Source organism: Rathayibacter sp. AC182, assembly GCF_979253875.1.
The window spans coordinates 1,496,870-1,712,731 of the sequence record NZ_CEEDEK010000005.1 but is presented as its reverse complement, the minus strand read 5'-3'; the positions used below and the strand labels follow the sequence as shown (position 1 = coordinate 1,712,731).

Genomic DNA, 215,862 nt, shown 5'->3' with positions numbered 1-215,862 from the left:
TGAGCAGATCGACGAGGGCGGATCCGGCGATGCCGGTCGCGCCGACCACGAGGGCGCGGCGGTCGGAGTCGGCGGGAGCGGAGTGTGCGGGGACGGGTGCGTCGAAGTCATCCCCTGTGCCAACACCGAGCGTCGCCAGGCATTCCCCGGTCCAGCTCTCCTCCCCAGCCGCCCGACTTCCCCGCACTCCCCGTAACACCTGGACACAGAGCCCGCCGCGTCGCGCCCGGCGGCTACCGTCGCTCCCGTGCCGCCGCCTCCGGCGCGCCGTTCGAGAGGAGCCGACCATGTCCGTCGCCACCGCCGCCGCGCCCACCGCCACCGCCGCCGCACCTGCCCCGGCCGTCGGGACCGTGCCCTACGACGAGCTCGCCGCGCGCTTCCGCCCGCTCTTCGCCGAGATCGCGGCGGGCGCCTCCGCCCGCGAGCGCGACCACGTGCTGCCGGCCGAGCAGATCCGGGCGCTGGCCGCGGCCGGCTTCGGCGCTGTGCGGGTGCCGATCGAGAACGGCGGAGCAGGGGCGACCCTCCCCCAGCTCTTCCGGCTGCTGACCGAGCTCGCCTCGGCCGACTCGAACATCCCGCAGGCCCTGCGCGGGCACTTCGCGCTCGTCGAGGACCGCCTCGTCGCCACCGACGGCACGCGCGAGCGCTGGCTCCAGCGCTTCGTCGACGGCGAGATCGGCGGCAACGCGTGGACCGAGGTCGGCACCGTCGCCATCGGCGACGTGAACACCAAGGTCAGCCCGATCGAGGGCGATGCCGAGCGCTTCCTCGTGAACGGCACCAAGTACTACTCGACCGGCAGTATCTTCGCCGACTGGATCGACGTCTTCGCCCAGCGCTCCGGACACCGGCGCGACGGTCATCGCGATCGTCGACGCCCGTCAGGGCGGAGGTGACGCACGCCGACGACTGGGACGGCTTCGGTCAGCGCACCACGGGCTCCGGCACCAGCACCTTCGTCGACGCCGTGGTCGCGGCCGAGGACGTCGTCGACTTCGGCACCCGGTTCCGCTACCAGACCGCGTTCTACCAGGCCGTGCTGCTGTCGGTGCTGGCCGGATCCATCGCCGCCGCCGAGCGCGAGCTCGCCGAGGCGGTGCGCGGCCGCACCCGCATCTACTCGCACGGCAACGCCGACTCGTACGCCGCCGATCCGCAGATCCTGCAGGTCGTCGGGCAGGTCTCGGCCGCCGCGTACGCCGGCTCGGCGATCGTCGAGAAGGCCGCCGCAGGCCCTGCAGCTCGCCTACGAGGCCGCGTCCGGAGAGGACGTCGTCGAGGAGGAGCGGCTGAACGACCTCGCCGAGCTCGAGTCGGCGCAGGCGCAGATCGTGCTGACCCAGCTCGCGACCCGCGCGACGTCCGACGTGTTCGACGCGCTCGGCGCCTCCGGAGTGAGCACGACGAAGAACCTCGATCGGCACTGGCGCAACGCCCGCACCGCCGCGAGCCACAATCCGTGGGTCTTCAAGGCGCGGATCGTCGGCGACCACTCGGTGACCGGTGCGCTCCCTCCGCGGGTCTGGTCGATCGGAGCGGGCCCCGGGCGTCGCGCGTAGCGGGGGATCCCGCCGCCCCGACCAGCGCCCGGCTCAGCGAGAGGTCAACCCGCTGGAGGTGCTCGCGGCGCCCCTTCTAGGGTGCGGAGCGACCGGAGACGAGGCGCCACGGGGGGACCGCGCACGTCTCTCCGTCCTCGCTCCCGACGACGGAAGGGCCGCTCCGCCATGCCTCGAACCACACCGCACAGCACACCCAGCAGCACGCTGCGCAGCACGCGGCAGGACACCGGGAGCCGGGGTCCGGCCGCGCTCTCCGGCGTCGAGGACCGGACGCCTGCTCGGCGTCGGACTCCTCGCCCTCCTCCTCGTCGCCGGGCCCCTCGCGGCCCCGCCCGCGGCCGCCGCGGACGCCACGGTCCCGGTCGTCAGGATCACATCCCCCGCCTCGGGCAGCACGGTGTCGGGGCCGGCCACCCTCGTCGCGACGGCGACGGACGACGTCGGCGTCGCCTCCGTCTCGTTCTGGTCCGGCAGCACGCGCGTCGGCGACGGCGCGAAGCGCTCGGACGGCCGCTGGGCCCTCACCGCCGACACCCGCGCCTGGCGCGACGCGACCTACACCGTGACCGCCCGCGCTGGGGACGCCGCGGGGAACACCGGGACCAGTGCGGGGGTGCGCCTCATCGTGCGGAACGCGGGGGCGCGACTCCGACGCCGACGGCGACTCCGACTCCGAGTGCCACCGCCACTGCGGCGCCCCCGCCGACGCCCACTGCGACTCCCACCCCGACCGCCGCGCCGACCTCCGCACCCACCCCGGCTCCGACACCTCCTCCGACGACCGCGCCCACTCCGACCCCCACCACGGTCCCCAGCCCCTCCGGCGTCCCCGTCGGCGTGCCCGCGCCGATCGCGCAGTGGGACTTCACCGAGTCGGCCGCCCCGTTCCGCACCACCGCGGCTGACCTGCCGCTCGCGCAGGCCGGGCGGACGGCCGCCACCCGTGTCGCGACCCCTGGGGCACGGGCCTCTCGCTCACGGGCTCCAGCTACCTGCGCCTGCCGGCCGCTTCGACCGGCAGGCTCACGATCGGCGCGTCGAAGAACACGGTCACGGTCGCCGCGTGGGTGCGGGCCACCGACACCGACACGGGCTTCGTCGCCGGCTCGTGGACCGAGGACGCGAACCAGCCGCGCCGCTCCTACGGCCTGTTCTACGACCTCGGGACCTACGGCGGTGCCGACCGGGCCAACTTCCACGTCTCGCGATCGGGCGGGCCGACCCCGGGTACCCCTACTCCCGCGATTACTCCGCCTCGGGCACGAGAATGACGCGCTCCGTCTGGCAGCTGCACGTCGGCACCTACGACGGCGCGCAGGCGGTCTCGTACCTCGACGGCGTCGCGACCGCCTACCCGAGGTACACCGACACGCTCCGCAACACGTACGCGAAGAACCCCTACCTGTTCCCGCACGGGCTGAACCCGGTCGCGGGCGACTTCACGGTCGGAGGCGTCCAGCTCACGGGCAAGGCCGGCAACTTCGCCCGCGGCACCGTCGCCAAGGTGCGCGTGTGGGACCGGACGCTGACGGCCGGCGAGGTGAAGGCTCTCTACGACGCCGAGAGCGCAGCGCTGCGCTGAGGGTGCTCGGCGTCCTCGCGCGGTGACGCGTCACAGCCCGGGCAGCGGGTAGCGTCGGGGGTGAGACTTCCGTGGCAGAACCGGGGCGAGCGCGAGAGGCTTCCGCGCGACGTCCTGGTCCTCGGGATCGTCGCGTTCTTCGTGATGCTGGGCTTCGGCGTCGTCGTCCCCGTGCTGCCCGTCTACGTCCGCAGCTTCGGCGTCGGCTACGTGGAGGTCGGCGCGGTCGTGTCGGCGTTCGCGCTGATGCGGCTGGTCGCGAACCTGTTCGTCGGGCCGCTCGTCGACCGGCTCGGCGAGCGCGTGGTGCTCGCGACGGGCATCGGCATCGTGGCGCTGTCGAGCGCGCTGGTGGGGCTCGCCGGCGACTACCTGCACCTGCTGCTGCTGCGCGGGGCGGGCGGGATCGGCTCGGCGATGTTCTCGGTCGCGGCGATGACGCTCCTCCTGCGCACGGCGGCACCGGAGCGGCGCGGGCGCCTCGATCGGCTTCTACCAGGGCGGGTTCCTGCTCGGCGGCATGGCGGGCCCCGGCGGTCGGAGGCGTGCTGACCGCGATCTCGCTGACCGCTCCCTTCTTCTTCTACGCGGGCACGCTCGCCGTCGCGGGGCTGGTCGGACTGGTGCTGCTGCGCCGCCCCGAGCGGGACGCGGCGGCGGGGACGGCCGCGGTCGTCCGGCCGATGCGCGAGGTCGTGCGGGACCGCCGCTACCAGAGCGCCGTGCTCGCGAACTTCGCGCTCGGCTGGTCGGCGATGGGCGTGCGGGCCACCTCGTGCCGGTGCTGGTGGTCGAGGGCCTCGGCGACGACCCGGCCTGGACGGGCATCGCCTTCGCGATCGCGGCCGTCGTGCAGACCGTGGCGCTCGCTCCGGCCGGCCGCTTCGTCGACACGGTGGGTCGCCGGCCCGCACTGATCGGCGGCTTCGCCGTCGCGGCGCTGGCGATGCTCGCGATGCCGCTCGTCTCGGAGCTGTGGCTGCTCGTGGTGCTGCTCTGCCTCTACGGAGCGGCGGCCGCGTTCATGGGGACGGCGCCGGGCGCCCTCGTCGGCGACGCGGCGGGCGATCGCGGCGGACGGCCGGTCTCGGTGTTCCAGGCGGCCTCGGACCTCGGCGGCGTCATCGGCCCGCTGCTCGCCGGCCTGCTGGCGGACACGGCCTCGCCGACCGCCGCCTTCGGGCCTGGCCTTCGTGCTGCTGGGACTGACCGCGCTCGTCGGGCTGCGGATCCCGCGCCGGGGTCCCGCCCTCTAGCTGTTGCGCCTCGCGCGCGTCCACGGGCCACGCGTCGGCGCCCCCGTCGGCGAGCAGCACCCGGTACTCGTCGGCCAGGTCTCACCGCGACGCATGACGTGGTTCGGGGCGATGCGGACCCGCGAGCCGAGCGGCAGGTCGATCCCGGTGATCGTGGCGTGGTGCTCCGAGAGCACCGTGACGCGCGCCTCCGGGTGCTCGGGCAGCCGCCCGAAGCCGCTCGAGACGGCCCCGCGATCGGAGGAGAGGACCTTGCTGCCCGCGTCGGCGATCAGCCGGCCGTCGTGCCGCGAGACGATCGTGGCGAGGACCGTGACGGCGATCGACTCCGGTCCGATCGTGCCCATCTCCCACTGCTGGGCGTCGCCGAGCGATGAGACCCCGGGCGCAACTCCGTGAGGACTCCCGCGTCGGCGAAGTCGGCGGACGGAGTGGAGCCCCCGCTGATGACCCGCGCCGTGACGCCGACGGAGGCGAGGGACGCGGCGGCAGCGGCGAGCGCCTCCGCCTCGTCGCGGGCGGCGGCGGCCCGCGCGTCGAGCGCGTAGCTGTGGCCCGGGAAGGTGAAGACGCCGACCACGTCGAGTCCGGCGGCGACGGCGGCGGCCGCGACCTCGCCCGCCTCGTCGGCCGGCACCCCGCTGCGGTGGTGGCCCGAGTCGATCTCGACGACGACCTCGAGGCGCCCGCGCTCGTCCACCGGGATCGCCGCGGCGGCGCGCTCGGCCGAGGCGGCGGAGTCGACCCCGATACGCACGCGCGCGGTGCGCAGGACCCGGCGCAGCCGTCCGGCCCGGCTCGGTGTCGAGCCACAGCGGGTACGCGATGAACAGGTCGTCGCAGCCGCCCGCGGCGAAGACCTCCGCCTCGGACACCGTGGCGACCGTGAGTCCGACCGCCCCGGCGGCCAGCTGACGCCGGGCGATCTCGAGCGGACTCAGTGCGTCTTGGCGTGCGGGCGCAGCGCCAGCCCGCGGTCACGGGCCCGGGCGGCGGTCGCGGCGATGTTGCGGTCGAGGACCGCCTCGTCGAGCACGAGCGCGGGAGTGACCAGGGAGTCGAGGGAGTCGGAGACCATCTCCCGATCCCGGCAGGGGTGCCGTCCGGGTGCGAGGCGGAGCAGAATGCCGCCATGAGCGCCGCCGCCGTCACCGTCGAGGAGTACCTGTCCGCGTTCCCGCCGGAGCGACGGGAGCGGCTCGAGGAGGTGCGGCGCCTGATCCCCGCCGCGGCGCCCGGGGCCGAGGAGCGGATCCGCTACGGCATGCCGGCCGTGATGCTGGGCGGGCCGCTACGCGATCCACTGGGCCGGCTGGAAGACGCACGTGGGACTGCATCCGGTGCCCCGGCTCTCGCCCGAGCTCGAGCACGAGCTCGCGCCGCTGCGCACGGGCAAGGACACGGTCGCGCTGCCCTGGGGGCGCGAGCTGCCGGCGGACCTCGTCTCGCGGGTCGCCGCGGCGATCGTCGAGCTGAGGGAGGACGCCGCCCACCCCCTGCAGTCCCACCCCCTACAGTGAGGACCACCCCGTCGCCGATCGAGAGCCCGCCGCCATGACTCCCGCCCCCGATGCCGACGTCCCTGGATCCCCGTCCCCGAGACACCCGCTCCCGCGCACGCCGCGACCGCCCGCACCCCCTTCGCCGCCGTCGGTGCCGTGAGCGCGATCCTCCGCACCGAGGGCGCCATCTACGGCACGGTCCTCGCGATCACGCTGATCGCGGTCGGCTGGGACGACGACACCGATCCCGAGGTGCTGCTGTTCCTCCTGGGCTCGGTGAGCGTCTTCTGGCTCGCGCACCTGTACGCGGGCACGCTCGCGCGCGCTGCCGGAGGCGGAGCCCGGCGTGCGCACGATCCTCGACGCGGTGCTCGCCACGCGCACGGCACTCGATCGGGATGCTCGTGGCCATGGTCGTGCCCGCGGCGCTGCTCGCGCTCGCCCCCTGGACTGGTCGAGGATGGACCGCCTACTACCTGGCGCTCGGCTCGGGCGTCGCGATCCTGGCCCTTCTGGGCTACCTCACCTCGGCCTCGCCGCGTGGAGCCCGCCCGGCCGCCGCGTGCTGAGCACCCTCTGCACGATGCTGCTCGGGCTCGTCGTGGTCTGGCTGAGCACGCTGGTGCACTGAGCACGCTGGTGCACTGAGCACGCTGGTGCACTGAGCACGCTGGTGCACTGAGCCACGCTGGTGCACTGAGTCCACCCACTGACAGGCTGGGGGCATGACATCGCAGTCCTCGAATTCGAGCTCCCCTCTCCTCCGCCCGTTCGGCCCCTCCGGCGCCTCGGTCACCCGGCTCACGCTCGGCACGTCCTGGAACCCCGAGCGCGTGCGGGACCTCGAGACGGTGCCCGCCCTCGAGCGGGTGCTCGGCTCCTCCGCCGATCGCGCCGTGTCGGTGATCGACACCTCCAACGAGTACGCGCAGGGGCACAGCGAGCGGCTGATCGGCGAGGCGCTGCGGGCGCACGGCGGGTTCCGGACGGCATCACCGTCGTGACGAAGCTCGACCGCGATCCCGAGACCGGCAGCTACTCGGGCGAGCGGATGCGGCGCAGCCTCGACGAGAGCCGCGAGCGCCTGGGCATGGACGTGCTCCTGCTGCTCTACCTGCACGACCCCGAGCGCATCTCGTACGAGGAGGCGTTCGCCGAGGACGGCCCCGTGCGGGCCCTCGTCGCGATGAAGGAGGCCGGCGTCGCGCTCTCGATCGGCATCTCGGGCGGACTCCGCGCCGATGCTGCACCACTACGTCGAGACGGGGCTGTTCGACGCGGTGATCACGCACAACCGCTGCACGCTCGTCGACCGCTCCTCGGACGAGCTGATCGACGTCTCGGTCGACCGCGGCGTCGTCGTGGTGAACGCGGCGGTCTACGGCGGCGGCGCGCTCGCCCGCTGGCCCAGCCGGTCGAGACGTACGCCTACCGCCCGGCTCCCCCCGAGATCGTGCAGGCGGTCACCGAGATGGGCGAGGCGTGCGACCGCGCCGGGGTGCCGCTCCGGGCCGCCGCCCTGCAGTTCTCGACCCGCGACGAGCGGATCACGACCACCGTCGTCGGCGCCACGACGGCCGAGCACTTCGACGAGTTCGTCGCCGACGACGCGCTCGAGATCCCGGACTCGCTGCTCGAGGAACTCGCCGCGCTCACCCCGCCGAGCACCGTCTGGCAGGAGGCGCCCGGCTCGACCTGGCCGAGCTGACCCTCGCGCCGCCGGGAATGACGGGCGGCCGGGAGCGGTTGTCACCTGGATGACCACCGCTCCCGCTCTGCTCCAGCCCCTCACCCTCCGCTCCCGTACCGCCCGCAACCGCCTCTGGGCGGCTCCGACGTGCCAGTACTCGGTCGAGGCGCGCGACGGGGTGCCGACCACCTGGCACCTCGTGCACCTGGGCTCGATCGCGCGCGGGGCGTGGGCGTGCTGATCGCGGAGGCGACGGGAGTCGTGCCGGAGGGACGGATCAGCCCCTGGGACACCGGCCTCTGGACCGACGAGCAGCGCGACGCCTGGGCGCCGATCGTCGACTTCGTGCACGAGCAGGGCGCCCTCGCCGGGGTGCAGCTCGCGCACGCCGGGCGCAAGGCGTCGACGTACCGCGAGTGGAGCGGGCGCGGAACGGTGCCGGCGGAGGAGGGCGGCTGGGACACGGTCGCCCCGTCGGCCGTCGCCTTCGAGGGGCTACGCCGCCCCGCGGGGCCCTCGACGCGGACGAGCTGCCCGGCCTCGTGCAGGCGTTCCGCGACTCCGCCCGCCGCGCCGTCGAGGCCGGCTTCGACGTGATCGAGATCCACGCCGCCCACGGCTACCTGCTGCACCAGTTCCTGTCGCCGCTGTCGAACCGGCGCGAGGACGCCTACGGCGGCTCCTCGAGAACCGCGCGCGGCTCCTGCTCGAGGTCGTGCGCGAGGTGCGCGCCGAGATCGGCGAGCTGCCGCTGCTGGTCCGCTTCTCGGCGACCGACTGGGCGGAGGGCGGCTGGGACCTCGACGAGACGGTGACCGTCGCCGGCTGGGCGCGGGAGGCGGGGGCCGACCCTTCGACGTCTCCACCGGCGGCCTGGTCCGCGGCACGGACATCCCGGTCGCTCCCTCTACCAGGTGCCGTTCGCGGCCGCGGTGCGCCGGGCGACCGGAGCACCGGTGGGAGCGGTGGGCCTGATCACGACGTCCGAGCAGGCGGAAGGGGTGCTCGCCGCGGGCGAGGCCGATGTCGTGCTGCTCGCGCGGGAGCTGCTGCGCGACCCGCACGCCGCCTCGCGCATGGCGCAGGAGCTGGGCGCCGACCTGGACGCGGTCGTGCCGCCGCAGTACGCGCGCGCCTGGCGCCGAGCGCACAGCGCACGCGAGATGCCACTCGCGGACGCCCTGGGGCGTGCGCACGAGTGGCATCTCGCGGAGGTGTACCCGAGTCTCAGGACTCGTCGTCGGCGGGGGCGTCCTCTTCGGGATTGAAGTGGAGTCGCCGGTCACCCGACGGCCAGGCCGCTCTCGGAGTCGGGGATGGTGCCGTCGTCGCCGAGGCCGCCGTCCTTCTTCTCACCTCGGAGTCGTTCAGGGAGCCGGTCGTGCCGGACATCGGAGCCTCAGGCCTCGACGTCGCCGCGCCAGGCGCCGTCCGGAGTGCCCCTTGGACTCGATGTACTCCTTGAAGTTCTTCAGGTCCTTCTTGACGGCGTGGCTGCCGGCGCCGACGAGCGAGCCGAGCGACTCGAGGAAGCCCTTGGGCTCCCAGTCGAGCTGCACGGTGACGCGGGTCTCGGAGTCCGAGAGCTTGTGGAAGGTGACGACACCGGCGTGGTCGGTCTCGCCTCCGGTGCTGTTCCACGCGACGCGCTCGTCGGGGTGCTGCTCGGTGATGTTGGCCTCGAACTCGCGCTCGACCGGTCCGACCTTCACCTTCCAGACGGTGAGGACGTCGGTGACCTGCTGGATCGACTCGACCTCGTCGAGGAACTTGGGGAACTCCTCGAACTGGGTCCACTGGTTGTAGGCGACGGACACGGGGACGTTGACGTCGACGGTCTCGATGATCTGCGGCACGGTGGTGCTCCTTGCTCTGTCACTCGGTGTGCGGCGGTCCGCTCTTGCGGCCGTCTTCCTCGACGTTAAGCGCGAGCCGCCTGGGAGCGCACCGGGTTGCGGGATGCCCCGAACGTGATAGAAACCCGTCCGGGACCCCGCTCCCAGCTTCAGACCAGCAGCTCGAGCTCCGACGCCAGCGGGACGTCCTCGAGCGAGGTGCCGACGCGGATCGTGAAGGCTCCGGCCTCGTAGTCCCAGCCGTCGCTCCACGTCGCGAGCAGTCGCGGTGGGCACGGTCACCGCGATCTGCGCGGCGGCTCTCGGCCTCGATGCTCGCGCCTCGAAGCCGACCAGCCAGCGCACCGGGCGCTCGACGGCGGAGTCGCGGCGCTCGGCGTAGGCCTGCAGCACCACCTTGCCCGCGCGGTCGCCGGTGTTGACGACGTCGACCAGCAGCACCGCGTCCTCGCCGGCCCGGACGGGCTCGACGGAGGCCAGGCGACACGAGGTCGAACGACGTGTAGCCGAGGCCGTGGCCGAAGCCGTAGGCCGGCTCGACCTCGCTCCGCAGCCACGCGCGGTAGCCGATGTGGATGCCCTCGTCGTAGTGCAGCTCGCCGTCGGTGGGCAGCGTCGAGAGCACGGGGACGTCCTCGATCGCGGCCGGCCAGGTCGTGGGGAGGCGCCCGCCCGGCTCGACGGCGCCGAGCAGGACGTCGGCGACCGCGTCGCCCATCTCCTGCCCGCCGAAGTAGCCGACGAGCACGGCGGCGACCTCGTCGCGCCAGGGCAGCAGCACCGGCGATCCGGAGTTGACGACCAGCGACCGTGCGCGGGTTCGCCGCGGCGACGGCGCGCACGAGGGCGTCCTGCTGCCCGGGGAGGTCGAGGGAGCTGCGGTCGTAGCCCTCGGACTCGACGGCGGAGTTGGTGCCGACGACCACGAGCGCGACGTCGGCGTCGCGGGCGAGCGCCACCGCCTCGGCGATGAGCTGCTCGGCGGGGGTGTCGGCGGGCTCGATGCCGTAGGTGAAGCCGAGGGCTCCCTCGAGCTCGCCGTCGGTGTGCTCGATGTCGTACTCGATGCGGATGTCGACGGGCGTGCCGGCGGTGACCTGCAGCGGGCCCGAGACCGACGGCGGCGCCAGGAGCGCGGCTCCGAGGTCGGCGCCGACCGGGGCGAGGGTCTCCTCGAGGAACAGGTCCCCGTCGACGAAGATGCGCGCGGTGCCCACGACCGCGAAGCCCAGGCGCACGGTCGCGTCGGCCTCGGGGGTCAGCACCGTCGAGAACTCGACGCGAGCGGACGCCGCGATCGGCGCGGTGCCGCCGAACCAGACGAGCGCGGTGGCGCGGCGGTCCTCGACGAACAGCTCGGTGCCCTCCGCGTCGAGGAAGCGCACCCGCTGGCCGGGCTCCCCCGTGACCGGGTTGGTGATGGTCCTCGAGCGCGAGCGGCGCGACTCCGTCCTGCACGATCGCGCCGAGGGCGTAGTCGACGCGCGCGCCGGGCAGCGCGGCGCGGATCCCGTCGAGCGGGGTGACGACCTTCTCGGGCAGGACCGTCGCCGATCCGCCGCCCTGCGTGCGGGCGTCGCGGGCGTTGTGGCCGATGACGGCGACCGAGGAGAGGGCGGAGGCGTCCCAGGGCAGCTCGCCGGTGTTGCGCAGCAGCACGCTGCCCGCGGCGGCGGCCTCGCGGGCGAAGGCGCGGCCGTCCTCGACGAGCACCGGCTCGGCGACGGCGGGGGCGAAGCCCTCGAGGGCGCCGACGCGAGCGGCGAGGCGGAGGATCCGGCGCACCTTGCGGTCGATCACCGACTCCTCGATCGAGCCGTCGCGGACGGCGGCGACGAGCGCCGCGCCCCAGGGCCCGTCGGGGCCGGGCATCACGAAGGTCCTGCGCCGCGCGGGCGCTGTCGACCGAGCGCACCGCGGTCCAGTCGCTGATGACCACTCCGTCGAAGCCCCACTCGCTGTTCAGCGGCGTCTCGAGGAGGTCGTTCTCGGTGGCGGTCGTGCCGTTGATCGAGTTGTAGGAGCTCATCACGAGCCAGGCGCGGGTCTCGACGATCGCGCGCTCGAAGGCGAGGAGGTAGAGCTCGCGCAGGGCGCGGTCGCCCACGCGCACGTCGACGGTGAAGCGGTCGGTCTCGGAGTCGTTGGCGATGTAGTGCTTGGGAGTCGCTCCCACGCCGTTCTCCTGCACGCCGCTCACGTAGGCCGCGGCCAGGTCGGCGGTGAGCACCGGGTCCTCGCTGAAGCCCTCGAAGTGGCGGCCGCCCAGGGGCGAGCGGTGCAGGTTGATGGTCGGGCCGAGCACGACGTCGACGTCCTTCCGGCGCGCCTCGACCGCGGCGGCGGCCTCCGTAGCGCCTGGCGATCGAGCGGTCCCAGGAGGAGGACAGCGCGGTCGCCGCGGGCAGGTTGAGCGAGGGCGAGCGCTCGTCCCAGACCTCGCCGCGCACGCCGGACGGGCCGTCCGAGACGAGCATGCGGCGCAGGCCGATGCTCTCGATCGGCCAGGTGGTCCAGAAGTCGCGGCCGGTGAGCAGCTGCACCTTCTCCTCGAGGTCGAGGCGGCCGATCAGCTCGGTCAGGCGGGCATCGGCGTCGGGGCCCTCCGCCCAGAGGAGGAGGCGGTGGTGGTGTCGGTCACAGGAGTCTCTCTTCGTCGAACGGGCTCGGCGACGGCGTCGTCACTCGAAACCTAGCATTGGTTGGTTTTAATGCGCCCAGGCTGCAGTGCAGAAGGGTTCAGTGCAGCGGGCTCAGCGCTGCGCCGTCAGCAGGGCTCGGCGCTGCTCGCGCCGCTCCTCCTGCCGCACCGGGTCGGCCACGGGCGCCGCGAGGAACAGGCGCTGCGTGTAGGGATGCGCGGGCCGCGCGGTGACCTGGTCGCCGTCGCCCCACTCCACGATCTCGCCGTGGTACATCACGGCGACGCGGTGCGAGAGGTGCCGCACGACCGCCAGGTCGTGCGAGACGAAGAGGTACGCCACTCCGGTGCGCTCCTGGATCTCGGTGAAGAGGTCGAGGACGCGGGCCTGGGTGGAGAGGTCCAGCGCCGAGACGGGCTCGTCGCAGACGATGAGCCGCGGCTCGAGGGCGAGCGCCTGGGCGATCGCGATCCGCTGCCGCTGCCCGCCCGAGAACTCGCGCGGGAGCCGGTCGGCGGCGGACTGCGGGAGCCCGACCTGATCGAGCAGCTCGCGCACCCGCTGGGACGCGACCTTCGCGTCGACCTTCCGCACCGTCAGCGGCTCGACCAGGATCTGCTCGATCGTCAGCGACGGGTTGAGCGAGGTGTACGGATCCTGGAACACGACCTGGATCTCGGACGAGAGTCCGCGCCGCTGCCGGCGATCCAGGTGCGCGATGTCGCGGCCGTTGTAGAGGATCTCGCCGCCGGTGACCGGGGCGAGCCCGAGCACCGCGCGGCCGAGGGTCGTCTTGCCCGAGCCGGACTCGCCGACCAGTCCCACGGTCTCGCCGGGGCGGATGTCGAGCGAGACGCCCTTCAGCGCGCGGAAGGGCGTGGCGCGGAAGCCCTTGCCGGGGTACTCGACGACGACGTCCTTGACGTCCAGGAGCAGATCGCTCATCGTCCGTCCTCCTTCGATGATGCTGCGGTGGCGGCGGCTGCGGTGGTGGCGGCTGCGGTGGTGACGAGCGGTCCGCGGGCGGGCCCCTCCTCGAGGATCGCGTCGAACAGGGCGCGGGTGTACGGGTGGCGGGGGTCGGCGAAGATCGAGCGGACGGGGCCGGTCTCCACGATCCGCCCGTCGCGCATCACGGAGACGCGGTCGCACAGGTCGGCGACGACGCCGAAGTTGTGCGTGACGAGGATCATGCCCATGTCGAGCTCGGACTGCAGCTCGCGGAGCAGGTCGAGCACCTCGGCCTGCACCGTCACGTCGAGCGCGGTGGTCGGCTCGTCGGCGATCAGCAGGTCGGGGTCGCACGAGACGGCGCCGGCGATGAGCACGCGCTGCGCCATGCCGCCCGAGACCTCGTGCGGGTAGGCGTCGAACGTGCGCTTCGGGTCCGGGATTCCGACGCGGGCGAGCAGCGCGAGCGCCCGCTCCGTGGCCGCCGCCTTCGAGAGGCCGAGGCAGAGCCGGATCGGCTGCACGAGCTGGGTGCCGATGGTGAAGGACGGGTCGAGGTTCGACATCGGCTCCTGCGGGATGTACGCGATGCGCTTGCCGCGCAGCTTCGTCATCTCCTTCTCGGAGAGGTGGGCGAGGTCGGATCCGTCGAAGACGATCGAGCCGCCCGTGATGCGGCCGCCCTCGGGCAGCAGGCGCAGCACCGACCAGGCGGTCTGCGTCTTGCCCGAGCCGGACTCGCCGATCAGGCCGTGGATCTCGCCGCGGCGCACCGACAGCGAGACGTCGTGCACGACCGTCTTCACGGATCCGTCGCCCTGGCCGTAGCCGACCGACAGGTTCGTCACGCGGAGGACCTCCTCGGCGCGGACCGCTCCCGCGGGCTCCTCGTGGACGACGGTCCGCGGAGTCGCGGCGTCCTCCTCGAGCATGGTGCGGATGCCGATGGTCGACAGGGTCGTCGGCACGGTCGCGGCCGTCGAGGCGGCCTTGCGCTTCTTCGAGCGGGTGCCGCCGGAGGCGCTGCGCTCGAGCTCGTCGCGCATCGCGTTGCCCAGCAGGGTCAGCGCGATCGAGGTGAGGGCGATCGCGAGGCTCGGCCAGAGCATGAGCACGGGCGCGTTGAAGATGTTCGAGAAGCCGTCGTTGAGCATCGATCCCCAGGTCGGGATCGAGAGGTCGCCCAGACCGAGGAACTCGAGTCCGGCCTGGATCGCGATGGCGATGCCGGCGATGAGCGCCGCCTGGATGATGACGGGCGCGCGGACCACCGTGAGGATGTGCCGCGCGATGATGCGGCCGTTCGAGAGGCCGGAGACGCGGGCCGCGTCGACGAACAGCTCGCCGCGCACCGCGGTGACGGAGGCGTAGACCAGCCGGTGGAACGCGGGCGACATCAGGACTCCGAAGATCGCCATCGACAGCCACATCGACGGGCCGATGACCGCGCGGGCCGCCAGCAGCACGACGAAGCCGGGCAGCGCCATGATCAGTCCGGAGGTCCAGGCCGACACGGAGTCGAACCAGCCGCCGAAGTAGCCGGCGAGCAGACCGCTCGTGACGCCGATGACGAGCGCGACGAGCAGGGCCACCGCGGCGCCCGCGAGGCTGAACTGCGTGCCGAACAGCAGCCGCGAGAGCACGTCGCGGCCGGCGCTGTCGGCTCCGAGCGGGTTCGCGCCGCCGGGAGCGGCGAGCACGTCCTGCAGCGAGGCGCGGTTGGGGTCGGCGGGGGCGAGCAGCGGAGCGAGCAGCGCCGAGAGCACCACGAGGGCCAGGAACACCAGCGACGCGAGGCCGACCGGGTTCTTCAGGAGACGGCGGAAGAGGTGCGAGCGCGCGGCGCGCTCCTCCACGCCGACGGTGAGAGCGGGATCGGGCAGCGGGGCGGTCGCGGTCATGAGAGGCGCACCTTCGGGTTGAGCCAGCCCTGGGCCAGGTCGATGAGCAGGTTGACGATGACGACGATGATCGCGGTGACGAGCACGAGGCCCATCACGAGCGGGATGTCGCCCTGGGTGGTCGCGGTGACCGCGACCTGGCCGAGACCCGGGATCGCGAAGATCTGCTCCACGATCACCGCGCCGCCGAGGAGGCCGATGAACTGCACGGCCAGGACCGCCAGCGCCGGACCGCCGGCGTTGCGCAGCACGTGCTGGAACACGACGCGGGAGGCGGGGATGCCGCGGGAGCGGAGCGTGCGGACGTAGTCCTGCCGGAGGGCGTCGATGACCGAGCCGCGCACCTGCTGGGCGACGCCGGCGATGCCTCCGATCGCGAGGGCGAGGATCGGGAGGGTCACCGTGGCGATCCAGCCCGAGGGCGAGTCGGTGAAGTTCACGTACCCGGTGGGCTTGAACCAGCGCAGGTTGATCGCGAACACGGTCACCAGGCCCAGGGCGATGAGGAAGCCGGGGATCGCGAAGCCGAGGATCGAGACGAGCTGCACGAGCTTGTCGGCCCAGCCGCGGCGGACCGCGGCCCACACTCCGAGCACCACGGCGACGACCGCGGAGATCACGGTGGCGCCGACGACGAGCGAGAGCGTGACCGTCAGGCGGGTGGAGATGGCCGCGGTGACGGGCTGGCCGGTGAACCACGAGTTGCCGAGGTTCCCGGTGACGGCCTGGCCGAGCCAGGACGCGTACTGCAGCCAGATGGGCTGATCGAGGCCGAGCTGCGCGGCGCGCTGGGCCACCGCCTCCGGTGTCGCGTTCTGTCCGAGGATGCGGCGGGCGATGTCGCCGCCGCCGAGGTAGAGGAGGGCGTACGCGACGATCGAGATCAGCACCACGAGGATGATCCCCGAGATGACGCGTCGCAGGATGAACCTGGTCATCAGTGGTCCTTCCGGTCGGAGACCGACGGAGCGGGAAGAAGGAGAGGGGGCGGGCCGGCCTCGACGGAGACCGGCCCGCGGCGGCGATCAGGCCGGGGTGATGTTCCAGAGGTACGGGTAGGCGTTGCCCGTCTGGGTCTCGACCTTCGTGTTCGCGTCGGTGACGAAGCCTCGACTGCTGGCGGTACCAGGGGGCGAACCAGGCGTTCTCGACCGTGTAGGCGTTGACGGCCTTCACCGCGTCGGCGTAGCCGGCCTCGTCGGCGGTGCGCACGGCCTCGACGAGCGCCTGCAGCTCCGGGTCCTCGTTCTTGAACGGGTTGAAGATCGCGTTCGGGGTGAGCTCGAAGTTGAGCAGCGCCCAGTCGGGGTCCTGCTGCAGCGTCAGCCAGGTGGCGGGGTACTTGGGCGCCAGCACGTCGGCGATGAAGTTGTTGCCCACGTCGGTGTAGTTCACGGTGATGCCGACCTCGGACAGCTGCTGCTGGATCAGCGTGAAGGTCGCGGAGCCGACGAGCGAGGAGGAGGGCATCTCGAGGGTGAAGCCGTCGGGGTAGCCGGCCTCGGCGAGCAGGTCCTTCGCCTTCTCGGGGTCGTAGGGGTAGGCGTCGTCGAGCGACTCGTCGTAGCCCTCGGACGAGGTCGGGAAGATCTGGGTGGTCGGCGTGCCGTAGCCCTGGCCGATCGCCTTGAGCAGCGCCTCCTTGTCGAAGGCGTGGTTGATGGCCTGGCGGACGCGGACGTCGCCGAGGGCGGGGGCGAGGGTGCCGTCGCGGTCCAGGAGGAGGAGGCCGGTCCAGTTGAGCTCGAACGCGTTGACGGTGAAGCCTGACGCCTCGATCTCCTTCAGGTCGTTGTTGTCGACGGTGTTCGCCGCGTTGACCTGGCCGCCCTTGATGGCGTTCACCAGAGCGGTGGAGTCGCTGTAGACGTTGATGACGAGGTCGTCGTAGTGGACGGACTCCTCGTCCCAGTAGTCCTCGCGGGCCGTGAAGGCGTAGGAGGTGCCGATGACGGTCTTGGACGCGTCGAGCTCGTACGGGCCGGAGCCGACCGGGGTGGTCTGGATGTCGGCCGAGTCGAACGCGGAGGGCGCCTCGACGAGGCCGGCGTTCTGCGTCAGGTAGAAGAGGAAGGTGGGGTTCGCCTGCTTCAGCGTGACGGTGACGGTGGAGGCGTCGGTCGCGACGGCGTCGGCGAGGTCGGCCATCTTGTTGGTGTCGGGAGAGTTGCCGTCGCGGAAGCGGATCAGGTTCGCGGCGACCGCCTCGGCGTCCAGCGGCGTGCCGTCGCTGAACGTGACTCCGTCGCGGATCGTCAGCGTGAGGACGGTGTTGTCCTCGTTCCAGGTCCACTCGGTGGCGAGCCCCTCGACGATCGTGCCGTCGGGGTCGGCGCGCAGCACCGTGTCGTACACGGCCTGCATGTAGGGCGACTCGTTCGCCCAGTAGGAGTCCGCCGCGGCGAACGTCGACAGGGTCTGGATGGCGCCGAGGGTGAGCGTGTCGCCCGAGCCGCCGGAGGAGCCTCCTCCTGCATCGGCAGCGCAGCTGGTCAGACCGACCATCGTCGTGACGGCGATCGCAGCGGCCGCCAGCCTCTTCCATCGGAACATCTTTGGTCTCCCGGTTCTCCCGGCACGTCCATGAGCCGGTGCCGAGGAAGCTAACACGAAAAACAGACGACCCCTAGGTTTTGGTGGAAAAAACTTCTCGGCGTTAGGTTTTCGTGATCTCGGCGGTCTGGCCGGTGCTTCAGATGCGGCTCGATCCGCGCCGTTCCGGCCCTGTGATGAAAAAGTTCTCGGGAAAGGCTTTTGACGCAGAAACCTCGACGGGCTAGGTTTCTCACACCGGGGGCCGTGATCGACCTCCCCCGGCGACCGGCGTCGGCACCGCTCGCCCTCGGCTCCCGGCCGCAGCACCCGGCCTCAGCACTCGGGCTCAGCACTCGCCCTCGGCACCCGCTCACAGCACTCGCCCACACCCTCGCAACGACGCGCCAGGAGGAACCCCATGGCACTCCCCACCTCGCCACCGCGCCGACCGCGCGGGCAGTACGCGAAGACCGCCGCGCGCCGGGCCGAGATCGTCGCCGCGGGCCTGGAGGTCTTCTCGGCGAGCGGCTACCACGCCGCGTCCCTCCGCGAGATCGCCGAGAAGGTCGGGCTCAGCCAGGCCGGCGTGCTGCACCACTTCGCCAACAAGTGGGAGCTGCTCTCGGCGGTCCTCACCCTCCGCGACGACCACTCGATCACCCGGGTGCCCAGCGGCGGATCCGTGCCCGGCATCCAGACCGTCCGCGCGCTCGTCGACCTCGTCGCCTACAACACCCGCATCCCCGGGCTCGTCGAGCTGCAGTGCGTCCTCTCGGCCGAGGCGACGCACGCCGACCACCCCGCGCACGAGTACTTCGCGAAGCGCTACCGCTTCGTCATCGACCTGTTCACCGACGCGTTCGGCGACATGCTCACCCGGGGCCAGCTCGTGCCCGGAGTGGACCCCCGCAGCGCCGCGATCCGCATCGTCGCGACCATGGACGGCCTCCAGGTGCAGTGGCTCCTGCAGCGCGACTCCCTCGACATGCAGGCCGAGTTCCGCCGGACCGTGCAGACGCTGATCACCGTGGAGGTGTGAGATGGCCTTCACCCGCGACTCGACTCTGGCGAGCGTCCTGGACACGCCGGAGGCCGCCGCTCTCGTCCGCCGCCACGCGCCCGGCGTCGTGAACTCGCCGCTGCTCGTGCAGCTGCGCTCGGCTCCGCTGGGCCTGGTGGTGGGCCTGGATCCGCTGCTCGGAGGCGACGAGGCGCGCGCCGCGGCGTTCTGGTCGGCCCTCGCCGAGGTCGATGACTCCGCCCTCGCGCCGCCACGACCCGAGCGCGTGATCGCGGTGCCCCGCGACGACTACGAACTGCAGTCGTCGCCGCGCGGATCCGCTGCGCTGCGACCGCCCACGGCCGGGTCGGTGCACGCGCCCTGCGAGATCGTCGTCGACGGCCCGTCGCACGGGAACCCCTTCGTCGACGTCGAGTTCTCGGTCGAGTTCCGGCTCGATGACGACGGCACGGGAGCCTCGGCAGTGCGAACCGCCGCCTCGGTCGTGCGCGTCGGCGGCTTCTACGACGGCGACGGCGTCTACCGCGCCCGCTTCCTCCCGAGCGCCGCGGGGACGTGGACCTTCCGCACCTCCTCCACCGCCCGCTCGCTCGACGGTCTGACCGGTGCCGTCGAGGTGGGGCCGGCGCTGCCGGACGCGCACGGTCCCGTCCGCGTCGCCGACGGCTTCCACTTCGCCCACGCGGACGGCGTCCGCCACGTCCCGCTCGGCACGACCGCCTACGCCTGGACGCACCAGAGCGCCGAGCTCGAGGAGGCGACCCTCGCGACGCTCGCCGAGGGGCCCTTCACGAAGGTGCGGATGTGCCTCTTCCCGAAGGCGTACCTCTACAACGCGAACGAGCCCGAGCGGTACCCGTTCGAGCGCGACGCCGACGGCGGGTGGGACGTCGAGCGACCCGTGCCCGAGTTCTTCCGCCACTTCGAGGAGCGCGTCGCCGACCTCGACCGGCTGGGGATCCAGGCCGACGTGATCCTCTTCCACGCCTACGACCGCTGGGGCTTCTCGGACCTCGGACGTGCCGCCGACGACCTCGTCACGCGGCACGTCGTGCGCCGACTCTCGGCCCTGCCGAACGTCTGGTGGTCGCTCGCGAACGAGTACGACCTGCTGTGGTCCAAGAGCGTCGAGGACTGGGAGCGGCTCGCGGCGATCGTCGTCGACGAGGACCCCGTGGGGCACCTGCTGTCGATCCACAACTGCTTCGGCTTCTACGACTACTCGCGCCCCTGGATCACCCACGCGAGCGTGCAGCGGATCGACGTGTACCGCACCGCCGAGAACACCGACGCATGGCGCGAGGAGTGGGGCAAGCCCGTCGTGATCGACGAATGCGCCTACGAGGGCGACATCGACCAGGGCTGGGGCAGCATCACCGGCGAGGAGATGACCCGGCGGTTCTGGGAGGGAGCGGTGCGCGGCGGCTACGTCGGCCACGGCGAGACCTACCTCAACGACCGCGAGGAGCTGTGGTGGTCCAAGGGCGGCGAGCTCGTCGGCGACAGTCCCGACCGCATCGCGTTCCTCCGCCGCATCACCGCCGAGATGCCCGACGGCCGCATCGACCCGATGGCGTCCGAGTGGGACGCGCCGTGGGGCGCCTCGGGAGGAGTGCAGCTCGTCTACTTCGGCTTCAACCGGCCGCGGTTCCGCACGATCGTGCGCGATCCCGCCGACCGCTGGATCGTCGATGTGATCGACACCTGGTGCATGACGGTGGACCGCGTGCCGGGGGTCTTCTCGGGGTCCTTCCGCGTGGAGCTGCCGGGCCGGCAGTACGTGGCGATCCGGCTGACGAAGGTCGCGGAGGCCGCCGGAGCCTCTTCTTCCGCGGGGGTCCCCGCATGAGCGCCCGCCTCCGCGTCGTCTCGGACAACGACTACTCCGGCGACCCCGACGGACTGGTGCAGCTCGCGCAGCACGCGCTCTCGCCCTCGGTCGAGCTCGCGCTCGTGATCGGCTCGCATCTGCGGCCCGGCGATCCGTTCGACCCCTCCGACCGCACCTCCGAGAACGCGGCCGTTGCGGCGCGACGGGTGCTCGAGCTGTGCGGTCGCTCCGACGTGCCGGTGATCGCGGGCTCGCCCGTCGCGCTCGCGGCGAACCCGACGCCCTCCCCGCCGCGCGCGCCCTGGTGGCCGAGGCTCTGCGGGACGACCCGCGACCGCTGTACGTCTGCGCCGGCGCGGGGCTCACCGAGATCGCCGCCGCGCTGCGCCTCGAGCCGGCGATCGCCTCGCGGATGACCCTCGTCTGGATCGGCGGGCCGGAGCACCCCGGCCTCGCCTCACCGCCGCCCGGCGCGATGCCGATCGAGTACAACCTCCTGATCGACGTGCCCGCCGCCGCCGAGGTGCTGGCCTCGGCCGTGCCCGTGCAGCAGTTCCCGCGCGACGCGTACCGCACCGTGCTCGCCTCCGTCGCCGAGCTGCGCGTGCGGATGGGCGGCGCCGGCGAGCTGGGCCGGCACCTGTTCGACGCGCTCGACTCGGTCGCCCGGATGGCCGAGCGGCACGGCCTGAGCCTGGGCGAGACCTACGCCCTCGGCGACAGCCCGCTCGTGCTCGCCACGGCCCTGCTGTCGGCGTTCGAGCCCGACACGTCGTCGAGCCGGAGCGTCCTCGTGCCGCGGCCGGGCATCGACGCCGACGGGCAGTACTGCGCGGGGAACGGCGGGCCGGACCTGCGCGTGTTCACGCAGGTGGACACGCGGCTGCTGCTCGAGGACCTCTACGCGAAGCTGGCGCTGCACTCCCTCACCCGCTGAGGCCGGGGGCGGCGGGGCCCAGCACGGCAGAGTCGGGCGCGCGCAGCGTCCTCGGCACCAGGCCCTCGTCGGCGAGCAGCCTCGCCGCCGCGAGCGTCGCCAGGTCGTGTCCGTGCCGTCCGATCAGCTGCGCCGCGATCGGCAGTCCGGAGTCGCGACCGAGAGCGATCGGGACGACCGTCGACGGTCCGCCGGCGAGGTTCGCCAGACAGCTCCAGCGCCCGATCACGCGCGTGGATCCGGCCTCGAGCGGCGCGAGCGGTGCCGCGGAGGGCACGGTCGGGGCGAGGACCACGTCGACGCCGTCGAGCTGATGCTCCCAACGCTCGCGGAGTCGCAGCTGGGCGTCCCAGTCGGCCCACGCTTGCGCGACGGCGGCGCCGGCCGCGGGGTCGCCGACCGTGTCGAGGGCGCGCTCGCGCTCGGGCCCGGTGCCGCTCTCGAGCAGCACCCCGAAGGCGATCTCGTGCTGCACCAGGCGGTCGAAGAGCTGCTCCGCCTCCTCCGCGGCGAGGACCGAGCCCGTGATCGGCACGAGCGTCGCCCCCGCCCCGCTCAGCCGCCGGGCGAGGTCGTCGAGCGCCGCGGCGGTCTCGTCGTCGACCGGGGCGGACTCCTCCGACAGCCAGAGCCCCACCCGCAGCCCGCGGACGTCGGTGAACGGCGGTCTCGGCAGGTCCAGCCGCCAGGGCCCGGAGTCGACCGTGCCTGCGAGCACCGCGACGAGCGCGGACAGGTCCTCGGCCGAGCGCGCGAGCGGTCCGGCGACGGAGGCCGTGGGCTCGAGGCGGGTCGCCGTCGGCCAGGGCAGATGGCCGCGCTTGGACACGAGCCCCGCGCTCGGCCGATGCCCGCAGACCCCGTTCCAGGCCGCCGGGATGCGGATCGAGCCGGTCAGATCGCTCCCGAGGTCGCCCCACGAGAGCCCCGCGGCGACGGCCGCCGCCGACCCGCCCGACGATCCCCCCGCCGAGCGGTCGGCTCCCCACGGATTGGCGGCGCGACCGTGCAGGTCGTTCACGGTGTCGTAGGAGTCGAGCAGCGGAGGCACGTTCGTCTTGCCGAGGAGGATCGCATCGGCCGCGCGCAGGGCGGCGACCGCGGGAGCGTCCTGCCGTGAGAGGTGGAGCGTGCCGGACGTTCCGGCGCTGCCCGGGAGGCCGCGGACCTCGAAGGAGTCCTTCACGGTCAGCGGCACCCCGGCGAGAGGCCCGAGCGGCTCGCTCCTCCTGCGCCGGTCGTCGACGGACCGCGCCGCGACGAGCACCGCCTCCGGATCCCAGGCGACGACCGTCCCGCTCTGCGCGTCGAGCGCCGCGAGCCGGTCGGCGGCCACCTCGACGGCCGACACCTCGCGGGACTCCAGGGCGCGGAGCAGCTCCGTGATGCTCGAGAACGGGACGGCGGCGGTCCTCCCGATCATCGGAGGCTCGACGTGGTTCCCGCGAGCACGCCGGCCTCGACATCCGCTGCGACCCGAGCCAGACACGCCTCGAGATCGCCGCGGACGACGGTGCTCGAGGAGGACAGCATGAGGTTGAACGGCGCGCCGAAGTTCTCGACCGACATGCCCTCGGCGTCGACGTAGCCGGTCGGAGTCGCCGTGACCGGTCCGTGGAAGGCGCGCACGCGGTCGACCGCGGTGTCGCCGTCGGCGGAGTGGACGTAGGACGGCTTCCCGCGGCCGACCGCGTAGCCGACCTCGAAAGAGGTGCCCGAGTCGGGCTCGGGTCCGCGGAAGTGGTTGAGGTCGGCGACGATCACGTCCGCCCGCTCGATGAGGGCGATGTTCTTCGCGTAGATCGCGTCGGCGAGAGCGGTGCTGCCGGCCCCGGCTCCGCTCTTCTCGGTGACGTCGCCCTTGTCGAGGGGCGAGATCGGCTCGAGTCCGTAACGGCGGCAGAGCTCGCGCGTGCGCTCGGCCCGCTCGCGGGCGTCGGGGGCGAAGGCCTCGACGCCGGCGAGGTAGACGTGGACGGGCATGGTGGGACCTCTCGTGGATGGGACGGCGGGGGTCGGGAGGCGGGGATCGGGGCTGAGGCGCCCCGTCCGCTCGGTGATCCGCGCAGTGGGCGGGGTGGCTCCACCCTCGCTCCCCGACCCTGGCAGGCGCCGGTCACCGGCGCGTTTCGGAAGGTTTCGGGGGCGTGAACGCGGTTGCAGTGGCACTGTGGCAGGGGCAGAGGAGCGCGACGGCACTCACTGCCGCCCGGTCAGAAGGGAGCCGCTCGTGGACCGGGTGGCGGCACCCTCATCGGCTGCCGCGTCCCTTCTGGCGGCGGACCTGGCGGCTCGACCGTCAGGATGCGACCCGCGGGGCTGCGCCAGCGGACGCCGCCGTCGCCCAGGTTCTCGGGGCTCCAGGTGCTGAGGTGCCGGAGCCGGTGGTGCGCGGCGCAGAGGTGGGCGAGGTTCGCGGCGTCGGTGGCGCCTCCGTACTGCCACGGAACGGTGTGGTCGAGCTCGCTCGTGCGGGCGGTGCGGAGGCAGCCGGGGAAGCGGCAGGTCCCATCGCGGTGGGCGAGGGCTCGGCGCAGCTCGGCCGGTGGTCGGTAGCTCGTGCGACCGACGGCGAGGGTCGCTCCGGTGTGCGGGTCGGTGAGGATCCGCGTGAGGCTCGGTGCTCCTGCGGCCAGCTCCCGTGCCGTCTCGGCGTCGATCAGACCGTAGCCGTCGAGCACCGCGGGCTCGTCGGAGCGGCCGAGCAGCGTGAGGACCGGCACCGTCACGGCGACGACGGCGCGGATGCCGCGCGGGACGGCGGTGCGGGGGCGGACCCGCGGCGAGGCGGATCCGGTCGGAGAGGTGCTTCGAGCCGCCGACTCCGCCGACTCCGGGGCGGGCGACGTCTCACCGTCGAGCAGCAGCGCGGTCGCGACGTCGGCGCGGATCTGCCGGAGGAGGCGCCCGTCCGGCTCGGCGCCTCCGCCGCTCGCCGACTGCACCGAGCGAGCAGCTCGGTCGATGCGGTCGTAGGCGCCGAACGCGTCCTGCGCGGGGACGTGCAGGTGCAGCGTCGCCATGCCGTCGAGCTCGCCGTCGATCCAGACCGCGCGATCCTCCCGGCACCGCCGGTGGCGCTCGCGCAGGGTCTCGGGATGCAGCCGCTCGCGGAGCGCCCTCAACCGACGGCGCAGCTGGGGCGGAGTGCAGGTCGCCGCGAGCACGGCCGCCTCCTCGTCGAACCGCGTCCGCGACTCCGCCGGCACCGCCACCACCTCGGCCGTCACCACGCGCGAGTGCTCGCTCGCGCAGACCCCCGCCTTGAGGGCGGCGAGCACGGCCGGCAGCTCGTTCACGAGGAGGCGGCTCTCCTCGACGAGCGCACCGGCGTGCGCCTCGGACAGGCGGTAGGAGGTCGCGATCTCGGCGACGTGCGCGCGAGCGGCGGCCTCGATCCGCTCGCCCTTCCCGAGCACTCCCGCATCTACGAGGGCCTCGGGCACCGCCATCGCCGTGCGGCGCGACAGCTCGATCAGCTCGGCCTGCTCGCCGTCGATGCGCGACCGGAACCGCCGCAGCGCTCCCGCCGCCTCGATCGCGTGCCCGTAGGCCTCCTCGAAGCAGGCGTGCACAGAGGGCCCGCCCCCGGCGGGTGCTGCGTACGGATCGATCGTTGCCATACCCGGATGATGGCACCGACCACCGACACACGGAGGTGAGGTCTTCTCGATCGGTGGAGAGCAGCTTCATCCCCGAGATGTGAGGGCGATGGGGAAGTTCCGCTCAGAGGATTTCTACGCGAAGCAGTTGCCCTCTACTCTCGTGTCTTCGACAGAACGAGGTCCCAGTGAAGCTCTCCCGCACCGCCGCACTCCTCTTCACGAGCGCTGCCGCTCTCGCACTGGCGGGATGCACTGCCGACGCTCCTCAGAGCGCCGATTCCGACGCGACCGCTGTCACCTCGAGTTCGACCCCTGTCGTGTCAGATCCTCCTGCGACCTCGACGCCGGCGTCCGAATCGGGGACTCGTGCGAATCCGACTCCGATGGACGTGCCCGTCAAGTACGCCGAGGACTCCATCTGGACCTTCTCGGTCGGGTCCACGGACGCGGATGCTGCACCCGAGATCGCTGCTGAGAACGAGTACAACGAACAGGCTGCCCTCGATCAGACCTACGTAACGGCCCCCGTCCACGTGATGATCGCGGACCGGGAGGCCGCGATCGACGGCGCAGACCCGTGGTCGTCGTTCACCATCGAGTACGTCACCGCCGCCGGCAACAGCTTCGACGCGACGACGTGCAACGTCGTCCTGCCGGCGCCAGGCACCCTCACGGAAGTGGGAACGATGTACGGCGGCGCCGAGGCGGACTTCCTCGCATGCGCCCAGGCTCCGATCGCCGACGTTGCGGGAGGCACATGGAGGATCTCCTCCCTCGTCGACTCCGGATCCTTCACATTCTTCGCGGGAGCCTGACCGAGCGCGGCAACCGACCCCCTACTTCTGCACGTCCCCGCCCAGCTGCCCGATGGCGGGCAGCGGTCCGCCGTCGTCGGCGCCCGTGCGGCGCCAGCGGGCGATCGCGTTGCCCAGGTGGTAGATCACGAGCGCCGCGCCCGCGCCCAGGACGATTCCGCCGAGCTGGAAGCCGCCGGAGGAGAAGCTGAAGCCCGCGATCGCGATGACCAGGGCCACGGCGGCCGTGTACTGGTTGACCGGGCGCGAGAAGTCGACGCGGTTGTCGACCCAGATCTTGATGCCGATGACGCCGATCAGGCCGTAGAGCGCGGTGGTCGCGCCGCCCAGGACGCCCGCGGGGATCGAGTTGAAGATCGCCCCGACCTTGGGAGAGAGGCTGAGCAGCACCGCGGTGACGCCGGCGACCCAGTACGCCGCGGTCGAGTACACGCGGGTGGCGGCCATCACTCCGATGTTCTCGCCGTAGGTCGTGGTGCCCGAGCCGCCGAAGGTTCCCGAGACCGCGGTCGCGACGCCGTCGGCGATCAGCGCGCGGCCGGTGTGGGCGTTGACGGAGGGGTCGGTCATGGTCGCGACGCCGCGCACGTGGCCGACGTTCTCGGCGATGAGCACGAGCACGACGGGGAGGAACATCGCGATGCCCGACCACGTCGATCCGGACGCGAAGTCGGGGAAGGAGAAGGGCGGCAGGCCGACCCAGGCGGCGTCGCCAACCGCGGAGTAGTCGATCTCGCCGCGCAGCAGGGCCACGACGTAGCCGATGACGACGCCGACGAAGATCGAGACGCGGCCGAGGAAGCCCCGGAAGAACACTCCGCCGAGGATGATCGCGGCGAGGGTGACCGTCGCCGTGACGAGGGCCTGCTGGTAGCTCGACCAGGCGGTGGGAGCGAGGTTGAAGCCGATCAGGGCCACGATCGCACCCGACACGACCGGAGGCATCAGGCGGTCGATCCAGCCGAGGCCGACGAACTGCACCACGACGCCGACCGCGGCGAGCAGGAGGCCGACGGCGACGATCCCGGCGAGCGCCGATCCGGTGCCGCCGACCGCCGTGGCGGCGGTGACGGGGGCGATGAACGCGAAGCTCGAGCCGAGGTAGCTGGGCAGCTTGTTGCGGGTGATCAGGAGGAAGAGGAGCGTGCCGACACCCGAGAAGAGGAGCGTGGTGGCGACGGGGAAGCCGGTGAGGACGGGAACGAGGAACGTCGCTCCGAACATCGCGACGACGTGCTGCACGCCGATCGCGATCGTGGCGGGCCAGCTGAGCCGCTCGTCGGGGGCGACGACGGCGCCGGGCTCGACGGTGCGGCCGTCTCCGTGCAGGGACCAGGTGGGCATGGGGGCTCCTCGGGCGGGGAAGAAGGGGGCGGAGAAAGAGGGATGCGGAGAAGAAGGGATGCGGGGAAGGAGAAGGGGCGGGCGGATCGCCGGGGTACAGGCTAGCGATCGACGGCCGCCGCGGGAGTGGCGGTGAACTCCCCCGCGCGGGTGACGCCCCTCGCGTCCGGCCTCCGTAGGCTCGCGGGATGGTCTCAGGTCTCGTCGGCTGGCATCTCGCGATCGTCCTCCTCGTGCTCTCGCCCGTGCTCGTGCTCGCGATCGCCGTTCCCGTGTCGTTCGCGCAGGGGCGTGCGCGCAGGGAGGCGGGACTGGTCTCGGATCCCGTCGTGGAGCCGCTGGCGATCGCGGCGTTCGTGCTCGCGTTCCTGGTGGGGCCGGCCGCGGTCGTCTGCGGCGTGCTCGCGCGGTCGCGGATCCGCCGCTCCGGTCGCGCGGGCTGGGGGTTCGCCACCTACGCGGTGATAGTGGGCTGGCTGCTGACCGCGGTCCAGGTCGTCGCCCTCGTCGGGACGATCGCTTCCCTGACGCGCTAGCGGCGCCTCGATGTCGCGCTAGCGGCGCCCGGACCGGCCCTCGACGTGCGCGAGATGCTCCGGCGGGGGACCATGAGGACATGCACGATCCTCTCGCCGACGCCGGACGCTTCGACGCGGTCGCCGCCGCGGTCGCCGACCCGGTCCGCCGCTACCTGTGGCGCCGCGCCGACGCCGCCACGGCCGACGCCGTCCTCGGGCTGACGCTCGGCGTGCTCCGCGAACGGCGGATCGGCCCGCCCGACCCCGTCGCGAAGTCGCTCGCCGTCGCCCGAGCGCTCCTGCGCAGCTCCCTCCGCGCCCAGCGCCGGCAGTCCCTCCTGGCCCAGCGCCTCGCCCTGGTCGAGCCGCCGCAGCTGCAGTCCGACGAGGAGTCGCGGGCGCTGCACGAGTGCGTGCGCCTGGCACTCGCGCGCGTGGCGGAGTCGGACGCGGAGCCCCTGCGGCTCTGGGCGTGGGACGGCCTGGACGCGCACGCGATCGGCATCGTGCTCGGCATGCCCGAGGAGGAGGCGTCGATCCAGCTGGCGAGGGGACGTGCGCGGATGGCGGACGCCCTGCGGCAGCCCGGCGCACCGGAGGTCGGCGCCGAGCTGCGCGGCCTGCTGCGCTCGATCGATCCGGCCGCGGCCCTCCCCCGCTCTCGGGGGCCGATCTCTCGACGGTCCTCTCGGGCGCCGACCGCGACGACGCGGCGCCCCGGCGGCGCTCGCCCTGGCTCATCGCGGGGGTCGGTGCGCTCGCCGTCGCGGCGATCGCCTCCCTCCTCCTGCCGCTCGCCTTCGCCCTCGCGACGTCCTCGGCGCGCCTGGCGAGCACGAGCAACGGCTGCCCGACGGACCCGGCCGCCGCACTCGGCGAGGCGCAGGTCGCGTTCCGCGCGGAGGTCCGCTCGATCGACGACGGAGCGGTGACCCTGCGCGTGATCGAGCGCTACCGGGGCGACATCGGGGACAGCGTCACCGTCAGCACGCCGCGCGGCGCCACCGCGCAGTGGGAGACGGGCATCGACTACCTGGTCGCGGCCGACGCCGAGTCGCTCCTGGGCTGCGGACTGACCGGTCCGAGCTCGCCCGAGCTGACCGGGCTGTACCGGGACGCGTTCGGGGGCGCCGGGATCTGGTGGTCTGCGGCCTGAGAGGCCGGGGTCTGAGTTGTCCGGGGTCCCAGGCGCCCGGGTCCGACCCGCACAACTCAGGCTGGGACGGCCGAGAACGGCGAAAGGCCGCGGATCGGCCCGCTCAGCCTTACTTGCGAGGACGCATTCCGGCCGACCCGGGCGGCCGACTCGCGGAGGGGAGTCTTGTCGCAGAGTGATGGGTGGTGACAGTATCGACTTTCGATACGAATCGCACGACCAACGATACGCCGCCCCCTCTGGAGGACCCGATGCCCCGCCCACTCCTCGTCGCGCTCCGCGGCCTGCTCGCCGTGCTGCTGCTCGGCTGCGTCCTCGTGCAGGTGGCGGTCGGCCCCTTCGCTCTGAACGCGCTCGACGGCGGACCGATCGACGGGGTCCTCGTCGCCGTGATCGTCGCCGGCGTGCTCTGCATCGAGGTGGTCCTGGTGTCGGTCTGGCGGCTGGTGTCGCTGGTGCGCGACGACGTGCTCTTCTCGGGCGACCACCGCTCCGATCTCTGGGTCGACCTCGCGATCGGCGCGTTCCTCTTCGGGGCGGTGCTGGCCCTCGGGGGCGCGGTCGCGGTGCTCGCGGTGGTGCCGGCTCCGATCCCCGCGCTCGCCTTCGGACTCGTCGCCGTGTCGAGCGCGACGCTCGCCCTGCTCGTCATGGTGATGCGGCGGCTCCTGCACCTCGCCGTCGAGCAGCGCAGCGAGCTCGCGGAGGTGGTCTGATGGCGATCGTGCTGCACCTGGACGTCGAGCTCGCGAAGCGGAAGATGTCGGTCACCGATCTGGCGTCGGCCATCGGCATCACGACCGCGAACGTGTCGATCCTCAAGAACGGGCGGGCGAAGGCGATCCGCTTCTCGACGCTCGAGGCGATCTGCTCGGTGCTGGGCTGCCAGCCGGGCGACATCCTGACGTTCGTCCCGGAGGAACTCCCCGTTCCCGAGGCCGCGCGGTGACCCGGAGCGAGCGGCGCGCGGTCGCGATCCTGCTCGGGGCGGTCGGCGCCGCCCTGCTCGTGGGCTGGGCCCTCGTGACGAGCGGGGCGCTTGCGGTGCTCCTCGACCGCGGCTGAGGACCGCCACGGGCGCAGGCCCCCGCCCCCGCGTGCAGAACGTCAGCTGAGAAGGGGCCCGACCGCTGACAGCCGAGCGACCCCACTCGCAGCGGAGGTTCTGCTGCGCTCACGCGGCCACGGCTCTCTCGGCCGGCCGCACGACGACCCGCGGGGCCCAGCCCAGCAGGATCGCGGCGCCCCCGAGCGACAGCTGGCCGACGTACGGCAGCACGGCCGACACCACGGAGCCGTCGCCACCCGAGGTCGCGAAGGAGTCGGCGATCGACATGCCGATGCCGAAGCCGGTGAAGAAGCGCAGGAAGATGGCGGCGCCCACCAGCGCGAGCATCACGATCGCGAGGCGCCGCGGGGTGAGGGCGGCGGCGGTCCGGTGCACGGCGAGCGCCGCCACCAGCAGGGCGGGCACGGTCCAGAACGCGACCCAGATCGCGGTCATCACGAGCGTCGGCTGGAGGGAGAACCCGTCGCGCTCGGCCATCAGCGCGTAGATCGTCGCGAGGTCGGTCCCCGGCACCTTCGCGAGCGGGTTCCAGACGAGCAGGTCGATCGTGCCGAGCACGACGACGGCGAGCATCAGCGCTGCTCCCCGAGAGCGACCGGGACGCGCTGCCGCCGGGTCGCGACGCGGTGCGCCGGCGCGATCGGGCGGGTGCCGCCGAGCACGGCGACTCCGGTGGAGAGACCGGCGAGCACGAGAACGAAGCCCAGAAGCGGGAGCCACCACGGCGCTCCGGGGATCAGGGCGCCGAGGACGACCGTGGCGGGCCCGACGATCGCCAGGAGGAGGAGACGCGGGCCGTGCGGGTCGCGGCCGAGCGGGCGGCACCGGCGAGGTGGACCACTCCGATCACCCCCGCGACGAGCGCCAGCGCGACGACCAGCCGACCGGTCAGCTGCAGCGCGGCGACGACTCCGGCCGACGCGTTCTCGGGCACGATGCCGCCGGCCGTCAGGTAGTAGCCGATCAGGACGACGGCCGCGGCCGTCAGCAGGCCGAGTCCGCGGCGGGCGAGGCGGCGCGGGCGGAGGAAGAGGGCTCCCCGAGTGCGCGGGCAGCGCCCGGTCGAGGGTCGCGCTGAGCACGAGCGCGCCGAGCACCACGTCGCGGCGGCGCAGTCCCGCCTCGGCGGTGCCGGCCGCGTCGGCCCGCCACTCCTCGACGTAGCGTTCGCGGGCCAGCGGAGGGAGGAGTCGGGCGAGCAGGCGCAGCAGCAGGTCGATCACGCGCGGGCCTCCGCTCCGGAGAGGCGGGAGGCGGGCCGGGCCTTCACGGCGTCGAAGCGCGCGACGGCCGAGCGGGCCGCCTCCGCGCCGTCGCCCGTGAGCTCGTAGAGCCGCCGCCGCGGACCGCTGCGATCGGTGTCCGGCTCCCACGACGACGCGACCCAGCCCGCGCCCTCGAGCCGCTCGAGGATCGGGTAGACGCTGCCGGCCGGACGGCCCGTGCGCTTGATCACGAGCATCCCCCACACGGACGCGCCGTCGTCGAGGAGGACGCGGAGCACGTCGACCGTGGCGGGCGTGAGGCGGGCGAGCGGGGTCATGCGCGCAAATCTAGCTATGTAGAGATAGGGCGTCAATGCGGATGCGGCGCCCCTTGGCGCACCTTGAGAGGATCGATGCATGACTCTGTACAACCCCGCCGTGTTCCCCGAGCCCGCCTCCGGCCCGTCGTCGACGCCGCCGTCGCAGAAGTCGGGGAACGGACTCGGCCTCGCGTCCCTGATCATCGGCATCGTCGCGCTCGTCGGAGCGGTGATCCCGCTCGTGAACTACGTCTCGGGCTTCGTCGCCTTCGTGGGCCTGGTGCTCGGAGTCATCGCCCTGTTCCTGAAGAACCGGACGCGGGGCACGGCGATCGCCGGCTCGATCCTGAACCTCGTGGCGCTGATCCTGTCGATCGTGCTCGCCATCGTCTACACCGCGGGTCTCGTCACGGGCATCTCGAGCGCCGTCGAGGACGCCGAGGCGAGCCGGGCCTCGAACAGCCCCGGTGTCTCCGCCGCCCCCAGTGCCTCCGCCGCCCCCGCGGGCCCGACGCGGACCGTCGTCTACGAGGTGACCGGCGACGCCACGAGCGCCTCGATCGGCTACTCGACGTCGGGAGTGGCGGGTACGGAGGACGGCTCCGACTCGCTCCTGGACCAGTCCTCCCTTCACGAAGGAGGTCCAGGTCGAGGAAGGCGGCGAGTACTCGATGAACGTCTTCTCCCTCACCGCGACCAACGGCCCCGACGACACCGGAGCCATCACCTGCCGCGTGACCCTCGACGGCGAGGTCATCGCGGAGCAGACGAGCACGGGCGCGTTCGCGGCGGCGTTCTGCACGACGACGTCGGACTGAGGGCAGGGCGCTGCCTCCTGCGTCGGTGGCGTCCGGCAGAATCGCCCTGACAGCAGGAGGCGCTTTGCAGTTCACGATCGACGGAGATCCGTACGAGCTCACGCGGGAGTCGGTGGAGGCTGCGCTCGGCGCCGTTGAACCGGCTGCCGTCACGAAGTACTCGATCGAGGCACTCGGGCGGCGGTGGCCGGTGAAGCAGGTGCTCGCGGTGGCGACCGGGCTGGGATCGAAGCCGTTCGACTCCGGCACAGCGCAACGAGTCCTCAAGCAGCTGGGGTTCGTGGTCGTAGGCGACCACACCGCTCGCACCCCCTCGACGGCTCGCAGCGCACCTTCGGCGGCGTGAGCTGGAGCCTGGCGGCCTCGGACGACGACTACCTCGAGGCCCGATCAGGGCGGCTCCACGTGCCGACCTGTCGGCACGGCGTCACCCAGCCGCGCCGCTCCTGGAGCGAGGCCGAGGTCCTCGATGCGTGGCTCGCAGCACCGGACACCGATCCCCGCGAGCTGACGTCGCCCGGCTGGTGCTCCGATTGCCTCATGGTGCGCGGGCTCGAGGAGGAGGTGACGCGCTCGGAGGAGTGGCCGCCAACCGGCAGTGCCGAGCGTCGAGCCATCGCGGCGGCGGCAGGTGTGATCCTCACGCCGGCCCTGAGCGGCGGCTCCTCGGCGCTCGACTCGACCGTGCGGACCTGGACCGCGCCCACCGCCCGAGCTCTTCGCGGCGCCCTGGACTCGCTACCCGACGCGTCGGGCGGGTTCCGAGGGCGGCTTCTGCGGCAGCTCGCCGAGGCTCCACGGGAGGTCGTCCTGCTCGCGGCCGAGCTGTGCTTCGTCCAGCGCCTTCCGCTCACCAACGTCGGCGCCGAGACGAAGCGCGAGCTGCTGCGGGAGATCCTGGCGCTGCTCCCCGACGCGCCCGTCCTCCCCGAAGCGGTCGCGGCCGCGTTCGACGTCCGCGGCACATTCAACGGCGGGGCGGGGTTCACCCCGCAGATCGCCCGCCATCTGCAGTGGCTCTGCTCGTTCATAGAGCACTGGGACGGACTGGATGCCGAGATGCGGGACGCCGCTCTCGGAGATCCGTGGCTCTTCCGAGAGCAGACCGCCGCCGTCGATCCCGCCTCCCCTGCCATTCAGAACTCCCTGCTCGCGCTCACCTGGCCGAGCGTCTTCGAACGCATCGTGTCGACGGCGGACAAGACGAAGATCCGCGACACCTTCGCTCCGGCGCTGCCAGCGGGGCCGACTGGGGACCTCGACCGGGATCTGCTGCATCTGCGCGACAGCCTGGATCCGCAGGGGCACCTGGACATCGACTGGTATCTGCCGCCGTGGAGCACAGAGTGGCGGGACGCCGATCGGAGCGACGCTCCGGCCGCCTGGTGCGTCCCGAGCGCAGCGGTACTCGGGGACACGATCGGCTACCCCGGCGCGATCGCCGCCGACTTCGGAGCGAGCCGCTCCGTCATCCGATCGACGGCGCTGGCGCGGTGGGACGGGGCGGAACCGATGCCTGCACTCCTGCAGCGGGTCGACGCCACCGCAGCCGTGCTCAGCGGGATGCGTCCAGGCGAGCAGATCCTCGTGCGGGACGGTCGTGGGATCCGGGTGGGGACGCTGCGGAGCGGACGATGGATGCCCGGCGACCGTGCTCAGCGGTCAGTCCGGTGGGAGGACGAGCGCGTGCCAGAGGAGGCCCTTCCGGAGGCGGTCCTGGCCGCGCTCTCGGAGGAGGTGGGCTTCACCCGGGTCGAACCACTATCCATGCCCACACCCGCACCGCTCGACCTGCGCCTCCCGCGCCCCACCGCCGAGTTCGCGGCCGGTCTCCATTACGACCGGGTGTGGCTGGACGACGTGACCGCGGTCCTCGAGGAGCGGAGGCAGATCATCCTCTTCGGCCCTCCCGGCACGGAGAAGACGTTCGTCGCGCGGGCCCTGGCCCGGTTCGCCGCCCCCGCGAGCGCCGTGCGGATCGTGCAGTTCCATCCCTCCTACTCCTACGAGGACTTCTTCGAGGGCTTCCGTCCCGCGACCGACGCGAGCGGCTCCGCCGTGTTCCGCCTCGCGAAGGGGCCCTCCGGCTCCTCGCCGATTCGGCCGTACGCAACCCGGCCGTCCCCCACGTGCTGATCATCGATGAGATCAACCGCGGCAACATGGCGAAGATCTTCGGCGAGCTGTACTTCCTCCTCGAGTACCGCGACGAGCAGGTGTCGCTGCAGTACTCCCCCGAGGAGCCGTTCGCGCTGCCCAAGAACCTGTTCGTCATCGGCACGATGAACACGGCGGACCGCTCGATCTCGCTCGTCGACGCCGCGATCAGGCGGCGCTTCGCCTTCTTCGAACTCCATCCGGCCCAGCAGCCGGTGCGCGGTCTGATCCACCGTGTCGAGGGGCGGACGACGCGACGCGGTGCGCTGCTCGACACGCTGAACGACCGCATCGGCGAGACGGACCGCGACTTCCAGATCGGCCCCTCCTATCTGCTCCGCGACAGTGCTCGCACGGAGGAGGGACTCGCTCGGATCTGGGAGCACGACATCCTGCCTCTGCTCGATGAGCACTACTACGGCCGGCTGTCTCCGGACGAGGTCCGGGCGCGGTTCGGGCTCGACGCCCTCGATCTGACCGCACCGGTGGTGGACGACGAGATCGACGAGCCGTGACACGCGTCTCGCTCGAGGAGAACGGAGGCTGGCGGCCGTGCGACCTCTCCTCCGAGGTCATCGCCGCCGCCACGTCAGCGGGGCTCGTCGACTCCCGGCTGAGTCGCACCGGGATCGAGATCGCCGCAGCGTCGAACAAGGTGGGAGCGGTGCGCTGGGGCGACGACGAGATCCTGGTCCATCCGAAGACTCCTCTCGGGTCGCTGCTGTTCCTGCTCGGATACGCGCGCGACCCGGATTTCCGCCCGGAGGACGTCGATGCGACGCCGGACGACGACCTCGCCCCCGCCGTCGCAGAGACGTTCGCCCGGCTCGCCGAACGTGCTCTCGCCCGCGGCGTTCTGCAGGGCTACCGCACCTACGACGAGACCGCGGTCACCGTCCGCGGGCGCATCCGGATGTCCGACCAGGTCTCTCGAGGCGGGCGACTGCTGCCGGTCGAACTGTCCGTCGACGAGTACACGATCGACATCGCCGAGAACATCGTGCTGCGCGCTGCTCTCAGCGCCCTGCTGACGCTGCCCCGACTCCGCGATGCGCTGCGTCGTCGCCTCCTGCATCTCGACGGACGCCTCGACGGGGTCGAGCGGCTCCGCCGTGGTGCGCCGGCGCCCGCCGTGCGTCAGAGCCGCCTGAATGCGCACTACGCGCCGGCACTCGCCTTCGCGATGCTGATCCTCGAGCGCCGGTCCCCCTCCAGTGCCGAAGGCGAATCGCCTCTCGCCTCGTTCGTCGTCGACATGGCCGTGCTCTTCGAGAGCTTCGTCACGACGGCGCTGCGGGAGGCTCTCGCTCCGCTCTCGTCGGGCGTCACGCTCGCGCAGTACCCCGCCACCCTCGACGAGCGCGGGCGGCAGCCGGTGCGGCCGGACATCGTCCACGTCCGCTCCGGGCGCCCGCGGATCGTGGCGGACGCGAAGTACAAGACCGGCGCCTCCCGCGTGGAGGATCTCTATCAGATGCACGCCTACTGCACCGTCCTGGGTCTGCGCGACGGGTGGCTGATCTCGGTCGGCCAGGGGCAGCTCCTCGTACTCGGTGCGCGGCGCCGCGGTGGAGCTCCACATCCGTCGACTGGATCTCGCGGCCGCACCGGGCCGGCTGCTCGAGGAGGTCTCCGCCCTGGCTGCGGAACTGGTCGCCGACCGAAGGCACGTCACCTCAGAGAACGGTCACCCGCTCACCCCTGAAGCGCGACGGCGACGAGCACCCCCGCGAGGAGGAAGGCCGCAACGGCCGCCGCCATCCCGAGCACCGGGATGGACCACGCCCGGCGCGAGGTGGTCGACCGGCGGACGACCGCGACGAGTGTCAGCACCGCGAACACGCCGACCACGGCGGGGACGATCCACGTCGCGACGCTCAGGAGGGAGAGGTCGCACCCGGAGGGTTCCCTCCGCACGCGTCCATCCCCATCTGCAGGATCAGGACGAGGAACGAGAGGCCGGCGCCGAGGCCCACCAGCAGGATGAGGAGCAGGACCGCCTCGATGCGGCTCGCGAGCCCTGCCGGCTCGCGTTCGGCCGGGCGGCGGACGCGCGGGGGCGGATCCGGGTAGGGGTCGTCGGCATCGAAGGACACGGTGACCTCCCTGGTGAGCGGGTCCCGGACGGGCCTGGGGAGATTCTCGCCCACCGCGCACGGAGAAGGACGGATCGCCAGTGCCGGCGGGTCCGTCCTCCTCCGTGTGTGCTCCGGGACTACTTGCGGAACATGCGCGCCGTGGTCTCGAAGAGGCCCTTCACCGGGCGCTGCTGCTCGCCCTGCTGGGCGCCGAGGATGATGATGACCGAGGTCAGCACCGGGATCAGCCACTGAGTCGCCTTCTGCACGCGCAGGGCGGTGGTCAGCTCGGCCGAGTTCTGCGGCAACGCCTCGGTGACGCCCTTCGCGCCCTCCTCGATGTGCTTGGCCTGACTGGCTCCGGCGATCGCGGCGGTGACCGACGCGGCGCCGGCGAGGCCGGTGACGACGGTCTTGATGACCGTGTTGGTGCGGCTCTCCTGCTGGTTCGCCAGGCGGGTCTTGTTCGCGAGGATCAGGCCGATGCCTCCGACGCCGTGGGCGACGATCGCGGCGAGCTGCACGGGCGTCCAGCGGGCCCAGCCCACGGATGCGATGCGGAGGCGCTCCGACGGGTCGGAGGAGGTCGCGGCGGCACCGTTCAGGCCGACGGCACCCATGAGGGATCCGCCGAACCAGGCGGCGGCGCCGAGGTCGTGGAGGCTTCGGACGAGCGTGTTCCGTGACGGCATGCGTGTCTCTTTCTCTTCTCGGTCGACAGGAGGGGGCTGCGACCCCCGTATATGGGTGACGCTACGCGCGGGGCGGGTCGAGCGGTCGGGGCTTGACCTCTCCCTCCGCAGCCGCTCTGGTAGAAGAGCGCGCCGACGCGCACCGACAGGAGGAGCGACATGGCGGACCAGGACGAGCAGAAGAGCATCCGCGACGACTTCCACGAGGCCGTGAACATGACGGCCAAGCAGATCGAGAGCTGGCTCGAGACGGACGAGTCGAAGGAGGTCGGTCAGAAGTCCGACGGCGGCGAGTCGGTCGGCCACCACAGCGGCCGCCGCATCATCGAGATCCTCGGCACGAAGCAGGCCGACCTCGGCGACGACGACTACGCGCACATGAAGAAGGTCGTCGGCTACGTGCACCGGCACTCGGCGCAGCGTCCGGACGGCGACGTCACGGAGACGAAGTGGCGGTACTCGCTGATGAACTGGGGGAACGACCCGCTGAAGAAGTGACGGGGGTCACTGGCGAGCGACCATGATCGAGGAATGCAGATTCTCGAGGTCGTGGCCGCCGTGATCACCGACGGGGACCGGATCCTCGCGTGCCGGCGCCGTCCGGAGAAGGCGTCCGGCGGCCTGTGGGAGTTCCCGGGCGGGAAGATCGAACCCGGAGAGACGCCCGAGCAGGCGCTGGAACGTGAGATCGCAGAAGAGCTGGGAGTAGCTGTCAGCGTGGGAAGTCGGCTGAGCGTCGACGACACCGAGGTGGGTTCTCGGGTCATCCGGTTGAGCTGCTGGTGGACGATTCTGCAGGGTTCCGCTCCGGTTGCGAGCACCGACCACGACGCGCTTCGCTGGCTGGGTCGGAAAGAGCTGGCAAGCCTCGAGTGGGCGGCGCCTGATCTTCCGGCTGTGGCGAAGCTGATCGCCGGGGCCTGAGCCTCGATCAGCCACAGCCGAGATCGAGCCGAGCATCTCGCAGCCGGCGGAGGCGCCGATGTTCCGGTCGAACACCGCTCCGACCGAGAGCAGGAGTCGTTCAGTCGTCGGCCTCCGGGCGAGCGCTTGCGGAGCCGATTCCGCCCAGTGGCAACCGACGCCGAGACGATCTCGACCACGACCTCGACGTCCTCGTGTTCCCAGAATCGGAGGGAGACCCAACCCGCTTCTCCCAGCAGGCGGTCGGTGTCCCGATCACGCGCGCGGTTCGTGGCCACCTTGTCGGCCCAGAAGCCGGCGTTCGTCTTCGACACCGTGTGGTGGATCGGACAGCCGTGCCAGAAGCAGCCGTCGAGGAACACCGCGACCCGCTGCTTCGGGAAGGCGACGTCGATCGTGCGTCGCGTGGACCCGGGAATCCTCACCTGCAGGCGGTAGCGCAGCCCTGCCGCGTGAAGTGCAGATCGCACCCGCAACTCGACCTTCGTGTCACGCCCGCGATTCGAGAGCATCGACCGCCGGACACCGTCGCTCGAAGCCCATGACATCGCTCGAGACTAGAGCCCGACGCGACTATGTCGATCTGGACGAGGCGGGTGGTGTCGCTGGCGAAGGAGACCGTGGTGCCGTCGTAGGGGTCGATCAGGAGGCCCGAGAGGACCTTGCAGTCGCGGGTGCCGGGAGTGAAGACCGGGTCGAGGAGGTCGCGGCCGAAGACGTGGATGGGGGTGTCGTAGCCGATGGCATCGGCATCGGCATCGGCATCGGCATCGGCATCGGCATCGGCATCGGCATCGGCATCGGCCGAGAAATGGCCGACGCAGCGCGCGCGCCGCACGTCGTCACGAAGGCAGATCTGTCGGACTTGATCCCGCCCCGCACCAGAGTGGAGCGACCCGATGGGCGACGACATTCTGGGTGCGGCTTGCGCCGGTCAGTTACTGACCCGGGCGAATTGCGGCACGGCAAGGGATGATGGTCACTCATCGAGTGAGAGGATGCCATGTTCTTCGAAGAACTGCGCGACAATGGCTGGCCAGCCGAGATGTCCATCACCGTCGCAAGTGGGGAAATTCATCTCCTAGAGCTTCTTTGGATCCGACATCACGCCAATCTTCGGGCCCTTCCTCGACTCCCTCGGCGGACCTGCCCGGTCCGTCGAGCACCGGTGCGGACTTCTCGGAGTACGAGCCTGTATGGGCGGAGGAGTGGAGTAAGGCGTTGCAGTCAAGCGCACAGGTCCATACGACTAGCCCCCGAACGCATGAGAAATCTGTCCGAGCTTTGGGAACTGTCACATCCGGTCGCACTCGCCCGGTCTGTGGGTGTGTCGCTCGCCGGCGCTCATGAGTGGAAGCGGCGTCTACGGAACCGGACGGCGGTCAGGGACGAGATCCCAGAGGAGATGCACGATGCCTGGTCGAAAGGCCTGAGGGTGATCATCGAACTCCCACTCCGGGGGGATTACGGTCGGCAGTATGACGACCACGTCTTGCTCGTTTCGGGAGCGCTTCGTGCCAGCGAACGAAAATATGCGACACTCCTGAGTTCCTTCAGCTGAAGAGGAAGCCCCCGGCTGCGATGTAGCCGGGGGCTTCCTGCACGGAAGAAGTTCTCGCCCGGAGACCCGGACGAGCAAACCGTCCCGTTGTTCATGACAACATTCGACCCGGGCGTGATGTTGATGAATCCACCGCCGGTGTAGAAAAGGGACCAGGAACTCGACCACGTCGCTCCTCCGGGTCCAATCCATGACTTCGACGGAAGACCAGCACCGCCGTAGATCTGAGTGATCCACAGCTTGGAGATCACAGGACGGGGCACCGTGTAGCCAGTCAGTACCACTTTCCGCTGACCGTAGGAGGTGATGTCGATCCAGGATTTTCCGCAGGAGCCGTTGATTTCCGTCTTTGCTACTGAAGAACTTTTCGAAAGCCGCTTCTCCAGGTTTCGAGCTTCAGGGCTCACGGCGACGGACTTCTCTCTTCCGTCGGGCAAGGCGACGATCTTGTAGCCATTCGCTGCGGCCACCTTTGAATCGAATCCGGAGAACGTCATCTCCGATTCGAAGCGTTCGGTTGACGACGGTGCGCGCACTTCGTCGGATGCGGACGCTGTAGCTGGTGTACTGAGCAGCATAAGGCCAGCTGCGGCGGCGAGCATAAAGCCTGCGGCTCGTTTCTTCGGCATTAGTGATCCTTCCGATTTGTAACTGAGACGACCGCATGTTTTCGGTCACGGACCGAGGTGTCAATGAGTCGGCGCCGGAAGCACCTCTCTGGCGTCGAATGTCGCTTGGTTCGGAACCTGTGGAGCGACGGCCAGATCGAATCCGTGCGCGGCAGTTGCCGTTGAGCTACGCCCTGTCCGGACGGGGACGGAGGCGGAATCAGATCCGCGGACAAGACGTGAGGACTGCCGCCGCCGCTTCACGGTCCCTTGCCTTGATCCCCAGCCCGTACGTGCTCAGCACTCCCACGAACTGCTCCACGTACCCGCACCGCAGCTCCACAGCCGGCGGCGGCCACTCCCCCGGCCCCGCGTCGCTCTTCGACTGGTTCGTCTCCTCCGACGCCGCGACGAGGTTCGCCGGATCGTTCGCGAAGGCGAGGCGCTGCTCGTCGGTCCACGCCCACGCCCCGTGGTGCCACGCCCAGCCGAGGGCGACGACGTGGTCGATCTGGACGAGACGGGAGGTGTCGGTGCCGGAGGTGAACTGCACAGCGGTGCCGTCGTAGGGGTCGATCAGGAGGCCCGAGAGGACCTTGCAGTCGCGGGTGCCGGGCTTGAAGACGGGGTCGAGGAGGTCGCGGCCGAGGACGTCGTTGCGGGTGTCACAGCCGTTGCGGTCGACGTCCGACCAGGACTGGCCGAAGAGGTCGCGGTCGTACGGCACGCCGGCGCGGCCGTCGTCGGTGGGGAGGGCGGCGAGGAGGGCGAGGGCGGGTGAGTCCGGAGCCGACGGGGCGGGCGACTCCGGGGACGACGGGGTGGGAGCTGATGCAGTGGGACCAGCGGAGGACGACGACGGTGCCGGAGACGTGAGCCACGGGCCCATCGGCGCCACCGACTCCGACACCGCCATAACCGCGAACGCCACGGCGACGGCCGCGACCAGCGCCAGCGTCACGGCGAGCGCGGGCCGGCGACGACGGCGCGCACGGGGCGCACGGGGCACGCGGGGCACGCGAGGCGCCGGCCGCCGCGCTCCCGGACGCGGCGGCGGGGTCTGCCTGCCACGCGCGCTAGACGCCCGAGTCGGTGTCGACGGGGGCGTCCGGCTCGGTGGGGCGCGCCGCGGCGTCCCACAGGCGGATCGCCGAGCGGGGCACGGGGCCGACGACGTCGACGCGCCAGACGAGGTCGACCGGGGAGCCGGTGGCGCTCTCGTAGGGCAGCACGTGGAGGGGGGTGCCGGGGTCGAAGCGCAGCCGGTCCTGCTGGCGGGCGGGGGCGACGAGGAAGCTCGTGACGCGCTCGTGGTAGCGCTCGCCGACCTGCAGCTCGGTCAGCACGGTGGCGCTGACGGGGGTCATGGGGTCGGGGCGGGTCAGCGAGTCGAGCAGGAAGTCGTCCGCACGGGACGTCGAGCTCGACGCCGTCCCAGTCCTCGGGGCGGCGCAGGGCGTTGAGCGGGTTGGTGCCCATCGGGCGGACGCGGGCGGGCGATGGCCTCCTCGTCGCGGGTGACGGAGGCGACGATGTCGGCGAGGCGCGGAGCGGCGACGCGGGTGAGGAGCGACTCGTCGTCCGGGGCGCGCAGCAGCATCCGCCGGGTGTGGTTGGACGAGTGCGGGAGGTCCTCGTCGAGGGCCGAGAGACCGAAGCCCTGGCCGGATCCGTAGTCGGCGGCCATCTCGCGTACGAGGGACTCGAATGCGTCGTGCCGCCAGCCGCGGCGGACGAGCTGCGCGGTCATGGCGGCGCGCATCCGGGCGACGGCGGCGGTCTCCTCTCCGCTCACCGTGGCGAGGCGCACGGCGAAGGGCATGTGGCCGCGCTCGACGTCGAACGTCTCGTGCTGCGTCCACACCGGCGGCACGTGCCACGGGCGGTGGATGGCCTTCGGAGAGCAGCACCAGCCACTCCACGGCCTGGCGGTGCACGGAACGCAGGCGCGCGGCCTCCTCGCGGGCGCGGCGGGCGCTCGCACCGAGGTGGGCGAGGCGGGCGCGCTCGAGGCGGATCCTGCGCTCGAAGCGCGACCAGCCCGCGTGGTAGCGGGCCAGGGCGACGACGGTGAGGGTCACCCCGGCGACGCCGAGGCCGGCGAGGATCCACCACAGCACGGCCGAGATCGGATCCGGATTGAAGGAGCCGTCGGCATCGCGCGCGGCGTAGTCGTTCACCTGCCAGAGGCCGAAGCCGACGGCGAGCGCCAGGGCGATCACGAGGATCCAGCCGACGAGCATCGAGCGGTGGAAGTCGCGGCGGAGTCCGAGGAGCTCTCCGGGGCGCTGCGGGGCGGAGGGCGTCGATCTCGCGGACGAAGGTCGCCGCCTCGTCCTCGGCGCGGCGACGCTCGCCGGCGAGGCGGTCGAGGAAGCGCCAGACGAAGGAGGTGCTCTGCGCGCCGGCCCAGAGGTCGTACTCGGCCAGGGCGCGGAGGCGGCTCGAGCGGCGCTCCTCGGCGAGGACCGGGTCGGGGTCGGGCTCGGCGGGGAGCTCGATGCGGACGCGGGCGGGGGTCTCGGGGTTCTCGGCGGGCGAGGTGGTCTCGGCGGGCTCGGCAGGCTCGGCGGTCGGCTCCTCGATCCGGGTGCCGTCCTCGGGAGGGGCGAACGGGGCGGGCTCGGGAGCCGGAACAACAGCAGGAGGAGCAACAGCCGCGGGAGACCGCCGCCACCGATCCCTCCGCCGCCGTCACCCAGTCCTCGAGCCTCCGCCTGGGGTCGTCCAGAGTCAGCGCGTACCAGTCCACCCGCTTCGGGAATACGGGCGGCACGTCGTGCCCGGCCGGGTTCCACGCGTCGTCCGGCAGGGCGAGGACGTCGGCGACGCGGCCGAAGACCGGCACGGCTCCCTCCACGGGGCGAATCCGGCGTCGCGCAGGTCGGCGCTGCCGTCGAGCGAGCCGAAGACGAGTTCGCGCAGCCCGGCCCAGAGCTCGGGGGTGGTGCGCACGTGCGCCATGGCCGCGGGGGCGTCGGCCTCGGTGCGGGCCCGGGCCTCGTCCTCCTGCAGGCGCCGCAGATCGGCGAGCAGCAGCCGGTCGCGCACGTCGAGCACCTCGTCGAAGGAGGTGCCGACGACGGCGGAGCCCTCCTCGGTGTGCAGGGCGCGGGTGACGGCGCGGTAGGTGCTCGAGGTCAGGCGGCGCAGCGCCCACTTGGGCATCTGCGCGAGCTTGCTCGACGCGAACACCAGGAAGCGGCCGCCCTGCGAGGCGAGGCCGATGCGGTCCACCTCGGGCAGGGCGAGTGCACCGGCGGCGTCGTAGGTGAGGGCTCCCCCGTCGAGCCGGAGGGCGCCCTCGACCATGCCGTCGACGTAGCCGGCGATGCGGCCGTCCTCGATGAAGGCGGTGCCGGGCGGCGGCGGGCTGACGCTGGGGTCGATCAGGAGGGAGTCGGGGCGGGCCGCGTTCTCGAGCACGCCGGCGGCGACGCGGCGGCCGAGCGACTCCGTCAGCACCGCGTTGAGGAACACGCGCGAGATCCAGACCGAGGCTCCGCCGTCGCTCTCGCGCGACATCAGCTCGACGCTGCCCTCGCTGACGCCGTTCCAGAGACCGGCGACCGAGGCGAGGTGGGTGAGCGTGAAGCCGGTGAAGCGCTCGTCGTCGCGCACGAAGGCGTCGCCGGACCACGGGCTCGAGCGGTCCTCGGGCGAGGCGATGACCACGAAGCCGTGCTCGTGGCTCTCGACGCGCTCGCGCAGCTGGAACGCGGTGGGCGCGCAGATCAGGGTGACGTGGCGCAGCTCCGTCGTCTGGTCGGCCAGCGTCGCGGAGGGATTGGGCAGCGGCATCGAAGTGCGCACCCACGAGCGCACCAGGTCGGCGACCTCGTCCTGCGCCTGGTCGGTCTCGCGCTCGGGCAGGGACGAGCGGAGGGTGATCAGGCGCACCAGGGCGAGCTGCTCCTCGGCCAGTGCCTCGAAGAGGTCGACCGAGATCGCCACCGACTCGAGGTCGGCGCCCACTCCCAGCACCACGGCCTCGATCTGCGGAGGCGCGTAGGGCGAGGTCTTCACGTGCTCGGGCAGCACCCAGAGGGCCTGGCCCAGCAGGCCGGTCTTCGTCCACTGCGCCGCGAGCTCGAGCAGGGTCTCGCCCTGCGCGCCGCTGGGCAGCAGCACGATCGCCGCCTTGCCGTCGGGCCAGAAACCGCCGGTCCGCGGATCCGACTCCACGCTCAGACCCCGGTGTCGCGCGGACCGGTGGACAGGACCGACGAGACCAGACCCTGCAGGGCGTCGCGGAACTGCTCCCGCATCTCCCAGGTCACCGGGTAGTCGTAGACCGACACCCGGTCGTCCTGCGCCACGATGTCGCTCTCGAACTTGGCCAGCTCGGCCGAGAGGTACGCCTGCACGGCGGTCCGGCGCGACGCGAGGTCGCCCTCGGCGGTGCCGGCGCGCGACGGCTCCGGAGTGGGGGCGCCGGTGGGCAGGGGCGCCCGTCTGCAGCCACTCGGCCAGCTCGGTCTCCTCGCCGCGGCTGCCACCGAGCGACGTGAGCACGCGGTAGGGGGCGAGCGGAGCGAGCGTGCCGTCGACGTTGCAGAGCGCCATCGCGATCGCGAGCGACTGCAGCACCACTCCGGGGAAGTCGGCGGGGCGGGCGTTGCGCTCGCTGAGCAGCGGGTGCGGGAAGTCGGCGAAGCCGCGCGCCGCCGGATCCCAGACCGAGCTTCGGGCCCTTCTCGCCCTGCGTCGAGTCGACGGCGAGGCGGCCGAGGGCCTTGGCGACGTACCAGCCGCGGATCATCGACTCGATCGCGCGCGGATCCGCCGGGATGCTCTCGCCGAGCAGTCGCGCGCGCTTGAACTTCCAGAACGCCTCGCGGCTGTCCTGGGTGTTCGACTGCGCGAGCCAGCCGCGGGCGATGGGCTCCATCACCGAGTCCATCACGATGGGCTGGTAGGGGAAGCCGGACATCGCGAAGACCTCGATGCCGTCGACCTTCTGGTCCTGGAACCACGACTCGCTGGTCGCGTCGTCCCAGACGCCCATCTGGCCGAGCACGCCCTTGGTCACCTCGTACATCTCGGTGCCCGTGCGGAACGGGATGGAGCTGAAGACGAGCGAGGTGTCCTCGTTGATCGCCTTGCCGTGCACGGCGCGCAGGAGCGCCGGATTGAGCTTCACCAGCGGCTCGCTCGCGCCGAGGGCGGCCTGGAGCTGCTCGCGGTAGCGGTCGCGCCGCTCGGCGAAGACGTTCGGCGGCAGCACCTCGGAGGTCGAAGAAGCCGAGCAGGTCCTCGCCGATGTAGGCGGCGAACAGGGTGCCGCTCGCGCTTCATCCACGCGCGGGCCCGGGCGGCGTAGGTCTCGGGGTCGGTGGCGGAGGTCGAAGGTCGCGCGCTGCGCGGGGTTCGCGACGGCCGGATCCGCGGTGACGGTCGGCTTCCAGGTGCGCGGGTTCGCGACCAGCGTGCTGCCGGGTCTCGTCCGAGGCCCTCGGAATCGGGGCTGACGCCCACCAGGAGATCGGTGAGGACGCGCAGCACGGCGTCCTGGTACTTGGCGTCGCCGTCGACGGAGGCGCGCACCGGCTACTGGAACTCGGCGGGGTACTTCTCGGGCTCCACGAGCATCCGCTCGTTGGGCGCCGGGGTGGCCTTGCGCGGCACGGTCTCGTCGACGCGGCGGGGCCAGAACTCGTAGGCGTTCTCGCGGTCGTCGATCGTCTTGCGCGCGTTCACGCGCTGCAGGAGCGCGGTGCGCGAGCCGTCGAGGTAGTCGGCGAGCGGGCCGAGGAAGGTCTCGCGCAGCTCGGCGAGCAGGGCCGAGGCGGAGTCGCGGAGCGCCGGCCTCGGAGGACCACTCCAGCGCCTGCCCGAGCCGCTGGATCGCGAACTGCACCGCCTCCTGATCCGGGCGGATGGACTGCTGGTTCGCGGCCGTGCGCAGCTCGTCCGAGACGCAGGGAGCCGAGGCCGAGCCACCGCGCTCCTCGTGCTGGCGCGCGTCGATCCGGAGGCGTCGTCGACCGTGCACCCAGAGGCCGCGCTCGAGGCGGCGGAGCATCGCCACGACTACGACCGGGCAGCCGTCCTGGGCAACGTAGCGCGAGCACCGTCTCCGAGGAGGTGGCCGGGCATCGTGCGCGTCCGCTCGTCGAGGCGGCGCTGGCAGCGCCTCGCGGTCGCGCTGGAGGAGCCGGGGGCTCGTGCGCGTGTACTCGTTGACGAGGCGGTCCGACCAGGTGGTGATGTCGGCGCCGCCCTGGCGGTCGGGGAAGCGACTCCCGGACGGCTGAGCTCCTCGTCGGCGCCGCCCTGCAGCTCCGCCTTGATCACGTCGAGCACCGCGGTGTCGCGCAGCGCGTCGGTGACGTCGTTGTGCTCGGCGGTCTCCTCGTTCAGGCGCAGATCGCGGATGAAGCGCTGGTACTCGCTGTCGGCCGACTTCTCGATGTACTCGACGCGCTCGGTCATCCGCTCGAACTGCGGGTCCTCCTCGGAGTGCGCGAAGGCATCCGGTCGATGGCCGAGCGGGCGAAGCGCTCGGCGGAGTACTCGAGGAAGCGCTCGCGGCCCGGGGTCACCCGGCCGAAGCCGATGGAGGAGAAGGGCGGCGAGTGGTGCGCGGGGCTCATGAGACCGAGGTTGTCCGAGGCGGCACGTTCGCGGCCGAGCGGGCCTGCCAGTTGCCCGAGGGAGTAGGCGATCATGTCGTCCTGCACGCGCGCGTCGATCATCCACGCGGTGAGGCTGGTGGCGACGGCGTCGCCGACGGCGTTCTGGTCCTCGAAGGTGACCTTGCTGTTGCTGCGGCCCACGATGAAGGGGTACGCGGCGCCGACGCGGTCCATCACTCGCGGCTCCGTACGAGGGGGCGACGCCCTTGGTGCGCAGGAGCCTCGAGGGTGGCGGCCGAGGGTGTCGGTCCAGAAGCCGTTCATCGTCTCCGAGATCGCGGCGAGCGCGTTGCCGGGCATCCCGGCGGTCACGTTCAGCTGGTCGAAGACGTCGGGCGCGTAGAGCATGCTGAAGAACTGGTTCGACCACGGGTACTGCTTGGCGGTCGGCGCGGCGATCTCGATCACGTCGAGGAACTGGCCCGCTCCTGAGCCACTCCGCGACCGACGAGATCACGATGACGATCGGGCTGCCGTCTCCCCCGTCGTCGCGGGCGCGCAGGCGCTGGCCGAGCGTCTGCAGCTTCGGCGAGCGACTCCGCGTCGTTCATCTTGCCGATCGCGAAGCGCGCGGCCTGGGCGATCTCGCTTGGTGGCCGCGAGCGCGACGGCGCGGCCGACGGCGCGGTACTGGCCCGCGCCCATGCCCGACGCACGTCGACCTTGACCTGACGGGGGTCGGGCGGCTGGCGCTCGATGTCGTGGCGCATCGCGTTGTTGGTCGCGTGGGCGCTCGTGATCGAGCCCGTGCACGATGTCGAACGTCGCGGCGGTGCTCACCGAGGCCGCGGTAGTCCTGCCCGGGGCAGGAACGGCGCCTGGTACTCCATGCCGTCCTGCACGGTCGGGGTGTCGAAGTGCGGGAAGCGCCGGGCGGAGGGGATGCCGCCCTCCCAGCCGAGCTGCTGGAGCTTGAGCTCGAGCTGGTGCTCGATTGCCGCGGAGGGTCTTGCCGCCGGAGCCGCCGACTCCGATGAGAAAGAGAAGAGGTTTGAGCATGACTGTCTGCTTTCTTCGGCGGCGCTGTCAGCGACCGCGGGGCGGAGGGGTGCGGGGGCCGGAGCGTCCGGGCGGCGGGGGCGGCGGGGCGCCTCCCCGGCCTCGGCGGCGGCCCGAGAGGACGGGCGGCCGGGGGCACCGCCCGAGCGGGCGGGCGGGCCGCCGGGGCGCGGGGGCGACGGCGGGCGGGGCGGAGTGGCGGTGGGGGTGCCGCCGCGGGGCGAGGCCGGCGGGCGCGAGGGGCGCTCGGGGCGCTCTGGCTGCGGGCGCTGGTTCTGCGGGCGCTCCGGCTGCGCGGGCTCCGGGCGCTTCGCGGCCCGCTCGCGGCGCAGGGCCTCGAGGGTCGTCCATGCGGGGGCCCCGGAGTCGCGGAGCGAGATCGTCGAGGCGGCGCGCGTACTGCGCCTCGTCGTCGCGGTCGACGCGGTGGTAGAGCACCGCGAGGGCGCGCACCGGGTCGTCCGAGCGGGGCCGGTACGAGCTCGCGCTCGGGCACGACGATCGCCCAGGACGCATCCAGCGGCAGGGTGCGGAAGCCCATCCCGCCGTCGGGGAGCCGGGTGCCCGCGGAGGTGCTGCGGGTGCCGGTGCGGGACGCCACGACGACTCCGCCGGCGGGCGGGCCGAGGCGCGGTAGCCGGGAGGCCTTGAGCGGCCACCACGGCACATGCACGCGCAGACGGCCGAGGTCGGGATCCGGGATCTCGTGCACCCCGGTCTCGCTCCTCCAGGTAGCGGAAGCGGTCGTCGAGGCGGTCCGACGGGAGCGTCGAGCGGACGCCGTCCGGGGGTGATCTCGACGGGGATCGATGCCGCGCTGGAACGAGGCCCTGCATCGCGATCTTCGCGTTCCAGCGGTTGACAGAGGTACCCGGGACGACGAGAGGGAGCAGGAGGCCCGAGCAGGAGGAGGACCAGCGCGATCAGCCCGATCGCCGCCGCGTTCACGGGGAAGGTCGACGGGAACGAGACGGCGACCGGTCTGCGGGGCGCTGCCTCCGTCGGCGGTGCGGATGTCGAGGGGCAGGGTGGCCGAGACGGTGGAGTCGGCGGGCACCGGGTTCTCGGCGGAGACGGCGAGGGTCCGGGCGCTGCCGGGGGCGACGACGACGCAGTCGCCCGGTGCGAGCGCGGCGCCGCTGTCGTCGGTGAAGGTCCAGGTCCAGCTGCCGGCGCGGTCGGCGTTGTCGCTCTGTGATCTCGGGGGGCGCGGCGAGGCGGACCCGGCCGTCGCCGCCGGCGGTCGGTCCCTGGGTGCGCGAGGGTCCCTCCGCTCGGCCCTCCGCTCCCGTGAGCTCGCTCAGCACGAGCGGCGAGGCGACGCTCGGGAACGACGCGGGCAGCACGGTGGCGACCCGCTGCTGCGTGGTGACCGGCGCGAGGGCGACCGCGTGCGGCGCGGTGCTGAGCGGGTCGAGGGAGGCGGTGACGAGGATCTCGGACGCCGTCGTCGGCGGGCAGCGGGAGGGTGATCGCTCCGGACGCCTCGTCGATGCGCGCGCCCTCGAGCGGCGAGGTCGCGCCGTCGGCGGTCGAGGTGGCGGTGAAGACGGCCTCGTCGAAGACCGAGAGGTCGGCCGCAGTGCCGTCGGCGTTCTCGACGCGGGCGCTGAGGGTGGCCGAGAGCGAGGCCGTCCTCGGCGCGCTCGACCGGGGTGGCCTCGTCGAAGACGATGCGGAGGTCGCTGAAGAAGAAGACGTCCTCGGTGCCGGCGGCGCTCAGCGTCCACTGACCCTGCAGCTCGGGGCGGTCGACGGTCAGCGTGACGAGCGAGACGCCGGACGAGCCGAGGGTGACCTCGAGCCCCGCGGTGCCGGAGTCGGCCGACAGCACGGGCAGGCCGGACCCGGCGGGAGGGTGAGGGTCCACGCGGGGTCGGACACGACGGCCTGGATGCGCGAGACGCCGGCGTCGATCCAGAAGGTGCCGTCGGCGGCGAGGGGCTGGGCGGAGCCGCCGGCGATGCGGCTGCCGAGCTCGAGGAACACGGACGCGAGCGCGTCGGGGTCGGAGGCGTCGACGACGGCGCCGCGGACGGCCTCGGGCGCGGTGGCGGGTCCGCACGACGCGGTGCCGCCTCCGTACTCGCCCGTGCCCTCGACGAGGGGCCACATGATGCCGGCCTGCTCGCGCTGCTCGCCGTCGGCGAGGAGGGTGCCGAGGACCACGGCGCCGGCCTGGCGGAGCGCGGCGAGCACGCCGTTGCCCTCCGGCTCGGCGCCGTCGGGGTCGATGCGGACGCCGCACAGCGCGTTGGTGGCATCCGCGGTGGCCGAGGCCGAGCCGAGGTCGATCTCGCCGTCGGTCAGCCAGACGGCGAGCTGGCGGGCGGAGGCCGGCGCTCGGCTGGTTCTGCAGCGCGGTCTGCACGCCCTCGGGCCCTGCGAGCCAGTTCGTGCCTCCGCCCGGCGTCTTCTCGCGGATCTCGGTGGCGAGGACGCCCGGGCTGTCGGCGGTCCACGGCCGCCGGTCGACCGCGGGCTCGAAGGCGCGGCTGAAGAACGCGGCGCCCCAGTTGACCGTGAGCGAGTCGCGGAGTCCGCCGAGCTCGGCGAGGCTGCCCCCGAGGATGTCTGCCCGGGCGACGTCGGGGGTCGGAGCCGCGGCCGTCGTCGCCGCCGGTGTTCAGCGAGGCCGGAGCTGTCGATGAGGTAGTACACGTTCAGCACATCGGAGGAGGAGAGGCGGGTGCGCAGGTCCTCGATCGCGCCGCGGCGCACTGTGTCGGTGAGGGACGCGGTGGGTGTGGAGGGTAGGTGGTCGTGGCGATCGCGGCGGATCCGCCGGCCAGGACCAGCAGGAGCACCGCGACGACGACCGCGAGGAGCCCGCCGGATCACGCGGTGGAAGCCGATCTCGGACACGGGCACGCTGATGTTGAGGATGTGCCAGGCGCCGAGCACAGAGGCCCGCGCCCGAGATCCAGAGCAGTGCCCGCGAGTAGAGGGGTTCGGCACGAAGTGCCGAGGCGTCGCGGAGGGCGTGCGAGCGCTGGCTCGCTCGAGATCCCAGCCGGTCGCGAGGAACACGAGCACCGGAGTGAGGACGTAGCCGACGGCGCTCATCCAGACCGCGCCGCCCTGCACCAGCGGGAGCGGGACGCCGAGCACGCGCACGGGGGCGGCGGCCGTCGCGGGGGCCGCGATCGCGAGGATCAGGCTCGCCGCGAAGCCCGTCGCGCCCACGATCAGGGGCAGCGCACGGGCGGAACGACGGGCCGCAGGGGCCCGGTTGAGGACGGTCGACACCGGTCCGCCCTCCGCTGTCGCAGCTGAACGCTCTCCCTGTTGGGGGCGGCATTCCAGCCATGCAGACCCCTCCGCGCGAGGCCAAACGCCGTCGGGCGGGCGGCGGTGCGGTCGACTCGCGGACGACGAGGGTGGTGGCGAGCTCGAGGCGGTTGCGAGACCGGGGGGATGCCGTCGTGCATCCGGATCAGGGTCTCGACGGCGAGGCGGCCGATGTCGTGCAGGGGCGTGTGGACGGTGGAGAGCAGCGGCGCGGTGGGCGAAGATCGGCGTAGGTGTCGTCGTAGCCCATGACGCTGGCGTCCCCGGGGACCCGCAGGCCCGCGGCGAGCACGGCGCGGACCGCCTGCAGCGCCGCGAGGTCGGTGGTGGCGACGATCGCGGTGGGCGGATCGGGGAGCGCGGGTCCGGGGACGATGCGCTCGGCGCTCGCCTTGCCGTGCTCGGAGGGCGAGGGCCGGGTCAGCACCACGCCGAGGCCCGCTGCGCCCGGAGGGCCTCGCGGTAGCCGCCGCCAGCGGGCGCGGGCCCGGGTTCGCGGCGTGCCCGCCGACGAAGGCGATCCTGCGGTGGCCGAGGGCGACGAGGTGCTCGGTCGAGCTGCTGGCCGCCGACCCAGTGGTTCGAGACCGATGCTCGCGACGGAGGGGCCGAGCGGATTCAGGGCGTCGACCGCGACGGGCGCGAGGCCCGCGTCGGCACGCGCCTCGGCGACCCAGGCCCGAGTCGATGGCCGTGGTGACGGCGAGCAGGCCCAGGTGGCCCTGCGCGGCGACCCGGAGCGGACGAACTCGCGGTCGAACCGCATCCCTCACTCCGCGGAGCCGCCCGGGGCGAGGACGCGGGTCGCGGTATCGACGCGCTCGCTCACGGGCTCCTCCCGACGGCGGCGCCACTCGAAGGACGCGCAGGGAGTAGAGGGAGAGCGGCGTGTCGAAGGCGACGGTGATCGACCCGCCGACGCGCCGGGCGCGGGTGCTGGGCGTGTAGCCGAGCTCGCGCAGGGCCCGCTCGACCCGCTCGCGGGTGGCCGGGGACGCGCCGGGGCGGCCGTTGAGGACCTTGGACGCGGTGGCCTTCGGGAGCGCCGGCGCGGGCGGCGACGACGTCGAGGGTGACGCGGACGTCGGGGGTGCGAGCCACGCGGGGCCTTCCGGTGGGGGGGCGGGGGAGCCGCGCGGGCGGCGGGCGGGGCGGTTCGGGTGCGGACTTCGAGTGGAGGGGACGGCTCGGGTGCGGACTCGAGCCGGGTGGGACGAGCGTAGCGGAGACTGTTTCTCCTCCCAGCTCCCCTCGGCGCGCCTCGGCGCTCCTCCAGAAGTTGCGGTGAGCGCCAGCGCTTACCGCAACTTCTGGAAGAGCTGCGGGAGAGGATGAGGCGGGGAAGGTGCGAGACGTCGGGCGTTGCGCGCGCCGCGGCAGCCGCCTGCGCTGAGCCCGATCCGCGAAACTAAGCCCGAAACAGTTTCCAGGAGGGCTTCCCCATGACCTACACCCCGCCCCAGGTGCTCTTCGGCGCCGCGTACTACCACGAGTACCAGCCCACGCCGCGGCTGCGGCAGGACTTCGAGGAGATGCGCGAGGCCGGCTTCACGGTCGTCCGCGTCGGCGAGTCCGGTCTGGTCGACGTGGGAGCCGGAGGACGGCGTCTTCGATCTGGAGTGGATCACTCCGGTACTCGACACCGCCCGGGAGTTCGGCATCGGCGTGATCCTCGGCTTACGCCGACCTACGCGATCCCGCCGTGGCTGCAGCGCCGCTGCCCCGAGATCAACGTCGAGATCGCGACGGGCAGGCCGTTCGGCTGGGGCATGCGCCAGGAGATCGACGTGGCCCACGCGGCGTTCCGCTTCCACGTCGACCGCGTCATCCGCCCGGATCCTCGTGCGGCACGCCGAGCACCCCTCGATCATCGGCTTCCAGGTCGACAACGAGCCGGGGGCCTGGCAGATCTTCAACCACCAAGGCGTTCGAGCGGTTCCGCGACCGGCATCCGCACGACCTACGGCACCGTCGAGCGCCTCAACGAGGAGTGGGGGCTGACCTACTGGTCGCACCGCCTCACCGACTGGAGCGATCTCTGGCGGCCCGAGCGCCAACTTCCTGCACGCTGGTACGACCTCGCGTGGCGGCTGTTCCAGGCCGACCTGGTCACGGAATACCTGCGGTGAGCGGACGGACATCGTGGCGGAGTACGCGGGCGAGCGCTTCGTGATGACCTGCCTGTCGTGCACGCGGCCGACCATCCGCGATGACGCCGTCGGCGCTGATGATGACGGTCACCGCGGGCAACCCGCACTACAAGGCGCAGGACTCGCTCGCGCTGCCCGACGCCGAGGTGGAAGCCGCAGACCTGGTGGACGCGGGGCACCTGGGCGCTCTACCACTCCGCCGACTGGATGTACGGCACCCGGCACGAGCCCTTCCTCGTCACCGAGGTGGGCGCCCAGTCGATCGGCTTCTCGTCGATGAACAGCCCGGCCTATCCGGGCCAGCGCCGCCAGGGGGTCTGGGCGCTGATCAGCCGCGGCGCCCAGATGATCCAGTACTGGCACTGGCACACCCTGCACTTCGGCCCCGAGACCTACTGGGGCGGAGTGCTGCCACCTCGCAGAAGCCGGGGCGCACCTACCGCGCGAGATCGCCTGCACCGATCGGGGCCGAGCTCGGCGAGCTGGGCGATCGGATCGTCGGGCTCGCGCCGGACGCGCGGGTCGGCGTCCTCTACGACCACGCCTCGAAGTGGACGTTCGAGCGCTTCGGACCGCTCGGCGGGCCGGACGGCATCGCGTGCCCGACTCCTACTCCCCCCTCGTCGAGGCCTTCGTGCGCGGCGCGTTCGACGCGGGGCTGCAGACCCGGCTCTTCCACGCGAGCGGGCTGCTCGAAGCGCGAGGCGGCGGCGGCGGCCGAGCCGGCCGGTGTTCGTGGCGTCGGCCTACTACGCGGCCGACGACGCGGTGCTGGAGTGGCTGCTCGCGTACGCCGCGGCCGGCGAGCACCTGGTGCTCGGCCCCGCGCCGGCTGCGCCGGCTTGCACCAGGACGCGGGCCCGGCTGGAGGTCGCGCCGGGCGGCGGCCTCTCGGCGGCCGCGGGCGCCTGGTGCGACGAGTACACGAACCCGGAGCAGCCCGTGCCGGTCGTGGCGGTGGCGGCCCCCGGGCTGCCCGCACTCGAGCTGCCCGACGGCGCCGCGGTCACCTCGTGGATCGAGAGCTACGAGACGACGGACGCCGAGGTCCTCGCTCGCTACGAGCACCCGTTCCACGGCGACTACGCCGCGCTGACCTCGCGGGCGCACGGAGCGGGACGCGTCTCGACGGTGGGCGGGCTGCCCGACCCGCGCTTCGCCGCGGCCGTGCTCGGCTGGGCGGGCGAGGTCGCGGGCGTCGCGCCCTGGCGCCCGGAGGCGGGCTCGGTGCGCGTCCACTCCGCCGTCAACGCACGGGCCGAGCGCCTGCACGTGGTGCAGAACTGGTCGTGGGACCGGGCGGTCGTCACCGTGCCGTTCGCGGCCGAGGACCTGCACTCGGGCGAGCGCGGTCGCGGGGCGGCTCGGAGCTCGCGCTCGGCCCGCGGGACGTGCGCGTGCTGGTTACCCCCGGCCTGACGCCCGGCTCCGGCCCCCGCGGGATGCCACTCCGGTGCGCGACGCGCCGAGGGAGGCGTGCGTGGCATCTCGCGGGCGGGGAGCCGGGGAGCCTGGAGCAGGGCCGGGGTCAGGCGTGCGGGTGGGTGCGCTCGAGGGATGCGCCCTCGATGTCGACGTCCGGCAGCAGGCGGTCGAGCCAGCGGGGCAGCCACCGAGGCGGAGGCGGCCGAGCAGGTGCATCAGCGCGGGCATCAGCAGCATCCGCTGCGACGAACGCGTCGAGCAGCACGCCGAACGCGAGACCGAACCCGATCGAGCGGATGATCGTCGATTCGAAGACGAAGCCGCCGAACACCGCGATCATGATCAGCGCCGCCGCGATCACGACCGACTTCCCCGCCTGGAACCCCTGCGCCACGGCGAAGGCGCGCGGACGCGCCGTGCACGTACGCCTCCCGCATGCCCGACGCCAGGAACAGCTGGTAGTCCATCGCGAGGCCGAACGGGATGCCCACGAGGATCACCGGCAGGAAGCTCAGGATCGGGCCGGTCGCGTGCAGGCCGGTCAGATCGGCTCCCCAGCCGAACTGGAACACCGACACGATCAGGCCGTAGGTCGCGAACAGCGACGGGATGAAGCCGCCGGTGGCGATGACCGGGACCAGCAGCGAGCGGAACACCACGATCATGATGAGCAGCGAGAGCCCGACGACGACCGCGAGGTAGGTCGGCAGCACCGCGTTCAGCCCCTCCGAGATGTCGATGTTCGTCGCGGCCTGACCCGCGACTCCGAGCACGACGCCGTCGCCGACCGGCGGGAGGGCGCGGGGGTCCTGCACGAGCTGCTCGGTCGAGGCGCTGTTGGGCCCCTCGGCGGGCAGCACCTGGAAGGCCCGGCAGCGTGCCGTCGTCGGAGGCGGCGATCGGCGCCACGGCGACCACGTCGTCCTGCTCCGCGATCACGCGGGCGATCTCGACCTGGGTGCGCAGGAGGTCGTCGTCGGCGACCCCGTCGGGGACGGAGGCGCTGACGAGCAGCGGACCGTTCGCGCCGGCCCCGAACTCGTCGCCGACGATCTCGAAGGTGCCGAGGCGCTCGTCGACCCCTCGGGCTCGGCTCGAGCCGTCCGGGCAGTCCGAAGGCGCATCGAGAGCGACGGGATCGCGATGATCAGCAGGGCGACGACCGTGCCGACGACCGTGACGACCGCGCGCAGCGTCGACATCGGGCGGGCGGGAGTGAGCGCCTTCTGCCGGCCGATCGTCGACCGCGCCTTCCCGGCGCAGCAGTCGCGTGACCGAGGAGCCCGAGGATCGCCGGGGCGAGCGTGACCGCGATGAGCACGGCGACCGCGACGCAGACCGCTCCGACCGTGCCCATGAGGCCGAGGAACGGGATGCCGGTCACGTTGAGCGCCAGCAGCGCGGCGACGACGGTCGAGCCGGCGAAGACCACCGCGGTGCCGGAGGTGCCATTGGCGAGGCCGATCGACTCGCGGACCTCGACGCCCGCGAGCACCTGCCTCCGGTGCCGGTTCACGATGAAGGGGTAGTCGATGCCGACCGCGAGGCCCAGCATCACGCCCAGGACCGGAGTGACCGAGGCCATGTCGATGACGCCGGAGAAGGCGAGGCGAGGCGGTGACGCCCACTCCGACTCCGACGAGCGCGGTGACGATCGGCAGCGCCTGCCGCCGGCGAGGCGAGGCCGAGCATCACGATCAGCACGACGGCGGCGAAGACGAGGCCCACGGCCTCGCCGACTCCGAAGATCTGCGGGACGCCCTGGGCGAGGTCGGTGGCGAACGTGACGTCGGCGCCGGGAACGGGGGCGTCCTCGAAGTGGTCGATGACGCCCTGCTTGACCTCCTCGGACAGCTCCGAGGCGCCCGGGTCGGTGAACGAGACGTTCACGACGGCGATGGAGCCGTCGTCGGACACGACGCCGATGCCGTCGGCGTGGCCGAGCAGCTCTCTCGCCGAGGTCGAGCGGCTCGGCGCCGGCCCTCCAGCTCCTGCCGGGAGGCGTCGAGGGTCGCCTGCTGCTCCTGCAGCACGCCCGCCTGCGCGTCGAGCTGCGCCTGCTGCGCGTCGATCGCCGCGAGCTGCTGGGCCGGGGCGCCGGCGGCGACGGCTTGCTCGCGGGCGGCGCTCAGCTGCTGCCGGGCGGCGTCGAGCTGAGCGCGTCCCGCGTCGAGCTTCGCGCCTGCCCCGCCTCGAGCTGCGCGGTGCCCTGCTCGAGCTGCGCGCGGCCGTCGGCCAGCTGCGCGGCTCCGTCGATCTGCGACTGCCGGGCCTCGAACGGATCGACGACGGCCGCGACGCCGTCGAGCCCGGCGGCCGAGTCGGCGAGCGCCGAGATCGCCGACTCCTGCTCGGCGGTCAGCGCCGAGCCGTCGGAGTGTGCGGTAGACGACCGTGCCGGTGCCGCCGGCCGTGTCGGGCAGCTTCTCGGCGAGCTGATCGGTGTCCACGGCGCCGGAGGCCGTGCCCGGGATGTCGAAGCTGTTGGTGAGCGTGCCGCCGGCGGCGAGGAACGCGCCGACGGAGACGCCGAGGATCACGACCCACGCGACGATCACCGCCCAGGCGCGGCGGGCGGCGAAGGAGCCGAGACGGAAGAGCAGGGTGGCCACGGAGGTCTCCAGACGGGCGGGAAGCGGGGTGCGCCAGATCATACGCGACGTCTCGTCTAGTCAGTGGGAGTAGCCCTGAGAGCATGACGGAGCATCGGAGCGGCCCGGTCCGCAGCGCCGCGGCGCGCGAGTCGGTCCTCGAGGCGACCGCGCGGCTGTTCGCACAGCAGGGCTGGGACCACCTCACGATGGAGGGCGTCGCCAAGGAGGCGGGCGTCTCGAAGCAGACCGTGTACCGCTGGTGGCCCTCGCGCGGCTCCCTCATCGCCGACTGCATGATCGAGGGGCGCCTGGTCGCCGTCGAGATCGCGATCGCCGACTCCGGCGACCTGCGCCGCGATCTGGAGGAGTGGCTGACGCCGATCCTGGCGCTCGCCGAGACCGAGCAGGGCACCGCGCTCATCCGCTCGCTCGTCGCCGCCGGCTCCGAGGACGCGGCCGTGGGCGAGCGGCTGATCACCGCGTTCGGCGTGGACCGCACCCTCTCGGAGCGCTTCGCGAGCGCCGTGCGCGCCGGCCAGCTGCCCGAGGACACCCCGGTCGACGAGATCGGCTACGCGATCCTCGGCGCCATCATCCTGCCGACCGTCGGGCGGCGCGGGAGCGTGCCGGCGGCGGTGCGGCGGCTCGTCGACTTCCTGGTGCGGTCGGCGTAGCCGCGAGCCCCGGCCGCCGGGAGGCCGCCTGCGAGCACCCGGGACACCCGGCGTCACATCGATTCGACCCCGGCCGGACCGGCTGCTTCACTACCTGGCATGAGTAGGGATGTCGTCGTCGTCGGAGCCGGTCTCTTCGGGACCGCCACCGCGCTGCACCTCGCGCGGGCGGGTGCACGGGTCGTGCTGCTCGACTCCAGGCCGCGGCCGGCGGCACGACCGCCGCCGGCGCGGGCTTCGTCGGGCTCTGGGCCGCGGGCTACGCCTGGTACTGGAACGAGTCCGAGCGCGACCTCGAGCAGTACGGGATCGACTTCTACCGAGGACTCGCTGCGGAGCACCCGATCCACCTCCGCGAGACCGGCAGCGCCTGGCTCGCCGTCAGCGAGGCCGGGGTCCGCGACCACCTCGGACCGCTCGCCGCGCACCCGCTCCGCCCCGAGGGCGCCCGCGCGCTCTCGCCCGATGAGGCCGCCGAGCTGATCCCGGGGCTCGATCCCCGCGCCGTGTCCGGTGGATTCGTGCACCCCGGCGGCATCCAGATCAGTGCTCCGGATGCCGGGCTCGCGCTCGTCGCCGCCGCGCGCGCCGCGGGGTCGAGGTCGTCGAGCGACACCGCCGTCACCGGAGTCGTCGCGACCGACGGGCGCGCCACGGGCGTCCGCACCGCCGACGGCCGCGTGCTCGACGCCGACGCGGTGGTCCTCGGCGGCGGGCTCCTGGACGAACGCCCTGCTCGCCCCGCTCGGCCGCCGACTCCCCCTCGCGCGGGTCGTGGCGAGCCGCCTGACCACCGCCCCCTTCGGCCTGGATCCGCTGCCGACGCTGATGCTGCCCGAGCTCGACGGGCTCTGGGTGCGCGAGCACCTGGGCGGCCTGACCTACGGCAACGGCGTCGGCTACGAGCCGCTGGGCGAGGCGGCGGCTGACCGCCGACCGCAGCGCACCGACCTGATCGAGCGGATGGACGCGCACCTCGCGCCGGTCCTCGCCCGCCTCTCCCTCCTCCGCCGACGCGGTGCGCGCGACCGAGTGGACGCAGGGGGTCGTCTCGTACACGGCCGACCGGCGCTTCCTCGCCGGGCCGTGCCCGAGCTGCCGGGACTGTTCGTCGCGGCCGGCGACAACGAGTCCGGGTGGACGCACGGACCGGGGCTCGGCCGGCTCGTCGCCGAGCTCGTGCTCGACGGGCGCGGCACGCTCGGCGACGCGAGCCGCTACGCGCCGGGCCGCTTCGCCCCCAGTCCTTCACCGACGAGGCCCGCGGTGCTCGCCGCGATGCCGCCCCGGCGCGAGGTCGACGCCGAGGTGCCGCGATGACCGGGCGCGACGTCGTCGTCGTCGGAGCCGGGCTCGTGGGAGCGGCGAAGCCGCCCGCTCCCTCGCCGAGCGCGGCGACCGCGTGATCGTCTTCGAGCGGTTCGAGCGCGGGCACGACCGCGAGGTCCTCTGCACGGCGAGACCCGCATCTTCCGCCGCGGCTACCCGCAGGACGACTACCGCGCGCTCACCGGCCGCGCCGCCCGCGAGTGGGCGAGGCTCGGGCAGGAGAGCGGACGGCGCCTCTTCACCGCGACCGGCGCGATCGACCACGGCGATGCCCGGGCCTCTCCGCGAGATCGAGGACGCGTTCGGACGCGACGGCATCCCCGTCGAGCGCCTCGACGCCGCCGAGGCCTCGCGCCGCTGGCCGGGGCTGCGCTTCGAGACCGACGTGCTGCTGCGCGAGGGCGGCCGGATCGACGCCGGCCGCCGCGGTCGAAGGCGCTGCTTCGCGGCGGCCGAGTCGCACGGCGCGATCGTCCGCGACGAGCCCCGGCGTGCAGGGCATCGAGGAGCGCGAGGCGGCGTGCGCGTCGTCACCGACGAGGGCCCGCTGACGGCCGACGCGGTCGTCGTGGCCGGCGGGTCCGTGGACCCCGGTGCTCGTGGGCGGACTGGTCGAGGCGGCGGGCCGGCGCCTGCCTCCGCTGCGCGTGACCCAGGAGCAGCCCGCGCGCTTCGACCCGGACACTGCCGCTGGACGCGTGGCCGAGCTTCGTGCACCACCGCGGCGACCTGCCCGTGATCTACGGCCTCGCCACTCCGCGAGTCGGAGTGAAGGCGGGCGAGCACGGCACCGGGCGGGTCGTCGATCCCGACCGCCGCGACTTCCGCGCCGAGCCCGAAGCGGCTGGCGCGCCTCGTCGCCTACGTGCGGGACTGGCTGCCCGGAGTCGACGCGGCGAGCGCCGATCAGCTGCCTCTACGACATCACCCCGACCGAGGACTTCGTGATCGACCGGGTCGGGCGCGTGGCGCTCGCGACGGGCTTCTCGGGCCACGGCTTCAAGTTCGGGCCGGTCCTCGGCGACCTGCTCGCCGACCTGGTCGGCAGGGGCGAGCCCCTCGCACGCTTCCGGCTCGGCTGGTCCACGCTTCCTCCGACGAAAGCGGCGGCGCGCACTCCTCCCGCGCGCTCGGCGTCCTCGCCGTGCTCGGCACGACCGCCCTCCTCGCCGCCTGCACCGGGGCGACGAACGGCGGCGACTCCTCCGCCCGCCTCGTGATCGGCACGACCGACTCGATCGTCTCGCTCGACCCGGCCGGCGCCTGGGACCGCGGCAGCTTCACTCCCGCAGAACCAGATCTACCCGGCACCTGCTGAGCTACGAGGACGGCGACACCACGCCCGTGCCCGAGGCCGCCGAGGAGTGCGGGTTCGACGACCGGACCACCTACCGCTGCTCGATCGCGCCCGACCTGACCTTCTCGAACGGGAACGAGCTGACCGCGTCCGACGTGGTCTTCTCGTTCCAGCGGGTGGTCGACATCGCGGCCGACAACGGGCCCTCGCCTCTGCTCGCGAACATGGAGTCGGTCGCGCAGGACGGCGACGACGTCGTCTTCACGCTCGCCGTGCCCGACGACCAGACCTGGCCGTACGTGCTCTCGAGCATGGCCGGGCCGATCGTGGACGAGGGGGTGTACCCCGCCGACGCCCTGCTCGACGACGCCGACGTGGTCGGCTCGGGGCCCTACGCGGTCGAGAGCTACGAGGACGGCGGACTGCTGCTGCTCGCCGCGAACGAGGCGTACTCGGGAGACGCTCCCGTGACCGCGCAGGTCGTGCTGAAGCCCTACCACCTCGTCGACGAACCTGCGCCTGGACGTGGAGAACGGCGGCGTCGACGTGGCCTACCGCTCGCTCACCGCGACCGACGTGGAGGACCTGCGCGACGACTCCGCCCTGCAGGTCGTCGGCGGCCCGGAGAACGGCTCGGTGCGCTTCCTCACCTTCAACGTGAACACGCAGCCCGGCGGCACCCCGGAGCAGAAGCTCGCGATCCGCCAGGCCGTCGCGTCGCTCGTCGACCGCGAAGAGCTGGCCGAGCAGGTCTACCGCGGCACCTACGCGCCCGCCTACTCGGTCGTGCTCGACGGGCAGACCGGTGCGACGGAGGCGTTCGCCGACGCGCACGGGGCCGCTCCCGATCCGGACGCCGCCGCCGCGCTGCGCCGCCGCGGGCGTGCAGACCCCGGTCGCGCTGCCGATCCAGTGCACGAGCGACCACTACGGGCCCGACTCCGCTCAGGAGTACGCGCTCGTGAAGGCGCAGCTCGAGGAGTCCGGCCTCTTCACGGTCGACCTGCAGTCGACGGAGTGGACCAGCTACGTCACCGAGCTCGTGCCGGAGTCGGGCTACCCCGCTTACCAGCTCGGCTTCTTCCCCGACTACCCGGACCCCGACAACTTCCTCCGCGCCGCCTACTCGTCGACCGGCTCCTCCGTCGCGAACGGCTACGCGCAGGCGAGCGCCGTCGACGCGCTCATCGACACGGAGGCGACCGCCACCACCGACCTGGGCGCGCGCACGGCGGCGATCCAGGAGCTGCAGCGGGTGACCCGCGGCGGACGCGCCGATCATCCCGCTGCTGCAGGGCCGCGAGACGGTGGTCGCCGCCGCCGGAGCGACGGGGCTGGAGGACACGCTCGACGCGACGTACCTGTTCCGGTTCTCGGCGCTGGGGAAGTAGGGCCCGGCCGAGGAAGGCCTGCCGCCGAGGGAACCCCGGACCGTCGAGACGTCCCGCTGCCGCGGGTTCCCTCGTCGGTTCGAGGTTCCCTCGGTCGAGGAGCGGGTGCGTCAGCAGGTGAGGAGGACGGCGTCCTGCTCCCAGGGGTCCTCGGGCTGCGCAGGGGCAGGGGCGGGGCGCTTCGTGCGGGCGACGGCCACGGCGATGGTCGCCACTGCGTCCATCGCGAGGCGGCGGTGACCATCGCGGGTCCGAGGGACGTAGAAGACGTTCTGCAGGACCGCCTCGATCGGGATCGATCCGTTGGACGAGGACCGCTCCATCGGCACCATCGAGAGCCCCCAGCGGCGCGACGAGGGCGAGCGCCCAGAGCGCCAGCGTGTAGGCGACGAGGGCGATCCGGCGGCCGTTCATCGGCGGACCGCGCGGACGGCGAAGGCCGCGCCGATCGAGGAGGAGGCCGACCGTCACCGCCGGACCGGGCACGAAATTGACCACGTACATCGCGAACCGCTCGCTCGAGGTCGAGGCCCCGGTGTACATGATCGAGGACCCCGACCAGATGGCGAGCTTGGCCCCGAGAACGATCAGGAGCACTCCCATCAGGACGAGGGCGAGGGGCACCACGGACGTCGGTCGCCCGCCACGACGACGGCTCGGTCCCCGTCCGCCTCCTGGGAGCGGCTCGTCGTCCGACTCCGCCGGTGCAGGATCGTCGGACGCTCCAGCGGCCGCTCGACGCCGAGCGGCCGGACCGGGTCGAGCGCACGGCTCCGACGTCGGGAGCACCATGGTGCGGGGACGAGCGGCGGGTTCCTGCCCGGCCCCCGGACGGCGGAACCGCGCCTCGGCCCGGGCTCCGCCCGCTCGGGAGCGGGGCCGAATCGTGGCCCCGCTGGAACGCCGCCCCGTGGTAGCGCGGGTCGGTGTCGTTCGTCTCGCGTGTGTCGGTCACCAGGTCCCCGAAGGCTCGTGCGTTCCGCCCATCCTGGCCCATGCGCGGGGCGGGAGCGAGGGATCAGCCGGCACGACGGCCGCGCGGGACGGGAGGCTCGCGGCGGCCGCGCCGACGAGGAGCAGCGCGATCGTCACTCCGGTGAACAGGGCCAGCCGCCGGCCTCGACGGCGAGGCCGAGCAGCCGACCGCCCGCCCGAGCCGACGTAGAACGCGATCGTGTAGACGGCGCCGGCGGCGGCCGCGCATAGGCCGGGCCGCGCCGCGCGCCCGTCCACGCCGCTCCGGTCGCGTGGACCGCGAGAGAACTCGGCGGTGAGCACGACGAGCCCCGCGATCACCACGGCGACGACGTCCTGCAGGCGAGCGCGGCGAGCAGACCGGCGATCATCGCCCCGGCGATGCCCGACGCGCCATGAGCACGTCCTGGATCCGATCCACCGGCGCCCACCGCCCGGCCAGCCGAGGACACGGTGCCCGCCAGGTAGGTGGCGAACAGGAGCGAGACGAGGGCCGGCGGCAGTGCGGGACGGCGGCGCCTCGAGGCCGGAAGGCGAGGTAGTTGTAGACGGCGACGAAGACCCCGACCACGAGCACGGTCTGCACGGCGAGCGCGAGCAGCACGGGGTCGCGCAGGACCCGCGCGGTCTTCGCCCGGCCGCTCCCGGGCTCCGGAGCGACGGCCCGCGGCGAGGGTCCGCGCGGCGCCAGGAGCGCAGGCGAGTCGCGGCGGCGGCGCGGGCCGAGGGTCACGACGAGCGGCGCGGGGCGCCGGCCGGCGAAGGCGGAGCGAGGGGCCGGCGATCGAGCCGCCCCGCTGCTCCCCCGATCGTGGTCCCCGAGACGTACGCGGCCGCGGCGGCGGTGGCGACCGCACCGCCGACCCGGTCGTGGATCGCGGCGACCGCGAGGGCCGGCACGCCGCTCCGAGGACGGCACCGCCGAGGAAGCGGGGCACCAGCAGCACCTCGAACGACGGGGCGGCGCAGGCGAGGCAGTGCGAGCACCACCGAGGACAGCACGGCGATCCGCATCGACGCGAGGCGCCCGATCCGCTCGGCGATCGAGGCCCACGGCAGCACCATCAGCGCGAGTCCGAGGGTCGCGGCCGAGACGGTGAGTGCCGCGTCGGCCGGAGTGAGCGCGAACTCCCGCGCGAGCTGCGGCAGGACGCTCTGCACCGCGTAGAGCTCGGCGAAGGTGGCGACTCCGGCGGCCAGGAGCGCGAGGGTCATGCGGAGGTCGGAGCGCTCCTGGACCGGGGCGCGCTCGACGATGCTCATGCTCTCGGGGCCCAGGAGCGCGGGGATCGGATGACCAATGCCGTGCTCGCGGCGCATCTATACGCTGAACGAATGAGTGAGCGACTCCGACTGGCCCGCGATCCTGAAGCTGCTGCCCGTGCTCGTCGCGGTCGCGCAGGCGGGCAGCGTGACCGCACGCGGCCGAGGAGCTCGGCGTGCCCGCGGCCCACGGCGAGCCGCTCCCGCTCGCGCGGCTGGCCGAGCTGGTGCGCGCACCGCTCGTGCGCCGCGAGGGCCGCGGCGTCGTGCTGACGGAGGCGGGACTCCGTCTGGCCGAGGCCGCGCAGGACGGCATGGCGGTCATCCGGACGGGGCTCGCGGAGGTGCGCCAGGCCGGCGAGCTCGAGAACGGGCGCATCTCGATCGCATTCCAGACGCTCCTCGGCGAGAGCTACGTGCCCGACGTGATCCGCCGGTTCGCGCCGCCGATGGCCCCCGGGTCGGCTTCGGCCTGCGCCACGGCTCGCGGGCGCTGTGCCTGCGGGCGGTGGCCGATCCGGGAGGCGGAGCTCGCGATCATCGCGGATCCGCCGACCCTGCCCGGCACCACCACGACCACCCTCTACACCGAGCCGCTGCTCGCGGTCGTGCCGCACCACCGGCATCCGCTCGCCTCGCGCCGCTCGGTGACGGTGGAGGACCTGCACGGGCTCGACCTGATCATGCTGTCGGCCGGTTACGGACTGCACGAGTCGGCCAGGCGCCTGCTCCGCCACGACGGCCGCGACCCGGAGCCGGTCTTCGAGGTGGGCGACTACCGGGCCGCGCGCGGGCTGGCCGCCGCCGGTCTCGGAGTGACGATCCTGCCGCCGAGCCCGTCGTCGATCGACGACGGCGTGCGCGAGATCCCGATCGACGATCCGCGGGCGATGCGCGAGATCGGAGTGCTCGTCGCGGCGACGGGCAACCCGGTGGTGCCCGAGTTCGTGCGGGCGCTGCGCGTCGCGGCGGGAGCGCGGGGGCGCGTCGTCGACTGACGCTCTGTCAGCTGCGGTGCCGGTGTCCCAGCGCCAGGACGAGGACGATGAGCCGGTCGTCCTCGATCTCGTAGACGATCCGGACGTCGCCGACCCTGACGCGCCAGGCACCGCCGCTGTTCACGAGCACGTCGACGCCGGCGGACGGGGGGTCGTCGGCGAGGAGTTCGAGAGCGGCCTGGACTCTCCGCCTGTCCTGCGGGTCGAGCTTTCTCAGCTGCCGGACCGCCGAGGGTTCGAGCTCGATGCGGAAACGTCACGAGAGCCCGAGCTCCGCCTTCACCTCGTCCCACGGAACCGGCGTCGAACGGGTGCGCTCCCGCTCCTCCCGAGCGGCCACTGCGGCCATGGCGTCCTCCGCATCCTCCGCCAGCTCCAGGAGGCGGTCGTACTCGTCGGCATCCACGATCGCGACGACCCGCCTGCCGCGCCGAGACAGAGAGACCGCTTCGTGCGCGAGGTGTGCGCGGTCGACGAGGGCGCCGAGCTGCCGCTTGGCGTCGGAGACCGGAAGGATCTGAGTCATGAATCAAGAGCACTGAAAGATCGTCTTGATCAGATGGCCCCGATGAGTCGGCTTCCACTGACGAGCGCTCTGATGTCAACCACAGGACACGGCGGGCACTCCTGCAGGAAGCTCGGAGAGGATCCCTCACCCTTCCGCCGCACCACTTCTCCCGAGGACAGCACCGGCCGTGATCCTGCTCCGCACCCACTCCAACCGCTGGATCGCGCGCGCCCGCCGCGCGGGCCGTCGTCGGCGTGATCACGCTCGCAGCCGATCTGGCACGGCCCGTCTACCGGACGATCCGCCTGGATCCCAGCGGTGAGCAGCTCCTGCTGCGCGACACCGACGCCCTCGAGGAGGCCTTCGCCGTGCTGCTCGCGGGGGTCGAGCGGGCGCGGATCGCCGCCGAGGCGGAGGTCGCAGGACCGGTCGCGCCGCTGACGGTGCGGGAGCTCGTGGAGGAGGCGGCGATCGCGTCGGAGGAGGACGGGATCGCCGCCTGAGCCTCCGGCAGATGCAGTGCGCGCCGGAAGGGCGTCTGCCAGGATCGAGCGATGGGGATGACGAGGCCGGAATCGCATGCTTCGGCGCGGCGGCCGCAGCCGTGCTCCTCCCTCGGCGTGCACCAGCAGCGCGCCGCCCGGGAACGCGCCGTCGACGAGCCCCGCCGGATCGACGACCGTGGACTCGGCCGGAGCGCCGGGGTCGTCCGCGTCCGACGCCTCCCCGCTCAGCGCGTTCGCAGCAGCAGCTCCCCCTCGATGGCGACTTCCTCAGCCAGCAGTCCGAGACGACCGGATCGGTCCTGATCGAGCGCCGAGCGGACGGATCGACCTGGGCGGTCCTCTCCGGGTTCTCGACCGGTGACGCCTCCGATCCGAGGCTCTACCTCAAGGAGGGTGCGCTCGAGCAGGACGGCTCGGGCGCGCTGGGTCGACACCGCCGGATACTCGTTCGAGATCGCCCCGGTGGATCCCGACCTGCCGGACCAGGAGATCGCGATACCCGGGGCGGGGACCATGCCGGCGATCACCACCCTCACCGTGATGGACTACGGCGGCCCCGACTACCCGTCTCTCGGATCCGTCGCGCTCACGAAGTAGTCGCGTCGGCCGCACGGAAGGCCGGGGAGCGCACGCCCTCCCTCCCTGCGGCAGGATCACCTCGCAAGGAGCAGCATCCACAGCGAGGTTCCGGACGGCAGTCGCCGGCGCGAACGCGTGGCGAAGGTCGTCGCCGTCACCCTCACCTGGCTGTCCGTCCTCCCCGCAGGGCTGCTGACGACGGCCTTCTTCGTCGTGCAGAGCCACCCCTGCTCGATCCCGAGGACTTCCGGGCTGGACCGGTCCGAGCCTGCTCGACATCGCGCCGTGGCTCCTGCTGTTCCTCCTCCCGCCCCTCGTGACGGGCGCGGCGGGGCGATCGAGCGGAGGGTCCGAGGGGTGGCGGGAGTTCCGGCACTACGGCGGCGCGTCCTCCTGGTGATGGCGCCCTTCATCCTGCTCTCCGCGGCCTCGGCGTGGGGATGAGGGCGCGATCGCGATCGGAAGGAGCTGGCGCGTCGACACGGAGCCGGTCGCGGTCGAGTCGAGACCCGGCCGGACCCGCCGCGCTCTCCTCGCGGAACATCCGCTCGGCCTCCTCTCCGCCCACGGCCTCGCCGCGCGCGACCATGCCGGCCTGGTCCGACAGCGGGATCTGCTTGAGGAGGATCGCGAGCACGAGGGCCAGCAGGATGAACGGGATCAGGTACCAGAACACCGGCGCGAGCGAGTCGGCGTAGGCCGACACGACTCCGTCGCGCACCTCGTCGGGCAGGGTGCTCAGCGTCTGCGGGTCCAGCGTCGCCGCGGAGCGCCCGCGCGCGGCGTCACCCGCTCGGCGAAGACCGTCGTCAGCTTCTCGGTGAGCGAGTTGGTGAAGATCGTGCCGAAGATCGCGACTCCTGAGCGCGGCGCCGACCTCGCGGAAGTAGTTGTTGGTGCTGGTCGCGGTGCCGATCTGCTCGGCGGGGACGGCGTTCTGCACGACCAGGACCACGACCTGCATGATCAGGCCGAGTCCTGCGCCGAAGACGAAGAGGTAGACGCAGATCAGCCAGATCAGGGTGTCGGCGGCGAGCGTGGTCATCGCCGTCATCGCGATCGCGGTGAGGATCGTACCGACGATCGGGTACGCCTTGTACTTCCCCGTCTTCGTGATCGCGATGCCGGACAGGATCGACGTGCCCATCAGGCCCGCCATCATCGGCAGCATCAGCAGGCCCGACGCGGCCGCGGAGGTTCCGGACGCCATCTGCAGGAACGTGGGGATGAATCCGATCGCCGCGAACATGCCCAGCCCCCGGGTCAGGCCGATCGCGGTGGCGTTGAGGAAGATCGGGTTGCGGAACAGGCTCAGCGGGATGATCGGATCCTCAGCGCGCGATTCCACCCAGACGAAGCCGGCGACCGAGAGCACGAGGCCGGCGCCGAAGGCCAGGTCTCGGGAGCGCCCCAGCCGTGCTGCGCGTCGCCGCCGAAGTCGCTGAAGAAGATGAGGAAACGTCGTCGCGGCCGAGAGCAGCACGACGCCGGGGAATGTCGATCCTCTTCTGCGCCTTCCTGCTGGGCAGGGTGAGCGCGAACCACGCGATGGCGAAGGCGGCGATGCCGACCGGGATGTTGATGTAGAACGCCCACTGCCAGGTGAGGTGGTCGACGAACAGGCCGCCGAGCAGCGGTCCGGCGATGGCCGAGAGGCCGAACACCGCGCCGATCGGGCCGAGGTACTTGCCGCGCTCGTTGGCCGGCACGATGTCGGCGATGATCGCCTGCGAGAGGATCATCAGCCCGCCGCCGCCGAGGCCCTGCAGGGCGCGGAACACCACGAAGCTCGAAGTCGCCCGCGGACAGCAGGCCGATCGAGGCGACGGTGAACAGCGCGATCGCGATCAGGAACAGGTTGCGCCGGCCGAGCACGTCGCCGAACTTGCCGTAGATCGGCATGACGATCGTGGTCGCGAGGAGGTAGGCGGTGGTGATCCAGGCCTGGTGCTCGACTCCGCCGAGCTGCACCACGATGGTGGGCATCGCGGTCGAGACGATGGTCTGGTCGAGGCTCGGGAGCAGCATTCCGGCGATGAGCGCCGAGAAGATGATCCAGATCCTGCGCTGCGTCAGCAGGAGCGGCTTGGCGGTGGCGGCGGTCATCGGTCCTCTTCCGGAGTGGTGGGGGCGGCGGGAGCGAACAGGGCGCGGGCCTGGGCGAGACGGGAGCGGAGGATCTCGGGGAACGGGGCCGGGGACTCGGCGGTGAGCGCCTCCTCCACGGACAGGCGCGCGACGGTGCCGACCAGCTGCACGGCGAGTCGAGGTCGCGGATCGCCCGGCTCCAGTCCCTCGCGCTCAGCCGACAGGCGCTCGAGCAGGCGATCGCGCTCGCTGCCGACCTTCAGCAGCGCAGCGAGCAGCTTCGGCTCGCGCTCGAGCAGGGCCACGAGCTCGTGCGCGCGCTCGGCGTGAGTCCGATGGCCTCGAAGTGCTCGATGGCCAGGTCGGCGAGGGCCTCGGGCAGGTCGTCGGACACCCGTCCGGGCGCGCCGCCCCCGGCGAGGAAGCGCGCGACGGCCTCGCCTTCGAGCCCCTCCTCCGGGCGGCCGAGGACGGCCTGCTCCTTGGAGGGGAAGTGGTTGAAGAACGTGCGGCGCGAGGCCGACGTCCTCGCAGAGCCCGTCGATCGTGAAGCCCTGGATCCCGTGCTCGACCGCGAGCTCGCCGCGCGTCGGGCGAGCTGCTCGCGCCGCTCCGCGACCTGGCGCGCTCGCGCGGTGGTCGTTGCACTCTCGGACATGGAGTGCATTCTTGCACGCTCTGCAGATAGTCGTCACGGCCTTCCGGGCACAGCACTCCCGGTCGCAGGGACCCTTTCAAAACCTCTACGAACGCTTTGCTCCAAAAGGTTTTAGAATGGCGTTATGAGCACCTCCGACTCGGCGTCGTCCCTCACCGAGCTGCTTCTCGACACGGGGATCGCCGCGCACATCGTCGGCGCTCGTGACCTGCGGATCTCCTCCGCTTCCGGCGACGACGTCGACGTCCACCTCGTCTTCACCGCGCGCCCCCACTCCCTCGGAGATGCGCGCTCGCGCCGCGTCCGCACGGGCGGGCAGTACCACGGGTTTCGTGATGCCACGGCTCAATGCCGCCGCCCGCGGAGTCGCGCTGGAGGATCCCCGCTTCGCCCTGTTCGGCCTCGACGACGGGGGCGTCATCCTCCGAGGAGAGGATCGGAGCATCGATCGGCAGGAAGAGGCGGCGGACCCGATGAGGCGTCGGGTGCCGTACGCTCGCTTCGCGCTCCCACCGGGTACTCGTGCGCACTCGCGAGGCCCCGGTCGCAGGCCCGCCCTCGCGCGGGAGTGCGGCGTCTCGCAGATGACCGTCTCGAAGCTTCCTCTCGGCCGACCCGGCACTGGCCGCCCGGGTCCCGGGCGGCTGGGTCGCGGACGACCCGAGTCGCTCGTGGAGCGGTTCCTCGACGACTATCCGGGCCCGAGGCGGTCTCTCCCAGTTCTGGTTCTCCCTTCGACCCTGTCATCGAGCAGGGGGAACTCGCGGCGACCGCCGGCGGGCGGGCTCTGCTCTCCGGGGACGCGGCTGCCGACCTCCTCGCCCCCGTGGAGGATCCCGAGGCGCGCTGCTCGTCGTACTCCGGACCCGGGGCCTTCCGCTTCGAGGAAGCCGGGTTCGGCCGCAGCGACCCCCGCGAGGCGACGCTGCGGGTCACGGTCCCGGCGGATCGGACCCGCCGAGGCCCACTGCGATCGCCTGGAGCACCCAGGAGCCGCACGGTGCGATCCGCTGCTCGCAGCGTGGGACCTCCCGCTCCGGCGGCGGCTCCGGCTCCGGCGAGGCCGTCGAACGTCTCCTGAGCACGGCGGTGACGACGTGGACGCGGTGAGAGCGGTCGTGCTCCGCTTCCGGTCCCGCGCCGATGACGCGGCGTTCCGCGCGCCTACGCGACGCCTCGCTCGCGATCGCCGGCCTGGAGGAGGCCTGCATCGTCGGCGGTCAGATGGTGGCCCTCCTGTCCGGAGCATTCCCGAGCCGGTCGTCGATCCTGCGCCGGACGGTCGACGCGGACGCCGCCGTGTCGCCCGTCGTCGCCGCGTCGGGCGCGCTCCACGCGCTCCTGACGGCCGGCGGATACACCTCGACCCTCGGGCAACGCCACTGCATCCAAGGCGATCGCGAGATCGGCGTCCTGGTTCCGGCCACCGGCGGCGGATTCGAGAGAAGGCGGAGTACGGGGCGCGGATTCGAGCGGCGCGCCGGGGGCTGCATCTCGCGCAGAGCCGAGACGCTCGCACTCGACGCAACGACGGCCGTCCGCCTCGTGGACGGCCCCCTGACTATTCGCCACCCACGAGTACCCGGAGTCGACGGCGGCGCTGATCGTCGAAGCGCTCGCACGCGGAGTCGCGTCGCGCAGAAGGACCTGGTGGACCTCTCACGCGCTCCTCCTCATCCGGGAGAGCTCCGACCCCGACTCCCTCGGTGGCTGGCGGATCGGGTACGACGCCGGATCCGGAGCCCGCCGCGACGCGGCAGCTCGCTCTGCGCCGACTGGTCGGAGCGCCGGGACTCCACGCCGCCTGATGCCACGCGGGGATCGGACGTGCCCGAGGGACGCTTCGCCGCCCTCGTCCGCACCTACGTCGCCGGACGACTGACGCACCGGGGCCGATGGTCGGCGTCGACCCCGGTGCCGGCCGCAGCGACTTCGGCGTCGCGCGTGCTCCCCCGCGGTCAGCTCGCGGTCCACGGCGCCGGCCGAGCGGACGACCGCGGTCGCCCCCTCCGGCACCGTGACGGCGAGCGAGACCCCGTCGGCGGTGCGGTCCCAGCGCACCGCGCGCGAGGCTCGTGGGGGGTCTCGAGGGTCGACTCCGCCCGCTGCAGCTCGTCGCCGAGGCTGAGGGGCGACGAGGATCCGGGAGTAGCCGGGGTCGAGCGGGGCGAGGCCGCCGACGACGCGGTGCAGCCAGTCGGCGACGGCGCCGAGCGCGGCGTGGTTGAAGGCCTCGTCGTCTCGCCGGGGTTGATGGTGCCGTCGGGCAGCATCAGGGTCCGCGCTCCCAGATGGTGGTCGGCGCCCATGGTCACCGGGTAGAGCCACGGCCGGGCACATCGCGCTGCAGGAGGAGGCGGTACGCGGCGTCGATGTGGCCGGTCGACGACAGGGCGTCGGTGATGAACGGAGGTGCCCGCGAAGCCGGTCGAGATCGTGTAGCCGCTCTCGGCGACGAGTTCGGCGAGGCGGTCGCCCGCCCAGCCCAGCTCGTCGTCGTCGAGCAGGCCGAAGACGATCGCGAGGGAGTAGACGGTCGTGCAGTCGCTGAAGACGCGCTGGTCGGCGACGTACCGCGACCGGAATCCGGCGCGCAGGCGCTCGGCCAGCTCGGTGAACTCGGCCTGCTCTCTCGGTGCGGCCGAGCACGGCGGCGGAGTCGGCAACGATGCGGGCCGTGCGGTACGCGCACGCCGTGGCGACGACGAAGTCGGTGTCGGCCTTCGCGTCGGCGGGCGCGTCGGGCGCGGCGTCGAGGTCGAGCCAGTCGCCGAACTGGAAGCCGGTGTCCCAGACGCCCGTTTCGGACCGGTTCGAGCGGACTCGGCGGGCGTGCGAGGGCCATCGGGGAGCGACTCCTCGAGCACGACCCGGGTCGCCGTAGGCCTCCAGACCGCCCACGGCGCCCGGTAGCGCGGCGTCGCGCCAGAGTGCCGTCGAAGTCCATGGGCAGGAAGTCTGGTCTCGGCCTCGCGGTACTTCAGCACGTCCGGCACGACGAACGGCACGGCGCCGTCGTGGTGGGTCTGCTCGGGGGCGAGGTCGCGCAGCCAGTCGCGGAGAAGTCCTTCGCGTCGGCGAGGTAGACGGCGGTCGGCGCGAACGCGGCGATGTCGCCGGTCCAGCCGAGGCGCTCGTCCAGCGCCTGGGGGCGAGTCGGTGGGCACGTCGAGGAAGTTGCCGACGCATGCTTCGCGGTAGACGTTGTCGTGCAGCTGGTCGAGCAGCGGCTCGAGGCTGCCGGAAGGTGCCGATGCGGCGCAGGTCGCTGCTCGACGGCCGCGGTCAGGGCGCCGGGCTCGATGTCGCCGGAGCCGCCCGTCGACCTCCGCGTAGCGGAAGCCGTGGAAGGTCAGCGTCGGCTCGAACACGTCGCGGCCGCCCGAGAGCGTGAAGCGGTCGGTGGCCTCCGCCGCGCGCAGCGGGCGGACCCCGGCTCGTCGTCCTCGAGGACCTCCGCGTGTCGCAGGGTGATTGACGGATCCACTGGACCCTGCACCTCGACGCCAGAGAGCCAGCCGACGAGGTTCTCGCCGAAGTCGACGAGCGTGCGCCCGGACGGGCTGGTCCAGATGCTCTGCGGGGCGACCTCGCGCAGGCGCCGCACCGGCGGGGCGGTGTAGGGCTCGAGCGGTCCCGGGTCGACGTCGACCTCGTGCACGGCGCTCCAGCCGGAGTCGTCGAAGCCGGCCTGCTTCCAGCCCTGCGGCTCGAGGCGGGCGTCGATGTCCTGGCCGTCGTAGAGGCTGTCGGCGGTGGTCGCTCCCGAGCCTGCCTTCCATCCGCCGTCGGTCGTGACGATCTGCTCGGCGCCGTCCTCGAAGCGGATCCGCAGCTCGGCGGAGACCCGCGATCTCGGGGCCGTAGGGCGCGGCGCCCTCGCCCCAGGTGAGGCGTCCGCCGGTACCAGCCGTCGCCGAGGGCGAGGGCGGAGGTCACGGAGGTCGCCGGTCACCGAGGGCCGTGACGTCGTGCTCCGGAGTAGCGCAGGCGCCACTCGTAGCTGGTCCAGCCCGGGGTGAAGAGCTCGTCCGAGACGGGGGTGCCGTCGATCACCGCCTCGACGATCCCGAGCGCCGACAGGCGCAGGACCGCCTCGGTCACGGCTCCGTGGCCGGTCTCGAAGGCGGGGTCTCGCGACGGAGCAGGGGCGAGCCGGGGAGCTCGTCGTCGGGCGCCAGGAAGCGGGCGGTCCAGTCGGTCGTCGTCGTCCTTCTGCGTAGTGGAGTGCGGAAACGGTCGTGGAGGCATCGGCGCCGGCGGGCGGCGCGGAGGAGGAGCGGATGCGCAGCACCGGGTCCACCTCGAAGTGCACCGGGTTCCGGTGCGGCCGTCGAGCTCGTCCGAGGAGCAGCTGCACGGCGCGCTCGCCGAGCTCCTCGCCGGAGCTGGTCGACGGTGGTCAGCGCGATGCCCGGGTGCCCGGCGACCTCGATGTCGTCGTAGCCGACGATCGAGAAGTGCTCGGCGCCCAGGCCCGCATCGGCCCGCGCCCAGAGCGCGTCGAGCGCGAGGGCGTCGTTGCCCGCGAAGAGCGCGGTGGGGCGCTCGGGCGAGCGGAGCACCTCGAGGGTGCGCGCATAGGCGTCGTCCTGGCTGGGACTGAGGTAGAGCACGTCGGTCGAGAGACCCGCCTCGCGCATCCGCTGCTCGTACCGGGCGAGGCGGACGGCGTGCGGGGCGCCGGTCACCGCGCCGCACGATCTCCTCGCTCACGGTGAGGTGCGAGATGCGGCGGTGACCGAGGGCGAGGAAGGTGGTCCATCACCTGGTCCGTGCCGGCGACGTCGTCGTTGGTGACGGTGTCGTAGCCGACGGAGGCGTCGTGCCGGCCGAGCATGACGATCGGGGTGCGGACCGAGAGCTTCTCGAGCCACGACGGCTCGACCATCGGCGAGACGGCGATCAACCCGTCCGCGACCTGGCGGTCGACGAGGGCCTCGATCGCCCGGAACGCCCCTCGCCCGAGTCGCTCTGGGCGGGCGCGACGATCAGCTGGTACCGGGTGCCGTCGAGGGCGGCGGCGGCTCCTGTGACGATGCGGTTGAAGAAGGCGTTGCCCAGGTGCGGCACCTCGACGCCGATGGTGAAGCTCGCGCCGCGCATGGCCCGGGCGGCGACGCTGGGCCGGTAGCCGAGCTCGTCGATCGCGGCGGCGACGCGCTCGCGCATCGCCGGGCTGACGCCGTAGGCGTTGCGGATCACCTTCGAGACGGCGGCGCGGGAGACTCCTGCGCGCAGGGCGACGTCCTGGATGGTGGCGGGTCCGCGAGTCGCGCCGTCGGTCGAGCTCATCGCGGTCCTTTCGCCTTCTCCGCCCCGGTGGTCACCCGCCGGACGGCCTCGATGCGACGCCGCGAACGCCACTGTAACGCTTCGGTCGCGATCGTGTAGATCGGTCCACATATTTTCGTAGATCGATTGACACGTTTCACGGAGCCGACGTATGTTCTCCCTGCATCGCCCGCCGACCGGCCTTCCGGACCGCAGCGGACGACCGCCCCGGGCACCCCCGCAACGAAGAAGTTGTCTTTACATGGAGGTAAAGGATGTCGACCCGACAGAACCGGCGGCAGTGCTCGCCCTCGGCACGGAGGAGCGGCCCTCGCTCTCGCGCTCACCGGCTGCAGCACCGGCGGCGGCGACTCCGCCGACCGGATCCAGCTCTCGATCCTCATCGACAACCAGGAGGCGACCGTCGCGACGATGAACGCGCTCGTGGCGGCGTACCAGGAGGAGAACCCCGACGTCACGATCGACGTCGAGACCCGGCCGCAGGGCAGCGAGGGCGACAACGTCGTCAAGACGCGCCTCTCCACGGGCGAGATGAACGACCTGTTCTGGTACAACTCCGGCTCGCTGCTGAAGGCGATCAACCCGGACCAGAACCTCGTCGACCTCTCCGGCGAGGAGTGGGCGGGCAAGGTCGACGAGAACGCCGTCCGCGCGCTGTCGGGCGACGACGGCCTCTACGGCGTGCCGCTCGGGCAGTCGATGGCGGGCGCGATGCTCTACAACAAGGACGTCTACAGCGAGCTGGGCCTCAGCGTCCCGACCTCGTGGGAGGAGTTCGTCTCGAACGCGGAGGCCGTCAAGGCCGCCGGCACCGTCGCTCCCATCATCCAGACCTACGGCGACACCTGGACCTCGCAGCTGTTCCTGCTCGGCGACTTCGCCAACGTGCTCGCCGAGGACCCGGAGTGGGCCGAGTCGTACACGGCGAACGAGGCCAAGTACGTCGACGAGCCGCCTTCGCCGGGTTCGAGCACCTCGAGCAGCTCAGTGAGGCCGGGCTGTTCAACGAGGACTTCGCGTCGGCGACCTACGACGACGGCGTCCGCATGATCGCCACGGGCGAGGGTGCGCACTACCCGATCCTGACCTTCGCCGCGCAGCCGCTGATGCTCAACTACCCGGACGACGCCGACAACGTCGGACTGTTCGCGATCCCCGGCGACGAGACCGACTCGCCGCTGACCGTGTGGCAGCCGTTCGGCGTCTACATCCCGAAGTCGACCGAGGGCGCCACGCTCGACGCGGCGAAGGAGTTCGCCGCCTGGCTGGCGACGCCCGAGCTGCGAGATCCAGAGCGAGACCACCGCTCCCAGGGCCCGTACGTGATCGAGGGCTGCGCGCTCCCCGACGACGTGCCGCCGATGATCTCGGACATCGCTACTTCGACTCGGGCAACACGGGCCTGGCGCTCGAGTTCCTGTCGCCGATCAAGGGACCGGCGCTCGAGCAGATCACCGTCGCGGTGGGCTCGGGCATCACCCCGGCCGCCGAGGGCGCGAAGCAGTACGACGACGACGTGACCAAGCAGGCCAAGCAGCTGGGCCTCGAGGGGCTGGTGACCGACGGGCTCGCCGAGCCCCCGATCCCGGGGCGGCGCCCAGTGCGCCGCCCCCTTCCTTCTTCCTCTCGCCCGATCGACGGAGATCCGATGACCGCACTCACGCAGGAGCGCCCCGCCCCGCGCCCGCCCGCTCCCCCGGGAAGCCTCCGCGGCGCCGGGCGATGAAGAGCCCCTACCCCACCTGGTTCTACCTGCCCGCCGGCGTCTTCGTGGTCCTGTTCCTCGTGCCGACGGCGGCCTCCCTCTGACTTCTCCCTCACGCGGTGGACGCTGTTCGACTCGACCTTCATCGGTCTGGAGAACTTCGTCGAGTTCTTCCAGGACCCGGCGCTGACCACGGGCTTCGTCAACACCTTCATCTACGCGGCCATCACCTCGGGGCTGAAGATCGTGCTCGGGATGCTGCTCGGCCTCCTGCTCAGCTCGCAGATCATCGGACGCGGCTTCCTCCGCAGCGTCGTGTTCTTCCCCGTCCTCGTGTCGACGATCGGCATCGGCATCACGTTCAAGGTGCTGCTCGACCCCTTCGACGGCCTGATCAACCAGGGCCTCGCGACGATCGGCGTCGCCGGCCCGGGCTGGCTGACCGACCCGCAGTGGGCGCTGCTCTCGGTCGCCCTGGTCGACGTCTGGAAGGGCGTCGGACTCGCGACCCTCATCTACATCGCGGGCATCGTCGCGATCCCGCAGGACTACTTCGAGGCCGCCCGCGTCGACGGCGCGGGCTCCTGCGCCCAACTTCCGCCACATCACGCTGCCGCTGCTGCGCCGCGACGGTGACCGTGATCCTCCTCTCCCTCATCGGCGGGCTGCGCTCGTTCGACCTGATCTGGGCGATGACCAAGGGCGGCCCCGGCTTCCTGAGCGACGTCGTCGCCTCGGTCATCTACAAGCAGTACCAGGCGGGCTTCTACGGTCTCTCGACCGCCGGCAACGTGATCCTCTTCCTCGTCGTGGCAGCGCTGATCTTCCCGCTCTCGGCCTGGCTCAACCGGAAGGACAAGGAGCTGTGACCACCACCCCGCTCACCCCGACTCCGCTCTCGACCGCCCCTCTCGAGGCCGACCCGCTCCGCGCCAAGGTGCGTCAGCGCGGTCGGCCGCGGCTCCCGCCTGTGGCGCTGGGGCGGAGGGATCACCGCGATCGTCCTCGCCGTCCTCGTGTTCATCGTCCCCTTCGTCTTCATCGTCCTCACCGCGTCCAAGACGCAGCAGGGCGTCCCTGCTGGGCTTCACGATGCCGACGCAGTGGAACTTCGTCGAGAACCTCCAGGAGGTCGTCTCGGCCCGGAACTTCGTGCTGCTGCGGGCCTTCGTCAACAGCGCGATCCTGACGATCGTCTCGGTCGCGGTCATGGTGGTGCTGGCCGCCATGGTCGGCTACGTGCTGCAGCGCCGCGCTCAGGTGGAACCCGCTCGTCAACGGACTCGTCCTCGCCGGCCTCATCATCCCGCCCGCCGTCGTCCCGACGATCTGGGTGCTGCAGGGCCTCGAGCTCTTCAAGACCCTCCCCGGCCTGATCGCGGTGCACATCGCCTTCGGACTCTCGTTCTGCATCCTCCTGTTCCGCGCCTTCGTCTGACGATCCCGCGCGAGCTCGACGAGGCGGCGACGATCGACGGAGCCGGTCCGTTCCGCCTGTTCTTCACCGTGGTGCTGCCGCTGCTGAAGCCCGTCATCGTGACGGTGATCGTGGTGCAGGCGGTGACGGTGTTCAACGACTTCACCTACGCCCTGTACTTCCTGCCGGGCGACGAGAACGCGACCGTGCAGCTGACGCTGTACAACTTCTCCTCGCAGTCGGTGTCGTCGTGGAACCTCCTCTTCATGGACGTGCTGCTCATCACGATCCCGCCGCTGGTGATGTACATCTTCTTCAACCGCCAGATCGTGGCGGGCATGACCTCGGGAGCCGTCAAGGATGACCCCGCGCACGGCCGGGGATCCGCGCGCACGCGCGGGCGGTCTCCCGGACCCGGCGCCCGGGCGCCGCTCCGTCAGCCGAGACCGTCTGGCTCTACGGCCCGGCGCAGTTCGAGCTCGGCCTCCTCGAGCGCATCGTCGCCGAGGGACGGGCGGCGGGGCGCTTCGTCGACTACTCCGACGACCACTGGCGCCCCGACCGGTGGACCGCGTTCGGCTCCGCGACGCCGGGGCGGTGGAGATTCTGCCGGGAGGCGAGTGGACGGCCGCTGCGCCCGCCACCGCCCTCCCCACCGGATGGTCGGCACTCGACGCCGGTGGGCGGGATCTCGTCGTCACCGTCGGGGCCGAGGCCGCCGCGCTGGCGGTCGGTGACGCGACCGGCTGGGAGGTCCTCGACGGGGACCGCTGGGTGCCGGCGCGAGTGCGGCCCGGTGGCGCGACTCCTCCGCACCTCGACGACGAACCCGTGGTGCGACTGCCGCTGGTCGCGAGCGCGGGACTGCTCGACGCGGGCCGCACCCTCCTCGGCCGCCCCGTGCTCACCTGCTCCGGCACTCCGCGCGTCGTCGGCGAAGTCGCGGGAGGAGGCGCTCTCGGACGCCGTGCCCGAGACGCGGCACGACGTCGTCGACCTGGGCGGCGGACGCTGGACCCGCGGCACCGGCTGGGCTTCCGCTTCCTCGCCGTGCACGACGCGGAGGTGACGGACGCCGCGGTGGACGCGTCGATCCGGCCCTCTCGACCGGCCGGTGCGTTCGCCTGCTCGGACGAGGCCTGACGCGGATCGCGGCCGTCGCGTCTGGACCCTGCGCACTTGCCTCCAGGGGCTCGTGCTCGACGGTGCCAAGCGCGACCGGATGCCGTGGATCGGCGACCAGGCGCTCGCCACCGCGGTGAACGCGTACACGGTCGCCGATCCGGCGATCGTGCGACGGTCTCGTCGCGCTGGGACGGCAGCGCCGCGGGTATGTGAACGGGCTCGCCGACTACTCCCTCTGGTGGGTGATCGGACAGGGGTTCCTGCAGCGCTTCTTCGGCGAGCGCGAGCACCTGGAGCGCGAGGCGGAGGCGTCCACCGCGTTCCTCGGGCGGCTCGCCGAGGAGGCGGGACCGGACGCCGTGCTGCGACCCCGACGCCCAGGCGGCTTCTCGGAGGAGACCGGCCCGGTGCTGATCGACTGGGGTGTCGAACCGGAACCGGGACGCGACTCGACCGCACTGCGAGGCGCTCTGGTTCTGGGCGCTCTCGACAGGGGGCGGATCTGCTCGCGCGTCGGCCACCCCGGCGAGCGCCGCTGGCGGGACCTCGCCGCGACCCTCCGCTCGACGCTCGAGGAGCGGGCGCGCGCGATCGGCGCGTGGAGCCGGTGCCTCGACCAGCCCCAGGAGCACCGCGGCGCACCTCGCGTCGACGGCCCGCCACGTGCTTCCTCGGTGCGCTCGCCGGTCTGATCGAGCCGACGGAGCCGGTCGTCGCGGCGATCCGCGCCGCCCGCCGCGCACGCCCTGGATGGCCGGCGTTCGCGCTCCGCGCTCTCGGTGCCGCGGGTCGTCGCCGCGAGGCGGTGGCGCTCCCTCCGCTCGCGCTGGATGCCGATGCTCGACGCGGGAGCCACGACCTTCTGGGAGGAGTTCCCCGGCGACGGCGAGCCCCTCGTCGATGTGCGGCCGACCCTTCGGCAGGAGCCTCGCTCACGCCTGGGGAGCCGGCCCCGCCGCGCTGCTGCCCGCCGAGCTGGTGCTCGGCATCGCACCGCTCGCGGACGGCTGGTCGCGGATCGCCGTGGACCCGGAGCTCGGCGACCTCGACTGGGCGGCCGCCGTCGTGCCGACGCCGTTCGGCGACCTCGTGGTCTCGGCCGACCGGGGGTCGGTGGTGGTGGACGTCCCCGACGGCGCGGTGCTGCTGGCCGACGGCCGCGAGGACTCCGGGCCCGGCGACGGTGGAGTGGACGCTCAGGGCCTGACGTCATCCCCCGCTCCGATCGGCCGGACCGCGCTCCGTGCGCCGCGCGAGGGCGTGGGGAGCACCGGGATCCGCGAGATCAGCGGGTCCGATCAGGCGGCGGAGCCACGTCGGCCGCCGCGAGCGCCGCAGCGCTCGTGCCCAGCGGACGTCGGAGCGGGCCTCTCGGATCGGATCGACCGCACGGAGCTCCCCCGCCCGCCACTCCTCGATGAGGACGACGGACGCGGTGACCAGGTTGCCAGTCGCCGCGGCGGCTCGCGATCCGGGTGCGCGTGGCCGACGCGGGTCCGGAGCAGCTGCTCCGAGGCGCTCCGGGTCGGGCGCCGACCAGGTGCTGACGCCGGTGAGCCCACCGGGCAGCGGGAGGCCGCTCGGTGACGTGGAGCGGAAGAGGTGAGGGGGAGGTCATCGTCGCCTTCGAGTAGCGGGTGGAGAGGGAGGACCGGATCCCCGGCGTCAGCGGCGCCGGGGATCCGATCGATCGAGGTCGTTGCGGCGGTCGAGGCCGAGCGGAGTCGACGGGCGAGGGAGGAGCCCGCCGCCGGTCAGCAGGAGCGCCCCCGCTCCCAGCACTCCCGCTCCGCCCGCGACACCGGTCGACGCGAGCGCACCGGTCGATGCGAGGCACCGTCGGGACGACTCCCACCGGGGGCACGGCGACCTGAGCGCAGGACGCCGCCGCCTCGGCATCGGCGCACGGGTGGCCGACGCCGGTCGGCGCGAAGCCCGCCCCGGGCAGATCATCGATCCGCGCGCGATTCGGGATCGTCCACGCGTCGACCCCGTCCGCCACGCGGCCGGTCACCGGAACGTCGTCGAGGCGCCCGGAGCCAGGCTCAGCCCCTCGACCGAGAGGTCGGTGCTCGCGGGGCCGCCGTCACTGGGAGATCGTCACTCCCGACGGGTGGGCGAGCATGGGCACATCGACGAGGGTGAAGCCCTCCGCCGGGCGCGGTCCTGTGTTGCGGACCACGATCTCGAAGCCCGCGCGTCCTCCGTGCGCCACGGTGTCCTTCAGCGCCGTCTTCACGATCTCGAGACGCCCCTCGACTCCGGGCACGGGGATCTCGGCGCAGGCGGCGGTGGCGTCATCGGCGCACGGGTCCTCGACGACGGGCGGCTCGAAGCCCGGAGAGCTGCTCGGTGATCGAGGCGCGGTTGGGCAGGGTCAGAGCGTCGTAGCCGTCGGCCACGCGCCCGCTGACGTGCAGGACGATCCGCCCTCCCGCCGGGATGCTGAGGCCCGTGACCGGCTCGGTGGCCGGCTGCGTTCCTCCGGTGCCGTTCTCGATCGCGGCCTCGGTGGTGAGATGCTCGAGGGTCGGGACGTCCCTCACCGTCGCTCTCGGTGGCGTCGACGGTGCCGGAGTTGCTCACCGACGACGTCGAAGCCGGCCACGCCGCCGTGCTCGGCCGAGGGCTGGGACGCCGTCTTCCGGAGCCGGAGCTGCGCACTACGCCGACGGTGTGCGGCACGGTCGCGCACGGGTTCGCGTCGGTGCCGACGGTCCGACTCGAGACGGCTGGAACGGGGCCCCGGCGAGGCTTTGCCGTGTTCACGAGCGCCCGGTCGCCGTCGCCGCCGACGTGCAGCACGACGTCGAAGGAGGAGCTCGGCGACCGTGCCGACGGGCAGCGTGCCCGCGGCCCACTCGATGCGCCCGGTCACGGGATCGATCGTCGCGGTGCCGTGGGAGGTGCGGATCGACGCCGCATCGAGATCGGCGTCGTCGAGGACCCCCTCGTCGAGGAGGTCGACGACCGCCGCGTCGACCACGTCGCCCGTGCCGTCCGAGGTGAGGGCGACCCGGTGGGGCACCCGGCTGCCCGGCACAGGGAGGGACGTCGGACGGCACCGACGAGGTCTTGGCGATCGTGACGTGGGGGCTCAGTGCTCCGAGCCCCGCCTCGGCGACCGCGCCGTCGGCCCCGTAGGACCAGTCGTCGATCGCACGGAGATCGCCGTAGGACCCGTGGACGGAGTCGTTGGCGTTGGGCGCGACCGGCGCCGGAGTCGTCGCTGCGCCAGCGGGTGCACACCGCCGCGCAGAATCGGCCCCGCGTCGCCGGAGACGGTCGGCGCGGTGACGGAGTAGCGCTCGGAGTTCGAGCCCGCGAGGAGGGAGTCGTCCCAGTGCACGGAGGCGGGATCACCGCCACCGCCGCTCGAGCGCACGATCGAGACGCCGCCGACCGAGGTCTCGGCGTCGACGCGCGTGAAGTGGAACTCCTTGGTGCGGCCGATCGAGGCGCGGGGCCGGACGTCCGGATCGGCCGTGTCGACGGCGTCGCCCTGAGCGTCGAGGCCGAGCCAGTCGATCGAGGACGCACCGGGCCGGGCGAGGATCTCGGACAGGTGGACGTCTCGCTCCCCGTCGTAGGCGCCGTCGCCGTCGGCGTCGATGTCGACCGCCACGGTGCCCGGCTGGGTACCCAGCACCCCGGTGAGCGCCCCGGCGTTCGACCCGGAACCCGATCGGCGGTAGGCCAGCGACCCGATCGTCGCAGGCCTCGTACGCCGGCGCGATCGACGCCGGCAGGTCGGCGGCCAGGGCGAGGACGAGCTTGGCCGTCTGCAGGCCGTCGACGCCGGCGCGGCCGACGGCGTGCAGGTACTGCGCGCCGATCCCTCTCCGCTCTCGCTCGACTGCGGCATCGGCACCGAGAGGTACGAGGGGTCGGAGGAGCCGACCCGCACGTTGCCCTTGTTCGTCGCCTGCAGCGTGGACGCGACTCTCGTCGTAGTCGCGCAGCGTCATGTCGTAGCGCGCACCCGTCTCGGTGACGGCGTGCAGGGTGAAGGAGGAGCTGCGCTCGTCGGCACTCGCGTAGCTCTCGCGAGCACCGGACTGGATCCCGCACGACGTGGACCACACCCTGCCCGCGATCGCCGCGCCGGACGATGACGCGACCCCGACGCTCAGACGAGGTTCACGGGGGTCCGCCACGTCGTCATCCGTGACGCGCACCGCGGAACACGCACAGCGTCCGCTCCGCGACGAAGGACCCGCCCGCCGTCGTTCCGGGCGGGGCACCCCGCGGGCGCACCTGCGAGTCGAGCACGGAACCGTCGGGTGCCGCGATCGCCGCCGTCCCGCCTCCCGTCTCGCCCTCGCCCGCTCCCGAAGGCCGCCCTTGAGCGGATGCAGATCGACCTGCAGCACCTCGCCCGCGCGGAGCCAGGCCGAGACCGTCGTGACCCTCGTTCGTCGCTCCGCCGTGGAGCAGGGTGTTGTCGATCGTGGTGCGCGGGGGCTCGCCCGCGGCCGCGGCGGGCAGTGCGAGCGCTCCCGAGCCCAGCAGCCCGCCGATGAGGCGCATCCCGTCGCCGCCGCGGCGGCCGTCGGCGCCCCTCCGACAGCCGGCCCGCCCGCTCGTTCCGTTCTGCTCATCCGTAGTCCTCTCCTCAGCCGCTCGTGCGCATCCGCGCCGGCGACGGTCCGCTTCAGCCCCGTGGCAGGAGGTAGTACCCATCCAGGTGTGGTGTCGGCGGCTCCCAGCCGACCTGTGGAGAACTCGCTCCACCGCGCGGAGGAGGAGGACCGCCGACAGCGACGCCACCGGAGGATCGTCCAGGCCCGCACCCGATCCGCCCATTCCTGAACGGCCGCGCTCCTCCTAGCCTCGGCAGCATGGGATCCACCGCCGTCTCCTCCCCGCTCCTGCCCGCGCCCGCCGACGCCGCCGCCGTCCTCGCCGAGGGCGGCGCCGCGGTCTGGCACACGGTGTTGACACTGCCCACCTGGGCGCCGGAGGAGCCGAGCCGGCTGCCGATGTTCCTCGACCGCCGCGTCTACCAGGGCTCGAGCGGACGCGTGTACCCGCTGCCGTACATCGACCGCATCACCGCGGAGCCCGTCGACCGCGACTGGAGCGCCGTCGTGCTCGAACGAGTTCGTGCAGGTCGTCGTCCTGCCCGAGCTCGGCGGGCGGATCCACTCCGGCCACGACAAGACCACCGGCTACGACTTCTTCTACCGCAACGGCGTGATCGAGCCCGCCCTCGTGGGCCTCGCCGGACCCTGGATCAGCGGCGGGGTCGAGTTCAACTGGCCGCAGCACCACCGCCCGGGCACCTTCCTCCCCACGCGGCACGAGATCGAGCGCGCCGTGGACGGCTCCGTCGTCGTGTGGTGCGGCGACCACGACCCGCTCAGCCGCATGAAGGGCCTGCACGGCGTGCGCTTGCGCCCGGGATCCAGCGTCGTCGAGCTCGACGTGCGCCTGCACAACCGCACCCGCGAGCGCCGCACCTTCCTCTGGTGGGCCAACGTCGCCGCGCGCGTGCACGACGACTACCAGTCCTTCTTCCCGCGCGACGTGCAGCACGTCGCCGACCACGCGCCGGGCGATCACCGCTTTCCCCGCGGCCGACCGCCCCTACTACGGCGTCGACTACCCGGCGAGGGCCGCCGACGAGCCCGGGGCCGACCGCCTCGACTTCTACCGGAACATCCCCGTGCCCACCTCCTACATGGTGCTGCGCACCGAGGACTCGTTCTTCGGCGGCGGTACGACCACCGGGCCGGAGCCGGCTTCGTGCACTGGGCCGACCGCCGCTTCGCGCCCGGGAAGAAGCAGTGGACCTGGGGCGACGCGCCCTTCGGCCACGCCTGGGACGCGCAGCTGACCGACGAGGACGGACCCTACGTGGAGCTGATGGCGGGCGTCTTCACCGACAGCCAGCCCGACTTCTCGTGGCTGATGCCCGGCGAGACGAAGACGTTCTCGCAGTACTGGTTCCCGATCAGCGGCATCGGAGTGGCGCACCAGGCCACCCGTGGGACCGCCGTGCACCTGGACGTGGAGGGCGGCCGGATCCGGATCGGAGGTGGCGGTCACCCGGTCGCACCCCGGTGCCGTCGTCGAGCTGCGAGCGGCGGGCGCCGTGCTCGAGTCCTGGACCGTCGATCTCGCGCCCGGAGCGCCGCTCGTGGCCGACGTTTCCACCTCGCGACCCGGGCCCGAGGGCCTCTCGCTGGTCGTCCGCGCCGAGGGTGAGACCCTGCTCTCCTACGAGGTCCCGGAGTCGGCGGCCCAGGAGGAGCCCGCGACGGCGACCGAGCCCCCGTCACCCCGAGAGCCGCGTCGGTCGACGAGCTGCATCTGATCGGCGTCCACCTCGCGCAGTACCGGCACCCGACGCGCTCCCCGCTGCCCTACTGGCAGGAGGCGCTGCGCCGGGATCCCGGGCACGCGCAGGTCCGTCTCGCCCTCGCCGACCACGCCTACCGCCGCGGCGAGTACGCCGAGGCGCTGGAGCACTGCGACGCGTCGCTCCGTCGTCTGACCGCGCTGAACGGCAACCCCGCCGACACCGAGGCGATGCACCTGCGCGGACTGGTCCTCGTGCGCCTCGGACGACTCCGCGAGGCCGCCGCCGCCTTCGGCAAGGCCGCCTGGGACGGGAAGTGGGCGCACGCGGCGCTCGTCAGAGCGCGTGCCTGCTCGCCTCGGCGGGCGATCACTCCGCCGCCCTCGACGACCTGCGCACCGCCCTCCGCCTCGACACCGACGACCTGCGCGCCCGCGCACTCGCGACCGTCTGCCTCCGCGCCCTCGATCGCGACGACGAGGCGACGCGGCTGCTCCGCGAGACGCTGCGCACCGATCCGCTCGACCAGCTCGCCCGCACCCTCGACGGCCGCGACCCCGAGGACCCCTTCGAGCGGATCGACGTGGCGCTCGACCTGGCCTCGTTCGGCGAGGCGGCCGAGGACGGAGCGACTGCTCGCGTCGGTCCTGCACGGGGCGCCGGCACCGGAGGGGGCCGGCAGCGCCGCGGCGATCGCCGGCTACCTGCTCGGCCACCTCCTCGAGCGGCGCGGCCTCGCCGAGGAGGCGGCCCTCGCGCGCCGGGACGCCGCGGCGGCCGATGCCGTGCGCGCCTTCCCCGCCGGCCTCGATGCGCACGACGCGCTCACCGCGGCGATCGTCGCCGACCCCTCCGACCTCCGCGCGCGCTCGCTGCTCGGCATGCTCCTCTACGACGCCGGCCGCCGCGGCGAGGCGGCCGAGCAGTGGCGCCGCGCGATCGAGGGCGGCAGCACCGACGCGGTCACCCACCGCAACGCGGGGCTCTCGGCCTGCAACGACGCGGGCGACGACGACGCGGCGTGGTCCTTCTACCTCCGCGCGCGGGAGCTCGCCCCGACGACGCCGGATCCTCTACGAGCTCGACCAGCTCGCCGCCCGCCTCGGGCACGGGGACCGGCTCGAGCGGCTCGACCGCGAGCTGCCCCTCGTGCTCTCGCGCGACGATCTCACGGTCGGATACGCGGAGCTGCTCACCTCGGCCGGCCGGGCCGCGGAGGCGCTGGACCTGCTCGAATCGCGGCGCTTCCAGCCCTGGGAGGGCGGGGAGGGGCGCGCACTCGCGGCCTGGGACGCCGCCCGCACCGCCCTGGGCCTTCCCCGGGCACTCCCCCGTGAGTCTCGGCGAGGCGCGACCGCAGTTCACCGCGCCCGCCGCCGTGCGCGAGGACGGCTCGACCGACTACTTCGCGACGAGCCTGCCCGAGCTGCTGCTGTTCAACCGCGAGTGAGCGCGGGAAGGGCGGACGGCCCTTCCCGCGCCGGCCCTACTCCCCCGTGAACAGCGCGTTGCCACTCCACCTGCAGGGCGGCGTCGTCCCACATCGGGTGCTGCGGAGCCCGCGTTCGAGCAGACGATCGAGCCCCACGCACCGACGCGCCGGCGACTCCGCCATCGCGAGTCGGCAGTACTCGGCGCCGATCGGCCCCTCCTCGAAGCGCCCCTCGAGCGGCGTGTAGCCGACCCAGCCCTCGCCGAAGACGAGCGGAACGCCGCGCATCGCCGCGTGGTCGGCCGCGACCGCGATCCACTGGCGCAGCGTCGAGCGCATCTCGAGGTGGTGCCGGTCGTAGTGCTCCTCGAGCCAGCGGTCGATGGCGGAGGCGTCGCCCCAGTCGTGCGCGTAGATCTCGCCCCGGCCCACGATCGTGGCCGTCAGCTTCCACTGCGACTCGGGCGGCAGCGTCCACTCGGCGATCGGAGGGGCGCCGGGCAGCAGGAAGGCCCGCTCGGCGCGCTCCTGCTCGAACCCCTCGGAGAGGCCCGCGCAGGCCGAACTCGCGGATCATCTCGTTGAGCACCCCGTAGATGTAGGGGTGCAGCGCCAGCGCACGTCCGAGTTCCACGGGATCCCGCGCATGCCGCCGACGGGCACGTGCGCGTAGTTCACCGCGCACGGCACTCCCGGTGCGAGCTCGTGGAACCGGTCGATGCCGCGGGTCAGTCGCGGAGCGAGCGCGACGGTCGCCGCGTCGATGTCGGCGAGGTCGACGTCGAGCCCCTCGGTCAGATGGCCGGCCTGCACCTCGTTGTGCAGCTCGACGTAGGCGATGCGGTCGTCGAGCTCGTGCTCCGCGGCGAACGCGACGAGGGCGGCCTGCGCCTCGGCGAGCCGCACGGCCCGATCCTCCGGGTCCACCGCCATCAGGGCGTCGAACCAGTCGCGCTCGAGGGCGAAGGAGGAGGACTGCTGGTACTCCCACGACGACACGATCACGAACACGCCGTGGCGGCAGGCCGCCTCGAGCAGCGCGAGCAGGTGCGCGCGCCCGTCGAGCACCGTCTCCTCCTTCACGTCGTACCAGCGCACGCGCTGCGCGTAGTCGCCGCCGAGCGGGCCGAGCCGCAGCGCGCTCGTGTCGAGTCCCGAGCCGAAGAGGAGGAACGGCATCGCACAGATGCGGATCGTGTTGTACCCGCGCTCGAGGCGCCCGGCGAAGGCCGCGTCGAGGTCCTCGAACGGCTCGCCCGGCCCCGTCCGGACGTACCAGGAGAAGTCCCAGAGAGTGATCGTGAGCTTCTCGGGCAGATGGGCGGGCAGCGGGACCGGCGAGTAGCGGGAGTCGGGGTGCAGGGCGGAGCTCGGAGCCGTCATGGCGCCAGCCTAGGCAGCGGTCCGCGCCGATCCCATGGCGGATCGGACGGGCCCTGCTGGACGATCCTCCGGTGCTCCTACACTCGGTGACGTGACGATGACGGACGGATTCCTCGGGCAGAGGCTGCGGGTCCTCCCGGCGCCACTGGTGCAGCGGGCCCTGACCGAGCCGATCACCGACCGGCTCCTCGTGACGGATGCTGGACACTTCCCGCACGCACTCGCGCACAGCCGCAGCCGGCCGAGCGGGGCGGAGGAGGCGATCGTCATCCTCTGCACGGCCGGTCGCGGCCGGGTGCGGACGGGCGACGCGACCTCCGCCGTCGCCTCCGGGCAGGCCGTCGTGATCCCGGCCTCGGTGCCGCACCACTACGGAGCCGACCCCGCCGACCCGTGGTCGATCTGGTGGCTGCACGTGCGGGGAGCGGACGCGCCGGCCCTCGTCGAGGCCGTCCTCGGCGGCTCCCCCTCCCCGTCGTCCCCGTCGGCGACGCCTTCGCCGCCAAGGCCCTGATCGAGCAGGCCGTCCTCGCACTCCGAGCGCGACGAGACCGCCTCGAGCCTGTACCGCGCGAGCGGAGCCGCGTTCCACCTCCTCGCGCAGCTCGCCGCCGACCGCTCCCGCGGCCCCGTCGAGTCCGGCGACCGCATCCGCCTGGCACAGGAGCACCTCCGCGAGCACTTCGCCTCGCCGACGAGCCTCACCGAGCTCGCCGCCCTGGCGGGTCTCAGCCCCTCGCACTTCTCGGCGCTGTTCACCCGCGCGACCGGCCTCGGCGCGGTGGAGTACGTGAAGCGGCTGCGCAGTGCGCGCGCCCGCGAGCTCCTCGTCACGACCGACGACTCCGTCGCCGAGATCGCCCGCGCGGTCGGCTACTCCGACGCCTTCTACTTCTCACGCCAGTTCCGCGCCGTCGCCGGCACGAGCCCGTCGCAGTACCGGGCGGACTACCGCGCCCAGGAGTGACGCGTCCCCGCCGAGGGGACATCGATCCCCGGCACCTGGACATCGGCTGCCCGCAGTCCTAGCCTGCCCGCATCGGCGTTCCCGCCGTCGCGGTCGGAGAGCGGACCGCTCGATCCGTCTTCGGCTCCGCCCGCACCCCGAGTGCAAGGAGCACCTCGTGAACAAGCGCCACCTCATTGCAGCGACCGCAGCCGTCGCCGCCACCACCCTCGGTCTCGCCCCCGCCGCGCAGGCCGCCCCTCCCCCTCTCCTTCGTCTCCGTCACCGACCGGGCCACGGGCCTGGTCTCGCCGCTGAGCTTCGCCGTCGACGATCGCGGCACCGCCTTCGTCGCGCAGAACTTCGCCGGACTGCTCACGAAGGTCGCGCCCGACGGCAGGCACGTCGATCGCCGCCGCCGCCCCGGCTCCGAGATCGGCTCGGTCTCGGTCCGCGGCTCCACCGTCTACTACACCGAGGGGATCCAGGAGCAGGGAGTCGCACTGCTGAAGTCGATCCCGACCGGGGGCGGCGCGCCGACCGTGCTCGCCGACCTCGGCGCCTACGAGACGAGCGCGAACCCCGACGCCGGGAGCACCTACGGCTTCGTCGACCTGCCGTCGGACTGCGCCGCGCAGCTGCCCGGGCCGGCCTCCTACTCGGGGGTCGTGGACGTGCACCCGTACGCCTCGACCGCCACGGCCGCCGGCGTCTACGTGGCCGACGCCGCCGGCAACGCGATCGTGAAGGTGGCGCCGAACGGATCGGTCTCGACCGTCGCCGTCCTGCCGCCGACTGCACCGGTCGTCGTCACCGCGGAAGCGGCCGCGGCGAGCGGGTTCCCCGCCTGCACCGTCGGCTCCCGCTACTCCTTCGAGCCCGTCCCGACCGACGTCGAGGTGGGCCCCGGACGGCCTGTACGTCACCTCGCTGCCCGGCGGCCCCGAGGACGCGAGCCTGGGCGCCCGCGGCTCCGTGCTGAAGGTCGACCCGGCCACAGGAGCGGTCCGGACCGTCGCCACGGGGCTGATCAGCGCCACCGGCCTCGCCGTCGACCGCGTCACCGGCGCGATCGCGGTGACCGAGCTGTTCGGAGGAGCGCAGGGCACGGGCCGCGTCGCCCTGATCCTGCCGCGCACGTCGACGCCGATCACCGGTCTCGACGTCACCTCACCGCCGCGATCGAGCTGAAGAACGGCGCTCTCTACGTGGCGCGCAACGCGTTCGTGATCTCGCCCGAGGGCGCTCCGCAGCCCATCGGAACCCTCACCGTCGCGAAGCTGACGGGCGCGGGAAGCCCGCATGACCGCGGCCGACTGAGCACCGGCGGGTCCGCGGAGGAGTGGAGTCCCCGCGGGCCCGCCGCCGATTCGCGGAGGGGCCGCCCGCCGTGTATAGTCGTACCTCGTTGCGTGCGCCCCCCGGGGCCACGCGATGGACTGCGCCCGTAGCTCAACGGATAGAGCATCTGACACGGATCGGAAGGTTGGGGTTCGAATCCTCCGGGCGCACTCGGAATCCAGACCACTCGGTGGTTCGGAGCCACCGAGTACTGGTTGAGACAGTGCACCGCACACAAGTGCCACTCGCGAGAGTGCTGGAAGGCCCGCTTCGGCGGGCCTTCCGTGGTTCCGGGCGTACGTTTCGCGCCAATCGCAGAACGCCCGGTACTCCTCGGAGGGGACGAAGACACCGCCGGCCATGCGCTCCGGATCGTCGGTCTCGCCGGTCAGGAACGCGATGGTCATGGTCGAGCGCCGCCGCGATCGCCTCCACGTCCTTGAGATACCAGCGCGTCTTCCCGTGCATTTTCTGGCTCAGGTAGGTGCGCTGGATGCCTGACGCCCGTGCGAGGGATGCCATCGTCATACGTCGTCGGAACGCCAGGAGCGTGATGCGCTCCGGGGTCGCGGCGTGGTCACCGCCCGGGATGCTGAAAACGTTGCTCATGCGCCAACTCTCGCCGAGAAAGTGAGGATTGTCCACTTGGCGCTACCGTCTGGCTCATGCGTAACGAATGCCGCACATAGGTCAGAAGCAGAACGGTCAGCAGCCAACCGGCGATCGATCCGAGCCAACCATGGCCGTTGAGTCCGAGGTTGTCCGACCAGAGTTGACCTTCGAGCGCGAGTTCGGCCAGTACCGGAACTGGTGGACTTCGCGACCGACGAGTCGTCGGCAACGCCCTGGAGCATCTATCTGTATCTCCTGAGCCATCGTCGCGACTACGCAATCACGCAAGCTCGCGCGCAGCGGGACCTCGGCCTCGGCAAGGATGCGTTTCTCGCAGCGCGACAGCGGCTCGGAGTGCTGGATACCTCCGCGCAGAGACCGTTCGCTGGCCAGCAGGGTCCGTCGATGAGGCCGGCAAGAAGATCGGTGGCCAGCCCCGGAAGCTCGTCTTCCACGTGCTGGACCCTGAACCAGCCGCCGACCAAGCGGACCAGGCCAAGGAGGGAAACCCGACAACGGGTCGGGCTTCGATTCTCGCGGTGGACGAGCCGGACGGAGTCGGGGGGCTGGTAGGTCGAGCGCACGATCCACGGACGACGATCTCCCGAAAGCCATAAGCCGAGGAGGAATACCCGCACACGGATCGACCGAAGTCCGGTCACCCGCCGCGGAGCAACCGACAACGGGCCATCCCGCCCTTAAGAAAGACCATTCTCAAGAACACCCCTCGAGAAGAATCTCATCATCTCGACTATCGAAAGTGCCTGCGCCCACTTCGGAGTCACACCGACGAGACGGGCGAACTGCTACGTCAATTGCATCCGAGGCTGGATCGATCGCGACTCGAGAGGAAGCTGCTCGATTTGCGTTCCGCTGGTCTCCTTCACAATGGCGTTCAGATGATCGATCTTCTTCAGGCTTCCAGCGCCATCCTCGGTAGAGCGCGAGCGACTGTGGTCGACCCAGTCGCGTTCGTGGCTGCAGGAATCGAAGCAAGCCCGTACGAGTGGCTTCGAGCGGCCGACGACCGCGAACGCCCGGCCCCCGCGAGACGACCGAACGCGCTCTGTGCCACGAAAGGACACCTCTGGGAAAGGCATGGCTGGTGCCGACGATGCAGCGCTCAGTCCCCTGGTGCGGCGGGTGCGACTCGACGACGCGACTGGTGCGTTCGGGTGACGTCTGGGTTCCCTGCCCTGCATGCGAGAGCACCCTCGAGGGCCTTCAGGCGCAGGCCAACACTGTCGCCGAGCACTGACGAAGTGCGGGCCGTCCATGGGCGGCTGCTCGAGGACCGAACCGAATCCGAGATGCAGTAGCTACCGCACTACTTGATGAAGGACCTACTGAAGTGAGTACTTGCACATGAACCACAAGACGCTGGCATTCGTCAACCCGAAAGGCGGAACAGGGAAGACGACGTCGACTGCTTTCGTCTCTCATCAGCTCGCCAGCACCGATCGCGCCGTCCTCATGGTGGATGCCGACCCTCAGGGCTCTCTTCTTCGATGGAGCGAGAGTGCGGCATGGGCTATCCCGACGATCGCACTGCCGGTCCGGAACTTGGACTCTCGCCTCGGCGGCATCGTGCCGCCCGGTGTAGAGATAGTCGTCGTGGACACTCCACCGACCGATGACCAGCGAGGCATCACCGCGGCAGCGATCCGGAGTGCTGATGTCCTGGTCGTCCCCATGGCGCCCACGTTGCTCGATTTTGAAAGGCTCAAAGACGTCTCAGCACTCATCGAACTCGAGCGTGCTAACCGACCTGAAGCCTCGAGGACGGTCGTGCTGCTGAACCGAACAGTCACGAACGCTCGATCGACGCGGATGTACCGTGAGATCATCACCGAGCTCGGACATCAGGTTCTCGAGTCGGAAGTAGCCGAAGAGAAGTGGTCGCACAATCCTTCGGGTCTCGAAGTTGCATTCGGTTCTGTATTCGAGGCCGTTGCGCGCGAGGTCGCTGAACTACCGGGTCGCCGTGAACTCGTCCGCGCAGCACTTGGCCGAGCGACTTCGCGACGCCGCCCGCACACCTTCCGCGACCGTCGAGCCGGCGCGCACTGACCAGCAGGGCCTCCGATCCGGACAAAACCGATCAGGGTGACGGCGGATCTGCCGCCGAGTACCTATCGAACCTTGAACGCGCTGACGCAAGATCTGGCGGCCGCGCTAGCTCGACCTCGAGTGCATCAAGTAGAGGTCATCCGGGCTCTCATCGAGCTCGCGGGGGACGGATCACCATTAGCTCAGCAGATACGTGATGCAGTAGTGCAGCAAGTCCGTAGATGAACGACTGCCACCAGCTACTGTCCGGGTGGGCAGCGACGTCACGACTGCGGTGGCGCGGACCACTTCTGCAGGGCGAGCACCAGGACGTCGAGTCGAGCGCGATCCAGCACGTACTCCTGCCGATGCCAATCACCCGTCGAGGCTTGAAGTGCGCGTACGCGAAGAACGCCGAGGCTTCTGAGCCCGGCCAGGTGGAACTGGAGGGTCTTCAGATTGACGCTGAGCGCGCTTGCGATCGCTCCTCCTGGTCGACGGCCCGCTCTGCACCAGGAAGTCGATGATCGCCAGCCGGACCCGGTTGCCGAACGCATCCGAGGCTGCAAGCACGTCGTCGGGAAGTTCGAAGGAATCTCGGGTTGTCACACGCCAAGTTTCGCGGACACTACGCAACGATCGACGGCGACTCTAGGATAATTCTATGATCCTCAAGCTTGCCGCCCCAGTCCACCTAGACGCTCCCCCTTCAGACATCCTGATCCGGGCGGTGATCCTTGCACCTCCTCTCCGACTCGACTCGGGAGACCGGGCGTTCCCCATCGCGGCCAGTCGCTCCCGTGACGTCGTTCTCGGCGAGGTGCGAGTAGACGAGCGGCTCATGGCTCCAGCCCAGTTCGCCGAGCACGAGGAGTGGTGGATCGAAGGGGTCGTGGAGTTTGTGCGCAACCGGAACACGGCAGTAGACGAGGACATCGCCCCCGGGCTTGTCACGATCTTCGCCATCGAGGCGGAGCGCGTTGGATTGGAGCCTGATCTGTCCGGCCGGAGCTGACTCCGGCAGGTTCGAGTCTCTACATCTGAAGCCGGTGGAACCTGATGAGGATGGATCTGCCGCGGATCGCTCTGCGATCCTTGCCATCGATTCCTCTGCCGCCTTCACGCAGAGCTCCGTCTTCGCACGTGCGGAAACCAAACATCGACGCGTGGCGACACCTTTCGATCAGCACGGAGATGGCGTGCTCGCTCAGGCTTTTGACAATCAGATCATCGACTGGAGTAGATCATCAGCCGCGCTGTGGCGGATCTGTGAAAGCAGATCCTGGATGCGCGGCGTCGATCGCGCGGGCGAGAGGTCGGAAGATCGCGTGCCGCAGGACAGCTGCCGGACGCCCCCGACGGAGACCGAGCGGAGGTTCTGCTCGCCGTTGACGTTGCCGACCCAGACGGCCGTCGCGACCTCGCTCGAGGAGCCGACCATCCAGGTGTGCACGGCGTCGTCGGTGGTGCCCGTCTTGCCGAAGTACGGCGTGCCGTCGTTCGGATCCGACGCGGCGGCCGTTCCCGTCATACACCGCGCATCGCGGAGATCCCCGAGGCGGCGACGTCCGGAACCGACGCGCGAGGGCCGCATCGGCCGACTGCCCGGGAGCGTCGGAACCGTCCGGGGTGATGACGCGGTCCACGAGGACGGGCGAGCAGTAGGTGCCGCCGAATGCTATCGCGGCGTACGCAGCGGCCATCGCCAGCGGCGCAACGGTGTTCTCGCATCCGCCGATCGAGCACGAGGGCCGCGTAGCCAGAGGCTCACCGCTTGCTGCGCGGACGCCGAGCGACTCGGCGACGCCGGCGATCTCGCACTGGTCGAGCTCCTGCGCCATCTGGACGAACACGGAGTTGACGGACTGCGCCGTCGCCGGGCGACCGTGTAGCGACCCGACTCGTTCGCGTCGTTCCGGAAGGAGTAGGAACCCACCCACGGGCCGCCGCAGCTGTCGGCGAACCTCCGCATGTCCACCCGGCCCACTCCGGCGTCGTAGGAGTCGTTCACCGACCCTCCTCCGCGAGGTGCGCGAGGAGCACGAACGGCTTGTAGGTCGAGCCCGGCTGGAACCCGATCGACCCGCCGTGGGTGAGGTCGGCGTTCAGGTTGACCCCTGTCGTCCCGGCGGGAGCCGCGGGAGTGCTGTCGTAGGTCCGGTTCTGCGCCATGACGAGGATCCGTCCCGTGCCCGCCTCCACGGAGGAGGACGCGGCACCGATCTCGAAGCGGGCCCGTGACGGGTCGGCGGTGCTCTGCACGAGGGAGTTCGCCGTCTCCTGCAGGGTGGGATCGATGGAGGTGACGAGCGTGTAGCCGCCGGCACGCCAGTTCGCGGCGCGCTCCTCGGGGGTCGCGCCGAGGGCGGGGGCTCGGGCACGACGGTCGCAGCGTAGTCGCAGACGAATTCGAAGCCCTCTCGGGCGAAGTAGCAGCCCTGACCGGTGTCGGACAGCTGGACGAACCGATCGTCGACCGGCGTGGCGAGCGCCTCGTCGAACTCCGCGGGCGTGACGTACCCCTCATCGCGCATAGCGGTAAGGATCACGTCGCGCCGCTCCTGGTTCGCGGCGTAGTTCGCCGGGTCGACGAGGTTGCGCGCTGAGGGTGACTGCACGACGGCGATGATGCTCGCCGCCTGCGCGAGTGTCACGTCGGACGCGCTGCGGGAGAAGTACCGCTGCGCCGCCGCCTCGACACCGTAGGTGTTGGCTCCGAAGCCGGCGATGTTCAGGTAGGCCTCGAGGATCTGCTCCTTCGTGTAGGACTCCTCGAGGTCGACCGCCTGCCGCATCTCGAGCACCTTCCGCTCGATCGTCGTCTCCGTGGCCTCCTGAGCGAGGACCGCGACCTCCTCATCGGTGAGTGCCGGGTCGTTGACGGCCTCCTGGATGAGGATGTTCCGGACGAGCTGCATCGTCACCGTCGAGGCGCCACTGTCGCTGGATCCCGTGATCTGCCCCAGCGCTGCACGGGCGACGGACGGCAGATCCACGCCGCTGTGCTCGAAGTAGCGCCGGTCCTCCCCCGCGATCGCGGCGTTGCGCAGTGACTCGCTCATCCGCTCCAGCGGCACGACGCGGCGGTTCTGGTCGAAGACGGTCGCGAGGGGGACGACGGCGCCCGCCTCCACGACGGCGATGGTGTTCTGCTGGGAGCCGACTGAGTCTCCAGCTGCTCCGGTGCCCGGAAGAAGGCCAGCGACGAGCGCACCGACACCCCGGTCACCGCGACGACCGGGATGATCATCGCCACGACGAGCACGCCGGCGACCACGCTCAGGCCGATCATTCCGCCCAGGACACCGACGGCTCGCCCGAGGGACGCGGCGCCCCTCATCGCGGCACCTGCGTGACGAGGCTCCTCGCGGAGGACCTCCGGCCGGAGGATCGACGCAGGCGATCACGGAGAACGGCGTTGCCGGCGTCGGCGTAGCCGTCCGCCGTCGCGTGCCGCGGACCGGTCCGGTAGTCGTGCCCGGACCCCTCCGTCGCCCGTCGCAGGACCAGATCGGCCAGCGCGGGATTCTTCGGAGGAGGGGCCGTGCAGGTTGCTGCCGATCGCGGAGTCCGAACGAGCGCCCTCCGTTCCGGGCGTCAGCATGTTGCCCGAACCGGTCACCGGCGTGCCGAGCGGCTGGACCGAGCGGCCCAGGCGCACGGTCTGGCCGAGGTTCTGGTAGCCGTGGAGGATCCCGAGGGGCGAGTCGAGGACCACGAACTCGCTCACCCGCTCCGCGGTGGGCGAGGCTCTCCCTCGAAGACGCCGAAGCCGGGGCGGGCGATGCCGTCGCCGGGCAGAGTGACCTCGGCCATCAGGAGCTGGAAGCCGCCCGCCACCCCGAGCAGTGTCGTCCCCTGCTCCAGCCACTCGAGCAGCACTGCGGCGTTCGCGAGGACGTCGCCCATCACCGCGCGCTGCGCTGCGACGGATCCGCCTCCGATGTGCACGACGTCGGGTCGGGCGAGCCGGTGCCACCGCTCCCCCGGATGAACGACCGCAGTGCGCGCCGGGATGCCGGCCCACTCCGAGCCGCCGGCGGAGCGCGAGGACGTTCCCCGAGTCCCCGTTCACGTTGAAGTGGGTCGGGAAGACATCGAGGATCTCGATCGCGCTCATCGGATCACCGCCTTCCCCGTCATGCCGAGTGATCGGCGGATGCGGCGCATGCTCTCGGGGGTGAAGACGACGGTCTTCGGGCGTCCGCTCGTCGGCGCGGGGAGCTGCAGGAACCGCCGGGTGGCGGCGTCGATGTCCGGTTCGACGAGGTCGGCCGGCACGTCGTCGTACGCGAGTCGCAGTGCCGTGTCCCACGCCTGCCAGCCCGAGACGACATCGGCGTGACCGAGCGCGCTCCACTCGGGGATCCACAGTTGAGACGCGTCGAGGATGTCGCGGCCGACGGCGACGTAGACGCGCTCCGGCTCGGACTCCATCAGGTCGAGGTTCATCTGCATGCTGCTCGGACTCTTCGTCAGGACGAAGTCCACGGGTTGGCCCTCGACACGCGCGTGCTCGTCACGGCCGAAGACGGTCGGGAGCTCGGCGAGGCTCGTACGACGAGACGCGGGTCGAAGTCGACACCGAGCACGGCGCGCGCTCCCTCGACGGCGGCCGCCGCATCCACGGCGATGTGCACTCCGGCGGCGGGCAGACTCACCTCGACATGGACACCCGCGCCGAGCGCGAGACGCACATGCCGGCCATCGGTCTCGACGACCAGAACGTCCGCGGAGGCGATGCCCTGATCCACGGCGGCGCTGAAGTCGGGAACGTGGACCCGAGACCGTTCCGCAGCGTCGCGAGGATCTCGGAGCGACTCCCACGCGCCGGACGACGAGGCGGTCCTCCTGCGCGAGTCGCGCGCCGAGCCGGGCGAGGTGCGGGTCGCTCCGAGTGATCACGACGGTCTCGAGGGTGTCGTCGGCCACGTGCTCGAGGTAGCCCGCCACTCGCTCCGGCTCCTGCCAGCGGTGCAGCTGGTCGACCATCACGTTCAGCAGCACGCTCACCCGCGGGGCGCACCGACGCGTCGTCAGCGCCGCGTGCCCTCGTCCATCTCGAGGATCGCGATGTCGCCGAGGCAGCCGACCGCGCCGATCGGCCTGATCGACGAGCTCCGAGAGCATCCCCTGCCGATGTTCGCGGTGTCCGGATTGGTCACGACGCGCAGGCCGTGCGCGCGCACGATCGCGACGAGCATGCTCGTCGTGGTCGGCTTGCCACTCGATCCGCTCACGACCACGAGACCCTGCGGGGGCTGCGCGAGCAGGAGGCCCAGAAGGTCGGGGCAGAGACGCTCCATGATCAGGCCGGGAACGGCTGTGCCACCACCAGGCCGCACGATCCGCAGAGCTCGACGAATCGTCCGCCCGGCGAGCAGGGCGACGACGGCTCGCAGACCGAGAGCGGAGGGACGCCCAGGGACTGCGGAACCGGGCGCGGGCGGAGGACGACGCCGTGGTGCCGGCGGGCGTCGAGTCGCAGTCGTCGAGGGGCAGGAGTCGACGACTCCTGAGCTGCAGTGGTCACGGGCGGTCCCTTCGTGGGCGGAGAGAGGTCGCCCGGGCAGGACGCGGGCGATCGGGTGCCGCGTCGTCGCAGCCGGGTGGAGCCGAGGGGAGGTCGCCGCGATCTCCGCGGTCCGCTCGCACTCGGTAGCGGTGATCGTGAGGGGGACTTCATGGTCGATCTCTGTGCGTCCACTCCGTGAACGCTGAGGAGAGCTTCACTTTCGAGTGGAGCGTCGACCGGAATCTCGCGGATTCCAGGGTGATCCGTCCACCCTTCGGCTGGGAGGCCCTGCTGGAGACCCCAGCTCTCGACTCCGGGGACGGCGAGGGCACTTGCACGACACGCAGCCGGATCACCGTCGTGCCCGGACACCGGCTCACGCCGCCCGGATCTCAGGTGTAGGCCAGGAACCGTCCGGCGCAGGCGACTCCGTCCACGTCGCCGAGACACGCCCGCGGCCAGCCGTGCCGCGATCGGAGTCCACCGCTGCGTCCGTCCACTCGCCGGCGGTTCGGTAGACGCCGCGGTGGAGCACCAGGACGTTCACTCCCGCCACGATCAGGAGCCCGGCTTCCAGGGGGCGGCGGCGGCGCCGGCGACCGCAGTCGTCTGGGCGCTGAACAGTGCGACACCGGTGGCGAGGGCGACGACCAGGCCGACGTGTGAGACGGAGCAGGAGGTGGGTGGGCGGCGGTTCTGACGAGACACCACTCGTCGCCCGATCCCGAGCAGTCGCAGATCGAAGACGAACGCCGGCCGATGAGGACGGCGATCCCCAGGATGTGGACGCTCTCGAGCGTGGGGTGAGAGGAACGGCGTGCCTCGCACCGCCTCGCCGAGAGCGGAGGCCTGCAACCATCCGAGAGCGACCTCGAGCCAGTCCGGCATCTCGTCGCGCCGCTCAGCTCTGCCGCGATCGGCTGCGCAGGTAGAGGCCCCCGCCGACGGCACCGCGAGGACGATCACTCCGAACACGCCCCAGACGCCGGCAGCGCCGGCGCCCTCCGCTCCTGTCGCGGTGTCCGCACCGGTCGCCTCCGTCGAGGGTTCGAGCTCCTCCAGCGGGTCCGCCGCTGTCGACGTCGTCGACAGGGCGGGAGCCGTGGCCGCCCCCGACGGAACGGCGGAGTCGGGCAGCGGAGCCCGCACTGGGAGCGTGCTGCCGAGACACCTGATTCACCGGCACTGCGTCGTCTCCGTACCAGAACGCGACCGGACGGAACAGGGCGTCGTCGGATCGGTTGATGCGGCCGACACCCTGGAAGCGCTCGCCGACCTCCAGCGGTCGATCCAGCACCCCACGCCCCGTGTAGGCGGGCGGCGCGATGATGATCTCCAGCCGCTCCTGCGCTCCGGAGTAGGCGAGCGCGGACTCGACCCGGATGCTGTCCTCGGGCCCTACGGCTCCTCGGGTATCGCGAGCTCGGGCGTCTCCGCGGGGAGAGTGCCGTCGAGCTCGGCATCGAAGTACGGTGAGGCTCCCAGCTGCCGTCCGACGAGACCGTGCCCGCGATGTAGAGAGCGGTCCGTCTCGAAGCCGTCCCAGCCGTGATGGGCGGCGGCCGGCGCCGCGGCACCATCACCATCGTCGCGGCGATCACCGTGACGAGCGATCCGGTCAGGCGCATCGGCCGGCGTGGAGGAATGGTCGTTCTCTTGCTCATCATCAAGGTCCTTCGGGTGTCAACGGACGAACACGGCCGACGGTACGTGGAGACCGCGCGGGCCTGAGAGGCTCTCTCGGGCCCCCTCATCACGTGACAGTCCCCGCATGCGTCCCCTGGCGCGCCGGCACTTCGACAGAGCCGTGCTGGTCTCCTGCCCGCCGAGAGATTCGATCCACTCGCGGAGAACGGCGCCGGAGGGGGGTTCCGACAGACCCCTCGCTACTTGTGACACCGGGAGGTTCGATCGACACGGCGCTCTTCTTCTCAGTTCGCGTCCTTCAGTGCTTCCAGCCGACCTCCGGAGCGGCTTCGAGCAACCCACGCATGCGACCGACGTCGCGACCAAGGAGATCCACGCATGAGCACTCTCGCCGTCATCGGCGCCGGACCAGGCCTCGGCCTCGCTGTCGCCCGCCGATTCGCCCGCGAGGGCTTCGCGATCGCCCTCGTGTCCCGCAGGTGCCGACAAGCTCGCGGAACTCGTTGGCCGAGCTGACGGCGGACGGAGCACCACGCGGCGGCGTTCCCCGCCGACATCCGTGATCCCGCACAGCTCACCTCGGCCCTGGAGACGGCATCGGCGGAACTCGGCGCGATCGAGGTCCTTCAGTACAGCCCCGTTCCGGCGGCTGAGTTCATGAAGCCGCTCCTCCGGACGACCGCCGAAGACCTCGTCGGGCCCATCCAGCTCTCGGTGTACGGGCCGGCGACCGCCGTGCACCGGGTGCTCCCGGACATGCGCGCGAGCGGAACGGGCAGCATCCTGTTCGTCAACGGCGGCAGCGCGGTCCGACCGAACGGCGACGTGGCGGGGGTCTCGGTCGCCTTCGCCGCCGAGGGCGCGTACGCGCAGATGCTGCACGACGCGCTCGCCCCCGAGGATCCACGTCGCCCAGCTGATCGTCCCGTTCGGCATCGGCGACGGCGAGCTGATCGCGACCCTCCGTCCTCGCCGACGTCCTCTGGGATCTCCACACCGCCCGTGGCGCCTTCCGAACCTTCGCAGCCCCGCTGGAAGTGACCCTCCAGGCGGAGTCGCGGAACGACCCGGCCGACGACGGGCGCATTCCGCTCGCCCAGGTCGAGGCGCGCCCGGAGCCGTCCCACAAACTCGGTCTCGCGGGGACGAACGCCGCGTCCGGCGGCGTCGGTCAGCCGGGCTCCTCGAGGCCGCTGAGCCAGCCATGCACCCTCTCCCCGGCTCGAGCAGTACGGATGAGGCGGAGACGCCGTCTGCCGAGAAGCTCGCCGTGCAGCGTCACGACGATGCGGGAGTCGGGAAGCCATGTTTCACGCTCGTAGAGACCCAGGTCGGTGAGCACGACCGACGAGCCCGCCGCCTCGGCGCGCGCGGTCGTCGCCGCGGGGTCGAGGAACTCTAGTCCGTGGTCGTCCGTTCGCACCGCCAGCCGCTTCTGTCCGGGCTCGGCGGGCTCCCCCTTGGGCAGCGTCCAGCTGAGCAGCACGTCCCCGTCCTCGAGCCGGAGATCCCAGTGGAGGGCTCGGGCTCGATGCTCGGTCAGGAGGAACCGCCGCCCGTTCCGTGTCGTGGTCATCCCGTCACCGTCGAGTGGTGGCTTCAGGGGCGCGTCCGGGTGCGCACGAGCCTCGGAGCGCCCCTCCGGGCGTCATCCGCTCACCCGCACCGTCACCGGTCCGTCGCTCGCGTCCCTCCAGCGCCTCGACGTCGTCGAAGGTGCCCAGCGGCACGATGCCCGGATACGAGCCGACGGCGTCGTAGTAGAGGACGAGACCCTGATCCGGCGCGTAGTAGGCGAGGGTTCCCGCGGGAGCTGTCGCGCGATCCGGCGCTCCGTCGAGATCGATCGGAGCAGGGAGGGTCGCGATCTTCTCCTGACCGCCGTAGTCGCGGAAGTCGAGCTCGGCGGGGAGCTGGGCGAGGAGCGAGCGTCCGGCAGCGGTGTCCTCCACCGTCGCGGTGACGACGGCATCGCCGAACTGCAGCGAGATCGACGCCGGGCCGGCAGGGTCCTCCGCGACCGGAGCGGGCGTCTCGGGTGCCGTGGCGGCCGGAGCAGGCGCCTCGGCAGCTGCGGTCGACGACGGAGTGGATGCCGTCGGGGAGCTGGCACGGGTCGTCGAGGTCGGCTCCGAGCCGTCGCCCGAGACGCTGCAGCCGGAGATCGCCAGCACCATGACGGCGGCGGAGGCGAGAGGGCGGCGGGTCGTCCCCGGGCGGCGACGACGACCGTCATCGTCCGCCCGCCCGATCCGGGTGCCGACCCGTTGCCGGAACCGCGGATGTCTGTCATGGATTCTCCTTCGAAGGGGCGCTCCCCTCCAGGGCAGAGCATGGTGCGCGGCGAGCGGGGTCTGCTCGAACGGGTCGCCGCAGAGCCTCTCAGGCGGAGGTCACGCAGGAGCGGGAGCCGCGGCGTTCACCTGAGCGAGGGCGTTCGGGGTGCGGGGGTAGCCGAGGGAGGCGACCAGCACGGTGAGGACGTCGAGGAGGTCTCCTCGCGTGTTCCCGACGGTCAGATTCGCCGTGACGTGGCTCCTGAGCTGACTATCGGCACCGCCGAGAGCGGCGAGCAAGCGCGAAGGTGACGAGCTCGCGCTGCTTCACGTCGAGACCGGAGCGCGTGTAGTAGTCGCCGAAGCAGTTGCCCGCGAGGAACTCCGAGAAGCGCCTCGCGTCGACCGGGCCCGAGAAGAGCCCCTCGACGACCTCGGCGCCGAAAGCGGCGGTCTGCGCGGCGAGCCCGGCCTCGCGACGGGTGCCGGGAGTCGTGGTCGACTGCCCCTCGAGGGGCAGCGCGATCCCCCGAGCGGTGAAGATCTCGTTGCTCAGGACGATGAAGTCGACTGCTCGCGCCATGCCGACGTACGCGACGGCCTGATACGTCACCTCCTTCACCTGGATCGGGGGAACTCCGACCTCGAGCGCGGCCCCCTGAAGCACGCGGAAGTGGTCGACCGCCCCGACCGCGAGAGCAGCGGCGAGCTGCAGGAGGAGCCGCTCGCGACGGCCGAGGCGGACGTGCCCGAGCGTCTCGCCGAACGCGAAGTCGCGGTGGAGTGCGACGAGTTCGGGATCGGTCTCGTCGAGTGGTGCGCCGCGCTCCGGGGAACGCCCGGCGAACAGAGTCGTGAACTCGTCCTGAGCCTCCTCGTGCGCGGTCACGGTGCCGTCCTTCCGGTGAGCCGGGCTTCGACGTTCACGCATCGGCACCGGAGCACCCGGCGTCGGTGACGTGCTCAAGCCAGGTCGTGGTCGTGGCGGGATCGTCTCCGTTCTCCGTCATGGCGATGTGCGCCATGAAGCGGTCCGCCGGCGCTGAGTGCCAGTGCTCCTGGCCGGGCGGGGTGTAGAGGGTCTGGCCGGGAAGCACCTCGATGACCGCGCCGTCGCGGGTCCCGAACCGGCCGACCCCCTCCGTCACGCGGAGGTACTGCCCGCGGGCGTGCGAGTGCCAGGCGGTCCGAGCACCGGGGGCGAAGCGGACGGTGGCGACGGTCATGTGCTGGCCGTCCTCGTGCGGGACGGCGATCATGTCGAGCCAGACATCGCCGAGGAACTGCTCGGGTGGGTTCTTGACCGTCGGCCGGGAGGGTTCGATGTTCACGGTGGTCTCCTTCGTCTTCCAGTGGGTGCGCGGAGCAGTTGCGTCCCGCTCGATGGGGAACGCGGGGGGTCAGAAGGTGATCATCGCCTTCGGGATCCGGCGATCGTTCATCGCGCGATACGCATCCGGGACCTCGTCCAGGCTCACGGTGCGGTCGAAGACCCTGCCGGGATCGATGCTGCCGTCGAGGATCGCGGGCATGAGCTGCTCGATGTAGCCGCGGACGGGGGCGGGGCCGCCGGTGAGCGTGATGTTGCCGCCGAAGAGGCTGGCGAACCCGACGGACGCCTCCTCGTACTGCGGGACGCCGACGCGGCTGATGATGCCGCCCGGGCGGACGATCCTGTACGCCTGCTCGTATGCGGGCAGGTGGCCGACGGCCTCGAGGACCTTCTTCACGCCCGAGCCCCCGGTGAGGTCGCGGACCTTCGCGATGCCCTCCTCGCCCCGCTCGGCGACGACATCGGTGGCGCCGAACTCGATCCCGAGGTCGGTGCGGGCCTTGTGACGGCCCATCAGGATGATGCGCTCGGCACCCTTCTGCTTGGCCGACAGCACGGCCAGCAGCCCGACTGCACCGTCGCCGATCACCGCGACGGAGTCGCTCGGGCGAGACATCGGCGCGGGTGGCGGCGTGCCATCCGGTGCCGTACACGTCCGAGAGCGTCAGCAGCGAGGTGAGCAGCGGCGATGTCTCGTCGACGTCGGGCACCGCGACGAGCGTGCCGTCGGCGAGGGGGACGCGGACGGCCTCCGCCTGGCCGCCTCCCATGCCGGGCATGTCCCAGAAGCCGCCGTGCACGCAGGAGGTGAACAGCCCCTCCCGGCAGAACTCGCACGTGCCGTCCGAGAAGGAGAACGGGGAGATGACGAGGTCGCCCACAGCGAGCGTCCGGACCTCGGCGCCGATCTCCTCGACGACGCCGAGGAACTCGTGCCCCATCGAGACTCCCTCGGAGTTCTCCTCCATGTCGTGGTACGGGTGCAGGTCCGATCCGCACACGCAGGCGCGGACGATGCGGACGACGGCGTCGGTGGAGTGTCGGATGACGGGATCGGGGGCGTCGATGATGCGGACGTCGCCGGCACCGAACATGTATGCGGCCTTCATGGTGGACTCCTGGTCGTCTAGAGGCGGAGGATGGAGGGATTCAGTCCGCGCGTCGGAGAGTGACGAGCGTGCCGTCGGCGAGGTCCCTGACCGGGCCGACGTCGTCGAAGGACCCGAGAGGCACGATGCCCGGGTAGGCGCCCACGTACTCGTAGTAGAGGACGAGGTTGCGGGTCGGGCTGTAGTACCCGATGGTGCGCGGCTGCGCGTCACTCCGTGACGGCGCACCGCGGAGGCTGAGGGCCTCGCCCAGGTCGGCGAGCTTCTCCCTGCCCGCCCATGTCGCGGAACGGCAGCGTCAGCGGTAGCCGGGCGAGGAGGGACGCGCTCGTCGCGCTGTCATCGAGCCGTCCTGCGATCTCGACGCCGTCGATCGTCACGACGATCGCCGTCGGGGTGCCTGCGATGGTCATCGGGAGCTCCTGCTCTGCGGTCGCGCTCAGCGCGCGCCGAGGTGGTCCACGGAGTACGCCGTTCGGCGTCCGTAGAAGGTGATCACGAGAGCGACAGCACCGAGTACGGCCATGAGGACGGCGAGGACGAAGGCGTCGAAGCTCTGGAGCAGCACCGCGCCGAGCACGCCCGCGGAGAAGATCGCGAGGTTGAACGCGACGGGCAGGAAGGAGTTCGCGACGTCCGGAGTTCTCGCGACCCGATCGGCTCCAGCGCCGCCTGGAGCTGCGCCGACGCACCTCGAACGCGACGCCCCACAGCACGCCCGCCACCAGCACGGCCGCGGGAGCGCCGCGACCCAGCAGCAGGACCAGGCCCGCGAGGACGAAGACCGCGAGGCTGAGGTGCAGAAGGGCGCGGGGGAAGCGGTCGATGACCGCCGCGGTGATCGCGACGCCGACGATCGAGGACACCCCGTAGACGAGGAGCACGAGGTCGGGGCCGAGGCCCGAGCCGCCGTCGCGGAGGAACAGCGCGATGTACGTGTAGATCGTGTTGTGCGCGAGCATCCAGACGAAGATCGTCAGACACACGATCGCGACGCCCGGCATGGTGAAGACCTCGACCAGAGGCAGGCTTCCCTCGGCGGATCTCGGTTGGCCGGGAGCGTCCGGGACGAAGAGGGCGATCAGCACGAGGGTAAGGAGCGCGATCAGGCTCAGCCCGCCGAACGACCAGCGCCAGTCGAAGGTCGTGCCGAGCCACGCGCCCAGCGGAGTGCCGAGCGCGAAACCGACGAGGGCGCCGACCGACACGATCGACAGCGCCAGCCCTGCGCGGTGGCGCGGGCTGATCCGGCGACCGTAGGCTGCGAGCACTCCCCAGATGACGCCGGTGAACGCCCCCGCGAAGAAGCGCGAGACAGAGCGACACCACGACATCGCTCGGAGTGCGGTGACGGTGTTCGCGACGACGAGGAGTGCGATCGCGACCAGGATCAGCGGCTTGCGGCGGAGACCTCGGGTCAGGCTGATCGCCGGGATCGTCACGATCACGGTTCCGAGGGCCCAGACACTGATGAACTGACCGACGGTCCCTTCGCTGGTTCCCATCCCCTCGGCGATCACCGGCAGGAGGCCGGCGGGCATGGTCTCTGCGGCGACAAGGACGAACCCCATCGTGGCGAGCAGGGAGAGCGCCAGCCACGGCATCGTCCGCGGTTCGGCTCGATCGCTCGCGTCGGGGAGGAACACGGGCATGGTGGAGGTCATGGCATCTTTCGGGTTCAGGGCGGCGCCACGGCAGACAGGAGCCGCACCGTCATCGGCCGTGACAGGGAGAGCTCAGTTCGCTGAGCTGGTGGCGAGCCGCGCGATCTCCTCGGTCGCGGCCCAGGTGGCGAGGAGCCGGAGCTTGTCATCGGTGGCGCTGCCGGGCATTGCCGGGTAGACGGTCATCGAGTACCCCGGGTCGTCCTGCAGGTCGATCGCCTGGAAGGTCAGCTCCATCAGACCGACCGCGGGATGGTTGAACTGCTTCAGTCCCGTGTAGTGGCGCCGCACGTTGTGCTCGGCCCACCGTGTCCGGAAGTCGTCACTGCGCATCGACAGCTCGCCGATCAGCTCGGCGAGCTGCTTGTCGTGAGGATTGCGGCCCGCATCGCGCCGGAGGATCGCGACGTTGACGTCGGCGGCCCGCTCCCAATCGGGGTAAAAGACGTACGCGCGCGGGTCGAAGAAGATGAAGCGCGAGTGGTTGGCGGGGCGCGCCGGGCTCTTGTACATCTCGGAGTAGAGCGCGAAGCCGAGGGTGTTCGCAGCGACGATGTCCATCCGGGTGTTCGACACGAACGCCGGAGCCTCCGTGATGGAGTCGAGGAGGAACTGCAGCTCGGGTCGGATGGTCTTCGCGACCCGGGGACGCGGGCGAGAGCGCACCCCGGCTTCGTTCGCCGTGCGGGCGAGGTCGTAGAGGTGGTCGTGCTCGGCGCGGTCGAGGTCGAGTGCCCGGGCGATCGCGTCCAGAACGGAGTCGGACACTCCGGAGAGGTTCCCCCGCTCCAGTCGGGTGTAGTAGTCGACGCTCACTCCCGCAAGACGCGCGGTCTCGTCACGGCGGAGGCCGGCGACTCGGCGGCGTCCACCACCCGGCTCGATCCCGGCCTGCTCCGGCGTTCTGCGCGCACGGCGCGACGCCAGGAATTCGCGTACCTCAGCTCGGTGATCCATGACTGCAACGGTATGGCGCGCTGACCAGCACTTGAAGGGTTCTGCTGGAACCTGTTTAGCCGGGGCACCGCTCGGAGGGTCCAGTGCACCCGGTCAGGTCAGGCGTCGAGTCCTCCCGGGCAGCACTCCCCCTCGGTAGAGGACAGCAGCCGTGTCCTGCAGAGCGGTCAGAGCGACACGCTGGGTCCACGGACCGTACGAGACGCGTGCCACACCGAGCTCCTCGAAGCGGAGGGCCGACTGGGATCCGATCAGACCGATCACGCTGATCCGCTGCCGACCGAGTGCCTCGACCAGGCGTGCGACCGTCTCGTCCGAGACACGCCCGGCGATGAAGACCGAGGTCGCTCCGGCCTCCAGATACGCCCGGCCGCGCTCGATCGCGTCGGCGACGACCTCGTTGTCCGGTCGCTCGCCGGCCTGGGCGATCACATCGGTGCGGGCGTTGAGGGCGAACGGGACGCCCTCCGCCTCGGCCGCGCGCACGGCGGCCTCGACCGCCCGGAGCGACTGCGCGAACGGCTTCGCCTGGTCCTCGAGGTTGGCGCCGACCGCCCCGACGCCCACCGCTCTGCGGATCGTCTCGCCGGCATCCCCGTAGCCTGCCTCGAGATCCGCGGAGACGGGAAGATCGACAGCGGCGCAGATGCGGCTGATCATGTCGAGGTGAAGCTCCAGCGGGATCTTCTCACCGTCCTCGTAGCCGAAGGACGCCGCGATCGAGTGGCTCGCGGTCGCCAGCGCCCTCGTCTCGGGCATGGCGGCGATAGTGGTCGCCGAGATCACGTCCCACACATTGACCACACTGAGGATCTCGGGCGCACGGTGCAGTGCGATGAGCTCGCGACCGCGGCTCTCGACGCGGCTCGTCTCGGGTCGACCGGCGGTCAATGGAAGGTCCGCCCGCCGTCGGCGGCGAGCGTCGAAGCGGTGATGTACGACGACTCCCAGCTCGTGAGGAAGAGGAGGGCCCTGGCGATCTCGACCGGGTCCGCCAGCCGCCCGAGAGCGTAGTTCACGGCGTTCGCGCGGAACCCGTCGGCCATGGCCGTGTCGACCATTCCGGGGCAGACGGTGTTCACCCGCACGGTCGGCGCCAACTCTGCCGCGAACGCCTTCGACAGGGCGATCACGCCTCCCTTCGACGCCGCGTAGGCGGTGTAGCCGGGGCTGTTGGGCAGGAGTCCCGCTGCCGACGCGATCGTGACGACCGTCGCCGCCGGCTCCCGCATCAGGAACGGCACGCATGCCCGGATCAGGGTGTAGGTGCCCGTGAGGTTCACGTCGATCACCCGCTGCCAATCCTGCGGCGCGACGTCGACCGCCAGGCCGCGGAACATGATCCCCGCTGCATGGGCGACGCCGTCGATCCCTCCGAGCGCTGCCGCCGCATCGGCCACCGCGGCACTCACCGCCTCGTCGTCGGTCACGTCCACCGCGACAGCGGTGCCGCCGATCTCCGCGGCGGTACGGTGGACGAGGTCGCGATCGCGGTCCAGGAGGGCGACCGACGCTCCTTCGCGGACGAAGAGCTCCGCTGTGCTCCGTCCGATCCCCGAAGCCGCTCCGGTGATGACGACCCTGCGTCCGGTCAGTCGTCCGGTCGGTTCCGCTGCGTCGTGGTTCGTCGTCATGTCGTCGTCTCTCTGCTCGGATGCGCGAAGGCCCGGGCCGTTCCGCGGGAGGGGTCAGGGGTGATCAGTCAGGAGTAGGGAAGCTCGCGCTCGGTGGTGAGGTCCCAGACGACGGCCTTGCGCCGCGTGTACATCGCGACCGAGTCGAAGCCGTTCTCCTTCCCGAATCCGCTCTGCTTCATCCCGCCGAACGGGACCGTGGGGTGGAAGGAGCGGTAGGTGTTCACCCACACGGTGCCGGCGATGAGATTCTTGGCGAGGAACTGGAGGGTGCGCGCGTCATTGCCCCAGATCTGGGCGCTGAGACCGAACTCGGACGAGTTCGCCCGGGCCAGCACCTCATCGACGTCGGAGTAGGACAGCACGCTCGCCATCGGCCCGAACGCCTCGGTGAGGGCGGCGGGGTTGTCGTCGGTGACTCCGCCGAGAACGGTCGGGCGGTAGAAGGCGCCGTCGGCGAGCGGGCCGTCCTCGGCGGGGGCGCCACCGGCCAGGACCTCGGCGCCCGCTGCGACCGCCCGCTGCACGAGGGCGTCGACCTTGGAGCGGTGACGTCGCGTGATCAGGGAGCCCATCTGGGAGGACTCCTCGGTCGGCAGTCCGACCCGCACCGTCGCGGCCTTCCGCCCCAGCCGGTCACTGACCTCCGCGTACATCGAGTCCGGCACGAAGATCCGCGATCCCGTCACGCAGCTCTGCCCGCTCTTGGCGAAGTTCGAGTGCAGGAGTGACGGAAGCGCGATGTCGAGGTCGGCGTCCGGCAGGAGGATCGCCGGGCTCTTCCCGCCGAGCTCGAGGAACGTGGGCACGATGTTCGCCGCCGACTGGTGGATGATCGCGCGACCGGAGTCCGGCCCGCCTGTGAACGCGATCATGCCGATGTCGGGGTGCTCGGTGAGGAGCGGACCTACGGTCTCGCCGCGGCCCGTGACGACGCTGACGACGCCGGCGGGCAGACCCGCCTCGAGGGCCAGTTCGACCAGCCGGTAGTTCAGCAACGGCGCGACCTCGGGCGCCTTGACGACGATGCAGTTGCCCGCGACGAGGGCGGGGCCCGCTTTCAGCGCGAGGAAGTTCGCGTTGCCGTTGTAGGGGCTGACACCCGCGACGACGCCGAAGGGCTCGTCGAGCCCGTACGACAGGCGGTCCGGCAGCTGAGCGAAGGTGCGGCCCTCGAGCTTGTCGGCGAGACCGGAGTAGTAGCGCAGGATGCGCACGCACGAATCGAGGTCCGCGGTCACCTCCCGTCGCAGATGTCCGACGTCCGCGACCTCGATGTCGGCGAGCTCCTCGCGGTGGTCGGCGATGGCCGAGGCCCACGCGGCGAGCATGCGACCGCGCACCTCCGGCGCCGTGCGCCGCCAGATCGTCTCGTAGGCCTTCTTCGCTCCCGCCACCACCGCGTCGACGTCGGCGACGTCGGCCTCGTGGAGGACGCCGATCACCCGGCCCGTGGCGGGGTTGAGAATCTCCATCTCGACACCGCCGTGGGGAACGATCACGCCGTCGGCGGAGATCATCCCGATCCGGACGGGGACCTCGTCGGTCATCGGGTTCTCAGTCGACATCGTCGTCTCCATCGTCAAGTGCCCGAGGGCATACTGTCGTCGTGGCCGGCCCCGGTGCTGCGGCTCTTCCGCGGCCTTCGAGGGATCGGCGCCGAACGTCTTCGTCTTCGCTTCGGGGTGTCGCGCTCCCCGCCGGAACCGTGAACGGACGTGGCGTCGACCGAGTTCCACCCCTGCGGCAGGACGTCGCGGCACCACGTCGAACGGACTCGACTATATCCGGCATTATGAGACTTCTCAACGCAGGCAGTGCTAAGCAAGCGCTCATACAGCCAGCACCGCCATGACATCGCGCACGTCAGGGACCGTCTCGAGGCGCTGGATCGACTCGAGTGCCCGATCGACGCGCGACACTTCGAACGGCGTCGCCGAGGCACCGGCGCAACTCCTGAACTTCGTCGCGAGCCGGTCCCAGCCGAGCGGATCCTCGGAGCCCCCCGGGACGCTCGTGCCGACAAGGGTCGCCGCGCGTCCGTCGCGCGTGAGGATGTCCACCCGCCCCGGCGGCAGGACGTCCTTCCAGTCGAGATCGGGGTCCGGGACCGGCAGCACGCGATGCGCCAGTGCGAGGACGACCGGGTCGCGCAGGCCCGACTCGGTGAAGTCGGCCGCTCCCACCCCACCCCGGACCGCAGCCAGAGCGACCAGGAACGGCAGGCTGAACCGGGCATCGGCCGCCGACGCCGGAGCCCTCCTCTCGGCCAGCGGCCTGCACCTGACGGCGTGGTAGTCGCCCACGTGGACGCGCAGCGACTCGATGTCCCCGGCCGTGATGCGCAGCTCCTCCATCAGCGTCAGCGTCGCGTGGATGTGGCTGTGCGAGGTCCCCACCGACGGCCAGAGCTTGTACAGCGTCCCGGACCCGCGGAAGTCGGTACCGAGGTCTCGGAGTATCGCCCCGCGATCGTAGTCGCCCCGGAAGTAGGTGGCGAGGACTCCGGACTCGCCCTCGAACAGCCCCAGGACGCCGGACAGGCCCTGCTCGGCCAGGAGTGCCGACGTGACCGCGCCCCGCGCCGAGAACGCCGCGTACGCGCCTCGCAGATCGCCGCCCGTGCCGGCGACCATGGTCATCACCCCACTCGAGTGCATGCTCGCGATGCCCAGCGCGTGCTCGGGACGGTCGGCGGGAAGCCCCAGCACCCGGCCCGCAGCCGCCGTCGCCGCGTAGACGCCGAGCACCGAGGACAGGTTCCAGTCCTTGCGCCAGCCCACGTGCCGGCGCAATCGGGCGAAGAGGTCCTGGCCGACTGCGACGGCCGTGATGAGGGTGGCGCCCGACACTCCCCACCCGCTCGGCCAGGGCCAGTGAGGCAGGAACGATCGAGCTCGCCGCATGCTGCCCCCACGGCGTCTGGTCGTCGAAGTCGAGCGCATGCGCGAGGGCCCCGTTGAACGAAGGCGGCGTCCGTCGCGGAGGCGCGTCCGCCGTACCCGAGCACGGTCGCCTCGGAGGCGGAGCCTTCACGGACGAGCGCGAGGACGCTGCGCGCAGTGGAGTCGAGACCGGAAGCGGCCAGACTCACGCCGACCGTGTCGAGGATGCTCTTCTTCGCGGCCTCGACAGCATCGTGCGGGACGGCCACGGGATCGATGTCCGCGGCGAGGTGGGCGAAGTGCCGGGCGAGGTCGTCGTCAAGCACCGGAGAGGCGCGCGTCGCACTCATCCGGCGAGGCTGTCGAGCGGCAGACCGAGCGACCTGACCCCGGTGCGGGCGTCGAGGCTGCTCGGGTCGACGCCCGTGAAGACGGTCGGTCCGACGAACCAGCCGAGGTCCAGGCCCGCGGGTCGGCCTTCGCCGAGAACGAGAGTCGCGCCCTCCTCGCGCCGGACGGCACAGTCGATCACTTCGGCGTCGGTGGCGGGCACGGAGGCGAACTCCTGCTCGGTCGTCGGCGAGACGACCGGGATGCGCTCGGGCGACGACGGCGCCCACCACCGCCCGCCGATGAACATCCGGTCGGAATCCTGCTGCCACGACATGCGTCGCCTCTCGGTCGCGATCACTGGGCACGGATGTTCCGCGCGGGGGGAGGAATGCTGGGTGCCGGTGTCCACCGACAGGTGCGGACGACGTCCCGCGCCCGCACAGACGCGGCGGCGGCTCCAGAAGCAGGATCTCGATGCCGCATCGGGCATCCGATACTGTGGGACTTCGCGTCGATCGGGGGATCGTCGTTCCACTCCGCGGGAAGAGGGGAGACCGGCATGACCCAGGTGACCCCGTCGGCCGGCGCCCTGTCCGACGCCGCCGACGGCGCCGGCAGCCTGGCGAGGATGCTCGCGATCCTCGAGCTCTACACCGAGGAGCATCCCGTCTGGTCGACAGCGGATCTGATCACGGCGCTCGACACGTCCCGGTCGACCGGCTACCGGTACATCAAGACCCTCCACGACGCGGGCCTCCTCACAGCCGTCAAGAACGGCTACTACCGTCTCGGACCGCGCATCATCGAGATGGATCTGCAGATCCGCCAGACGGACCCTCTGCTGCTCGCGAGCCACGGAGTCCTCGAGGATCTGGTCGAGAGGATCGGCCACTCGGCCCTGCTGTGCACCGCGTTCCGCGACTCGGTGCTGTGCGTCGGCGAGTTCCGCGCCCCCTGAGTCCCGCGAACCGCTTCAGCCGTGGGCAGCGGCGCCCGCTCTTCCAGGGTGCGGTGTCGAAGGTGATCATGGCCCATTTCCCGCACCACCGGCTCAAGGCGATCTATCCGCGGCAGAGCGAGCAGATCGAGGCCGCGGGGCTGGGCGGCGACTGGAGCGAGTTCAGATCGGCGCTGGGTCAGATCAAGAAGGACGGCTTCCTCGTGACCCGGGGAGAGTTCAACCCCGGTGTCTGGGGGTGCGCCGCTCCGATCCTGACGGACCGGAAGACGGTCCTGGGCAGCGTCGGCGTCGCATGGGACGAGAACGAGCGCCGCGACGTCGAAGTGGAGCAGGCGATCCTCGCCGTCCGCGACGCGGCAGCCGTCATCTCGGAGCGGCTTCCCGACGTGGACACCCTGCTCTGACACCGCTCAGCCGCTGTCGGTCCCGTCGCCAGCCGGCTCCTCTCCCCGCGCACGACGGCGCAGCGGCCTCGCGAGAGCCCGCTGCAGCGTCGTGCGTCCCGAGGTCAGAAGCGGTGCAGCACCGTCCGGAGGAAGGTCGTCGGCTCGACGGCCTCGAGGGCGACCGGGCCCTCGTGGGCGAGGAACTCGTACCCGGTCTCGGGTCCGTAGGAACCGCTCTCGGCGGTCACCTCGCCATCGATCTGGAAGAGGATCTCGATCGAGTCGAACTGACCGGCCTCGTAGACCGCACCGGCCTCCAGGCGGATGAAGCCGATGCGGAGGTCGCGCTCGGTGAAGCGGCCGAGCCACTTCTCCTCGACACCCTCAGCGCCCTGAGGGTCCAGGCGTAAGCCTCCGGGTCCATCGCGATCACGTCGGTGTAGCGAGGAGGCGCGAACTCGAGAGGGTGGCCCATCGCGTGCTCGAAGATCGCCTGCGACCCGTCGACGCTCTGCTCCACGCCGTTCTCGTCGGTGTAGTAGTACAGGCCCTTCTTGAACTCGCCCTTCTCGTTGAGCTCGGCGTTGGTGGCCTCGCGCTGGGCGACGCTGAGGTAGCCGCCTCCGCTGGCGCCGCCGCTCTGCAGCACCATCGTGCGCAGACCCTCGGCGCGCTCCTGAGGTCCGTAGTGGACGCTCTCGGGGAAGTAGCCGACCCAGCCCTCTTCGAGGACCTCGGTCTCGGTGTAGGGGAGCTTCCCCTTGATCACGTACCGGATCTGGTCGAAGGTGTGGCGGTGACGCGGGGTCCGCCATCCACCTCCCCGGTCTGACCCATGTTCAGGTCGTAGTTGTTCGGCGAGCCGTCCTCGCCGAAGAGCAGGTGCTTCTGCTCCAGTACTCCTTCGCGCATGGTCCCGACCTTCTCGACGTCGGTGTCCGCTGCTGTGCTCACGCGCATGTCTGCTCCTTCACGATTCGATGCGCCGTCGGCGAGAGCCGACGATCGGCGTGTCCGGTCCCCTCTCGCTCCAGGAGCTGACGGTGCCGTTGATTGACGGTATCCCAGATGACGGGATATGTTCAATGACAGAAGCGAGGTCGCTTCCGAACCGCTTCCGATCTGGAGGCGATGCGCGGAAGGTGACGGCGCTTCGAACCTCACCTGTCCGCGCATCCAGCCCTCCGAGGAATGACATGACGACGATTCCGCTCACCCACGCCCCGCAGGACTCGGGAGTCCCCGCCTCGGCGCGCGATTTCAGCGTCGAGGGGCGCGTCGTGATCATCACCGGTGCCGCCCAGGGAATCGGCCGCGAGCTCGCCCGTCAGTTCGCCGCCGCCGGAGCTTTCAGCGTCGTCGCCGATCTCGACGTCCTGAAAGCGGAATCGGTCGTGGCCGAGATCGAGAGCGCCGGCGGTGTGGGCTTCGCGGTCTCGGTCGACGTGGCGGACGAGCCGTCGGTGACCGCGATGGTCGCCTCCGTGCTCGACAAGTGGGGCCGGGTCGACGTGCTGATCAACAACGCGTCGGTCTTCGCGACGATCGAGAAGGGCCCGTTCGATCTCATCCCTCTCCGGAGATGGGAGCAGGTCCTGAAGGTGAACATCACCGGCAGCTATCTCTGCGCTCGAGCCGTCGCCACCCCCATGCGCGAGGCGGGATTCGGCCGCATCATCAACGTCTCCTCGGACGCCGTCACCAACGGCACCGTCGACTACCTGCACTACGTCACGTCCAAGTCGGCGGTCATCGGCATGACCAACTCCCTGGCGCGCGAGCTCGGCCCGTCCGGGGTCACGGTCAACTGCATCCGCCCGGGAAGCGTCGCCACCGAGGTCGAACGCACCGTCAACCCGACCGTCGCCGTGCGCGAGCGCGCCGCGTCGCGGCAGTGCATCCCCCGCGGCATGGTCCCCACCGACCTCGTCGGGATCATGATCTTCCTCTCCACCCCGGCGTCGGGCTTCATCACGGGTCAGACCATCGCCTGCGACGGCGGCTACACCCACAGCAGCTGACCACCCGCTGCAGCCGACCCCGACCTGTCCCGCCCGGCCCGAGGAGGACCCCTCTCATGAAGCAGTACCCGCATCTCTACATCGACGGCCGCTGGGTCGAACCGATCACTCCGCGAACCACCGACCTCATCGACCCGACCCGCGAGGAGCCGTTCGCGCGGGTCGCCCTCGGCGGCTCCGCCGACGCCGAGCTCGCGATCGCCGCAGCCCGACGCGCGTTCGAGACCTACTCGCTCAGCACGGTCGGGGAGCGCATCGCCCTCATCGACCGCATCATCGACATGTACGAGTCGTACGCCGACGAGTTCTCGGAGCTCATCGCCCGCGAGGTCGGCATCCCCGTCGGCAACCGCGCTCAGGTCGCCGGCCCCGCCGAGCACATGCGGGTGGCGCGCGAGATCCTCCGGGACTACCCCTTCGAGTCGCGGGTCGGGAACGCCATCGTGCGCCGAGAGCCGGTCGGCGTCTGCGCGCTGATCTCACCGTGGAACTGGCCCGTGCAGACCGGAGTGATCAAGACGATCTACGGCCTGGCCGCCGGCTGCACCATCGTGGCCAAACCCAGTGTCGTGTCGGCTGCGAGCGGAGCGCTGCTCGCCCAGGTGATGCACGAGGCCGGCGTGCCCGCGGGCGTGTTCAACCTCGTCAACGGCCCGGGCCGTGAGGTCGGCGACACCCTCTCGCGCCACCCCGACGTCGACATGATCTCGTTCACCGGATCGACGGCAGCGGGTGCGCAGGTCGGCGCCGCCGCCTCCGCCACCGTGAAGCGCGTGTGCCTAGAGCTCGGCGGCAAGTCGGCCAACATCGTGCTGCCCGACGCCGACCTCGAGAAGGCCGCACGCTGGAACATCCAGCGCGGCTTCTTCAACGCCGGCCAGTCCTGTCACGCACCGACCCGGATGCTCGTGCACGAGAGCCAGATGGACGAGGTCGTCCCGTTCCTCGTCGACGAGGCCCGGCGCTTCACCCTCGGCGACCCGCTGGACGAAGCGACGACCATGGGGCCCATGGTCAGCGCGGCACAGCGCGACTCCGTCCGCGCCCACATCCGGAGCGGCATCGACGAGGGTGCTCAGCTCGTCACGGGCGGCCTCGACCGACCCGAGGGCCTGGAGCACGGCTACTTCGTGCAGCCCACCGTGTTCGTCGGGGTCTCGCCCGACATGACGATCGCCCGCGAGGAGATCTTCGGTCCCGTGCTGGCCGTCCTGCCCTACCGCGACGAGGAGGAGGCGGTGCGCATCGCCAACGACTCCCCCTACGGTCTCGCCGGCTTTGTCTTCGCCGGCCAGGCGGCGGATGCCCGCCGCATCGCGAACAGCCTCCGCGCCGGCCGCATCAGCTACAACGGCGCCGCGACCGACTCGTACGCCCCCATGGGCGGCTACAAGCGAGTCCGGGATCGGTCGCTCGATGGGCCGCTTCGGCTTCGAGGAGTACCTCGAAGTCAAATCCGAGTACGGATTCGACAACGAGGCGCAGACCCTGCCGACGCCCTTCGGCTGAGACACCGACCCCACCAGGAGAGCAGCCACCATGAACGACGACGTCCCCCGCATCCTCGTCAACCGCGCGAAAGACAAGCTCGCCAAGGGCGAGACCGTCTACTCGATGACCGTCCGACTCGTCCGGACCGTCGACATCGCTTCGATCGCCTCGACAGCCGGCTTCGACTCGGTCTACATCGACCTGGAGCACAGCAGCGTCTCGCTCGAGGACGCCGGCCAGATCTGCATGGCCTGCAACGCCCTCGGAGTCACTCCGCTGGTCCGGGTCCCCGGCCTCGACGCCCCCCTCATCGCCCGGGTCATGGACTCGGGTGCGATGGGCATCATCCTGCCCGGGGTGCAGTCGGCCGAGGAGGCGCGCGCTGGTGCGCGCCGTCAAGCACGTGCCGGTCGGCGAGCGCTCGCTCGCGGGCGCCGCCCCGCAGTTGAACTACCGGACCTTCCCGCCCGAGCAGGTCATCCGCGAGCTCGACGGCGCCTCCCTCGTGGTCGCGATGATCGAGTCGCGCGTCGGCCTCGAGGCCGTGGAGGAGATCGCGGCGGTCGACGGCGTGGACATGCTGCTGGTCGGTGCGAACGATCTCAGCGTCGAGCTCGGCGTCGCCGGGCAGATGGACCACCCATCGGTGCACGAGGCCTACCTGCGCGTGATCGCCGCCTGCACGGCGTCGGGCACCGCGATCGGCATCGGCGGACTGGGCGGATGGCCGGACCTCATCGAGAAGTACCTCGACCTCGGGGCGAGCTACGTCTCGACCGGCAACGACATCTCGTTCCTCCTCGGCGCGGCGACCGCGAAGCGTCGGCAGTTCGAGGATCGCGCATGACCGGCGGAGCACGCGCATGAAGGTCTGCGTGTACGGCGCGGGCGCAGTCGGCGGTCACCTCGCCGGCCGGCTCGCGTCGAGTGCGGCCGAGGTCTCGCTGATCGCGCGGGGCGAGAGCCTCGCCGCGATCCGTGAGAACGGCCTGCGCGTCGAGACGCGCGACGGCACCCTGCTCTCGCATCCGCTCGCCACCGACCGGCCCGAGCAGCTGGAGCCGCAGGACGTCGTCGTCGTCGCCGTGAAGGCTCCGGCGCTGCCGAGCATCGCCCGGAGCCTCGCTCCCCTGCTCGCGAGCGACGGCTTCGTGCTGTTCGTGACGAACGGAATCCCGTGGTGGTACTTCCGGTCGCACGGCGGCCCCCTCGACGGGAGGCCCCTTCCGCGACTGGACCCCAACGCCGTGCTCGGTACGCAGCTCGCGGCCGAGCAGGTCGTCGGAGCTGTCGCGTACACCGCCTGCTCGGCTGTCGCACCGGGGGTCGTCCGCGCCGAGAATCCGCGCAACCGCCTCCTGATCGGCCGCCCCGACGGGCGGAACGACCCGCGTCTCACGGCACTCGCCTCGGCCTTCGACGGCAGCGGTCTCGAGGTGTCGATCACTCCGGCGATCCGCGACGCCGTCTGGGGCAAGCTGGTGATGAACATGATCGGAGGATCACTGGGCGTGCTCACCGCCTCCGCCATGCAGGACGCCCTCGCCGCTCCCGCTGTCGCCGGCCTCGCCGGCTCGATGGCGGCCGAGGCCGGTGCCGTTGCGCGCGCCCTCGGCTGCGATCCGGGCGACACCACCGAGGGCCTCACTCGCCTGAAGGCCTCGCACCACGTGCAGAGCGTCGTGCAGGATCTGCTGTCCGGTCGGGCGATGGAGATCGACGCCCTCTTCCGCGTCCCTCTCGAACTCGGTGCCCTCGCGGGGATCGAGACCCCCGCGCTCACGCTCGTCCTCGGGCTCGCCACCCAGCGAGCCCGCGCGGCCGGCCTGTACCGCGACACCGCTCCAGCGTGACCCACCCCCGCACGTCCGATCGAAGGAGATCCGTCATGACCGAGAACAGCTGCGCATGAAAGCCGTCGTGTTCCTCGGCGAGGGCGAGTTGGAGCTGCGCGAGTACGCCGATCCGGTCCCCGGACCGGACGAGGTCGTCGTGCGCATCAAGGCGTCGGGGATGTGCGGGAGCGACCTGCACCACCTCCGCGGGCCGCGTCGCTCCCCCGCCGAGCAGGTCATCGAGGGCCACGAGCCGTGCGGAGTGGTCGAGGTCGTCGGCGACGCGGTGCGCCCGAGCGAGGCTCGCGTGGGCGACCGCGTGATGGTGCACCACTACGACGGCTGCCGCACCTGCCGGTTCTGCCGCTCCGGATGGACCCAGTACTGCCCCAACGGACGCACCGTGTTCGGCGGGCTCGACGGCGACGGTGCGCACGCGGACCTGATGAAGGTGCCCGCTCACACCCTCATCCGGCTGCCCGACTCCCTGTCCTTCACCACCGGAGCCGCGATCTCCTGCGGCACCGGGACCGCGTGGGGCGCTCTGCAGCGCGTCGAGCTGACCGCGGACGACACGGTGGTGGTCTTCGGCCAGGGCCCCGTCGGGCTCAGCTGCACGATGCTGGCGAAGGCGCTGGGCGCGCGGGTGATCGCGGTCGACGTCGACGCCTCCCGCCTGGCCATGGCCGCTTCCTTCGGCGCCGACCACCTGATCGACTCGAGCGCGACTGACCCCGTGGCCGCCGTCCGAGAGCTCACCCGCAACGGGGAGGGCGCGGACAAGGCGATCGAGTGCAGCGCCGTCTCGGCCGTGCGACGTCAGGCGATCCAGTCCATCCGCCCCTGGGGCACCGCCTGCATGGTGGGCGTCTTCGGCTCGTTCGAGCTCGACAGCGACGAACTGATCCACCGGCACAAGACGATCCTCGGCTCGCTGACCTTCAGCAAGAACCAGCAGGAGGAGTGCGCCCTCTTCGTCGCCGAGCGCGGCCTGGACGTCGAATCCCTCTTCACCGACGACTTCCGGTTGGACGACGCCGAGCGCGCCTACGACCTCTTCGACCGCCGCGAGATCGGCAAAGGCGTCTTCCTCTTCGACTGAGCGACGTTCCAGACCACTGCGAAAGGACTGTCATGACCACCACCTACGGCGACTTCCCTCTCGGCGACGAGGCTCGCCGCTTCCTGGAGCGCCCTGAGCACTTGCTCGTCATCGACGGCCGGCTGGTCCCTGCATCGTCGGGGCAGACACTCTCCACTGTCTCCCCCTCGAGCGGCGAGGTGCTCGCGCGCTTCTCATCGGGAGACGCCTCCGACATCGACCGCGCCGTCGCCGCCGCCCGCGCCGCGTTCGAGGGCGAGTGGAGCACTTGGACCCCTACCAGCGTCAGGCGCTGCTCCACCGTGTCGCCGCCGTGCTGGAGGAGCGGTTCGAGGAGCTCGCTCAGATCGAGTCGCTCGACATGGGCTCGCCGATCGCGCGGGTGCGCGCCTCAAAGGCGACCATGAAGAAGATGCTCGCGTTCTTCGCGGCCCAGGCGCTGACGATCTCGGGCGAGACGCTGATGAACGGCCTGCCGGGCGACGTCGCCACCATGACCTTCAAGGCGCCGGTCGGCGTGATCGGCGGGATCATCCCGTGGAACGGACCGCTGAACAGCCAGCTCTGGATCATCGGCGCGGTCCTCGCCAGCGGATGCACCGCCGTGCTGAAGCCCGCGCAGTACGCGTCGCTCTCGGTGCTGCGCGTGGCCGAGATCCTCCTCGAGGCCGGTGTCCCCGCCGGCGTCGTGAACGTCGTCACCGGCCGCGGCAGCGAGGCCGGCACCGCGCTCGCGGCGCACCTGGACGTTGACCGGGTCGCCTTCACGGGCTCGACCGAGACGGGGCGAAGGATCATCGAGGCGTCCACCTCGAACATCAAGAAGCTCCAGCTCGAACTGGGCGGCAAGTCAGCCGACATCGTCTGCGCCGACGCCGACCTCGACGCCGCGGTGCCGGCCGTCGCCATGGGCGTCTTCGCCAACTCCGGGCAGATCTGCTACGCCGGTACCCGCGTGCTCGTGCAGCGCTCGATCGTCGAGGAGTTCACGAAGCGGCTGCTCGCCTACGTCCACGGCCTCCGCGTCGGGCACAGCCTCGATGACTCCGCCGCCCTGGGGCCGGTCATCTCGGAGTCGCAGCTGGACACCGTGCTGTCCTACGTCGAGATCGGTGTCGCGGAGGAGCCGAGCTCCTCTCCGGCGGCAACCGGCTGACCGAGGGTCTGGGGAACGGCTACTTCATGGAGCCGACCGTCTTCGGCGGAGTGTCCAACAGCATGCGCATCGCGCAGGAGGAGATCTTCGGCCCGGTGCTGTCGATCCTGCCCTTCGACGACATCGACGAGGCCATCGCCATCGCCAACGACAGCGAGTACGGCCTCGGCGGAGCGGTGTGGTCCCAGAGCATCTCGACCGCCCTGCGCGTCGTCCGCGGAGTGCACACCGGAACCATGTGGGTGAACTGCTACGGACTCGTCGACCCCATGGTGGGGTTCAGCGGCATCGAAGACCAGCGGGTACGGGGCGAAGGGGACCGCAGCGCACCTCGACACCTACCTCTACACGAAGAGCGTCTACATCCAGCTCTGACCCGCGAGGCGAGGGCGGCACCTCCTTGTCATCAGGCGAGGTGCCGAGCACCGAAGTAGTTATTAAATCCAATGGTGCGGGATATCGTCATCCCGCTCTGAATCGAAGGAGATCACCGTGCCCAAGAAGATCGCAATCCTGCACACGAGTTTCGTGTTCGTCTCAGTGGAGCCGGTGATCAACGACCTGATCGCCGAGCTGATCCCGGACGCCGAGGTCATGCACTTCGTCGACTCCGACGTCCTCGCCACGGTCGTCCGAGAGCAGGGGATCTCGCCCAGAAGCGAGGCCCGCATGGTGCACCTGGCACAGGCCGCCGAAGAGGCGGGCGCCGACATCATCTTCTCGGCGTGCTCCTCGCTCGGCCCGGCGCTCGACGTCGCCGCGCAGAACGTGCACACGCCCGTCGTCAAGATCGACGAGGCGATGGCGCTGCGTGCCGCCCGCGAGGGCACCGGCATCGGCGTCCTGGCGACGGTGCCGACCACGCTGGGCCCGACCTCCGACCTCATCCAGGCGGCCGCCGACGGCATCGGGCGGAGCATCACCATCGAGCAGCGCCTCTGCGATGGCGCCTTCGCCGTCCTGATGGCGGGCGACCGCGACGCGCACGACGCCCTGATCATCGAGCAGGCCGTCGACCTCGCGAAGTCGGTCGACCTGATCGTCCTGGCGCAGGCATCGATGTCGCGCCTCGCGAGCGTTCTCGCGGAGAAGACCGGCCTGACGGTGCTCTCCAGCCCGCGCATGGGCGTCGACCACCTCGCGCAGCGCGTCTCCGAACTCGCCGTCTGATCCGACGTCACCTCGACGTCCCGGCACCGCGCACAGCCGCGCGAGTGCTTCACGCTTAGAAGGGCACACCCATGACCACGTCAGAGCAGTTCAGCGGCACGGTCGCGTTCATCACGGGCGGAGGATCGGGCATCGGTCGAGCGACCGCTCTCGCCTTCGCCCAGGCCGGCGCCGATGTCGCCATCGCCGATCGGAGCGAGCAGTCGCTCCGCGAGACCGTCGAGCTGATCGAGGCGACCGGCCGCCGCGCCCACACCGCGCTCTGCGACGTGTCCGACAGCGCCTCCGTCGAGAGCGCCGTGAACTCGACCGTCGCTGCACTCGGACGCCTCGACTTCGGCATCAACAACGCAGGTGTCGAGCAGGCCCCTTCCTCGCTTACCGAGACCAGCGACGAGGAGTGGGACCGCCTCATGAGCATCAACCTCCGCGGCGTCTTCGTCTCGATGAAGCACGAGGTCATCGCGATGGGCGAGCACGGCGGAGGCGATCGTCAACATCTCGTCCGGCGCCGGAGTCGTGGGGATCAGCGGCCAGGCCGCCTACTGCGCGACCAAATGGGGACTGATCGGCCTCACGAAGGCGGCATCGCTCGACTACGCGGCGCGCGGCATCCGGATCAACGCGGTCTGCCCGGGGATCATCGAGACGCCGATGATGGACCGCTTCTCCGGCGGGACGCCCGAGGGTCGCGCCCGGGTCATCGCGCAGGAGCCGATCGGCCGGATGGGTCGCCCGGAGGAGATCGCGTCGGCGATCCTCTGGCTGTGCTCGGACCTCGGCGGATTCACCCTCGGACACGCGCTGGTCGTCGACGGCGGCCAGACTGTGGGCCTCTGATGGTCGGCGGGGGCGGTTCGGCGAACCGCCGCGTCATCGTCGGGCTCGACGAGAGCGGCCGCTCGACCGTCGTGAACGACGCGTCGGATCTGCCGATCGTCCACCCCTCCTCCACGGTCGCGCTTCAGGAAGTGTGGCGGCGGGACACCGTGCCTGTTCGCCTCGACGACGACACGGACCCGCGGCGCGAGGGATCGCTCCCGGCCCCGCCGCACGGGGCGGTCGTGCGGATCCTCACGATCGCGCCGTTCAGCGGCTCGCCGTCCGAGTGGGTCGCCGACCTGCACTACGACGACTCGCTCCACATCATCACGATGACGACAGGCCTTCTCGACGTCGTCCTGGAGAACGGCCACGTCTCGCTGGCCCCCGGCGACAGCATCGTGCTGCCTGCGAGCATGCATGATCTGCGCAACACCTCCGCGCAGACCGCGACGTTCGTCTACACGTCGTTCCCCTTCAGCGCTAGGCGCGACCGGCTGCGGCCGACACCCCCTCTCCCGTCCCGAAAGGAAGGCTCCGCGTGCGTGCACGTCCGGAAACGACGAAGTTGCTGACCGAGTACTACTCGGCGATGGAGGCGAACGATCCCGATCTGTTCGGGTCCTACTACGCCGACGACATGACACTGACGTTCAACAGCGGAGGAGAGTCCGGGGCCGGGAGCAGATCGTCGCGGCCTTCGGCGCGATGCTCGACCGCGTCGTCTCGCTGGGGCACGAGCTCGTGAACGCCTGGGAGGAGGACGGTGGGATCGTCTTCTTCGAGTCGATCGGACGGTGGACGCTGCACAGCGGCGCCGTCGTCGAGATCGCAGCCGCGTCGAGGATCACGATCATCGACGGACGATTCACCGACCAGCGGATCTTCGTCGACAACTCCCCGGTCGACGAAGCGCTCGCCGAGGAGCTCCGGGGGTCGGAGGACGAGGCCCCTCGACCGGGCTCGCACCGGGAGCACCGCGCGCGGTTGATCGTCACCGGCGTCGACGACGACGGCCGGTCGGTGTTCCTGAGCGACGAACCGACGAGCGATCGTCTGGTCGGGGACGGCTACACCCGCAACCAGCTGTGGCAGGGCCTCACGGTCCCCGCTCCGGTCACGGCTCCCAACGGGCCGGGAGACGCGTCGGTGATCCCGCCGCCGCCGAACGGCTACGGCTACGACATCACCGCCTTCGCTCCGGATTCGGACTGGGACTACGAGGCCGGCTACGCCCGGCTCCTCGCCCAGTCGGGAGTCGTTCCGGAGCCGGGTGATGCGCCGGGGATGCACGCGACCGACACGATCGACATCGTCTCGGTCCTCTCGGGCGAGGTCCATCTGCTCGTCGACGAGGGCGAGAAGCTCCTGGTGGCGGGCGACACCACGGTCATCCGCGGGGTCAAGCACGCGTGGAGCAACCGGAGCGACCACCCCTGCGTCATCTCGGCGGTGCACGTCAGCGCCACGCGCTGACCGATCCCGCCCCGCTCCTTCGAAGTGGCCCGCTGCACGTCCTCGGACGCGGCGGGCCGCTTCTTCGTCGTCCGACCGGCTCGGCATCCCTCGGGAAAGCGCTTCATTGCGAGACGTCGCCACAGAGAAGCTATTCTCGTTGACAAGTCCCCATACTGCGGGATATCTTCACTCGTAAGCAGCGCGGCTTCGTGGTGGACGGGAGGACCGTGCACGGCCGATCGCGCAGCGCAGAGACACACTCCGCTCCCTCAGCCGTGGGGGTCGACTCCCCCTGAGACCGCTGGAGGCACCGGTGCCACTCGCCGAGCACGACCGCAGCTTCGACATCGAACTCGACGCGGCACCGACCGCCCGCCGGTCGAACCAGCGATGGCTGACGGACCTGAAGTACCGACTCCCCACGCGCTACCTGGCCGCTTGGGCGGCGCTCGCGCTCCTGGTCCTCGTCGCGGCGGCCTTCGCGCCGTCGAGCATGCGCGGGCCGTCGATCTCGGTGGTCACCGCCCTCGCGGGCATCCTGACTCTGGCCGCGCTCGGTCAGATGCTGATCCTCATGATCGGAGGCCTCGACCTCTCCGTGCCGGCGATGGTCGCCATCTCGGCCGGCATCGTCGTCCGCTACGGAGTGCCCGGCGCGAATCTCGCGCTCGTGATCGCCCTGGCCCTCGCCACGGCCGTCGGTTTCAGCCTGCTCAACGGCCTGCTGATCTCGGTCCTGCGCCTGAACTCGCTGATCGTCACGCTCGGCACCCTGGGCATCGCGTCCGGCGCCATCGGGCTCTGGACGGGAGTCTCCTTCTCGATCACCGGAGCTGCACCCGCCGCGTTGACCGACTTCGCGCATCGCAGCTCCTTCTTCAACGTCAACGTCTGCTTCCTCGTCGCGATCGTCGTCGCGGTGCTGCTCGGACTCGGCCTGTCGCGCACCCGGCCCGGCCGCATGGTGGGCGCAGTCGGCGCCAACCGGCGCGCTGCCCGCACGCTCGGCACGCACGTCCTCGCGATCGAACTCGGCGTCTTCGCCCTCGCCGGACTGCTCTACGGGTCGGCCGGCGTCCTCGTCCGCCTCCTTCATAGGCACCCCGACACCTCGATCGGGACCCCCTATCCAGCTGGCGACCGTCACGGTCGCCGCCATCGCCGGAGTCGCCATGAACGGCGGCCCGGGCAGCGTCGCCCCGGTCATCGCCGCCAGCGTGTTCCTCCAGCTCCTCGATCAGGTCATCGCGATCGCCGGGCTCCCCACGGGCGTCGGGACGATCTTCCAGGGCGTGTCCCTCGTCGTCGCCGTCGCGGCGATCGCCATCTGGCGGGCACTCGACACCGGAGCGCGCCGGCTGGGCCGTCTCCGCCGCACGACTCCTGAGGTCCGCACCACCTCGAGCGGACCACGACTCCTCCTCCTCGCGAGGGACCACTTCCCCCACCACCACTTCTAGAGAAGAGACCCGACAATGAAGTTCACCTCTCTCGGGCAGGCACGACGCAGCCGTCGCCCTCGCCACGAGCACCCTCGCCCTCGGCGGCGCGCTCGCCCTGATCCTCACCGGCTGCTCGACCACCACGACGCGGCGGCGGTGGCGGCGAGACCGCCGAGCTGTCGGACGAGACCACGACGATCACCCCCGAGAACGTCGACCAGGAGCAGTTCGCGGCCACGATCCGCAAGGCGTTCCTGACCGATGTCCCCGTCGCAGACCTCGATCCGGTGGTCGCCGACGCCCTCGCCGTCGCCTCCGAGCCGCTGAGCGCCGACGACCAGGCGCCCTCTTCGAGGAGTGCCCGCCAGCCTGTCTGCGAGACGGGACGCGGATCCCTGAAGGTCGGGATCCCGATCTTCGTCACCGCAAACGCCTACACGAACGTCAACCGCGCAGAATCGACCGCGCAGCTGCTCGCGTACCCCGAAGTCAGCGAGATCCACTACAGCATCTCCAACGGAGACATCGCCGCGTCGATCTCGAACGTGCAGAGCCTCATCACCCAGGGCGTCGACGTGATCATCGTCGATCTCGCTCTCGGCGAGGCGATGAACTCGGCGCTGCAGGAGGCGGCCGACGCGGGCATCACCATCATCAACGTCAACACTCCCGTGTCCGACGACACCGCCGAGCTGCTGACGATGGACTTCCCCACCGGGCTCTCGCCAGATCCTCACCAACGGCGTCGAGGCGCTGACGAGTTCGATCACCGAGCCGTCGACGCACATGCTCTTCACCGGCATCGCCGGCAACGACAACGCCGGCGCCTGGCAGCCCTGCGCTCGCGAGGCCTTCGACGCCGCCGGCTGGACCGAGATCGCCGGGTGGATTCACGAACTGGAACTCGCAGGGCGAGGCGCAGGCCGCGAACGCTGCGCGCTTCCGGGCAGGTGCCCGGCGCCATCGCGTACGACTTCTCGGCCGACCGCCTGGTTCAGCCGTTCATCGACGCCGGGGAGCAGCCGCCGGCCGTCATCTCGGGTGTCTCGACCTACGCCTGGCTCGGCACCGTGCAGAACGCCCAGTCCGCCGGCGTCCAGCTCGACTCGTGGGTCTCGAACGGGCACGTCTGGTTCGGCCGTCTCGCGGTGACCGCCGCGATGCAGCTCGCTCACGGCGAGGAGCTCCCCGAGCAGGTGACCGTCGACCTGCCGATGGCCCCCACCAGCGATGTCCTCGAGACCGACTGGCAGGAGATCCCGGCCGACGCCATCATCTCGAGCCTGCTCACCAACGAGCAGATCAGCCAGGCCCTCGCCGCCAACTGATCCGACGTCCCGCACCCGGTGCGGGGTCCTGATCCTCGGACTCCCGCACCACCCCTACTCGGTCCTCGACCAGCACGTTCTTCCGGAGGTCCCTCCCATGGCCGACACCCTGTCGACACCGCTGCAGGAAGCGCAGAACCTGGCGGTCCCCGCACTCTCCCTCCGCGGAGTCACGAAGACCTACCCGGGCGTGAAGGCCCTCGATCAGGTCGATTTCGAGTGCCGACCGGGGAGGTCCACGCGCTGGTGGGCGAGAACGGCTCGGGCAAGTCGACCCTGATCAAGGTCGCCTCGGGGTGCTCACCCCGGATGCGGGCGAAGTCCGCATCGGCGGCGAGGTCTCCACCGGCAGCGGTGTGAAGCGAGCTCGGATCCTCGGGCTCGGCACCGCATACCAGGACACCTCGCTCGTCCACGAGCTCTCGGTCGCGGACAACATCGCACTTTCCTTCACCGCGATCGGGAAGCCCTGCCCCGACGATCTCGTGGCGATCCTCGGCACGTACGCAGCGCCCTTCGCGCCGACCGACATCGTCGACGATCTCGGCCCCGGCTCCCGTCAGCTGCTCGAGGTCATCCGCGCGATGATCCAGAAGCCGCACGTGCTGATCCTCGATGAGCCGAACCGCCGCGCTCGACATGAACCTCGCCGCGCACCTCGAACACTTGATCCAGCTCTGCCGCGAGGAGGGCATGGCGATCATCTACGTCAGCCACCGCCTGGCCGAGGTCCGCCGTCTCGCGGACCGCTTGACCGTCATCCGCTCCGGCGTCATCCAGGGCACCTACGACGCCGACGACTGGGATGTCGACACCATCGTCGAGCTGATGGTGGGCGTGCCCGCCGATCTCAAGTTCCCCGACCGGCTGGCGACCCCCGGCGAGGAGAACCGCCTCGAGGCGCGCGAGCTCACCGGCCCCGGCTACGGTCCCGTGTCGTTCGCGGTGCGCGGGGGCGAGATCGTCGGTTTCGCCGGCGCCGAGGGCAACGGGCAGCGAGCCCTCCTCCGCGGCGTCATCGGTCTCGAGTACGACAGCGGAACGATCCTCGTGGACAGCGCCGAGCTGTCCTCCCCCAGCCGTCCTCGGCCCTGAAGGCCGGGATCAGCTTCCAGAGCGGCGACCGCGCGATCGAGTCCGTCTTCGCCCCGCTCTCGGTCATGGACAACGTCACCACTCAAGCTCGGCTCCGACGCCGGGCCAGCCGGCACCGCACCGGGCGGGCGTCTCCGAACCGCGTTCGCGGCGGCCTCGAAGCAACTGGACATCGTCGCCGCCTCGCCATACCAGCCGATCGGCGCACTCTCGGGCGGCAACCAGCAGAAAGCCGTCCTCGCCCGGCCCGCGCTGAAGAAGCCGAAGGTCCTCATCGTCGACGAGCCCACTCAGGGCGTCGACGCCCTGGCACGCATGGACATCTACCGCATGCTCGTCAGCGCCGCCGAAGAAGGCGTCGCCGTCGTCATCAACTCCTCCGATGCCGGCGAGCTCGCGGGACTCTGCGATCGGGTCTACGTGATGTCGCGGGGGCAGATCGTCGAGGAGATCGTCGAGCCGCCCTCCGAGGCGGCGATCGTGCGCAGCTTCGTCAACACCACCGACACCGCCGCCACTCGGCGGACCATCAGGAAGCCGACCTTCTTCGAGAAGTGGAAGGCCCGGCTGCCGGTCAACGTTCCCGTCCTGATCCTGGTGGCTCTGATCGCGATCGTCGCGATCTACACCGGCGTCGACTCCGACGTCTTCTGGAGCTCGCGCAACCTCGCGAACCTCCTCCTCGCGACGCTCCCCCTCGCGATCGTCGCCCTGGGTCAGCAACTCGCCCTGCTCTCCGGAGGGTTCGACATCTCGATCGGATCGACGATGAGTCTCACCGTGGTCGCCATGTCGTTCACTCTGCCGAGTCTCGAGGGCGGCCCGATCCTCGTGACGCTGCTCGTCCTGATCGCGATCGCGCTCGCCATCGGCGGGCTCAACGCCCTCATGGTGATCGGCCTCAAGGTCAATTCGGTCGTGGCCACCATCGGAACCCTCGGCATCGTCGCCGGTACTGCCATCGTGCTCCGCCCCCAGTCGGGCGGAGTCATCGCCCCGGACCTGGGGTCGCTCGTGAGCCTCGGTGTCGCCTTCATCCCTGCTCCGTTCGCGGCCCTCGTCGCCGTCGCCATCGGCCTCGAGATCTGGCTCTCCCGCAGCACCTCGGGCCTCGCTCTGCGCGCTGTCGGTTTCAACGACGAGGCCAGCAGCCGGATCGGGTGGAACGTCAACGCGATCCGCTCCCGCGCCCTCATCCTCTGCGCTCTCGGCGCGGTGGTCGCCGGCGTCTTCCTCGCCTCGCAGACGGGGGTCGGATCGAACGCCGTCGGCAGCAGCTACGCCCTCGCCTGCTTCACCGCGGTGTTCCTCGGCGGTGCCGTGATGACCGGCGGCCGCGGCTCGCTTCATCGGCGCACTGCTCGGCTCGATCTTCATCTCGCTCCTGAACAACGCGATGCCGTTCCTGAATGTGCCGCCCGCTGTCTCGCAGATGGTCAACGGAGCGATCCTGGTCATCGCCATCTCGCTGTACGCGATCCTCGCTCGGGCACGGGCGCGTCGATGAGCACGGGCACCCTGACCGCGCCGCTGGTGCTCCCGTCGTCGGAGGCGAGCCCGTGCTCACCCGACTGCGACTACTGCAGCGGCCCCGAGACGGACTGAGCACTGCAGCGGACCCGTGCCCCCGGTGGGCGCGGGTCCGCTGCGCTCCGGTCGGCGCGAAGCCGCTGCACTCCGCGCTGCTCCGCTGTGGAGGCAGCCCGACGGACGGTCCACCCGCAGAACGGGATCGAGCCGCGTCGAGCGGACGTGGTGCTCGATGACAGGCCGCCGTTCGAGTCGCCCCCCTGATCGACCAGCAGGCTCAGGTCCCCCCGTCTCCGACAGGTCGTCCCACCGCCGAGACCGGAGCCGCGACCGACGTCGACAGCCGCACCCCGTCGTCGAGCCCGGACCGGCACCACGGCCGGTTCCGTGCTCGCATCCGAGTCGCCGAGCACAGCACCATCCGCGGGCGGACCTCGCCTCCGCTCGGCGCCCCGGAGACCCCGCCCTCATCGGTCGCGAGCGGCGGGGCCGGGCGCGCCGAGCGATCCGCACCCGACGATCACCGCACAGCGGAACGGCCGCCCCTCGGAAGGAGGAGCGGCCGTTCGTGGAGGCGCGGTGCTAGGAGCGGCCCGGAACCTTGATCCCGTGGAGCACGCCCATGCGCTCGAAGTGGTTGTAGATGCGCTCGACGTAGGTGGCGAAGTCGGGCGATTCGACCAGCGCGAGCGGGCGCGGGCGCGGCAGGTCGACGACGATCTCGTCGACGATCCGGCCCGGGCTCGGGCTCATCACCAGGATCCGGTCGGACAGCCCGACCGCCTCCTCCACGCTGTGCGTGATGAAGAGCACCGTCGGCCGGTTGCGCAACCACAGCTCCTCGAGGTCGGCCCGCACCTGCAGCCGGGTCAGGGCGTCGAGCGCCCCGAACAGCTCGTCGAGGAGGAGGACGGAGGGTCGTGCACGATGGTCCGGATCAGCGAGACCCGCTGGCGCATGCCTCGAGCTGCTTGGGGTACTTCCCCATCGCCTTCTCGATGTGCAGCTGCTGGAAGAGCTCGGTCGCCTTCGCCCGCTGCGCGGCCTTGTCGAGGTGGCGCACGTCGGCCTGGATCAGCACGTTGTCCATCGCGGTGCGGAAGTCCAGGAGCAGGTGGTCCTGGAAGGCGATGCCGACGTCGGTGAATGGCTTGGTGATCGAGGTGCCGCCGATGCGGATCTCCCGCTTGACCGCGAGCAGGCCGGCGACCATGAGCATGAGCGTGCTCTTGCCGCACCCGGACGGTCCGACGATCGAGACGAACTCGCCGGGCTGGATGTCGACCGACACCGTGTCGAGTGCTGAGGAACGGCTTGGCCGAGTCGAGACCGAAGGTCTTCGACGCGCCCTCGATCGAGATCGGGAGACCGACCGTGGTCGAGGTGGCGGAGGGTGAGGTCACGGGTGGAGCCTTTCTGCGTGCAGGAGCAGGAGTGGGTGTCGGACCGGGTCTCACCGGACCCGGACGGCCGCGGGCATCACCCGCGGCCGTCGTGAAGGGCTCTACTCGCAGCTGCGGAGGTCGGCCTCGGCCGGCAGATAGTCGTAGCTGGTGTACGTGGCGGGGTCCAGAGGCGCTTCGAGCAGACCGGCGCGCACCATGAGCTCGTTGCTCGTCGTCCATCGTTCGGGAGCGGCCTCACCTACGTGGGTGGCGTCCGCGGCGCACAGCAGGGGAAGAAGGAACTCGAGCTCCGCCTCGGCGTCCTCCTCGACGCTGTCGGGCTGGAGCTCCTGGATCGCGTCCAGCGCGCGCTGCGGGTCGTCGAGCGCCTCGCTCCAGCCGTCGAGGCTGGCGGCCACGACGGCTCTCACGGTGTCGGGCTGCTCGTCGAGGAAGGCCTGGGTCGTGAAGAGCGAGTGCGCGACGAGAGTCACGCCGTAGTCGCCGAAGAGGAACTCGTCGAAGTCGGCGTCGAGGTTCGTCAGGGAGACGTTGGAGTCCTGCCCGCCGACGATCGCGTCGACGTTCCCCTGGAGCAGGGAGGGGACCATCGACTCGAAGGGGACGTTGGCGATGGTGACGTCGTCCTCCGTAAGGCCGTTCTGCTCGAGGAAGAGGGAAGAGGAACGAGAAGGCCCCGCCCTGGGGACGGCCACGGTCTTGCCGCGGAGGTCCTCGACCGTCTCGATGCCTTCCGACGTGAGCGTCTGCATCGCGGTGTTGGTCACCTGATTGATCGTGGACACCACGACCAGCGGCGCTCCCTGGGCCACGGCCTGGGCGATCGCGGTCGCGTCGGCGATCCCGATGTCGGCCTGGCCGCTCGAGACGAGCTGCACCGCGGTTCGGAACCCCGTCCCCTGCTCGACCTGCAGGTCGAGCCCGGCGTCCTGGAAGAGGCCGTCGGTCTGGGCCAGCGCGAACCCCCGCCGTCGAGGCGGACCACGCCCAGTGGAGCTGCAGGCTCGCGGACATCGTCGCCTCAGGGGCATCGGGGCTCCCACCGGAGCCACTGGCCGGACTGCTCGCCGAGCAGCCGGTGAGGAGGAGTGCGGCCGCCGCCACGGTCGCCGCGGTCGGGCTGTGAATGCTTCGTCGCATCGGAAGACCTTTCATCGTCGGCAGCCGAACGGGGTCGGGATCCGCCCACGATCGGTGCCTGGGTTTCTGAGTCGCGATCGGAACGACTCCGATCGCGATGGATCACTTCTCGAGAGACGTCCGCGCTGCCAGGGCGTCAGCAGCCATTCGATGAACTCGAGGAGGTAGTTGATGACGATGCCGATCACCGTGAGGATCACGAGCGTCGCGAACATGTACTCGGTGTCCAGGGCGCTGCTGGCCCGCAGCAGGGCGTAGCCGAGTCCGCTGTTCGAACCGAGGAACTCGGCGACCAGAGCTCCGGTGATGGCCAGAGTCGCCGAGGTCTTGATGCCGGAGAAGATCACGGGGAGTGCGGCGGGGAACCGCAGTGACCAGAAGGTCTGCCATCGGCTGGCGCCCATCGACTTCGTCAGGTAGAGCAGGCGGTCGTCGAGGATCGAGAACCCGCTGACGCTGGCCAGAAGCACAGGGAAGAACGTGATGAGGACCACCAGCATGATCTTCGTCTCGGGTCCGAACCCGAGCCAGACGAGCAGCAGCGGTGCTATCGCGATCTTGGGGATCAGCTGGAGGACCATGACCGGCGGGTAGAGCGTCTGCTTCGCAGCGCGGGAGAGCGCGATGACCAAGCCGAGAGGGATGCCGATCGCGATGCTCAGGACGAAGCCGATGACGATCGCCGTGAGCGTGGCCTGAGTGTGACGCCAGAGGCTCTCGGCGTCCTCGAACAGGCGGGTGAAGACGTCGACGGGGCCGGGGAGCAGATAGGTCGGGATCGCGAAGACCTCGACGACCGCCGCCCAGGCGACGAGGATCGCGAGGAATACCAGCGGTGGCGCACCATCGCCCATGCCACGGACCGAGTGCGTCGTCGGGTGCGGGCCCTCGTTCTCCGGCTCGATTCGAGCCTGTCCTCGTGGGTCTGCGCGGCGAGCATTCCGGTGTCGGCGGTGCCGGGGCGGTCGTCGGCCGTGCGCTGCCTGATCGGCATGGGCTCTCTCCTCATCGATTCGAGCGTCGTCCTCGTCGTCGAGTCCGGTCCTGCGACCGTCGACCGCCTCCCGGATCGACGTCCCGCGCCTCCGGGAGAGGTGGCGTCGGTGCCGAACCCGCGAGCACGGCGACCGCGCAGCGGAGGCCAGGGGCGAGGAGGTGAGTCGGGCGGTAGGGCGCGAGAGGGACGCGTCGACGCCAGGAGAGCGTCGTTGCATCGGTCCTGCGATAGAAGGAAGATATCCGACATTGTGGGACTTAGTCAACAGGGCGATATTCGCTTCGCAGAGCGACGAGCGTCTCGGCGAACCGCTCCCCTGGCGCTGCGTGCAGTCGAGCGTCGGTCCCACGGCGCACGTGCGCAGGACGAGCCCCCGGGAGGACTCGTCCTGCGCACGCTCATGACCGCGAGTGCTCAGAGGTTCTGCGTGAAGAACTCCGTGAGCGTGTCCCACGGGATCAGATCGACGCGGTCGTAGAGGTCCACGTGGCCCGCTCCCGGCACGATGTAGAGCTCCTTCGGCTCCGCGGCGCGCTGGTACGCGTCCTCGCTGAAGTAGCGGAGTTCGCGATCTCCCCGTGCACGAGGAGGATCGGCCAGGGCGAGATCCACTCGATGCTCTGGAACGGGTGGAAGCGCATGAGCGCCCCGCTGCTCGTGAGCGACATCTCGGTGGTCGACCGCGCGGTGCTGCCCGCGCGGGGTGCGGTAGTAGTCGTAGAACTCCCTCGCGACCGCCGGCGAGTCGGCGGTGATCGCCTCCGGAGTCCCGACCACGTACTCCGTGTCGTCCCCGCGCGCCTCGGCCCACCGCTGACGGCTCATGGCGTCGACCTGCTCGCGACGCTCCTCCTCGGTCATCGTGTCACCGAGGCTCTGCCGGCGGTCGCGCCCCATGTCGTACATGCTGACGGTGGCGACGGCCTTCATCCGGGTGTCGGTCTGCGCCGCGGCGATCGAGAAGCCTCTCGCTGCCGCAGACGCCCAGGACCCCGGGTCGTTCCGGATCGACGAGAGGGTGCAGTCCGAGGTAGTCCGCCGCGGCGCTGAAGTCCTCCACGAAGGCTTCGGGAGACGCGATGAAGTGGGGCTCTCCTCCGCTCTCGCCGTTGTACGAGGCATCGAAGGCGAGGGTGACGAAACCGCGAGCCGCCAGCGTCTGGGCGTAGAGGCCCGAGGTCTGCTCCTTCACGCCACCGAACGGGTGACCCACGATCAGGGCGCGGGACGGGAGGGAGCGCCTCGCCCCCGAGGGCGAGTAGAGATCGCCGACGAGGGTCAGACCGAGCCGGTTCGTGAACGTGACCTTCTCGTGGTTGACGGCCGGATCGCGGGGGAAGGTCTTGTCCCATTCGGTGGTGGCGATGCGCTCTTCCGCCTCGCCGGCGTCCTCACTGAACAGATTGCCGAGCGCGACGGCACCGACAGCGGCGGCACCGCCTGCGCCGGCCAAGGCGAGCAGGTGCCGCCGCCTCAGTCCCCGCGTCTCCTCGCGCTCGGGATCGGGGGAAGTGCCGGTGGTCGTGGTGTCGGTCATGGTGTCTCCTCGGAGATCATCGGAACGGGCGGCGGGGAAGGATCGGAGGTCCCGGTCGTGCCGGGCGGCCGAGAAGGATCGGCTGCACGGAGCCCACCGAAGCCGCAGAGCCGGACGCCAGCGAGGGTCCGCCCAAACGCGTTCCGGCAGGGCCCCTCTCGCGGTCGGCTCTCCGATCGCTGCACCGGCGGCGTTGCGGGCGGCACGGAGGGAGCCCGCTCCGCCTCGATCACTGGCGCGCATTCCCAGGGCGCGTTCAGCCCTGCCCTCGTGCACTACCTCCGATGCAGCCTCGCTCCGGGGGGCTCGGACAGGACCTCCTTGCTCGTGCCGATGCGGACACACGCACCGAGCTCCCCCTACCGCCCGCCCCTACCGCTAGGTGAACCATGACGATCAAGACCTCCAGCAGTGCCGTCGCTCTCGGCGCAGGCCTGCTGCTCGACTCTCCGCATGCTCTGCAGAACCGGCCGGTGATGCATCCGCCCCCATTGACGGCCAGTGGCGCGTGACGTCGCTCGAAGCGGGAGGGGAAGGGAACTATCTCGAGGTCCCGTACTCCGGACAGGTGATCTTCGACGGCGACCTCTTCTCGGTGCAGGCTTCGAACCCGGACGTGGCGGCGCCGGACACTGCGTACACGGTCAGCGGCTACGAGGCCTACTACGGCCTCGTCGACGTCGACGAGGACGAGGGGAGCTTCACCGTCGAGGTCGAGAACGCCCTCGCTCGCGACCTCGTCGGGCAGACCCTCGAGCGCAGGTTCGAGGTCGAGGGGGACACGCTGGTCCTGACTCCTGCGGACCCGTCCGAGGGCTGGCGCGTGACGTACGAGCGATTGAACGCCGAGTAGGTCCCTGCCGACCATGTGAGGTCGGGTGGACCGCCCTGCGAGCGGCGGTCCGCCCGACCGCGTCGACATCAGCGCTCGGCCGGCACCGACCCCAGCCGAGGAATCAGCCTCCTCTCGCCTCGACGACGGACGACGACCGAGGAGGTGCTGTCAGAGCCCTTCACGCCGTGCCCGAAGCGGCATAGCGTCCATCGAGCCCCCGAACCCACGAGAAGAGGAACCATGTCCCACCACTCGGACGGCTACATCTCCGCGCTCGCGCCGGACGTGTCGCGCACTCCTGTCCGCTACCGGAACCGGTACGGCATCGAGATCGCCGCAGACCTCTACGTCTCCACCGACCTCGACGCAACCATCCAGCGGGCCGGCGTCGTCATCGGCCCTCCGCACGGCGGAGTGAAGGAGCAGGGTCCGAGCGTCTACGCGCAGGAGCTCGCGCGGCTCGGTCTCGTCGCCCTCGCCTTCGATCCCTCGTACAACGGCGAGAGCGGCGGCGAGCCCCGGCACATCACCTCTCCGGAGCTGTTCGCCGAGGACTTCAGCGCCGGCGTCGATCACCTCGGAGCACTCGCCTTCGTCGACCGCGACCGGATCGGGGTCCTCGGGATCTGCGGGAGCGGCGGATTCGCCCTCAGCGCCGCCCAGGTCGACACCCGCATCAAGGCCGTCGTGACGTCGGCGATGTACGACATCAGCGGGATCTCACGCGACGGCTGGCAGAGCTCGTCCACCGACGACGATCGGCGCGCAGCCCTCGAGTCGCTCGCGGAGCAGCGCTGGCGCGACGTCGACAGCGGTTCGGCCGCACTCTCCCCTGCTTTCCCCGACGTCTACGAACCGGACGCACTCGATCCGATCACGGCCGAGTTCCAGGAGTTCTACGTCACCGATCGAGGGCACCACGAGGAGATCGATCGGCGCGTTCCACGATCACCAGCAGCGTCGCGCACGTGAACTTCGGTGCGCTGCGTCATCTCGCGGACGTCGCACCGCGCCCGATCCTGTTCATCACGGGAGACCGGGCGCACTCCCGATACTTCACGGACGACGCCCTGGCGCAGGCGACCGGGCCGACGTCGCTGGTCGTGGTCCCCGGAGCCCGTCACATCGACCTCTACGACCGGACCGATCTGATCCCGTTCGACACGATCAGCGGTTTCTTCGAGAAGGCGCTGGGCCAGCCCTCTTCCGCAACGATCAGGCCGTGATCGGCGCGGGCTCGAGCTGCGCCAGGAACGGGCTGCGCTCGGCCTGCGCCGGGTACCCGGCGACGTCGCGCACGCACTCCGGGCACCAGTGTCCCGCTCGGAGGATCAGGCGCGGGCTGCCTGCGAACCGGTGCCCGAACGCGCACTCCCATGAGAGCGCGGTCGTGACGTCCCCGGTGACGACGACGTCGGTGAGCAGTCGTCCTCCGCGGTGGCGGGCGACCTCTCCGAGCAGCGGTCCGTCCCACTCCGCGGTCGGGAGCGACTCGTCGTAGCCGTGGTCGAGGAGCGTCGGGACGCGGCCCGGGCGCGGCGGCCAGAACGTGTCCCAGCCTCGATCGCCTCGCGATCGGCGGGCGAGCCGAAGTAGGCCGCCACCGCCTCGAGGTCGCCGCGCCGGACGTAGTCCATCGTTCCGCGGTGCCGCAGGGTGAGCGGCTTCATCACGAGGTTCTTGACGAGGCCCGCCGGCAGCCGGCCGGCTACCCGCAGGGCCGGATTCGCCGCGACTGCGCGCCGCAGGGCGTCCTCCGGCGTGTCCTGCCGGAACGGCACGAGCTCGTGCAGGCGGTCGGAGTCGGTGTACCAGTTGCCCGTGGAAGTTGCGGGTCGCGAACCAGTCGCGCTCGTACCAGCCGCGCACGTCGCGGACCCCGAGGGCACGCGAGATGCGCAGCTGCATGTCCCAGTTGGTCAGGCGCCAGGCGTCCCCTCCCCCGATGTTGTGGATCCCGCCCCACAGCTCGTCCGGAACGTCGCGCTCGGAGACCGCGATCGCGAGTCGCGCGGCGTCCTCGGCCGAGACCCACTCCATGACCCCGCCGAGCGTGGAGTGGGTCATGATCGGGTCCCGGATCTCGAGCATGCCGGGGTGGAGGATGCCTGTCTGGCGCAGCTGCACCCACTTCGGGGCCCGGGTCGACGAGCTCCTTCTCGGCGATCACGCTTGCTCTGCCCGTACTCGTCGTAGCGCGAGACCCGCAGCGGATCCCCGACCCGACCCCAGTGGTGCGGGGGCGTGCGGTCGCCCGTCTGCGCGACCGTGCCGACTCCGACGACGGCGATACTCGAGGGGTCGGGCTGAGCCCGGACCGCGCGGATGATCGTGCGGATGCTGCCGACGTTGATCCGGTGCGCCAGCTCGGGGTGGTCATCGGCGAAAGGCGAGACGACAGCGCGCCGATGTGCAGCACGACGTCCGCTCCGCGAACGCAGCGCTCGACGGCGGGGTAGTCGGTCATGTCGCCGAAGACGACCTCGAGGTTCTCCATCTCCTCGTACTTCCGGATCACAGCGAGGTCCTTCGGCGTCGGGAGGACGAGCGCGACGACCTCGAAGTCGTCCGCCCGCTCGCGGAAGGCGTCGAGGACGCGGCGCCCCCAGTTGCCCGCGGCTCCGGTCAGGAACACACGTCGGCGGGCGGTAGTTCTGCGGGTCATCGAGTGTCCGATCCTGAGCGAGGGACGGCCGCTCGGTCGAGCGCACCGAGGAGCAGGTCGACGCCGGCCGCGAAGAAGGGGTATCAGGCCGATCGAGGAACCCGTGCGGTGCCTCCGGCACGACGGAGTAGTCGACGGTCACTCCCGTGTCGCGGAGTCCGCGGGCGAACGCGGCGCCCGAGGCGCGGAGCGTGTCGCGGTCGGCGTCGATCATCGTCGTCGGCGGCAGACCGGCCAGGCGGCCGTCGCCGAGGAAGACCGGGCGCGGTGCGTCACCGGCGTAGTTCGCGTTCATGCGCCTGACCAGCCTCGGACTGAACTGGGTGAAGGAGTGGCGTCCCCGGGTGCGGGAGCGCAGGGCGGCGTCGATCGGGGGCAGCTCGGCGTGGAAGGTGCCGTAGGCGAGCACCAGCCGGGCGGGCGGCGTGGCGTCCTCGTCCCGGAGCCGCATCGCGGCGGCCGCGGCGAGGCAGGCGCCCGCGCTCGCACCGCCGAGGACCACGGGCTGCGCGGCCGAGGCGGCGATGCTCGAGAAGGAGTCGACGAGGTCCTCCATCGGCACCGGAGCGCGGTGCCCCCGGGCCGATGCGCGGCGGGACGGCGGGAGGAACCATGAGAAATGAGGCGCCAGGCGATAGTCGACCGAGACCACCTCATGACCCGCCGCCGCCGTGCTTGCCGCGACGGCGTGGGCCTCCAGCTGGTCGAGACCGCCCCAGGCGAACGCTCCGCCGTGCGCCCAGACGAGCAGAGCGGAGTCGCCCCGCGCCACGCGCCCGCGGTAGCGCCGCACGGGGATGCTCCCGTGCCGGCCGATGACCTCGTCCTCCGTCACCTCGACGGAGGCGGGCACCTCGAACGCGGCGCTCACGCAGGCACCGGGTCCGCCGTGCTCAGCGCCATGAGCTGCTCGAGCGCCTCGGGCGGGAACGCGCCGCCCGTGAACGCGACGAACTGCTGCATCGGCATCGACTCGACCATCTTCAGGCCGTCCTCGTTCGCCTCCGCCTCGCGGGCCTGCTCCTCGCTCATTCCCGCCGCCAGGCCCTGCCGCAGGGCGGGTCCGACGACCGGGTGCGCGAACCACTCTCCGACCGTCGAGTCAAGGGTCAGCGGACGCACCAGCACGTCTCCGGCGAGCACGATCGCCTTCTCAGCCACGATCCGCGAGGCGTTCTCGCCGATCTGGACCGCGTACTCGCCTCCGGGCACGATCCAAATCCGACTGCTCGATGTCCCAGTACGCGAACGCGCGCCGGTCGAGCTCCAGCGACACCGTCCGGGACTCGCCCGGCCGGAGGCCGATCTTCCGCGAAGGCGCGCAGCTCCGTGTCTCGGTCGGCGCACCGGTCCGGCGTCGGTAGAGACGTAGACCTGTACGACGTGCCGGCCGGCGACGGCTCGGTGTTGGTGACGACGAGCTCGACCCGGGCGGAGTCGTCTCCCGTCTTCTCGACCAGGAGGTCAGGCGTGGCGAAGGCCGTGTAGCCGAGGCCGTGGCCGAACGGGTAGCGGACGGGAGCGGCGGCCGTCTCGTAGTGGCGGTAGCCGACCATCACGCCCTCGCCGTAGCGGACGTGGCCCTGCTCCCCGGGGAAGGTGTGCACGCTAGGGGTGTCCTGCAGCCTCAGCGGGATCGTCTCGGCGAGGCGCCCGGACGGGTTCACCACTCCAAAGAGGAGATCGGCGATCGCGGATCCGCCGGCCTGGCCGAGCAGCCAGCCCTCGAGGATCGCGTCGACGTCGTCGTGCCAGCCCTCGAGCGACACGACTCCGCCGTTCGAGAGCACGACGACGGTGCGAGGGGCCGCCGCGGCGACCGCGCCCAGCAGCTCGACCTGCGCAGCCGGGAGCTCGAGGGAGCTGCGGTCGAAGCCCTCGGACTCCTCCCTGTCGCCGAGTCCCGCGAACACGATCGCGATGTCGGCGCGAGCGGCGACATCGACCGCGCGCGCGCGACGCTCGGCCTCGTCCGGATCATCGGCCCCGACGAGGAAGCCGTCGGCGTACTCGACGGTGAGTGCCGCGCCTCATCGGCCAGTTCGCGGATCGCGTCGAGCGCCGTGTCGACCCGGGTCGGGGTCAGATGCGAGCTCCCCACCCTGGAAGCGCGGCTCGGCGGCGAAGGCGCCTATGACCGCCAGGCGGGGAGCGGAGTGCAGTGGCAGGACACCGGCGTCGTTCTTGAGCAGCACAGCCGAGTCCGCGGCCAGACGGCGCGCGAGTGCGTGATGGCCGTCGACGTCCGCGGCTCCGCTGGGCTCGTGGGGCAGCTCGGTGAGTGCGAGCACGCGGCGCACCGCGGTGTCGACGGCCTCCTCCGACAGCCGCCCGGAGCGGACGGCGTCGACGATCCGCTGATCGGTGGCACCGCCGCTCGCCGGCATCTCCGAGATCCATGCCCGACTCGACGCCGGCGACGCGGTCGCTGACCGCGCCCCAGTCCGAGACGACCGCGCCCTCGAAGCCCCATTCGGTGCGCAGCACGTCGGTGAGCAGCCTGCGGTTCTGGGAGGCGTAGGTGCCGTTGACCTTGTTGTACGAGGCCATCACGGTGGCCGGCGCGGCCTCCTTCACCACCCGCTCGAAGGCCGGGAGGTAGATCTCGCGCAGCGTGCGCTCGTCGACGTCGGCGCTGATGCGCATCCGCTCCGTCTCCTGGTTGTTGGCCGCGAAGTGCTTCACGGACGCTCCGGGGCCGACCTCCTGCATCGCCGAGACGTGCGCGGCACCGAGCACTCCCGACAGGAGCGGATCCTCGGAGTAGTACTCGAAGTTGCGGCCGCAGGGCAGGGAGCGCTTGATGTTGACGCCCGGGCCGAGCACGACGGCCACGCCTGCAGCGAGAGCCTCCCGACCCACCGCGGCGCCGACCTGCGCTGCGATCTCGGGATCCAGCTCGAGCCGACGGCGACCGCGGGCGGGAAGCACGTGGACGGGGAGCGCGTCGTTGATGCCGAGGTGATCGGCGGGGCCGTCCTGCCGGCGGATGCCGTGGGGGCCGTCGGTGAGGAGGATCGAGGGGATCCCAACCTCGTCGAGGGCCTTCGTCGTCCAGAAGCCACCGCCCGACAGCAGGGACGCCTTCTGCTCGAGGTCCAGGGTGCTGATGTCGTGGCTCATGCGGAGGCTCCGTCGGTGTCGGCGGTGAGGGCGTCGGCGAGCTCGACGCGGAACTCGGCGGAGGCACCGGGGATGTAGTCGAGCAGGGTGGTAATAGGCATCGCGGCCGCTTCGGGCGAGGCGCCGTCGAGCGGGACCCCGGGGTAGTGGCGGCCGAAGACGTCTAGGAAGCGGCGCCGAGGCCGAGGGGTCGGCGGCGACCTCGCCCAGTGTCGAGCTCAGGTCGAACGACGTCGGGGCGGCGGGACGCTCGACGGCGTAGGTCCAGCGGTGCTCCCCCGACTCGACGTGCAGCGCAGCGTATTCGGGATGCGTCGGGAGAACGACCTCGGCCGAGGTTCCGCCCGGCACCCGCACGGTGACGTCCATCTCGTCGTCCGCGAGGCTCCAGGCGACGAGGACCTCCCCGTGCACGGTCGTGTGACGCAGGGTCGCCGAGGTCAGACCCCCTCCCGGCTGCGGCGCGATGCGCATCCTCCGGTACCCGGGCTCGATCGCGCTGAGTCCGCCGATGGTGCGGTGCATCCAGTCGACGACGGCGCCGAGGGCGTAGTGGTTGAGCGAGGTCATCCCGGAGGGATTGAGCGTGCCGTCGGGTCGGACCGAGTCCCAGCGTTCCCAGATCGTGGTGGCGCCCTGCGTGACGGGGTAGAGGAAGGACGGGCAGCCCTTCTCGAGCAGCATCAGGTACGCCTCGGCGAGGTGTCCCGTGGACGACAGAGCGTCGGTGACGAGCGGAGTCCCGGCGAACCCGGTCGAGATGCGGTACCCGGATCGCGCGACGATCGCCGCGAGCCGGTCGCCCGCGTGCTGCCGCTGGTCGTCGTCGAGGATCCCGAACGTGATCGCAAGCGCGTACGCGGTCGCGGTCTCGTTCACGACCCGGCCGCGCTGGGAGACGTACTCGTCGAGGAACGCCGTGCGCACCCGCTCGGCCAGGCGCACGAACTCCTCCGCGTCCTCCGTGCGCCCGAGGATCCGCGCGGTATCGGCGGTCTCGCGGGTGGTGCGGCAGAGGTAGGCGGCGGCCACCAGGTGCCGGTCGGTCTTGCCGCCGGCGAGGTTGTCGTCGGGGGCGTCGGGATCGAGCCAGTCGCCGTACTGGAATCCGCTGCTCCAGAGCCCGTTCTCGTCGAGCAGGTCGGCGGCCTGGCGGAGGAAGGCGGTCATCGAGTCGTACGCCTCGGCGAGGATCCGCTCGTCTCCGTACTCGCGGTAGAGCGCCCAGGGCAGGCTCACGGCGACGTCGCTCCAGAGCGCCGTCGGCGAGGACGGCGTCGAGAGCACGTCCGGGACGACCCACGGCACGTACCCCTTCTCCTGCTGCTCCACCGCGAGGTCGCGCAGCCACGATCTGAGGACGCCGCGCACGTCGTAGAGGAACGCGGCGGTCGGCGCCGAAGGCGTTGATGTCGCCGGTCCAGCCGAGCCGCTCGTCGCGCTGCGGGCAGTCGGTGGGCACGCCCACGAAGTTGTCCCGCATCGACCAGACGGCGTTCGAGTGCAGCCGGTTCAGGAGCGGGTCCGACGTCTCGAGCCAGCCGGTGCGGATCATGTCGGAGTGGACCACGACGGCGCGGAGGGACTCGGCTGTCAGCTCGCCGGGCCAGCCGTCGACCTCGACGTACCGGAACCCGTGGAACGTGAAGCGCGGCTCCCACGTCTCGACCTCCCCGCCGCGGAGGGTGTACCGATCGGTCGCCGCCGCGGTGCGGGTCGTCTCGAAGTCGGCCTCTCCGTCGATCACAACCTCGGAGTGGCGCAGTACGACGGTCGTGCCTGCCGGCCCGGAGACACTCACGCGCACCCAGCCGGAGACGTTCTGACCGAAGTCGACGACCGTGCGCCCCTCCGGAGTCGTCAGGACCTCGACCGGAGCCAGCTCCTCGATCCGCCGGATCGGGGGTGCGATCGGGTCGACCAGCGACTCGGAGGGCCAGTCCAGGACCTCGACCGCGCTCCACGAGGAGTCGTCGAAGCCGGGGCCGTCCCAGCCGAGCGGTTCGAGCCGGGCGTCGAACTCCTCGCCGTCGTAGATGCTGTTCGCCCGCACCCCGCCCTGGGCGGCGCGGAAGCCGGTCCCGCTCGCAATCGTCTCGAGGCGGCCGTCGGCATACTCGAGCTCGAGCTCGAGCCACGCGGCGGGCCGGTCGGAGTAGTGCCGACGCTTCTCCTCCCAGCCCAGGCGCCCCACCGCCCATCCCTCTCCGAGGACCGCGCCGAGAGCGTTGGCGCCGACCTCGATCCGGTCCGTGACGTCGTGGCTGCTCACCACGAGGCGGTGGCGGTACGAGGTCCAGCCCGGCGCCAGCACTTCGTCGCCGACCACCGCGCCGTTGAGGTGCGGCTCGACGAGTCCCACCGCGGTAGAGCGGGGCGTCGCGCAGAACGGGCCGCTCGGCGACGTCGAACGAGCGGCGGAGGTAGGCGGCTGGCTCGCCGGCGTCCCCGGTCGAGGCGACGGGGGTGATGAGGACTGCGGTCACGGAGGACTCCTGTGAAGTGAGGAACGGGATCAGCGGACGGAGCGGACGCGCATCACGACGAGCCCGCCGAGGACGGTGAAGGCGGCGGCGATGATGTACAGGAGCGTGTAGTTCTTCTCGTCATCCCCTGCGGCCCCGATCGCCAGGAAGAGCGGCGCGACGAAGGGAGCGACGGCCTGCGGGATCGAGACGGCGAAGCCGATGATCCCCATGAACCGGCCGGCGGCGGTCGCCTTCTCGGGGAGCACGTCGAGGATCAGCGCCTGGTCGACCGCGGCGAACATGCCGATCCCGACCGAGGTGATGAGCGATCCGGCGATGAGGACCGGAACGTCCGACGCGAGAGCCATCACGACGGCGCCGATCGCGAAGAGGACCGCGCCACCGAGGACGAAGGTGCGTCGGCGCCGGAGGCGGTCGAGAGGAACCCGCCGCCGATGGCGCCGAGCGTGGTGGCGAGGATGCCGAACAGTCCCAGCGTCGCGATGATCGGCGCGACCTCGGTCACGTCGACGCCGAGCCGCGAGGCGAAGAAGAACGCCGTGAAAGTGGTGTTGAGCGTGAGGCCGAAGTAGAAGAGGAAGCGCCCGAGCCACACCCACGAGAAGTCGGGGTGGCTGCGCGGGTCGTAAAGGTACTTGCTGAACAGGGTGCCCAGCGAGAGTCGCTCGTCGAACCGCACGCCGCGGGTGTCCGCCTCTCTCGTGAAGAGCACGAAGAGCGTCACGAAGACGACGCCGACCACTCCGGGGAGCAGGAAGAGCAGGAGCGGGTCGCCCGCGACGCTGCCCGCGATCACGACTCCGAAGACGGGGGCGACCTGGGTCGCAAAGCCGGTCAGACCGGCTACCTTTCCGCGCTGCGTCTCGGATAGCTTGTCGGCCATCGACGTCTGCAGGTTCTGCAGCACCTGGCCCCAGCCGACCTGAGCGAGGATCCAGCCGAGGCCGAGCAGGAGCACGGTGGGCGCCGTGGCCATGACGAGCAGCGAGACGACGCCGACGAGCATGCCGACGATCATGATCGGGCGGCGGCGCCCGATCCTCGTCCGCATGCGATCGCTCAGCACGCCGAAGAGCGGAGCCGTCAGCATCACCACGAGCGCTCCCGAGCCGGTGATGTACCCGAGGTACTCCCTCGCGGCCGGGGGCGAGCGTCGACAGGCGGATCGAGAGCGAGATCGCCAGAGGGGTGATGAAGGCGACGAAGACGCCGAACTGGCCGAGCACCTGGAACCAGATGTAGAGGTGCTGGCCTTCCCCTCGACCGGAGCCTCGGTGCGCAGCACCTCGTCCGAGGCCGCCGGAACCGGAGGATCGGCTGCGGGGCCGGGGGCGGGGCGGCGGGAAGATCGCCGGGATGTTGGCCATGAAGGACTCCATTGTCGAGAGATGCCGCGAAGGTAGAACTAGCGCGAGCTAGCTGACGAGTAGCTGAACGCAGCTAGCGCGCGCAAGCGACGCACGAACACTCACTGGACGAGGGCTAGCACGCACAAGCGATACTCTCGTCAGCGAGATGGAGGCGGAGCGCAGTATGACGAGCACGGCACCCTCACGGCGCGTAACCGCAGGTCGACATCGCCCGCGAGGTCGGCGTCTCGCGCGCCACCGTCGGCTTCGTGCTGAATGAGACCGCCGGGCAGACGATCTCGGAGGCGACCCGCGCGAAGGTCCTCGAGGCCGCCCGGCGTCTGGGCTATCGCCCCCACCTCGCCGCCCAGGCTCTCGCGAGCGGACGCAGCAGGATCGTCCTCCTGGTCCTCCCCGACTGGCCGATGGAGTACAGCATGCGCCGGCACGTCGACGAGGCGTCAACCGCGCTCGACGAGGCCGGCTACTCCCTCGTCACGATGACCCCCCACGCGGGCGGACGCGCACGTCCGCTCTGGGAGACGCTGCAGCCGGACGTCGTGATGGGCATGACACCGTTCTCCCGGGAGCGCTACGACGAGATCCGCGCCGCCGGTGTCCCCGCCGTCATCCCTTCCCCCGACGACACGCCCCGGAACGAGGACCTCTCGTTCAGCGACGGACCTCGGCTCCAGGTCGAGCACCTGGTCGCCCAGGGGCACCGACGCCTCGGCTTCGCGTCCTCCCCCGACCCGCGACTCGTCGACCTGGTGTCCTCGCGGTACGCGGTGGCCGCTCGAGCCGCCCGCGAGCACGACCCTCGACCTCCTCGACCAAGCAGAGGTGGAGTCCACCCGGGTCGCCGAGCTCGTGGCGGCGTGGCATCGAGCGGGAGTGACGGGCGTCATCGCGTACAACGACGACATAGCGGCTCTGGTCGCCGGTGCGGCGATCAGGAGCGGGTTCACCCTTCCCGACGACCTCGCCGTCATCGGACACGACGACTCCCCCCTCGCGCAGATGTTCGTTCCCTCGCTGACGTCGGTCCACGTCGACGACGCGGGCCTGGGCCGGTACTTCGCGGAACTCGCCCTCAGCGCGGCGGCCGGAACACCTCCGCCTTCCCGCAGGTCGGGGCCGCAGATCTCGCTCGTGCTCCGGGAATCGGCGTAGCCGTGTTCCGGCCTCGTGAAGGAGCCCGACCCCTCGCATTCCAGCGCACGGATTCGGCGGAAGCGCTCGGGCGAAGCGGGCGACGACGCTCCGATGGGATCAGACTCGTTTCCGTACTGCGGTCTTCTACACGGACCGAGCTTGATTGCCGTCACTCGCTGCGCGCGAAGCAGATGGCCTGCGACACGCGGAACACGGTCGCGGCCGAAGGGGTCCTCAGTCCATCGAATCAAGCCGCTGCGCCAGCCACGCGCCGTTCCGTCCGGCCCTCGACGTGCGGATCAGACCGATACGTCGAGTCCCCCAATATCTGCCGTGCAACGTGACGACGATGCGGGAGTCGGGGAGCCAGGTCGCTCGCCTCGAATCCGCCGCTGTCCCTCAGCACTACTGAGAACCCAGCCGCCACGGCTCGTGCTCTCACCGCCACAAAATCGAGGACCGCGACCTGGTGGTTCTCTGTCCGCACCGCCAATCGCTTCTCACCGAGTTGCACGGGTACCCCCTGGGGAGCGCCCAGCTGAGCAGGACCCCTTCGCCCTCGAGCCGGAGGTCCCAGTGGAGCGTTCGAGCGTGATGCTCGATGAGGATGAAGCGGAAATCGCTGATGGCGGCCCCCGTCGTGTCGACCGCCGCAGCTGCGTTCAGCTAGCTCGGGAGAGTGAGTGTAATGCTTCCGTCCGCAACGGATGCGAATCAGTCCCACCGGTTGGGCTCCCGAGCCCAGACGGGTCGCGGCGCCAGTGACCTCGTGCGCCCGAGGCTTCCGGCTATCCGCCTGTTCTCACCAAGGCGAACGAGGAGCGACGCGCTTTCGCGACGCCGTCCCTGCTCAGGGAACAACGAGGCCAGAGGAACCGGTAACGACCGTTTCCGGGACGCCAGAGGCAGAGGCGGCAGGTGAACCGGACACGCCGTTCGCTTGCGTTGTGGGATTGATCGCTCTGTAGCGGTGTGCTGTGACCGTTCCGTGGCGGCATCGCCCAGTCGCTCATTCCAGGCCTTGGCGGGCGCGGCCGGCACGGCTGTTAGTGCTCTTGCCGACGGTGTAGGTCACGGTCCCTCACAAGTCGCAAATTCTCCGACTTACAGCCGAACGGGTTTCAGTAGTGATCGAACAGCGGATTGGCCGCAGCTCTTCCCACTATCAACTTCAAAGCCTGACCGTCCGAACCATTCGGTGGAACCTCCGGGTCCGGTACTTGCCTTGGAGATGACAACTCGCGCCCGGGTGGTGCTCAATGCGAACGGTTGGCGTACAGATCACGCGCGTACCGCGGGTGGATGATCTCCCGCCGTGCCCACTCGTGCACGGAAATGTTAACGTCGGGAAAGGTTTGCCTCCAGCCCGTGGCCGCGGTGTACACGGAACTGACGGTGCAGGTGAGTACCAGGAGGACGGCGTTCTAACAAGGGAGTCGACGAGAGTGCGCAAACCCCGACGAGCGCGGCGGTCAAGAAAGCACCGGAGAGGAGCAGGAGGGGGCGTCGAGGTACCGCGCGCCCTCGTCCGAGGAGGAAACCAGCAAGGGCAGCACCGACGATTACCACCTGTTGTTGTCATGTGGGTCATTCAAGCAGGCGCCCTCATCCCCCGCTCGGTCGTGCGGTACAAGAACCTCGCGACGCCCCGATGCGTGTCGCCGTTGAGGGCGGGGAAGGATTTGGACTGATCCTCCTCCTTCCCCTCCCCTTAGGCGTTGATCATCAGGACCCGTAGAGCGAGACGGACAGTCCCTGAACGCGGATGCCGAAGGCGCCATTGGCGACATTGACGATCGGTCCGACATTCGCGTGGAACTGCATTTCGGCCCATGCGGGTCCGGCGGTTCCGGCTGTCGCGCGCTTGATTCCGCCGCTGACGGAGCAACTACCTACGGAGTTGTTGCAGCCGGCTCCGCGGTAGTCGCGGACCTTGTTGGTTGTGTAGTCGATGCGGAACGAGGCGTTGCTGACGGCGTCGCTGATGCCGATCTTGCAGTTGTTGTACCAGCCCCCGCTGTAGCTGCATTCACTTTTCTGCGGATTGATGGCCCGCGTCGCGAGACCGGTGTCCTTCGTCGGGTTCTGCTGCTCCGTCCACCGTCGAGAGCCGTCGCTGAACACACTGACATTGCGCGTGAAGCCGTCGCGCTGCTCGGTGAAGCTGGAAAGCGGAATCGAGCTGCTGATCTGGGATTCGATGGCGTTGCCGCCGTTCAGAGTGGCAATTAGTCCCGCCTGCGACGAAGCGGGGATTCCCGCGTCGGTCATGTTCGCCCGGACGGTTTCGATTTGAGTGGCGGTCAGGTAGCCAGAGGTTGCTTCGTTGGCGGCAGCGTGCGGTCCGAATGCAACACAGGCGAGAAGCGCCAGCGCGGCGATACCGACGGGCTTTCGCCGAGAAAATTTCGAAAACTGCATGATTGTATTCCCCCAATAAGGTTCAGTTGATGACTTTCGAGGAGGACATTGCCATAAGCGATCATGAGTGCAGCAACTAGTTATTTTCTCAGATTGGCCAGGTCGGACTTAGCCGACGAGCGTCGACTAATCACCTGCTTCGCGACATAACACACGACGCCAATGAACACAGCGAAAAGTAATACGAGGATGACCACCGTGAGAGGGAGATTTGCGTTACCAAACATGTTGTTCACTTCTACTTTCTGTCGGGCCGGACTTATGTAGTCTGGTTCTTTTGTGGCGTGATGCAGACACCTCGCGCCTGGCTAGGCGCGAAGCTTCCGAGTATGAACGCGAGATGGATTACCGCCGTCTAGGTCCAGCTATCCAGTGCGGGAGCGTCTTCGAGGTGTCGACGACCCTCGATGGTGCTGGTAATGCGTGTTTCCGGCCGGTCGTGTCCGCTGGCGCAGGCGATGGCGGTCATGACGAGTGCGGCGTGGTCGCGGGTGAGGTATCCGATCGCGCAGTGGAGGTTGACCTCGACGCCTGTGGCGAGGGAAGCGGCGATTCGTGCAATGCATTCCTCGGACAGGTCGAGGTCGTGAGCATGTGCCGTCAGCACGTCGTAATCGATGGAGTGGCTGCCGTCTCTTGCAGAGATGACCCACGGTCTCGACGAGTGGGCGAGGCCGGCCCGGGCCAAGAGTTCTCGGCTCGCCCGCACGGTGAGCTGAAGGGAGTAGAGCGGAGTGTTCATGTGCAGTTACCGGGCGCGAGCGTTGGATGCGGCGCGGCTGGCGACAGTGATGGCTGTAGCGAGCAGACACAGGCCGCCGGCAACCAGCGGCGCGATCCACCCGAGTGGCGTGAAGTGGTCGACGTCTGTACCGAGGTAGCGCCATTCGGCGACGGCATAGACGAAGAGAGAGAAGAACAGCAACGCCAGTCCGGTCAGGGCGGCAACGAGATCGAGTGGCTGAACGAGGGCTTTCGTGCTGCGTTTTGACGGTGACGCGGACGGAGCGCGATCGGTAACGGAGGGTTTGCGCGTGTCGATGGTGGAGGTGTCAGTCATGTCGAAGTGCTCACTTCTGTGCGCTGAGATGGTGGTGACGGTGTTCTGGGTGGTGCTGCCGTCGGAGTCAAGGGCGGATCGAGAAGAGGTCTTGTGGGGTGGTGGAGAGGGCGTCGCAGATGAGGGTCAGCGTGGTGAATCGGATGGCCTTGGCTCGGTTGTTCTTGAGGATGGAGAGGTTGGCCATGGTGATCCCGGTTCGCGTGGAGAGCTCGGTGAGAGTCATCCCGCGCTCGGCGAGGACCGAATCGAGGTGACACAGGATGCGGTGCGCACCGACGTCCTCATCCGGTGCGCTAGACGACGCCATCGACGTCCTCTTCCAAGCGCGCTCCCGCCCGGAAGGCGGCCATGAGAGCAGTGGCGATCAGTCCGGCGATGACGACGGGAACCGGCCATTGGGGCAGGTTGGTGCCGACCGCCTGGTAGTTGCCGCCCAGAAAGGCGCTCTGCTGCTGCTCGTTCACCAGGCCCGTGCCGAAGAGCAAGCCGATCCTCGTGTTCCAGGTAGGTGCTTGCCGCGGTGTCGATCAGGCCCTGCACGAGACCGCCTGTCAGAACGGCGATGCTGAGGCGTCGCCAGCTCTCGAGCACGTAAGCGTCGAACGGCCGAGCGAGGTGCAATTCCTCGAAGGACCCTCAACAGGAAGACAGTGCCGAGAACGACGGTCGCAGCGTGGACTGCAGTCGGGAGCGCGCAGAGAAGACGCAGTGACAGGTCAGCATCGGCGAGGGTTCCGGCGGCCCCGTCCCGGAGATCAGCCTGCAGTAGCTGAGGAAGGTAGCTCAGCGGAAGCCTGCCGTCGACGTCTCCGAAGGTGAACAGCACTCGGCCCGTCACGATCGTGATCACCTGGACGACGTCCGAGAGAGGCCGTGAAGGCGGCGACGATGAGCAGAACTCCCCGCACCAGGCGAAGCAGCAGCGGACGATCCCGGACCCGACCGCTCGCGATCGCATTCGCACGTCCCATGACGCCTCCTTATCGAAAATCAATGTTATCGAGGAACGACACACAGTGCGTCTGTCGACGCATACCCCTCCCCTAGGGGGCAGCCCGGTCGTCGCACGTCGACGGGAGTGTCGTGATGCAAAATCCAGTAGCTTTTTGAGACGTGCCTTACGGCGGTCGCACCACGGTCAACGGATCCGGATTCTCGGGACGTCGGCTGTCTCGGAAAGATGCTCTTGACACGTTTCGTCTCAGGAGGGGACGCGGAGGGTGTTTCCGAGTCAGAATGAGGCCCGTGAGGCTTCTGGGTTATACGCGTGTGAGTACGTCGAGTCCAGGACGCGCAGCTGCAGCTCGACGCGCTCGTCGCCGCCGGCGTGCAGAAGCGCGACGTCTTCGCGGACGTCACCTCGGGGAGCAGACCGCGATCGAGCGGACCGGGATGAAGAAGCTCCTCGAGTACGCCGAGGACGGGGACACCGTGGTCGTGTGGCGAGTCGACCGCCTCGGCCGCTCCCTGATCGACGTGCTGAACACGGTGAACCTGCTGCGCGAGCGCGGGTGCAGGTCCGGTCGATCTCGGACAGCATCGATCCGTCGACATCGACGGGCCGGCTGATGTTGAACATGCTCGCCACGCTCGCGGAGTACGAGCGAGAACTCATCGTGGAACGGGTCAACGCCGGCATCGCGGCCGCCCGCGCGAACGGCACCCGGTTCGGTCGGCCTCCTGTCGGATCCGGTCGTGATTGCGGACAAGCTCGCGATCGCCGCGGATGCACGAGCGCGCGGTCGCACCGCTGAGGACGCTGCTCGTCTCGTCGGGTGGAGTCGCGCGACGCTGTATCGCCACCAGCAGGCTCACGCGGCCCGCGAGAGTGCAGCGATGTAGCGGCTGATGGACGGCCTCGAGCGGTGGCGGATCCTTCGACTTCACGTCGAAGATCAGGTCTCTCTCGCGGCCCTCGCCCGCGAGAGCGGCGTCGGCGCGCGGACGCTGCAGCGCTGGCATCAGCTCTATAAGAGGGACGGGCTCGCCGGGCTCGACGACACTGCGAGGACAGACAGGGGCGGCCGGCGCACTGACCCGGCGACTGTCGCCGCCATCGAGGGGCTGGCCCTGATCCGGCCTCGTCCGTCGATCGCGACGTTGCATCGCCTCACCGTTGAGGAGTGCCTGCGCGAAGGCAGGCCGGCGCCGAGCTACGCGACCGTCCGCGAGATCGTGCAGGCCCTCGACCCGGCGCTCGTCACTCTCGCGTTGGAGGGTCCCGCTTCCTACCGCGACCGGCACGAGCTGGTGTTTCGCCGTCGCGCGGAACGGCCGAACCAGATCTGGCAGGCCGACCACACCGAACTCGACATCCTCATTGTCGGCGCGAACGGGAAGCCCGACCGCCCCTGGCTGACGACCGTGATGGATGATCACTCCCGCGCGATCTGCGGCTACATGGTCTTCACCGGAGCACCCTCTTCGCTGAACACCGCTCTCGCCTTGCGGCAGGCGATCTGGCGGAAGACCGACCCGGCATGGGCGATGTGCGGGATCCCCGACGTGCTGCACGTCGACCACGGCTCCGACTTCACCAGCCACCACCTCGAACGCACCGCCGTCGAGCTGCACCTCCGGCTCATCTTCTCGACCGTCGGCCGACCCCAGGGGCGAGGCAAGATCGAGCGCTTCTTCGGCACCATCAACACCGAAGTCCTCCCCGACCCTCCCCGGCCACCTCGGCCCCGGGAACCGCAGCCCGCAGCCCGTGCTCGATCTCCCGGGCGTCGACGGGGCGATAGGCGCCTTCATCGCCGCTTACAACCAGCGCACCCACCAGGAGCTCGGTGTCTCCCCGCGCGACGCGTGGGTCGCGGACGGCTGGATGCCCCGCATGCCCGACACCCTCGACGAGCTCGACGGCCTGCTACTCACCGTGCCCACGCATCGGACCGTGCAACGAGACGGAATCCACTTCCAGGGTCAGCGCTACCTCGCGCCCACCCTCGCCCCCTTCGTTGGACATACCGTCACCATCCGCTACGACCCCCGCGACGTCTCCGAGATCCGCGTCTACGACCACGACACGTTCATCTGCGTCGCCGTCGACGAAGCCCACCCCAACATCCGCCTCAGCCTCCGCGACATCGAAGCCGCCCGCCGTGCTCGCCGCCATGAGCTCCGCCGGACCATCAACGATCGCATTCCCACCATCGCCCACCGCGAGGAACCCCACCTCGCGGACCCCACCCCGCGCAAGAAACGACTCCGCACCTACGAGGAGGAGTGATGACCCAGACCTTCATCGCCACCAAGGAACACCGCCGCTTCACCGAGTTCGCGAACGCGGTGAAGAAGGAACGCACCATCGGCATCTGCCACGGCGACGCCGGAGTCGGCAAGACCAACTCCGCCCGCCGCTACGCCAACTGGGACACCCTCGAGCCCTACATCACCGCGTGGGGCCCGCGCGGCGAAGACGACGCGAAACACAACGCGCTCGCGCATCGCTCCCGCACCGTCTTCTACACACCCGAGGTGCTGCCGCGACCCAAAGACCTCATGCGAGAGATCGGCAAGTGGCAGGCTCACCTCGGCATTTGCATCGACGAGCACCTCCGCACCATCGGGAAGGTCGCCGGCGTGCACAACGGCGACACCACTCGGTGGGTCGAGATGCTCATCGTCGACGAAGCCGAACGGCTCACGCCCACCGCCCTCGAGCTGCTCCGCGACGAACACGACCGCACCCACCTCGCGATGATCCTGATCGGCATGCCCGGCATCGACCAACGCTTCCGCCACTACCCCCAGCTCTACAGCCGACTCGGCTTCTCCCACCGCTACCGCGCCCTCGGCCGCGACGAACTCCTCTTCGTCCTCGACCGACACTGGAAACACCTCGGCCGCACACTCAACCCCGACGACTTCACCGACGCCCAAGCCGTCGCAGCCATCGAACGCATCACCCGAGGCAACTTCCGCCTCCTCGAGCGCCTGTTCCCCCAGATCAGTCGCGTCCTCAAGATCAACGAGCTCGAGACGATCACCGACGACGTCATCGAAGCCGCCGCCAGCGTCCTCGTCATCGGCAACTGACCTAGTGACACGGAGCGATCACAGAACACCGCCACCGAGCGGGCAACTCCACACGCTTGCGTCCCGAAACCAGATCGTGCCAGAACGCTTTCACACCCGTTTTCGGGATACGCTGGCCACGGCGGGAAGGGATCATGTTGAGCAGCATCGTGGGCTACGCCCGTGTCTCCCGCCGCGACCAGAACCCGGCAGCTCAGGAAGCTGAACTCCACGCCGCAGGTGCGGTCCGGGTCTTCGTCGATCACGGGGAGTCGAGCCGGATTGCTGATCGGCCGCAGTGGCTCGCGTGCCTTGACTTCCTGCGCGAAGGAGACACTCTGCTCCTTCGCCGTCTCGATCGACTCGGCGGAACCGAGCGGATCGTGATCGAGACGATCAACGACCTCGAACGCCGGGGCGTGAACATACGGAGCCTCACCGAGCCGCTGATCGACACGACGACGCCGATGGGACGGGCACTGTTCGGGATCGTTGCCGTCTTCGCGCAACTGCGAGTGGACACGATCCGACAGAACACTCGGCTCGGTCTAGATCATGCACGCTCCCAGGGCCGCGTCGGTGGCCGCCCGTCGGTGATGACCTCCGCTCGGCTGCGCGAAGCGCGACGGATGCGCGAGGCCGGTCGCAGCTTCGCCCAGATCGCCGAGGTCCTCGGAGTCGGCAAGTCCTCCGTCGCCCGCGCGCTCGGCAAGGAGACGCCGCGGACGGCCGAGCCCGAGCGACGGGTCTTCCTCCGCGACGTCAAGCCGTACGAGATCCCCGGCACACTGGATGAGCTGACCGGCCCATCGGCGGGGCTCCTCGAACTGCCCCATCACCTCTACTGGGGGCCTGAGCCGACCGTCGATCTCGACACGACGGGCGGCGTGACGAAGGCATATCAGGCGCTACTCAACGAGGGCACCGCGGTAGACCAGAAGGCACTGCTGAACCGCGAGATCCTTCTCGCCGTCTGGCCCGTTCTGACCCTCCCCGACCGAGTGCGGCTCCTGTGGGAAGACCGATTCCCCGAGCTACTCGGCGAGAACCAGGAGCGCAGCGTGCTCCCGATCGGGGCCGGCCCGATCAGCAGCGACGGGTGACCTGGTCCTCGCTCGGCGTGCGGACGTCAGGTGCCAATTCTGCGTCAGCGACTACCGCGTCTCCACACGTCGGCGACCCTCGAACTCCGCGGGCTCTCCGCGGAGCGAGCCCCTCCACCGCCCGCCCCCGGAGCGCCTCCGCCGGCGGACCTCGAGCCCCCGCCGCACGTCCCCGCGCGCCCCGCTCCCTCTACGCCCTGAGCGAGCCCCGGGCAAGAAGCAAACTCCATAGCCCGGCGATGTGCGAATGGGTACTACCGTGGCGATCACCCCCGACCCTGCAAGACCGAACGCGACGGTCCCCATTACCGCTCTGCCGCGAAGCAGCAGCGGCAGCCGTCGTTCACCGCACCATCCGCTCGGAACGCACTGACGCGTACAGCCGGAGCTCCGTCCTCGACGGGAGGAGCCCGGTCCGTTCAGCGTTTCGAGGCCTCCGCCGCGACGTGCTCCGGGCACCCCTCCCCCGCAGCACGAGTCGATCGGACGACACTCCCCATGGCCAGAGCCACCCCCTCCTGCACCGAGCAGCCGCGGACCGCGACCACGGATGCTCTGCGCCGGGCACGAGAGACGGCGGGATCGGCGTGGCGGACGAAGACGCACCTCGTGCGCATCCTCGCGGTCGTCGCTGCAGCGGGGATCGCCGTCACGGCGGCATCGTTCCAGGTCGCTCCGGCCGCCGCGGCCGGCTCGACCTACGGGCCCGACGGCACGCACTACCCGTCGGACACCCCCGACATCCGCAGCGCGTCCTCCGACCACGTCGTCGTCGACGTCGAGGCGTCGGGTCCGGCGATCCGGGAGGCGCTCGACGCCCTGACGTCGCGCGAGATCGCGGCGGGCGTCGTCATCAGGGTGGCGCCGGGGCGCATCGACGACCTGTCGGCGCTCAACGGCTACACGAACACCGGGAGCGCCAAGGTCCTGATCACCGCGCGCGACGGCTTCCAGTCGGTCACCGGAGGCAGCTGGGCGCTCCGCGACGTGACGGGCATCACGCTCATGCGCTTCGACATCGACGCGCTCGACGTCAAGGGCGCGACCCACTCGTCGTTCGCGTGGCTGCGCATCAACGAGAACTGGCTCGGCCTCAGCGCCTCCGCGGGAGTCCCCGTGCGCGACGTGGAGCTCATCGAGGTCGTCGAGCCCGACTCCACGGTGAAGAACTCCGACTCGGCGCAGATCAAGGCGTACGCGCCCGATGCGATGAAGGACGTGCTGGTCGAGGGCGGCTACATCGCCCCGTCGTTCTACGTCGACCAGCCGTACGGCGGCGACGACGCGGCCCGCCCGCACACCGACAGCCTCCAGATCGAGGGCGGCGGCGTGACCGGACAGGTGACCGTGAGGGACACCGTCGTGTTCAGCTCGAACAACAGCGCCGTCATCATCGGAGGGGTCAGGAACGTCGCGTTCGAGGAGTCCTACGTGGTCGGCGGCTCCGTCACCACCCAGCGCTACCCCTTCCTCCCCGGCGGCGCCGGCTTCGACCGGAGCCGTCAACGGACCGGGCAGCCTCAGCGCCGTCCAGGGGTCCGGCGGCGGCAACGTCGACGCCTCCGACTCGACGTTCATCGGATCGCTCCCAGCCCGCCTGGGACAGCGTCGTGAACACCCGCACGAGCCTTCCCGGCAAGACCGCCGCGAAGGGCGGCTTCACCGTCGACGAGACGCTCTCCTCGACGACCGCCGCCGACCTCGACGCGGTCAGCACCCGGCCGACCGGGAAGTACCTCAGCAGCATCTGGGACGGTGTCGAGCTCCCCGAGCCCTCGCCCACCCCGACGCCCACGTCCACGCCGACCTCGACGGCGTCCGCCACCCCGACGCCGACCGCGACCGCGTCCCCCCGACCGACGCCGACGGCGGCTCCGACGCCGCCCCGACCGCGGCCCGACGCGCCCGCCGAGCCCGAGGCGCCCGTCGCCGACACCACCGCTCCTGCGGTCGCGATCACCTCGCCCGAGTCCGGCGCCCAGATCAGCGGCACGACGACCGCGACGGTCACCGCCACCGACGACACCGGGGTCACCGCCGTGACGTTCTACGTCGGCAGCCTGAAGGTCGGCGACGCCGTCCAGACCGACGAGACCACCTGGTCGTGGAGGACGAGGACCGCCGGCATCCAGGGGACCTACCCGCTGACCGCCCGCGCGACCGATGCCGCGGGCAACGTCTCGGCGAGCGATCCCGTCACCGTGACCGTGAACCAGCGTCCCGGTTCCCCGAAGAACTGACGGACGGGAGGGTCGCCGGAGCGGCGGACGGTCCCGCGCTGCGACCGCAGACGCGGCAGTCCCGTCGACCGGCGGAGGAGGACGGCCTGCCGCCCTGACGACGCGGCGAGCACGCCGGAGGCACCGCCCTCACCGACCGTCCACGCGCCGCCCCTCCGCCCACACGGCGCGGACCTCCGACGCCGCGTCCAGCAGCACGACGTCCGCGCGGAATCCCGGCGCGAGAGGCCCGAGATCCGCGCGGCCCAGCACCCTCGCGGGTGCCGCGGTCAGCGCCGAGACGAGGCTCGCCTCGTCAAGGCCGGCGGCGAGGCCGATCCGCAGCGCCCGGTCCTGCGTCAGGGTGGAGCCGGCGAGCGTGCTCGAGCCGCGGAGGACGGCCCGTCCTCCTGAGACGTCGACGTCCAGCGCGCCCAGGCGGTACGACCCGTCGGCCGATCCGGCCGCCGCCATCGCGTCGGTGACGAGCGCGATCCGGCCGGGGGCCTCGCGGAAGGCGAGGGCGGCGACGCGCGGATCGACGTGCTCGCCGTCGAGGACGATCTCCAGGGTCACCCGCTCGTCCTCGAAGGCGGCGACGACGGGCCCCGGGTCGCGGTGGTGGATGCCGGGCATCGCGTTGAAGGCGTGGGTCAGCAGTGTCGCGCCGCGATCGAAGGCCGCTCGCGCGCCCTCGGCGTCGGTCGCCGTGTGACCGACGGCCACCACGACTCCGGCCGCGGTGAAGCGCTCGATCGCCGCAGCGGCACCCGGGAGCTCGGGAGCGAGCGTGATCTGGCGGAGCGCGCCGTCCGCCGCGTCCAGGAGCCGGGAGACCGACTCGTCGTCGGGCGCGGAGAGGGCGGAGGGGTCGTGGGCGCCGCGTCGCGACGGCGCGAGGAAGGGGCCCTCCAGGTGCGCGCCGAGCAGGAGCGGATCCTCGGCGGCGAGAGCGGCGACCGTGGCGAGCGACCCCTCGAGCACCTCGATCGGCTGCGAGACGAGGCTGACGAGCGAGCGGGTCGTGCCCCTCGAGCGGTGCAGACGCAGCGCGGCGCGGATCGCGTCGGCTCCGTCCTCGAAGGACTCGCCCGCTCCCCCGTGCACGTGGAGGTCGAGGAACCCCGGGGTCGCCGTGAGACCGCGCGCGTCGACGACGTCGAGGCCGGGCCGTCGCGGCCACTCCCCGCCGCGGCCCGCGGCCCCGATGACGCCGTCCTCGATGAGCAGCCACGCGTCCGGCACGACGCCGGACGCGTCAACCGTCCGCGCACCGTGCAGGACGAAGGAGTCGGCGCTGCTCACGACCGGCGCTGCCCCAGCAGCGAGGCCGCCTCCCGATCGAGCACCACCGTGACGTCGCCGTGCCGTTGGAGCGCACTGCCGGGCAGGTCCTCGGTGACGGGTCCCTCCAGGGCGGCGGCGACCGCCGCGGCCTTGCCCGCCCCCTGCGCGATCAGCAGGAGCCTGCGTGCGCGCAGGACGGTGCCGATGCCCTGGGTCACCGCGTGGGTCGGCACCTGGGCGACGCTGTCGAAGAAGCGGGCGTTGTCGCGCCGGGTCGCCTCCGTCAGCGCCACGATCCGTGTGGCCGAGTCGTGCGGCGATCCCGGCTCGTTGAAGGCGATGTGGCCGTTGGATCCGATCCCGAGGATCTGCAGATCGACGCCGCCCTCGCGCGCGACCGTCTCGTCGTACTCCTCGGCGCTCCGCTCGCTCGGCACGCGCACGCGCTCCGGATCGAGCCCGAGAGGCTCCACGACCTCCTTCCGGACGGTCGCGTGGTAGCTGCGCGGATCCTCCGGCGACAGGCCCACGTACTCGTCCAGTGCGACCGCGCGGACGTCCGCGAAGAGCCCGGGCTCGCGGGCGACGGCGACGGCGAGCTCGCGGTAGAGACCCGAGGGCTCGACCCCGTCGCGACTCCGAGCGCGTAGCGCTCGTGCCCGGCGAGGTCGTCGAGGACGACGCCGGCCGCGCGGCGGGCGACCGCCCGCGCGTCGGTCTCGATGTGGACGGTGACGGTCACGGGCGGCTCCTGCTCGCAGCGGTGGGCAGCGCCGTCCGGCGGCGCTCCCCCTGGGGATCCCCACGACCGCGGCACCGAGGGCGGCGATCGGGAGGAGGACGGGACGGTGACGAGTCGCTCGGCGACGGCGAGGGCCGACAGGAACGGCGACTGCTCGGCCTGGCGCTCGAGGAGCGACGCGGCCGCCTCGACGAGACCGTCGACGTGCCGGATGACACCGCCTCCGAGCACGATCGTGTCGGCTCCGTAGGTGGTCGCGAGCAGAGTGCACGCGTGGGCGAGTGCGCCGACGATGCGCTCGCGCTCCCGGGCCAGCCCCGGGAGGTCGGGGCGGTCGAGGAAGAGGTCGGTCGGAGTCAGGTCCTCGTCCACGGCGCGCAGCCGGCGCTCGATGCCGCCCCCGCCGAGGATCGTCTCGAGGCAGCCCGTCTGACCGCAGATGCAGCGCTCACCGCGGGGATCGACGGACAGGTGGCCGATCTCCCCCGCCATGGAGCCGACTCCGCGCAGGATCACGCCGTCGAGCGTGGTCGCCGCGGCGACGCCGGTGCCGACGTTGAGGTAGGTCACGTCGTGGTGCGCGAGCAGCCCGAGGTGCTCGCCGCCCCCAGCGCGGTCGCCTTCACGTCGTTGTCCACCGAGACCTCGATCCCGACGGCCTCCCGCAGTCGCTGTCTGAGGGCCAGACCGGACCCGCGGATCCCGAGGTTTACGGCATGGGTGATCACCCCGGTGCCGACGTCGACGGTTCCGGGGATGCCGATGCCGATCGTGCGGAAGGCGGAGTCGTCCAGTGCGCGCCCGTGCCGCTGCGCGAGGATCCGCAGCACGCCGAGGGTGCCCCGCACCACTCCCTCCTCACCGCGGCCCGACTCGGTGACGAGCTCGTCGACGATCTCGCCCTCCTCCAGGAGGATCGCGTGCGTCTTCGTACCGCCGATGTCGATGCCGACCCTCATGCGCGCTCCTCCCCGCCGTGCGCCTGGATCACGCGCAGCGCAGCGAGCACGGGCCGTGTCCGCGAGGCGGTCACGACGATCTCGATCGCCTCGACGGCGACGGGCTCGAAGGCGAGGATCCGGCGGTAGCCGACGCTCGACGCGCGGGTGAGTACGATCCGCCGACCGTCCACGATCGCCGCGGCCTCGACGCCCTCGATCCTCTGGCCGAGGGCGATCTCCTCCTCCAGCACCACCGCGCGGACCGTCCGTGGCCGGTCGAAGCGCAGCAGCACGGTCGGAGCGGCGTCGGCGGCGTCCGGGGACCAGGTGCCGCCGGCGCGCATCTCGCGCGCGCTGCCGGAGGAGCAGACCATCGACGCCTCAGCCGAGATGTCGGCCGCGTTCCACTCCCGCAGGAGCTCGCCGAGACCGCGCAGGGAGTGGATGTCGGCCGGGCTCAGCCGGCCGTCGCGTCGCGGAGGCACGTTGAGCAGGAAGGTCGAGTTGCCGCCGACGGAGCGCTGGTGGATCGCGAAGAGCTCCTCGGCGCTGCGCACCCGGTCGTCCTCCTCGTCGTGGTGGAACCAGCCGGGGCGCGTCGAGGTGTTCACCTCGGCGGGGTACCAGACGGGCTCGCCGCGGTAGTCGGCGAGCGCCGCGCGGCTCCCGAGGTCGTCCTCGTCGCTGCGGGCGGAGGCGCGCGAGAACTCGCCGTCGTCGACCTGCTGCGAGCGGGAGGCGGTGCCTTCCGCGTCACGGAGCTCCCAGGGGACGACACTCACTCGTCGCGGCGGGTCTCGCCCGCCTCGTTGCCGCACCAGCGGACGTCCGGTCCGCAGACGCTGATCACCGCGCCGGGCTGCAGGGCCCGGACGACCCGGTAGTAGCGGTCCCAGTCGTAGAGCTGCCTGCGGCCGTCCGGCCCCTCGCCGTTCGCTCCGTCGAGCCAGACGCAGAAGATCTCGCCGTAGCCCGTCAGCAGCTCGGTGAGCTGGGCGACGTAGAAGTCGTCGTAGGCGCGGCCCGAACCGTAGGACGCCTCGGCCCGGTCCCAGGGCGAGAGGTAGACGCCGAACGCGAGACCGTGCCGACGGCAGGCCTCGGCCACCTCGGCGACGAGGTCGCCCGCACCATCGCGCCACGGACTCGAGGCGACGGAGTGGTCGCTGACGGCGGTCGGCCAGAGCGCGAAGCCGTCGTGGTGCTTGCAGGTGAGGATCACCGCGCTCATCCCCGCGCCGCGGCAGGTGCGCACCCACTCGTCCGCGTCGACGTCGGCGGGGTCGAACAGCGACGGCGACTCCGTGCCGTCGCCCCACTCGCAATCGGTCATCGTGTTCATCCCGAAGTGCAGGAAGCCGTAGAACTCGAGGCGCTGCCAGGCGAGCTGCCCTCGCCGACGGAGCCACGTGGCCGAGGTAGCGCGGATCCTGCGCGGGCGCCGGGATCATCGCCGGCTCCGGTTGTAGGCGGCGAGCAGGACGAGCAGCAGCGCGAGGCCGGCGAGCATCAGGCCCAGCGCTCCCCAGCCGTCGGCGGCGTGGCCGACGACCACCAGGACGACCGCCCCCGCGAGGACCGCGAGGATCGCGACGGAGGTCAGGGTCGACCGGACGACGGCGCTCATCGGAGCTCCTTCCAGACGAGACCGGCGGCCTCGAGGTCGAGCGGCACCGCCGTGCCGTCCTCGAGGACGACCGTGGTGCTCTGCGGTTCACGGGTGTTGTTGACGACGCAGTACACGCCGGAGTCGGGGTAGACGTTGACCTCGCAGACCGGGTTGCTGCTCGTGAAGCGGTCCAGCTCCTCCTCCTTCCCCGCGGCCCAGTGCAGGGCGCGCGAGAGCAGCCGGGCGGCGATCGGGCTGTAGGGCAGCCCCGTCGCGTAGACCGCGCGGCCTCCGCCCGAGGCGCGCGCAGCGAGGTGCACGTCGCGGGACTCCGAGAGGTGCAGGATCTCGGTCTCGGGGGAGATCGCGTAGACGTCCGGCAGCGGCTCGCCGAAGGAGAAGGACCCGAGGTCGATGCCCTCGGTGATGAAGTGCTCGCCCGTCACCGACCAGTCGTGCTTGTCCGAGGAGAGGCTGAAACCGCGCTCGCGGTCCACTCCGAAGCAGTCGGCGAGCTGGAAGAACCGGCCCTGGTGGCTCGTGGCGGTCGGCTCGCCGACCCCGACGAGCCCGCCACCGGCGTCGACCCACGAGCGCAGCAGCGCGACGAGCTCGGGTCGGCGCCACACGTCCCCGCCCGAGAAGGCGGTGTCCGCGGCACCCGCGGTGATGATCACGTCGATGTCGGCGTCGATCCCCCGCTCGAGGACGTCGTCGAACGAGAGGAACCGGACGTCGACGGGCATGCCGCTCAACGCCTCGAGCACGCCGTAGTAGGAGTACGCCTGCTTGGAGTGCAGCGCGTGCGCGACCGTGAACGCCTGCCAGGAGCGCAGTGCGCCCCAGTGGTTCAGCACGGCCACGACGAGGGAGCTGCGCGGCGGGGTGCCCGCGATCCTCTCATGGAGCCCGCGGAACTCCTCCGCGATCTCCTCGACGGTCCGCACGAACTCGGGCGCCTTCGCCGCGAGGCTGAGATAGCCGCCGTAGCCCATGCGGTCGATCGGAGAGCGGAGGATCGCGCGGCGGGCCTGCAGCCAGTTGTCGAGGGCCTCGTCGCGGGGGTCGTTGCCCTCGTAGAAGGTGTCCGGGAAGAAGTACGGGAGGAACCGCCCCTCGGTGTAGCGCAGTCCCGGGATGTCCGAGATCATCCGCAGGGTCGTGCCGTCGCCGACGCTGCCGACGACGGCGTCGAGCCCGATGTCGGCGAAGCCCTCGCTGTAGGGCTCCATGCCGATCCACTGGTCGCCGAGGAACATCATCGCCTCGCGGCCGTCGGCCTTGACCTGCGCGACGAGCTCGGCGGCCGTCTCCTGGACGAAGGCGCGGACGAAGGCGGTCCAGGCCCGGTAGCTGTCGGAGGGGACCCGGAAGGACGAGTTGTAGTAGCCCTGGTCGACGAAGTCCTCGGCGCGCAGCGCGAAGCCGCGCTCGGCCTCGAAGTCGCGCAGCGCGCGCGGCGAGACGGTCGCGCCGTAGCCGAACCAGTCGACGAACTTCTCGCGGCCCTGCTCGTCGAAGACGAGCGAGAACTGGTAGAAGAACGTCGTGAAGCGGACGACGTCCACCTTCGGATTCTCCTCGAGCCAGCGGGTCCATGGCGGAACGCAGATGCGCGGCGGTGGCGAGGTGGCGAGGGTCGTAGGGGATCTCGTGCTCGCGATCGCCCCACCCGTTGGTGAGGTGGTTGTACATCTCGACCGGGTCCCAGGCCACGTAGGCGAGGAACGCGACGGTGTACTCGTGCCGAAGCTGCGCGCCCGAGAGCACGACGGCCGCGCCGTCCGCGCTCAGCCTCCACTGCTCGCGCGGGACGAGCGATCCCGTCGTCCGGTCGACGACCTCCCAGTAGGGCAGCGCCTCCGCGTCGCGGTTGGGCTCGAGCTGCTGGTCGAAGTAGCCGTCCGCGTAGCCGATCTCGACCTCGGTCGCGCGGGCGAGGACGCGGTCGGACAGCAGGAACATCTGCGGTCGCTCCTCGAGGTGCTCCCGGATGAAGGCGTTGTCGCCCCGCACCGGGAAGTACGCGCCGTAGACGGCGAGTCCGAGGTCCACCACCGCGTCGTCGAGTCGGGTGCCGTCGCTGTTGCGGATCGCGTCGGCGCCCCAGAGGCGCGCGAGGCGCGCGGTCTCGTCGGCGAAGTCCTCTTCGCTGGGGATCGTGAAGCGTCCGGGGGTCCGGGGTCATGCGAGATGCTCCGTTCATTTGTCGGCCGCCGTCGAGACGCCCTGGAGGAGGCGCTTCTGCACGAGGGCGTAGAGGATCAGGGCGGGGACCATGACGATCACCATGCCCGCGTAGAGGCGGCCGTAGTCGGCGGCGGCCTTCTGCGCCGTGAAGAGGTTCAGCAGTCCGACCTGGATCGTCTTGTTCTCGCCCGGCATGAGGGTGAGGGAGATGATGAAGTCGTTCCAGAAGGACAGGAAGTTGAAGAGGATCGCCGTGTTGATGGCCGGCAGCGCCATCGGGATGATCACCGACACCATGATCCGCAGGCGCGACGCGCCGTCGAGCACCGCGGCCTCCTGGTACACGACCGGCACCGTGCGGAGGTAGGTCGCGAGCAGGTAGACGGTGAACGGGATCGATGTCGCCGCGTACACGACGGCGAGCATCACCGGGTTGTTGATGAAGAAGCCGCCCGGCAGCATCCCGCGCAGAGCGCGGTCCCACCCGATCAGCATCAGGAAGATCGGCACGACGATGTAGTTGACGTTGACGAAGAGGCCGCCGAGCAGCAGCGTCTCCAGGATCGCCTTGCCGCGGAAGTCGAACCGGGCGAGGGCGTAGGCCGCCGGGACCGAGATCACCAGGCACAGCACGAGGGCGAGCGAGACGACGAGGATCGACGTCAGGAAGTAGCGCCCCATCTCGGCGTCGATGAAAGCGTCGGCGAAGTTCTGCCAGAACGCCGTCTCCGGCAGGGTCCACGGGCTGCCGTAGAACTCGCCCTTCTGCTTGAGCGAGGCGACCAGCACCCAGACGACGGGGATCGCGATCGCGAGGGAGGCGGCCACCAGCACGACGGTGGTGAGCACCTTCCCGAGGCGCCGAGCACGACGGGCGTCGCCGCAGCGGGGGAAGCGATGGTGAGAGCCATCAGAACTCCACATCCTCTCTCTTGGTGACGCGGTTGACGATCAGCGCGAGGGCGAAGGAGAACACGAAGATGACGACTCCGATGGCCATGCCGTAGCCGTAGGACGAGTTCGTGTAGGCCTGCTGGTACATGTAGCTGAGGAGCACCTCGGACGCGCCGTCCGGTCCGCCTCCGGTCATCGCCCGCACCAGCACGAAGCTGAGGTTGACGGAGCTGATGATGAAGAAGGTGAGGCTGGTGCGGATGCTCGGCCAGATCATCGGCAGGGTGACCTCGGAGGAACTGCCGCACCGGGCTCGCTCCGTCGAGGGACGACGCCTCGTAGAGGTCCTCGGGCACGGCCGACATCGAGGCCATGTAGAGGACGAGGTAGTAGCCGACCGACTGCCAGACCATCGCGATCGCGATGCTGAACATCACGAGCGACTGATCGCCGAGCCAGACCGGGCCCTGACCGCCGCCGAGGAGGCCCAGGGCGGAGTTGAGCAACCCGTTGGACTGGTCGTAGACGGCCGAGAAGATCGCCGCGATCACGACGATCGACAGCACGCTGGGAACGTAGAGGACGAAGCGGTAGACGTTGCGGCCGGGCAGGTTCTGCCGGGTCATCACGGCGGCGAGCACCAGCGCGGAGCCCATCGTGACGATGGTCACGACCACGAGCATCAGCACGGTGTTCTGGAAGGCCCGGAGGAACGCGGGGTCGGAGGCCAGCAGCACGAAGTTCTCGAAGCCGATGAAGGTCGAGGTGTTCGAGAGGCTGCTCGTGCGGAAGAGCGACATGCGGAACACGTCGATCGTCGGCACGATCATGAAGAGGACGTACAGCAGGAACGCGGGGGCCAGGCAGGCGACGAGGAATCGCCGGAGCCCCTTCTGGTGCCCGGCCCGCCGGGGCGGCCGCCGCCGGGACCGGAGTCCCGGAACGGCGGCCGCGGTCTCGACGGACCCGCCCGCGTGCGTGGTCTGGGGGGTGACGGGCAGGACCGTCGAGCTCTCGGTCATCAGCTCGCAGCGCTCCAGGCGGTTGCTGGCCTCGTTGAGCTCGGCCTGCCACTCGTCGACGCTCAGGTCGCCCGAGATGATCGAGTCGGCCGAGTTCAGCAGCGTCGTCTTGATGTCGACGCCCTCGACGGGCGCGGTGCTGGCGAATCCGCCGACCAGTGCCTTCGTGCCCTCGTCGGAGTAGACGGAGTAGAACTCCTTCGTGTCGCCGTCGAGCGAGTCGGCGAGGCCGGTGATCGGCTGGATCGCGTCGGAGGCGGCGAAGATCGCCGCGGCCTCGTCCGAGTAGAGGTACGCCATGAAGTCCTTCGCGGCGTCCTTGTTCTCGGCGGCGGCGGGGATCCACGCCGACTCGACGGACGTCGTGATGTAGCGCTCGCCTCCGGCCTCGACGGCGGGCAGCGGGGTCAGGCCCCAGGCGAAGCCGTCGGTGCAGGGCGCGTCGGCCATCTCGCCGACGATCCAGGTGCCGTTGGGCATGAACAGCGTGGTGCCGTCGAGGATCGACTGCTGGTTCTTGGTGAAGTCCTGCTGGTTGGCGTAGCCGACGGTGGTCGGGGCGGCGTAGGACAGCAGCTTCGCGGTGAGCTCGAGCGCCTCGCGGGCCTCGGGGGTCTCCCAGACGTCCTCCTTGTACGTCATGACGTCGGTGTAGAAGTCCTCTCCCCCGACGTCGGCCAGGAGCGAGAAGAAGTAGCCGTCGAGGTAGCCCGCCGTCGGGTAGGTGAAGAGCGACAGGCCCTCCGCCTTCGCCTTGTCGCCGAGCGCGAAGAGCTCGTCCCAGGTGGTCGGGACGGCCCAGCCCTTGGACTCCAGGAGGTTGGTGTCGTAGAAGAGGCCGGTCGGCGAGTAGTACATCGGCATCAGGTAGGTCTTGCCGTCGCCGTAGGGGTCGGTGTTGAGGTTGCCCACGACGCCGTCGACGAGCTTGTCGCCGACGGTCACGTCCTCGCCGGGGACCGTCGTCGTGAGCACGTCGGAGACGTCCTCGAGGGCCTTGTCCTTGATCAGCGTCTCGGTGAGGCCGGCCTGGCGGCCCTGGCCGAGCACGACCAGGTCGGGGTAGTCGCCCGCCTGGAGGTTCGGGGTCAGCTCGTCCTCGATGCTCTTGCTGGTCTGCACCTGGACGTCGATGTCCGGGTTGAGCTTCTCGTAGGCCGCGGCGACCTCGTCGTACATGTCGGCGCCGTAGCCGCCCTCGAGGGCGGCGATCTTCAGCACGCCGCCGGAGTCGCCACCGGAGGTGGATCCGGTGGTGCCGGCGCTGCAGCCGCTCAGGGCGATCGCGGAGGCGGCGACCAGGGCGGCGAGGCTCAGGGCTCGTTTCGTCATTGTCAGGTGTCCTTCTGTGCAGGGTGGGTGATTCGGGAGGGAGAAGTCCGAGGGGACGGACAGGTGGGTCAGTAGAGGGCGAGCTGCTCGCGGAGCAGCTGAGCGCTCGCGCCCAGCAGCACCGCGTCCTCGCCCAGGCGGGAGGTGCGCAGGCGCACGTCGGGGCGGAAGCTGGAGCGGGTCCGGGAATGGACGGTGGCGGCCGCCGCCGAGAGGAGGGGCCCTCGACCAGCGCCGCCGGACCGGCGATCACGATCTCGGAGAGGTCGAGCAGTCCGACCACGGGGGCGAGGGCTGCTCCGATCCGTCCGCCGGCGGCGCCGAGGATCTCGGCGGTCCGGGCGGGATCGCGGGCGATCTGCTCCTCGAGGACGACGGCGGCCGCGTAGGTCTCGAGGCAGCCGTTCTTCCCGCAGGTGCACGGGCGACCGCCGTCCTCGACCACGACGTGGCCGATCTCGCCCGCGGCGCTGGAGCGCCCCGAGTAGACGCGACCCTCGATCAGCACACCGGCGCCGACTCCGCTCGAGATCTGGAGCAGCACGAGCGTGTCGTCGCCGCCGCCGTAGCGCTGCTCGGCGAGGGCCGAGCTGTCGGCGTCGTTCTGGACGACGACCGGCAGCCCGAGGCCTTCTCGAGCAGTGCGCGGAGGGGGACGGAGCGCCAGCCGAGACGCGGCGCCTCGGCCACGGTCCCGTCGGGGAGGACCGTGCCCTGCGTGCCGACCGCGATGCCGACCACGACAGTGGCCGCCGATGCGACGACCTCGAGGGCCGCGGCGATCATGCGGTCCACCGACTCCGTGGGCGTGCCCAGTTCGCTGATGACGACCGCGCCGACCTCGCCGCGGAGATCGACGAGGCGGCCCGCACATGGGTCGAGGAGGAGAGGTCGAGAGCCACGACGCAGCGCCCCGCGGCGACGACTCCCAGGACCGTGGCCGGCTTGCCGGGCCGGGAGCCGGGACGCTGGCCGATCTCCTCGACGATGCCGTCGTCGATGAGGTCGGCGATCAGGTCCGAGACCGTGACCTTGGTCAGCCCGGTCAGTCGACCGATGTCCGCGCGGGACAGGCCGTCCTGCGCGAACAGCGTGCGCAGCACCAGGCCTCGATTGTGGTGTCGCGTGTCGCGCTGGCTGGCCTTCCGGCCCTGCGACGCCGCGGAGGAGTCGTCGCGCTCGACGGGAGCGAGGGTGAGCTCGGTCATCATCTGGTGCTCCTCAGGTGTCGCAGGGCCGGTCGGCGGGTGGTGGCGGTGGTGCGGTCGGGTCGGCCTCAGCGGACGACGACGACCGTCTCGGCGCTCGTGGACGGCGCTGCGGTCGTCGTGCCCGAGTACGACGCGGTCAGCACGTGCCGGCCCTTCGACGACTTCGGCAGGGTGAAGACGACCTTGCCGTTGGTCGCGTTCACCTTCTTGACAGCGACCACGACACCCCGGTCGTACACGGTCACGGTGCCGCCCTTGGCAGTTGCTCCGTCCGCGGCGGACACGGTCACGCGGTAGGTGATCGTGCGAGCGTGCACCGCCGCGATCCCCTTCGTCGTCGTGGCGCTCGCGGTGGTGCCGGCCGCCACCGTCACCGGCAGGCGCTGGTCGCGGACCCGCTGGTGAACCCGGGCTTGGACGCCTTCACCACGACCGTGATCGACTGGCCGGCATCCGCCTTCAGGAGGCGGTAGGAGGACTTCGTCGCGGAGGGGATCGCCGTTCCGTTGCGCTGCCAGGAATAGGAGAGCGTGACGCCCGCCTCGCTCCAGGTGCCGGCGCTCGCCCGGAGGATCGAGCCGACCTTGGCGGTGCCGGTGATCGCGGGGGCGATCACCGAGATGATCCCCTGCTGCACGGGCGGGGTGTAGGCCGTGGTCGCCGCGGTCAGCTCGCTCGTCGCGGTCTGCACCTTGGCGGGCGTGACGGTCGAATTGCCCGTTCCGGTGACGGTGCGGTTGGCGGAGTCGAGGACGGCCTGGGCCTCGTCGATCTCGGTCTTCAGCACGGAGTACTCGGGAGTGGCGGCGACCGGGATCGCGCGGGCGCGGGTCAGCGCGGCCTCGAGCTCGGTCGTGTCGACGATGGTCAGGTCGACGTCGCGGGTGGCGCCGGAGGCGAACTCGAAGCGCAGTCCCGACTCGCCGACGATGCGGCTCGAGAGGAAGGAGCTCGAGAGGTCGATCCGGGTGCTGCCGTCGGTCGTCGTAGCGGTGTAGTCGGTGCCCTGGGTCAGGCTGCCGAGCACGTTGCCCTCGGGTCCGACGTACCGGACGGTCGAGAGGGTGTCGCCGTCGAGCGCGATGTCGTAGGACACCGTGTTTCCGGGCAGCGACGCCGCGGAGGCGTTCGTGTCGTAGGCGCCGGCGGCGAGGGTGACCTGCGGGTCGGCCGAGACCGGGGTGGTCGGGCCGAAGACGCGGATCTCGGTCATCGAGGGCGAGTACTGCTCCCCCGCGACCTTCGCCGTGATGGAGACGCGGAGCTTGCTGGAGGTGACGTCGCCGAATCCGGTGATCGTCTTCGAGGAGCCGACTCCGTCGGTGCGCGAGGCGAAGGTGCTCCACGACGAGGTCGCCGCGTCCCACTTCTGCAGGTCGTAGTCCTGGATGCGCGGACCGGTGCCCGAGTCGAGGAACTCCGAGAGCTGCACCTCGGAGAAGACGACGTCCTTGCCGAAGTCGAGGTCCACCGTCAGCGGGTAGGTCGCGTCGTCGGCGGCCGCCCAGCGGGTGGTGGCGTCGCCGTCGACGAGCTTGGACGCGTTGAGCGAGAAGTTCTGGTGCGGGTGGGTGGAGCTCGCGGTCGCCGTGGAGCCGATCGCGAGGTTCGTCCGGGTGTCGATGCCGTCGTCCTCGATCGGGTCGGTGTCGACGGGGTTCGCGACCTGAGCGCCGATCCGCTTCTCCTGGATGCCGATGTCCATGCCGGCGCCGTAGTAGAGGTCGGTGCCGAAGAAGTCCTTCTGCCCGACGTGGACGTTGTAGCGTCCCGCGTCGATCAGCGGCGAGGTGTCGGCGACCTGGAACTTCGCGGCTGACGTGAGGATGTTCTCCACTCCCGCACGCGTCGAGTAGGACGAGACGGGCGAGACGAACTGCGGATCGGCCGTCACCTTGCCCGCGTCGGCGGGCTCCTGCGGCGAGTGCGTCCCGGAGGCCTCGAACATGGCGTTGTTCGAGAAGCGGGCGTTGTCGAGAGCGCCGGGCTTCCGGAACCACGTCGTGGGAGTCGTCGTCGACGTGTTGTAAAAGACGTTGTTGAGGAAGTAGACGGGGCTCTTGAAGACCTCGTCGTGGACCTGATGCAGCTGCGCTCCGTCGTAGACGAAGACGTTGTTGGTGAAGTAGGTCGGCGAGTAGTTCGTCGAGAGCATGTTCTTCACGAGAACGCCGTTGTCGTTGACGCTCAGGTTGTACCGCGCGACGGAGTTCGAGCTGTTGCCCATGTAGGACATCCACCCGCCCTTGTTGTCGTGCGAGTAGTTGTACTCGTAGGTCACGTCGAAGTTGGTGAACTCGAGGTCCCAGGGAGTCGCGTCGTACTCGTTCGCGGGTCCGTCGTAGACCTCGTTGTAGCGCATCACCGAATCGGCGCCCGCCCAGAGGTAGAGACCGGCCGAGACCTGGTTGTAGCGGCGGAGGAAGCCGTTGACCTCGTTGTACTCGACGACCATGTCCTTGGTGTTCGCGAGCTGGATCGCGCCCTGACCGGTGTCGGCGGCGTAGTTGTGGCCGATGTAGACGTTGCGGCTGTAGAGGTCCCGGTCGCGGACCCAGGCCTGCTCCACCCCTCGTGGTACTTCCCGGTCGAATCGGTCTGGCCCTGGGCGTCGCCGAACCAGTTGAACGCGAACTGCACGGCGTGCAGCTCCACCTTGGTGAAGGTGTTGTCCTCGATGCGGACGTCCTGGAAGTGGTGGCCGCCCGTGCCGTACTCCGTGTACTGCTTCGAGCCGAAGACCTGGAAGTTGATGCCGCCGTAGTGGATCCGCTGCCAGGTGCTCGGGCCGTCGATGTCGTGGATGTCGAGCCCTGAGATGCGGAAGTAGTCCATCACCGAGTCGTCGCCCGTGAGCTTGTCGGCGTTGATCGAGATGCTGACACCGTCTCGGACGATGGATCCGGTGGTGATGTCGGTCGCGAAGTCGTCGTCGTTGCTGATCGAGAGGTCGTGGATCTCCCAGTACTGCTGGTTGCGCAGGCTGATCGCGCCGGTCAGGCCGACGGTCTCGGGGTTCTTGGTCTGAGTGCCGGGGAGGAAGGGGCTGGCGACCCGGCCATCGGTGGCGATGGACGGCTTCGTCGCGGAGTCGCCGTAGGCGTCGATCACGATCGGGCGGCCTGCGGAGCCGGAGCCCTGGGGCAGCAGCTGCTGGCCGTTCCAGGTCTCGCCCGCCTTGAGGAGGATCCGGTCACCGGCGGAGTACGTCATCGTGCTGGCCTTGGTGAGCGACTTCCACGCGGTGGTGCGCGAGGTACCCGCGGCGGCGTCATCGCCGGCGGTCGCGTCGAGGAAGTAGTCGGTGCCGCCGAGGCTGTTGGCGGTGTTGCCCGCCCAGCCCGTCGAGGGCTCCGCGGCGGTCGCCGCGGGTGCGCCGGCGAGGCAGCCCAGGGCTACCAGCGCGGCGGTGCCGAGGGCGGCGAGGGAGAGCGGGAGCCGCCTCGTCGCTCCGGAGTGTCGGGTCATCATCTAGTCCTTCGGTTCGATCGTCGAGAGGAGCGCTTCGTCCGTGTCGGGCGAGGCGGTGGAGACGAGGTCGTCGAGGTAGCCGTCGAGACGGTCCGAGACGACCACCGACCGGATGCGGTCGGCGTAGAGCTCGAACGCGGCGTCGGAGTCGACCGACGACGAGACGAGCTGGAACAGGTGGACGGCACCGTCGGCGACGACGGGGGCGGAAGTCGCTCCCGCCTCGAGGCCCTGGACCGAGGCGAGCGCCTCGGCTGCGGGTGAGCCGGCCGGGAGATCGGTGGCGCCGTCGATCGTCGAGTCCGTGGCAGTCGCTCGGCAGGCGGACTCGACGGCGCCGAGCGACGGCGGTGCGACGGCGAGCGCCGCGGCGCAGCCGGTGTCCTCGGCCGCGGTGGCGGGGAGGCTCAGCGAACGGATGCTCCACGTGCTCGCTTTCGCCGCCCAGTCGGCCGCGTTCGCGTCGTAGTAGGCGCGGACGTCGGCGTCCGTCACATGCAGCGGTCCGCCGTCCTCCGCAAGCAGATCGGTGAGCTCGGTGCGCAGCAGCGTGATCGTCCGGGAGTAGTACTCCGGCGCCGAGAACTCGGTGGTCCCGTAGACGATCTCACCGGCGGCCAGTGCGGCGGCGCGGGAGTCGTTCTCCTCCTCCAAGGAGCGGAGGAAGCCGTCGAAGTCGTCGAAGTCGATCAGTCCGTGGGCACGGGCGAGGCCGAACAGCTGCGCATCGCGGAGGGACTGCTCGAGTGCGCGCTTTCGCAGCTCGGCGTCCGCCTCGGCGGCGGGAACGGTGCCGGCCCGGACGGCGTTCGACACGGAGTCGTCAAGTAGCCCCATCTGGAATCGGATCTCATCGGCCGAGATCGCACGGTCGCCGACGACGGAGACGGGACGGTCGGCGTGGTCCACGGCGAGGACGACGACTCCGGAGGCGAGGGCGGCCAGACAGAGCACGCCGGCGGTGATCAGAGCGCCGCGACGACGGGATCGGGGGTGATGCGGGTTCGGCACGTGCTCTCCTCTCGGTCGACGGCGACGATTCGATTTCGAAAGTATGTGGAACTAACTAACCCCGGCGCAAGAGCGTGGCGCCGTTTCGATGTAACCGTCTTGTTACGGATTGATCCGATGAATGATCCCCTTCTGTTGCCTAAGTTCGGATCCGGGAACCATGAACCCGATCTGCTGTCTGCTATGGTCCGATGAATACCTCGGCCGGGCGAGGTCGTCGAACGGAGCCGATGTGCACGGGATCACTCTCCTCGGTCGCGCCGGTGACGCGTTCGAGGCGTCCGTCGAGGCGCAGGAGGCCGGGGTAGTGGGCCGCTGGCTGCCCCTGCCGGCCTTGGAGCAGGCGCTCCTGCACTCACCCGTGTGCACCGATGGATCCGTCGACGCCGTACTCGTCCCCGCCGATCTCCTGCCGAGCCTCGCCGCCGCCGGAGCGATCCGCCCGCTCGACGACCTCGCGGCGCGCTCTCCCCTCCCGGGCGGGAGCACGGATCGGTCGGGCGCGTTCGACGCCTCCCTCGTCTTCGACACCGGCGGCGGTGCCCGCCTCTGGGGCTCGGCCTTCCACTGCGGACCGCAGCTCGTCCTCTACCGACGGGACCTCTACGAGGACCCCCGGGAACGCGAGCGCTTCGCCGCGGCTCACGGTCGCCCCCTTCTCCCCCGTCGACCTGGGCGGACATCGACGATCACGCCGTCTGGTTCACCCGACCCGGAGAGGGCCTGTACGGCACGGTGCTCGCCGGCGCCCCGGACGGGCACAGCAACGTCTACGACCTCGTCCTCCGGATGCGACTGGCCGGCGGTGACGTGCTCACCGCGGACGGCCGCTCGAACGGGTTCGAGGACGAGGCGGGGGCTGCGGCCCTGCAGAGCCTGCGCCGCAGCTTCGACACGGTGGTCGACCCGGCGGCCAGGAACTGGGACTCGGTGCGCTCGGGGCGGGCGTTCGCCGAGGGCCGCGTCGCCCTGATGGTCAACTGGGCGGGCTATGCGGCTCTGGGTGACGAGCGCATCGGCGCCGTCGCGGTGCCGGGTGTCGAGACGGTCAACGCTTTCTGGGCCCTGGCGATCACCGCCGGGTCCTCGAGGCCCCAGGCCGCCTGGCGCTTCCTCCAGCAGTGCGCCACTGCCGCAGGAGACCGCGCCACGACGGTCGCGGGATCCACGGGGGTCCGACGCAGCACGTGGTGCCACCCCGTTCTCCTGCAGAAGAATCCCGCACTCCGTGTCTTCGAGCAGGCGTACCGCCGCTCCCGTCCGCTTCCCGTCCACCCGCGACTGCCAGAACTGACCGCTGTGCTCGGCCGTCTGGTGCAGAGCGTCGTGCACGACGGAACGGACACCGCGACCTCGGTGGAGCGCGCAGCCCGAGCGGTGGACCGGATCGTCGGTGCCGCGGAGAGCACGACCGGGCAGACCCCAGGGAGAACAGCATGAGAAGCAGCGTCACGGCGCTCCGAGCGGGCGCACTCGCGTTCGGCGGAGCGCAGATCGGCAATCTGTACCGCGAGACGACCGAGGAGGAGGCGTCGACCGCCGTCGCCCGCGCCCTCGAGTGCGGCATCCGGATGTACGACACGGCACCGCACTACGGCCTCGGCCTCTCGGAGCGACGACTGGGCGCCGCGCTCGCGGGAGCGGACCGCGACTCGATCGTCGTGTCGAGCAAGGTCGGCCGGCTCCTCGAGCCCGCCGACGCCCCCGAGGACGCAGTCGACGACGAGGGCTTCGTCGTCCCTGCGACCCTGCGACGGCGGCTCGACTACTCACGTGACGGCGTCCTGCGCTCGATCGAGGCGAGCCTCGAGCGCCTCGGGCTCGACCGGCTCGACATCGTCTACGTGCACGACCCCGACGACCACGCCGAGCAGACCCTCGACTCCGCCCTTCCCGCGCTGATCGAGCTGCGCGAGCAGGGAGTGATCGGCGCCGTCGGGGTCGGGATGAACCAGTCGGCCGCTCCCGCCCGCTTCGTCCGCGAGAGCGACCTCGACCTGGTCATGCTCGCCGGCCGGTACACGCTTCTCGATCAGGGGGCTCTGCACGATCTGCTCCCCGTGGCGCTCGAGCGGGGCGTCGGCATCGTCGCGGCCGGCGTCTACAACTCCGGGCTGCTCTCGCGCCGACGTCCGGCGGTGGATGCCCGGTTCGACTACGCCCCGGCCCCCGCCGCGATGATCGCGCGGGCGACCGCGATCGCCGAGGTCTGCGAGCGGCACGGATCGACGCTGCCGGACGCCGCCGCCGCCTTCCCCCTGACCCACCCCGCCGTCGCCTCGGTCGTCCTCGGCATGCGCACGGCCGAGCAGGTCTCCTCCAACGTCGCCCGCTTCCGGGCCGCTCCCCCGGCCGCCCTCTGGACCGAGCTCCTCGAGCTCGGTCTGCTCGAGAGCGGGACCCCGATCAGGGACCTCTCGGGTCCCGACTCCGAAAGGCTCTCCTCATGACCCGGATCACGGCCGTGACCGTCACCGACCTCCGCTTCCCGACCTCGCTCAGCGCCGACGGTTCGGACGCGATGAACAAGGATGCGGACTACTCCGCCGCCTACGTGCGCCTCGACACCGACGACCCCGCGCTCAGCGGGTACGGGTTCACCTTCACGATCGGGCGCGGCAACGAGCTCTGCGTGCTCGCGGCACGCCTGCGCGGCGCCGCTCTCGTGGGCCGCGACGTCGAGGAGATCGTCTCCGATCTCGGCGGCCTCTACCGCGAGCTGCAGTCCGACTCGCAGGTCCGCTGGCTGGGACCGGACAAGGGCGTCGTGCACCTCGCCCTGGCCGCGGTGATGAACGCGGTCTGGGACCTCGCGGCCCGCCGCGCAGGAAGCCCCTCTGGCGCCTGCTCGCCGAGATGTCGCCCGAGGAACTGGTGGCTGTCGCCGACCTGCGCTACCTGTCCGACGCGCTGACGAAGGACGAGGCGCTCGCGATCCTCGCCGAGAAGCAGCCGACGCGGAGCGCGCGGATCGCCGAGCTCGAAGGCTCCGGCTACCCCTGCTACACCACGAGCGCCGGCTGGCTCGGCTACTCGGACGAGAAGCTGCGGCGCCTCTGCCAGGAGGCCGTCGATGCCGGGTACCGGCACGTGAAGCTGAAGGTCGGCGGCTCGCTCGAGGACGACGTGCGCCGCCTGGGCATCGCGCGGGACGTGATCGGCTGGGACGTCGCCCTGATGATCGATGCGAACCAGGTCTGGGACGTGCCCGAGGCGATCGAGCACACGAAGGCGCTCGCGCAGTTCCGCCCCCTCTGGATCGAGGAGCCCACCAGCCCGGACGACGTGCTCGGCCATGCCGCTGTGCGCGCGGCGGTCGCGCCGATCGGCGTCGCGACAGGAGAGCACGGGATGAACCGGGTGCTCTTCAAGCAGATGTTCCAGGCCGAGGCGATCGACTACTGCCAGCTCGATTCCGCGAGACTGGGCAGCGTGAACGAGATCCTCGCCGTCTATTTGATGGCGCAGAAGTTCGATGTGCCGGTGTGCCCGCATGCGGGCGGGGTCGGACTCTGCGAGCTCGTGCAGCACCTCTCGGTGTTCGACTACGTCGCGGTGTCCGGATCGCTCGACGGCCGGGTCACGGAGTTCGTCGACCACCTGCACGAGCACTTCGTCGATCCGTGCGTCGTGCGCGACGGCGCCTACGTCGTGCCCTCTCAGCCCGGCTATTCCGCCCAGATCCACGAGTCGACGATCGAGGAGTTCCGCTTCCCGGACGGGTCGTACTGGGCCACCGCCTCGAGCGCCGCGGTCTGACCCTGTGATCGTCGACGCGCACCTGCACGTCTGGGACCCGGTCCGGCACCGCTACGCCTGGCTGGGTCCGCAGCACGCTCCGATCGACCGCGTGGTCACGGCGCAGGAGGCCCTCGGCGTCCTGCGGTCCGAGGGAGTGCACCGCGCGGTGCTGGTGCAGGCGGCCGATACCGCAGAGGACACCGACGCCATGCTGGCCGCGGCGCGCGAGCACCCGGAGCTGGTCGGAGTGGTCGCGCACCTCCCCCTCGAGGACCCGGACCGCACCGCTCAGCGTCTCGAGGAGCTGAGCGGGGAGCCGCTGGTCGTGGGAGTGCGCGTGCTCGTGCACGACCGCGCCGACTCCGACTGGCTCCTCCGCCCGTCCGTCCGCGCCAGCCTGGACCTGGTGGAGCGGGCAGGGCTGACGCTGGATGTGCCGGCCGTGCTGCCCCGGCATCTGGCTCTCGTGCCCGAGCTCGTCGAGCGCCACCCCTCCCTCCGCATCGTCATCGACCACCTGGGCAAGCCGCCCGTCGGCGCGCTCGGGCCGTGGCGGGAGGGCGAGTGGGAAGCGGCGCTGAGAAGGATGTCTCCGCTGCCCACCGTCACCGCGAAGCTCTCGGGCTTCCAATCGCTGCGCGCGGACGCCTCGGAGTGGAGTGTCGAGGAACTGCGACCCGTCGTCGGCGCCGCACTCGAGTCACTCGGGCCGGAGCGGCTGATGTTCGGCGGTGACTGGCCGGTGTGCGAGCTCGCCGGCGGCTACGGCAGGGCACTCTCGGCCGTGCAGCATCTCGTCGCCGGACTCGCGGACGACGAGCGTCACGCGGTGCTCGCAGGGACCGCGACCCGCGTCTACGGTCTGGACGGATCCTCGACGGTGCGCGAGGCCGCGAACTCCTGCACGTCGTAGAGGTGCACGTTCATCGCGGTTCGCGCGCGGTCGGGATCACCGGTCTCCAGCGCGTCGACGATCGCGGTGTGCTGCTGGAAGGTCCTCGCGATGGCCCCCTCCTCGGAGACCGAGCGCCAGAGGCGGGTGCGGAGCGTCCGGCTCGAGAGCGCCTGGATCAGTGCCTCGAGCACCGGGTTCCCCGCCGCGCGGGCGATGGCCGTGTGCAGGGCGATGTCCGCCTCGAGCATCCGCTCGTGATCCTCCTCGCTCGGGTCCTCGAGCAGAGGCGCGATGAGGGCGAGGATCTCCCGCAGGCCGGCGATCCCCTCGGCATCGAACGATCGGGCGGCGATCGCAGCGGCCTCCGCTTCGAGGACCCGACGCACCGAGGCGATGTGCGCGCTCTGCCCATCGGCCTGCATGTCGATGACGAAGCCCATCGGCGCGATCAGGAGAGACGCATCCAGAGCGGTCACGTAGGTCCCGTCCCCCTGCCGGGTCTCGAGGACTCCCATGAGAGCCAGTGCACGGACACCCTCCCGCAGCGACCCCCGCGAGACGCCGAGCTCCGCGGCGAGCTCCTTCTCGATGGGGAGGCGGTCACCGGGGCGCAGCGCGCCGCGGACGACGAGCTCGCGGATCCCGTGCACCACGACGTCGGTCTGCGAGCGGACGGCCGGGTCGCGAATCTCGGAGTGCGGCATGACCCGATGGTAGCCGTGCCGATCGGAGCCCACTCCTTTCATCGGATGTATCAGCGCAAGAGCCCGGCTTCCACCTTTTTCAGCCTCTTCACGCCCCTTAACGTCTGATGTAAGCTCGCTGCGACCCTGTCACGGCGAGAAGAGGACACGATGCACATCCAACGATCAGGCGTTCGAGGCGAGGAGCGTCCACTCGTCGTCGAGAAGGGCGTCTCCTACGACCTCAGCAGTCTTACCGCGGACATCGACGGCCCCTTCCTCGCGTCGAGCGGCCTCGACCGCGTCCGCGACGCCCTCGCGAACGGAAGCCTCCCGCGGGTCGACGCCGAGAGCGCGCGGGTCGGTGCGCCGATCGCACGACCGGGCAAGATCGTCTGCATCGGGCTGAACTACCGGGACCACGCCGCCGAGACCGGCGCCGCCGTGCCCGACGAGCCCGTGGTCTTCTTCAAGGACCCGTCGACGATCGTCGGACCGTTCGACGAGGTGCTCATCCCGGTCGATTCCGTGAAGACCGACTGGGAGGTGGAGCTGGGCGTCGTCATCGGCGCCGAGGCCCGCTACCTCGCCTCACCGGAGGAGGCCCGGGCCTGCATCGCCGGCTACGTCCTCTCGCACGACGTCTCCGAGCGCGAGTTCCAGCTCGAGCGCGGCGGCCAGTGGGACAAGGGCAAGAGCTGCGAGACCTTCAACCCGCTCGGCCCGTCGTTCGTACCTGCCGAGGAGGTCGACACCTCCGACCTGCGGCTCACCCTCTCGGTGAACGGCGTCGCACGGCAGAACGGGACGACCGCCGACATGGTCTTCGACCCCGCCTTCATCGTCTGGTACCTCAGCCGCTTCATGGTGCTGCACCCGGGCGATCTGGTGAACACCGGCACCCCGGCCGGCGTGGCCCTCGGCCTGCCCGGCACCCCGTACCTGCGCGCGGGCGACGTCGTCCGCCTCTCGATCGAGGGCCTCGGCGAGGCCGAGCAGACGTTCGCGCAGGCGGAGGAGCGATGACCGCCGCGTCCGGGGTCGAGGGCCTCGTCGCGATCGTCACGGGCGGAGCCTCTGGTATCGGCGCCGAGTGCGCGGCCCTGCTCGCCGACCGCGGCGCGCAGGTCGCCGTCCTCGACCGGAGCATCGAGGGTGTACCCGCGGACCTGCTCGGGGTGCCGTGCGACGTGACCGACCGCGACTCCGTCGATGCGGCGGTGTCCACCGTGCTCGAGCGCTTCGGTCGCCTCGACGTCGTCGTGAACAACGCCGGCATCGGAGCGGTGGGCACGATCGAGGAGAGCACCGAGGAGACCTGGCGAACCGTACTGGACGTCAACGTGATCGGCATCGCGCGCATGAGTGCGGCGGCTCTGCCCGCGCTCCGCGACTCCGGAGCCGCGTCGATCGTCAACCTCTGCTCCGTCGCCGCCACCAGCGGACTCCCCCAGCGCGCCGTCTATTCCGCATCCAAGGGCGCCGTGCACGCCCTGACCCTCGCGATGGCGACCGATCACGTCGCCGACGGGGTCCGCGTGAACTGCGTGAACCCCGGCACCGTCCACACCGGCTTCGTCGAGAAGAACCTGCGCGCGTTCGCGGATCCCGAGGCCGAGCTGGACGCGCTGAACCGCCGCCAGCCGATCGGGCGCATGATCACCGTTCGCGAGGTCGCCGAAGCGGTCCTCTTCCTGGCCGGCCGCACCGCCTCCTCCATCACCGGCACCGCGCTGGCCGTCGACGGCGGGATGGACACGCTGCGCGTCCGGCGCTGACCCCTCGCCCTTGGTCGAGGGCTCCCGTCAGGCCGCGACGCGCCGCCCCGCGGTGAACCGCACCGCGACCGTCACCACGAGCACCACGCCCGCTGCGGCGAGCGCCGCGATCCCCGCCGGCACCGACACCAGCTCCCCGCCGAACCGCCCCACGGCCACCCACACCAGCCCCCAGCACAGCGAGAGCATCGGGGCGAGGCGACCGCGGCCGGCCACGGTGAGCGCCACTCCGATCAGCGCGGCGACGGCCAGCACGACGACCGCCCACGCCGAGGCGCTGGGACCGTCGGCGCTGCCGACTCCTGCGCCCACGAGCGCCGCCGTGACGTTGGCGACGGTCGCCACGCAGACCCAGCCGAGGTAGAGGCCGAACGTGCCGTCGGTGACGACCGCGTCCACGACCCCCGCGGTGCGCGTCGTGCGCAGCAGCACGAAGATCCGGGCGAGGACCGCGAGCAGCAGGACGATCACCACGACGCTCAGCGCGAGCAGTCCGGCCTGCACGACCAGGATCCACGCGGCGTTCAGCAGCAGGCTCGCGGCGGCCCAGTAGCCGAGTCGGCGATGGCGGATCCTCGCGGCCTGCGAGGGAGGAACTGCCAGATCGCGTAGGCGATCAGCCCCGTGTAGATCACGCTCCAGATCGCGAAGGCGGGTCCGTCCGGAGCGACGGGCGTCGAGGAGGCGCTCAGGGCGCCGCCCGCGGCGTCGGCGATCTGCGTCCCGCCGGCGGCACCGGAGCCGAGGAACGAGCCGACGAGCGCGAGCCCGGCGCTCACGGCGACGATCGACTGCCGGATCCGGTCGGCGCGGGTCGGGGCTTCTGCAGGGGTCATGTCGCTCCTCAATCGATCAGCTGGCTGACTAATGAGCGTAGCGCGCTCCTCCCGGTGCCCGACGCGCCTCCCGGGAAGGTTCCAGGCCGCTCAGCCCTCGGCCAGAACCCACGGGAACGCGGTCGAGGTCGAGCGGGCCCCCTGGCGCGCCTTCGACCGGTTCGCCTCGTCGAGATCGCCCAGGAGGTCCTCCGACTCGCGGACCAGCGCCGCGAACGCCGCGGTGTCGAGCCACTCCGGCCGCATCGCGAACAGGAGGTCCTCGGTCGCGGTGTTCCCGCTGGCACCCGGAGCGAAGGGGCAGCCGCCGAGGCCGCCGAGCGCTCCGTCGACGACCGACGCGCCGGCCTGCACCGCGGTCAGCGCGTTGACGACTCCCGAGCCCCAGGTGTCGTGCCCGTGGAAGACGATCTCGCGCGGGGGCGTCTCGGCGACGACCCGCGAGACGAGCGACGCGACCTGGCCGGGGTGCGCCTGTCCGAGCGTGTCGCAGATGACGATGTCCTCCGCACCCTCGGCCCGGGCGTCGTTCGCGATCGCGAGCACCCGCTCCTCCGGTACCTCGCCCTCGAACGGGCAGGTGAAGGACGTGGCGATGCAGAGCTGGATGCGCCCGCCGACTCCGTGGGCGAGCGCGACGGCGTCCGGCATGGCGTCCAGGCTCGCCTCGGTGGGGCGGCCGATGTTCGCCCGGTTGTGCGAGTCCGAGGCCGAGAAGCAGTACTGGAAGTTGCGGGCCCCGGCGGCCGCGGCCTTCTCGATGTGCCGCGGAGTGGCGACCCACACCCAGCTCCTCTCGAGCTCCTCGGGGGTCAGCGCCTCGATCACCTCGAGCGTGTTCGCCATCGGAGGCACCACGTCACCGCGGGCCATCGAGCCGATCCGAGCTCGGGCACCCCCGCGGCGAAGAGCGAGCGGGCGAGCCGCACTTTGCGCTCGGTCGAGAGCATCCGCCCCGTGAGCTGCAGTCCGTCGCGGAGGGTCACGTCGCGCAGGCGGGCGGTCATCGCTCGTCCCCGCTCCGGAAGTGCGGGTGGTGGTGGCGCCCTGCAGCATGGCCAGGACCTCCTCGGTGTCGTGCCCCAGCGCGGGGGCGAGTGTGCGGAGGGGGAGCGACCGGCCGCCGAGCACGGGGACGACGCCGGGGAACCCGACGCCCTCGATCACGCCCGACCCGGTCTCGACGTCGAACTTCTGGATCATGTCGCGAGCCGCGTACTGCTCGCTCGAGCTGATGTCGGCCGCCGTGTAGATCGGGCCGGAGGGGACGCCGCTCTCGTCGAGGATCGCGAGGGCCTCGGCGGAGGTCCGCGTCGCGGTCCATGCGCCGATCGCGGCGTCGAGCTCGTCGCGGCGCTGCCAGCGCAGGTCGTTGGTCGCCAGGCCCTCGTCGGCGGCCAGGTCCTCGCGGCCGATGATCTCCATGAAGCGCTGGAAGATGGCGTCGCCGTTGCCCGCGATGACGATGCTCGACCCGTCGGAGCACGAGTAGGCGTTGGTCGGCGCGATGCCCTCCATCCGCCCGCCGACGCGCTCGCGGACGATGCCGTGCGCCTGGTAGTCCGGGATCAGCGACTCCATCATCGAGAACATCGCCTCGTTGAGCGCCACATCGATCACGCGCTCCTCGAGCGGAGCGGGTCCGAGCCCGGCCGCCCGCCGGGTCTGCCGCTGGAACAGCGCCATCATCACTCCGTAGCCGGCGTAGAGCCCCGCGATGGAGTCGCCGATCGAGACGCCGACGCGGACGGGCGGACGATCAGGATCGCCCACGAGCTCGCGGAAACCGCCCATCGCCTCCGCGACCGCCGCGAACCCGGGGCGCTCGGAGAGGGGCCCGGTCTGCCCGAACGCCGAGATCCGCCCGATCACGATGTCGGGGTTCGCCTCGTTCAGCACGTCCGGCCCGATGCCCCACTTCTCGATCGTCCCCGGACGGAAGTTCTCGAGCACGACGTCGCACTCGGCGGCCAGGCGGCGCACGGCGTCGCGCCCCTCCTCGGTGCGGAGATCGAGCGTGATCGACTTCTTGTTGCGGTTGACGGCGTGGAAGAGCATCGACGTCGTCGACCCGGGATGCAGACGCCACTTGCGCAGCTCGTCTCCGGTGCCGGGCCGCTCGACCTTGATCACCTCGGCCCCGAAGTCGGCCAGCAGGCGGCCCGCAGTGGGGGCCGCGATGAAGTTGCCGAGCTCGAGCACGCGGAGCCCGTCGAGCGGGGCGATGCGGGGTGCGGGGGTCATGATCCGCCTTCCGGTCGGGTCGGACGAGGACGGGCGCGCCGCCCGCTGCGGAGCGGACGTCGATCGCGCACCACTCGAGTGTGCCCTGTTCCGAGCGCCCCAGGGAGGCGGGAGTCCACCCCCTCCTGGCTGTCGGAGGCCGGACGTACACTGACGGGACACCATGCGCAGACACAGCTCGGCCCCGCGTCCCCAGTGGCGCGCCCGCCTCGACGAGGTCGGCTTCAGCTTCTACGACCTCCCCTCGGAAGGCGGTCGGCCCTACTGGAACGAGCTCGCGGCCTACAGCTTCGCCCCCGCCGAGATCGACCTGCTCGAGGGCGTGACGAAGGAGCTGTTCGACCTCTGCATGGAGGCGTGCGAGAAGATCGTGCGCACCGGCCGCTTCGCGGAGTTCGGCATCCCCGAGCGCTTCCACGAACTCGTCCGCACCTCCTGGGACGAGGACGACCCCACCGTCTACGGGCGCTTCGACCTCGCCTACGACGACCGCGGCGCGGTGAAGCTGCTCGAGTTCAACGCCGACACCCCGACCTCGCTCGTCGAGACGGCCGCGGCGCAGTGGCAGTGGCTGATCGACGTGCACGGCCCGGACGCCGACCAGTTCAACAGCCTGCACGAGCAGCTCGTCGAGCAGTGGCGCCACCTCCGGCTCGAGCGCTGGACGCTGGACGAGGGCGCCCGGCTGCACCTCGCGTCGCTGCGGGACTCCGGCGACGGCGAGCTGATCGTCGAGGATGCGGACACCGTCGCCTACATGGCCGAGACGGCGGCGCAGGCGGGCTTCGACCCCAAGCTGATCTTCGTCGAGGACATCCGCTACGAACTCGACGGCACCGGCTTCGTCGATGCCGACGGCGAGCCGATCCGGTGCATCTTCAAGCTGTACCCGTGGGAGTGGATGCTCGGCGAGCAGTTCGGCGGGCTCCTGCTCGACCGGCGCGAGCGCACCCGCTGGGTCGAGCCCGCGTGGAAGCTCCTGCTCAGCAACAAGCAGCTGCTCGTGGTGCTCTGGGAGATGTTCCGCGGGCACCCCAACCTGCTCCCCGCCTCCGTCGAGCCGCTCGTCGGCACCGCCCAGGTGCGCAAGCCGCGGCTGGGCCGCGAGGGGGCGAACGTCACCGTCCTCGACGCCGACGGCTCGGTGGTCGCCGAGAACGGCGGCGCCTACGGCGAGGAGGGCTTCATCCACCAGGCCCGCGCCGAGCTCGCCCGCATCGACGGGAAGACGGTCGTGATCGGCAGCTGGATCGTCGGCGAGACCCCGGCCGGCATCGACGTCCGCGAGACGAGCGGACCCATCACGGGCGACCTCGCCGAGTTCGTGCCGCACTACATCGAGGGCGGGCGCACGGACCCCGTCTTCGGCAGCCCCCGGGAGCAGGCCCGCCCCCACGACGCCCGCGACGCCCGCGACGCCCGCCCGCAGGACGAGGAGACCCGATGACCGACCCCGAGGACCGTCCTCGCGACGCCCGCCCCGACGGCGACGACGCCGCCGGCACCACCCGCACCGACCGCCGCCGCTCGGGCGATGTCGGCATCAGCGGCATCGCCTCCAAGCGCCGCGGCCTCATCATCGGCGGGGTCGTCGCGGTCGGGGCGATCGGCCTGGCCGTCGCGCTGAGCGCCGGCGATCCGTCGACGGACGGAGTCGTCACCACCGGCGCCGACGGCGAGGACTACGTGATCCCCGAGAACGCCGAGCGACCCGTCTACGCGAGCCGCGAGGACTGCCTGGCGGACGTCCGCGAGCAGATCGCGAAGCTGCAGGCCGAGGGCGAGACGGTCGCCGACGATCCGGAGCAGCTCTGCGAGGCGACCGACGAGTACCGCGGCCACTACGCGGGCGGCTTCTGGCTCGGTCCGCTCATCTTCGCGTCCTCGCGCTGGAACTCGACGCGCGCGACCAGCTGGGCGCCCGTGACCAGCGGAGGGTTCGCCGCCCGCGGGGCGACTCAGCCCGACGTCGTGCAGAGGGCCCCCGCCGGCGCGACCGTCGGCTCGAAGCAGACGCTCTCGGGCGGCTTCGGCTCGACCGGCAAGTCGGGCTTCGGCTCGAGCGTCGGCGGCTGACGCCGCGCGTCGGCCTGTTCCGAGCCCCGGGACTCAGGCCCGCGCACTCCGGAGGGAGTCGATGGCCTCGCTGCGCCGCGCGCTTCACGTCGCGGTCGGGATCGCGGAGCATCGCCGTGAGCGTCTGCTCGACGCTCGCCGCGAACTCGCCCTTCTCGTCGCGTCCGGAGCGGATGCCCGCGGTCGCCACGGCGAGCAGCGCACGCGCTCCCGCGGACCGCACGCGCGGGTGCTCGTCGGTGGTGAGGCGCGCGAGCTTCTTCTGACCACCGAGGACGCGCTCGGTGCAGACCCTGGCGCACATCTCGCGCACCCGCCACGAGGCGTTGGCGAGACCCGCGACGACGGCGTCGGCCGCCTCGTCGTCCCACACGTAGAGCAGCGCGCGGGCACCCCAGAGCTCGGGCCAGTACAGCGACGGTGCGCCCTTGAGCACGCCGTCGGCGTGCTCGCCGCCGACCACGAGGAGGAAGGACTCCCCCTCGTAGCCGCCCGTGAGCAGGGCGGCGGAGCGCAGCGCGACGGTGCGCTCGCCCTCGCGGGCGATCTGGGCGCGCAGGCGCTCCTCGAGGGGATCGGTGAGGATGACGGTGGGTTCGCTGTCGGATGCCATGTGGTTCCCCAGAGTAGTCGGGACGCGGCTACCGGGCCCTCCGCTCCATCACGAGATGCACCACTCCGGACGGCGACGGCACGGCCTCGATGTCGAAGCGCTCCTCCAGCCCCTCGAGCCCGTCCCACAGCCGCTCGCCGCGGCCCAGCACGATCGGCACGACGACCACGTGCAGGTGGTCGATCAGATCCGCCTCGAGGAACTGCCGCACCGTGGCGACGCCTCCGCCGATCCGCACGTCGAGACCGCCGGCCAGCTCGCGCGCCCTCGCAAGCGCGGTCACCGGGTCGGCGTCGACGAAGTGGAAGCTCGTGCCCCCGGCCATCTCGAGGACCGGGCGCGGATGGTGCGTCAGGACGACGACCGGCGTGTGGAAGACGGGGTCCTCGCCCCACCAGCCGCGCCAGTCCTCGTCCTCCCACGGCCCGCGCTGGGGGCCGAACTTGTTGCGCCCCATGATCTCGGCGCCGATGCCCTCGCCCCAGCCGCTCGCGAGGGCGTCGTCGACTCCGCGCGAGCCGGGGCCGTCACCGGGCAGCCCCATGTCGCGGAAGGTGCGGGTGGGCGTGGCCCAGCCCATCAGCCGGTGCCCGGCGTGGCCGAACGGCGACTCGAGCGTCTGCCCCTCTCCGGCGCCGAAGCCGTCGAGCGAGACCGAGAAGTTGTGCACGCGGACGAGGGACACGGCGCCTCCAGAGGATCGGGGATCGCGGCTCACTGTAGGCCTGCCGCCGGACGCCGGGAAGACCTACTGCCGGAGGCATGGGGCGCGGAGCGGGATCGGGTGCGGCGCTCCTGCTCGTACTCGCCCTGGGCGGCTGCACCACCGCCGGGATCTCCTGCGCCGAGAGCTACTGGCACAACTCCGTCCTCGTGGTCGGCAGCGGTCCGGGGCTGCAGGAGGTGGCCGATGTCACCGTCTGCGCCGGTGACACCTGCTCGACGGCGTCCGACGTCGCTGCGGACGACGAGATGCGCGAGTACTTCAGGACGCACAACGTGGGCGGACCGTGGCTCCTCGGCATCGCCCAGGAGCTGCCCGACGAGATCGCGGTCAGCGCCGTCGACTTCGCGGGCCGCACGGTGCTCGACGCGGACCACCCGGTCGAGTGGAGCGGGATCCGGGAACCGAACGGCGACGGATGCGGCGAGCAGGCCGACACCGCCGAGGTGCAGGTCGACTTCCCCGGGCGACAGGATCAGCGTTCGTAGACGTCCCGACGCCCCCTTCCGTGTGCCGAGCCCGCGTAGCGCTGGAGCGCATGGAAGCCGCCTCGATCGAGATCGTGCGCTTCGTCGTGTCGCCGCTGCACCGCTACGAGGGCCGGCCCGCCGACGGGGCGATCCCGTTCGAGGGCAACGAGCAGCCCGATCGGATCGAGATCCGCGCCGGCCTCGGCATCGTCGGCGACCGCTACTTCGCCCAGCGGGCGCACCGCACCGCGGCGATTACCCTGTTCGCGATCGAGTCGCTCGAGCACGCGGCCGCCGAACTCGGAGCAGGGCCCTTCGACCCGGCCGACGCGCGCAGGAACATCACCCTCCGCGGCGCCGACGTCGACGCCCTCGCGGGCCGCACGTTCGCGCTGGAGCAGGACGATCAGCGCATCGAGTTCCAGGGCGGCCGGCCGGCCAACCCGTGCGCGTGGATGAACACCGCCCTCAGCACCCGGCGCCCACCAAGCCCTGCGGCGACGCGGCGGCGTGCGCACGGCGCCCCTGGGCAACGGCGTCCTCCACCTCGGCCCCGCGCGGCTGATCCTCCACCGTTCGGAGGACATGCTCATCTGAGGGCTCCGGCGAGCCCCTAGGCTCACTGCGACCACCCCGCCGTCGAAGGAGGCGCCCGTGCCCCGAAGCCTCCCCTCGGTCGCCCTCGGCGCCCGCGCCCGCCTCCGCGACGCGTTCGCCACCGCACGCTCCCGCCGCCGCGATCCGCGCCGCCGCTACAGACGCACCGACGTCTCCGTCCAGCGGATCCACCACGAGGACGTCTGGGCCCGCGTCAGCACCGTCGGCCGCACGGGCGAGCGCACCTTCGTGCTCGTCCCCGGCATCGGGGTCGCCGCCACCTACTTCGAGCGCCTCGCCCCCGCGCTCAACGAGTTCGGTCCGGTGCACGCCCTCGACCTGCCCGGCTTCGGCGGCGTCCCGCACCCGCCGCACGCCCGGCACATGACCATTCCGGACTACGCCGCGCTCGTCGGCCGGGTGATCGACGAGCTGGGGCTCGTGGATCCCGTCGTCCTCGGCCACTCGATGGGCACCCAGGTCGTCGCCGAGCTCGCCGCTCAGCGCCCCGAGCTCACGACGATCGTGCTGCTGGGCCCCGTGATGAACCGGCACGAGCGCCGGGTCCCGATCGCGGGCCTCCGCTTCGCCCAGTCGAGCCTCCGGGAGCCGCGGCGGGTGGCCGTGCTGGCCGCCGGCGCCTACCTGCTCTGCGGCCCGCGCTGGTTCTCGCGGGTGCTTCCCGAGATGATGCACTACCCGATCGAGCGGACGGTGCCGCGCGTCCAGGCGTCCGCACTCCTCATCCGGGGCGAGCACGACCGGCTCGTGCCCCGGGAGTGGATCGAGGAGCTGGCCGGGTCGATGCCGTTCGCCCGCGCGTGGGAGATCCCGGAGGCCGCGCACTCCGTCATGCACGCGCACGCCGAGGAGGTGGCGCGGCTCTGCGTCGAGCACGCGCGCGCCCCGCAGCCCGACCGCGGCGAGGCCGAGCTGAAGCGCTACCCCGACGACGAGATCGACCACTCCGAGGAGGACGCTCCGATCGCCGATCCGCTCGGCGCCGCCCGCGGTCGCGTGACCGAGCTGGTCGGCATCCTCACCGACGACGACTCGCTCATCGCCGAGGGCAAGACCCAGCACGCCGAGGCGACCGATCCGGCAGCCCTGCGCGACGACGACGCCGAGAACGCGCACAGGGGCTGAACGGGCTGAGCCTCAGGACTCCTCGCCCACGATCTCCTCGCGGATCCGGCGCAGGTCCTCGGCGAGCGCCCCCACCAGGATCCAGTGCTCCGGATGCGGCGTCGCGATCACGAGCGGCGCGGTGAGCGCGGGCAGCTCGTCCGTGATCGCCTCCGGCTCGGGCACGTCCACGGCCGACTGCACCAGCAGCCGCAGGTCGTGCGCCGCCCGGTGCAGCTGCACGGCGATGTCCGAGATCGTCGGCTCGCGCACTAGCTCCACGTCGTACAGGTCGTGCACGGTCCGGGTCATGCCGCGGACTCGGGTCACGATCCTGGCGAGCCGCGGAGTGACGGAGTCGAGCGCCTCGAGCCGGTCGCGGTGCGCGGAGCGGCGCGGGTTCAGCCGCAGCGATTCCTCCCCGGTGGCGATCGCGGCCTCGGCCTTCAGCTGCATCGTCTGCAGCAGCCGCGCGTTGATCAGCAGCTCGTCGAGCCGCCGCCGCTCGACCGGGGTCTGCAGGGCGTCGCCCAGGTCGTCGAGCGCCGCGGCGACCTGGGCCGTCAGGTCGCCCACCGCCCGCTCGGCCGGACCGAGGACCACCGGCGGCACGATGAGACCGTTGACGACGACTCCGACCGCCGCCCCGATCAGCGTCTCGACGATGCGGTCGAACGCGTAGTTCGGAGTGACGGCGCCCACCGAGAGCACGAGCATCGCGCTGATCGGGATCTGCACCGCCGACGCCGGCGTCAGCCGCACGGCCCAGCCCACCGCGATCGCCGCGACGATCGCGATCAGCACGATCACGCTCTCGCCGCCGAAGAGCGTGCCGATGACCGAGCCGAGGACGACGCCCAGGATCACCCCGACGCTGCGCTCGAGCGCTTTCGCGAACGACTGGTTCACGCTCGGCGCCACGACGAGCAGGGCCGCGATGGCGCCGAACACCGGCAGCGTGCCGGGGAAGATCGCGGCCGCGACACCCCACGTGACCACGGTGGCGACGGCCGTCTTGACCAGCTGCAGCAGCGGCGGCCGGGTGGCCACAGTGAAGCTGGAGGTCAGGCGCATGCTCCCACGGTAGCGAGCACGGCGGAGCGGAGGCCGAGGGATCTCAGCGCTCGTGCGCCGACTCCACGCTCGCGAGGACCGCGCGGAGCGAGCGCGCCGCCTCGGCCCGCTGCGCCGCGGACACGCCCGCCAGCAGCTCGCGCTCGACCGCGAGCACCTCGGGGAACGCCCGGTCGATCAGCTCGACGCCGTCCTCGGTCAGCGCGATCAGCGCCCCCCGCCCGTCGGCCGGGTTCGCCGACCGCACGACGAGCCCGCGCGTCTCGAGCGCGTGCAGCCGCTTCGTGATCGCGGGAGCGGAGGCGAGTCCGATGGTCCGCAGCGCGCTCGGCGACCGCGGCTCCCCGCCCGCCGCAGCGTCGTCAGCACGTCGAACTCGCCACGGGTGAGTCCGTGGGCGGCGAGCCGCTCCTCCGTCGCCCGCACGACGAGCGCGGAGGCGCGGATCAGCCTGCCGATCACGTCGACCGCCTCGGTATCGAGCTCGGGCCGCAGCATCGCCCAGCCGGCCCGGATCTCGTCGACGGCGTCGCGGGCTGGACTCTCTCGATCGTTCACGAGTAAAGTATATCCGGTTCACCCGTGAACCACTTCCGGCCGCCGCCGCTCGGATCCACCCACCGAGAGGACGCCGTGCCCACCACCCTCCTGCCCCCACTCCCGCACCCCAAGGAGCTCGTCGCCCTCGGCCCGCACGCCGGCGCCCACCGCGTCGCGATCCGCGCCGGCGTCTCGATGGCCGTGCCGCTCCTCGTGCTCTGGGCCTTCGGGCGCACCGATCTCGCGCTCTACGCCACCTTCGGCGCCTTCACGGCGCTCTACGGTCGCCAGCACACGCACCGCCCGCGCCTGTGGATGCAGCTCTCGGCCGCCGGCTACCTCGTCGCGACGGTCACGATCGGCACCGCCGTCGCCCTCTCCCCGCCCGCGAGTGGCTGATCATCCCCGTGGTCGTCGCCGTCGCGGTGGCGGCCGCCTACCTCACCGATGCCCTGCACTGGCACCCGCCGGGCCCCTCTTCCCCGTGTTCGCCGTGACCGCGTGCGCCTCCGTGCCCACCGACGCCTCGCGCATCCCGGAGGCGTTCCTCCTCTCGGCCGCGTCCGCCGCCTTCGCCCTCCTCGTCGGAGTGGTGGGAGTCGCCGCCCCGAGCGCCCGCCGCCTCCCGCCGACCCCGTGGCGCACCTCGTTCCGCGCCGCCGCCGCCCGCTCGACGACCCGCGCCGCGATGCTCCGCTTCGGCGCGGTCGTCCTCGTCTCGGGCGCGATCCCCACCGCCACCGGCCTCGGTCACCCCTACTGGGCGATGGTCGCCGCTGTCGCCGCCGTCTCGGGCGCCGACGTCACCGCCCGCCTGGTCCGCGCGGGCCACCGGATGCTCGGCACCGTCGTCGGAGTCGCGATCGCCGCCGCCCTCCTCGCCCTCCCCCTGTCGCCGCTCGCCACGATCGCCGTCGTCGTCCTGCTCCAGGTCCTCGCCGAGCTCTTCGTCGGACGCAACTACGGACTCACCCTGGCCTTCGTGACCCCGCTCGCGATCCTCATGGTCGAGCTGGCCCACCGCACCGACGAGCTCGTCCTCCTCCGCGACCGCGCCCTCGAAACCGCCATCGGCGTGGCCGTCGGAGTCGTCGCGACGCTCCTCGCGCACGCGGCGTCGTCCCGCCGCCGGCCGTAGAACCCCGTTCCACGATCACGAGGCGCCTTTCCGCGCTCGACCTCCATCCGCACTCGTGCGCGTCTCACCTGTTTGCATGCAAACGCAGCTCACTGATCCGGCGTCCTGACGCCGATCTACGGTCAGAGCGAAGCGGCAGGCATCATTCAGGCTCCCGCTTCATCGTTCGCGCGGTGGGCGCACGGTCATCGCTTCCCCCAGCGCACCGCCGGTGAGTGGGGGTGGAGCGCCCCTCTTCTCACAGGAGTGACCGACGGGCGCAGGCTGACGGTGCCGTTCGCGGCCCTCGCCGAAGGTTTCATCATCGAGTCCTTCCGTCGGGTCGGGCTTCCGATGGCCAGGATTCGACCGGCGATCGAAGTCCTTCGGAAGGAGATCGGCCTCTAGCACGCTCTTCTCAGCGAGCGCCTCCAGACCGACGGCGCCGAGATCCCCTACCGGAACGGGGAGAACGAGCTGGTCGTCGTTCGCAATCATCAAGGCGTGTTCAACGAGGTGGTCGCCGAGTTCCTGCAGCACATCACCTACCGAGGGGGATTCGCTGACGCCGTTCGCCTCCCCGCCTTCGAAGCGGTGGATGTGGTCGTCGACCCGCATCGGAACGCCGGTCAGCCGACGGTCGATCGAATCGGCGTGCGCGTGGAGGACATCGTCAGTCGGGTTCGAGGTGGCGAGCCGATGGAGGATGTCGCCGACGACTTCGGACTTCGGCGTGCCGAAGTGAAGTCTCTGATCCTCAAGGCGGCGTGACGTGCCGGTGGCTCGCTTCCTCCTCGACAGATCACTCGGCCAGAGAGCGCTGATCGGGAGGTTGCGAGCCGCCGGATGGGACGCGCGCACTCTGGCCGAGGAATTCGGCGACCACCGGGCGCAGGGCATGCGGGATGAGGAGTGGATCAGCGAAGGAACCGACGCGGGGTTCGTCCTTCTTGCCAAGGATCACCGCATAGCCAGTCGGCCTCTGGAGGCGCAGTCCATCGCACGAGTCTCCGCCCAAGTCGTGGTGTTCGCTCGCGGTGACCTGACAGCGGTGCGGATGGGCGATCTCTGCATCGAGTTCGCCGACAGGATCCACGAGCTCGGCACCAAACCGGGACCGTACGTCTACTCCATCGCAGCTCACGGGCTCACTCGGAAGCGACTCGACCTCCCGATATGGATCTCGTACACCGGGAACGACGAAGGCCCCCTGCTTCCGGGGAAGCAGGGGGCCTTCGACAGTGGCGGTACCGGTGGGATTTGAACCCACGGTGGACGCAAGCCCACACATGTTTTCGAGACATGCTCCTTCGGCCGCTCGGACACGGTACCGGGGTCGAGTGTACGCGACGCTCACAAGTCGCGCCAATCGGCGCGGGATCGAGGGGCCGGACGGGTCAGACCACCGCGGGCAGGAGGAACGAGAGCACGCGGTCCCACTCCGAGACGGCGAGCAGGTGTCCGCGGCCGGGGACCTCCTCGAGGCGCGAGTCGGCCAGTCGGGCGGCGTACCACTCGCCGTGGAGGCGGCCGACCTCGGCGTCCTCGGCTCCGTAGAGCAGGAGCGCGGGCGAGGCGACGGCGTCGACCGCGAAGCCCCAGTCGAGCAGCGTGTAGCCGATGATGTCGGCGGCCATGCCGGTGGCGCCCTGGGCAGCGGCTCGCCCGAGCATGCGGAGGAGGCGGTCGCGAACGCCGGGCGCCTCGAGCAGCGGGGCGTCGGCCTCGCTCGCGCCGAGCATCCCGAGGAGGGCGGCCGGAGCGGGAGCCGGGCCGAACGCCTGCTCGAGCGCGGCGCGGAGGGTCTGGACGGCGTCGGCCACCGGCAGCGCGCGCAGCGACTCGAGCATCGCCCGGTTCTCGTCGCCGACCCACGGCACGGCGTCGTCGGGCGCCGGAGTCGCGAGCACGGCCACGCGCTCGACGAGGCCCGGGTAGTTGGCCGAGAGCGCGAGCGCGACGCGGCCACCGGCCGACCAGCCCGCGGCGGCGACGGAGGCGATGCCGATGGTGGCGAGGTACTCGGCGATGTCGGCGGCGGCCTGCTCGGGGGTCGCGGGCGCCGGCCCCCGCCTGGTCGAGGTCGTTCAGCAGCTCGGAGTCGCCGTAGCCGGGGCGGTCGAACGACAGCAGCCGGACGCCGTGCCGGGCGGTCGCCGCGGGGTCGGGATCGAGATCGGCCGAGCCGGGGGCGGGGTGCGCCAGCACGACGACGTGCTCGGCGTCCTCCGGACCTGTCCAGGAGACCCCGAGCGCGCGGCCGGATTTGAGGTGGTGCACTGTCGACGCCATGGGGTCATCCTCCCGCAGACCTCCGACAGCGCCGGCGCGCCGCTCGGGGCGAGCCTCTCTCCACAGGCGGCGATCCTGCACCGTTCTCCCCGGCGCGGGCGCGGCACCCTCGCGTGTCGGTGCCGCCCGGTATCGTCGAAGACACGTTCGAAGGAACGTCCGATGTCGGAGGCGGCTCCTAGCCTCGTTGCAGACCCTCTCCCCACCTCCCACCCGCTCCGGAAGGACCTCATGGCCGCCTCGAAGACGCGCACCGCCGCCTACCGCTGCTCGGAGTGCGGCTGGACGACCGCCAAGTGGGTCGGCCGCTGCGGCGAGTGCCAGCAGTGGGGCACGGTCGTCGAGAGCACCGAGCGCACGGGGCTGGTCCGCGCGGTCGCGGCGGTGGCCCCGTCCGCGGGGCGCGTCGCCCGGCCGATCACCGAGATCCCCACCACGTCCGGGGCGCACCACCGGCCGACCGGCGTCGGCGAGCTCGATCGCGTGCTCGGCGGCGGCATCGTCTCGGGTGCGGTCGTCCTGCTCTCGGGCGAGCCCGGCGTGGGCAAGTCGACGCTGCTGCTCGAGGTCGCGTCGCGCGCCGCCGCCGAGGGCCAGCGCGTCCTCTACGTCAGCGCCGAGGAGTCGGCCGCGCAGGTCCGCATGCGCGCCGAGCGCACCGGAGCGATGCACGACAGCCTCTACCTCGCGGCCGAGACCGACCTCGCGACGGTCCTCGGTCAGATCGACGAGGTGCAGCCCGACCTCCTCATCGTCGACTCGGTGCAGACCGTCGCGAGCGACACCGTCGACGGCCTGCCCGGCGGCCCGAGCCAGGTCCGCGAGGTCGCGGCCACCCTGATCCGGGTCTGCAAGGAGCGCGCGCTTCCGCTCGTGCTCGTCGGGCACGTGACGAAGGACGGCTCGATCGCCGGCCCGCGCCTGCTCGAGCACCTGGTCGACGTGGTCTGCCACTTCGAGGGCGACCGCCAGACGGCACTGCGGTTCGTCCGCTCGCTCAAGAACCGGTTCGGCCCGACCGACGAGGTCGGCTGCTTCGAGATGACCGCCGAGGGCATCGCCGAGATCCCCGATCCGAGCGGCCTCTTCCTGTCGCGTACCCGCTTCCCCACCCCGGGCATCTGCGTCACCGTGGCGATGGAGGGGCGGCGCGCCCTGCCCGTCGAGATCCAGGCCCTCGTCATCGCCAACGACGGCGAGCACCCGCGCCGGGTGACGAACGGAGTCGACGCCTCCCGCGTCGCGATGATCCTCGCGGTCCTCGAACGGCAGGCGGGCATCCCGCTGCGGCGCTGCGACGTGTACGTCTCGACGGTCGGTGGAGTGAAGCTGATGGAGCCCGCCGCCGACCTCGCCATCGCCGTCGCGATCGCCTCCGCCCACGCCTACACGCCGCTCCGCCCCGGCATCGCCGCGTTCGGCGAGATCAGCCTCTCCGGCGACATCCGACCCGCCTCCGGAGCGAAGCAGCGCGCCAACGAGGCCACCCGCCTCGGGCACTCCTCGCACCTCGACTCCGGCGCCTTCACCCTCTCGAGCGCGATCACCCACGCCCTCGTACCGGTGCCGGAGCGCATCCCGGAGGGCCGCTCCGGCCCTCGATCGAGGATGCAGGGCGCTTAGACCCCGCCGCCTCCGCCGCCCCCGCCGCCGCCTCCCGAGCTGCCGCCCCTCCGGCACCGCCGCTCGACGAGCTCGTCGACGAGCCCACGAAGCTCGACGCCGACGACGAGAACGACGACACACTGCCCGCGAAGGCCGCCGCGTGGAACCCGCTCGACCCCGAGTACCAGACCGGGTCCTCACCCGCCCGCTCGTACGCCACGGCCAGCGCGCTCGCCCACTCCGATTCGAGTCCGAGCAGCACCGCCCACGGCAGCAGCCGCTCGGTCACCTCCACGACCTCCACCGGACCGAGCCGGCTCCGTTGCGCCCCCTCGGGCGACTGCAGCATCGCGAACCGGTCGGCCTCCGCCAGCTTCAGGTACAGCTCCAACCCGCGCAGATGGTCCCGCAGCTCCGCCCCCGCAGAGGTCAGCGGCACCTTCGCCAGAAGCAACGCACACCGTCGCGCCCACCGCGATCGCGACCAGCACCAGGACGAACGGCAGCGCTCCGCCCAGCGACGCGACGAGCAGACCCGCACCGCCGACCACCGCGAGAATCGCGGCCACGACGGTGGCCAGGATCAGCCACACCGACCCGCGGACGGTCCCCGGACGCCGCAGGCCCTCCTCCTCCAGCCGCTTCGGCAGGGCGCTCAGGAACCCCGTGACCGCCTTGCCGAACTCCTTGTCCTTGTCCGACAGGTCGCGAACAGCACCCGGCGCGGGCGAGGGCCCGAACGCGATGTCGCGGAAGCGCTGCTCGTCGACCGCCAGGGCCGCGGTCGACCGGCGCCCCGCAGCGACACCTGCGCCGGATCGAGCACCCGCAGCAGGAAGGCCGGCTTCCCCCTGGGCCCCTCGATCTCCTCGATCCGCGCGAAGCGCCGCACCGCCGCGTCGACCAGCGCGGCCGCCGCGGCCCGGGTGGTCTTCGACCGCAGCTGCGCCGAGCAGGAACAGCCCCTGCAGCGGCGGCTCGTACTCGGCGATGATCGTCGGCCGCCCCGGCGCGTCCTTCAGCACCGTCGCCCTGCGGTGCGCCGCCGCGGCGAGGAGCGCCAGCAGCGCCACCAGTCCGACCAGCTGCACCCACCCCCACGCCGAGGCGAAGTAGCTGTCGTCCCGCGGAGTGAAGGTGCCCGGAGCGAAGCCCACCGCGACGGTCACGTTCTCGCCGGCCGCCAGATCAGCGCCCGTCGCCGTCACCACCGAGTCCCCCTCCTCGAGGACGCACCCCTCCGTCGAGCCGGCGGCACCGCGGTAGCACGAGGCCGTGCCGGTCGCCGCCTCCGCGAGCCCTGGGCCGAGCTCGATCCGGATCCGGTAGTCGTCGAACGGCTGCCGCCAGGCGGTGCCGTTCGTGTCCCAGTAGAACTCGTCCTCTCCGCTCGAAGTGCCGGAGGCGGGCAGGGTCACGTTGCGCTGCCGGTAGGTGAAGACGTACGTCTGCTCACCCGCGACGTAGTCGTCGGAGGCACTCGTGACGATCAGGACATCGTCCTCCGTCTCGGTCTCGATCGGACGCGGCGCTCCGTCCTCGTCCGTCACCGACACCAGCTCGACGTCCGTCGGATGCCCGTCGAAGCGGAGCGGGATCGCGCGCTGCATCCCGCGGTTCTGGTTCCGCGGGAACTCGGCGACGAAGGTCTCCTCGGTCGTCAGCGTCGAGCGGCCCTCGTCGTCGCGGTCGAGCACGAAGTCGGCCGAGTACTCCGAGAAGCGGAAGTCGTCGACTCCGGCCACGAGACCGCTCGCCGACGCGGCGGGCGCGGCGAGCAGCGGAGCGAGGAGCAGCCCGGCTGCGGTGACGGCGGACAGGACACCGGTGGGAATCGCCCTCATGCTCCCGAGCGTAGGCGCGCGACGTGGCGGGCCGCGTCCGTCGGACGGGCGAGAACTACTGCAGCAGGAACTGCGTCGTCGACCCCGACGGGATCCCCGCGATCGACACCGACAGAGCGTAGGCCGCCCCTTCGGCCGAGACGGCCTCCCGCCCGCCGGAGCAGGTGTCGGGCGAAGAGCGGGTGCGGTCCCACGTGATGGGGCTGCCGGTCACGGTCCGGCCCGCCTGCAGGAGGACCTCGAGATCCGAGGCGCCGATCTGGCAGTCCGTCGACGTCCAGATCGGGTCGGAGCCGCTCGTGATGGTGAAGACCTGCTGCGAGGTCCCCGCGTCGATGACGCAGTCCGAGTTCGAGATGTTCGCCAGCGACAGCGAGAGCTGCGGGTTCTCCCCGGAGGCGTAGCTCGTCGCGTCCGTCACCGCCGTGACCGCGACCATGTCGGCCGTGCAGTCGGGGACCGCCCCGGACGCGGCGGGCATCGACGACGGGTAGAGCGTGGGCAGCGGAGTGGCCGTGGGGCTCGCACTGCCCGCGCGCGATGATCCGGCCCAGGGCTGCAGCGACAGCACGACCGCCAGCCCCGCCACGATCACGAGGAGGGCGAGCAGGACCCCGCCCTGCGCCTGCGGTAGACCGCGGAGGGCAGGCGGCGGGGTGGCGGAGTCACCGGAACAGGCTACGACGCCGCAGCCGTCAGAGCGTCTTGAGCATGCGGGTGTTGCCGAGCGTGTTCGGCTTCACCCGCGCCAGGTCGAGGAACTCGGCGACGCCTTCGTCAGGCGAGCGCAGCAGCTCGGCGTACACCTCGGGGTCGACGACCTTCTCGCCGATGGGCGAGTACCCGTGCCGCGCGAAGAAGTCGACCTCGAAGGTCAGGCAGAACAGGCGCTTCAGCCCGAGCTCGCGGGCGTCGTTCTCGAGCCTCTCCAGGATGTGGTGGCCGACGCCGCGGCCGAGCCAGCCGTCGGCGACGGCGAGGGTGCGCACCTCCGCGATGTCGTCCCACATGACGTGCAGGGCGCCGCATCCGATGGCGTTGCCCTCGCCGTCCTCGGCGATGCGGAACTCCTGCACCGCCCCGTAGAGCACGACGCGGTCCTTCCCGAGCAGGATGCGCTCGTTGACCAGGGGTTCGCTCAGCTCCTGGATGAAGGGGACGTCGCTCGTGCGGGCCCGGCGCACCGGGTACTTCCAATCGGCCATCGGACAAGCGTAGGGCCTGGTGGACGCAGGTCCTGGTGAGCACGGGGCCGGAACGACGACGAGCCCGCCCCTCCGGAGAGAGGGACGGGCTCGTCGTGGTCGTGCGTGCTACGCCATCAGGTCGGGCGTCGCCGGGCCGGCGGTCGCCGCTCCGGTCGTCGCACCGGCGCTGATCGAGATGAGGCGCGGAGTCGTCGTGAAGACGAACTTCCCTCGGCGAAGTCCACGTGGATGTGGTCTCCGGAGCCGAGCTGGCCGTGCAGGATCTGCTCGGACAGCTGGTCCTCGATCTCGCGCTGGATCGCGCGGCGGAGGGGGCGGGCACCGAGGGCCGGGTCGAACCCGACCTCGATGAGGCGCTCCTTCGCCGGCTGCGTCAGCTCGACGGTCATGTCGCGGTCCAGCAGACGGTCGCCCAGGCGCTTGATGAACAGGTCGACGATCTGGAGCAGCTCGGGCTTGGACAGCTGCGGGAAGACGATGGTGTCGTCCACGCGGTTGAGGAACTCGGGCTTGAAGTGCTTCTTGAGCTCCTCGTTGACCTTGCCCTTCATGCGGTCGTAGCCGGTGGCGTTGTCGCCCTCGATCTGGAAGCCGACGGGGCCGCCGGCGATGTCGCGCGCTCCGAGGTTGGTGGTCATGATGATGACGGTGTTCTTGAAGTCGACCACCCGGCCTTGACCGTCGGTCAGGCGTCCCTCCTCCAGGATCTGGAGGAGGGAGTTGAAGATGTCGGGGTGCGCCTTCTCGATCTCGTCGAAGAGGACCACGCTGAACGGCTTGCGGCGGACCTTCTCGGTGAGCTGGCCGCCCTCCTCGAAGCCGACGAACCCGGAGGGGCGCCGAACAGCCGCGAGACGGTGTGCTTCTCGCCGTACTCCGACATGTCGAGCGAGATCATCGCGTTCTCGTCGTCGAAGAGGAACTCGGCGAGCGCCTTCGCCAGCTCGGTCTTGCCGACGCCCGTGGGGCCGGCGAAGATGAACGACCCGGAGGGGCGCTTGGGGTCCTTGAGCCCGGCGCGGGTGCGGCGGATGGTGCGCGAGAGGGCCGCGATGGCCTCCTCCTGACCGATGACGCGCTGGTGCAGCGCCTTCTCCATGAAGACGAGCCGCGAGGACTCCTCCTCGGTCAGCTTGAACACCGGGATGCCGGTCGCCTGGGCGAGGACCTCGGCGATCAGGCCCTCGTCGACGACACCGGTCGCCTTGACGTCGCCCGACTTCCACTGCTTCTCCGAGGCGCAGGCGCTCACCGAGCAGCTGCTTCTCCTCGTCGCGGAGCGAGGCGGCCTTCTCGAAGTCCTGGTCCTCGATCGCGGCCTCCTTCGCGGCGCGGACGACGGCGATGCGGTCGTCGAAGTCGCGCAGCTCCGGGGCGCCGACAGGATCGAGAGGCGCAGGCGCGCGCCGGCCTCGTCGATCAGGTCGATCGCCTTGTCCGGGAGGAAGCGGTCGCTGATGTAGCGATCGGCCAGGTTCGCGGCCGACACGATGGCGCCGTCGGTGATGGAAACCTTGTGGTGCGCCTCGTAGCGGTCGCGCAGGCCCTTGAGGATGTTGATCGTGTGAGGGAGCGACGGCTCCGCCACCTGGATCGGCTGGAAGCGGCGCTCGAGAGCGGCGTCCTTCTCGAAGTGCTTGCGGTACTCGTCGAGCGTGGTCGCGCCGATCGTCTGCAGCTCGCCGCGGGCGAGCAGCGGCTTGAGGATCGAGGCGGCGTCGATCGCGCCCTCCGCGGCCCTGCGCCGACGAGCGTGTGGATCTCGTCGATGAAGGTGATGATGTCGCCGCGGGTGCGGATCTCCTTCGTCACCTTCTTCAGGCGCTCCTCGAAGTCGCCGCGGTAGCGGGAACCGGCGATGAGCGAGCCGAGGTCGAGCGTGTAGAGCTGCTTGTCCTTCAGCGTCTCGGGCACGTCGCCGCGCACGATCGCCTGGGCGAGGCCCTCGACGACGGCGGTCTTGCCGACGCCGGGCTCGCCGATCAGGACCGGGTTGTTCTTGGAGCGGCGCGAGAGGATCTGCATCACGCGCTCGATCTCCTTCTCGCGCCCGATGACCGGGTCGAGCTTGTTGTCGCGCGCGGCCTGCGTGAGGTTGCGGCCGAACTGGTCGAGGATCTGCGAGCCGCCCTGGGGCTGCTGCTGCTCTCCCCCGACCGCGACCTGCTCCTTGCCCTGGTAGCCGGAGAGGAGCTGGATGACCTGCTGGCGCACGCGGTTGAGGTCGGCGCCGAGCTTCACGAGCACCTGCGCGGCGACGCCCTCGCCCTCGCGGATGAGCCCGAGCAGGATGTGCTCGGTGCCGATGTAGTTGTGGCCGAGCTGCAGAGCCTCGCGGAGCGAGAGCTCGAGCACCTTCTTGGCGCGCGGCGTGAAGGGATGTGCCCCGTCGGCTGCGTGCTGCCCCTGGCCGATGATGTCCTGGACCTGCTCGCGCACCGCGTCGAGCGAGATGCCGAGGACTCGAGCGCCTTGGCGGCCACTCCCTCGCCCTCGTGGATCAGCCCGAGCAGGATGTGCTCCGTGCCGATGTAGTTGTGATTGAGCATCTTGGCCTCTTCCTGGGCCAGGACGACGACGCGCCGTGCGCGATCGGTGAATCTCTCGAACATGCTGTCACTCCCTACGGAACCCGCAGGGGTGGGCTCCGATAGAGACGACTGTAACCAGCGCTCCCCGGGGTCGGACCCCTGTTCGCCCTGGGCGTGAGGGCGATCGCGGAGGGTCGCCGACGAGGGCTCCGGGACGCGACGTCTCGATTGCGCACCGTCCGTCCTCTGGAGGATGCGCACGGCGTTCCGCGACGGCAGGATGGCGATGCGCTGCCGCAGTGGTGGCGCGTCGTCATCCCGGGGAACCGTCTGCATGAACCGCACCACCCGTCCACTGCTCGGCAGCGCTTTCTCGCCGGCGGCCTCGTCGTCGCCCGACGCCGCAGCGCGAGCGCCTGACGCGCGACGAAGAGGGCGTCCGAGCCCGAGGTGCGCGAGCACTCCGGTCCGGGCGCCCCGATGACCACGGGGCGAGCACTGCTGGCGGTGCTCGCCTCCGTCGGTGCCCGGGCTCGGCCATCGGATGCTCGGCCGACCCCGGGCGGCGATCGTCCGAGCGGGAGCAGCCGTCGTCGCCGTGCTGGTCGTCGCCCTGACGGCGGCGGTCGTGCTGCGGGATCCCCGCACCCTCGTCGGTCTCGCCACCGACACCCGGGCGCTGCTGCTGCTGGGCGTCGTCGGGGCGCTCATCGGGGTGTTCTGGGCCTCGGGTCCGATCGCGGCGGCCCTCCTCGCCCGGCAGGGCCCCGCACCGGTTCCCGCCCTCGCCGTGGTCACCGTGCTGGCCGTCCTGGCGCCCCTCGGGCGACGACCTGGTGGGTCTCGACCGTCTCGGCCCAGCACCGCCTCCTGACCGCGATCTCCGCCTCCGGCGCCGGCGCCGAGCCCGTCGACGGCCGCTACAACATCCTGCTGATGGGGATCGACGAGGATCCGCTGCGCGACAAGGTGCTGCTGCCCGACTCCCTGACCCTCGTCAGCGTCGACGCCGTGACCGGGCGGAGCGTCCTCTTCGGGATCCCGCGCACCGCGTCGAACTTCCTCTACCCCGCGGACTCGGCGCTCGCGGGCGCCGCCCCTGCAGGGCACCCGCTGCATCGCCGGGCTGCGGCATCAACCACACCTACCAGTACGGCCTCGAGCATCCGGAGCTCTACCCCGGCAGCGCGGACCCCGGCGCCGACGCGATGCGGGACGCGCGGTCGAGGGCTACACCGGTCTGCCCGTCTCGGCCACGGTCTCGATCCGCATGACCGGCTTCGTCGACCTCGTCGACGCCCTCGGCGGGGTCTCGGTCGTGGTGAACCGCCCCGTCCTGCAGGCCGGAGTGCCCGACGACGGCGGCCGTCCCGTCGAGTACGGCCCGCCGATCGCGACCGGTCTGCAGCATCTCGACGGCGGCGAGGCGCTCTGGTTCGCCCGCTCGCGCGTGAACACCTCCGACGCCGACCGCTCCGAGCGCCAGGGCTGCCTGCAGGCCGCCCTGTTCCGCCAGGCCGACCCGCTGACCGTCCTGACCCGCTTCGGCGCGATCGCCCGCGCGGGCGGCGAGAACGTCTCGACGAGCCTGCCGGCCTCCTCCCTCCCCGCGCTCGCCCGCCTGGCCGTCGCCGCCCGCGAGCACCCGTTCGTGCGGGTGGAGCTCGGCCTGCCCCTGACCGTCCCCGAGCAGCCCGACACGGAGCTCGTCCACCGCAGCGTCGCCGACGCGATCGCGGGCGCGCGGGAGGACGACGCGACGACGATCGAGGTGCCCGAGGCGGGGACGCCGGTGGAGGGTCCCGCGGTCAGGGCGCCCGCGGTCGCGGCGCCCGCAGCGCCCCTCTCGCCGGAGCCGGTCGAGCCCGCGTGCAGCCGTCCCGTGACCCTCCTCCGCAGCTCCATGCAGAGGCATACACTTCCCGCATGAGCAACCTGGAGAAGCACCCGGACGAGCACCCGGTGCCCTCCGCCCGCGGGACGACGGCCGAGCCCGAGTCGATCCGGACTCCGCCGGTCGAGATCCTCGAGGCGCGCCTCGTGCCCCTGGGCGGCCCGCGCGCCATCGAGGTGCGCCGCACCCTCCCCCAGCGCTCTGCTCCACGATCGGCGCCTGGTGCTTCGCCGACCACTACGGCCCCGTCACCCTGGGCGAGGAGGCCGGGATGGACGTTCCGCCGCATCCGCACACCGGTCTCCAGACCGTCAGCTGGCTCTTCGAGGGCGAGATCGACCATCGCGACAGCGTCGGCAGCCACCAGCTCGTGCGGCCCGGCGAGCTCAACCTGATGACCGCCGGCACGGGGATCTCGCACTCCGAGGTCTCGACCGGCGGCGCGCCCGTGCTGCACGGCGTGCAGCTGTGGGTCGCCCTGCCGGAGAGCGCGCCTGGGGGTCGCGCCGTTCTTCGAGCACCACCGCGGCGTGCGGGTCGAGCTGCCGGGCGCCGTGGTCCGCGTCGTCGTCGGAGCGATGCTGGGCGCGTCCGTCCCCGCGAGCACGTTCACCCCGCTCCTCGCCGCGCAGATCGACCTCGAGCCCGGAGCCTCCCCTCGAGCTGCCGGTCGACGCCGCCTGGGAGCACGGGGTCCTGGTGGACGCGGGCCCCGTTCAGGTCGAGGGCATCGAGGTGGCGCGCGCCGATCTCGGCTACGTCGCGCCCGGGCTCTCGAGCACTCCGCCTCTCGGCGGGCGAGGGCGGCGGGCGCGTGATGCTGCTCGGCGGCGAGCCGTTCGAGGAGGACCTCGTGATGTGGTGGAACTTCGTCGGGCGCAGCCACGACGAGCGTCGCCGCCGCGCGCGAGCGCTGGCAGGCCGACGTCATCGCGGGGAGCGACCCCTCCGGTCCGTTCGGCGCGGTCGCCGGCTACGACGGCCCCGCGCTCCCCGCGCCGACGCTGCCGTCGGTCCGGCTGAAGCCCCGGCGCCGGGCCTGACGGACCGGCAGGCCGCTACTCCTTCGCCGCACTCGCCTTCTCGGCCCGCTCGTCTCCTCGACGGCCTCGTCCGCCGTCTTCTGCGCCGCTTTCGCCGCCGCCGCCCGATCGGTCGCCTCCGCACTCTCGCGGAACGCGCGCCGAGGATCCTGCATCGCGCTCATCGGCGAGAGATCGCGCGGAGCCGATCGCATCGACGATCCAGCCCGAGATCACGCGCCACTTGCGGTCCAGGCTCGGCATGGCCGCGCCGTGGTACGCCCGGTGGGCGAGCCAGGCGAGGGGACCGCGCAGCTTCACGCCCTTGATCACGCCCGCGCCCTTGCCGATGCCGTACTCGGCGACGGTGCCGACCGAGACGTGGCGGTACTCCTCGACGGGCCCCTCGGTGAGGTCGGCCATGATGTTGCGCGCGAGGAGCTTGGCCTGGCGCACCGCGTTCTGAGCGTTCGGCGGGTAGTACGCCGGCTGCTTCTCGGCGGTGAGGTCGGGGACCTGCGCGCCGTCGCCGGCCGCCCAGGCTCCGGGGACGGGCGTGCCGTCCTTGCGGATCACGCGCAGGCGGGCGTCGGCCATGACGTGGCCGCGGGGACCGCGCGGCGCGTCCGTCGCCTCCAGGATCGGGTTCGGCTTGACGCCGGCCGTCCACACGAGCGTGGCGGTCGGGATGCGCTCGCCGCTCGAGAGCTCGACGACGCCGTCCTCGCACGAGGGCATGGTGGTCTTCAGGTGCACGTTCACGCCGCGGGCGCGCAGGTGCTCGAGCGTCCACTTCGAGAGCTCGGGGCCCACCTCCGGAGCCACGCGGTCGAGGGCCTCGACGAGGTGCCAGCTCACGTCGCCCATCGAGAGCGACGGCTGCGCCGCGAGGGTGCGTCGGCTGAGGTCGAGCAGCTCGCCGAGGGCCTCGACGCCGGTGTAGCCGCCGCCGACGAAGACGAAGGTGAGCAGGCGGCGGCGCTCGGCCGGGTCCGTGGTGAGGGCGGCGCGGGCGATGCTCTCGATGACGCGGTCGCGCAGGTGCGCGGCCTCCTCGAGCGTCTTGAAGCCGATGCCGTGCTCGGCGAGGCCGGGGGTGGGGAACGTGCGCGTGACGGCGCCGAGGGCGAAGACCACCTGGTCGAACGGGAGCGTGCGCGTGGACCCGTCGAGCGCGGCGACGGACGCTGTGCGCTCCTCGAGGCTCACCCCGGTGATCGCCCCGCGGATGACGCGGGTGCGCTTGAGCGCCGAGATCAGCGGCACGGTGACGTGGCGCGGCTGGACGTGGCCGCCGGCGACCTCGGGCAGCAGCGGCTGGTAGGTCATGTAGGGGTTCGGCTCGACGACCGTGACGTCGATCGGAGCGAGGCCGCGGAGCTTCTCGAGCCCCCAGGCCGTGTAGAGGCCGACGTACCCGCCGCCCAGGATGAGGATGCGCGTGGTTCCGGATGCCGTCATGTCGATCCCTTCTCGGACCCGGCGCGACGAGGCGGGCCGGGTGCAAGCGGTGCAGAGGAGTGATCGACGCTACGCCGACGCCCTCGACGCGCACAGGGCCTTGCGCCCGAAGGGCGGAGGAGCGAGAGTGCGCGCCGGTCGACGGTGCCGCGCTCAGCCGACCGCGCGCTCCTCCCGGCGCAGGCGGCGGCGGTACTCGCTGGGCGAGAGCCCGGTCTCGGTGGCGATCGCGCGCCGCAGGCGCTCGGGCGACGAGAAGCCCGAGCGCCGCGCGACGCTCGCTGAGCGGGAGCTCCGCCCCTCGGGCCCGGCGACGATGCGGAGCGCGTTCTCGGTGCGGACGGCGGAGAGGAGGTCGCGCAGCGGTCGTGCCCCGCTCGTCGGCGACGGCCCTCTGCAGGGTCCGCAGACCGCGCGCGGCAGCGGCGCGCGACGGTTCCGGGGTCGAGCGTCGGGTCGGTGTAGTCGGACCGGATGACCTGCTCGGCGGCGTCGACCATGTCGTGCAGGCCCATCCGCTCGGCGGGTGCGTCGGCACGCTCGCCGTCGAGCACCCGGCCCAGACGCTGCACTGCGTCCCGGAGGTAGTCGGCCTGCACCGCGTGCGCGATGTCGAGGTCGGCGAGGACGGCGCGCAGTACGGAGCGGGCCGTGAGCGCCACGGGCGACGGCGGCGAGACGGCGCGGCGGCTCCGCCCGGCGCGGCCGCTCGGAGGCGGGCAGCGCGAGGCGCAGCAGGAGGAACCGCACGGGGCGCGAGGCCGTCACCACGACCGGGACGTCGGCCGAGAGGATGAGGACGCCGCCCGACACCGTCGCGCATCCGGCCTCCGACTCGACCAGCAGCTCGCCCTCCATCGGCAGCACGAAGATCGTCGCCGCCTCGACGACGCGGTCGTTCGGCCAGCGGAGCACGAGCGGCGTCGAGACGACGTGCAGGATCCGCACCCCGTCGAACGCCGCGACGGCGAGGTCCATCCGGAAGGCGGGCGGCGACGGGACGTCCACGTCGATCGACCGGCGCAGCGCGGCGATCCCGTCGGCACCGCGCAGCCGGACGGCGCGCCCCCGCGCTCAGCGGGATGCTCGCGGGGTTCTGCAGGACGGGGCGTGGGACCACGGTGGCGACTCCGATCGTGAGCACGGCCGCCACGGAGGCGCCGTCGCTCGGAGCCTACAAGAGGTGAGGGTTCCTCGGCTCGACCCCTGAAAGGGTCACTGGAGGGCGGAGGTGAGCCTCGCCAGGCTGTCGAGGATCGTGGAGCGCAGCGGCTGACCGCGCCACTCCCGCAGCGTGAGCTCGCGCGAGTGCTCGCGGTAGTCCTGCTGCACCTGGCGCAGGTCCTCGACGAACTCGGAGCCGCGCACCATCAGCGAGACCTCCGAGGTTCAGGGTGAACGAGCGCATGTCCATGTTGCTCGAGCCGATGACGGCGACGTCGTCGTCGATCGTGAAGTGCTTCGCGTGCAGGATCGTGGGCTTGCGGTACATCCAGATGCGCACGCCCGCCGTCAGCAGCGTCTCGTAGTAGGAGCGCTGCGCGTGGTAGACGACGGCCTGATCGCCGATCTCGGACACGAACAGCTCGACGTGCACACCGCGGCGGGTCGCCGTCGTGATGGCGTAGAGCATCGCCTCGTCCGGCACGAAGTAGGGGCTCGTGATGATGATCGACTTCTGCGCCGAGTAGAGCAGGGCCAGGAAGAGGCGCAGGTTGTTCTCGCCGGCGAATCCGGGCCCGCTCGGCACGACCCTGGCAGTCGATCGTGTCGCGCTGCTGGAGGGCCTCCATCGGCTCCGACTCGCGCAGGAGCAGCTCGTCCGTCTCGCTGTACCAGTCGGTGATGAAGATCGCGTTCAAACCCTGCACGACCGGCCCCTCGAGGCGCACCATCAGGTCGTGCCAGTGGCAGGCCGCGGCGGATGTTGCCGCGCTTGTTGTAGCCCGAGTCGACGACGTTCTGCGATCCCATGAAGGCGGCGTCGCCGTCCACGATCAGCAGCTTGCGGTGGTTGCGGAGATCGGGCCGCTGGTACTGGCCGCGCCACGGGCGCACGGGCAGCATGTACGACCAGTGCGCCCCGGCGTCCCGCAGCGCCCGGAGCCGGCGGTAGGTGCCGCCGGCGTAGCCCGGCACGCGGATGGACGCGATGTGATCGAGCAGGATCCGCACGGTCACACCGCGCGCGACGGCGCGGTCGAGGGCGGCGAAGAAGGGCTCGGTGGTCGAGTCGGCGGCGAGGATGTAGAACTCGCAGTGCACGTAGCGGCGGGCGCGGTCGATCTCGGCCGCCATCGCCCGGATCGTCTCCTCGTACCCGCCCTGCAGGCGCGCGTCGTTGCCGCCGACCAGCGGCATCGCTCCGAGGTTGCGGTTCAGCGTCACGACCGACTCGAGCCACTGCGGCCACGGATGGTTGCGCGCGACGCGGTCGATCCCCTCGGTCGACTCGAGGATGAACCGGTTGATCTCCTCCTGCTTGCGCCGGCGCTTGCGCGGGAGCCGGTAGCTGCCGATGAAGAGGAACAGCAGGATGCCGACGTAGGGGATCAGGAAGATCGCCATCAGCCACGCGAGCCCCGTGGTCGGGCGGCGGTTGCGCGGCACGACGATCACCGCCACGACTCGGACGACGAGCTCGACGACGATCGCGGCCACGGCGAGCACGAGCGACCAGTCGGGTGGGGTCACCGGGTCTCCTCGCCGTGTGTCGCTCGCGTGCAGGAGGCGGGCGCTTCGCGCCCCGCACCCCGCGGGGTCGGTCAGGAGGCGTCGCGCGGCGGCAGACCGCGGCGGGCGCGCTCCTTCGCCTCGATGCGGTCGTAGGCGCGGCGCTCGTTGCGGTCGGAGCGGATCAGGGCGCGCATGATGTACCAGAAGATCAGGCCGATGCTGACGGTCGGCAGAAGAGCCCACAGCCCCTGATTCCAGATCTCCCAGTCCATGGGGCGATCCTACCCGGGCGAGCCGTACCCGAGCCGGGGATGGCCGCCGGACGAGCGTCAGCGGCTCTCGAGCGACCGGTTGAGGGCGGACGCGTCGGCGTTCAGCCCCTCGAGCTCGGTGCGGAGGGCGTCGTACTCTGCGATGTCCGCGTCGATGGCGTCGCGGGTCGCGTCGATCTCCTCGCCGCGGTCCAGCAGCTCCGCGCGCTCGGCGTCGAACGCCGCCTCGGAGGAGAAGTCACCGCTGTCGGCGCGGGTGTTGAACGCGTCGATCTCGGCGTTCAGCGCGTCGTACTCGGCGTTGTTCGCGTCGACGCGGGCGGTGAGGTCGGTGTACATCGCGTCGATCCGGGCGACCAGATCGGTGATGCGGTTCTCGAGATCGGTGAACACGGCCTCGTAGCGCTCGTTCAAGCCGACGACGACGGAGCGATCGGTGAAGAACTGCGCGTAGTGCGCCTCGAGCGCGGGCGGCAGGTCGGCGACCTCGGTGCCCAGGATGGAGTGCAGCTCGTTGACGCGCTCGCCCGGGCCGCCGGTGCGGTACAGCTCCAGGCGCTCGGCGATCTCGCCGCCCTCGGGGAGGCCCTCGTACGCCGTCTCGAGCCTCCGCACCCAACTCGCTCCGCTCGTCGTCGCCGAGTCGGACCCAGGCGGCGTGCAGCATCTCGTGCGCCGCCGTGACGTCGCGGATGCCGTCGAGATCGGGGTTGTCGACGTCCGAGATGAAGATGTCGGTGCCGGTGTAGCAGCCCAGGACGATCTCGTCCGAAGCGCCGTAGCCGCAGAGCTCGTTGAAGCCGGACGTCGGCTCCACCGAGGTGCGAGGCGTAGTACAAGGCCCGTCCGCGGGTCGACATGGCCGTCCGCTCGGCGAAGCCCTCGATCACGGCGTCGGGCGTGAACGACTCGGCCGCGCGCTGGTCGGCGACGGCCGTGCCGAGGTCCGCCGAGTCGGCGAGCACGGAGCCGGCGACCACGGTGCCGACGCCGAACTGGGCGACGGTGAGCACGCCCGCGACGGCGATCGCGACGATGCTGGATGCGCGGACCACGTCTCCCCGTCCGGCCAGGAGGCCGTCGTCGTTCGCGGCGGGGACCTACTCCGCCGCCGAACCAGGCTACTTGACCAGCGGGAACAGGATCGTCTCGCGGATCCCGAGGCCGGTGATCGCCATGAGCAGGCGGTCGATGCCCATGCCCATGCCGCCGGTGGGCGGCATGCCGTCGCTCGAGGGCGCGGAGGAAGTCCTCGTCCAGTCGCATCGCCTCGTCGTCGCCGGCCGCCGCCTGGCGCGCCTGCTCGACGAAGCGCTCGCGCTGCACGACGGGGTCGATGAGCCCGGAGTAGCCGGTGGCGAGCTCGAATCCGCGGACGTACAGGTCCCACTTCTCGACGACGCCCGGGATGCTGCGGTGCGCGCGGACGAGCGGCGACGTGTCGACCGGGAAGTCGAGCACGAAGGTGGCGGTGAGCCCGCCCTTGACGAAGTGCTCCCACAGCTCCTCGACGTACTTGCCGTGGGTCGGCACGTGCGCACCTCGACGCCCTCGCGCTCGGCGAGCGTCTCGAGCTCGACGATCGGGGTCTCGGGGGTGATCGCGATGCCGGCGGCCTGCGAGAGGCTCTCGTACATCGAGATGCGGTCCCACTCGCCGCCGAGGTCGAACTCGGTGCCGTCGGCCCACGTGACCACGTGAGATCCGGCGACGGCGAGCGCCGCGTTCTGGATCAGCTCCTGGGTCAGGTCGGCGATCGACGTGTAGTCGCCGTACGCCTGGTACGCCTCGAGCATCGCGAACTCGGGCGAGTGCGTGGAGTCGGCGCCCTCGTTGCGGAAGTTGCGGTTGATCTCGAAGACGCGGTCGATGCCTCCGACGACGGCGCGCTTGAGGTAGAGCTCCGGCGCGATGCGCAGGTAGAGCTCGGTGTCGAACGCGTTCGAGTGCGTGGCGAACGGACGGGCGGAGGCGCCGCCGTGCATGACCCGCAGCATCGGCGTCTCGACCTCGAGGAAGCCGTGCGAGGTGAAGGTGCTGCGGAGCGACGCGTTGACCGCCGCGCGGGTGACGACCGTCTCGCGGGCCTGCGGGCGCACGATGAGGTCGAGGTAGCGCTGGCGCATCCGGGTCTCGTCGCCGAGCTCGTTGTGCAGGTTCGGGAGCGGGAGGATCGCCTTCGCGGCGATCGTCCGGTCGGACACCCAGACGCTCAGTTCGCCGCGCTTGCTCGAGATGACCTCGCCCTCGACGAACAGGTGGTCCCCGAGGTCGACGAGCTCCTTCCAGGCGGCCAGCGACTCCTCGCCCACGTCGCCGAGCGAGACCATGGCCTGGATGCGGGAGCCGTCGCCGGACTGCAGCGTCGCGAAGCAGAGCTTGCCCGTGTTGCGCTGGAAGACGACGCGGCCGGCGGAGGCCGACCTTCTCGCCCGTGCGGACGTCCGGCTCGATGCCCTCGTGGCGCGCGCGCACCGCGGCGATCGTGTCGGTGACTCCGACGGCGACCGGGTACGCACCGCCGCCGAGGTCCTCGCCCGCGCGCTCGATCAGGCGCTCGCGCTTGGCGAGCCGCACGGCCTTCTGCTCCGACGCCTCCTCGGGGGAGAGCTCGTCGGGGGTCACGGGGGCGTCGGGGGTGTCGGCCATGTCGGGGCGCAGGTGCTTTCGATCGGGGGCGGAGGGACGCGATCAGGCGAGCAGGATCGGACCGTTGTCGAGGAGCCGGGTGGATCCGACGATCGCGGCGACCAGCACGAGGGCCGGGCCGCGATGGTCGTCGTCGACCGGCAGGAGCGTCGCCGGGTTCACGACGACGAGGTAGTCCAGCTTAACCAGCGACTCGCCCATCGCCGCGGACTGCGCGGCCGCGATCACGGCGTCGATCCCTCGGTCGGCCGCCGACGCGGCGGCTTCGAGGACGTGCGGGATCGTGCGGGCCGCTCGGCGCTCGCGGGCGTCGAGGTAGCGGTTGCGGCTCGAGAGCGCGAGGCCGTCCTCCTCGCGCACCGTCTCGACGGCCTCGATCGTGACCGGGACGTCGAGGTCGCGCACCATGCGGCGCACCAGGAACAGCTGCTGCGCGTCCTTCTGCCCGAAGAACGGCGATGTCGGGCTGCACGATGTGCAGGAGCTTCGCGACGACGGTGAGCATGCCGTCGAAGTGACCGGGGCGGGAGCGGCCCTCGTAGAGGGTGCCGACGTGCCCGGCGACGACTCGGGTGGAGGAGGGGCCGTCGGGGTACATCTCGGCGACGGTCGGGGCGAACACGACGTCCACGCCCTCGGCCTCCAGCAGCTCGGTGTCGGCGGCGAGGTCGCGCGGGTAGCGGTCGAGGTCCTCGGTGGGGCCGAACTGCAGCGGATTGACGAAGATCGAGACCACGACGAGGTCGGCGCTCCGCGCGCCGCGTCGACGAGGGCGAGGTGCCCCTCGTGCAGCGCTCCCATGGTGGGGACCAGGGCGATGCGGGATCCGGCGCGCCGCGCTCGGCCAGCCGCTCGCGGAGGGCGTCGACGCGTTCGATGGTGCTGATCACCCGGACGATGCTGCCGGCGGCGCCCGGGCGGTACTCCCGGGCGACGGGGGCCTGGAGACCGCCCCTCCGGGGCTGCTCGATCGGCACGAAGGGGCGGCTCTCGGCCGGCGGCGCGGCGCAGGGCGTCGTCGACGGAGGAGCGCACGAGGCTCGAGAGGAAGAAGCCCGGCTTCTCGACGCCGATGCCCGCGAGCAGGCCCGCCGCCTGATCGACGATGGCGCTCGGAGAAGGTGGTGGCGGTCGAGACGGCCTCCGCGTAGGCGGCGCGGTCGGCCTCGGCCACGGTGACGGGCTCGCCGCCCATCTCGACGACGAGCGCCTGCGCGATCGGGAGCACGGGTCCGGGGGCCGTGACCGCGAAGTAGGTCTCGGCGAGGCGGGCGAGGTCCAGGCTCGTGCCGCTGAACGCCATCGCGGGGTGCACGGCGAGCGGGATCGCCCCTCCTGCGAGTGCGGGAGCGAGCACGCCGTAGCCGTGCTCGGGCGCCGTGTGCAGCACCAGCTGCCCGGGCTGCCAGACGCCCGCCGCGGCGAGCCCCGCCACCAGCGCGCCCAGCTCGTCCCCCGGCACGGCGAGCACCACGAGCTCGCTGCGCTCGACGAGGTCCGGGATCGCGAGGATCGGGGCGCCCGGGAGCAGCGCGTCGGCGCGCTCGCGGCCGGTCTCGCTCGTGGTGGCGACTCCGGTGATCGCGTGGCCGGCGTTCGCGAGCGCCGCTCCGAGCACGGGTCCGACGCGGCCGGCTCCGATCACTCCGACGCCGAGGCGGCCGTCACGGCGGGTGTCAGGCATGGGGCTCCCCCTCCGGAGCGGGCCAGGGCGAGGGCGCCGGCCAGGGGTGCGGATGCGGATGCGGCGCGGCGCCCCCACAGGTGGCTCCCGTCGCGCTCGGCGGCGGACGCCCGCCCGGGAGAGCCTCTCGAAGAAGGCCAGGGCGTCGGCGGCGCCCATCACCGGGATCGTCGCGGTGACGGGACCGGCGACGGTGTGCACGTGCGCCGACGAGACTTCGAGCAGGCGCTGGAGCGGACCCTGCTGCACGCCGATGCTCTGCATCCGGGCGAGCGGGACCACCACGACGTGCCGCCACACCGCTCCGCTGCGCAGGACCGCCACGTCCTCGGTCAGGCGGTAGCCGGTGCGGCGCCACGAGGGACGGAGCCAGGCGGCCGCACGGGGCGCGCTCGTGAAGCCGGCCGCGTCGCGCTGCCGCAGCGCATCGCCGACGGGGGTCGCCTCCGCTCCCTCCGCCGCCCCCGGCAGCAGCAGGCCGAGCACCTTCTCGACGTCGCGCAGATCGCCCACCGGCAGGATCGTCGTGTTCGGCTCGCCGTTGGCCCCTGGGACGCCGCGTGGCCGGCCCGGTCGATCCTGACCTGCCACCAGCCGAACGGGCGCCAGAGCAGCGGCTGGGCGATCTCGACCGCGTGGATGCGGCCCGGCGGGAGCGTGTCGCTGCTGGTCGAGAAGACGCCGTAGCCCACGCGCACCCCGTCGGCGGTGCCCGAGATCGAGTACCGCAGGGAGCGCACGAACTTGCGGATGTAGTAGCTGCCGGAGCCGATCAGGCCCGGCAGGATCGCGAACAGGACGACGGGAGTGCCCTGGACGGCCACGAGGACCACCGCGACGATCGCCGCGGCGAGGAACAGCGTGAATCCGCTGAAGACGAGCGAGCCCAGCAGTCGCCCGGGTGGGATCGTCACCACGGACTCGGGAGGCGTGCCGTCGTCCGCCTCGCCGAACTCCTCGATCCTGCGGGCGAGGAAGCCGCCGGCAGGCACGGCGCCGGCACCTCCGCCTCGCGCTCGCGGACCCCGGAGGCCAGGCGGAGGATGTCGCGCCGGAGGGCGTCGACCGAGGCGGGAGCCGAGATACGAGAGCTGCACGTTGGCGTCCTGGCCGGCGACGCCGACCTCGAGCTTCGCGGCGCCGACGAGCCGCGCGACGAGCGGACGCTGCACCGCGATGCCCTGGATGCGGTCCAGGCGCGCGCGGCGGTTCGTCCGGAACAGCACGCCCGAGCGCACCTCCACCACCTCGTCGGTGATGCGGAAGGTGTGCATGCGCCACGAGAGCCAGAAGGCGAGCACGGCGACGGCGAGTCCGACCGCGACCGCCAGCAGCGCCCAGCCGATGAGCCCGCGGTCCACCAGCTGGTCGACGGGGTCCCCGCTCTCGTAGCCGCCGGGCGCGGGCAGGAAGAACTCGACGAGGCGCTCGCGCAGATTCGTGATCAGGATGCCCAGGACGACGAGCAGTCCGATGCCGCCCTTGAGGACGGGGGTCGCCGGATGCAGGCGGTGCCACTCGCCGTCGGCGAGGTCGGTCTCGATGCCGCGGACGTGTTCCTCGGCGGCGCCGCTCACTGGTCCGGCCCGGCGCGACTCGGCCAGCGCGACGAGGCGGTCGCGCAGCTCCTCCGCCTCGGCTTCGACGAGGCCGGGGATGCTCACGCCGGTCGCGGCGGCCGCGGTCACGAAGCGCAGATCGGCGAGGCCGAGCGCCCGGGCGAGCAGGCCCCGGTTGACGTCGATGAGCTGCATCCGGCCGTAGGGCACCGAGACGAAGCGCTGGAACATGATGCCGCGGCGGAAGAGCAGGTCGTCGGCGCGCAGCAGGTAGCCGTAGGAGCGGGCCCGGCGCGGAGCGACGATCAGGAGGGTCACGGCGAGCACGGCGGCGGCCACGAGCGCGATCCAGGCCCAGCCGACTCTCGATCAGCAGCAGCACCACAGGGGCGATCAGCAGCACGACGCTCGAGACGATCGCCTGCACGAACTCGACGGCGACGTACTTCGGCGAGACGCGCCGCCACTCCCCCGTCACCTCGAGCCGGGTGCCGGGAGCGCTCGGGGCGACGGGCGCAGAGCGGACCCCGCTGCGCCTCCTGCTCGCGCCCGGCCTCGCGGCGCGACAGCGGCTGCGGCTGCGGCTCGGATCCGTGCCGCGGCTCGGGCGGGAGCGTCGACGGACGGCCGGGGCTCGGGCGCCGGTTGGGGGCGCGACTCGTCCGTCATGCTCGGGTACTCCTGTCGGCGGCGGGCCCGGAGCCGGCGTCAGGCGTGGTTCGCCTCGCCGACTACTGCGTCGTCGTCGTCATCGCTCGGCGGGATGGTGCAGAGGTGCTCGGCGACCAGTCCGGCCACCAGCAGGACGATCGATCCCGCGATCGTGGCGACGTCCTGCCACACGGAGCCATAGCGAAGGCACCACCGCGCGGCTCAGCAGGTAGAGCAGGATCCCGCCGGAGGCTCCGAGCAGCAGCGCGCCGACCAGGCTCGAGGCCTTGGCGAGCACGACGACCCGCATCGCGCGGAACGGGTCGATGCGCCGCCGCAGCGTCCCCTTCGTGGCGCGGTGAATCGGGATCGCGAAGCCGAGCACCAGCGCGGCCACGACGACCAGCGTCAGCGGCACCGTCAGCGGCGGCACGAGAACGGCGCGGCCGGAGGAGGCGATGGCGAGGTCGAGGAGGAAGCCGACCACGGCGCCGGCGAGGCCCAG

Annotated in this window: 244 protein-coding genes, 2 tRNA genes and 48 pseudogenes (2 of these 294 only partly in view); 122 read left to right on the top strand and 172 right to left on the bottom strand. The window is 71.4% G+C overall.

Annotated elements, in window-relative coordinates; all coding sequences use genetic code 11:
• Positions 1–49: pseudogene (locus AC0CII_RS20750) on the bottom strand (SDR family oxidoreductase) (it extends 994 nt beyond the left edge of the window).
• A gap of 238 nt (positions 50–287) precedes the next feature.
• Between AC0CII_RS20750 and AC0CII_RS20745 the strand changes: the two are divergent.
• From AC0CII_RS20745 to AC0CII_RS20735, 3 genes and pseudogenes are all read left to right on the top strand, one after another.
• Positions 288–902 (top strand): acyl-CoA dehydrogenase family protein, encoded by a 615-nt coding sequence (locus tag AC0CII_RS20745; protein WP_465230525.1) that lies wholly within the window; start codon positions 288–290, stop codon positions 900–902.
• A gap of 255 nt (positions 903–1,157) precedes the next feature.
• Positions 1,158–1,565 (top strand): hypothetical protein, encoded by a 408-nt coding sequence (locus AC0CII_RS20740; protein ID WP_465231037.1) that lies wholly within the window; start codon positions 1,158–1,160, stop codon positions 1,563–1,565.
• Positions 1,510–2,169, top strand: a pseudogene (locus AC0CII_RS20735) (Ig-like domain-containing protein); the annotation flags it as partial. The gene AC0CII_RS20740 and the pseudogene AC0CII_RS20735, both read left to right, overlap by 56 nt.
• Before the next feature lie 19 nt (positions 2,170–2,188).
• Here AC0CII_RS20735 and AC0CII_RS20730 read toward each other — a convergent pair.
• A complete protein-coding gene (locus AC0CII_RS20730) occupies positions 2,189–2,509 on the bottom strand; it encodes a hypothetical protein (RefSeq protein ID WP_465231137.1) in 321 nt (106 codons plus the stop codon).
• 126 nt (positions 2,510–2,635) lie between these two features.
• On the opposite strand from AC0CII_RS20730, the gene AC0CII_RS20725 reads away from it, so the two are divergent.
• The 5 genes and pseudogenes from AC0CII_RS20725 to AC0CII_RS20705 form a co-directional block, all read left to right on the top strand.
• A complete protein-coding gene (locus AC0CII_RS20725; RefSeq protein ID WP_465231136.1) occupies positions 2,636–2,839 on the top strand; it encodes a hypothetical protein in 204 nt (67 codons plus the stop codon).
• Positions 2,836–3,150 carry a hypothetical protein gene (locus AC0CII_RS20720; RefSeq protein WP_465231135.1) on the top strand — a complete coding sequence of 105 codons (315 nt, stop codon included), beginning with the start codon at positions 2,836–2,838 and terminating at the stop codon, positions 3,148–3,150. Before AC0CII_RS20725 ends, AC0CII_RS20720 begins: the two co-directional genes overlap by 4 nt.
• A 60-nt stretch (positions 3,151–3,210) precedes the next feature.
• Positions 3,211–3,702, top strand: coding sequence for an MFS transporter (locus AC0CII_RS20715; protein ID WP_465230524.1), 492 nt, complete (start codon positions 3,211–3,213; stop codon positions 3,700–3,702).
• Positions 3,696–4,067, top strand: coding sequence for a hypothetical protein (locus tag AC0CII_RS20710; RefSeq protein WP_465230523.1), 372 nt, complete (start codon positions 3,696–3,698; stop codon positions 4,065–4,067). The genes AC0CII_RS20715 and AC0CII_RS20710 overlap by 7 nt, the downstream gene beginning before the upstream one ends.
• Positions 3,977–4,270, top strand: a pseudogene (locus AC0CII_RS20705) (MFS transporter); the annotation flags it as partial. The gene AC0CII_RS20710 and the pseudogene AC0CII_RS20705, both read left to right, overlap by 91 nt.
• 132 nt (positions 4,271–4,402) lie before the next feature.
• On the opposite strand, the gene AC0CII_RS20700 reads toward AC0CII_RS20705, so the two are convergent.
• The 3 genes from AC0CII_RS20700 to AC0CII_RS20690 form a co-directional block, all read right to left on the bottom strand.
• Positions 4,403–4,753 (bottom strand): hypothetical protein, encoded by a 351-nt coding sequence (locus tag AC0CII_RS20700; protein ID WP_465231036.1) that lies wholly within the window; start codon positions 4,751–4,753, stop codon positions 4,403–4,405.
• Entirely contained in the window at positions 4,678–5,163 is a 486-nt protein-coding gene (locus tag AC0CII_RS20695; protein WP_465230522.1) for an alanine racemase, read from the bottom strand. Before AC0CII_RS20695 ends, AC0CII_RS20700 begins: the two co-directional genes overlap by 76 nt.
• A gap of 180 nt (positions 5,164–5,343) precedes the next feature.
• Positions 5,344–5,484 (bottom strand): hypothetical protein, encoded by a 141-nt coding sequence (locus tag AC0CII_RS20690; RefSeq protein WP_465230521.1) that lies wholly within the window; start codon positions 5,482–5,484, stop codon positions 5,344–5,346.
• Between the two features lie 54 nt (positions 5,485–5,538).
• On the opposite strand from AC0CII_RS20690, the gene AC0CII_RS20685 reads away from it, so the two are divergent.
• The 5 genes and pseudogenes from AC0CII_RS20685 to AC0CII_RS20665 all read left to right on the top strand — a co-directional run.
• Complete coding sequence (locus tag AC0CII_RS20685) at positions 5,539–5,964, top strand: hypothetical protein (protein ID WP_465230520.1); 426 nt, start codon at positions 5,539–5,541, stop codon at positions 5,962–5,964.
• 100 nt (positions 5,965–6,064) lie between these two features.
• Positions 6,065–6,556, top strand: coding sequence for a hypothetical protein (locus AC0CII_RS20680; RefSeq protein ID WP_465230519.1), 492 nt, complete (start codon positions 6,065–6,067; stop codon positions 6,554–6,556).
• Between the two features lie 77 nt (positions 6,557–6,633).
• The gene (locus AC0CII_RS20675) at positions 6,634–6,912 is read left to right on the top strand and encodes a hypothetical protein (RefSeq protein ID WP_465230518.1); all 279 of its coding nucleotides are present in this window, start codon (positions 6,634–6,636) and stop codon (positions 6,910–6,912) included.
• On the top strand, positions 6,909–7,616 hold the full coding sequence (locus tag AC0CII_RS20670) for an aldo/keto reductase (protein WP_465230517.1): 708 nt from the start codon (positions 6,909–6,911) through the stop codon (positions 7,614–7,616). Before AC0CII_RS20675 ends, AC0CII_RS20670 begins: the two co-directional genes overlap by 4 nt.
• A 49-nt stretch (positions 7,617–7,665) precedes the next feature.
• A pseudogene (locus tag AC0CII_RS20665) lies at positions 7,666–8,740 on the top strand (NADH:flavin oxidoreductase/NADH oxidase); the annotation flags it as partial.
• Between the two features lie 257 nt (positions 8,741–8,997).
• Here the strand turns inward: AC0CII_RS20665 and AC0CII_RS20660 are convergent.
• From AC0CII_RS20660 to AC0CII_RS20620, 9 genes and pseudogenes are all read right to left on the bottom strand, one after another.
• Positions 8,998–9,454, bottom strand: a pseudogene (locus tag AC0CII_RS20660) (SRPBCC family protein).
• Positions 9,455–9,473: 19 nt separating this feature from the next.
• Positions 9,474–10,202: a glycoside hydrolase family 3 protein gene (locus tag AC0CII_RS20655; protein WP_465231035.1), complete on the bottom strand. Its 729-nt coding sequence runs from the start codon at positions 10,200–10,202 to the stop codon at positions 9,474–9,476.
• Between the two features lie 118 nt (positions 10,203–10,320).
• A pseudogene (locus AC0CII_RS20650) lies at positions 10,321–10,692 on the bottom strand (PA14 domain-containing protein); the annotation flags it as partial.
• Between the two features lie 283 nt (positions 10,693–10,975).
• A pseudogene (locus AC0CII_RS20645) lies at positions 10,976–11,326 on the bottom strand (glycosyl hydrolase); the annotation flags it as partial.
• An 85-nt stretch (positions 11,327–11,411) separates the two neighbouring features.
• Positions 11,412–11,759 (bottom strand): annotated as a pseudogene (locus AC0CII_RS20640) (glycoside hydrolase family 3 N-terminal domain-containing protein); the annotation flags it as partial.
• Positions 11,760–12,207: 448 nt separating this feature from the next.
• A complete protein-coding gene (locus AC0CII_RS20635; RefSeq protein WP_465230516.1) occupies positions 12,208–13,041 on the bottom strand; it encodes an ATP-binding cassette domain-containing protein in 834 nt (277 codons plus the stop codon).
• Complete coding sequence (locus tag AC0CII_RS20630) at positions 13,038–14,948, bottom strand: dipeptide/oligopeptide/nickel ABC transporter permease/ATP-binding protein (protein ID WP_465226599.1); 1,911 nt, start codon at positions 14,946–14,948, stop codon at positions 13,038–13,040. Before AC0CII_RS20630 ends, AC0CII_RS20635 begins: the two co-directional genes overlap by 4 nt.
• A complete protein-coding gene (locus tag AC0CII_RS20625) occupies positions 14,945–15,886 on the bottom strand; it encodes an ABC transporter permease (protein WP_207407614.1) in 942 nt (313 codons plus the stop codon). The genes AC0CII_RS20630 and AC0CII_RS20625 overlap by 4 nt, the downstream gene beginning before the upstream one ends.
• Positions 15,887–16,301: 415 nt before the next feature.
• Positions 16,302–17,312: pseudogene (locus AC0CII_RS20620) on the bottom strand (ABC transporter substrate-binding protein); the annotation flags it as partial.
• Between the two features lie 589 nt (positions 17,313–17,901).
• On the opposite strand from AC0CII_RS20620, the gene AC0CII_RS20615 reads away from it, so the two are divergent.
• The 3 genes from AC0CII_RS20615 (at position 17,902) to AC0CII_RS20605 (ending at position 21,272) form a co-directional block, all read left to right on the top strand.
• Positions 17,902–18,522, top strand: coding sequence for a TetR/AcrR family transcriptional regulator (locus tag AC0CII_RS20615; protein ID WP_465226600.1), 621 nt, complete (start codon positions 17,902–17,904; stop codon positions 18,520–18,522).
• Between the two features lies 1 nt (position 18,523).
• Positions 18,524–20,353 carry a DUF5605 domain-containing protein gene (locus AC0CII_RS20610; protein WP_465226601.1) on the top strand — a complete coding sequence of 610 codons (1,830 nt, stop codon included), beginning with the start codon at positions 18,524–18,526 and terminating at the stop codon, positions 20,351–20,353.
• Between the two features lie 199 nt (positions 20,354–20,552).
• A complete protein-coding gene (locus AC0CII_RS20605) occupies positions 20,553–21,272 on the top strand; it encodes a nucleoside hydrolase (protein ID WP_465230515.1) in 720 nt (239 codons plus the stop codon).
• Here the strand turns inward: AC0CII_RS20605 and AC0CII_RS20600 are convergent.
• From AC0CII_RS20600 to AC0CII_RS20590, 3 genes are all read right to left on the bottom strand, one after another.
• Positions 21,262–22,695, bottom strand: a complete 1,434-nt coding sequence (locus AC0CII_RS20600; protein ID WP_465226603.1) for an amidase — start codon at positions 22,693–22,695, stop codon at positions 21,262–21,264. The genes AC0CII_RS20605 and AC0CII_RS20600 overlap by 11 nt on opposite strands.
• A complete protein-coding gene (locus AC0CII_RS20595; RefSeq protein WP_465230514.1) occupies positions 22,692–23,255 on the bottom strand; it encodes a nucleoside 2-deoxyribosyltransferase in 564 nt (187 codons plus the stop codon). The genes AC0CII_RS20600 and AC0CII_RS20595 overlap by 4 nt, the downstream gene beginning before the upstream one ends.
• A gap of 230 nt (positions 23,256–23,485) precedes the next feature.
• Positions 23,486–24,847 carry an HNH endonuclease signature motif containing protein gene (locus tag AC0CII_RS20590; RefSeq protein ID WP_465230513.1) on the bottom strand — a complete coding sequence of 454 codons (1,362 nt, stop codon included), beginning with the start codon at positions 24,845–24,847 and terminating at the stop codon, positions 23,486–23,488.
• Between the two features lie 419 nt (positions 24,848–25,266).
• On the opposite strand from AC0CII_RS20590, the gene AC0CII_RS20585 reads away from it, so the two are divergent.
• Positions 25,267–25,692 carry a hypothetical protein gene (locus tag AC0CII_RS20585; protein WP_465230512.1) on the top strand — a complete coding sequence of 142 codons (426 nt, stop codon included), beginning with the start codon at positions 25,267–25,269 and terminating at the stop codon, positions 25,690–25,692.
• A 21-nt stretch (positions 25,693–25,713) separates the two neighbouring features.
• Here AC0CII_RS20585 and AC0CII_RS20580 read toward each other — a convergent pair whose 3' ends face one another.
• The gene (locus tag AC0CII_RS20580) at positions 25,714–27,036 is read right to left on the bottom strand and encodes a uracil-xanthine permease family protein (RefSeq protein WP_465230511.1); all 1,323 of its coding nucleotides are present in this window, start codon (positions 27,034–27,036) and stop codon (positions 25,714–25,716) included.
• 188 nt (positions 27,037–27,224) lie between these two features.
• Here AC0CII_RS20580 and AC0CII_RS20575 point away from each other — a divergent pair, with 188 nt between their 5' ends.
• The 5 genes from AC0CII_RS20575 (at position 27,225) to AC0CII_RS20555 (ending at position 29,659) form a co-directional block, all read left to right on the top strand.
• Positions 27,225–27,572: a DUF4190 domain-containing protein gene (locus AC0CII_RS20575; protein ID WP_465230510.1), complete on the top strand. Its 348-nt coding sequence runs from the start codon at positions 27,225–27,227 to the stop codon at positions 27,570–27,572.
• Positions 27,573–27,652: 80 nt separating this feature from the next.
• The gene (locus AC0CII_RS20570; protein WP_465230509.1) at positions 27,653–28,486 is read left to right on the top strand and encodes an RNA polymerase sigma factor; all 834 of its coding nucleotides are present in this window, start codon (positions 27,653–27,655) and stop codon (positions 28,484–28,486) included.
• Positions 28,483–28,710 carry a hypothetical protein gene (locus tag AC0CII_RS20565; RefSeq protein WP_465230508.1) on the top strand — a complete coding sequence of 76 codons (228 nt, stop codon included), beginning with the start codon at positions 28,483–28,485 and terminating at the stop codon, positions 28,708–28,710. Before AC0CII_RS20570 ends, AC0CII_RS20565 begins: the two co-directional genes overlap by 4 nt.
• Before the next feature lie 251 nt (positions 28,711–28,961).
• Complete coding sequence (locus AC0CII_RS20560; protein ID WP_465230507.1) at positions 28,962–29,426, top strand: DUF2975 domain-containing protein; 465 nt, start codon at positions 28,962–28,964, stop codon at positions 29,424–29,426.
• The gene (locus AC0CII_RS20555) at positions 29,426–29,659 is read left to right on the top strand and encodes a helix-turn-helix domain-containing protein (protein WP_465226612.1); all 234 of its coding nucleotides are present in this window, start codon (positions 29,426–29,428) and stop codon (positions 29,657–29,659) included. The genes AC0CII_RS20560 and AC0CII_RS20555 overlap by 1 nt, the downstream gene beginning before the upstream one ends.
• A gap of 225 nt (positions 29,660–29,884) precedes the next feature.
• Here the strand turns inward: AC0CII_RS20555 and AC0CII_RS20550 are convergent, their stop codons facing one another.
• From AC0CII_RS20550 to AC0CII_RS20540, 3 genes are read right to left on the bottom strand one after another with little or no spacing between them, the layout of a single operon-like run.
• Entirely contained in the window at positions 29,885–30,352 is a 468-nt protein-coding gene (locus AC0CII_RS20550; protein ID WP_465230506.1) for a hypothetical protein, read from the bottom strand.
• Positions 30,352–31,002: a hypothetical protein gene (locus tag AC0CII_RS20545; protein ID WP_465230505.1), complete on the bottom strand. Its 651-nt coding sequence runs from the start codon at positions 31,000–31,002 to the stop codon at positions 30,352–30,354. Before AC0CII_RS20545 ends, AC0CII_RS20550 begins: the two co-directional genes overlap by 1 nt.
• Positions 30,999–31,322, bottom strand: a complete 324-nt coding sequence (locus AC0CII_RS20540) for a PadR family transcriptional regulator (RefSeq protein WP_465230504.1) — start codon at positions 31,320–31,322, stop codon at positions 30,999–31,001. The genes AC0CII_RS20545 and AC0CII_RS20540 overlap by 4 nt, the downstream gene beginning before the upstream one ends.
• Positions 31,323–31,401: 79 nt before the next feature.
• Here AC0CII_RS20540 and AC0CII_RS20535 point away from each other — a divergent pair, with 79 nt between their 5' ends.
• The 5 genes from AC0CII_RS20535 to AC0CII_RS20515 are packed head-to-tail and all read left to right on the top strand — an operon-like array spanning position 31,402 to position 35,984.
• Positions 31,402–32,172, top strand: a complete 771-nt coding sequence (locus AC0CII_RS20535) for a DUF308 domain-containing protein (RefSeq protein WP_465230503.1) — start codon at positions 31,402–31,404, stop codon at positions 32,170–32,172.
• Positions 32,173–32,186: 14 nt separating this feature from the next.
• The gene (locus tag AC0CII_RS20530; RefSeq protein ID WP_465230502.1) at positions 32,187–32,468 is read left to right on the top strand and encodes a hypothetical protein; all 282 of its coding nucleotides are present in this window, start codon (positions 32,187–32,189) and stop codon (positions 32,466–32,468) included.
• On the top strand, positions 32,465–34,258 hold the full coding sequence (locus AC0CII_RS20525; protein ID WP_465230501.1) for an AAA family ATPase: 1,794 nt from the start codon (positions 32,465–32,467) through the stop codon (positions 34,256–34,258). Before AC0CII_RS20530 ends, AC0CII_RS20525 begins: the two co-directional genes overlap by 4 nt.
• Positions 34,252–34,794, top strand: a complete 543-nt coding sequence (locus AC0CII_RS20520; protein WP_465230500.1) for an AAA family ATPase — start codon at positions 34,252–34,254, stop codon at positions 34,792–34,794. The genes AC0CII_RS20525 and AC0CII_RS20520 overlap by 7 nt, the downstream gene beginning before the upstream one ends.
• Positions 34,791–35,984, top strand: coding sequence for an McrC family protein (locus AC0CII_RS20515; protein WP_465230499.1), 1,194 nt, complete (start codon positions 34,791–34,793; stop codon positions 35,982–35,984). The genes AC0CII_RS20520 and AC0CII_RS20515 overlap by 4 nt, the downstream gene beginning before the upstream one ends.
• On the opposite strand, the gene AC0CII_RS20510 is transcribed toward AC0CII_RS20515, so the two are convergent.
• The 3 genes from AC0CII_RS20510 to AC0CII_RS20500 form a co-directional block, all read right to left on the bottom strand.
• Positions 35,975–36,196, bottom strand: coding sequence for a hypothetical protein (locus AC0CII_RS20510; protein ID WP_465230498.1), 222 nt, complete (start codon positions 36,194–36,196; stop codon positions 35,975–35,977). The two genes, AC0CII_RS20515 and AC0CII_RS20510, sit on opposite strands and share 10 nt — an antisense overlap.
• Positions 36,157–36,375, bottom strand: coding sequence for a hypothetical protein (locus tag AC0CII_RS20505; protein WP_465230497.1), 219 nt, complete (start codon positions 36,373–36,375; stop codon positions 36,157–36,159). Before AC0CII_RS20505 ends, AC0CII_RS20510 begins: the two co-directional genes overlap by 40 nt.
• A 119-nt stretch (positions 36,376–36,494) precedes the next feature.
• Positions 36,495–37,049 (bottom strand): hypothetical protein, encoded by a 555-nt coding sequence (locus AC0CII_RS20500; protein ID WP_465226616.1) that lies wholly within the window; start codon positions 37,047–37,049, stop codon positions 36,495–36,497.
• A 159-nt stretch (positions 37,050–37,208) separates the two neighbouring features.
• Here AC0CII_RS20500 and AC0CII_RS20495 point away from each other — a divergent pair, with 159 nt between their 5' ends.
• Positions 37,209–37,547 (top strand): DUF3140 domain-containing protein, encoded by a 339-nt coding sequence (locus AC0CII_RS20495; RefSeq protein ID WP_465230496.1) that lies wholly within the window; start codon positions 37,209–37,211, stop codon positions 37,545–37,547.
• A 33-nt stretch (positions 37,548–37,580) separates the two neighbouring features.
• Complete coding sequence (locus tag AC0CII_RS20490) at positions 37,581–37,973, top strand: (deoxy)nucleoside triphosphate pyrophosphohydrolase (RefSeq protein ID WP_465230495.1); 393 nt, start codon at positions 37,581–37,583, stop codon at positions 37,971–37,973.
• A 203-nt stretch (positions 37,974–38,176) separates the two neighbouring features.
• Here the strand turns inward: AC0CII_RS20490 and AC0CII_RS20485 are convergent.
• Positions 38,177–38,521 (bottom strand): annotated as a pseudogene (locus AC0CII_RS20485) (very short patch repair endonuclease); the annotation flags it as partial.
• Here AC0CII_RS20485 and AC0CII_RS20480 point away from each other — a divergent pair.
• A complete protein-coding gene (locus AC0CII_RS20480; RefSeq protein ID WP_465226618.1) occupies positions 38,515–38,949 on the top strand; it encodes a hypothetical protein in 435 nt (144 codons plus the stop codon). The pseudogene AC0CII_RS20485 and the gene AC0CII_RS20480 sit on opposite strands and share 7 nt — an antisense overlap.
• Positions 38,950–39,437: 488 nt before the next feature.
• Here the strand turns inward: AC0CII_RS20480 and AC0CII_RS20475 are convergent, their stop codons facing one another.
• From AC0CII_RS20475 to AC0CII_RS20400, 16 genes and pseudogenes are all read right to left on the bottom strand, one after another.
• The gene (locus tag AC0CII_RS20475) at positions 39,438–40,163 is read right to left on the bottom strand and encodes a hypothetical protein (protein ID WP_465230494.1); all 726 of its coding nucleotides are present in this window, start codon (positions 40,161–40,163) and stop codon (positions 39,438–39,440) included.
• Between the two features lie 199 nt (positions 40,164–40,362).
• Positions 40,363–41,160 (bottom strand): HNH endonuclease family protein, encoded by a 798-nt coding sequence (locus AC0CII_RS20470; protein ID WP_465230493.1) that lies wholly within the window; start codon positions 41,158–41,160, stop codon positions 40,363–40,365.
• 58 nt (positions 41,161–41,218) lie between these two features.
• Positions 41,219–42,385, bottom strand: a complete 1,167-nt coding sequence (locus tag AC0CII_RS20465; RefSeq protein ID WP_465230492.1) for a hypothetical protein — start codon at positions 42,383–42,385, stop codon at positions 41,219–41,221.
• Positions 42,361–42,840 carry a hypothetical protein gene (locus tag AC0CII_RS20460; RefSeq protein ID WP_465230491.1) on the bottom strand — a complete coding sequence of 160 codons (480 nt, stop codon included), beginning with the start codon at positions 42,838–42,840 and terminating at the stop codon, positions 42,361–42,363. Before AC0CII_RS20460 ends, AC0CII_RS20465 begins: the two co-directional genes overlap by 25 nt.
• A gap of 35 nt (positions 42,841–42,875) precedes the next feature.
• Entirely contained in the window at positions 42,876–44,327 is a 1,452-nt protein-coding gene (locus AC0CII_RS20455) for a hypothetical protein (protein WP_465230490.1), read from the bottom strand.
• 91 nt (positions 44,328–44,418) lie between these two features.
• A complete protein-coding gene (locus AC0CII_RS20450; RefSeq protein WP_465230489.1) occupies positions 44,419–46,173 on the bottom strand; it encodes a serine/threonine-protein kinase in 1,755 nt (584 codons plus the stop codon).
• 2 nt (positions 46,174–46,175) lie between these two features.
• The gene (locus tag AC0CII_RS20445; protein ID WP_465230488.1) at positions 46,176–46,577 is read right to left on the bottom strand and encodes a hypothetical protein; all 402 of its coding nucleotides are present in this window, start codon (positions 46,575–46,577) and stop codon (positions 46,176–46,178) included.
• Positions 46,574–47,188, bottom strand: a complete 615-nt coding sequence (locus AC0CII_RS20440) for a tubulin-like doman-containing protein (RefSeq protein WP_465230487.1) — start codon at positions 47,186–47,188, stop codon at positions 46,574–46,576. The genes AC0CII_RS20445 and AC0CII_RS20440 overlap by 4 nt, the downstream gene beginning before the upstream one ends.
• Positions 47,185–47,490: a hypothetical protein gene (locus tag AC0CII_RS20435; protein ID WP_465230486.1), complete on the bottom strand. Its 306-nt coding sequence runs from the start codon at positions 47,488–47,490 to the stop codon at positions 47,185–47,187. The genes AC0CII_RS20440 and AC0CII_RS20435 overlap by 4 nt, the downstream gene beginning before the upstream one ends.
• A gap of 66 nt (positions 47,491–47,556) precedes the next feature.
• Entirely contained in the window at positions 47,557–48,615 is a 1,059-nt protein-coding gene (locus AC0CII_RS20430) for a hypothetical protein (protein ID WP_465230485.1), read from the bottom strand.
• 108 nt (positions 48,616–48,723) lie between these two features.
• Positions 48,724–49,125 carry a hypothetical protein gene (locus tag AC0CII_RS20425; protein ID WP_465230484.1) on the bottom strand — a complete coding sequence of 134 codons (402 nt, stop codon included), beginning with the start codon at positions 49,123–49,125 and terminating at the stop codon, positions 48,724–48,726.
• Positions 49,080–49,613, bottom strand: coding sequence for a hypothetical protein (locus tag AC0CII_RS20420; RefSeq protein WP_465230483.1), 534 nt, complete (start codon positions 49,611–49,613; stop codon positions 49,080–49,082). Before AC0CII_RS20420 ends, AC0CII_RS20425 begins: the two co-directional genes overlap by 46 nt.
• Positions 49,538–51,028 (bottom strand): hypothetical protein, encoded by a 1,491-nt coding sequence (locus AC0CII_RS20415; protein WP_465230482.1) that lies wholly within the window; start codon positions 51,026–51,028, stop codon positions 49,538–49,540. Before AC0CII_RS20415 ends, AC0CII_RS20420 begins: the two co-directional genes overlap by 76 nt.
• 187 nt (positions 51,029–51,215) lie before the next feature.
• On the bottom strand, positions 51,216–51,836 hold the full coding sequence (locus AC0CII_RS20410; protein WP_465230481.1) for a substrate-binding domain-containing protein: 621 nt from the start codon (positions 51,834–51,836) through the stop codon (positions 51,216–51,218).
• A gap of 59 nt (positions 51,837–51,895) precedes the next feature.
• Positions 51,896–52,171, bottom strand: coding sequence for a hypothetical protein (locus AC0CII_RS20405; RefSeq protein ID WP_465230480.1), 276 nt, complete (start codon positions 52,169–52,171; stop codon positions 51,896–51,898).
• A pseudogene (locus AC0CII_RS20400) lies at positions 52,054–52,365 on the bottom strand (hypothetical protein); the annotation flags it as partial. The pseudogene AC0CII_RS20400 and the gene AC0CII_RS20405, both read right to left, overlap by 118 nt.
• Positions 52,366–52,684: 319 nt before the next feature.
• Between AC0CII_RS20400 and AC0CII_RS20395 the strand changes: the two are divergent.
• The 4 genes and pseudogenes from AC0CII_RS20395 to AC0CII_RS20380 all read left to right on the top strand — a co-directional run.
• Positions 52,685–52,912, top strand: a pseudogene (locus AC0CII_RS20395) (hypothetical protein); the annotation flags it as partial.
• The gene (locus tag AC0CII_RS20390; protein WP_465231034.1) at positions 52,810–53,199 is read left to right on the top strand and encodes a beta-galactosidase; all 390 of its coding nucleotides are present in this window, start codon (positions 52,810–52,812) and stop codon (positions 53,197–53,199) included. The pseudogene AC0CII_RS20395 and the gene AC0CII_RS20390, both read left to right, overlap by 103 nt.
• Positions 53,200–53,212: 13 nt before the next feature.
• Positions 53,213–53,500, top strand: coding sequence for a hypothetical protein (locus AC0CII_RS20385; RefSeq protein WP_465230479.1), 288 nt, complete (start codon positions 53,213–53,215; stop codon positions 53,498–53,500).
• Positions 53,428–54,639 carry a beta-galactosidase trimerization domain-containing protein gene (locus tag AC0CII_RS20380; protein WP_465230478.1) on the top strand — a complete coding sequence of 404 codons (1,212 nt, stop codon included), beginning with the start codon at positions 53,428–53,430 and terminating at the stop codon, positions 54,637–54,639. Before AC0CII_RS20385 ends, AC0CII_RS20380 begins: the two co-directional genes overlap by 73 nt.
• A gap of 109 nt (positions 54,640–54,748) precedes the next feature.
• On the opposite strand, the gene AC0CII_RS20375 is transcribed toward AC0CII_RS20380, so the two are convergent.
• The 5 genes from AC0CII_RS20375 to AC0CII_RS20355 all read right to left on the bottom strand — a co-directional run bounded on the left by AC0CII_RS20375 (position 54,749) and on the right by AC0CII_RS20355 (position 57,299).
• Positions 54,749–54,910: a hypothetical protein gene (locus AC0CII_RS20375; RefSeq protein ID WP_465230477.1), complete on the bottom strand. Its 162-nt coding sequence runs from the start codon at positions 54,908–54,910 to the stop codon at positions 54,749–54,751.
• Positions 54,873–55,505 (bottom strand): MMPL family transporter, encoded by a 633-nt coding sequence (locus AC0CII_RS20370; RefSeq protein WP_465230476.1) that lies wholly within the window; start codon positions 55,503–55,505, stop codon positions 54,873–54,875. Before AC0CII_RS20370 ends, AC0CII_RS20375 begins: the two co-directional genes overlap by 38 nt.
• Positions 55,506–55,792: 287 nt before the next feature.
• On the bottom strand, positions 55,793–56,230 hold the full coding sequence (locus tag AC0CII_RS20365) for an MMPL family transporter (protein ID WP_465230475.1): 438 nt from the start codon (positions 56,228–56,230) through the stop codon (positions 55,793–55,795).
• A complete protein-coding gene (locus AC0CII_RS20360; RefSeq protein ID WP_465230474.1) occupies positions 56,200–56,562 on the bottom strand; it encodes a hypothetical protein in 363 nt (120 codons plus the stop codon). The genes AC0CII_RS20365 and AC0CII_RS20360 overlap by 31 nt, the downstream gene beginning before the upstream one ends.
• Positions 56,532–57,299 carry a hypothetical protein gene (locus AC0CII_RS20355; RefSeq protein WP_465230473.1) on the bottom strand — a complete coding sequence of 256 codons (768 nt, stop codon included), beginning with the start codon at positions 57,297–57,299 and terminating at the stop codon, positions 56,532–56,534. The genes AC0CII_RS20360 and AC0CII_RS20355 overlap by 31 nt, the downstream gene beginning before the upstream one ends.
• 41 nt (positions 57,300–57,340) lie before the next feature.
• On the opposite strand from AC0CII_RS20355, the gene AC0CII_RS20350 reads away from it, so the two are divergent.
• The 8 genes and pseudogenes from AC0CII_RS20350 to AC0CII_RS20315 all read left to right on the top strand — a co-directional run bounded on the left by AC0CII_RS20350 (position 57,341) and on the right by AC0CII_RS20315 (position 62,424).
• On the top strand, positions 57,341–57,913 hold the full coding sequence (locus AC0CII_RS20350) for a TetR/AcrR family transcriptional regulator (RefSeq protein ID WP_465230472.1): 573 nt from the start codon (positions 57,341–57,343) through the stop codon (positions 57,911–57,913).
• A gap of 99 nt (positions 57,914–58,012) precedes the next feature.
• Positions 58,013–58,575 (top strand): annotated as a pseudogene (locus AC0CII_RS20345) (NAD(P)/FAD-dependent oxidoreductase); the annotation flags it as partial.
• Positions 58,469–59,233 (top strand): FAD-dependent oxidoreductase, encoded by a 765-nt coding sequence (locus AC0CII_RS20340; RefSeq protein WP_465231033.1) that lies wholly within the window; start codon positions 58,469–58,471, stop codon positions 59,231–59,233. The pseudogene AC0CII_RS20345 and the gene AC0CII_RS20340, both read left to right, overlap by 107 nt.
• Before the next feature lie 82 nt (positions 59,234–59,315).
• Positions 59,316–59,981, top strand: coding sequence for an FAD-dependent oxidoreductase (locus AC0CII_RS20335; RefSeq protein ID WP_465231134.1), 666 nt, complete (start codon positions 59,316–59,318; stop codon positions 59,979–59,981).
• Positions 59,875–60,462 carry an FAD-dependent oxidoreductase gene (locus tag AC0CII_RS20330; RefSeq protein ID WP_465231032.1) on the top strand — a complete coding sequence of 196 codons (588 nt, stop codon included), beginning with the start codon at positions 59,875–59,877 and terminating at the stop codon, positions 60,460–60,462. The genes AC0CII_RS20335 and AC0CII_RS20330 overlap by 107 nt, the downstream gene beginning before the upstream one ends.
• Before the next feature lie 124 nt (positions 60,463–60,586).
• A pseudogene (locus AC0CII_RS20325) lies at positions 60,587–61,024 on the top strand (ABC transporter substrate-binding protein); the annotation flags it as partial.
• Positions 61,025–61,064: 40 nt separating this feature from the next.
• Positions 61,065–61,349 (top strand): annotated as a pseudogene (locus tag AC0CII_RS20320) (ABC transporter substrate-binding protein); the annotation flags it as partial.
• 73 nt (positions 61,350–61,422) lie between these two features.
• Positions 61,423–62,424 carry an ABC transporter substrate-binding protein gene (locus tag AC0CII_RS20315; protein ID WP_465230471.1) on the top strand — a complete coding sequence of 334 codons (1,002 nt, stop codon included), beginning with the start codon at positions 61,423–61,425 and terminating at the stop codon, positions 62,422–62,424.
• A gap of 457 nt (positions 62,425–62,881) precedes the next feature.
• Here the strand turns inward: AC0CII_RS20315 and AC0CII_RS20310 are convergent, their stop codons facing one another.
• Genes AC0CII_RS20310 through AC0CII_RS20300 form a run of 3 tightly spaced genes read right to left on the bottom strand, consistent with a single transcriptional unit; the run spans position 62,882 to position 64,168 of the window.
• Complete coding sequence (locus AC0CII_RS20310; protein WP_465230470.1) at positions 62,882–63,229, bottom strand: hypothetical protein; 348 nt, start codon at positions 63,227–63,229, stop codon at positions 62,882–62,884.
• Positions 63,230–63,272: 43 nt separating this feature from the next.
• Positions 63,273–63,638 carry a hypothetical protein gene (locus AC0CII_RS20305; RefSeq protein WP_465230469.1) on the bottom strand — a complete coding sequence of 122 codons (366 nt, stop codon included), beginning with the start codon at positions 63,636–63,638 and terminating at the stop codon, positions 63,273–63,275.
• Positions 63,635–64,168, bottom strand: coding sequence for an MFS transporter (locus AC0CII_RS20300; protein ID WP_465230468.1), 534 nt, complete (start codon positions 64,166–64,168; stop codon positions 63,635–63,637). Before AC0CII_RS20300 ends, AC0CII_RS20305 begins: the two co-directional genes overlap by 4 nt.
• A gap of 176 nt (positions 64,169–64,344) precedes the next feature.
• Between AC0CII_RS20300 and AC0CII_RS20295 the strand changes: the two genes are divergently transcribed.
• Positions 64,345–65,166, top strand: a complete 822-nt coding sequence (locus AC0CII_RS20295) for a LysR substrate-binding domain-containing protein (RefSeq protein WP_465230467.1) — start codon at positions 64,345–64,347, stop codon at positions 65,164–65,166.
• Positions 65,167–65,173: 7 nt separating this feature from the next.
• Here AC0CII_RS20295 and AC0CII_RS20290 read toward each other — a convergent pair whose 3' ends face one another.
• Together AC0CII_RS20290 and AC0CII_RS20285 are read right to left on the bottom strand one after the other, a co-directional pair.
• The gene (locus tag AC0CII_RS20290; protein WP_465231031.1) at positions 65,174–65,413 is read right to left on the bottom strand and encodes a type II toxin-antitoxin system RelE family toxin; all 240 of its coding nucleotides are present in this window, start codon (positions 65,411–65,413) and stop codon (positions 65,174–65,176) included.
• A gap of 9 nt (positions 65,414–65,422) precedes the next feature.
• A complete protein-coding gene (locus tag AC0CII_RS20285; RefSeq protein ID WP_465226635.1) occupies positions 65,423–65,692 on the bottom strand; it encodes a type II toxin-antitoxin system Phd/YefM family antitoxin in 270 nt (89 codons plus the stop codon).
• 236 nt (positions 65,693–65,928) lie between these two features.
• Between AC0CII_RS20285 and AC0CII_RS20280 the strand changes: the two genes are divergently transcribed.
• From AC0CII_RS20280 to AC0CII_RS20270, 3 genes are all read left to right on the top strand, one after another.
• Positions 65,929–66,177, top strand: a complete 249-nt coding sequence (locus AC0CII_RS20280) for a hypothetical protein (RefSeq protein ID WP_465230466.1) — start codon at positions 65,929–65,931, stop codon at positions 66,175–66,177.
• A gap of 360 nt (positions 66,178–66,537) precedes the next feature.
• The gene (locus AC0CII_RS20275; protein WP_465230465.1) at positions 66,538–66,777 is read left to right on the top strand and encodes a hypothetical protein; all 240 of its coding nucleotides are present in this window, start codon (positions 66,538–66,540) and stop codon (positions 66,775–66,777) included.
• 117 nt (positions 66,778–66,894) lie between these two features.
• Positions 66,895–67,203, top strand: coding sequence for a hypothetical protein (locus AC0CII_RS20270; RefSeq protein WP_465230464.1), 309 nt, complete (start codon positions 66,895–66,897; stop codon positions 67,201–67,203).
• On the opposite strand, the gene AC0CII_RS20265 is transcribed toward AC0CII_RS20270, so the two are convergent.
• The 14 genes and pseudogenes from AC0CII_RS20265 to AC0CII_RS20200 form a co-directional block, all read right to left on the bottom strand.
• On the bottom strand, positions 67,169–68,242 hold the full coding sequence (locus AC0CII_RS20265; protein WP_465230463.1) for an MFS transporter: 1,074 nt from the start codon (positions 68,240–68,242) through the stop codon (positions 67,169–67,171). The two genes, AC0CII_RS20270 and AC0CII_RS20265, sit on opposite strands and share 35 nt — an antisense overlap.
• 151 nt (positions 68,243–68,393) lie before the next feature.
• A pseudogene (locus tag AC0CII_RS20260) lies at positions 68,394–68,501 on the bottom strand (hypothetical protein); the annotation flags it as partial.
• 121 nt (positions 68,502–68,622) lie between these two features.
• Positions 68,623–68,745 (bottom strand): annotated as a pseudogene (locus AC0CII_RS20255) (hypothetical protein); the annotation flags it as partial.
• Between the two features lie 116 nt (positions 68,746–68,861).
• The gene (locus AC0CII_RS20250; RefSeq protein WP_465230462.1) at positions 68,862–69,152 is read right to left on the bottom strand and encodes an acyl-CoA-like ligand-binding transcription factor; all 291 of its coding nucleotides are present in this window, start codon (positions 69,150–69,152) and stop codon (positions 68,862–68,864) included.
• A complete protein-coding gene (locus tag AC0CII_RS20245; protein ID WP_465230461.1) occupies positions 69,107–69,505 on the bottom strand; it encodes a hypothetical protein in 399 nt (132 codons plus the stop codon). Before AC0CII_RS20245 ends, AC0CII_RS20250 begins: the two co-directional genes overlap by 46 nt.
• Positions 69,506–71,164: 1,659 nt before the next feature.
• Positions 71,165–71,845: an alpha-L-rhamnosidase C-terminal domain-containing protein gene (locus tag AC0CII_RS20240; RefSeq protein ID WP_465231030.1), complete on the bottom strand. Its 681-nt coding sequence runs from the start codon at positions 71,843–71,845 to the stop codon at positions 71,165–71,167.
• 17 nt (positions 71,846–71,862) lie between these two features.
• A pseudogene (locus AC0CII_RS20235) lies at positions 71,863–72,075 on the bottom strand (alpha-L-rhamnosidase-related protein); the annotation flags it as partial.
• A 121-nt stretch (positions 72,076–72,196) separates the two neighbouring features.
• Positions 72,197–72,406: pseudogene (locus AC0CII_RS20230) on the bottom strand (hypothetical protein); the annotation flags it as partial.
• A 140-nt stretch (positions 72,407–72,546) separates the two neighbouring features.
• Positions 72,547–72,876: pseudogene (locus AC0CII_RS20225) on the bottom strand (hypothetical protein); the annotation flags it as partial.
• Complete coding sequence (locus AC0CII_RS20220) at positions 72,858–73,460, bottom strand: family 78 glycoside hydrolase catalytic domain (RefSeq protein WP_465230460.1); 603 nt, start codon at positions 73,458–73,460, stop codon at positions 72,858–72,860. The pseudogene AC0CII_RS20225 and the gene AC0CII_RS20220, both read right to left, overlap by 19 nt.
• Positions 73,457–73,609, bottom strand: a complete 153-nt coding sequence (locus AC0CII_RS20215) for an alpha-L-rhamnosidase N-terminal domain-containing protein (RefSeq protein WP_465230459.1) — start codon at positions 73,607–73,609, stop codon at positions 73,457–73,459. The genes AC0CII_RS20220 and AC0CII_RS20215 overlap by 4 nt, the downstream gene beginning before the upstream one ends.
• Positions 73,606–74,196, bottom strand: coding sequence for a substrate-binding domain-containing protein (locus AC0CII_RS20210; protein WP_465230458.1), 591 nt, complete (start codon positions 74,194–74,196; stop codon positions 73,606–73,608). The genes AC0CII_RS20215 and AC0CII_RS20210 overlap by 4 nt, the downstream gene beginning before the upstream one ends.
• On the bottom strand, positions 74,193–74,414 hold the full coding sequence (locus tag AC0CII_RS20205) for a hypothetical protein (protein ID WP_465230457.1): 222 nt from the start codon (positions 74,412–74,414) through the stop codon (positions 74,193–74,195). Before AC0CII_RS20205 ends, AC0CII_RS20210 begins: the two co-directional genes overlap by 4 nt.
• Positions 74,411–74,800: a LacI family DNA-binding transcriptional regulator gene (locus tag AC0CII_RS20200; protein ID WP_465230456.1), complete on the bottom strand. Its 390-nt coding sequence runs from the start codon at positions 74,798–74,800 to the stop codon at positions 74,411–74,413. Before AC0CII_RS20200 ends, AC0CII_RS20205 begins: the two co-directional genes overlap by 4 nt.
• 231 nt (positions 74,801–75,031) lie before the next feature.
• Here AC0CII_RS20200 and AC0CII_RS20195 point away from each other — a divergent pair, with 231 nt between their 5' ends.
• The 9 genes from AC0CII_RS20195 to AC0CII_RS20155 all read left to right on the top strand — a co-directional run bounded on the left by AC0CII_RS20195 (position 75,032) and on the right by AC0CII_RS20155 (position 80,634).
• Entirely contained in the window at positions 75,032–75,850 is an 819-nt protein-coding gene (locus AC0CII_RS20195; protein WP_465230455.1) for an ABC transporter substrate-binding protein, read from the top strand.
• Positions 75,847–76,320 carry a hypothetical protein gene (locus tag AC0CII_RS20190; protein ID WP_465230454.1) on the top strand — a complete coding sequence of 158 codons (474 nt, stop codon included), beginning with the start codon at positions 75,847–75,849 and terminating at the stop codon, positions 76,318–76,320. The genes AC0CII_RS20195 and AC0CII_RS20190 overlap by 4 nt, the downstream gene beginning before the upstream one ends.
• Complete coding sequence (locus AC0CII_RS20185) at positions 76,317–76,526, top strand: hypothetical protein (RefSeq protein WP_465230453.1); 210 nt, start codon at positions 76,317–76,319, stop codon at positions 76,524–76,526. Before AC0CII_RS20190 ends, AC0CII_RS20185 begins: the two co-directional genes overlap by 4 nt.
• Positions 76,527–76,760: 234 nt before the next feature.
• Positions 76,761–77,141 (top strand): carbohydrate ABC transporter permease, encoded by a 381-nt coding sequence (locus tag AC0CII_RS20180; protein WP_465230452.1) that lies wholly within the window; start codon positions 76,761–76,763, stop codon positions 77,139–77,141.
• Positions 77,142–77,143: 2 nt separating this feature from the next.
• Complete coding sequence (locus AC0CII_RS20175) at positions 77,144–77,374, top strand: hypothetical protein (protein ID WP_465230451.1); 231 nt, start codon at positions 77,144–77,146, stop codon at positions 77,372–77,374.
• Positions 77,375–77,597: 223 nt separating this feature from the next.
• The gene (locus AC0CII_RS20170) at positions 77,598–78,659 is read left to right on the top strand and encodes a carbohydrate ABC transporter permease (protein ID WP_465230450.1); all 1,062 of its coding nucleotides are present in this window, start codon (positions 77,598–77,600) and stop codon (positions 78,657–78,659) included.
• Between the two features lie 94 nt (positions 78,660–78,753).
• Positions 78,754–79,065, top strand: a complete 312-nt coding sequence (locus AC0CII_RS20165; protein WP_465230449.1) for a hypothetical protein — start codon at positions 78,754–78,756, stop codon at positions 79,063–79,065.
• A 191-nt stretch (positions 79,066–79,256) separates the two neighbouring features.
• Positions 79,257–79,739: a hypothetical protein gene (locus AC0CII_RS20160; protein WP_465230448.1), complete on the top strand. Its 483-nt coding sequence runs from the start codon at positions 79,257–79,259 to the stop codon at positions 79,737–79,739.
• Positions 79,740–79,947: 208 nt separating this feature from the next.
• Positions 79,948–80,634 (top strand): alpha-L-rhamnosidase C-terminal domain-containing protein, encoded by a 687-nt coding sequence (locus tag AC0CII_RS20155; RefSeq protein WP_465230447.1) that lies wholly within the window; start codon positions 79,948–79,950, stop codon positions 80,632–80,634.
• A 78-nt stretch (positions 80,635–80,712) separates the two neighbouring features.
• Here the strand turns inward: AC0CII_RS20155 and AC0CII_RS20150 are convergent, their stop codons facing one another.
• The 6 genes from AC0CII_RS20150 to AC0CII_RS20125 form a co-directional block, all read right to left on the bottom strand.
• Positions 80,713–81,000, bottom strand: a complete 288-nt coding sequence (locus AC0CII_RS20150; protein WP_465230446.1) for a hypothetical protein — start codon at positions 80,998–81,000, stop codon at positions 80,713–80,715.
• Positions 81,001–81,133: 133 nt separating this feature from the next.
• Positions 81,134–81,316 carry a hypothetical protein gene (locus AC0CII_RS20145; protein ID WP_465230445.1) on the bottom strand — a complete coding sequence of 61 codons (183 nt, stop codon included), beginning with the start codon at positions 81,314–81,316 and terminating at the stop codon, positions 81,134–81,136.
• A 28-nt stretch (positions 81,317–81,344) separates the two neighbouring features.
• Complete coding sequence (locus AC0CII_RS20140; RefSeq protein ID WP_465230444.1) at positions 81,345–81,593, bottom strand: hypothetical protein; 249 nt, start codon at positions 81,591–81,593, stop codon at positions 81,345–81,347.
• Complete coding sequence (locus AC0CII_RS20135; protein ID WP_465230443.1) at positions 81,590–82,090, bottom strand: hypothetical protein; 501 nt, start codon at positions 82,088–82,090, stop codon at positions 81,590–81,592. The genes AC0CII_RS20140 and AC0CII_RS20135 overlap by 4 nt, the downstream gene beginning before the upstream one ends.
• Positions 82,091–82,144: 54 nt before the next feature.
• Positions 82,145–82,954, bottom strand: a complete 810-nt coding sequence (locus tag AC0CII_RS20130) for a hypothetical protein (protein WP_465230442.1) — start codon at positions 82,952–82,954, stop codon at positions 82,145–82,147.
• A gap of 254 nt (positions 82,955–83,208) precedes the next feature.
• Complete coding sequence (locus tag AC0CII_RS20125; protein WP_465230441.1) at positions 83,209–83,577, bottom strand: hypothetical protein; 369 nt, start codon at positions 83,575–83,577, stop codon at positions 83,209–83,211.
• Positions 83,578–84,153: 576 nt separating this feature from the next.
• Between AC0CII_RS20125 and AC0CII_RS20120 the strand changes: the two genes are divergently transcribed.
• The 4 genes and pseudogenes from AC0CII_RS20120 (at position 84,154) to AC0CII_RS20105 (ending at position 86,688) form a co-directional block, all read left to right on the top strand.
• Positions 84,154–85,257, top strand: coding sequence for a DUF5107 domain-containing protein (locus tag AC0CII_RS20120; protein ID WP_465230440.1), 1,104 nt, complete (start codon positions 84,154–84,156; stop codon positions 85,255–85,257).
• 99 nt (positions 85,258–85,356) lie between these two features.
• Positions 85,357–85,593 (top strand): annotated as a pseudogene (locus tag AC0CII_RS20115) (tetratricopeptide repeat protein); the annotation flags it as partial.
• A 74-nt stretch (positions 85,594–85,667) separates the two neighbouring features.
• Positions 85,668–85,835, top strand: a pseudogene (locus AC0CII_RS20110) (hypothetical protein); the annotation flags it as partial.
• A gap of 301 nt (positions 85,836–86,136) precedes the next feature.
• Positions 86,137–86,688: a hypothetical protein gene (locus AC0CII_RS20105; protein WP_465231029.1), complete on the top strand. Its 552-nt coding sequence runs from the start codon at positions 86,137–86,139 to the stop codon at positions 86,686–86,688.
• A gap of 149 nt (positions 86,689–86,837) precedes the next feature.
• On the opposite strand, the gene AC0CII_RS20100 is transcribed toward AC0CII_RS20105, so the two are convergent.
• Positions 86,838–87,215, bottom strand: coding sequence for a hypothetical protein (locus tag AC0CII_RS20100; RefSeq protein WP_465230439.1), 378 nt, complete (start codon positions 87,213–87,215; stop codon positions 86,838–86,840).
• Positions 87,216–87,356: 141 nt separating this feature from the next.
• Positions 87,357–88,166 (bottom strand): cellulase-like family protein, encoded by an 810-nt coding sequence (locus AC0CII_RS20095; protein WP_465230438.1) that lies wholly within the window; start codon positions 88,164–88,166, stop codon positions 87,357–87,359.
• Between the two features lie 97 nt (positions 88,167–88,263).
• Between AC0CII_RS20095 and AC0CII_RS20090 the strand changes: the two genes are divergently transcribed.
• The 4 genes from AC0CII_RS20090 (at position 88,264) to AC0CII_RS20075 (ending at position 90,623) form a co-directional block, all read left to right on the top strand.
• On the top strand, positions 88,264–88,680 hold the full coding sequence (locus AC0CII_RS20090) for an AraC family ligand binding domain-containing protein (protein ID WP_465230437.1): 417 nt from the start codon (positions 88,264–88,266) through the stop codon (positions 88,678–88,680).
• 48 nt (positions 88,681–88,728) lie between these two features.
• On the top strand, positions 88,729–89,133 hold the full coding sequence (locus AC0CII_RS20085; protein ID WP_465231028.1) for a helix-turn-helix domain-containing protein: 405 nt from the start codon (positions 88,729–88,731) through the stop codon (positions 89,131–89,133).
• A 176-nt stretch (positions 89,134–89,309) separates the two neighbouring features.
• Entirely contained in the window at positions 89,310–90,563 is a 1,254-nt protein-coding gene (locus AC0CII_RS20080; RefSeq protein WP_465230436.1) for a ScyD/ScyE family protein, read from the top strand.
• Positions 90,554–90,623 (top strand) — tRNA-OTHER (locus AC0CII_RS20075). Before AC0CII_RS20080 ends, AC0CII_RS20075 begins: the two co-directional genes overlap by 10 nt.
• A gap of 250 nt (positions 90,624–90,873) precedes the next feature.
• Here the strand turns inward: AC0CII_RS20075 and AC0CII_RS20070 are convergent.
• Positions 90,874–90,981: pseudogene (locus AC0CII_RS20070) on the bottom strand (hypothetical protein); the annotation flags it as partial.
• Between the two features lie 1,449 nt (positions 90,982–92,430).
• On the opposite strand from AC0CII_RS20070, the gene AC0CII_RS20065 reads away from it, so the two are divergent.
• Positions 92,431–93,135 (top strand): ParA family protein, encoded by a 705-nt coding sequence (locus AC0CII_RS20065; RefSeq protein ID WP_465230435.1) that lies wholly within the window; start codon positions 92,431–92,433, stop codon positions 93,133–93,135.
• 263 nt (positions 93,136–93,398) lie between these two features.
• On the opposite strand, the gene AC0CII_RS20060 is transcribed toward AC0CII_RS20065, so the two are convergent.
• On the bottom strand, positions 93,399–93,671 hold the full coding sequence (locus AC0CII_RS20060) for a hypothetical protein (RefSeq protein ID WP_465230434.1): 273 nt from the start codon (positions 93,669–93,671) through the stop codon (positions 93,399–93,401).
• A gap of 107 nt (positions 93,672–93,778) precedes the next feature.
• Between AC0CII_RS20060 and AC0CII_RS20055 the strand changes: the two genes are divergently transcribed.
• On the top strand, positions 93,779–94,129 hold the full coding sequence (locus AC0CII_RS20055; RefSeq protein WP_465230433.1) for a hypothetical protein: 351 nt from the start codon (positions 93,779–93,781) through the stop codon (positions 94,127–94,129).
• 207 nt (positions 94,130–94,336) lie between these two features.
• Here the strand turns inward: AC0CII_RS20055 and AC0CII_RS20050 are convergent, their stop codons facing one another.
• The 9 genes from AC0CII_RS20050 to AC0CII_RS20010 form a co-directional block, all read right to left on the bottom strand.
• Positions 94,337–94,645: a hypothetical protein gene (locus AC0CII_RS20050; RefSeq protein ID WP_465230432.1), complete on the bottom strand. Its 309-nt coding sequence runs from the start codon at positions 94,643–94,645 to the stop codon at positions 94,337–94,339.
• A 574-nt stretch (positions 94,646–95,219) separates the two neighbouring features.
• Positions 95,220–96,176, bottom strand: a complete 957-nt coding sequence (locus tag AC0CII_RS20045) for a transglycosylase domain-containing protein (protein ID WP_465230431.1) — start codon at positions 96,174–96,176, stop codon at positions 95,220–95,222.
• Positions 96,173–96,406, bottom strand: coding sequence for a hypothetical protein (locus AC0CII_RS20040; RefSeq protein WP_465230430.1), 234 nt, complete (start codon positions 96,404–96,406; stop codon positions 96,173–96,175). The genes AC0CII_RS20045 and AC0CII_RS20040 overlap by 4 nt, the downstream gene beginning before the upstream one ends.
• Positions 96,407–96,517: 111 nt before the next feature.
• Positions 96,518–96,844 carry a hypothetical protein gene (locus tag AC0CII_RS20035; protein WP_465230429.1) on the bottom strand — a complete coding sequence of 109 codons (327 nt, stop codon included), beginning with the start codon at positions 96,842–96,844 and terminating at the stop codon, positions 96,518–96,520.
• Positions 96,841–97,065 carry a hypothetical protein gene (locus AC0CII_RS20030; RefSeq protein ID WP_465230428.1) on the bottom strand — a complete coding sequence of 75 codons (225 nt, stop codon included), beginning with the start codon at positions 97,063–97,065 and terminating at the stop codon, positions 96,841–96,843. The genes AC0CII_RS20035 and AC0CII_RS20030 overlap by 4 nt, the downstream gene beginning before the upstream one ends.
• Positions 97,066–97,230: 165 nt before the next feature.
• On the bottom strand, positions 97,231–98,127 hold the full coding sequence (locus AC0CII_RS20025) for a hypothetical protein (RefSeq protein WP_465230427.1): 897 nt from the start codon (positions 98,125–98,127) through the stop codon (positions 97,231–97,233).
• A 23-nt stretch (positions 98,128–98,150) separates the two neighbouring features.
• Positions 98,151–98,420 carry a hypothetical protein gene (locus AC0CII_RS20020; RefSeq protein WP_465230426.1) on the bottom strand — a complete coding sequence of 90 codons (270 nt, stop codon included), beginning with the start codon at positions 98,418–98,420 and terminating at the stop codon, positions 98,151–98,153.
• Positions 98,421–98,422: 2 nt separating this feature from the next.
• Positions 98,423–98,647, bottom strand: a complete 225-nt coding sequence (locus AC0CII_RS20015; protein WP_465230425.1) for a hypothetical protein — start codon at positions 98,645–98,647, stop codon at positions 98,423–98,425.
• 540 nt (positions 98,648–99,187) lie between these two features.
• Positions 99,188–99,778: a hypothetical protein gene (locus tag AC0CII_RS20010; RefSeq protein ID WP_465230424.1), complete on the bottom strand. Its 591-nt coding sequence runs from the start codon at positions 99,776–99,778 to the stop codon at positions 99,188–99,190.
• Between the two features lie 399 nt (positions 99,779–100,177).
• Between AC0CII_RS20010 and AC0CII_RS20005 the strand changes: the two genes are divergently transcribed.
• The 3 genes from AC0CII_RS20005 to AC0CII_RS19995 all read left to right on the top strand — a co-directional run bounded on the left by AC0CII_RS20005 (position 100,178) and on the right by AC0CII_RS19995 (position 101,317).
• A complete protein-coding gene (locus AC0CII_RS20005) occupies positions 100,178–100,360 on the top strand; it encodes a hypothetical protein (protein ID WP_465230423.1) in 183 nt (60 codons plus the stop codon).
• Between the two features lie 294 nt (positions 100,361–100,654).
• Positions 100,655–100,792: a hypothetical protein gene (locus tag AC0CII_RS20000; protein ID WP_465230422.1), complete on the top strand. Its 138-nt coding sequence runs from the start codon at positions 100,655–100,657 to the stop codon at positions 100,790–100,792.
• A gap of 39 nt (positions 100,793–100,831) precedes the next feature.
• On the top strand, positions 100,832–101,317 hold the full coding sequence (locus AC0CII_RS19995; RefSeq protein WP_465231027.1) for an SDR family oxidoreductase: 486 nt from the start codon (positions 100,832–100,834) through the stop codon (positions 101,315–101,317).
• A 130-nt stretch (positions 101,318–101,447) separates the two neighbouring features.
• Here the strand turns inward: AC0CII_RS19995 and AC0CII_RS19990 are convergent, their stop codons facing one another.
• The 15 genes and pseudogenes from AC0CII_RS19990 to AC0CII_RS19920 all read right to left on the bottom strand — a co-directional run bounded on the left by AC0CII_RS19990 (position 101,448) and on the right by AC0CII_RS19920 (position 112,801).
• A complete protein-coding gene (locus AC0CII_RS19990) occupies positions 101,448–101,852 on the bottom strand; it encodes a DNA polymerase ligase N-terminal domain-containing protein (RefSeq protein ID WP_465230421.1) in 405 nt (134 codons plus the stop codon).
• Positions 101,853–101,856: 4 nt separating this feature from the next.
• Complete coding sequence (locus tag AC0CII_RS19985) at positions 101,857–102,453, bottom strand: cyclophilin-like fold protein (protein WP_465230420.1); 597 nt, start codon at positions 102,451–102,453, stop codon at positions 101,857–101,859.
• 216 nt (positions 102,454–102,669) lie between these two features.
• On the bottom strand, positions 102,670–102,852 hold the full coding sequence (locus AC0CII_RS19980) for a carboxymuconolactone decarboxylase family protein (protein ID WP_465230419.1): 183 nt from the start codon (positions 102,850–102,852) through the stop codon (positions 102,670–102,672).
• Positions 102,824–103,441: a carboxymuconolactone decarboxylase family protein gene (locus AC0CII_RS19975; RefSeq protein ID WP_465230418.1), complete on the bottom strand. Its 618-nt coding sequence runs from the start codon at positions 103,439–103,441 to the stop codon at positions 102,824–102,826. Before AC0CII_RS19975 ends, AC0CII_RS19980 begins: the two co-directional genes overlap by 29 nt.
• Positions 103,442–103,475: 34 nt before the next feature.
• The gene (locus AC0CII_RS19970) at positions 103,476–103,883 is read right to left on the bottom strand and encodes a (R)-mandelonitrile lyase (protein WP_465226665.1); all 408 of its coding nucleotides are present in this window, start codon (positions 103,881–103,883) and stop codon (positions 103,476–103,478) included.
• Between the two features lie 69 nt (positions 103,884–103,952).
• Positions 103,953–104,994: pseudogene (locus AC0CII_RS19965) on the bottom strand (zinc-binding dehydrogenase).
• Between the two features lie 40 nt (positions 104,995–105,034).
• Positions 105,035–105,247, bottom strand: coding sequence for a cyclophilin-like fold protein (locus AC0CII_RS19960; RefSeq protein ID WP_465231026.1), 213 nt, complete (start codon positions 105,245–105,247; stop codon positions 105,035–105,037).
• Positions 105,204–106,658, bottom strand: coding sequence for an MFS transporter (locus AC0CII_RS19955; RefSeq protein WP_465230417.1), 1,455 nt, complete (start codon positions 106,656–106,658; stop codon positions 105,204–105,206). Before AC0CII_RS19955 ends, AC0CII_RS19960 begins: the two co-directional genes overlap by 44 nt.
• 72 nt (positions 106,659–106,730) lie before the next feature.
• The gene (locus AC0CII_RS19950; RefSeq protein ID WP_465226669.1) at positions 106,731–107,615 is read right to left on the bottom strand and encodes a helix-turn-helix transcriptional regulator; all 885 of its coding nucleotides are present in this window, start codon (positions 107,613–107,615) and stop codon (positions 106,731–106,733) included.
• Between the two features lie 93 nt (positions 107,616–107,708).
• On the bottom strand, positions 107,709–108,506 hold the full coding sequence (locus AC0CII_RS19945) for an isocitrate lyase/PEP mutase family protein (protein ID WP_465226670.1): 798 nt from the start codon (positions 108,504–108,506) through the stop codon (positions 107,709–107,711).
• Positions 108,503–109,249 carry an SDR family NAD(P)-dependent oxidoreductase gene (locus AC0CII_RS19940; protein WP_465226671.1) on the bottom strand — a complete coding sequence of 249 codons (747 nt, stop codon included), beginning with the start codon at positions 109,247–109,249 and terminating at the stop codon, positions 108,503–108,505. The genes AC0CII_RS19945 and AC0CII_RS19940 overlap by 4 nt, the downstream gene beginning before the upstream one ends.
• A 68-nt stretch (positions 109,250–109,317) precedes the next feature.
• On the bottom strand, positions 109,318–110,817 hold the full coding sequence (locus AC0CII_RS19935; RefSeq protein WP_465226672.1) for an aldehyde dehydrogenase family protein: 1,500 nt from the start codon (positions 110,815–110,817) through the stop codon (positions 109,318–109,320).
• A gap of 264 nt (positions 110,818–111,081) precedes the next feature.
• Positions 111,082–112,101: an MmgE/PrpD family protein gene (locus AC0CII_RS19930; protein ID WP_465230416.1), complete on the bottom strand. Its 1,020-nt coding sequence runs from the start codon at positions 112,099–112,101 to the stop codon at positions 111,082–111,084.
• 122 nt (positions 112,102–112,223) lie between these two features.
• Positions 112,224–112,484: pseudogene (locus AC0CII_RS19925) on the bottom strand (MmgE/PrpD family protein); the annotation flags it as partial.
• Entirely contained in the window at positions 112,481–112,801 is a 321-nt protein-coding gene (locus AC0CII_RS19920; RefSeq protein ID WP_465226674.1) for a hypothetical protein, read from the bottom strand. The gene AC0CII_RS19920 and the pseudogene AC0CII_RS19925, both read right to left, overlap by 4 nt.
• Before the next feature lie 225 nt (positions 112,802–113,026).
• On the opposite strand from AC0CII_RS19920, the gene AC0CII_RS19915 reads away from it, so the two are divergent.
• Positions 113,027–113,425 carry a helix-turn-helix domain-containing protein gene (locus tag AC0CII_RS19915; RefSeq protein WP_465230415.1) on the top strand — a complete coding sequence of 133 codons (399 nt, stop codon included), beginning with the start codon at positions 113,027–113,029 and terminating at the stop codon, positions 113,423–113,425.
• Positions 113,371–113,832 (top strand): IclR family transcriptional regulator domain-containing protein, encoded by a 462-nt coding sequence (locus tag AC0CII_RS19910; protein WP_465230414.1) that lies wholly within the window; start codon positions 113,371–113,373, stop codon positions 113,830–113,832. The genes AC0CII_RS19915 and AC0CII_RS19910 overlap by 55 nt, the downstream gene beginning before the upstream one ends.
• Before the next feature lie 104 nt (positions 113,833–113,936).
• On the opposite strand, the gene AC0CII_RS19905 is transcribed toward AC0CII_RS19910, so the two are convergent.
• From AC0CII_RS19905 to AC0CII_RS19895, 3 genes are read right to left on the bottom strand one after another with little or no spacing between them, the layout of a single operon-like run.
• The gene (locus tag AC0CII_RS19905; protein ID WP_465230413.1) at positions 113,937–114,062 is read right to left on the bottom strand and encodes a hypothetical protein; all 126 of its coding nucleotides are present in this window, start codon (positions 114,060–114,062) and stop codon (positions 113,937–113,939) included.
• Positions 114,059–114,583 (bottom strand): hypothetical protein, encoded by a 525-nt coding sequence (locus AC0CII_RS19900; protein WP_465230412.1) that lies wholly within the window; start codon positions 114,581–114,583, stop codon positions 114,059–114,061. Before AC0CII_RS19900 ends, AC0CII_RS19905 begins: the two co-directional genes overlap by 4 nt.
• Positions 114,580–114,774, bottom strand: coding sequence for a hypothetical protein (locus AC0CII_RS19895; RefSeq protein ID WP_465230411.1), 195 nt, complete (start codon positions 114,772–114,774; stop codon positions 114,580–114,582). The genes AC0CII_RS19900 and AC0CII_RS19895 overlap by 4 nt, the downstream gene beginning before the upstream one ends.
• A 236-nt stretch (positions 114,775–115,010) precedes the next feature.
• On the opposite strand from AC0CII_RS19895, the gene AC0CII_RS19890 reads away from it, so the two are divergent.
• The 12 genes and pseudogenes from AC0CII_RS19890 to AC0CII_RS19835 all read left to right on the top strand — a co-directional run bounded on the left by AC0CII_RS19890 (position 115,011) and on the right by AC0CII_RS19835 (position 126,256).
• Positions 115,011–115,835, top strand: coding sequence for an SDR family NAD(P)-dependent oxidoreductase (locus AC0CII_RS19890; RefSeq protein WP_465226677.1), 825 nt, complete (start codon positions 115,011–115,013; stop codon positions 115,833–115,835).
• A 56-nt stretch (positions 115,836–115,891) separates the two neighbouring features.
• Positions 115,892–117,169: pseudogene (locus tag AC0CII_RS19885) on the top strand (aldehyde dehydrogenase family protein); the annotation flags it as partial.
• A 205-nt stretch (positions 117,170–117,374) separates the two neighbouring features.
• A pseudogene (locus AC0CII_RS19880) lies at positions 117,375–117,650 on the top strand (aldolase/citrate lyase family protein); the annotation flags it as partial.
• Positions 117,651–117,711: 61 nt separating this feature from the next.
• Entirely contained in the window at positions 117,712–118,173 is a 462-nt protein-coding gene (locus AC0CII_RS19875) for an aldolase/citrate lyase family protein (RefSeq protein ID WP_465230410.1), read from the top strand.
• Between the two features lie 16 nt (positions 118,174–118,189).
• Positions 118,190–119,179: a ketopantoate reductase family protein gene (locus AC0CII_RS19870; RefSeq protein ID WP_465230409.1), complete on the top strand. Its 990-nt coding sequence runs from the start codon at positions 118,190–118,192 to the stop codon at positions 119,177–119,179.
• Positions 119,180–119,234: 55 nt separating this feature from the next.
• Entirely contained in the window at positions 119,235–120,263 is a 1,029-nt protein-coding gene (locus tag AC0CII_RS19865; protein ID WP_465230408.1) for a zinc-dependent alcohol dehydrogenase family protein, read from the top strand.
• Positions 120,264–120,295: 32 nt separating this feature from the next.
• Positions 120,296–121,853, top strand: a pseudogene (locus AC0CII_RS19860) (aldehyde dehydrogenase family protein).
• Positions 121,854–121,911: 58 nt separating this feature from the next.
• Positions 121,912–122,589, top strand: a complete 678-nt coding sequence (locus AC0CII_RS19855; RefSeq protein WP_465226684.1) for an aspartate/glutamate racemase family protein — start codon at positions 121,912–121,914, stop codon at positions 122,587–122,589.
• A gap of 71 nt (positions 122,590–122,660) precedes the next feature.
• Positions 122,661–123,986 carry an SDR family NAD(P)-dependent oxidoreductase gene (locus tag AC0CII_RS19850; protein WP_465230407.1) on the top strand — a complete coding sequence of 442 codons (1,326 nt, stop codon included), beginning with the start codon at positions 122,661–122,663 and terminating at the stop codon, positions 123,984–123,986.
• Positions 123,980–124,159, top strand: coding sequence for a hypothetical protein (locus AC0CII_RS19845; RefSeq protein ID WP_465230406.1), 180 nt, complete (start codon positions 123,980–123,982; stop codon positions 124,157–124,159). Before AC0CII_RS19850 ends, AC0CII_RS19845 begins: the two co-directional genes overlap by 7 nt.
• On the top strand, positions 124,120–124,887 hold the full coding sequence (locus tag AC0CII_RS19840; RefSeq protein WP_465230405.1) for a cupin domain-containing protein: 768 nt from the start codon (positions 124,120–124,122) through the stop codon (positions 124,885–124,887). Before AC0CII_RS19845 ends, AC0CII_RS19840 begins: the two co-directional genes overlap by 40 nt.
• Positions 124,888–125,182: 295 nt before the next feature.
• Complete coding sequence (locus AC0CII_RS19835) at positions 125,183–126,256, top strand: ABC transporter permease (RefSeq protein WP_465230404.1); 1,074 nt, start codon at positions 125,183–125,185, stop codon at positions 126,254–126,256.
• A 95-nt stretch (positions 126,257–126,351) separates the two neighbouring features.
• Here AC0CII_RS19835 and AC0CII_RS19830 read toward each other — a convergent pair whose 3' ends face one another.
• A complete protein-coding gene (locus tag AC0CII_RS19830; protein ID WP_465230403.1) occupies positions 126,352–126,549 on the bottom strand; it encodes a hypothetical protein in 198 nt (65 codons plus the stop codon).
• A 49-nt stretch (positions 126,550–126,598) separates the two neighbouring features.
• On the opposite strand from AC0CII_RS19830, the gene AC0CII_RS19825 reads away from it, so the two are divergent.
• The 6 genes and pseudogenes from AC0CII_RS19825 (at position 126,599) to AC0CII_RS19800 (ending at position 130,339) form a co-directional block, all read left to right on the top strand.
• Positions 126,599–127,639 carry a substrate-binding domain-containing protein gene (locus tag AC0CII_RS19825; protein WP_465230402.1) on the top strand — a complete coding sequence of 347 codons (1,041 nt, stop codon included), beginning with the start codon at positions 126,599–126,601 and terminating at the stop codon, positions 127,637–127,639.
• A 97-nt stretch (positions 127,640–127,736) separates the two neighbouring features.
• Positions 127,737–127,919 (top strand): hypothetical protein, encoded by a 183-nt coding sequence (locus AC0CII_RS19820; protein WP_465230401.1) that lies wholly within the window; start codon positions 127,737–127,739, stop codon positions 127,917–127,919.
• Positions 127,859–128,202: pseudogene (locus tag AC0CII_RS19815) on the top strand (ATP-binding cassette domain-containing protein); the annotation flags it as partial. The gene AC0CII_RS19820 and the pseudogene AC0CII_RS19815, both read left to right, overlap by 61 nt.
• Before the next feature lie 52 nt (positions 128,203–128,254).
• Positions 128,255–128,734, top strand: coding sequence for a hypothetical protein (locus AC0CII_RS19810; RefSeq protein WP_465230400.1), 480 nt, complete (start codon positions 128,255–128,257; stop codon positions 128,732–128,734).
• Positions 128,735–128,899: 165 nt separating this feature from the next.
• A pseudogene (locus tag AC0CII_RS19805) lies at positions 128,900–129,016 on the top strand (hypothetical protein); the annotation flags it as partial.
• Between the two features lie 33 nt (positions 129,017–129,049).
• Entirely contained in the window at positions 129,050–130,339 is a 1,290-nt protein-coding gene (locus AC0CII_RS19800; RefSeq protein WP_465230399.1) for an ABC transporter permease, read from the top strand.
• Positions 130,340–130,846: 507 nt separating this feature from the next.
• On the opposite strand, the gene AC0CII_RS19795 is transcribed toward AC0CII_RS19800, so the two are convergent.
• The 6 genes from AC0CII_RS19795 to AC0CII_RS19770 form a co-directional block, all read right to left on the bottom strand.
• The gene (locus AC0CII_RS19795; protein WP_465230398.1) at positions 130,847–131,095 is read right to left on the bottom strand and encodes a hypothetical protein; all 249 of its coding nucleotides are present in this window, start codon (positions 131,093–131,095) and stop codon (positions 130,847–130,849) included.
• Between the two features lie 106 nt (positions 131,096–131,201).
• The gene (locus AC0CII_RS19790; protein ID WP_465230397.1) at positions 131,202–131,555 is read right to left on the bottom strand and encodes an ATP-binding cassette domain-containing protein; all 354 of its coding nucleotides are present in this window, start codon (positions 131,553–131,555) and stop codon (positions 131,202–131,204) included.
• Positions 131,556–131,768: 213 nt separating this feature from the next.
• Positions 131,769–132,701, bottom strand: a complete 933-nt coding sequence (locus AC0CII_RS19785) for an ABC transporter substrate-binding protein (RefSeq protein WP_465230396.1) — start codon at positions 132,699–132,701, stop codon at positions 131,769–131,771.
• 120 nt (positions 132,702–132,821) lie between these two features.
• A complete protein-coding gene (locus AC0CII_RS19780; protein WP_465230395.1) occupies positions 132,822–133,664 on the bottom strand; it encodes an ABC transporter permease in 843 nt (280 codons plus the stop codon).
• 557 nt (positions 133,665–134,221) lie between these two features.
• Positions 134,222–134,737 (bottom strand): alpha/beta hydrolase, encoded by a 516-nt coding sequence (locus AC0CII_RS19775; RefSeq protein ID WP_465230394.1) that lies wholly within the window; start codon positions 134,735–134,737, stop codon positions 134,222–134,224.
• Positions 134,673–135,344 carry an alpha/beta hydrolase gene (locus AC0CII_RS19770; RefSeq protein ID WP_465230393.1) on the bottom strand — a complete coding sequence of 224 codons (672 nt, stop codon included), beginning with the start codon at positions 135,342–135,344 and terminating at the stop codon, positions 134,673–134,675. The genes AC0CII_RS19775 and AC0CII_RS19770 overlap by 65 nt, the downstream gene beginning before the upstream one ends.
• Before the next feature lie 389 nt (positions 135,345–135,733).
• Between AC0CII_RS19770 and AC0CII_RS19765 the strand changes: the two genes are divergently transcribed.
• The 4 genes from AC0CII_RS19765 to AC0CII_RS19750 all read left to right on the top strand — a co-directional run bounded on the left by AC0CII_RS19765 (position 135,734) and on the right by AC0CII_RS19750 (position 137,405).
• On the top strand, positions 135,734–135,856 hold the full coding sequence (locus AC0CII_RS19765; protein WP_465230392.1) for a hypothetical protein: 123 nt from the start codon (positions 135,734–135,736) through the stop codon (positions 135,854–135,856).
• On the top strand, positions 135,853–136,197 hold the full coding sequence (locus AC0CII_RS19760; RefSeq protein ID WP_465230391.1) for a lipocalin-like domain-containing protein: 345 nt from the start codon (positions 135,853–135,855) through the stop codon (positions 136,195–136,197). Before AC0CII_RS19765 ends, AC0CII_RS19760 begins: the two co-directional genes overlap by 4 nt.
• Before the next feature lie 222 nt (positions 136,198–136,419).
• Positions 136,420–137,151 carry an alpha/beta hydrolase gene (locus AC0CII_RS19755; protein ID WP_465230390.1) on the top strand — a complete coding sequence of 244 codons (732 nt, stop codon included), beginning with the start codon at positions 136,420–136,422 and terminating at the stop codon, positions 137,149–137,151.
• Positions 137,148–137,405: an alpha/beta hydrolase gene (locus tag AC0CII_RS19750; protein WP_465230389.1), complete on the top strand. Its 258-nt coding sequence runs from the start codon at positions 137,148–137,150 to the stop codon at positions 137,403–137,405. The genes AC0CII_RS19755 and AC0CII_RS19750 overlap by 4 nt, the downstream gene beginning before the upstream one ends.
• On the opposite strand, the gene AC0CII_RS19745 is transcribed toward AC0CII_RS19750, so the two are convergent.
• The 7 genes and pseudogenes from AC0CII_RS19745 to AC0CII_RS19715 form a co-directional block, all read right to left on the bottom strand.
• Complete coding sequence (locus AC0CII_RS19745; RefSeq protein ID WP_465230388.1) at positions 137,395–138,270, bottom strand: hypothetical protein; 876 nt, start codon at positions 138,268–138,270, stop codon at positions 137,395–137,397. The two genes, AC0CII_RS19750 and AC0CII_RS19745, sit on opposite strands and share 11 nt — an antisense overlap.
• Before the next feature lie 343 nt (positions 138,271–138,613).
• Positions 138,614–138,844, bottom strand: a pseudogene (locus AC0CII_RS19740) (NAD-dependent epimerase/dehydratase family protein); the annotation flags it as partial.
• A gap of 154 nt (positions 138,845–138,998) precedes the next feature.
• Positions 138,999–139,616, bottom strand: a pseudogene (locus AC0CII_RS19735) (alpha/beta hydrolase fold domain-containing protein); the annotation flags it as partial.
• Between the two features lie 95 nt (positions 139,617–139,711).
• Positions 139,712–139,987, bottom strand: coding sequence for a hypothetical protein (locus AC0CII_RS19730; protein ID WP_465230387.1), 276 nt, complete (start codon positions 139,985–139,987; stop codon positions 139,712–139,714).
• Entirely contained in the window at positions 139,954–140,757 is an 804-nt protein-coding gene (locus tag AC0CII_RS19725; RefSeq protein WP_465230386.1) for a glycoside hydrolase family 3 protein, read from the bottom strand. Before AC0CII_RS19725 ends, AC0CII_RS19730 begins: the two co-directional genes overlap by 34 nt.
• Positions 140,758–140,926: 169 nt before the next feature.
• The gene (locus AC0CII_RS19720; RefSeq protein WP_465230385.1) at positions 140,927–143,338 is read right to left on the bottom strand and encodes an alpha-L-rhamnosidase-related protein; all 2,412 of its coding nucleotides are present in this window, start codon (positions 143,336–143,338) and stop codon (positions 140,927–140,929) included.
• Between the two features lie 91 nt (positions 143,339–143,429).
• Positions 143,430–144,281: pseudogene (locus AC0CII_RS19715) on the bottom strand (family 78 glycoside hydrolase catalytic domain); the annotation flags it as partial.
• Between AC0CII_RS19715 and AC0CII_RS19710 the strand changes: the two are divergent.
• The gene (locus tag AC0CII_RS19710; protein ID WP_465230384.1) at positions 144,220–144,468 is read left to right on the top strand and encodes a hypothetical protein; all 249 of its coding nucleotides are present in this window, start codon (positions 144,220–144,222) and stop codon (positions 144,466–144,468) included. The pseudogene AC0CII_RS19715 and the gene AC0CII_RS19710 overlap by 62 nt on opposite strands.
• 14 nt (positions 144,469–144,482) lie before the next feature.
• Here AC0CII_RS19710 and AC0CII_RS19705 read toward each other — a convergent pair whose 3' ends face one another.
• Together AC0CII_RS19705 and AC0CII_RS19700 are read right to left on the bottom strand one after the other, a co-directional pair.
• The gene (locus AC0CII_RS19705) at positions 144,483–144,818 is read right to left on the bottom strand and encodes a hypothetical protein (RefSeq protein ID WP_465231025.1); all 336 of its coding nucleotides are present in this window, start codon (positions 144,816–144,818) and stop codon (positions 144,483–144,485) included.
• On the bottom strand, positions 144,803–145,741 hold the full coding sequence (locus AC0CII_RS19700) for an MFS transporter (protein WP_465230382.1): 939 nt from the start codon (positions 145,739–145,741) through the stop codon (positions 144,803–144,805). The genes AC0CII_RS19705 and AC0CII_RS19700 overlap by 16 nt, the downstream gene beginning before the upstream one ends.
• Before the next feature lie 907 nt (positions 145,742–146,648).
• On the opposite strand from AC0CII_RS19700, the gene AC0CII_RS19695 reads away from it, so the two are divergent.
• A complete protein-coding gene (locus AC0CII_RS19695) occupies positions 146,649–146,978 on the top strand; it encodes a substrate-binding domain-containing protein (protein ID WP_465230381.1) in 330 nt (109 codons plus the stop codon).
• Positions 146,979–147,398: 420 nt separating this feature from the next.
• Here AC0CII_RS19695 and AC0CII_RS19690 read toward each other — a convergent pair whose 3' ends face one another.
• From AC0CII_RS19690 to AC0CII_RS19665, 6 genes are all read right to left on the bottom strand, one after another.
• Positions 147,399–147,563: a DNA polymerase ligase N-terminal domain-containing protein gene (locus AC0CII_RS19690; RefSeq protein ID WP_465231024.1), complete on the bottom strand. Its 165-nt coding sequence runs from the start codon at positions 147,561–147,563 to the stop codon at positions 147,399–147,401.
• Between the two features lie 1,122 nt (positions 147,564–148,685).
• Positions 148,686–149,381 (bottom strand): hypothetical protein, encoded by a 696-nt coding sequence (locus tag AC0CII_RS19685; protein ID WP_465226704.1) that lies wholly within the window; start codon positions 149,379–149,381, stop codon positions 148,686–148,688.
• A 355-nt stretch (positions 149,382–149,736) separates the two neighbouring features.
• Positions 149,737–150,123: a hypothetical protein gene (locus AC0CII_RS19680; protein WP_465226705.1), complete on the bottom strand. Its 387-nt coding sequence runs from the start codon at positions 150,121–150,123 to the stop codon at positions 149,737–149,739.
• A 6-nt stretch (positions 150,124–150,129) separates the two neighbouring features.
• The gene (locus AC0CII_RS19675; protein WP_465226706.1) at positions 150,130–150,441 is read right to left on the bottom strand and encodes a hypothetical protein; all 312 of its coding nucleotides are present in this window, start codon (positions 150,439–150,441) and stop codon (positions 150,130–150,132) included.
• A 67-nt stretch (positions 150,442–150,508) separates the two neighbouring features.
• A complete protein-coding gene (locus tag AC0CII_RS19670; protein ID WP_465226707.1) occupies positions 150,509–150,751 on the bottom strand; it encodes a helix-turn-helix domain-containing protein in 243 nt (80 codons plus the stop codon).
• On the bottom strand, positions 150,738–150,929 hold the full coding sequence (locus AC0CII_RS19665) for a hypothetical protein (RefSeq protein WP_465230380.1): 192 nt from the start codon (positions 150,927–150,929) through the stop codon (positions 150,738–150,740). The genes AC0CII_RS19670 and AC0CII_RS19665 overlap by 14 nt, the downstream gene beginning before the upstream one ends.
• Positions 150,930–151,680: 751 nt before the next feature.
• Here AC0CII_RS19665 and AC0CII_RS19660 point away from each other — a divergent pair.
• The 7 genes and pseudogenes from AC0CII_RS19660 (at position 151,681) to AC0CII_RS19630 (ending at position 157,807) form a co-directional block, all read left to right on the top strand.
• Positions 151,681–152,198: pseudogene (locus AC0CII_RS19660) on the top strand (recombinase family protein).
• 94 nt (positions 152,199–152,292) lie between these two features.
• Positions 152,293–152,991 (top strand): annotated as a pseudogene (locus AC0CII_RS19655) (DDE-type integrase/transposase/recombinase); the annotation flags it as partial.
• 163 nt (positions 152,992–153,154) lie between these two features.
• The gene (locus tag AC0CII_RS19650; protein ID WP_465230379.1) at positions 153,155–153,676 is read left to right on the top strand and encodes a Mu transposase C-terminal domain-containing protein; all 522 of its coding nucleotides are present in this window, start codon (positions 153,155–153,157) and stop codon (positions 153,674–153,676) included.
• The gene (locus tag AC0CII_RS19645; protein WP_465226711.1) at positions 153,676–154,485 is read left to right on the top strand and encodes an AAA family ATPase; all 810 of its coding nucleotides are present in this window, start codon (positions 153,676–153,678) and stop codon (positions 154,483–154,485) included. The genes AC0CII_RS19650 and AC0CII_RS19645 overlap by 1 nt, the downstream gene beginning before the upstream one ends.
• A 134-nt stretch (positions 154,486–154,619) precedes the next feature.
• Entirely contained in the window at positions 154,620–155,567 is a 948-nt protein-coding gene (locus AC0CII_RS19640) for a recombinase family protein (RefSeq protein WP_465230378.1), read from the top strand.
• 498 nt (positions 155,568–156,065) lie between these two features.
• On the top strand, positions 156,066–157,181 hold the full coding sequence (locus tag AC0CII_RS19635) for a hypothetical protein (RefSeq protein WP_465230377.1): 1,116 nt from the start codon (positions 156,066–156,068) through the stop codon (positions 157,179–157,181).
• Entirely contained in the window at positions 157,178–157,807 is a 630-nt protein-coding gene (locus tag AC0CII_RS19630) for an Ig-like domain-containing protein (RefSeq protein ID WP_465230376.1), read from the top strand. The genes AC0CII_RS19635 and AC0CII_RS19630 overlap by 4 nt, the downstream gene beginning before the upstream one ends.
• 129 nt (positions 157,808–157,936) lie before the next feature.
• Here AC0CII_RS19630 and AC0CII_RS19625 read toward each other — a convergent pair whose 3' ends face one another.
• The 19 genes and pseudogenes from AC0CII_RS19625 to AC0CII_RS19535 all read right to left on the bottom strand — a co-directional run bounded on the left by AC0CII_RS19625 (position 157,937) and on the right by AC0CII_RS19535 (position 174,142).
• Positions 157,937–159,091 carry an N-acetylglucosamine-6-phosphate deacetylase gene (locus AC0CII_RS19625; protein WP_465230375.1) on the bottom strand — a complete coding sequence of 385 codons (1,155 nt, stop codon included), beginning with the start codon at positions 159,089–159,091 and terminating at the stop codon, positions 157,937–157,939.
• Positions 159,088–159,879, bottom strand: a complete 792-nt coding sequence (locus tag AC0CII_RS19620) for a glucosamine-6-phosphate deaminase (protein WP_465231023.1) — start codon at positions 159,877–159,879, stop codon at positions 159,088–159,090. The genes AC0CII_RS19625 and AC0CII_RS19620 overlap by 4 nt, the downstream gene beginning before the upstream one ends.
• A 143-nt stretch (positions 159,880–160,022) precedes the next feature.
• A pseudogene (locus tag AC0CII_RS19615) lies at positions 160,023–160,385 on the bottom strand (ROK family protein); the annotation flags it as partial.
• The gene (locus tag AC0CII_RS19610; protein ID WP_465230374.1) at positions 160,382–160,774 is read right to left on the bottom strand and encodes an ROK family protein; all 393 of its coding nucleotides are present in this window, start codon (positions 160,772–160,774) and stop codon (positions 160,382–160,384) included. The gene AC0CII_RS19610 and the pseudogene AC0CII_RS19615, both read right to left, overlap by 4 nt.
• Entirely contained in the window at positions 160,771–161,538 is a 768-nt protein-coding gene (locus tag AC0CII_RS19605; protein WP_465230373.1) for a hypothetical protein, read from the bottom strand. Before AC0CII_RS19605 ends, AC0CII_RS19610 begins: the two co-directional genes overlap by 4 nt.
• Entirely contained in the window at positions 161,535–162,089 is a 555-nt protein-coding gene (locus AC0CII_RS19600; protein WP_465230372.1) for an alpha-L-fucosidase, read from the bottom strand. The genes AC0CII_RS19605 and AC0CII_RS19600 overlap by 4 nt, the downstream gene beginning before the upstream one ends.
• Positions 162,090–162,203: 114 nt before the next feature.
• The gene (locus tag AC0CII_RS19595) at positions 162,204–162,383 is read right to left on the bottom strand and encodes a DUF6903 family protein (protein WP_465226718.1); all 180 of its coding nucleotides are present in this window, start codon (positions 162,381–162,383) and stop codon (positions 162,204–162,206) included.
• Entirely contained in the window at positions 162,380–163,978 is a 1,599-nt protein-coding gene (gene gnpA, locus AC0CII_RS19590) for a 1,3-beta-galactosyl-N-acetylhexosamine phosphorylase (RefSeq protein ID WP_465231022.1), read from the bottom strand. Before gnpA ends, AC0CII_RS19595 begins: the two co-directional genes overlap by 4 nt.
• Positions 163,974–164,525 (bottom strand): annotated as a pseudogene (locus AC0CII_RS19585) (1,3-beta-galactosyl-N-acetylhexosamine phosphorylase N-terminal domain-containing protein); the annotation flags it as partial. The pseudogene AC0CII_RS19585 and the gene gnpA, both read right to left, overlap by 5 nt.
• A gap of 42 nt (positions 164,526–164,567) precedes the next feature.
• Positions 164,568–165,236 (bottom strand): carbohydrate ABC transporter permease, encoded by a 669-nt coding sequence (locus tag AC0CII_RS19580; RefSeq protein ID WP_465231021.1) that lies wholly within the window; start codon positions 165,234–165,236, stop codon positions 164,568–164,570.
• On the bottom strand, positions 165,218–167,803 hold the full coding sequence (locus AC0CII_RS19575; protein WP_465230371.1) for a carbohydrate ABC transporter substrate-binding protein: 2,586 nt from the start codon (positions 167,801–167,803) through the stop codon (positions 165,218–165,220). The genes AC0CII_RS19580 and AC0CII_RS19575 overlap by 19 nt, the downstream gene beginning before the upstream one ends.
• A 68-nt stretch (positions 167,804–167,871) precedes the next feature.
• Positions 167,872–168,225, bottom strand: coding sequence for a hypothetical protein (locus AC0CII_RS19570; RefSeq protein ID WP_465230370.1), 354 nt, complete (start codon positions 168,223–168,225; stop codon positions 167,872–167,874).
• Positions 168,207–168,677 (bottom strand): annotated as a pseudogene (locus tag AC0CII_RS19565) (ROK family protein); the annotation flags it as partial. The gene AC0CII_RS19570 and the pseudogene AC0CII_RS19565, both read right to left, overlap by 19 nt.
• Positions 168,586–169,014, bottom strand: a complete 429-nt coding sequence (locus AC0CII_RS19560) for a hypothetical protein (protein WP_465230369.1) — start codon at positions 169,012–169,014, stop codon at positions 168,586–168,588. The gene AC0CII_RS19560 and the pseudogene AC0CII_RS19565, both read right to left, overlap by 92 nt.
• A gap of 65 nt (positions 169,015–169,079) precedes the next feature.
• A complete protein-coding gene (locus AC0CII_RS19555; protein ID WP_465230368.1) occupies positions 169,080–169,388 on the bottom strand; it encodes an Ig-like domain-containing protein in 309 nt (102 codons plus the stop codon).
• Positions 169,385–170,719, bottom strand: a complete 1,335-nt coding sequence (locus AC0CII_RS19550) for a galactose-binding domain-containing protein (protein ID WP_465231020.1) — start codon at positions 170,717–170,719, stop codon at positions 169,385–169,387. Before AC0CII_RS19550 ends, AC0CII_RS19555 begins: the two co-directional genes overlap by 4 nt.
• A 656-nt stretch (positions 170,720–171,375) precedes the next feature.
• Positions 171,376–172,485 (bottom strand): hypothetical protein, encoded by a 1,110-nt coding sequence (locus AC0CII_RS19545; RefSeq protein WP_465230367.1) that lies wholly within the window; start codon positions 172,483–172,485, stop codon positions 171,376–171,378.
• Positions 172,486–173,496, bottom strand: coding sequence for a hypothetical protein (locus AC0CII_RS19540; RefSeq protein ID WP_465226726.1), 1,011 nt, complete (start codon positions 173,494–173,496; stop codon positions 172,486–172,488). It lies immediately after the preceding gene.
• A gap of 355 nt (positions 173,497–173,851) precedes the next feature.
• Entirely contained in the window at positions 173,852–174,142 is a 291-nt protein-coding gene (locus AC0CII_RS19535) for a hypothetical protein (protein WP_465228147.1), read from the bottom strand.
• Between AC0CII_RS19535 and AC0CII_RS19530 the strand changes: the two genes are divergently transcribed.
• The 4 genes and pseudogenes from AC0CII_RS19530 (at position 174,046) to AC0CII_RS19515 (ending at position 178,150) form a co-directional block, all read left to right on the top strand.
• The gene (locus AC0CII_RS19530) at positions 174,046–174,936 is read left to right on the top strand and encodes an extracellular solute-binding protein (protein WP_465231019.1); all 891 of its coding nucleotides are present in this window, start codon (positions 174,046–174,048) and stop codon (positions 174,934–174,936) included. The two genes, AC0CII_RS19535 and AC0CII_RS19530, sit on opposite strands and share 97 nt — an antisense overlap.
• Entirely contained in the window at positions 174,933–175,946 is a 1,014-nt protein-coding gene (locus AC0CII_RS19525) for an aldo/keto reductase (protein ID WP_465226727.1), read from the top strand. Before AC0CII_RS19530 ends, AC0CII_RS19525 begins: the two co-directional genes overlap by 4 nt.
• Positions 175,943–177,255: pseudogene (locus AC0CII_RS19520) on the top strand (L-fuconate dehydratase). Before AC0CII_RS19525 ends, AC0CII_RS19520 begins: the two are co-directional and overlap by 4 nt.
• Positions 177,256–177,259: 4 nt before the next feature.
• Positions 177,260–178,150 carry an amidohydrolase family protein gene (locus AC0CII_RS19515; RefSeq protein ID WP_465226729.1) on the top strand — a complete coding sequence of 297 codons (891 nt, stop codon included), beginning with the start codon at positions 177,260–177,262 and terminating at the stop codon, positions 178,148–178,150.
• On the opposite strand, the gene AC0CII_RS19510 is transcribed toward AC0CII_RS19515, so the two are convergent.
• Positions 178,093–178,836, bottom strand: coding sequence for a FadR/GntR family transcriptional regulator (locus tag AC0CII_RS19510; protein WP_465226730.1), 744 nt, complete (start codon positions 178,834–178,836; stop codon positions 178,093–178,095). The two genes, AC0CII_RS19515 and AC0CII_RS19510, sit on opposite strands and share 58 nt — an antisense overlap.
• Positions 178,837–178,986: 150 nt before the next feature.
• On the opposite strand from AC0CII_RS19510, the gene AC0CII_RS19505 reads away from it, so the two are divergent.
• Together AC0CII_RS19505 and AC0CII_RS19500 are read left to right on the top strand one after the other, a co-directional pair.
• Positions 178,987–179,841 carry a fumarylacetoacetate hydrolase family protein gene (locus AC0CII_RS19505; protein ID WP_465226731.1) on the top strand — a complete coding sequence of 285 codons (855 nt, stop codon included), beginning with the start codon at positions 178,987–178,989 and terminating at the stop codon, positions 179,839–179,841.
• Complete coding sequence (locus AC0CII_RS19500; protein ID WP_465226732.1) at positions 179,838–180,593, top strand: SDR family NAD(P)-dependent oxidoreductase; 756 nt, start codon at positions 179,838–179,840, stop codon at positions 180,591–180,593. The genes AC0CII_RS19505 and AC0CII_RS19500 overlap by 4 nt, the downstream gene beginning before the upstream one ends.
• Before the next feature lie 27 nt (positions 180,594–180,620).
• Here the strand turns inward: AC0CII_RS19500 and AC0CII_RS19495 are convergent, their stop codons facing one another.
• The 4 genes and pseudogenes from AC0CII_RS19495 to AC0CII_RS19480 all read right to left on the bottom strand — a co-directional run.
• Entirely contained in the window at positions 180,621–181,097 is a 477-nt protein-coding gene (locus AC0CII_RS19495; RefSeq protein ID WP_465230366.1) for a hypothetical protein, read from the bottom strand.
• Between the two features lie 20 nt (positions 181,098–181,117).
• Positions 181,118–181,429 (bottom strand): hypothetical protein, encoded by a 312-nt coding sequence (locus AC0CII_RS19490; RefSeq protein WP_465230365.1) that lies wholly within the window; start codon positions 181,427–181,429, stop codon positions 181,118–181,120.
• Between the two features lie 90 nt (positions 181,430–181,519).
• A pseudogene (locus tag AC0CII_RS19485) lies at positions 181,520–182,436 on the bottom strand (beta/alpha barrel domain-containing protein).
• Positions 182,432–183,673 (bottom strand): annotated as a pseudogene (locus AC0CII_RS19480) (CaiB/BaiF CoA transferase family protein); the annotation flags it as partial. The pseudogenes AC0CII_RS19480 and AC0CII_RS19485, both read right to left, overlap by 5 nt.
• 163 nt (positions 183,674–183,836) lie before the next feature.
• On the opposite strand from AC0CII_RS19480, the gene AC0CII_RS19475 reads away from it, so the two are divergent.
• Complete coding sequence (locus AC0CII_RS19475) at positions 183,837–185,120, top strand: glutathionylspermidine synthase family protein (RefSeq protein WP_465226734.1); 1,284 nt, start codon at positions 183,837–183,839, stop codon at positions 185,118–185,120.
• Positions 185,121–185,543: 423 nt separating this feature from the next.
• On the opposite strand, the gene AC0CII_RS19470 is transcribed toward AC0CII_RS19475, so the two are convergent.
• Positions 185,544–186,362, bottom strand: coding sequence for a HEAT repeat domain-containing protein (locus AC0CII_RS19470; RefSeq protein WP_465230364.1), 819 nt, complete (start codon positions 186,360–186,362; stop codon positions 185,544–185,546).
• Positions 186,363–186,390: 28 nt separating this feature from the next.
• A complete protein-coding gene (locus AC0CII_RS19465; protein ID WP_465226735.1) occupies positions 186,391–187,047 on the bottom strand; it encodes a dihydrofolate reductase family protein in 657 nt (218 codons plus the stop codon).
• Between the two features lie 77 nt (positions 187,048–187,124).
• On the opposite strand from AC0CII_RS19465, the gene AC0CII_RS19460 reads away from it, so the two are divergent.
• Genes AC0CII_RS19460 through AC0CII_RS19450 form a run of 3 tightly spaced genes read left to right on the top strand, consistent with a single transcriptional unit; the run spans position 187,125 to position 189,299 of the window.
• The gene (locus tag AC0CII_RS19460; protein ID WP_465226736.1) at positions 187,125–187,574 is read left to right on the top strand and encodes a hypothetical protein; all 450 of its coding nucleotides are present in this window, start codon (positions 187,125–187,127) and stop codon (positions 187,572–187,574) included.
• A 50-nt stretch (positions 187,575–187,624) separates the two neighbouring features.
• Complete coding sequence (locus AC0CII_RS19455; RefSeq protein WP_465230363.1) at positions 187,625–188,173, top strand: MOSC domain-containing protein; 549 nt, start codon at positions 187,625–187,627, stop codon at positions 188,171–188,173.
• 37 nt (positions 188,174–188,210) lie between these two features.
• Complete coding sequence (locus tag AC0CII_RS19450; protein WP_465226738.1) at positions 188,211–189,299, top strand: alpha/beta fold hydrolase; 1,089 nt, start codon at positions 188,211–188,213, stop codon at positions 189,297–189,299.
• Between the two features lie 12 nt (positions 189,300–189,311).
• On the opposite strand, the gene AC0CII_RS19445 is transcribed toward AC0CII_RS19450, so the two are convergent.
• Positions 189,312–190,352, bottom strand: a complete 1,041-nt coding sequence (locus AC0CII_RS19445) for an FUSC family protein (RefSeq protein ID WP_465226739.1) — start codon at positions 190,350–190,352, stop codon at positions 189,312–189,314.
• Positions 190,353–190,395: 43 nt separating this feature from the next.
• On the bottom strand, positions 190,396–190,932 hold the full coding sequence (locus AC0CII_RS19440; RefSeq protein WP_465230362.1) for a MarR family winged helix-turn-helix transcriptional regulator: 537 nt from the start codon (positions 190,930–190,932) through the stop codon (positions 190,396–190,398).
• 53 nt (positions 190,933–190,985) lie between these two features.
• Here AC0CII_RS19440 and AC0CII_RS19435 point away from each other — a divergent pair, with 53 nt between their 5' ends.
• From AC0CII_RS19435 to AC0CII_RS19415, 5 genes are all read left to right on the top strand, one after another.
• The gene (locus AC0CII_RS19435) at positions 190,986–191,291 is read left to right on the top strand and encodes a hypothetical protein (RefSeq protein ID WP_465230361.1); all 306 of its coding nucleotides are present in this window, start codon (positions 190,986–190,988) and stop codon (positions 191,289–191,291) included.
• A gap of 94 nt (positions 191,292–191,385) precedes the next feature.
• Entirely contained in the window at positions 191,386–192,030 is a 645-nt protein-coding gene (locus AC0CII_RS19430; RefSeq protein ID WP_465230360.1) for an FUSC family protein, read from the top strand.
• A gap of 105 nt (positions 192,031–192,135) precedes the next feature.
• Positions 192,136–192,417, top strand: coding sequence for a hypothetical protein (locus AC0CII_RS19425; protein WP_465231018.1), 282 nt, complete (start codon positions 192,136–192,138; stop codon positions 192,415–192,417).
• A 108-nt stretch (positions 192,418–192,525) separates the two neighbouring features.
• Positions 192,526–192,780, top strand: coding sequence for a DUF433 domain-containing protein (locus tag AC0CII_RS19420; protein WP_465230359.1), 255 nt, complete (start codon positions 192,526–192,528; stop codon positions 192,778–192,780).
• 7 nt (positions 192,781–192,787) lie between these two features.
• Positions 192,788–193,273 carry a PIN-like domain-containing protein gene (locus AC0CII_RS19415; protein ID WP_465230358.1) on the top strand — a complete coding sequence of 162 codons (486 nt, stop codon included), beginning with the start codon at positions 192,788–192,790 and terminating at the stop codon, positions 193,271–193,273.
• Here the strand turns inward: AC0CII_RS19415 and AC0CII_RS19410 are convergent.
• Positions 193,252–193,341, bottom strand: a tRNA-Ser gene (locus AC0CII_RS19410). The two genes, AC0CII_RS19415 and AC0CII_RS19410, sit on opposite strands and share 22 nt — an antisense overlap.
• A 65-nt stretch (positions 193,342–193,406) precedes the next feature.
• Entirely contained in the window at positions 193,407–194,018 is a 612-nt protein-coding gene (locus AC0CII_RS19405) for an alpha/beta fold hydrolase (RefSeq protein ID WP_465231017.1), read from the bottom strand.
• 514 nt (positions 194,019–194,532) lie between these two features.
• On the opposite strand from AC0CII_RS19405, the gene radA reads away from it, so the two are divergent.
• Positions 194,533–195,924: a DNA repair protein RadA gene (radA, locus tag AC0CII_RS19400; protein WP_207408009.1), complete on the top strand. Its 1,392-nt coding sequence runs from the start codon at positions 194,533–194,535 to the stop codon at positions 195,922–195,924.
• Positions 195,925–196,103: 179 nt separating this feature from the next.
• On the opposite strand, the gene AC0CII_RS19395 is transcribed toward radA, so the two are convergent.
• The 4 genes and pseudogenes from AC0CII_RS19395 to AC0CII_RS19380 form a co-directional block, all read right to left on the bottom strand.
• Positions 196,104–197,750 carry a DUF2207 domain-containing protein gene (locus AC0CII_RS19395; protein WP_465230357.1) on the bottom strand — a complete coding sequence of 549 codons (1,647 nt, stop codon included), beginning with the start codon at positions 197,748–197,750 and terminating at the stop codon, positions 196,104–196,106.
• Between the two features lie 55 nt (positions 197,751–197,805).
• Positions 197,806–198,345 (bottom strand): hypothetical protein, encoded by a 540-nt coding sequence (locus tag AC0CII_RS19390; protein WP_465230356.1) that lies wholly within the window; start codon positions 198,343–198,345, stop codon positions 197,806–197,808.
• 100 nt (positions 198,346–198,445) lie between these two features.
• Positions 198,446–198,955, bottom strand: coding sequence for an amino-acid N-acetyltransferase (locus tag AC0CII_RS19385; RefSeq protein ID WP_251946136.1), 510 nt, complete (start codon positions 198,953–198,955; stop codon positions 198,446–198,448).
• A gap of 108 nt (positions 198,956–199,063) precedes the next feature.
• Positions 199,064–201,570: pseudogene (locus tag AC0CII_RS19380) on the bottom strand (ATP-dependent Clp protease ATP-binding subunit).
• Between the two features lie 463 nt (positions 201,571–202,033).
• Between AC0CII_RS19380 and AC0CII_RS19375 the strand changes: the two are divergent.
• The 5 genes and pseudogenes from AC0CII_RS19375 to AC0CII_RS19355 all read left to right on the top strand — a co-directional run bounded on the left by AC0CII_RS19375 (position 202,034) and on the right by AC0CII_RS19355 (position 204,201).
• The gene (locus tag AC0CII_RS19375; protein WP_465230355.1) at positions 202,034–202,363 is read left to right on the top strand and encodes a hypothetical protein; all 330 of its coding nucleotides are present in this window, start codon (positions 202,034–202,036) and stop codon (positions 202,361–202,363) included.
• The gene (locus AC0CII_RS19370) at positions 202,326–202,763 is read left to right on the top strand and encodes a hypothetical protein (protein ID WP_465230354.1); all 438 of its coding nucleotides are present in this window, start codon (positions 202,326–202,328) and stop codon (positions 202,761–202,763) included. The genes AC0CII_RS19375 and AC0CII_RS19370 overlap by 38 nt, the downstream gene beginning before the upstream one ends.
• Positions 202,760–203,419, top strand: a complete 660-nt coding sequence (locus AC0CII_RS19365) for an LCP family protein (protein ID WP_465230353.1) — start codon at positions 202,760–202,762, stop codon at positions 203,417–203,419. The genes AC0CII_RS19370 and AC0CII_RS19365 overlap by 4 nt, the downstream gene beginning before the upstream one ends.
• Positions 203,403–203,798 (top strand): annotated as a pseudogene (locus AC0CII_RS19360) (pirin family protein); the annotation flags it as partial. The gene AC0CII_RS19365 and the pseudogene AC0CII_RS19360, both read left to right, overlap by 17 nt.
• Positions 203,799–203,913: 115 nt before the next feature.
• A complete protein-coding gene (locus AC0CII_RS19355; protein WP_465231133.1) occupies positions 203,914–204,201 on the top strand; it encodes a hypothetical protein in 288 nt (95 codons plus the stop codon).
• A gap of 240 nt (positions 204,202–204,441) precedes the next feature.
• Here AC0CII_RS19355 and AC0CII_RS19350 read toward each other — a convergent pair whose 3' ends face one another.
• The 14 genes and pseudogenes from AC0CII_RS19350 to AC0CII_RS19285 all read right to left on the bottom strand — a co-directional run.
• Complete coding sequence (locus tag AC0CII_RS19350) at positions 204,442–205,866, bottom strand: NAD(P)/FAD-dependent oxidoreductase (protein ID WP_465230352.1); 1,425 nt, start codon at positions 205,864–205,866, stop codon at positions 204,442–204,444.
• Between the two features lie 153 nt (positions 205,867–206,019).
• Complete coding sequence (locus AC0CII_RS19345; protein WP_465230351.1) at positions 206,020–206,874, bottom strand: hypothetical protein; 855 nt, start codon at positions 206,872–206,874, stop codon at positions 206,020–206,022.
• A gap of 207 nt (positions 206,875–207,081) precedes the next feature.
• A pseudogene (cls, locus tag AC0CII_RS19340) lies at positions 207,082–208,560 on the bottom strand (cardiolipin synthase).
• A 71-nt stretch (positions 208,561–208,631) separates the two neighbouring features.
• A complete protein-coding gene (locus tag AC0CII_RS19335; RefSeq protein ID WP_465226751.1) occupies positions 208,632–208,814 on the bottom strand; it encodes a hypothetical protein in 183 nt (60 codons plus the stop codon).
• Positions 208,815–208,871: 57 nt separating this feature from the next.
• Positions 208,872–209,228, bottom strand: a complete 357-nt coding sequence (locus tag AC0CII_RS19330; RefSeq protein ID WP_465230350.1) for a hypothetical protein — start codon at positions 209,226–209,228, stop codon at positions 208,872–208,874.
• Positions 209,225–209,869, bottom strand: a complete 645-nt coding sequence (locus tag AC0CII_RS19325) for a hypothetical protein (protein ID WP_465230349.1) — start codon at positions 209,867–209,869, stop codon at positions 209,225–209,227. The genes AC0CII_RS19330 and AC0CII_RS19325 overlap by 4 nt, the downstream gene beginning before the upstream one ends.
• A 66-nt stretch (positions 209,870–209,935) precedes the next feature.
• Positions 209,936–211,463 (bottom strand): annotated as a pseudogene (gene lysS, locus AC0CII_RS19320) (lysine--tRNA ligase).
• Between the two features lie 42 nt (positions 211,464–211,505).
• Positions 211,506–212,336, bottom strand: a pseudogene (gene panC / locus AC0CII_RS19315) (pantoate--beta-alanine ligase); the annotation flags it as partial.
• A 123-nt stretch (positions 212,337–212,459) separates the two neighbouring features.
• Positions 212,460–213,147 (bottom strand): annotated as a pseudogene (locus tag AC0CII_RS19310) (Rossmann-like and DUF2520 domain-containing protein); the annotation flags it as partial.
• A gap of 183 nt (positions 213,148–213,330) precedes the next feature.
• Positions 213,331–213,447 (bottom strand): annotated as a pseudogene (locus AC0CII_RS19305) (PH domain-containing protein); the annotation flags it as partial.
• Positions 213,448–213,479: 32 nt separating this feature from the next.
• Positions 213,480–215,045: a PH domain-containing protein gene (locus AC0CII_RS19300; RefSeq protein WP_465230348.1), complete on the bottom strand. Its 1,566-nt coding sequence runs from the start codon at positions 215,043–215,045 to the stop codon at positions 213,480–213,482.
• Positions 215,021–215,173, bottom strand: a complete 153-nt coding sequence (locus AC0CII_RS19295) for a hypothetical protein (RefSeq protein ID WP_465230347.1) — start codon at positions 215,171–215,173, stop codon at positions 215,021–215,023. The genes AC0CII_RS19300 and AC0CII_RS19295 overlap by 25 nt, the downstream gene beginning before the upstream one ends.
• Before the next feature lie 281 nt (positions 215,174–215,454).
• On the bottom strand, positions 215,455–215,844 hold the full coding sequence (locus AC0CII_RS19290; RefSeq protein WP_465230346.1) for a DUF3180 domain-containing protein: 390 nt from the start codon (positions 215,842–215,844) through the stop codon (positions 215,455–215,457).
• A protein-coding gene (locus tag AC0CII_RS19285; RefSeq protein ID WP_465231016.1) for a hypothetical protein crosses the window boundary here: on the bottom strand, positions 215,778–215,862 show its 3' portion. 299 nt of this gene lie beyond the right edge of the window; the window shows 85 of its 384 coding nt (coding positions 300–384); its start codon lies beyond the right edge, outside the window; the stop codon is at positions 215,778–215,780. Before AC0CII_RS19285 ends, AC0CII_RS19290 begins: the two co-directional genes overlap by 67 nt.

Excerpts from the sequence above, each read along its gene's own strand:
- AC0CII_RS20365 (WP_465230475.1), bottom strand. The coding sequence starts at position 56,230 with ATGGCCTCGGTCACTCCGGTCCTGGGCGTGATGCTGGGCCTCGCGGTC.
- AC0CII_RS20285 (WP_465226635.1), bottom strand. The coding sequence starts at position 65,692 with ATGACTCAGATCCTTCCGGTCTCCGACGCCAAGCGGCAGCTCGGCGCC.
- AC0CII_RS19395 (WP_465230357.1), bottom strand. The coding sequence starts at position 197,750 with ATGAGGGCGATTCCCACCGGTGTCCTGTCCGCCGTCACCGCAGCCGGG.
- AC0CII_RS19850 (WP_465230407.1), top strand. The coding sequence starts at position 122,661 with ATGACCACGTCAGAGCAGTTCAGCGGCACGGTCGCGTTCATCACGGGC.
- AC0CII_RS19580 (WP_465231021.1), bottom strand. The coding sequence starts at position 165,236 with ATGGGGCGCTACTTCCTGACGTCGATCCTCGTCGTCTCGCTCGCCCTC.
- AC0CII_RS19680 (WP_465226705.1), bottom strand. The coding sequence starts at position 150,123 with ATGAACACTCCGCTCTACTCCCTTCAGCTCACCGTGCGGGCGAGCCGA.
- AC0CII_RS20540 (WP_465230504.1), bottom strand. The coding sequence starts at position 31,322 with ATGACCCCGCTCGCCCGCCTCACGCCCGCCACGGTCGACGTGCTCCGC.
- AC0CII_RS19890 (WP_465226677.1), top strand. The coding sequence starts at position 115,011 with ATGACGACGATTCCGCTCACCCACGCCCCGCAGGACTCGGGAGTCCCC.
- AC0CII_RS20060 (WP_465230434.1), bottom strand. The coding sequence starts at position 93,671 with ATGCGTTCGGCAACCGGGTCCGGCTGGCGATCATCGACTTCCTGGTGC.
- AC0CII_RS20020 (WP_465230426.1), bottom strand. The coding sequence starts at position 98,420 with ATGGAGCGTCTCTGCCCCGACCTTCTGGGCCTCCTGCTCGCGCAGCCC.
- AC0CII_RS19365 (WP_465230353.1), top strand. The coding sequence starts at position 202,760 with ATGACCGGCTTCGTCGACCTCGTCGACGCCCTCGGCGGGGTCTCGGTC.
- AC0CII_RS19990 (WP_465230421.1), bottom strand. The coding sequence starts at position 101,852 with ATGACCACGACACGGAACGGGCGGCGGTTCCTCCTGACCGAGCATCGA.
- AC0CII_RS20150 (WP_465230446.1), bottom strand. The coding sequence starts at position 81,000 with ATGATCTGCCCGGGGCGGGCTTCGCGCCGACCGGCGTCGGCCACCCGT.
- AC0CII_RS19490 (WP_465230365.1), bottom strand. The coding sequence starts at position 181,429 with ATGACCCCTGCAGAAGCCCCGACCCGCGCCGACCGGATCCGGCAGTCG.
- AC0CII_RS20625 (WP_207407614.1), bottom strand. The coding sequence starts at position 15,886 with ATGACCAGGTTCATCCTGCGACGCGTCATCTCGGGGATCATCCTCGTG.
- AC0CII_RS19385 (WP_251946136.1), bottom strand. The coding sequence starts at position 198,955 with ATGGCCGATTGGAAGTACCCGGTGCGCCGGGCCCGCACGAGCGACGTC.
- AC0CII_RS20050 (WP_465230432.1), bottom strand. The coding sequence starts at position 94,645 with ATGACGGGAACGGCCGCCGCGTCGGATCCGAACGACGGCACGCCGTAC.
- AC0CII_RS19335 (WP_465226751.1), bottom strand. The coding sequence starts at position 208,814 with ATGGACTGGGAGATCTGGAATCAGGGGCTGTGGGCTCTTCTGCCGACC.
- AC0CII_RS20580 (WP_465230511.1), bottom strand. The coding sequence starts at position 27,036 with ATGCCCACCTGGTCCCTGCACGGAGACGGCCGCACCGTCGAGCCCGGC.
- AC0CII_RS20125 (WP_465230441.1), bottom strand. The coding sequence starts at position 83,577 with ATGCGCCTCATCGGCGGGCTGCTGGGCTCGGGAGCGCTCGCACTGCCC.
- AC0CII_RS19600 (WP_465230372.1), bottom strand. The coding sequence starts at position 162,089 with ATGACCGATTGCGAGTGGGGCGACGGCACGGAGTCGCCGTCGCTGTTC.
- AC0CII_RS19780 (WP_465230395.1), bottom strand. The coding sequence starts at position 133,664 with ATGGGCGATGGTGCGCCACCGCTGGTATTCCTCGCGATCCTCGTCGCC.
- AC0CII_RS19865 (WP_465230408.1), top strand. The coding sequence starts at position 119,235 with ATGAAAGCCGTCGTGTTCCTCGGCGAGGGCGAGTTGGAGCTGCGCGAG.
- AC0CII_RS20615 (WP_465226600.1), top strand. The coding sequence starts at position 17,902 with ATGGCACTCCCCACCTCGCCACCGCGCCGACCGCGCGGGCAGTACGCG.
- AC0CII_RS19895 (WP_465230411.1), bottom strand. The coding sequence starts at position 114,774 with ATGCGCGTGAGCACAGCAGCGGACACCGACGTCGAGAAGGTCGGGACC.
- AC0CII_RS19955 (WP_465230417.1), bottom strand. The coding sequence starts at position 106,658 with ATGACCTCCACCATGCCCGTGTTCCTCCCCGACGCGAGCGATCGAGCC.
- AC0CII_RS20410 (WP_465230481.1), bottom strand. The coding sequence starts at position 51,836 with ATGCGGTTCGACCGCGAGTTCGTCCGCTCCGGGTCGCCGCGCAGGGCC.
- AC0CII_RS19635 (WP_465230377.1), top strand. The coding sequence starts at position 156,066 with ATGGCCAGAGCCACCCCCTCCTGCACCGAGCAGCCGCGGACCGCGACC.
- AC0CII_RS20000 (WP_465230422.1), top strand. The coding sequence starts at position 100,655 with ATGAGCACTCTCGCCGTCATCGGCGCCGGACCAGGCCTCGGCCTCGCT.
- AC0CII_RS20350 (WP_465230472.1), top strand. The coding sequence starts at position 57,341 with ATGACGGAGCATCGGAGCGGCCCGGTCCGCAGCGCCGCGGCGCGCGAG.
- AC0CII_RS20090 (WP_465230437.1), top strand. The coding sequence starts at position 88,264 with ATGACGGACGGATTCCTCGGGCAGAGGCTGCGGGTCCTCCCGGCGCCA.
- AC0CII_RS20475 (WP_465230494.1), bottom strand. The coding sequence starts at position 40,163 with ATGCCGAAGAAACGAGCCGCAGGCTTTATGCTCGCCGCCGCAGCTGGC.
- AC0CII_RS20595 (WP_465230514.1), bottom strand. The coding sequence starts at position 23,255 with ATGCCCGTCCACGTCTACCTCGCCGGCGTCGAGGCCTTCGCCCCCGAC.
- AC0CII_RS20495 (WP_465230496.1), top strand. The coding sequence starts at position 37,209 with ATGGCGGACCAGGACGAGCAGAAGAGCATCCGCGACGACTTCCACGAG.
- AC0CII_RS20180 (WP_465230452.1), top strand. The coding sequence starts at position 76,761 with ATGCTGCTCGGCCTCCTGCTCAGCTCGCAGATCATCGGACGCGGCTTC.
- AC0CII_RS19675 (WP_465226706.1), bottom strand. The coding sequence starts at position 150,441 with ATGACTGACACCTCCACCATCGACACGCGCAAACCCTCCGTTACCGAT.
- AC0CII_RS19820 (WP_465230401.1), top strand. The coding sequence starts at position 127,737 with ATGGCCGACACCCTGTCGACACCGCTGCAGGAAGCGCAGAACCTGGCG.
- AC0CII_RS19545 (WP_465230367.1), bottom strand. The coding sequence starts at position 172,485 with ATGATGACCCGACACTCCGGAGCGACGAGGCGGCTCCCGCTCTCCCTC.
- AC0CII_RS19595 (WP_465226718.1), bottom strand. The coding sequence starts at position 162,383 with ATGAGCGCCGTCGTCCGGTCGACCCTGACCTCCGTCGCGATCCTCGCG.
- AC0CII_RS19455 (WP_465230363.1), top strand. The coding sequence starts at position 187,625 with ATGGAAGCCGCCTCGATCGAGATCGTGCGCTTCGTCGTGTCGCCGCTG.
- AC0CII_RS20380 (WP_465230478.1), top strand. The coding sequence starts at position 53,428 with ATGTACGGCACCCGGCACGAGCCCTTCCTCGTCACCGAGGTGGGCGCC.
- AC0CII_RS19610 (WP_465230374.1), bottom strand. The coding sequence starts at position 160,774 with ATGAGGGTCGGCATCGACATCGGCGGTACGAAGACGCACGCGATCCTC.
- AC0CII_RS19685 (WP_465226704.1), bottom strand. The coding sequence starts at position 149,381 with ATGCAGTTTTCGAAATTTTCTCGGCGAAAGCCCGTCGGTATCGCCGCG.
- AC0CII_RS20040 (WP_465230430.1), bottom strand. The coding sequence starts at position 96,406 with ATGATCGGCCTGAGCGTGGTCGCCGGCGTGCTCGTCGTGGCGATGATC.
- AC0CII_RS20490 (WP_465230495.1), top strand. The coding sequence starts at position 37,581 with ATGCAGATTCTCGAGGTCGTGGCCGCCGTGATCACCGACGGGGACCGG.
- AC0CII_RS20200 (WP_465230456.1), bottom strand. The coding sequence starts at position 74,800 with ATGAGCTCGACCGACGGCGCGACTCGCGGACCCGCCACCATCCAGGAC.
- AC0CII_RS19560 (WP_465230369.1), bottom strand. The coding sequence starts at position 169,014 with ATGATGACCGAGCTCACCCTCGCTCCCGTCGAGCGCGACGACTCCTCC.
- AC0CII_RS19505 (WP_465226731.1), top strand. The coding sequence starts at position 178,987 with ATGCACATCCAACGATCAGGCGTTCGAGGCGAGGAGCGTCCACTCGTC.
- AC0CII_RS19745 (WP_465230388.1), bottom strand. The coding sequence starts at position 138,270 with ATGCTCGAGATCCGGGACCCGATCATGACCCACTCCACGCTCGGCGGG.
- AC0CII_RS20155 (WP_465230447.1), top strand. The coding sequence starts at position 79,948 with ATGTGCGGCCGACCCTTCGGCAGGAGCCTCGCTCACGCCTGGGGAGCC.
- AC0CII_RS20700 (WP_465231036.1), bottom strand. The coding sequence starts at position 4,753 with ATGGGCACGATCGGACCGGAGTCGATCGCCGTCACGGTCCTCGCCACG.
- AC0CII_RS20535 (WP_465230503.1), top strand. The coding sequence starts at position 31,402 with ATGACTCTGTACAACCCCGCCGTGTTCCCCGAGCCCGCCTCCGGCCCG.
- AC0CII_RS20300 (WP_465230468.1), bottom strand. The coding sequence starts at position 64,168 with ATGAGCATCGTCGAGCGCGCCCCGGTCCAGGAGCGCTCCGACCTCCGC.
- AC0CII_RS20465 (WP_465230492.1), bottom strand. The coding sequence starts at position 42,385 with ATGCTCGTCGGCTGGATCCTCGTGATCGCCCTGGCGCTCGCCGTCGGC.
- AC0CII_RS20560 (WP_465230507.1), top strand. The coding sequence starts at position 28,962 with ATGCCCCGCCCACTCCTCGTCGCGCTCCGCGGCCTGCTCGCCGTGCTG.
- AC0CII_RS19765 (WP_465230392.1), top strand. The coding sequence starts at position 135,734 with ATGACGATCAAGACCTCCAGCAGTGCCGTCGCTCTCGGCGCAGGCCTG.
- AC0CII_RS20575 (WP_465230510.1), top strand. The coding sequence starts at position 27,225 with ATGGTCTCAGGTCTCGTCGGCTGGCATCTCGCGATCGTCCTCCTCGTG.
- AC0CII_RS19645 (WP_465226711.1), top strand. The coding sequence starts at position 153,676 with ATGACCCAGACCTTCATCGCCACCAAGGAACACCGCCGCTTCACCGAG.
- AC0CII_RS20245 (WP_465230461.1), bottom strand. The coding sequence starts at position 69,505 with ATGTCCGAGAGTGCAACGACCACCGCGCGAGCGCGCCAGGTCGCGGAG.
- AC0CII_RS19575 (WP_465230371.1), bottom strand. The coding sequence starts at position 167,803 with ATGACGAAACGAGCCCTGAGCCTCGCCGCCCTGGTCGCCGCCTCCGCG.
- AC0CII_RS20500 (WP_465226616.1), bottom strand. The coding sequence starts at position 37,049 with ATGCCGTCACGGAACACGCTCGTCCGAAGCCTCCACGACCTCGGCGCC.
- AC0CII_RS19785 (WP_465230396.1), bottom strand. The coding sequence starts at position 132,701 with ATGCCCCTGAGGCGACGATGTCCGCGAGCCTGCAGCTCCACTGGGCGT.
- AC0CII_RS20630 (WP_465226599.1), bottom strand. The coding sequence starts at position 14,948 with ATGACCGCGACCGCCCCGCTGCCCGATCCCGCTCTCACCGTCGGCGTG.
- AC0CII_RS19525 (WP_465226727.1), top strand. The coding sequence starts at position 174,933 with ATGAGAAGCAGCGTCACGGCGCTCCGAGCGGGCGCACTCGCGTTCGGC.
- AC0CII_RS19985 (WP_465230420.1), bottom strand. The coding sequence starts at position 102,453 with ATGGTGCTGGCGATCTCCGGCTGCAGCGTCTCGGGCGACGGCTCGGAG.
- AC0CII_RS20720 (WP_465231135.1), top strand. The coding sequence starts at position 2,836 with ATGACGCGCTCCGTCTGGCAGCTGCACGTCGGCACCTACGACGGCGCG.
- AC0CII_RS19500 (WP_465226732.1), top strand. The coding sequence starts at position 179,838 with ATGACCGCCGCGTCCGGGGTCGAGGGCCTCGTCGCGATCGTCACGGGC.
- AC0CII_RS20355 (WP_465230473.1), bottom strand. The coding sequence starts at position 57,299 with ATGATCTGGCGCACCCCGCTTCCCGCCCGTCTGGAGACCTCCGTGGCC.
- AC0CII_RS19950 (WP_465226669.1), bottom strand. The coding sequence starts at position 107,615 with ATGGATCACCGAGCTGAGGTACGCGAATTCCTGGCGTCGCGCCGTGCG.
- AC0CII_RS20685 (WP_465230520.1), top strand. The coding sequence starts at position 5,539 with ATGAGCGCCGCCGCCGTCACCGTCGAGGAGTACCTGTCCGCGTTCCCG.
- AC0CII_RS19670 (WP_465226707.1), bottom strand. The coding sequence starts at position 150,751 with ATGGCGTCGTCTAGCGCACCGGATGAGGACGTCGGTGCGCACCGCATC.
- radA (WP_207408009.1), top strand. The coding sequence starts at position 194,533 with ATGGCCGCCTCGAAGACGCGCACCGCCGCCTACCGCTGCTCGGAGTGC.
- AC0CII_RS20600 (WP_465226603.1), bottom strand. The coding sequence starts at position 22,695 with ATGATCGGGAGGACCGCCGCCGTCCCGTTCTCGAGCATCACGGAGCTG.
- AC0CII_RS19800 (WP_465230399.1), top strand. The coding sequence starts at position 129,050 with ATGGACATCTACCGCATGCTCGTCAGCGCCGCCGAAGAAGGCGTCGCC.
- AC0CII_RS20430 (WP_465230485.1), bottom strand. The coding sequence starts at position 48,615 with ATGCAGGGCCTCGTTCCAGCGCGGCATCGATCCCCGTCGAGATCACCC.
- AC0CII_RS19935 (WP_465226672.1), bottom strand. The coding sequence starts at position 110,817 with ATGTCGACTGAGAACCCGATGACCGACGAGGTCCCCGTCCGGATCGGG.
- AC0CII_RS20435 (WP_465230486.1), bottom strand. The coding sequence starts at position 47,490 with ATGCGCCACGACATCGAGCGCCAGCCGCCCGACCCCCGTCAGGTCAAG.
- AC0CII_RS19550 (WP_465231020.1), bottom strand. The coding sequence starts at position 170,719 with ATGGACATCGGCATCCAGGAGAAGCGGATCGGCGCTCAGGTCGCGAAC.
- AC0CII_RS20555 (WP_465226612.1), top strand. The coding sequence starts at position 29,426 with ATGGCGATCGTGCTGCACCTGGACGTCGAGCTCGCGAAGCGGAAGATG.
- AC0CII_RS20340 (WP_465231033.1), top strand. The coding sequence starts at position 58,469 with ATGCCGGGCTCGCGCTCGTCGCCGCCGCGCGCGCCGCGGGGTCGAGGT.
- AC0CII_RS19915 (WP_465230415.1), top strand. The coding sequence starts at position 113,027 with ATGACCCAGGTGACCCCGTCGGCCGGCGCCCTGTCCGACGCCGCCGAC.
- AC0CII_RS19350 (WP_465230352.1), bottom strand. The coding sequence starts at position 205,866 with ATGACGGCATCCGGAACCACGCGCATCCTCATCCTGGGCGGCGGGTAC.
- AC0CII_RS20570 (WP_465230509.1), top strand. The coding sequence starts at position 27,653 with ATGCACGATCCTCTCGCCGACGCCGGACGCTTCGACGCGGTCGCCGCC.
- AC0CII_RS19445 (WP_465226739.1), bottom strand. The coding sequence starts at position 190,352 with ATGCGCCTGACCTCCAGCTTCACTGTGGCCACCCGGCCGCCGCTGCTG.
- AC0CII_RS19510 (WP_465226730.1), bottom strand. The coding sequence starts at position 178,836 with ATGCCGCACTCCGAGATTCGCGACCCGGCCGTCCGCTCGCAGACCGAC.
- AC0CII_RS20055 (WP_465230433.1), top strand. The coding sequence starts at position 93,779 with ATGATCCTCAAGCTTGCCGCCCCAGTCCACCTAGACGCTCCCCCTTCA.
- AC0CII_RS20550 (WP_465230506.1), bottom strand. The coding sequence starts at position 30,352 with ATGCTCGCCGTCGTCGTGCTCGGCACGATCGACCTGCTCGTCTGGAAC.
- AC0CII_RS20065 (WP_465230435.1), top strand. The coding sequence starts at position 92,431 with ATGAACCACAAGACGCTGGCATTCGTCAACCCGAAAGGCGGAACAGGG.
- AC0CII_RS19840 (WP_465230405.1), top strand. The coding sequence starts at position 124,120 with ATGCTCGACCGCGTCGTCTCGCTGGGGCACGAGCTCGTGAACGCCTGG.
- AC0CII_RS20480 (WP_465226618.1), top strand. The coding sequence starts at position 38,515 with ATGACATCGCTCGAGACTAGAGCCCGACGCGACTATGTCGATCTGGAC.
- AC0CII_RS20045 (WP_465230431.1), bottom strand. The coding sequence starts at position 96,176 with ATGAGCGAGTCACTGCGCAACGCCGCGATCGCGGGGGAGGACCGGCGC.
- AC0CII_RS20690 (WP_465230521.1), bottom strand. The coding sequence starts at position 5,484 with ATGGTCTCCGACTCCCTCGACTCCCTGGTCACTCCCGCGCTCGTGCTC.
- AC0CII_RS19920 (WP_465226674.1), bottom strand. The coding sequence starts at position 112,801 with ATGTCGTGGCAGCAGGATTCCGACCGGATGTTCATCGGCGGGCGGTGG.
- AC0CII_RS20170 (WP_465230450.1), top strand. The coding sequence starts at position 77,598 with ATGCCGACGCAGTGGAACTTCGTCGAGAACCTCCAGGAGGTCGTCTCG.
- AC0CII_RS20095 (WP_465230438.1), bottom strand. The coding sequence starts at position 88,166 with ATGACGGCTCCGAGCTCCGCCCTGCACCCCGACTCCCGCTACTCGCCG.
- AC0CII_RS19470 (WP_465230364.1), bottom strand. The coding sequence starts at position 186,362 with ATGGCATCCGACAGCGAACCCACCGTCATCCTCACCGATCCCCTCGAG.
- AC0CII_RS20190 (WP_465230454.1), top strand. The coding sequence starts at position 75,847 with ATGATCGCCACGGGCGAGGGTGCGCACTACCCGATCCTGACCTTCGCC.
- AC0CII_RS20240 (WP_465231030.1), bottom strand. The coding sequence starts at position 71,845 with ATGTGCCCGGCCGTGGCTCTACCCGGTGACCATGGGCGCCGACCACCA.
- AC0CII_RS20445 (WP_465230488.1), bottom strand. The coding sequence starts at position 46,577 with ATGACCGAGCGCGTCGAGTACATCGAGAAGTCGGCCGACAGCGAGTAC.
- AC0CII_RS19475 (WP_465226734.1), top strand. The coding sequence starts at position 183,837 with ATGCGCAGACACAGCTCGGCCCCGCGTCCCCAGTGGCGCGCCCGCCTC.
- AC0CII_RS19375 (WP_465230355.1), top strand. The coding sequence starts at position 202,034 with ATGCTCGGCCGACCCCGGGCGGCGATCGTCCGAGCGGGAGCAGCCGTC.
- AC0CII_RS19940 (WP_465226671.1), bottom strand. The coding sequence starts at position 109,249 with ATGACGACGAACCACGACGCAGCGGAACCGACCGGACGACTGACCGGA.
- AC0CII_RS20635 (WP_465230516.1), bottom strand. The coding sequence starts at position 13,041 with ATGAGCGATCTGCTCCTGGACGTCAAGGACGTCGTCGTCGAGTACCCC.
- AC0CII_RS19640 (WP_465230378.1), top strand. The coding sequence starts at position 154,620 with ATGTTGAGCAGCATCGTGGGCTACGCCCGTGTCTCCCGCCGCGACCAG.
- AC0CII_RS19770 (WP_465230393.1), bottom strand. The coding sequence starts at position 135,344 with ATGACCGACACCACGACCACCGGCACTTCCCCCGATCCCGAGCGCGAG.
- AC0CII_RS20675 (WP_465230518.1), top strand. The coding sequence starts at position 6,634 with ATGACATCGCAGTCCTCGAATTCGAGCTCCCCTCTCCTCCGCCCGTTC.
- AC0CII_RS19775 (WP_465230394.1), bottom strand. The coding sequence starts at position 134,737 with ATGAAGGCCGTCGCCACCGTCAGCATGTACGACATGGGGCGCGACCGC.
- AC0CII_RS19755 (WP_465230390.1), top strand. The coding sequence starts at position 136,420 with ATGTCCCACCACTCGGACGGCTACATCTCCGCGCTCGCGCCGGACGTG.
- AC0CII_RS19870 (WP_465230409.1), top strand. The coding sequence starts at position 118,190 with ATGAAGGTCTGCGTGTACGGCGCGGGCGCAGTCGGCGGTCACCTCGCC.
- AC0CII_RS19810 (WP_465230400.1), top strand. The coding sequence starts at position 128,255 with ATGAGCCGAACCGCCGCGCTCGACATGAACCTCGCCGCGCACCTCGAA.
- AC0CII_RS20745 (WP_465230525.1), top strand. The coding sequence starts at position 288 with ATGTCCGTCGCCACCGCCGCCGCGCCCACCGCCACCGCCGCCGCACCT.
- AC0CII_RS19460 (WP_465226736.1), top strand. The coding sequence starts at position 187,125 with ATGGGGCGCGGAGCGGGATCGGGTGCGGCGCTCCTGCTCGTACTCGCC.
- AC0CII_RS20610 (WP_465226601.1), top strand. The coding sequence starts at position 18,524 with ATGGCCTTCACCCGCGACTCGACTCTGGCGAGCGTCCTGGACACGCCG.